Annotated in this window: 173 protein-coding genes, 1 tRNA gene and 4 pseudogenes (1 of these 178 running past the window's edge); 67 read left to right on the forward strand and 111 right to left on the reverse strand. The window is 37.0% G+C overall.

The window, feature by feature from the left end:
* The 3 genes from MM213_RS11040 to MM213_RS11050 form a co-directional block, all read right to left on the reverse strand.
* Positions 1–63 carry the beginning of a DUF4221 domain-containing protein gene (locus MM213_RS11040; protein WP_241412262.1) on the reverse strand. The gene continues 1,074 nt to the left of window position 1, outside the view, so only the first 63 of its 1,137 coding nucleotides appear in the window; it begins with the start codon at positions 61–63; its stop codon lies beyond the left edge, outside the window.
* Between the two features lie 78 nt (positions 64–141).
* On the reverse strand, positions 142–306 hold the full coding sequence (locus MM213_RS11045; protein ID WP_241412264.1) for a hypothetical protein: 165 nt from the start codon (positions 304–306) through the stop codon (positions 142–144).
* Between the two features lie 555 nt (positions 307–861).
* Entirely contained in the window at positions 862–2,055 is a 1,194-nt protein-coding gene (locus tag MM213_RS11050) for a DUF4934 domain-containing protein (protein ID WP_241412265.1), read from the reverse strand.
* 436 nt (positions 2,056–2,491) lie between these two features.
* Here MM213_RS11050 and MM213_RS11055 point away from each other — a divergent pair, with 436 nt between their 5' ends.
* Complete coding sequence (locus MM213_RS11055; RefSeq protein ID WP_241412267.1) at positions 2,492–2,866, forward strand: UDP-glucuronosyltransferase; 375 nt, start codon at positions 2,492–2,494, stop codon at positions 2,864–2,866.
* Here MM213_RS11055 and MM213_RS11060 read toward each other — a convergent pair.
* Entirely contained in the window at positions 2,863–3,093 is a 231-nt protein-coding gene (locus MM213_RS11060) for a hypothetical protein (RefSeq protein WP_241274421.1), read from the reverse strand. The genes MM213_RS11055 and MM213_RS11060 overlap by 4 nt on opposite strands.
* A 94-nt stretch (positions 3,094–3,187) precedes the next feature.
* Here MM213_RS11060 and MM213_RS11065 point away from each other — a divergent pair, with 94 nt between their 5' ends.
* Positions 3,188–4,093, forward strand: coding sequence for an AEC family transporter (locus tag MM213_RS11065; RefSeq protein WP_241412269.1), 906 nt, complete (start codon positions 3,188–3,190; stop codon positions 4,091–4,093).
* A 345-nt stretch (positions 4,094–4,438) separates the two neighbouring features.
* Here MM213_RS11065 and MM213_RS11070 read toward each other — a convergent pair whose 3' ends face one another.
* The 12 genes from MM213_RS11070 to MM213_RS11125 form a co-directional block, all read right to left on the reverse strand.
* Positions 4,439–7,435, reverse strand: coding sequence for an AsmA-like C-terminal region-containing protein (locus MM213_RS11070; RefSeq protein WP_241412271.1), 2,997 nt, complete (start codon positions 7,433–7,435; stop codon positions 4,439–4,441).
* Between the two features lie 90 nt (positions 7,436–7,525).
* Positions 7,526–8,323: an inositol monophosphatase family protein gene (locus tag MM213_RS11075; protein ID WP_241412272.1), complete on the reverse strand. Its 798-nt coding sequence runs from the start codon at positions 8,321–8,323 to the stop codon at positions 7,526–7,528.
* A 353-nt stretch (positions 8,324–8,676) separates the two neighbouring features.
* Positions 8,677–9,360, reverse strand: a complete 684-nt coding sequence (rsmI, locus tag MM213_RS11080; RefSeq protein WP_241412273.1) for a 16S rRNA (cytidine(1402)-2'-O)-methyltransferase — start codon at positions 9,358–9,360, stop codon at positions 8,677–8,679.
* 1 nt (position 9,361) lies between these two features.
* Positions 9,362–9,589 carry a 4a-hydroxytetrahydrobiopterin dehydratase gene (locus MM213_RS11085; protein WP_241412274.1) on the reverse strand — a complete coding sequence of 76 codons (228 nt, stop codon included), beginning with the start codon at positions 9,587–9,589 and terminating at the stop codon, positions 9,362–9,364.
* Positions 9,590–9,601: 12 nt separating this feature from the next.
* Complete coding sequence (locus MM213_RS11090) at positions 9,602–9,868, reverse strand: DUF493 family protein (RefSeq protein ID WP_241412275.1); 267 nt, start codon at positions 9,866–9,868, stop codon at positions 9,602–9,604.
* 530 nt (positions 9,869–10,398) lie between these two features.
* The gene (locus tag MM213_RS11095) at positions 10,399–12,510 is read right to left on the reverse strand and encodes a peptidylprolyl isomerase (RefSeq protein WP_241412276.1); all 2,112 of its coding nucleotides are present in this window, start codon (positions 12,508–12,510) and stop codon (positions 10,399–10,401) included.
* Positions 12,511–12,584: 74 nt separating this feature from the next.
* A complete protein-coding gene (locus MM213_RS11100; protein WP_241412277.1) occupies positions 12,585–13,862 on the reverse strand; it encodes a hemolysin family protein in 1,278 nt (425 codons plus the stop codon).
* Positions 13,862–14,080, reverse strand: coding sequence for a hypothetical protein (locus tag MM213_RS11105; RefSeq protein ID WP_241412278.1), 219 nt, complete (start codon positions 14,078–14,080; stop codon positions 13,862–13,864). The genes MM213_RS11100 and MM213_RS11105 overlap by 1 nt, the downstream gene beginning before the upstream one ends.
* 248 nt (positions 14,081–14,328) lie before the next feature.
* Positions 14,329–14,871: an LPS export ABC transporter periplasmic protein LptC gene (gene lptC, locus MM213_RS11110; RefSeq protein WP_241412280.1), complete on the reverse strand. Its 543-nt coding sequence runs from the start codon at positions 14,869–14,871 to the stop codon at positions 14,329–14,331.
* 81 nt (positions 14,872–14,952) lie between these two features.
* Positions 14,953–16,254, reverse strand: coding sequence for a tetratricopeptide repeat protein (locus tag MM213_RS11115; protein WP_241412282.1), 1,302 nt, complete (start codon positions 16,252–16,254; stop codon positions 14,953–14,955).
* An 11-nt stretch (positions 16,255–16,265) separates the two neighbouring features.
* Positions 16,266–17,546, reverse strand: coding sequence for a BamG family beta-barrel-assembly machinery protein (bamG, locus tag MM213_RS11120; RefSeq protein ID WP_241412284.1), 1,281 nt, complete (start codon positions 17,544–17,546; stop codon positions 16,266–16,268).
* Complete coding sequence (locus MM213_RS11125; RefSeq protein WP_241412286.1) at positions 17,530–18,255, reverse strand: type III pantothenate kinase; 726 nt, start codon at positions 18,253–18,255, stop codon at positions 17,530–17,532. Before MM213_RS11125 ends, bamG begins: the two co-directional genes overlap by 17 nt.
* 143 nt (positions 18,256–18,398) lie before the next feature.
* On the opposite strand from MM213_RS11125, the gene MM213_RS11130 reads away from it, so the two are divergent.
* The 3 genes from MM213_RS11130 to MM213_RS11140 all read left to right on the forward strand — a co-directional run bounded on the left by MM213_RS11130 (position 18,399) and on the right by MM213_RS11140 (position 22,538).
* Entirely contained in the window at positions 18,399–19,463 is a 1,065-nt protein-coding gene (locus tag MM213_RS11130; protein WP_241412288.1) for an anhydro-N-acetylmuramic acid kinase, read from the forward strand.
* Between the two features lie 149 nt (positions 19,464–19,612).
* Positions 19,613–20,839 carry a Glu/Leu/Phe/Val dehydrogenase dimerization domain-containing protein gene (locus MM213_RS11135; protein WP_241412290.1) on the forward strand — a complete coding sequence of 409 codons (1,227 nt, stop codon included), beginning with the start codon at positions 19,613–19,615 and terminating at the stop codon, positions 20,837–20,839.
* Positions 20,840–21,032: 193 nt separating this feature from the next.
* On the forward strand, positions 21,033–22,538 hold the full coding sequence (locus MM213_RS11140; RefSeq protein WP_241412292.1) for a sodium:proton antiporter: 1,506 nt from the start codon (positions 21,033–21,035) through the stop codon (positions 22,536–22,538).
* A 193-nt stretch (positions 22,539–22,731) separates the two neighbouring features.
* On the opposite strand, the gene MM213_RS11145 is transcribed toward MM213_RS11140, so the two are convergent.
* The 3 genes from MM213_RS11145 to gpmI are packed head-to-tail and all read right to left on the reverse strand — an operon-like array spanning position 22,732 to position 25,458.
* Positions 22,732–23,328, reverse strand: coding sequence for a hypothetical protein (locus MM213_RS11145; RefSeq protein WP_241412294.1), 597 nt, complete (start codon positions 23,326–23,328; stop codon positions 22,732–22,734).
* Positions 23,329–23,377: 49 nt separating this feature from the next.
* Positions 23,378–23,935 (reverse strand): hypothetical protein, encoded by a 558-nt coding sequence (locus MM213_RS11150; RefSeq protein ID WP_241412296.1) that lies wholly within the window; start codon positions 23,933–23,935, stop codon positions 23,378–23,380.
* Complete coding sequence (gene gpmI / locus MM213_RS11155; RefSeq protein ID WP_241412298.1) at positions 23,935–25,458, reverse strand: 2,3-bisphosphoglycerate-independent phosphoglycerate mutase; 1,524 nt, start codon at positions 25,456–25,458, stop codon at positions 23,935–23,937. The genes MM213_RS11150 and gpmI overlap by 1 nt, the downstream gene beginning before the upstream one ends.
* A 225-nt stretch (positions 25,459–25,683) precedes the next feature.
* Here gpmI and MM213_RS11160 point away from each other — a divergent pair, with 225 nt between their 5' ends.
* A complete protein-coding gene (locus tag MM213_RS11160) occupies positions 25,684–26,085 on the forward strand; it encodes a DUF4783 domain-containing protein (protein ID WP_241412300.1) in 402 nt (133 codons plus the stop codon).
* A 40-nt stretch (positions 26,086–26,125) separates the two neighbouring features.
* Positions 26,126–26,986, forward strand: coding sequence for a carboxylating nicotinate-nucleotide diphosphorylase (gene nadC / locus MM213_RS11165; protein ID WP_241412302.1), 861 nt, complete (start codon positions 26,126–26,128; stop codon positions 26,984–26,986).
* Positions 26,987–27,236: 250 nt separating this feature from the next.
* Here the strand turns inward: nadC and MM213_RS11170 are convergent, their stop codons facing one another.
* Both MM213_RS11170 and MM213_RS11175 read right to left on the reverse strand, forming a co-directional pair.
* A complete protein-coding gene (locus tag MM213_RS11170) occupies positions 27,237–28,469 on the reverse strand; it encodes an ammonium transporter (RefSeq protein ID WP_241412304.1) in 1,233 nt (410 codons plus the stop codon).
* A 65-nt stretch (positions 28,470–28,534) separates the two neighbouring features.
* The gene (locus MM213_RS11175; protein WP_241412306.1) at positions 28,535–28,873 is read right to left on the reverse strand and encodes a P-II family nitrogen regulator; all 339 of its coding nucleotides are present in this window, start codon (positions 28,871–28,873) and stop codon (positions 28,535–28,537) included.
* 466 nt (positions 28,874–29,339) lie between these two features.
* Here MM213_RS11175 and MM213_RS11180 point away from each other — a divergent pair, with 466 nt between their 5' ends.
* A complete protein-coding gene (locus MM213_RS11180) occupies positions 29,340–30,245 on the forward strand; it encodes a nucleotidyltransferase family protein (protein ID WP_241412308.1) in 906 nt (301 codons plus the stop codon).
* 73 nt (positions 30,246–30,318) lie between these two features.
* On the opposite strand, the gene MM213_RS11185 is transcribed toward MM213_RS11180, so the two are convergent.
* Positions 30,319–31,458 carry a TlpA family protein disulfide reductase gene (locus MM213_RS11185; protein ID WP_241412310.1) on the reverse strand — a complete coding sequence of 380 codons (1,140 nt, stop codon included), beginning with the start codon at positions 31,456–31,458 and terminating at the stop codon, positions 30,319–30,321.
* 309 nt (positions 31,459–31,767) lie between these two features.
* Between MM213_RS11185 and MM213_RS11190 the strand changes: the two genes are divergently transcribed.
* Positions 31,768–32,184, forward strand: coding sequence for a DoxX family protein (locus MM213_RS11190; RefSeq protein WP_241412561.1), 417 nt, complete (start codon positions 31,768–31,770; stop codon positions 32,182–32,184).
* Here the strand turns inward: MM213_RS11190 and recF are convergent.
* Positions 32,178–33,287, reverse strand: a complete 1,110-nt coding sequence (recF, locus tag MM213_RS11195; RefSeq protein WP_241412312.1) for a DNA replication/repair protein RecF — start codon at positions 33,285–33,287, stop codon at positions 32,178–32,180. The genes MM213_RS11190 and recF overlap by 7 nt on opposite strands.
* 104 nt (positions 33,288–33,391) lie before the next feature.
* Here recF and pdhA point away from each other — a divergent pair, with 104 nt between their 5' ends.
* The 4 genes from pdhA to MM213_RS11215 all read left to right on the forward strand — a co-directional run bounded on the left by pdhA (position 33,392) and on the right by MM213_RS11215 (position 37,758).
* A complete protein-coding gene (gene pdhA / locus MM213_RS11200) occupies positions 33,392–34,411 on the forward strand; it encodes a pyruvate dehydrogenase (acetyl-transferring) E1 component subunit alpha (protein WP_241412314.1) in 1,020 nt (339 codons plus the stop codon).
* A gap of 413 nt (positions 34,412–34,824) precedes the next feature.
* Positions 34,825–35,532: a tetratricopeptide repeat protein gene (locus tag MM213_RS11205; protein ID WP_241412315.1), complete on the forward strand. Its 708-nt coding sequence runs from the start codon at positions 34,825–34,827 to the stop codon at positions 35,530–35,532.
* An 84-nt stretch (positions 35,533–35,616) separates the two neighbouring features.
* On the forward strand, positions 35,617–36,093 hold the full coding sequence (ribH, locus tag MM213_RS11210; RefSeq protein WP_241274389.1) for a 6,7-dimethyl-8-ribityllumazine synthase: 477 nt from the start codon (positions 35,617–35,619) through the stop codon (positions 36,091–36,093).
* A gap of 345 nt (positions 36,094–36,438) precedes the next feature.
* A complete protein-coding gene (locus tag MM213_RS11215) occupies positions 36,439–37,758 on the forward strand; it encodes an aspartate kinase (RefSeq protein WP_241412317.1) in 1,320 nt (439 codons plus the stop codon).
* A 190-nt stretch (positions 37,759–37,948) separates the two neighbouring features.
* Here MM213_RS11215 and MM213_RS11220 read toward each other — a convergent pair whose 3' ends face one another.
* The gene (locus MM213_RS11220) at positions 37,949–39,070 is read right to left on the reverse strand and encodes an AAA family ATPase (RefSeq protein WP_241412319.1); all 1,122 of its coding nucleotides are present in this window, start codon (positions 39,068–39,070) and stop codon (positions 37,949–37,951) included.
* A 463-nt stretch (positions 39,071–39,533) separates the two neighbouring features.
* Between MM213_RS11220 and MM213_RS11225 the strand changes: the two genes are divergently transcribed.
* The 9 genes from MM213_RS11225 to MM213_RS11265 all read left to right on the forward strand — a co-directional run bounded on the left by MM213_RS11225 (position 39,534) and on the right by MM213_RS11265 (position 47,179).
* Positions 39,534–41,267 (forward strand): M14 family metallopeptidase, encoded by a 1,734-nt coding sequence (locus tag MM213_RS11225; RefSeq protein ID WP_241412321.1) that lies wholly within the window; start codon positions 39,534–39,536, stop codon positions 41,265–41,267.
* A 13-nt stretch (positions 41,268–41,280) separates the two neighbouring features.
* Positions 41,281–41,574 (forward strand): nucleotidyltransferase family protein, encoded by a 294-nt coding sequence (locus tag MM213_RS11230; RefSeq protein ID WP_241412323.1) that lies wholly within the window; start codon positions 41,281–41,283, stop codon positions 41,572–41,574.
* A 125-nt stretch (positions 41,575–41,699) separates the two neighbouring features.
* Positions 41,700–41,930 (forward strand): DUF433 domain-containing protein, encoded by a 231-nt coding sequence (locus tag MM213_RS11235; protein WP_241412325.1) that lies wholly within the window; start codon positions 41,700–41,702, stop codon positions 41,928–41,930.
* Positions 41,927–42,283, forward strand: coding sequence for a DUF5615 family PIN-like protein (locus MM213_RS11240; protein ID WP_241412327.1), 357 nt, complete (start codon positions 41,927–41,929; stop codon positions 42,281–42,283). Before MM213_RS11235 ends, MM213_RS11240 begins: the two co-directional genes overlap by 4 nt.
* Positions 42,273–42,602: a DUF6787 family protein gene (locus tag MM213_RS11245; protein ID WP_241412329.1), complete on the forward strand. Its 330-nt coding sequence runs from the start codon at positions 42,273–42,275 to the stop codon at positions 42,600–42,602. Before MM213_RS11240 ends, MM213_RS11245 begins: the two co-directional genes overlap by 11 nt.
* A 104-nt stretch (positions 42,603–42,706) precedes the next feature.
* Complete coding sequence (locus MM213_RS11250; protein WP_241412331.1) at positions 42,707–44,497, forward strand: ABC transporter ATP-binding protein; 1,791 nt, start codon at positions 42,707–42,709, stop codon at positions 44,495–44,497.
* Between the two features lie 11 nt (positions 44,498–44,508).
* Positions 44,509–45,039 (forward strand): hypothetical protein, encoded by a 531-nt coding sequence (locus MM213_RS11255; protein ID WP_241412333.1) that lies wholly within the window; start codon positions 44,509–44,511, stop codon positions 45,037–45,039.
* Positions 45,040–45,151: 112 nt separating this feature from the next.
* Entirely contained in the window at positions 45,152–45,949 is a 798-nt protein-coding gene (locus tag MM213_RS11260) for a DUF3050 domain-containing protein (protein WP_241412335.1), read from the forward strand.
* Positions 45,950–46,060: 111 nt separating this feature from the next.
* Positions 46,061–47,179, forward strand: a complete 1,119-nt coding sequence (locus MM213_RS11265; RefSeq protein ID WP_241412337.1) for an ATP-binding protein — start codon at positions 46,061–46,063, stop codon at positions 47,177–47,179.
* Positions 47,180–47,234: 55 nt separating this feature from the next.
* Here MM213_RS11265 and MM213_RS11270 read toward each other — a convergent pair whose 3' ends face one another.
* The 3 genes from MM213_RS11270 to MM213_RS11280 are packed head-to-tail and all read right to left on the reverse strand — an operon-like array spanning position 47,235 to position 50,677.
* Positions 47,235–48,365: a DUF4221 family protein gene (locus MM213_RS11270; protein ID WP_241412339.1), complete on the reverse strand. Its 1,131-nt coding sequence runs from the start codon at positions 48,363–48,365 to the stop codon at positions 47,235–47,237.
* Positions 48,366–48,371: 6 nt separating this feature from the next.
* Entirely contained in the window at positions 48,372–49,532 is a 1,161-nt protein-coding gene (locus MM213_RS11275; RefSeq protein ID WP_241412341.1) for a DUF4221 family protein, read from the reverse strand.
* Positions 49,529–50,677, reverse strand: coding sequence for a DUF4221 family protein (locus tag MM213_RS11280; protein WP_241412343.1), 1,149 nt, complete (start codon positions 50,675–50,677; stop codon positions 49,529–49,531). Before MM213_RS11280 ends, MM213_RS11275 begins: the two co-directional genes overlap by 4 nt.
* Before the next feature lie 224 nt (positions 50,678–50,901).
* On the opposite strand from MM213_RS11280, the gene MM213_RS11285 reads away from it, so the two are divergent.
* Complete coding sequence (locus tag MM213_RS11285; RefSeq protein ID WP_241412345.1) at positions 50,902–52,005, forward strand: DUF4221 family protein; 1,104 nt, start codon at positions 50,902–50,904, stop codon at positions 52,003–52,005.
* 71 nt (positions 52,006–52,076) lie between these two features.
* Here the strand turns inward: MM213_RS11285 and MM213_RS11290 are convergent, their stop codons facing one another.
* Genes MM213_RS11290 through MM213_RS11300 form a run of 3 tightly spaced genes read right to left on the reverse strand, consistent with a single transcriptional unit; the run spans position 52,077 to position 55,501 of the window.
* A complete protein-coding gene (locus MM213_RS11290) occupies positions 52,077–53,216 on the reverse strand; it encodes a DUF4221 family protein (RefSeq protein WP_241412347.1) in 1,140 nt (379 codons plus the stop codon).
* Between the two features lie 10 nt (positions 53,217–53,226).
* Positions 53,227–54,354 carry a DUF4221 family protein gene (locus MM213_RS11295; RefSeq protein WP_241412349.1) on the reverse strand — a complete coding sequence of 376 codons (1,128 nt, stop codon included), beginning with the start codon at positions 54,352–54,354 and terminating at the stop codon, positions 53,227–53,229.
* A 10-nt stretch (positions 54,355–54,364) separates the two neighbouring features.
* A complete protein-coding gene (locus MM213_RS11300) occupies positions 54,365–55,501 on the reverse strand; it encodes a DUF4221 family protein (RefSeq protein ID WP_241412351.1) in 1,137 nt (378 codons plus the stop codon).
* A gap of 264 nt (positions 55,502–55,765) precedes the next feature.
* On the opposite strand from MM213_RS11300, the pseudogene MM213_RS11305 reads away from it, so the two are divergent.
* Both MM213_RS11305 and MM213_RS11310 read left to right on the forward strand, forming a co-directional pair.
* Positions 55,766–55,957, forward strand: a pseudogene (locus MM213_RS11305) (MFS transporter); the annotation flags it as partial.
* Between the two features lie 568 nt (positions 55,958–56,525).
* Complete coding sequence (locus MM213_RS11310) at positions 56,526–57,434, forward strand: hypothetical protein (protein ID WP_241412353.1); 909 nt, start codon at positions 56,526–56,528, stop codon at positions 57,432–57,434.
* 116 nt (positions 57,435–57,550) lie between these two features.
* On the opposite strand, the gene MM213_RS11315 is transcribed toward MM213_RS11310, so the two are convergent.
* From MM213_RS11315 to MM213_RS11325, 3 genes are read right to left on the reverse strand one after another with little or no spacing between them, the layout of a single operon-like run.
* Positions 57,551–60,019, reverse strand: a complete 2,469-nt coding sequence (locus tag MM213_RS11315) for a bifunctional UDP-N-acetylmuramoyl-tripeptide:D-alanyl-D-alanine ligase/alanine racemase (RefSeq protein WP_241412355.1) — start codon at positions 60,017–60,019, stop codon at positions 57,551–57,553.
* A 22-nt stretch (positions 60,020–60,041) separates the two neighbouring features.
* Positions 60,042–61,097, reverse strand: coding sequence for a lysylphosphatidylglycerol synthase transmembrane domain-containing protein (locus MM213_RS11320; protein ID WP_241412357.1), 1,056 nt, complete (start codon positions 61,095–61,097; stop codon positions 60,042–60,044).
* 3 nt (positions 61,098–61,100) lie between these two features.
* Positions 61,101–61,850 (reverse strand): segregation and condensation protein A, encoded by a 750-nt coding sequence (locus MM213_RS11325; RefSeq protein WP_241412359.1) that lies wholly within the window; start codon positions 61,848–61,850, stop codon positions 61,101–61,103.
* Positions 61,851–62,039: 189 nt separating this feature from the next.
* Here MM213_RS11325 and dxs point away from each other — a divergent pair, with 189 nt between their 5' ends.
* The 4 genes from dxs to MM213_RS11345 are packed head-to-tail and all read left to right on the forward strand — an operon-like array spanning position 62,040 to position 65,195.
* Positions 62,040–63,956, forward strand: a complete 1,917-nt coding sequence (gene dxs / locus MM213_RS11330) for a 1-deoxy-D-xylulose-5-phosphate synthase (protein ID WP_241412361.1) — start codon at positions 62,040–62,042, stop codon at positions 63,954–63,956.
* A gap of 3 nt (positions 63,957–63,959) precedes the next feature.
* On the forward strand, positions 63,960–64,196 hold the full coding sequence (locus MM213_RS11335) for a DUF4160 domain-containing protein (protein WP_241412363.1): 237 nt from the start codon (positions 63,960–63,962) through the stop codon (positions 64,194–64,196).
* Positions 64,174–64,407: a DUF2442 domain-containing protein gene (locus tag MM213_RS11340; protein WP_241274357.1), complete on the forward strand. Its 234-nt coding sequence runs from the start codon at positions 64,174–64,176 to the stop codon at positions 64,405–64,407. The genes MM213_RS11335 and MM213_RS11340 overlap by 23 nt, the downstream gene beginning before the upstream one ends.
* Positions 64,408–64,436: 29 nt before the next feature.
* Complete coding sequence (locus MM213_RS11345) at positions 64,437–65,195, forward strand: alpha/beta fold hydrolase (RefSeq protein WP_241412365.1); 759 nt, start codon at positions 64,437–64,439, stop codon at positions 65,193–65,195.
* 283 nt (positions 65,196–65,478) lie between these two features.
* Here MM213_RS11345 and MM213_RS11350 read toward each other — a convergent pair whose 3' ends face one another.
* The 3 genes from MM213_RS11350 to MM213_RS11360 form a co-directional block, all read right to left on the reverse strand.
* Positions 65,479–65,820 carry a type II toxin-antitoxin system HicB family antitoxin gene (locus MM213_RS11350; protein WP_241412366.1) on the reverse strand — a complete coding sequence of 114 codons (342 nt, stop codon included), beginning with the start codon at positions 65,818–65,820 and terminating at the stop codon, positions 65,479–65,481.
* The gene (locus MM213_RS11355; protein ID WP_241412368.1) at positions 65,817–66,020 is read right to left on the reverse strand and encodes a type II toxin-antitoxin system HicA family toxin; all 204 of its coding nucleotides are present in this window, start codon (positions 66,018–66,020) and stop codon (positions 65,817–65,819) included. The genes MM213_RS11350 and MM213_RS11355 overlap by 4 nt, the downstream gene beginning before the upstream one ends.
* Positions 66,021–66,239: 219 nt before the next feature.
* Positions 66,240–67,658, reverse strand: a complete 1,419-nt coding sequence (locus MM213_RS11360; RefSeq protein WP_241412370.1) for a DASH family cryptochrome — start codon at positions 67,656–67,658, stop codon at positions 66,240–66,242.
* Between the two features lie 145 nt (positions 67,659–67,803).
* Between MM213_RS11360 and MM213_RS11365 the strand changes: the two genes are divergently transcribed.
* On the forward strand, positions 67,804–68,385 hold the full coding sequence (locus MM213_RS11365) for a hypothetical protein (RefSeq protein WP_241412372.1): 582 nt from the start codon (positions 67,804–67,806) through the stop codon (positions 68,383–68,385).
* Between the two features lie 24 nt (positions 68,386–68,409).
* On the opposite strand, the gene MM213_RS11370 is transcribed toward MM213_RS11365, so the two are convergent.
* Positions 68,410–69,363, reverse strand: a complete 954-nt coding sequence (locus MM213_RS11370) for a Fic family protein (protein ID WP_241412374.1) — start codon at positions 69,361–69,363, stop codon at positions 68,410–68,412.
* A gap of 277 nt (positions 69,364–69,640) precedes the next feature.
* On the opposite strand from MM213_RS11370, the gene MM213_RS11375 reads away from it, so the two are divergent.
* Together MM213_RS11375 and MM213_RS11380 are read left to right on the forward strand one after the other, a co-directional pair.
* Positions 69,641–72,046 carry an alpha-L-rhamnosidase-related protein gene (locus tag MM213_RS11375; RefSeq protein WP_241412376.1) on the forward strand — a complete coding sequence of 802 codons (2,406 nt, stop codon included), beginning with the start codon at positions 69,641–69,643 and terminating at the stop codon, positions 72,044–72,046.
* Positions 72,046–73,029 carry a TlpA family protein disulfide reductase gene (locus tag MM213_RS11380; protein ID WP_241412378.1) on the forward strand — a complete coding sequence of 328 codons (984 nt, stop codon included), beginning with the start codon at positions 72,046–72,048 and terminating at the stop codon, positions 73,027–73,029. Before MM213_RS11375 ends, MM213_RS11380 begins: the two co-directional genes overlap by 1 nt.
* Here MM213_RS11380 and MM213_RS11385 read toward each other — a convergent pair whose 3' ends face one another.
* From MM213_RS11385 to MM213_RS11400, 4 genes are all read right to left on the reverse strand, one after another.
* Positions 73,030–73,452, reverse strand: a complete 423-nt coding sequence (locus MM213_RS11385) for a secondary thiamine-phosphate synthase enzyme YjbQ (protein WP_241412380.1) — start codon at positions 73,450–73,452, stop codon at positions 73,030–73,032.
* Positions 73,453–73,467: 15 nt separating this feature from the next.
* On the reverse strand, positions 73,468–73,740 hold the full coding sequence (locus tag MM213_RS11390; RefSeq protein ID WP_241412382.1) for a Txe/YoeB family addiction module toxin: 273 nt from the start codon (positions 73,738–73,740) through the stop codon (positions 73,468–73,470).
* On the reverse strand, positions 73,737–73,985 hold the full coding sequence (locus MM213_RS11395; protein WP_241412384.1) for a type II toxin-antitoxin system Phd/YefM family antitoxin: 249 nt from the start codon (positions 73,983–73,985) through the stop codon (positions 73,737–73,739). Before MM213_RS11395 ends, MM213_RS11390 begins: the two co-directional genes overlap by 4 nt.
* 159 nt (positions 73,986–74,144) lie before the next feature.
* Complete coding sequence (locus MM213_RS11400; protein ID WP_241412386.1) at positions 74,145–75,158, reverse strand: dipeptide epimerase; 1,014 nt, start codon at positions 75,156–75,158, stop codon at positions 74,145–74,147.
* A 68-nt stretch (positions 75,159–75,226) separates the two neighbouring features.
* Here MM213_RS11400 and MM213_RS11405 point away from each other — a divergent pair, with 68 nt between their 5' ends.
* The 3 genes from MM213_RS11405 (at position 75,227) to MM213_RS11415 (ending at position 78,438) form a co-directional block, all read left to right on the forward strand.
* A complete protein-coding gene (locus MM213_RS11405; RefSeq protein ID WP_241412388.1) occupies positions 75,227–76,696 on the forward strand; it encodes a M14 family zinc carboxypeptidase in 1,470 nt (489 codons plus the stop codon).
* A gap of 176 nt (positions 76,697–76,872) precedes the next feature.
* Positions 76,873–77,604 (forward strand): SIMPL domain-containing protein, encoded by a 732-nt coding sequence (locus MM213_RS11410; protein ID WP_241412390.1) that lies wholly within the window; start codon positions 76,873–76,875, stop codon positions 77,602–77,604.
* Between the two features lie 366 nt (positions 77,605–77,970).
* Positions 77,971–78,438: a YehS family protein gene (locus MM213_RS11415; RefSeq protein ID WP_241412392.1), complete on the forward strand. Its 468-nt coding sequence runs from the start codon at positions 77,971–77,973 to the stop codon at positions 78,436–78,438.
* A gap of 83 nt (positions 78,439–78,521) precedes the next feature.
* Here MM213_RS11415 and rplS read toward each other — a convergent pair whose 3' ends face one another.
* The 4 genes from rplS to MM213_RS11435 form a co-directional block, all read right to left on the reverse strand.
* Positions 78,522–78,893 carry a 50S ribosomal protein L19 gene (rplS, locus tag MM213_RS11420; RefSeq protein WP_241273863.1) on the reverse strand — a complete coding sequence of 124 codons (372 nt, stop codon included), beginning with the start codon at positions 78,891–78,893 and terminating at the stop codon, positions 78,522–78,524.
* A 92-nt stretch (positions 78,894–78,985) separates the two neighbouring features.
* Positions 78,986–79,672, reverse strand: coding sequence for a tRNA (guanosine(37)-N1)-methyltransferase TrmD (gene trmD / locus MM213_RS11425; RefSeq protein ID WP_241412394.1), 687 nt, complete (start codon positions 79,670–79,672; stop codon positions 78,986–78,988).
* Between the two features lies 1 nt (position 79,673).
* Positions 79,674–80,204: a ribosome maturation factor RimM gene (gene rimM / locus MM213_RS11430; protein WP_241273861.1), complete on the reverse strand. Its 531-nt coding sequence runs from the start codon at positions 80,202–80,204 to the stop codon at positions 79,674–79,676.
* Positions 80,205–80,219: 15 nt separating this feature from the next.
* The gene (locus MM213_RS11435; RefSeq protein WP_241412396.1) at positions 80,220–80,786 is read right to left on the reverse strand and encodes a 30S ribosomal protein S16; all 567 of its coding nucleotides are present in this window, start codon (positions 80,784–80,786) and stop codon (positions 80,220–80,222) included.
* A 304-nt stretch (positions 80,787–81,090) separates the two neighbouring features.
* Between MM213_RS11435 and MM213_RS11440 the strand changes: the two genes are divergently transcribed.
* A tRNA-Arg gene (locus MM213_RS11440) sits at positions 81,091–81,162 on the forward strand.
* Positions 81,163–81,197: 35 nt separating this feature from the next.
* Complete coding sequence (locus MM213_RS11445; RefSeq protein WP_241412398.1) at positions 81,198–81,506, forward strand: GIY-YIG nuclease family protein; 309 nt, start codon at positions 81,198–81,200, stop codon at positions 81,504–81,506.
* 64 nt (positions 81,507–81,570) lie between these two features.
* On the opposite strand, the gene MM213_RS11450 is transcribed toward MM213_RS11445, so the two are convergent.
* The 18 genes and pseudogenes from MM213_RS11450 to MM213_RS11535 form a co-directional block, all read right to left on the reverse strand.
* Complete coding sequence (locus MM213_RS11450) at positions 81,571–82,059, reverse strand: hypothetical protein (RefSeq protein WP_241412400.1); 489 nt, start codon at positions 82,057–82,059, stop codon at positions 81,571–81,573.
* 32 nt (positions 82,060–82,091) lie between these two features.
* On the reverse strand, positions 82,092–82,574 hold the full coding sequence (locus MM213_RS11455) for a hypothetical protein (RefSeq protein ID WP_241412402.1): 483 nt from the start codon (positions 82,572–82,574) through the stop codon (positions 82,092–82,094).
* The gene (locus tag MM213_RS11460) at positions 82,564–82,899 is read right to left on the reverse strand and encodes a hypothetical protein (RefSeq protein ID WP_241412404.1); all 336 of its coding nucleotides are present in this window, start codon (positions 82,897–82,899) and stop codon (positions 82,564–82,566) included. The genes MM213_RS11455 and MM213_RS11460 overlap by 11 nt, the downstream gene beginning before the upstream one ends.
* 41 nt (positions 82,900–82,940) lie before the next feature.
* Positions 82,941–83,843 carry an RHS repeat-associated core domain-containing protein gene (locus MM213_RS11465; RefSeq protein ID WP_241412406.1) on the reverse strand — a complete coding sequence of 301 codons (903 nt, stop codon included), beginning with the start codon at positions 83,841–83,843 and terminating at the stop codon, positions 82,941–82,943.
* Between the two features lie 343 nt (positions 83,844–84,186).
* Positions 84,187–84,441, reverse strand: a complete 255-nt coding sequence (locus tag MM213_RS11470) for a hypothetical protein (protein WP_241412408.1) — start codon at positions 84,439–84,441, stop codon at positions 84,187–84,189.
* Between the two features lie 629 nt (positions 84,442–85,070).
* Positions 85,071–85,478: a hypothetical protein gene (locus tag MM213_RS11475; RefSeq protein WP_241412410.1), complete on the reverse strand. Its 408-nt coding sequence runs from the start codon at positions 85,476–85,478 to the stop codon at positions 85,071–85,073.
* Positions 85,471–85,695, reverse strand: a complete 225-nt coding sequence (locus MM213_RS11480) for a hypothetical protein (RefSeq protein WP_241412412.1) — start codon at positions 85,693–85,695, stop codon at positions 85,471–85,473. Before MM213_RS11480 ends, MM213_RS11475 begins: the two co-directional genes overlap by 8 nt.
* 83 nt (positions 85,696–85,778) lie before the next feature.
* Positions 85,779–86,183 (reverse strand): hypothetical protein, encoded by a 405-nt coding sequence (locus tag MM213_RS11485; protein WP_241412414.1) that lies wholly within the window; start codon positions 86,181–86,183, stop codon positions 85,779–85,781.
* A gap of 300 nt (positions 86,184–86,483) precedes the next feature.
* Positions 86,484–86,888: a hypothetical protein gene (locus MM213_RS11490; protein ID WP_241412416.1), complete on the reverse strand. Its 405-nt coding sequence runs from the start codon at positions 86,886–86,888 to the stop codon at positions 86,484–86,486.
* Positions 86,881–87,918, reverse strand: a complete 1,038-nt coding sequence (locus tag MM213_RS11495; protein WP_241412418.1) for a hypothetical protein — start codon at positions 87,916–87,918, stop codon at positions 86,881–86,883. Before MM213_RS11495 ends, MM213_RS11490 begins: the two co-directional genes overlap by 8 nt.
* Before the next feature lie 711 nt (positions 87,919–88,629).
* Positions 88,630–88,990: pseudogene (locus MM213_RS21060) on the reverse strand (transposase); the annotation flags it as partial.
* Between the two features lie 525 nt (positions 88,991–89,515).
* Entirely contained in the window at positions 89,516–92,980 is a 3,465-nt protein-coding gene (locus tag MM213_RS11505) for a VCBS repeat-containing protein (RefSeq protein ID WP_241412420.1), read from the reverse strand.
* 462 nt (positions 92,981–93,442) lie between these two features.
* A complete protein-coding gene (locus MM213_RS11510) occupies positions 93,443–94,966 on the reverse strand; it encodes a RagB/SusD family nutrient uptake outer membrane protein (protein WP_241412422.1) in 1,524 nt (507 codons plus the stop codon).
* Between the two features lie 23 nt (positions 94,967–94,989).
* Positions 94,990–98,106: a SusC/RagA family TonB-linked outer membrane protein gene (locus MM213_RS11515; protein WP_241412423.1), complete on the reverse strand. Its 3,117-nt coding sequence runs from the start codon at positions 98,104–98,106 to the stop codon at positions 94,990–94,992.
* 658 nt (positions 98,107–98,764) lie between these two features.
* Positions 98,765–99,892, reverse strand: coding sequence for a DUF4221 family protein (locus MM213_RS11520; RefSeq protein WP_241412425.1), 1,128 nt, complete (start codon positions 99,890–99,892; stop codon positions 98,765–98,767).
* Between the two features lie 55 nt (positions 99,893–99,947).
* Entirely contained in the window at positions 99,948–101,519 is a 1,572-nt protein-coding gene (locus MM213_RS11525) for an Rne/Rng family ribonuclease (RefSeq protein ID WP_241412427.1), read from the reverse strand.
* A 182-nt stretch (positions 101,520–101,701) separates the two neighbouring features.
* Positions 101,702–102,520 carry a tetratricopeptide repeat protein gene (locus MM213_RS11530; RefSeq protein ID WP_241412428.1) on the reverse strand — a complete coding sequence of 273 codons (819 nt, stop codon included), beginning with the start codon at positions 102,518–102,520 and terminating at the stop codon, positions 101,702–101,704.
* Between the two features lie 21 nt (positions 102,521–102,541).
* A complete protein-coding gene (locus MM213_RS11535; RefSeq protein ID WP_241274373.1) occupies positions 102,542–102,850 on the reverse strand; it encodes an HU family DNA-binding protein in 309 nt (102 codons plus the stop codon).
* 160 nt (positions 102,851–103,010) lie between these two features.
* On the opposite strand from MM213_RS11535, the gene mutY reads away from it, so the two are divergent.
* The 6 genes from mutY (at position 103,011) to MM213_RS11565 (ending at position 113,798) form a co-directional block, all read left to right on the forward strand.
* Complete coding sequence (gene mutY, locus MM213_RS11540; protein WP_241412430.1) at positions 103,011–104,084, forward strand: A/G-specific adenine glycosylase; 1,074 nt, start codon at positions 103,011–103,013, stop codon at positions 104,082–104,084.
* Between the two features lie 50 nt (positions 104,085–104,134).
* Positions 104,135–104,599, forward strand: coding sequence for a single-stranded DNA-binding protein (locus MM213_RS11545; protein ID WP_241412431.1), 465 nt, complete (start codon positions 104,135–104,137; stop codon positions 104,597–104,599).
* 157 nt (positions 104,600–104,756) lie between these two features.
* On the forward strand, positions 104,757–106,106 hold the full coding sequence (gene gldE / locus MM213_RS11550) for a gliding motility-associated protein GldE (RefSeq protein WP_241412433.1): 1,350 nt from the start codon (positions 104,757–104,759) through the stop codon (positions 106,104–106,106).
* A 411-nt stretch (positions 106,107–106,517) separates the two neighbouring features.
* The gene (gene gltB, locus MM213_RS11555; RefSeq protein ID WP_241412434.1) at positions 106,518–111,008 is read left to right on the forward strand and encodes a glutamate synthase large subunit; all 4,491 of its coding nucleotides are present in this window, start codon (positions 106,518–106,520) and stop codon (positions 111,006–111,008) included.
* A 1-nt stretch (position 111,009) separates the two neighbouring features.
* A complete protein-coding gene (locus tag MM213_RS11560; protein WP_241412436.1) occupies positions 111,010–112,482 on the forward strand; it encodes a glutamate synthase subunit beta in 1,473 nt (490 codons plus the stop codon).
* 125 nt (positions 112,483–112,607) lie between these two features.
* Entirely contained in the window at positions 112,608–113,798 is a 1,191-nt protein-coding gene (locus tag MM213_RS11565; protein ID WP_241412437.1) for a hypothetical protein, read from the forward strand.
* Between the two features lie 59 nt (positions 113,799–113,857).
* On the opposite strand, the gene MM213_RS11570 is transcribed toward MM213_RS11565, so the two are convergent.
* Entirely contained in the window at positions 113,858–114,019 is a 162-nt protein-coding gene (locus MM213_RS11570; RefSeq protein ID WP_241412439.1) for a hypothetical protein, read from the reverse strand.
* 235 nt (positions 114,020–114,254) lie between these two features.
* Here MM213_RS11570 and MM213_RS11575 point away from each other — a divergent pair, with 235 nt between their 5' ends.
* The gene (locus tag MM213_RS11575; protein ID WP_241412440.1) at positions 114,255–114,470 is read left to right on the forward strand and encodes a hypothetical protein; all 216 of its coding nucleotides are present in this window, start codon (positions 114,255–114,257) and stop codon (positions 114,468–114,470) included.
* Positions 114,467–114,787 (forward strand): hypothetical protein, encoded by a 321-nt coding sequence (locus tag MM213_RS11580; protein ID WP_241412442.1) that lies wholly within the window; start codon positions 114,467–114,469, stop codon positions 114,785–114,787. Before MM213_RS11575 ends, MM213_RS11580 begins: the two co-directional genes overlap by 4 nt.
* 141 nt (positions 114,788–114,928) lie before the next feature.
* Here the strand turns inward: MM213_RS11580 and MM213_RS11585 are convergent, their stop codons facing one another.
* A complete protein-coding gene (locus tag MM213_RS11585; RefSeq protein ID WP_241412443.1) occupies positions 114,929–115,411 on the reverse strand; it encodes a DUF4890 domain-containing protein in 483 nt (160 codons plus the stop codon).
* A gap of 429 nt (positions 115,412–115,840) precedes the next feature.
* On the opposite strand from MM213_RS11585, the gene MM213_RS11590 reads away from it, so the two are divergent.
* On the forward strand, positions 115,841–116,293 hold the full coding sequence (locus MM213_RS11590; protein ID WP_241412445.1) for a gamma-glutamylcyclotransferase family protein: 453 nt from the start codon (positions 115,841–115,843) through the stop codon (positions 116,291–116,293).
* On the opposite strand, the gene MM213_RS11595 is transcribed toward MM213_RS11590, so the two are convergent.
* Positions 116,294–117,622 carry an NAD(P)/FAD-dependent oxidoreductase gene (locus MM213_RS11595; RefSeq protein ID WP_241412447.1) on the reverse strand — a complete coding sequence of 443 codons (1,329 nt, stop codon included), beginning with the start codon at positions 117,620–117,622 and terminating at the stop codon, positions 116,294–116,296.
* Positions 117,623–117,873: 251 nt separating this feature from the next.
* Between MM213_RS11595 and MM213_RS11600 the strand changes: the two genes are divergently transcribed.
* From MM213_RS11600 to MM213_RS11625, 6 genes are all read left to right on the forward strand, one after another.
* Positions 117,874–118,977: a glycoside hydrolase family 130 protein gene (locus tag MM213_RS11600; protein ID WP_241412449.1), complete on the forward strand. Its 1,104-nt coding sequence runs from the start codon at positions 117,874–117,876 to the stop codon at positions 118,975–118,977.
* Between the two features lie 178 nt (positions 118,978–119,155).
* The gene (locus tag MM213_RS11605) at positions 119,156–120,106 is read left to right on the forward strand and encodes an ROK family protein (protein ID WP_241412451.1); all 951 of its coding nucleotides are present in this window, start codon (positions 119,156–119,158) and stop codon (positions 120,104–120,106) included.
* 181 nt (positions 120,107–120,287) lie between these two features.
* Positions 120,288–120,995, forward strand: a complete 708-nt coding sequence (locus tag MM213_RS11610; RefSeq protein ID WP_241412453.1) for a YebC/PmpR family DNA-binding transcriptional regulator — start codon at positions 120,288–120,290, stop codon at positions 120,993–120,995.
* A gap of 53 nt (positions 120,996–121,048) precedes the next feature.
* Entirely contained in the window at positions 121,049–121,621 is a 573-nt protein-coding gene (gene yjjX, locus MM213_RS11615; RefSeq protein ID WP_241412455.1) for an inosine/xanthosine triphosphatase, read from the forward strand.
* A gap of 117 nt (positions 121,622–121,738) precedes the next feature.
* A complete protein-coding gene (locus MM213_RS11620) occupies positions 121,739–122,053 on the forward strand; it encodes a thioredoxin family protein (protein ID WP_241412456.1) in 315 nt (104 codons plus the stop codon).
* Positions 122,034–122,297 (forward strand): DUF6952 family protein, encoded by a 264-nt coding sequence (locus MM213_RS11625; protein ID WP_241412458.1) that lies wholly within the window; start codon positions 122,034–122,036, stop codon positions 122,295–122,297. Before MM213_RS11620 ends, MM213_RS11625 begins: the two co-directional genes overlap by 20 nt.
* A gap of 67 nt (positions 122,298–122,364) precedes the next feature.
* On the opposite strand, the gene MM213_RS11630 is transcribed toward MM213_RS11625, so the two are convergent.
* Positions 122,365–123,351, reverse strand: a complete 987-nt coding sequence (locus MM213_RS11630) for an NTPase (protein WP_241412459.1) — start codon at positions 123,349–123,351, stop codon at positions 122,365–122,367.
* 686 nt (positions 123,352–124,037) lie between these two features.
* Between MM213_RS11630 and MM213_RS11635 the strand changes: the two genes are divergently transcribed.
* The gene (locus MM213_RS11635; protein ID WP_241412461.1) at positions 124,038–124,949 is read left to right on the forward strand and encodes a M28 family peptidase; all 912 of its coding nucleotides are present in this window, start codon (positions 124,038–124,040) and stop codon (positions 124,947–124,949) included.
* 68 nt (positions 124,950–125,017) lie between these two features.
* Entirely contained in the window at positions 125,018–126,796 is a 1,779-nt protein-coding gene (locus tag MM213_RS11640; protein WP_241412462.1) for a chloride channel protein, read from the forward strand.
* 154 nt (positions 126,797–126,950) lie between these two features.
* On the opposite strand, the gene MM213_RS11645 is transcribed toward MM213_RS11640, so the two are convergent.
* The 3 genes from MM213_RS11645 to tpiA form a co-directional block, all read right to left on the reverse strand.
* Positions 126,951–127,133 (reverse strand): hypothetical protein, encoded by a 183-nt coding sequence (locus tag MM213_RS11645; RefSeq protein WP_241412464.1) that lies wholly within the window; start codon positions 127,131–127,133, stop codon positions 126,951–126,953.
* The gene (gene prmA / locus MM213_RS11650; RefSeq protein WP_241412466.1) at positions 127,130–127,960 is read right to left on the reverse strand and encodes a 50S ribosomal protein L11 methyltransferase; all 831 of its coding nucleotides are present in this window, start codon (positions 127,958–127,960) and stop codon (positions 127,130–127,132) included. Before prmA ends, MM213_RS11645 begins: the two co-directional genes overlap by 4 nt.
* Before the next feature lie 90 nt (positions 127,961–128,050).
* A complete protein-coding gene (gene tpiA / locus MM213_RS11655) occupies positions 128,051–128,812 on the reverse strand; it encodes a triose-phosphate isomerase (RefSeq protein WP_241412468.1) in 762 nt (253 codons plus the stop codon).
* A gap of 72 nt (positions 128,813–128,884) precedes the next feature.
* Between tpiA and MM213_RS11660 the strand changes: the two genes are divergently transcribed.
* Positions 128,885–129,409, forward strand: a complete 525-nt coding sequence (locus tag MM213_RS11660; protein WP_241412470.1) for a regulatory protein RecX — start codon at positions 128,885–128,887, stop codon at positions 129,407–129,409.
* Between the two features lie 348 nt (positions 129,410–129,757).
* The gene (locus tag MM213_RS11665) at positions 129,758–130,099 is read left to right on the forward strand and encodes an avidin-fold protein (protein WP_241412472.1); all 342 of its coding nucleotides are present in this window, start codon (positions 129,758–129,760) and stop codon (positions 130,097–130,099) included.
* Between the two features lie 619 nt (positions 130,100–130,718).
* On the opposite strand, the gene MM213_RS11670 is transcribed toward MM213_RS11665, so the two are convergent.
* The 4 genes from MM213_RS11670 to MM213_RS11685 form a co-directional block, all read right to left on the reverse strand.
* Positions 130,719–131,738, reverse strand: coding sequence for a UDP-glucose--hexose-1-phosphate uridylyltransferase (locus tag MM213_RS11670; RefSeq protein ID WP_241412473.1), 1,020 nt, complete (start codon positions 131,736–131,738; stop codon positions 130,719–130,721).
* 332 nt (positions 131,739–132,070) lie between these two features.
* Entirely contained in the window at positions 132,071–132,673 is a 603-nt protein-coding gene (locus MM213_RS11675; protein WP_241412475.1) for a nitroreductase family protein, read from the reverse strand.
* A 74-nt stretch (positions 132,674–132,747) separates the two neighbouring features.
* The gene (locus MM213_RS11680) at positions 132,748–133,089 is read right to left on the reverse strand and encodes a DUF4328 domain-containing protein (RefSeq protein WP_241412477.1); all 342 of its coding nucleotides are present in this window, start codon (positions 133,087–133,089) and stop codon (positions 132,748–132,750) included.
* A 52-nt stretch (positions 133,090–133,141) separates the two neighbouring features.
* Positions 133,142–135,385 carry a TonB-dependent receptor domain-containing protein gene (locus MM213_RS11685; protein ID WP_241412479.1) on the reverse strand — a complete coding sequence of 748 codons (2,244 nt, stop codon included), beginning with the start codon at positions 135,383–135,385 and terminating at the stop codon, positions 133,142–133,144.
* A gap of 288 nt (positions 135,386–135,673) precedes the next feature.
* Between MM213_RS11685 and MM213_RS11690 the strand changes: the two genes are divergently transcribed.
* Entirely contained in the window at positions 135,674–137,728 is a 2,055-nt protein-coding gene (locus MM213_RS11690) for an alpha-L-fucosidase (RefSeq protein ID WP_241412481.1), read from the forward strand.
* A 178-nt stretch (positions 137,729–137,906) separates the two neighbouring features.
* On the opposite strand, the gene MM213_RS11695 is transcribed toward MM213_RS11690, so the two are convergent.
* The 5 genes from MM213_RS11695 to MM213_RS11715 all read right to left on the reverse strand — a co-directional run bounded on the left by MM213_RS11695 (position 137,907) and on the right by MM213_RS11715 (position 146,657).
* Positions 137,907–139,841, reverse strand: coding sequence for a hypothetical protein (locus MM213_RS11695; RefSeq protein ID WP_241412483.1), 1,935 nt, complete (start codon positions 139,839–139,841; stop codon positions 137,907–137,909).
* The gene (locus MM213_RS11700; protein ID WP_241412485.1) at positions 139,841–140,899 is read right to left on the reverse strand and encodes a DUF4249 family protein; all 1,059 of its coding nucleotides are present in this window, start codon (positions 140,897–140,899) and stop codon (positions 139,841–139,843) included. The genes MM213_RS11695 and MM213_RS11700 overlap by 1 nt, the downstream gene beginning before the upstream one ends.
* The gene (locus MM213_RS11705) at positions 140,896–143,529 is read right to left on the reverse strand and encodes a TonB-dependent receptor (protein WP_241412487.1); all 2,634 of its coding nucleotides are present in this window, start codon (positions 143,527–143,529) and stop codon (positions 140,896–140,898) included. Before MM213_RS11705 ends, MM213_RS11700 begins: the two co-directional genes overlap by 4 nt.
* A 159-nt stretch (positions 143,530–143,688) precedes the next feature.
* On the reverse strand, positions 143,689–146,016 hold the full coding sequence (locus MM213_RS11710) for a M1 family metallopeptidase (protein WP_241412563.1): 2,328 nt from the start codon (positions 146,014–146,016) through the stop codon (positions 143,689–143,691).
* Between the two features lie 59 nt (positions 146,017–146,075).
* On the reverse strand, positions 146,076–146,657 hold the full coding sequence (locus tag MM213_RS11715) for a HupE/UreJ family protein (protein ID WP_241412488.1): 582 nt from the start codon (positions 146,655–146,657) through the stop codon (positions 146,076–146,078).
* A 94-nt stretch (positions 146,658–146,751) separates the two neighbouring features.
* On the opposite strand from MM213_RS11715, the gene MM213_RS11720 reads away from it, so the two are divergent.
* Complete coding sequence (locus MM213_RS11720) at positions 146,752–147,240, forward strand: DUF6702 family protein (RefSeq protein WP_241412490.1); 489 nt, start codon at positions 146,752–146,754, stop codon at positions 147,238–147,240.
* Here MM213_RS11720 and MM213_RS11725 read toward each other — a convergent pair.
* The 4 genes from MM213_RS11725 to MM213_RS11740 all read right to left on the reverse strand — a co-directional run bounded on the left by MM213_RS11725 (position 147,237) and on the right by MM213_RS11740 (position 153,975).
* Positions 147,237–147,845 carry a hypothetical protein gene (locus MM213_RS11725; RefSeq protein WP_241412492.1) on the reverse strand — a complete coding sequence of 203 codons (609 nt, stop codon included), beginning with the start codon at positions 147,843–147,845 and terminating at the stop codon, positions 147,237–147,239. The two genes, MM213_RS11720 and MM213_RS11725, sit on opposite strands and share 4 nt — an antisense overlap.
* Before the next feature lie 204 nt (positions 147,846–148,049).
* Positions 148,050–149,594 (reverse strand): RagB/SusD family nutrient uptake outer membrane protein, encoded by a 1,545-nt coding sequence (locus MM213_RS11730; RefSeq protein ID WP_241412494.1) that lies wholly within the window; start codon positions 149,592–149,594, stop codon positions 148,050–148,052.
* A 25-nt stretch (positions 149,595–149,619) separates the two neighbouring features.
* Complete coding sequence (locus tag MM213_RS11735) at positions 149,620–152,694, reverse strand: SusC/RagA family TonB-linked outer membrane protein (protein ID WP_241412495.1); 3,075 nt, start codon at positions 152,692–152,694, stop codon at positions 149,620–149,622.
* 720 nt (positions 152,695–153,414) lie between these two features.
* Entirely contained in the window at positions 153,415–153,975 is a 561-nt protein-coding gene (locus MM213_RS11740) for a 2'-5' RNA ligase family protein (protein ID WP_241412497.1), read from the reverse strand.
* A gap of 460 nt (positions 153,976–154,435) precedes the next feature.
* On the opposite strand from MM213_RS11740, the gene MM213_RS11745 reads away from it, so the two are divergent.
* Entirely contained in the window at positions 154,436–155,350 is a 915-nt protein-coding gene (locus MM213_RS11745; protein ID WP_241412499.1) for a universal stress protein, read from the forward strand.
* Between the two features lie 146 nt (positions 155,351–155,496).
* Here the strand turns inward: MM213_RS11745 and MM213_RS11750 are convergent, their stop codons facing one another.
* Positions 155,497–155,988, reverse strand: a complete 492-nt coding sequence (locus MM213_RS11750; protein ID WP_241412501.1) for a YcxB family protein — start codon at positions 155,986–155,988, stop codon at positions 155,497–155,499.
* A gap of 164 nt (positions 155,989–156,152) precedes the next feature.
* Between MM213_RS11750 and MM213_RS11755 the strand changes: the two genes are divergently transcribed.
* Entirely contained in the window at positions 156,153–156,389 is a 237-nt protein-coding gene (locus MM213_RS11755) for a hypothetical protein (protein WP_241412503.1), read from the forward strand.
* On the opposite strand, the gene MM213_RS11760 is transcribed toward MM213_RS11755, so the two are convergent.
* Positions 156,386–156,805 (reverse strand): Fur family transcriptional regulator, encoded by a 420-nt coding sequence (locus tag MM213_RS11760; protein WP_241412505.1) that lies wholly within the window; start codon positions 156,803–156,805, stop codon positions 156,386–156,388. The genes MM213_RS11755 and MM213_RS11760 overlap by 4 nt on opposite strands.
* Before the next feature lie 209 nt (positions 156,806–157,014).
* Positions 157,015–159,540 (reverse strand): zinc-dependent metalloprotease, encoded by a 2,526-nt coding sequence (locus tag MM213_RS11765; RefSeq protein ID WP_241412507.1) that lies wholly within the window; start codon positions 159,538–159,540, stop codon positions 157,015–157,017.
* A 123-nt stretch (positions 159,541–159,663) separates the two neighbouring features.
* Here MM213_RS11765 and MM213_RS11770 point away from each other — a divergent pair, with 123 nt between their 5' ends.
* A complete protein-coding gene (locus MM213_RS11770) occupies positions 159,664–160,770 on the forward strand; it encodes an NAD(P)/FAD-dependent oxidoreductase (protein WP_369413906.1) in 1,107 nt (368 codons plus the stop codon).
* Positions 160,771–160,773: 3 nt separating this feature from the next.
* Here MM213_RS11770 and MM213_RS11775 read toward each other — a convergent pair whose 3' ends face one another.
* Positions 160,774–161,664, reverse strand: coding sequence for a UbiA family prenyltransferase (locus tag MM213_RS11775; protein WP_241412511.1), 891 nt, complete (start codon positions 161,662–161,664; stop codon positions 160,774–160,776).
* 84 nt (positions 161,665–161,748) lie between these two features.
* On the opposite strand from MM213_RS11775, the gene MM213_RS11780 reads away from it, so the two are divergent.
* Genes MM213_RS11780 through MM213_RS11790 form a run of 3 tightly spaced genes read left to right on the forward strand, consistent with a single transcriptional unit; the run spans position 161,749 to position 164,450 of the window.
* A complete protein-coding gene (locus MM213_RS11780; protein ID WP_241412513.1) occupies positions 161,749–162,825 on the forward strand; it encodes a type III polyketide synthase in 1,077 nt (358 codons plus the stop codon).
* Positions 162,822–163,532, forward strand: coding sequence for a methyltransferase domain-containing protein (locus tag MM213_RS11785; protein ID WP_241412515.1), 711 nt, complete (start codon positions 162,822–162,824; stop codon positions 163,530–163,532). The genes MM213_RS11780 and MM213_RS11785 overlap by 4 nt, the downstream gene beginning before the upstream one ends.
* Positions 163,533–163,571: 39 nt before the next feature.
* Positions 163,572–164,450 carry a mechanosensitive ion channel family protein gene (locus MM213_RS11790; RefSeq protein ID WP_241412517.1) on the forward strand — a complete coding sequence of 293 codons (879 nt, stop codon included), beginning with the start codon at positions 163,572–163,574 and terminating at the stop codon, positions 164,448–164,450.
* Positions 164,451–164,672: 222 nt separating this feature from the next.
* On the opposite strand, the gene MM213_RS11795 is transcribed toward MM213_RS11790, so the two are convergent.
* Genes MM213_RS11795 through MM213_RS11805 form a run of 3 tightly spaced genes read right to left on the reverse strand, consistent with a single transcriptional unit; the run spans position 164,673 to position 166,541 of the window.
* Positions 164,673–164,840, reverse strand: coding sequence for a hypothetical protein (locus MM213_RS11795; RefSeq protein WP_241412519.1), 168 nt, complete (start codon positions 164,838–164,840; stop codon positions 164,673–164,675).
* A gap of 56 nt (positions 164,841–164,896) precedes the next feature.
* Complete coding sequence (locus MM213_RS11800) at positions 164,897–166,090, reverse strand: GTP-binding protein (RefSeq protein WP_241412521.1); 1,194 nt, start codon at positions 166,088–166,090, stop codon at positions 164,897–164,899.
* Positions 166,091–166,094: 4 nt separating this feature from the next.
* Positions 166,095–166,541 carry a hypothetical protein gene (locus tag MM213_RS11805; RefSeq protein WP_241273801.1) on the reverse strand — a complete coding sequence of 149 codons (447 nt, stop codon included), beginning with the start codon at positions 166,539–166,541 and terminating at the stop codon, positions 166,095–166,097.
* 418 nt (positions 166,542–166,959) lie between these two features.
* Here MM213_RS11805 and metK point away from each other — a divergent pair, with 418 nt between their 5' ends.
* Positions 166,960–168,213: a methionine adenosyltransferase gene (gene metK / locus MM213_RS11810; protein WP_241412523.1), complete on the forward strand. Its 1,254-nt coding sequence runs from the start codon at positions 166,960–166,962 to the stop codon at positions 168,211–168,213.
* A 617-nt stretch (positions 168,214–168,830) separates the two neighbouring features.
* On the opposite strand, the gene MM213_RS11815 is transcribed toward metK, so the two are convergent.
* The 13 genes and pseudogenes from MM213_RS11815 to MM213_RS11870 all read right to left on the reverse strand — a co-directional run bounded on the left by MM213_RS11815 (position 168,831) and on the right by MM213_RS11870 (position 175,141).
* A complete protein-coding gene (locus MM213_RS11815; protein WP_241273859.1) occupies positions 168,831–169,061 on the reverse strand; it encodes a hypothetical protein in 231 nt (76 codons plus the stop codon).
* Positions 169,062–169,074: 13 nt separating this feature from the next.
* The gene (locus MM213_RS20975) at positions 169,075–169,431 is read right to left on the reverse strand and encodes an RDD family protein (RefSeq protein ID WP_369413907.1); all 357 of its coding nucleotides are present in this window, start codon (positions 169,429–169,431) and stop codon (positions 169,075–169,077) included.
* A 280-nt stretch (positions 169,432–169,711) separates the two neighbouring features.
* Complete coding sequence (locus tag MM213_RS11820; protein WP_241412525.1) at positions 169,712–170,785, reverse strand: serine hydrolase domain-containing protein; 1,074 nt, start codon at positions 170,783–170,785, stop codon at positions 169,712–169,714.
* 88 nt (positions 170,786–170,873) lie between these two features.
* Complete coding sequence (locus tag MM213_RS11825; RefSeq protein WP_241412527.1) at positions 170,874–171,410, reverse strand: YfiT family bacillithiol transferase; 537 nt, start codon at positions 171,408–171,410, stop codon at positions 170,874–170,876.
* Positions 171,376–171,639, reverse strand: coding sequence for a hypothetical protein (locus MM213_RS11830; RefSeq protein WP_241412529.1), 264 nt, complete (start codon positions 171,637–171,639; stop codon positions 171,376–171,378). The genes MM213_RS11825 and MM213_RS11830 overlap by 35 nt, the downstream gene beginning before the upstream one ends.
* A 165-nt stretch (positions 171,640–171,804) precedes the next feature.
* Entirely contained in the window at positions 171,805–172,182 is a 378-nt protein-coding gene (locus tag MM213_RS11835) for a nuclear transport factor 2 family protein (RefSeq protein WP_241412531.1), read from the reverse strand.
* A 216-nt stretch (positions 172,183–172,398) separates the two neighbouring features.
* A complete protein-coding gene (locus MM213_RS11840) occupies positions 172,399–172,866 on the reverse strand; it encodes a hypothetical protein (protein WP_241412532.1) in 468 nt (155 codons plus the stop codon).
* 53 nt (positions 172,867–172,919) lie between these two features.
* Positions 172,920–173,216, reverse strand: a pseudogene (locus MM213_RS11845) (Fic family protein); the annotation flags it as partial.
* Between the two features lie 191 nt (positions 173,217–173,407).
* Positions 173,408–173,719 carry a helix-turn-helix domain-containing protein gene (locus tag MM213_RS11850; protein WP_241275415.1) on the reverse strand — a complete coding sequence of 104 codons (312 nt, stop codon included), beginning with the start codon at positions 173,717–173,719 and terminating at the stop codon, positions 173,408–173,410.
* A 25-nt stretch (positions 173,720–173,744) separates the two neighbouring features.
* Entirely contained in the window at positions 173,745–174,077 is a 333-nt protein-coding gene (locus tag MM213_RS11855) for a type II toxin-antitoxin system RelE/ParE family toxin (protein ID WP_188438939.1), read from the reverse strand.
* Positions 174,078–174,322: 245 nt separating this feature from the next.
* Positions 174,323–174,550 (reverse strand): Fic family protein, encoded by a 228-nt coding sequence (locus MM213_RS11860; protein WP_241412536.1) that lies wholly within the window; start codon positions 174,548–174,550, stop codon positions 174,323–174,325.
* 8 nt (positions 174,551–174,558) lie between these two features.
* Positions 174,559–174,927, reverse strand: a complete 369-nt coding sequence (locus MM213_RS11865) for a hypothetical protein (RefSeq protein ID WP_241412537.1) — start codon at positions 174,925–174,927, stop codon at positions 174,559–174,561.
* Entirely contained in the window at positions 174,920–175,141 is a 222-nt protein-coding gene (locus MM213_RS11870) for an antitoxin VbhA family protein (protein WP_241412539.1), read from the reverse strand. The genes MM213_RS11865 and MM213_RS11870 overlap by 8 nt, the downstream gene beginning before the upstream one ends.
* Positions 175,142–175,335: 194 nt before the next feature.
* On the opposite strand from MM213_RS11870, the gene MM213_RS11875 reads away from it, so the two are divergent.
* A complete protein-coding gene (locus MM213_RS11875; RefSeq protein ID WP_241412541.1) occupies positions 175,336–175,551 on the forward strand; it encodes a hypothetical protein in 216 nt (71 codons plus the stop codon).
* A gap of 376 nt (positions 175,552–175,927) precedes the next feature.
* Here the strand turns inward: MM213_RS11875 and MM213_RS11880 are convergent, their stop codons facing one another.
* On the reverse strand, positions 175,928–176,533 hold the full coding sequence (locus MM213_RS11880) for a hypothetical protein (protein WP_241412543.1): 606 nt from the start codon (positions 176,531–176,533) through the stop codon (positions 175,928–175,930).
* Positions 176,534–176,701: 168 nt separating this feature from the next.
* Between MM213_RS11880 and MM213_RS11885 the strand changes: the two genes are divergently transcribed.
* Positions 176,702–176,917, forward strand: a complete 216-nt coding sequence (locus tag MM213_RS11885; RefSeq protein WP_241412545.1) for a hypothetical protein — start codon at positions 176,702–176,704, stop codon at positions 176,915–176,917.
* 373 nt (positions 176,918–177,290) lie between these two features.
* Here the strand turns inward: MM213_RS11885 and MM213_RS11890 are convergent, their stop codons facing one another.
* The 7 genes and pseudogenes from MM213_RS11890 to MM213_RS11915 all read right to left on the reverse strand — a co-directional run.
* Complete coding sequence (locus tag MM213_RS11890; protein ID WP_241412547.1) at positions 177,291–178,565, reverse strand: hypothetical protein; 1,275 nt, start codon at positions 178,563–178,565, stop codon at positions 177,291–177,293.
* Between the two features lie 156 nt (positions 178,566–178,721).
* Positions 178,722–179,489 carry a hypothetical protein gene (locus MM213_RS11895; RefSeq protein ID WP_241412549.1) on the reverse strand — a complete coding sequence of 256 codons (768 nt, stop codon included), beginning with the start codon at positions 179,487–179,489 and terminating at the stop codon, positions 178,722–178,724.
* A gap of 136 nt (positions 179,490–179,625) precedes the next feature.
* Positions 179,626–180,846, reverse strand: a complete 1,221-nt coding sequence (ltrA, locus tag MM213_RS11900) for a group II intron reverse transcriptase/maturase (RefSeq protein WP_241412551.1) — start codon at positions 180,844–180,846, stop codon at positions 179,626–179,628.
* 602 nt (positions 180,847–181,448) lie between these two features.
* Entirely contained in the window at positions 181,449–181,583 is a 135-nt protein-coding gene (locus tag MM213_RS20885) for a hypothetical protein (protein WP_255806948.1), read from the reverse strand.
* Positions 181,580–183,325: an ATP-binding protein gene (locus MM213_RS11905; protein ID WP_241412553.1), complete on the reverse strand. Its 1,746-nt coding sequence runs from the start codon at positions 183,323–183,325 to the stop codon at positions 181,580–181,582. The genes MM213_RS20885 and MM213_RS11905 overlap by 4 nt, the downstream gene beginning before the upstream one ends.
* 1 nt (position 183,326) lies before the next feature.
* On the reverse strand, positions 183,327–184,355 hold the full coding sequence (locus tag MM213_RS11910; RefSeq protein ID WP_241412555.1) for an SIR2 family protein: 1,029 nt from the start codon (positions 184,353–184,355) through the stop codon (positions 183,327–183,329).
* Between the two features lie 61 nt (positions 184,356–184,416).
* A pseudogene (locus MM213_RS11915) lies at positions 184,417–184,630 on the reverse strand (IS110 family transposase); the annotation flags it as partial.

Consider the following 184,630-nt stretch of genomic DNA (forward strand, 5'->3'; position numbering starts at 1 on the left):
AAAATCAAAAGAATAATCTAAAGGAATTGATAAATCATTCTTAAAATTAGAACAACTAGTCATATTTAAAACCAGAAGGATCATGTAGATCCTTCTAGAAATTATAACAAATACCTTATTCACTTGCATTTCTAATGGCAATTAATGAATAATTACAGGAACTGTACCTCCACCTGAATTCAACAAACACTTACCAGTGTAAGCTCCTTCTTTTCTAGTGCTTTCACATTTTTTTTCCACACCACCAATTTCTTCTTCATAATAATTACACCATCCATTAGTGCCTTCAGTATTACAATGAGACATAGAAATTTGGATTTGGGACATACTTAGAATTAACCCACAAGCCAACGTTAATATTACTTTCTTTATCATAGTTATGTTATTTAATTTGGTAAAAGAAAAACACTACCTTCGCATACTTCACAACCACTAGAACATTCCCAAGTACATCTTTGATGAGGGTTGTAATTCGAACCACATATACCACCAAACATAGTAACAGTACAATAAGAAACTGGAACAAAGTTATCGCAATCCCAGCAACCAGCTTCAGTATCAAAATTTACTGAAAAACTTAAACCGACTATCATGCAAAAACACGAAAGATAAAGCAAAATAGATTTTTTCATCGTTATTAAAATTAGAAGTTTTAAAATTTATTTAACTCACCCGACCTAAAAAATTCCTGCGCAGTTATTTTTGTAATGATCTGATTATCAATAATAACAAATCATTAGTACATTCTCCAAACTTTAAACTATTTTTTTTTTTTTGCAAAAAATCATAACTAATTGATATTCAGTGGTTTTATTTTTTTGTTTAAAAAAAACACTTTGTTCAATCTTAAACTAAAAAGTCTTATAAATCCCTCATCTTCATCAACATCACTATCGGATTATCCTCTGCATGGATCAATCCCAAACCTTCTACTTCTATTTCTTTTTTGCCATTGAGGCTATAACTTGGGAGTACAATATCTACCAAGTATCCTTTGTGCATTACTTCATGTTTTATTGTGAAAAAGTAGGAACTTAGAAATACTTTTTCGGGAAAAGGACTGAGATCGTTGAGTATAGACTTGGTATGAATAACCTTATTTCTTTCTTTGAAATCTAGATATTGATGGAGTCCATTGCTCCCATTTTCTTTGAAATAGTAGGAGAATACCAACAATCTTGGGTCTTCGATATTTAAAACAGGGAATGATGCTTTCCCTTCTGTTTGCTGTGCCAAGTATTCCATTTGTCTTTCGATAGATTCAAAACTGATCGAATGATCTATCCCAAAAGACCCAAAATCAATCGACATCACAGGTATGGCTTCTTTATTTTTCAATTGATAAAATGTATCGTCATATACCAAAGAAATAAAAAGATCACCATTTTTATTTTCGGTCAAGCTTTCATTAAACGGTGAAAATCCTGAACTTTTTGTTTCAATCGTCTTTGGAAATATGGAAGAAAGTTGATTGTTTTCGTCTCTAACAATTATGGCCGCATTGGTGGCCTCTCCATCAATATTATTCTCTATTTGTTGTGTGGAAAAATAATAAATCTCCCCATCCCTTCTCCATGAGTTTGACCATGGTGTATTAAAAGGACTAGCATCCAACAATGTGAAGTCTGGCATTGAATAAGTCAATCTTCTTGATTTTTCTCCCATCATTTCAATCACCTCAATGGTGGATTCATCATCTGAGATAAACACAGGACCAAGGTTTCTATACTGATCAGGTCCATCTCCCAATTTAAGTAGTTTGGTCACAAACTGCCCTTCCATATCAAAAATCAATACTGCCTTTTGAAACTTATCAACTGCATAGATGAACCTATCTTTGATAATGATTTCTCTCGTTCCTGCCAAAATCGACTCTTCTTTTGTTTCTAGCTTTATGAATTTAACTTCCTCCACAAACACAGATAAAAGGGTAGATTCCGAGGCTGCAGTAGGGTTGATTGAAATGATTTTTTGATCACTCTGATCCTTAGAACTACATGAGAAAAACAGTAGTAATAAAGCAAAGACTAAATATATAGAATAGAAAAACCTCATATTAACTAAAGAACATCAAGATCCTAATTTATTAAAAAAACCCATAAAAAAATGTTTACTTAAATAATATTTAAATGGCCCTTGCTTAGTAATGTATCTGAATTAAATATCGAATTAGTACTTTCAACGGTAGTTGAAAACAAACTATACAATTACCTAGAATATGATTATCCGCAATCATGCCACTAATCAATTATACGATTGTTTTTTGGCAAACTGATACTAATAGATATTGGATATTTATTGATATTGGTTCGAAATCACAGGTTAATTCAATTATTTAGATTCTACTGGTATAAAAACGGATAAATAACCTAGAAAATAGGTTTGGCAAAAAAAGATAGAATCTAGGTTTATTTTTAATCATAAAAAATAAATCTCTAATCACATTTCACTCCTCACTTCCATCACAAATAATTATCCCTAATTTTGCTTTGTGATAAATTTCAACTACAGACCCGAAAGCTACTTCAATGGTACAGGGCCAAACACTTTGATTTGCAAGCTTAGCTATCCCGAAAGTCAGTGGGGTGAGGAAATAAGCATTTATGCCAATATTTTGGATGGGGAATATTACTTTGAAGCGGTGGATTTCTATGGCAATGAAATCAACCTAAATCCTGAAAAATGCAATCAACCACTTACTTTACAAGAGTTGATATTTATGATAGAAACAATGGATGTTGATCCAAAATCAGCTCAAGGCAATATAGAATTGACACTTTCTGGAATACCTACAGCCGAAAGCATGCTCTACAATCACCTAGAAGCATATTTTGCAGAGAAAAGAAAAACTTTTGGGATGATCTAAAAATCCAGAATAGTCTCATAGGCTTTTGAAAGTACATGATTGGTCTTGAACCAATACTCATAAGTTTCAAAAGAAAGACAGTCCTGTAACTCCACACCATGAAGGTTTACTTTCTTCAATCCATCAGTCGGCAACCAGCTTCTCAAGTCATTTGCCTGATCTATGGTTAGCTGTGACAACTGTACAATCTTCTGGCCTTCGATCTCTATAGGTATCAATTTATTCATAACTAGCTTATTTTAAGCTCAAATCAACTCAAAAAAAATTACTAATTGATTAAAACCAAATTACGATTGTGTTAACTTTCGGCGAAATCAGCCTATGACCAACCTATTCATCGTTGTCGTTTTTCTCCTTGTAGGTATCGCTTTACAGTTTGTAAAACAAGTCCCTACAAGCACCGCCCAGTATTTGAATAAATACCTGATCTATGTGGTGTTGCCGATTCTTGCATTGAAATACATCCCCGAGATCGATTTGGAGCTATCACTGCTCTTGCCCATTTCGAGTGCGTGGATAAGTTTTGGCTTGTCTTGGGTGCTCTTTGGTACATTGGGAAAAAAATTCAAATGGAAAAAATCTGTCACCGGATGCTTGATCATCACTGCGGGCTTAGCAAACACATCCTTTGTGGGATTTCCGATTGTGAAGGCTCTTTTTGGTGAGGAAGCTCTAAAAATCGCTCTGCTAATCGATCAGGCAGGATCCTTTATCATCGTCAGTAGCATCGCTATCATCGTAGCTTCTATCTATTCTGAAGAGAAAAAAAGAAAACGAGATATCACCAAGAAAATCTTGACTTTTCCTCCCTTTCTTTTCTTTATTTTAGCATTTGTTTTGAATTTTTCAAATATCCAGTTTACAGGAAACATTGCAATACTATTTGATCTTATCGCCAAAACCCTAACACCAATAGCCTTGATTGCAGTTGGCTTGCAAGTCAGGGTAAATATGGATGCAATACGTTCTAAATATCTATGGCTTGGACTTACTTACAAGCTCCTATTGATTCCAGCAGTGATCTTTTTGTTATTTGGATTTGCTTTTCGCTTGGAAGAATTTGTATTCAAAGTCACCGTGATAGAAACAGCCATGGCTCCCATGATCACAGGATCCATTATCGCTATTTCCCATGATTTGGAGCCCAAGCTAGCCTCTCTTTTGGTTGGATTGGGGATTCCTTTATCCTTCTTCACTATTGGCTTTTGGTATTGGGTTGTTGGGTGATTTGGAGTTGGTCTGTGAGGACACAAACCACGGGGAATGTCGGGTAGTGAGAAAATGTCTCGTAAAGAAATTCGGAGGGGCAGAGGGCGCAAAATCTACTTTATAATGGTTATTGTCTATTCAGATTGGTATGTGAAGTCATAAACCAAGGGATTGAAATTTTGGTCGGTGGGGACACCTATCAAGATGATGTGGATGGTCGGTGGGGACACCGACCAAGGAGAGGAAGCTATTAGAGATCCTTAACCTTAAAACTTTTCAACCTTAAAACTTTCCAACTTTTCAACCTTAAAACACACCCCCTCTGCAAAACATTGCACCTTAACGAACTCCTTTTCGAGAAACTTACTGCTGATTTTTGGTAGTATCTGGTTTTGCCGCTGGTCTAGCTCGATTGCCCAATACTCCTTTGAGTACGTTTTTGGCTTCTTCTACAGCTCTATCTTTGGTCTCTGTTACCTTTTTCTCCGCCTCTTTTTTGGCGCTATCTTGAAGTGCTTCTGATCTTGTTTTCAGTTCGCTTTTCAAACTATCCTCAGCTGCTTTGAATTGTTCCGTAGCTTTGGCTTGCAGGTTTTCCCTTTCAGAACTCACCCTTGATCTTAAGGCATTTGTCAATAAACTTTCGATGGAATTCTCTCCTGACAAACCAACCTTAGGACTATTGTAAGTTCCACCCAAATTGATAGACACAGGGATTAGAGTAGAGCCTGTAGCTTCTGTACCAGAAATAGTGGCTAACAAATTATTAGCTTGTGACCCAAACTTACCTGCAGGAATCTGCATATTGATCAAGTAATTGATCGATCCATCAAATCCTGTGCTTCCCTGTACCTTGGCTTGATAATCCCACAACTTGAGATCCACAGGACTCAAATTCAACATCCCATCTTCAATTACTATTGGGAGATTGAGATTTCGGAATTGAATCGTATTGGTATCGTTCAGCTTGGTCAAGCTCGTCACACCTTTCAGCAATGGGCTATCTTTGTAAGCAGCCTCCAAAACTCTCAAGACTCCCTTCCCATCCAATGAGGCTAGGATAGGCATCATATCTTGACCCAAAAGTCCAGAAAAATCCAATTTCGTAGAAAACTTGCCTGTCAAATGTTGTGCTACTGGGGCCAAAACTTTCACAGTATTCAAGGAGTTGAATGCTTCCGCAATACTCAGGTCGATGACATTGAAGTTGAAGTCAAATTTCGGTGCTGTCAGATCTCTAGGGTCGTATGTACCATTCATAACCACTTGTCCACCCATCGTCGCCATAGAAGCTTCCCTAAAACTCAACACTCCCTCTCTCAAAGTCATATTGCCTTTCACTTGTTTCAAGTTCAAATTGTCGTACAAAACCTCATTTGCAGAAACAGCCATTGTAAAATCAATATTCTTGGGCAGTTCTATGACTGTCAATTCTGAATCCTCTGCCTCTCCAGATTCTACCATCCATTGATTCACATTGAATTTCGAAGATTCTAAGGAAAGCTGTCCTTTTAAGGTTTCGTTTTCTTTAAGGAAATAATTCATATAATTTGACAAAAATCCTGAGGCTAGTAGAGGACTTTCCCCAACCCTTGCATCAAACTTTGTCAGATTGATTCTTTCTGGCGTAAAGTCCGCTTTAGCATCATTGATTCTGATTCCCTGCGGCAGATCTGTAGAAGTATAGAAAAACTTCTGAATAGACATATCTCCCCTTGTATCTAGCTTATTAAACCTTCCTTCCTCCACATCTTTGTATGACCCCTTGGAATTAAGATCAGCAATCACTTTTCCTTCCATGATGGTGTTTTCAATGGGGAAAATAGCCATCATTTTACCAACATCAATTGTTCCTTTTACTGCACCGTCCCAATTTAATTGTTCAAAATCTTGGATTTTCATATTACCGCTGATAGCCTCATCTTCGAGCTCAAAACCAAAGTTGCTGAGATCTACCAAGAAATCTTTCATATTTCCACTTGTATTGATGATGCTTGCATTGACGTTTAGCTTATCAATAGGAGCGGGATATTCTGAGCTTTTCACATATCCATTTGTCAAAAGCATCTTCGCGTTGATATTTGGGATGATATTTTTCACAGAATCATACCTTCCTTTTGCAGAAGCATTGACATCCAAGATCCCCTTTAAGGTCATTCCTTCTATTGGAAAAATCGAAGTCAATTCCTCTAAATTCAATTTGCCAACCAAATTCCCATCGATATCGTATGTTACCAAATTTTCCAAAAGCAATCTTCCTGATATTGGATTACTTCCAAAATCCATATTGAATTTTGAAATATTGACTTTAGTAAAATCTAGATTGTCGCTGGCATTTGCAGCATTCATATCGATATTGATATTGCTGACAGGTCTAGGAAGATCCGGATATTGAAACATACCATCTGCTACATTCAAGGAAATATCAAATGCAGGAAAACTATTTTCATTGTAAATACCCTTCATAAAACCTTTGAAATCCATCGTGCCCGAAGTCTTCAGACCTTTGAAACTATCGGTATAAATCCCAGGTACCAATGAAAGGATGCTTTTAAAGGTATTGTCTTTTCCTTCAAACTGTAAGTCCATCTCTATATCATCTGCTGGTAATGCTACAAAACCAAATAGATCAAAAACGAAATCATTCAGTGCAAAGTCTCCATCTGCAAAAGCAAATTTCATATTTTCCATATCCACATCAACTGTGGTATTTCCTTTGAAAACTTTGTTCTTGAGGTAATTTGTGCCTTCGTAACTGACATCAGCTATGAGCATCTCGAGCTTCACAGGCAGCTGATAGACATCAGCTGTAAAATTACCTTTACCTTCCATCTGCATATTTCCCAATGCCATGAAATAATCCAGCTGTCTATCGTCATAAATGAAGTTCAGATTATTGATTTCTATCAAATCGACTCCAATCTCAAAAGTGCTTTCAGATTCGGCTACTTCCTCTGAAGGGAAAGTAATATCATAATTGGCTTGTCCATCTTCCAATACTTTCACATAAACTGCACCGCCATCGAGGTGAATTCCTGACAATGAAGGAGTATCAGCAAATAGAACAGATCTGAGGTTAAAATCCACTTGTAATTGGTCCACATGAACCAATGTGTCATTTTGAAATGGTGGATTGCCGCTGATTCCAAACTCACGAAGAGTAACACTTACATCTGGAAATCGCTTGAAAATACTCAAGCTTATATTATTGAAGTCGTAATGAACTTGTGCATTGACAGACTGGGCAATTTCCCTGTCAATGCGTTCGATAATCTTGTCTTTGAAGATAAATGGTACTGCTATCAATGCAGTCAATAAAAATGCAAAAACTGATAAAATGATAATGACTGTCTTCTTCATAGTCTTAATATTTTTGGTCACTAATACTCCTATATACGTTTAATCTGCAAAATCAGAGGTGACAATCAAGCAAAAAGAATCATTTAGAAATCATCTGCTCCAGATTTGATGGAGTTCATTCCATAGCTCGTCATGAATACTTGAATTGGTAGCAATAATTTCCCTCCCAAATACATAATCATTTCCATTTTTGAAATCTGTAACTTGTCCTCCGGCCTCTTGTACAATCAAAGATCCTGCCGCTACATCATAAGAATTGAGGTTATACTCAAAATAACCTTCCATTCTCCCACATGCTACGTAGCATAAGTCTGCTGCTGCACTTCCAAGCCTCCTAAGGCCGTGAGTTTTCTGCATCATTACCCTCATAATGTCCAAATATTCATCAATTTGGGAAAATGCACTATATGGAAAACCAGTCGCCAACAGACTCTGAGAGAGTGTCTTAGCTTTGCTCACATGAATCGGTGTATCATTACAAAATGCTCCATGGCCCTTCAGCGCATAAAAGCATTCGTGCATATTCACTTCATAAACTACACCCAAAATAATCTCATTACCTTTTTGGAGGCCTATACTTACACAAAAAACAGGAATCCCATGGATAAAATTCGTAGTTCCATCCAATGGATCAATGATCCAGGTATATTCCTTATTTTCCTCTTCCTTAGTACCTTCTTCGGTGATGAAGCCAGCTTCTGGCAATACTTTTGAAAGATTTTCGACAATTATTTTTTCAGCTTCTTTATCTACATAAGAAACCAAATCATTGAGCCCTTTTTCTTCTACCTTTTTCAAATCAAAATGTTGCCGCTCTTTTCGGATAAATGCACCGGCCTTTTTAGCAATATCTTTGGTTTGATCCAATACTTGATTTAAGTCAATCATGATATTTTGTTTGTTGAGAAGGTTGGTTTGGTTGGTTTGGTATTAAATAATAGATTTTTACGGATATAGGATTCTTGTGGATATTATGCTGGGACACCTAAAGAAACTGATATTTAACCAACTGATAACCGATTACCTATATCCTAATAATTACAATATATGATTATTCGCAATCATGTCACTAATCAATTAAACGATTGTTTTTTTGCAAACTAATACTAATAGATATTGGATATTTATTGATATTAGTTCGAAATCACAGGTTAATTCAATTATTTAGATTCTACTGGTATGAAAACGGATATACATATTATAATATCTTAATATCAATAAAATATCTACAAATATCATTTCTATTTCCCCTGCACCACGATTACGATCTCTCCCTTGATGGTGTTCTCTTCGTAGTAAGCAATAAGCTCTGAAAGGGTACCTCGGACATTTTCTTCATAGATTTTTGTCAATTCTCTAGAAACACAGGCCATACGCTCTGATCCAAAAGCTTCAGAAAACTGAACCAATGTTTTCATCAAGCGATGAGGGGATTCGTAAAAGATCATGGTTCTTTCTTCTTCCATCAAACTTTCAATCCTAGTTTTTCTACCCTTTTTGTGTGGTAGAAATCCTTCAAAAGTGAACCTGTCGTTTGGAAGCCCAGAATTTACCAATGCCGGAACAAATGCAGTAGCACCAGGGAGACAATTGACTTCCAAGCCTGCATCTCGAGCAGCTCTGACCAAAAGAAATCCAGGATCAGAAATAGCTGGTGTTCCTGCATCACTACACATGGCCATGACTTCCCCTCTTTCCATACGCTCTATCAATTTCTCAACGGTCTTGTGTTCATTGAAGATATGATAGCTTTGAAGCGGCCTTTGTATTTCAAGGTGTTTTAAGAGCCTTCCTGTGGTTCTTGTGTCTTCAGCAAGTATAACATCCACAGACTTGAGAACATCAATAGCACGCAGTGTTATATCCCTCAAATTACCAATGGGAGTTGGGATGAGGTAAAGGTGAATGTGTTTGTCGTCTGACATTTCAAATTTTATCAATAGCTGCCGCTAATTTCCTGTCTTTTTCAGTCACTATATTCCCTTCGTCATGGGTAGTGAGTTCAATTGTCACAGTATCGTAAACATTGCTCCAATTGGGATGGTGACCATGAGATTCTGCCAAAAAAGCTACTCTTGTCATAAAAGCAAAAGCTTCCTGAAAATCGCCAAATTTAAAATCTTTTACCAATTTACTATTTTCCTCTTTCCACATGATTTCAATTTTTTAAAGTGCAATTACACCTTCGATTTTCGAAGCGCGCTCATATACATCCAAAACGGCATCACTCGAAGCCATCATCGCACGGATGGTAACACTTACATATTTTCCCTGACTTGAGTTCTTCAATTCCATATCATTATTAGGCAATAATGCAGCCACTTTATGTTCTTGTCCTGAGGGAACAATAAACTTGAACATATATAACGCAGGAAAAGTCATTTGAGCTTCAAGCTTTTCCTTGAAGGCTTCTTTGTCGAATGTTTTGTCCATATGATTACGAATTTAAGGGAATAACATGATTGAAAAAAATGTGAAGTAGATTAAGAATATTTTAATCGCCAACAAATACCAATAGATAGCGGAAATTCATGCAAAGAGATGAGATAGGAGATGTGAGATGCGAGATGCGAGATGGGAGAGAGAGGCGAGAAGCTAGAAGCTAGAAGCTAGAAACGAGATGGCGATGTCACCTCGACGACAGGAGAGGTCTCGTCCCTTTTTGATACTGGAAAGTTAAAATTGAAGATGGGGTGTGAAATTCAGTATGAGATTTCTCCCTGTAATTCAACGGGGCAGTCTCCTTTCATCGAAATGACTTACTTACAAAACCAGAGGATAAGTATAAAAAAATCGTCAGCTATTTTCAGGAAATGGTACAAAAATGCCATCAACTACAAAACTTCGGTTATTTGGGAGAAAGAATGACAAAAAATTTGTATTTCATATTTCCCCAGTAAAAAGAAACAAAAAAACCCGTGAAAGTACTTCCACGGGTTTTTATAGATTTCAAAGAAATTTTCTTAGAAAAACTTATATCTGTAATCCTTAACTTTAGCCAAATCTTCCAAAGCCATCATAATCATGTATGCAGTTCTTTGGGAATTGTTTTGAGTTATCTGATTTTGATAGCTATTGTAATCTGCTATTTCCGAAGCAGGAGTGATTGAATTCAATTTGGCAACAATAACACCTACATCTTCGTGGATTGGTTTTGTCATTTCACCAGAATTTTGAAGTCCGAAGATGGCGCCAATAGCTTTAGGAGCAAATCCTACACCTGGCAACACACTAGACGCCAAATTCAAATCTGGAGAATTGTCTAACGAGGCTGCCTCAGGAAAAGCATTTTTTATATCCTCCAAGGAAGTCATCCCTTTAATCTTCTCTACAATTTTTGCAGCTTTTTTCTCATTTCTCACTTGAACTGTTGCTTGGGCTCTCGCTTGTTCTAGAGTCGCATTTCCTTCTTCGTATCTAGCCTTTAAGTTAGCCACTACATAGCTGTTGTCCAATTCAAAAACTTGAGACACGTTACCTTCAGAAGCATCATTGAATGCCCATCTAATCACTTCCCTAGCATTTGCCTGGTTATTTAGATTTCTTGCAAAAGCATCAACACCATTAGCTTGAATGATTCTATAACCTTCTTTCTCTGCATTTGCTTTAAATTCCTTAGAATTGCTAGAATTTGCTGCAAATGAATCTGCATTTCTGAAAGCATCATTTCTTGTTATATCACTTGGAATCAACTCTAACTCAATAGCAGCTATTTTGTAAGATTCTGTTTTTGGCAATTCTGTGATGTTAATAATATGATAGCCATATTCAGTTTCAACCAATCTATTGATCAAACCTGTAGATTTTGCTGCAAATGAAACATCTGCAAACTCGGTAACAAAATCATCCTTGGCAAACCAACCTAAATCACCACCTCTTTGAGCAGTACCATCTTGACCATATTGAGTCGCTGCGGTTGCAAAATTCAGACCTTCTTGAATGTCTTTCAATACTTCTTCTGCGTTTGCCTTTACACCAGCTTTAGCATCATCATCCAATCCATTTGTACCGAAAAGAATATGACTCGCTCTCATTCTAGGAGCACCATCAAATTTTGAAGCTACTTTGTATGCCACATATGTTGACCTTGAAGTGATAAAGGGACCATAAGTTTGACCTTCTTGAATATCATCAACATTACTTGTAAAAGATTCTGGTAAATTCTCACCAGGCAAGTAAGTTCTAAAAGCATTGGTACCTTCAGAATTTCTTACAGCAAAAGCCGAATCTGTACTTGAAGCACGAAGCTCTTCTGTAAGTTTCTTGATTTCAGAGATCACAGCCGCGGAATCTTCACTGCTTGGTTGCAATGCAAATACAATATATTCTATATCTGCAGCATTTGAAACCTTAAACTTATCTTGGTGCTTGCTGATATAAGACTTCAGGTCAGCATCAGTCACCTCTACTTCGGAATCTGCAACAGCATAAAATGGTATAAAAACATGATCAACGTCAGCAATTGTATTTGCCATCTTATGTTGTAGCTTACCCTCTGCTTTTGTAGCATAATCTGAAGTAGCCAACATGTTGTCATATTTGATTCTTAGCCTTGCATCTGCAAAAAGCTTTTCCTGCTGTGCCCAAAATGCTCTCTGCTCAGGACCTGCGTCTTCTAGGCTTTGAAGAAAAGTGATCAACTGAGTTCTGTCAAACTCTCCGGTCTGAGGATTTACCAATTGTTGTCTCAATTCAGCAACAATATTTTTGCCCTGAACCATATCCACCAATTCTTCGTCAGTAACAGTCAGTCCTAACTCTTCATATTGGTTTTTGAATACCCTTTCTACAATAAGTGCCTGCCAAGCTTGCTCACGCAAACTGTACATCTCACCTTCTGATGGGGTTCTTCCTGTATTCTGCTGAAAAGAGAATTTCACTTCTTCAATTTTCCGAATGTATTCCTCGTAAGAAACACTTTCTCCTGCAATCTCACCTACCTTATTAGAATTGCCACCCAAAAGGGTTGAATTTGGGCTCAATATATCTCCCCCTACAAGGAAAAATATCAAACCTACTGCAATTACACCGATTGCAAGACCTGTTCTTTGTCTGATTTTTTTAATTAATGCCATTCTTCTGGTTTTTTGAAGTGCCGCAAAATAATTACATCTAAAGCTAATTTCAAAATATTATCGCTGTCAATAAATTACTTCTTGGAAATTGTTGCGGAATTCACTTTGATTTTCAAAGTATCTATGCGGTGGTCCTGCTTGGCCACTACGGTAAAGGTAAAGGCCCCATACGTGACAGATTCGCCTTTATTGGGGATATTTTCTGCTAGGGAAATCACCAATCCAGAGAGTGTTTCGAACTCTCCATAGGGTAATTCCCATTCATATTTATCATTCAAATAATCTATCTCATGTCTAGCACTCATCAGGTATTCATAGTCAGAAATCTTCTGCTCTATCAGATCATCGTTGTCATACTCATCTTGGATCTCTCCAAAAATCTCTTCAATAATGTCTTCCATCGACACAATTCCGCTCGTCCCTCCAAACTCATCAACAACCAAAGCCAAACTCTTTCGCTCTTGGATAAATTGCACCAATAGCTCATTTGCAAGTGCTGATTCTGGTACAATTATTATCGGTGTAAGAATATCTTCTATAGTTTTTGGCTTTTTGAAAAGTTCAAGTTGGTGGCAATAACCGATGACATCGTCTATGGTTTCTCTGTAAACTATAATTTTTGAGTGTCCGCTTTCTGCAAAGACTTCCTTCAAGTCTGCAATACTTTCATCTATTTCCACAGCGGTGATATCAGTCCGAGGAACCATACATTCCCTTACCCTGATAGTTTTGAACTCTACTGCATTATCAAAAATTTTGGAATCAACTTCAACTTTCACATCTTCACCAACATGATGAAGGTTGTTTTGAATAAAGCTGTTTAAGTCAGTCACTTTAAATACCGGCTTGTCTTCATTATACTCCAATCGAAGGACGTGAGTAATGAAAAACCTAGACAAGCCAACCACAAACCAAACCACCGGATACATGATAAAGTAAATTATCAAAAATGGAACTGAAAGACCTGCAAGTAAGCTGTTTGGATTGAGCATGAAGATACTCTTCGGGATAAATTCGGCTGTGATCAGGACCAGAATTGTAGAAAGCACTGTCTGAATCAACATTATACTAGCCTGATTGTCAACTCCCCACCCTTTGATCCAAGGCTCAAGTAAACTAGCCATAAAAATACCATATAGCACAAGTGCAATGGTATTTCCTATCAAGGTGGTTCCTATAAATTGTCCGGGTTTTTTGACAAAACCTGAAAGGATTTTTCCTGATAAGATACCTTGTTTGTTTTGAAGTTCTATTTGGAGTTTGTTTGCAGAAATAAAGGCAATTTCAACACCCGAAAAAAGGGCTGAAAAAATCAGCGTGATCAATACATAAGTAAAATACTGATATTCCATTATTTCTTTTTCCTGGTTTTCTTAGCTTTTTGTTGATCTTCTTTTTCTTTATCTTCAAATATAGCAGCGTTTTTTCGGTATCTATACCAAAACAACAAAACTACTGCGAACATAAAGACTGGATATGACAAGGTAAGACCTGTAGTAATGGTCAGATGTGTCCCAATAATCACCAAAGCAGCTGACAAAGATAAAAGAATAATATCAAGCAATTTCATCTGTCTGTAATAGTTTTTTTGATTTATGGATATACGGAACTTTGCCACTAACTAAATAAAAGCCTGATTTAGCTTAGGTCCGAAATAAATTGATATTAGATACTCATAGATATTGAACATAAGCAAGCAATCGACTATGGAATAAAAGCTACTGGCAAAGAAGCGTTAATCGTATTTTGGTTTTTTGAAATCTTAGAACGTTTTTCATAACACTAAATATCTTTTCTATCTTATGGGATTTCAGAACCCTAGTTTTTTTCTCCTGGAATAATGGTTCTGCTATCTATTACAGACATGATTTCATATTCACTAAATGATTCATCTGCCACCATTCCAGTACCTTTGATTAACCTCTGGGGATCTTGTATGGTTACAAACTTATCTGTATAGATTTTTTTGGTAGTGGGATTCCAGAACAATTCTTCAGATGCAAGTTTCTGTTGCTTTTCCATATTCTCTACCTGTACATCTCCCTCACCTCTATAAATATCATCTTTTCGGATGTAGTAACCTCTGTCTGCTTTGATAGTTGTAGTCAATTCACCTTCATCATCGTAAAAGAAAATCTCGATTCCATCAGGAAACTCATTATCTCCATTGGAAAACTCAAGTTGCTTCTTGGCTTTGAGGTTGATTTTGATCCTTGTGCTATCTGAATGAAAAAGATCAATATCAGAACCAATACCAGTAGGGCCTAAGTATGATTCCAGAAAACTGGTATCAACTTCCTCCTTACAAGAACTAAGTGCAGTTAAGAAAAGAAATAAAATAGGTAACCAAACTCTTGACATGTCACAAATATACACAAAGCATAGAAACAGAAAAAAGGCGGTTCGAGAACCGCCTTTTTAAAGATATTTTTTTAACAAATATTAATCTCTAGTAGCCAAAGTTACAGTTTCACCAATCCAACAGCCAGTATTGATTGATTCACCTGGTTGCTTACCTTCAGTAAACAATTCTTCTTTGGATGGGAATTGTGCTTTTGCAGAAGCCATGCCAGAAGAATTTCCAGCTTTTTGATAAGCATTATAGGCTGCAACATAAACTGCTCTATCTTTAGCTCTACTTACTCCACCTTTGCAGTCATTAAAAGACTCCATATACAACTGAGCAATTAAATTCCAAGCATCTTTAGATTTTTCAGAGTCAAGTTTTGCTGCCTCAAGTGCAGCTGTTCTAGAAGCACCTTTCTTTCCTGCTTGAGCATGAACTTTAGCCAAATCCAAATGAACTTCTGCCTTTTGTTTATCATTTTCTGCTAGTGTTAGCGCCTTTTCTAAAACAGGCTGTGCTTTATCATATTCTCTATTTTGAATATATCTCATGCCTCTAACCTGAGCAGTTGCAAATGTTGGATTGTTAGAATCGACGATTTCCAAAGCCAAGGTGAAAGCTTCTGTACTCAAACACTTGTATTGAACTGAATACTTGAAAATTTGATTTGCCAAAGATTCATTAGACATATCTGCTTTCAGTTTTTTCCCAAGTGTATTTTCAATAAAGTCACAATCAATCAACTCCATCGCTACAATTAACTGATCTCTGGTAGAAGAAGGAACTGATATATCATCACCATTTGATTGAGCTACTTCTGCCAAAGAGTTAATCTTTTCATATTCTGTTAAGATTTCTTCTTTAGAGTAAGCTTTATTGAATGTATAATTTCTATATACTAAATCGTAATAGTATGCTAATAAGTTTGTGGTTTGAAATTCACCATTTAGCTCAACTACCCTATCAAAAGTCTTGAGTACATTTGGAACTTTAACCTTGTCATTTTTAAAATACTGATAACCATAGTAAGCCTTGTTTTCAATCCACTTTTCTTCATTTTGAAAGTTTTCCTTTCTCAAATCAAAAACAGTCATAACTGAATCTTGATAAACAACTTTTTGGGCTTGATCAGAAACGGCTCCTGCTGCACCATGGTACACTTTTACACCATTAATATAAATAGACTCATTTAGATTTGGCACATTTACCAAAAGCCAATTTAAAGGTTTGGTAGCTTCTACAAATTGCTCTGAGTTCATATAATCTACGTAAGCAGCATTATACTCTCTAGCCTTTCCTTCCATCTCAGCATCAGAAGGCCAATTGAAAACTTGTGCTTGGGCTAATCCCGCCACCATGAAGGCCACTATTCCGGTCAATACAAATTTAAGTTTCATAGGTGTTTTGTTTATTCAAATGATCGTTTATAAAACCACGTGTTATCGTTTAGAGAGAAGCCTAAACTAAAGTTTACATAATTTTCTCTAATCAGCCCGTTAGCTGTAGAACCTCTCGTTCCTACTTTCACGGCGAGATTAACCATGGACAGTGCATTCACTGGTAAGGAGCCACCAAAATTAATGCCAATATCAGTAACCTGTGTTTGGCTTACTATGTATGGCGTTTGGTGATATTCCAAACCCATTCGGTAGGTTGCTCTCTTGAGCATATTGTCTTGGGAATAAATATCAGGAGTAAACTGCCCTCCTAACCCAATTTTGAAGCTTTCTCCAAGGTCGCCTAATTCTCCAGTAAAAGACCTGTATTTGCTAAAATCTTGAAACTGTGCTTCTAGTCCAACAACAAATTTATTAATTTTTTCGAAAGTAATACCATATCCGTGTTTATCGGGAAGAAAAATATTTCCTCGGTCATTATCATTGATAACATCTCCTGGCCTATCTGGATTGCTTGCATTACCCAAATCACCAACTTTTGCGAATTGCTTACCTCTTACATCTCCAAATTTGTGATATATGGCTCCAAGGTGAATATTACTTCTTGTGCCAACTTTAAAAAAGTAATGCAAACCTCCTTTTACCGCTACATCGGCAGCAGAAAACCTCTCGTAGTACTCTGAAGTTGCTCCAAAGGAATTTCCCGCTGTATCAATTAGCGTTAATTGATTGGTCCTGATAGTTGAACCAAACAAATATGAACCATGGATACCTAAACTAAGATTCTTTGCTAGGAGAATACCAGTTGAGAGATATGCCTCTGTGATACCACCATCGCCTTCGACCCTATTCATCGATCTAAGATCAGAATTAGCGACAGTACCATTTACCATTATATTATAATTCACAGAACTAATTTGATTCAGTCCAAGTCCTAAAGACATTCCGCGTTTTACAGGAAGTGACAAAGCTAAGTAGGCCAAACCTCCACCATCCAGATTCTCACTTTGTGAACTAGTAGCTGCATTCACAGAACGATAGTTCATCGCGGCTTGAAAATTGAAAACAGTATTTCTTGAAGCCAGTGCAGGATTGACATTGTTAATTGAAAAAACATTGCCGTAACTAATACCCAAACCACCCATTGCTTGATTTTGAGTCAGTCCACTGTAATTGAATTCTCCAAGACCAAGTGCACTGTAAGATGAAGCACTTGATTGGGAAAAAGATTCTGTAAATATGAAAAAGGCTCCTATGGCGCCTATAAATCGCAGTCTATTTTTTATTGACATTGTAAGTTAATATTCTATTCAATCCATACAGGACCAAATTGGGGATTACAAATATGTGGTCTTTTGTTAAGGTTTCAAAGAATTTTGAGTCTCCTCCACAAATAATGACCTTTAAATCTTGATGTTGTTGCTGATATGCTGTTATAAACCCTTCTATTTCCAAGCGTATTCCATGATATACGCCACTTTGGAGTCCGGAAATGGTATTGTCTCCTATTAGATTAATTTTTTCATTTTCTTCGATTGCTGCCAAAGGAAGTCTTGCCGTTTGTTGATGCATAGCCTTGAACCGCATGTTCATCCCTGGAGAAATGGATCCTCCTAAGTATTCATCATTAGAAGTAAGAAAGTCATAGGTTATGCAACTTCCCAAATCTATAGACAATAAGGTTCCTGAAGAAAATAATGCCCTTGCTCCGATTACCGCAGCTTTTCTATCAACCCCCAACGTATCAGGAGAACCATATTTATTTGAAATCGGTACTGCGGTATGAACTGTCAGGAAAACAAACTTAAAGTCCAAAGCTGCAGCAAGTTCTTCTTCCGTGTATTTAACAGAACTTATAAGGCAATAGTCAAAATCCAAACATTTCACATAAACTATCATCTCTTCCAAATGGATAAAGGCTTTTTCAGAAATAATATTCTCTACCTCAAACAAGGCAGTTTTGATTCTGGTATTTCCAATATCAATAATCAGCTGTTTCAATTAATTTCAACTTGTTGGTTTAGATTTTAGAATTTATCAAAAACTATGCATCGGCTAAATTAGTCATTTTCAATCTAGCACTGATTTGAAAAGTTTTTTTTTAACTTTATCCTCAAATATTTAACAAAAATTAACCCAATACGATGTCTCAACAATACCATTTGATAGGCTTGATGTCAGGAACTTCCGGTGATGGGCTGGATATTGCCTATTGCAAGTTTACAAAATCAGCTGAATGGAAGTTCGAAATTTTGGAATCTGAGACAATTCCATTTCCCGAAAAACTCGAAAAAGAGCTTTTCAACTCCCATTTGATGTCTAGTTTAGAATTGAATGTTTTGGACGTGGGATTTGGAAAATGGATGGGAGAAGTCACAAAGACGTTTGTCTCCAAACATCAACTTGAAGTACAAGCTATTGCTTCACATGGCCATACTGTCTTTCATCAACCACAAAAAGGTCTCAGCCTACAGATTGGAAATGGCTGGGCGATGCATGTTGCTTCGGGATTACCAGTAATCAACGATTTTAGGATGCTCGATGTGCAACTTGGGGGACAAGGTGCTCCGCTTGTGCCTATTGGTGATAAGCTTTTGTTCCGGGATTTTGATTATTGTATCAATCTGGGAGGAATCGCCAACATCAGCATGGAAGAAGGCGATCAAATGAAAGCTTTTGACATTTGTCCCTTCAATCTCCTACTAAATCATTATGCAAAGACCTTGAACATGCCTTATGATAAAGGTGGAAATATAGCTAGATCAGGAAAAATCGCTTCAGAGATTTTGAGAAAACTAAACGCTCATCCTTATTATAATATCAAAGGTGCAAAATCTCTTGGAAGAGAAGATTTGGATGGTTTTTTTGAGATACTAGAATCCGATGATGCAGTTGATACAAAAGATAAATTGAGAACAATCATTGCACATACAGTCCAACAGATAAAATTGGTAATCCCAATTTCGAAAGGAAAAATACTGCTTACAGGCGGTGGTGCTTTCAATACCTTTTTTGTAGAAGAATTGAAAAATGAACTTGGCACCGAGATCTTAATTCCTGAATCAGACCCAGATTTGATCAATTTCAAAGAAGCAATGATTTTTGCATTTTTGGGGGTGCTGAGGTTACGAAATGAGAATAATTGTCTGGCATCTGTCACAGGTGCAAGCAATGACAGTTGCGGAGGGATGATTTTTGGCCTAGTTTAAGAAAGGGGTTATAAAGTGTTTTTTTGAAAAATTTAACTGTTGGTGTTATTGTAGATAATCATATTCTTCAATATCTCAATTATTAAGAATGTCTATGTCTCAAATATTTCTATTTTTGTCTAAGATTATAACCCCAAATAATAAGAGACATGAAAGATTTACTCAAGAAATTTGAGAATAAGCAGCCTGAGATAGTATTCGAATGGAGTGACAGTGAAACTGAAGCGGAGGGTTGGGTAGTGATCAATTCACTAAGAGGAGGAGCTGCCGGTGGTGGCACAAGAATGAGAAAAGGATTGGACAAAAGGGAAGTTGAGTCGCTTGCCAAAACAATGGAGGTGAAATTTACCGTCTCAGGACCAAACATAGGTGGTGCAAAATCAGGGATCAACTTTGATCCAAACGATCCAAGAAAGCCTGATGTATTAAAAAGATGGTACAAAGCAGTCATGCCTTTGTTGAAAAATTACTACGGAACAGGTGGTGACCTTAACATTGATGAAATCCACGAAGTGATTCCAATCACAGAATCATACGGACTTTGGCATCCACAGGAAGGTGTGGTGAATGGACACTTTCATGCTACCGAACCACAAAAAATCAGAAAAATCGGTCAACTTCGTCAAGGAGTATCAAAGGTATTAGAAGATCCAGATTACACTCCAAACGGACCAAAAAAATATACTGTAGCTGATATGATCACTGGATTTGGTGTAGCCGAAGCAGTACGTCATTATTATAAAATATGGGGCGGACAGTTAAAAGGAAAAAAAGCAGTTATCCAAGGATGGGGTAATGTAGGCGCTGCTGCAGCTTGCTTCCTCGCTGTAGAAGGAGTAAAAATCGTAGGTATTATTGATAGAGATGGCGGATTGATAAACGAAGAAGGATTTAGCCTTGATGAAGTAAGGGAACTATTTATCAAAAGAGAGGGAAATAAACTCATTGCTGAAAACATGCTTAGCTTTGAAGAAATCAACAGTAAAATCTGGGATATTAAGTCTGAAATTTTTATCCCTGCAGCAGCATCACGCTTGGTCAATAGAGATCAAGTAGAAAGAATGGTCAAGGCAGGCTTGGAAGTAATATCTTGTGGAGCAAATGTTCCGTTTTCAGACCCTGAGATATTCTTTGGTCCAACTGGAATGTGGGCAGACGAAAAAGTGTCTGTAATCCCTGATTTTATTGCAAACTGTGGAATGGCAAGGGTTTTTGCATACCTCATGTCTGACAAAGTAGAGATGACCGATGATGGGATTTTTAAGGATGTAAGTAAGACGATTTCCAAGGCTCTTAAAAAGACCCACAGCACAAACCAAGAAAAAACGAGAATTGCGCAGGCATCTTTTGAAATAGCCTTAAAGCAGCTTGTGTAACAAATTAACCAATCATCAGTCAGTAACAGTTAATTTTACATTAATTGTTACTGGCTGTTTCATTTTCGTTAGCGCTTTTCATTCAAAATAAGTAGTTTAGCAGGATTAATTCTTCTGAGACCGTAAATCCACAAAGAGAAGAAAAAACTGGAAATTATTTTAATCTTTTGATATACCCTATAAAAACCTTTGAATGAAGAATTTTATCGCTGCATTTATGCTGCTTTTCGGAATTTTCTTTGTTTGTAATATTCCTTTAGTCAATGCACAAACAAATGCGCAAACCGAAGAATTAGACAGCGCTTCACAAGACGATCCAATTACAAGTGTGGCAGCTCATATCCACGACAATGCGCAGGAAGATCATCATCATGATGCTCCTGCTTGGCTTGTGGTACCGTTTGTACTTTTGTTGTTAATGATAGCTACTGGACCGTTATTCTACGAACACTTTTGGCATCACAATTACCCAAAAGTAGCAGTTGGTCTTGCCGTCTTGGTAGTATTTTATTATCTGTTTGTATTAGGCAATGTGCATGGCCCGGTGCATGCGTTGGCAGAATATGTACAATTTATCGCCCTTTTGGCTTCCTTATACATCGCATCAGGTGGGATTTTGATAGAGATTGATAAAAAATCCACACCAATGGCCAATGTGACTTTACTATTGGTTGGTGCTTTGATTTCAAACCTTATCGGAACAACAGGAGCTTCCATGTTACTAATTAGACCTTTTATAAGGTTGAATAAGGGCAATATTCAAGCATATCACATCATATTCTTCATCTTTATGGTGAGCAATATTGGTGGTTCTCTCACACCTATCGGTGACCCACCTCTTTTCTTGGGATTTTTAAAGGGAATACCTTTCTTTTGGACCTTAGAACATAATTGGCCTGCTTGGATTGTTGCACTTGCCATCCTTGCAGTTGTCTTTTATTTTATCGATAAGAAATATGGCAAAATCAATGAAGATGAACTGGAGGTAATCACTTACACCAATAAATTTGCATTGATTGGTGCCAAGAATTTCCTGTGGCTAGCAATTGTGATTGCATCTGTATTCTTGGATCCAAATGTCATTGACTGGGTTCCTGCCATCCGCTATGACGGGCAGAAGTTTTCATTTTTGAGAGAAATCATAATGCTTTCTGTTGCATATTTCTCCTTCCGATTTGCAGATCAAAAAGCCATCAAAGGCAACGAGTTCAATTTTGAGCCCATCAGGGAAGTGGCATTTATCTTTATTGGTATTTTCGGAACGATGATGCCAGCTTTGGAATTGGTAGGGAATTTTGCGAAATCTCCTGAAGGAGCTGAGTTGATCACACACAATACTTTGTATTGGGGAACTGGGATCTTGTCGGGTGTTTTAGACAATGCACCAACTTATCTTAACTTTCTAGCAGCAGCGATGGCTTCCCAAGGAGCTGAAATTAGCAATGTCGCAATGGTCAAAGACTTTGCAATGGATAATTATGATGATTCTGCATTTGAATTGATGGCAATATCCCTAGCCGCTGTATTCTTTGGAGCGATGACTTACATTGGAAATGGACCGAATTTTATGGTGAAATCTATCGCTGAGCAAAGCGGAATAAAAATGCCTTCATTCTTTGGGTATATAATCAGGTTTTCAATACCTATTCTTCTCCCAGTGTTGATAATCATTTGGTTGCTTTTCTTTGCCTTTGTATAATACAAGGTGAATAGTGGACTGAGTTATTGGTTGACTTAGCTGAAAATAATAATTCAGTCCACTAGCCTACGAGGTATAGTTCGTCCCCAGGCTTTTAAAAGTCTCAAAAAAGTGAAATTGAAAAGACATTAATGAATCGCTGATTGAATGAACTCTATGAGGGTTTTGGGAATTCAGGAAAAATGCATGAAAATCACTTCTTCTTTTTATTCTTGGGAGGTGTGCAAGTCTTACAATAATCCTCATAGTCAGTAAGCTCAAGCTTGACAGCTAAATGGAACCTTTCAAGTTCATCCGCATGGATGCCCAGATTGGAAATATCACCTGCTTCTCCACTTCGTTCGACCAATTCCTCTTGAATTCTCTCGTACAAAGGCATGATATAAGAAATATTGGAAAATGTTCCTTTGTTTTCATAAAGCATTTTCCTGAATTTTCTTGAATATAGCTCGGTTAGGTCAAATTGATATCTGGCAAAGTTCATTAAGCTATTTGCTATTTCGTCATTAGGAGCTATGATCAATGATGCATTTGGGCTAAAAATTGCGGTAACTTTGGAGTTAAAATTTTTTGTAAACATAAACTCCGCGTTGGTCATGTTGATCAAGAAATCAATTTTGGAACCAGCCTGAATCAAATAACTATCGATAGATGGATCTATCTTTGTTCTTTTCGATTTGAAATCAGAAAATTCCAGAACTACATCAGGAGACCATTCTATATTTTGCTGTGCATTTGAATTTAAAATTATGCCAAAAATAAGGAACAAGTAGATAGATAAGAGCTTCATATATTTTTGCTAAGGATTCAGCAACAAATATATTCATATTCTTAATTCATCAATTATTGACTTGTCCATTTAAAACCATAATTATTGGGTCTAGAAACACAACTTTTTGTTCGCCTTTTACTTCAAACTTTGTTACTAGATTGGTGCTTTCATCTACCTGAAGCCAACCCTCAGTATTTGAGCTATAAAAAGTATTTTCGGAACCTATCAAAAACTCAATCATTTTTGGTTTATCAGCTCCATAAAATTGGACTTTGAGGAACTTCACTTTACTTTTTTCACCCTTTTTCAAAGAATAAGAAATTTGATTTTCAGACTTTTCAATGAAGTAGGCTTGTGCCAAAGACGGTCTGTTGATATCTGCTTGCATAAAAAAATCCAACTCCTCGAGCCATTCTTCTTTAGTTGGATCAATGTCAACATTTTCCTTGGAAGTATTGAATTGAATTTCTTTTGCCAACTGCTTTCCTACAAGCGATTCGGCTTGATTTTCTATGAACTCTTGTAATCTAAAATAAGGAGGATCGAAATCCTCCTTATTGGTATTTTCAGGTTGGCAAGACATCAGAAAAGCCAACAAGAAAAAAAAGCATGTATTTTTAATCATTATTTCAATAATATGTCACCAGTCATTTCCTCTGGAATTTTTACATCTAGCAAAGTCAAAATAGTTGGAGCCAAATCTCCCAATTTTCCATCTTTTACTTCCAATCGATCTTGATCATCTACCATGATGCAAGGAACTAGGTTTGTTGTATGTGCAGTATTTGGTGACCCATCTTCATTGATCATCACATCTGAGTTACCATGGTCAGCAATTACAATGGTAGTATATCCATTTGCCAAGGCATGTGTAATTACATCTTCGGCACATTTGTCAACAGCTTCACACGCTTTAACAGCTGCATCAAAAACACCTGTGTGGCCCACCATATCCGGATTGGCAAAATTAAGACAAACGAAGTCCACCTCTTTTTTCTTCAATTCTGGTTTGATCTTATTAGCTATTTCGAAAGCACTCATCTCTGGCTTCAAATCATAAGTGGCCACTTTCGGAGAAGGGCAAAGAATTCTAGACTCTCCTTCAAAAACTTTTTCTCTTCCTCCTGAGAAGAAAAAAGTCACATGTGGATATTTTTCGGTCTCTGCGATCCTGATTTGTTTTTTGCCGTTTTCAGCCAAAACTTCACCAAGTGTATTTTGTAGGTTATCCTTTTCAAAAAGAACTTTTACACCAGCAAATGTTTCGTCGTAACTTGTGAATGTTATATAATTGAGATTCAATTTCCTCATTTTGTAATCCTCAAAGTTCTTTTGTGTAAGAACTTGTGTGATTTCCCTGCCTCTATCAGTCCTGAAATTGAAACAAATAACTACATCTCCTTCTTCAATCAATGCCAATGGTTTTCCTTGCGCATTAGCTTTGACTATTGGTCTGATAAATTCATCGGTGACACCATTTTCATAGGATTTTTTGATGGAAGTCAGGATATTTTTGGACATTTCACCTTCTCCGAGTACCATTGCATCATAAGCAAGCTTGACGCGCTCCCAACGATTGTCACGATCCATTGCGTAATATCTACCTACTACAGATGCAATCTCCCCAACTGAATGTTCCAAATGTGCCTGTAAGTCTTCAAGATAATTCAAACCTCCTTTCGGATCGGTATCTCTACCATCTGTGAAAGCGTGGATAAAAGCTTGGCTAAGTCCATTGGCTTTTGCTGCATCACAGAGTCCTTTCAAATGATTCAAATGTGCATGAACTCCACCGTCTGATACCAAACCAATAAAATGGACTTTCTTCCCAGTCTCTTTGGCATATGAAAATGCTTCTTTCAAAACAGGATTTTCATTCAAATCCCCTTCCGAAACCGCCTTGTTGATTTTTACAAGATCCTGATAGACGACTCTACCAGCACCAATATTCATGTGTCCAACTTCCGAGTTACCCATTTGGCCTTCGGGAAGTCCAACTGCAAGACCTGAAGCTTCTAATTTAGAGTGAGGGTATTTTTCAAAAAGACTATCTACAAATGGTGTATTCGCTTTGTCGATAGCTGAAACGCTGGGATTAGGGGCAATTCCCCATCCATCCAAAATCATCAGTATAACTTTCTTCTTCATATTGCAAATATAGGTTTTTCTAATAGGTTTAACTCAACTCAATATCTCGTAAAAATGATTATTCTTCTTAAGCATTTCAATAAAGAACGAAAAAATTTTGGCTTACTTCTGAAAATCAGGACAATAATAAAAAAGTATTAACAGATTTAAAGAGAATCAAAGTTCCGTTTGAGTAAATTAGACTTTTTCGATAAATTGGCTCAAAATTTGCCTTTTGTCATAATTATGAAAAAGTTATTGCCCGTCATATTTTGCCTCCTCACCCTAGGCAGTCTTTCTTTATTTACCGTCGCTGCTCCTTTCTATGAAAATGAAGTTATTTTTGCTTCACTAAAAAATGGTTCGAGCAAAGATTTGGCTAGATTTTTTGAAAACGGAGTGGAACTAAATATAAATGGAAATCAGGGAGAATACTCGAAAAACCAAGCTGAATTGGTGATTCGGGATTTTTTTAAAAAATACCCTCCTGAAAATTTTGAAATCATTCATGAAGGATTTTCAGGTGATCAAATCAAACATTACATTGGTACTTACACCTCTATGGGAGAATCTTATAGGATTCTTCTGAAGGGAAAACTCCAAGAAGAAGAGTTTAGAATTTACAGTTTAGAGATTATCAAGTATTGATAATTGACCTAATCATATTTTAATTTCTTACTTTTGCGACGTGAAAAACTTACCCTATCTGACCGAGTCGCGAATCCGACAATTTATTGAACAAGCACTTCTAGAAGATGTAGGACCAGGAGATTATTCTTCTTTGTCTTCCATCCCTACTGACAAAATTGGCCAAGCTCAACTTTTGATCAAAGAAGATGGTGTCATTGCAGGTTTGGCTTTGGCTGAGAAAATTTTCAATCAGTTTGATCCTTCTTTGGAAGTCACGTTGCTCAAAGACGATGGGGCCTTGGTAAGCTCAGGAGATATTGGCCTGACAGTCAAAGGAAAAGCTGCTTCAATATTAACGACAGAAAGGCTTGTTCTGAACTGTATGCAGCGCATGAGTGGGATTGCTACCAAGACTCACCATTTGACAAAATTGATAGCGCACACAAAGGCGAAGCTTATGGATACCAGAAAAACCACTCCAAATTTTAGGATGATGGAAAAATGGGCAGTGGTACTTGGTGGTGGGTTGAACCATAGATTTGCATTATATGACATGGTAATGCTCAAAGACAATCATATAGATTTTGCTGGTGGAATAGAAACTGCGATCAAAACCACAAAAAAGTACCTTCAAGAAAACAACCTAGATTTGAAAATCGAAGTAGAAACCAGAAACCTTGATGAAGTAGCCGAGGTTCTTCGAGTTGGAGGAATAGATTACATCATGCTTGACAATATGGATTATGACACGATGCGTGAAGCTGTGAAAATGGTCAATGGCAAATACGCACTGGAAGCATCTGGAGGAATCACCGAATCTACTCTTGCCAATGTAGCCGAATGTGGTGTAGATTTTATTTCTGTGGGAGCACTGACACATCAGGTAAAAAGTATGGATATCAGTTTGAAAGCTTTTTGATAATTAGCTCAAAAGCTAGGCAATGTTGATCGTATTTTTCACGTCCTGAAAATACTTGACACTTTTTCTTATTGATTCAAGAAGTTCAACCCTGTCTGAGGCTAGGCAGGCCCATTGGGGTTAATGCATTTTGCCTCAATTTTGTCTTACATCTCTCGTCCCTCCTCTAGCTTCTCGCCTCTCCTTTCACCAAAACCAAAAAAGGCCTTCCAGAATTGAAAGGCCCTTTAATGGATGAAATATGGCTGTTTTAATCTTTTGTTGCAAAATCTGGATATGCACGCATGCTGTGCTCATTGATGTCCAACCCTTCTACTTCTTCCCTTTCATCGACTCTGATTCCTACAGTGCGCTTCATCGTGAAGAAGATCAACCAGCTAGTCACAAAGCAGAATGCTCCTACTACTGCTATACCTATTAACTGAGACCATACTTGGCTCATACTTGCCAAATCTCCAAAAAGACCTACTGCAAGCGTCCCCCAAATACCACCGATCAAGTGGACTGAAATCGCTCCAACAGGATCATCAATCTTGATTCGATCAAAGAAAACTACTGCAAAGACCACAAGTGTACCACCTATGAATCCAATTATCGCAGATTCTCCAACACTCATCATGTCTGCTCCAGCTGTAATCCCAACAAGGCCTGCCAAAATACCATTGAGCACCATGGTGATATCATAAGTTTTGAATTTCAAATATGATGCGACTAATGCTCCAAAAGCACCTGAAGCTCCAGCAATGGCTGTAGTCACAAAAACCAAAGAAACTGTTCCCGGATCAGCGGTAAGTACAGATCCACCGTTGAATCCGAACCAGCCAAACCAAAGTAAAAATACGCCTATAGTAGCCATTGGGATATTGTGCCCTGGAATAGCACTCATGCCTTTCTCTGTATATTTCCCAATTCTTGGACCTAGAAGATATGCTCCTACCAAAGCTCCCCATCCACCTACTGAGTGTACGATAGTGGAACCTGCAAAGTCGTAAAAAGGAGTGTCTAATGTATCCAAAAATCCACCTCCCCATTTCCACATACCTACTATTGGATAAATTATACCCACATAAAGTATGGAAAAGAAAATGAATGGACCCAATTTGACACGCTCAGCTACTGCACCAGAGACTATCGTGGCAGCGGTAGCGGCAAACATAGCCTGAAATATAAAATCAGTGAAAAAAGTATAACCTTCATTGTATGCAAAGGTATCCCAACCTTCAGGAAGTGAGATTCCGATTCCTCCCAATCCAAAAAAACTCCCAACGAAGTCGTCTCCTGGATACATAAGGTTAAAGCCGATAAATGCATAAGTCAAAAGACCTATAGCTGGGATGATCGTATTTTTAAAAAGGATGTTGACAGTATTTTTAGCTCTGGTAAGCCCGGCTTCCAAACTGGCGAAACCGAGGTGCATGATGAAAACCAATATGGTGGCTACCATCATCCAGAGGTTGTTTATGGTAAACATTTCTTGATTCATAGGTTTGTATAGGTTAGGTTGAAATAGGTAATTAGGTATTTTTTTTGCAAATCAATTAGACAATATTAAAGGGCAGATTCTCCTTGGTCATCATTTCTGATTCTATAAGCTTCTATCACATCCGAAATGAAGATTTTCCCATCTCCAACTTCCCCTGTCTTTCCTTCTGTCAGGATGCAATTGACCACTGATTCCACCAAATCCTCTGTAGTCACGATTTCGATTTTGGTTCTTGGAATATAAGATGGCTCAAATGCCACCCCACGATAGGTCTGCGGACGAGCATGCTCTAGACCCATTCCTTTTACATCATAAAAGGAAAGAAACTTCACCCCAAGTCCTGCTACACATTTGTAGATATCTTGGAATTTGGATGTTCTAATGATTGCTTCTATTTTTTTCATTTTAGTCAAAGAATTAGTGGTTTTCTTGAATTATAGACGCTAATGTAAAACAAAATTTACAAAAAAAGTAAACTTGGTTTATTTTTAAACCATTTTTGACTCAATTCATGTTAAAAAAATGATTTTTGGATATTTTTCGAATTAAAATTTTTTATCTAAACATTAATTTTTCTGAAATGTGGTTAATTTTTAAACTTTCAATTGAAATCAGTGAGACAAATGGGACGCGATGGGTAGATGCAAGACAAAGACGCGATAAAGAAAAGAGACACAATATCGACACAGGAGGCACATGCTTTTAGTATCGGGTCATAACCCAATACTAATTGAATTGATAAAGTCTTTTCTATCACAAAAAGAAAATTGAGGATACTCATATTCAATAATTATTACACAATTATCTTTGTATGAAAAATGAAAAAGGTAAATTTGAGGGTGTGAAATTTTAATCATCCTTTTATAAGTTATGCAAAACAAACCAACACTTTTGGTTCTAGCTGCTGGAATGGGCAGTAGATATGGTGGAAACAAACAAATTGACGGCTTCGGGCCCAATGGCGAAACGATTTTGGAATACTCTATTTATGATGCCATCAGAGGTGGCTTCGGTAAAGTTGTATTTATTGTAAGGGAAGAGATCTTGGAAATTGCCAAGGAAAAATTTCTTCCTAAAATCGAAGGCAAAATCGAAGTTGACTTTGTCCTTCAATCTTTGACATCTTTTGTACCTGAGGAATTCCAAAATCCAGAAAGGGTAAAACCTTATGGCACAGCGCATGCTGTCCTTTGTGCAAAAGATGCAATTGCAGAACCATTTGCAGTGATCAATGCAGATGATTTCTATGGTAAGGAAGCTTTTGAAGTTTTGGGGAAATTTCTGACAAATGGAGTTCAGAACAATCTACACGCTATGGTAGGTTATGCGATCCAAAATGTGCTATCAGATCATGGTACAGTAAGCCGAGGTGTTTGTTCTATGAATGATTCAAATCAACTGGTAGGCATGGTAGAAAGAACAGCAATCTCAAGAGAGAATGGAAAAATTATTGCAAACGGAGACGGTGAGTCTATAGAAATTCCTGAAGGAACACCTGTTTCAATGAATTTCTGGGGCTTTCATAATGCTGTATTCAGCAATATTGAGAAAATGTGGGAAGAATTCCTGCCTGCAAACAAAGAAAACATCAAATCGGAATTTTTTATCCCTTTGGTAGCAAATACATTGATTGAAAATGGGGAAGCAGCCGTAGAAGTACTCGAAGGTGGCAAAACATGGTTTGGTGTAACATATACAGAAGATAAACCTGTAGTAATCGCTTCGTTGAAAAAACTACATGAAGAAGGTGAATATCCAGAAAACCTTTGGGCTTAACCTCAATTATAATATCCAAAAATTAAAATAGGCTCTCAAAAAATTTTGAGAGCCTATTTTATTTAGAAAAATTTCAAATCCCTCTCAAATTTATCAATTCTTCTATCGCTTCCTCACCTGGCCTAGGGGCATTGACATTCACCAATTTATTGCCTTTGCCGATTATTAAGTATCTAGGGATACCCCACACTTTAAAATACTTCATGATCTCTGCTTCAAAACCTTTGCCCGCATAAAGATGAACTCCACGCATTTGGTTTTTATCCAGGTAATTTTTCCATGGATCAGGTTGATCATCTACCGAAATATACATCAACACGATATCTTCATATTCGCGTAATGCCTTTTCAAAATCAGGAGTTTTTGTCCTAAAGGTATTGATACAAGGCCCACACCAACTAGCCCAAAGATCCAAATAGATAATTTTATCCTCATAATCAGACAACTTCACAGCCTCACCTTCCAAATTAGCGAATTGAAAATCCTCAACCAAAGCACCTGTTTTCAACTTCTCCATTGAAGCCAAGCCCTCATCCATATTTTGAATATATCCAGACTGTGGATAAGTTGACTTGAAGTCTTTCAAAGTCTCTTCTATTTCCTCGTAGCTACGAGTTAGCATCAAAACATCATTTAGTATATATGATCCCCAAAGCAACTCTCTTTCTTCTTTCGGCAGCTCAAAAATATAATCAGACACACTGGAATTGGATATCCCAAAGGGCACCTTCAATGCTGAATGTAAAGCCATCATAATTGACCTTGCCAAATCATCCGTCAAGTTTTCTATTGAATGTTGCAGGCTTGTCTCAGATAAGTATTTTTTGAAAAATTCCAACCTTTCTTCTACTGCCATCTCCTGTGATCTATCAAGATACAGTTCCCCAAGCTGAACCAACATAGTATGCTTGAAGGATGTAACTTCCATTCTTTCTTCCAAGGACAAGTCTGCAGAACGATCTGTGTAAAACTTGTTGATTTCTTTCTGAATTTCTTTCACAAAACTAAGATAATCTTCTTGTAAGGGCGCCTCTTCTACATCATAAAGCACAGAACTGACTTTTCCATACAAATCATCTTTCACATATTTTTCCAAATCAGACATGTAGTTCACATAGGATTCAGAATAATCTTGTGCATTTACCGATAAACTAAAAAATACTCCTAAAAACAAAAATAATGTAATTTTTAATCGATTTAATTGTGTGTTCATGAGATATGGTGTTAAATTGATAGCTTCAAATTCAGCTTTGAAAGTTAGAAAATCAAAATGGTTTATCGACAAAGAGTTTGAAAATAAAATCACTAATCGCTTCAGTACCTCAAAACCAATTGGACTTTCTACAAGTTCATTAGCTTCACATTACAAGTAGCTATAAGCAAATTTACTATTCCTAAATACATGTATTATTAAATTTGTCGTTTAATAAACTAGATTAAAAATAGACTTATAAATCAGGAATTTTCTATGTTTACTAATCATAAATCACTTTAAAACACACATCCGAAACACTTTAAAATGATGAAAAAAATCTTCTTCTACAGTCAAAGTTTGTTCAAAGATATCGCTCTTTTAGTTTTACGGGCTGGTGCAGGCTTAATGATGGCCACTCATGGTTGGTCAAAGCTTTCAGACTTCAGCGCCAAGCTACAATCTTTCCCTGACCCAATTGGATTAGGTCCAGCAATCTCTTTACAATTGGTGATTTTTGCAGAATTCTTTTGTGCCTTGTTTCTGGCTATTGGCTTTTTGACAAGAATTACCTTGATTCCATTAATTATAACTATGTGTGTAGCTGCATTTATAGCACATGGTGATGATCCATTTGCAGTACAAGAAATGTCACTGCTCTATTTGACAGTGTTTGTTAGTTTGTTTTTGTTGGGACCAGGAAAATTGTCAGTCGACGGACAAATAAAAACCAAAAAAGGTTACTGATCCCAAATCGATACCACACCATTACTCACCATAAAAAAGTTAGTCTGGGCATCTATGGCGTTTAATATTGCCTTAGATCGCTCAGGTCTAGCATCTGTGATAAAGAGCTGTCCAAATCTATGGTCTGCCACCAAATTCACTAGCTTTTCTATCCTAAAATCATCAAGTTTATCAAAAATATCATCCAAAAGCAGCACAGGCTTTACCCCTTTCATCGTATGGAAAATCTCAAATTGTGCCAATTTTAGAGCGATTACGAAGGATTTCTGCTGACCTTGAGAACCAAATTTTTTAATCGGATATCCATCTATTTCAAATACAAAATCATCTTTATGAACCCCGAGTGTTGTCCTCTTTAAGATAAGGTCTTTTTGATGGTTTTGAATAAATTCAATTTCAAATGAATCAGAGAGGCAACTTGTCAAATATTGGATATTAACATCCTCACGCTTACCGGATATATTAGCATAATGCTCTAACAGAAGTGGTTTGTAATCCTTCAAAAATCCTTCCCTGGCTGAAGCTACTGCTTTGGATAGTTGTATAATCTCCAAATCATATGGTTCTAGTAAGCCTTTATTGAATCTTCCTGAATCTGAGAACTGCTTCATCAATGCATTTCTTTGTTTGAGAAAATGCTGATAGCGTACCAAATTCTCAAGATAGCTTTTGTCCAACTGACAAAGCATGTTGTCAAAAAACCTCCTTCTTTCTTCACTCCCATCCTTGATAAGCATAGTGTCATCCGGTGCAATCATTACCACAGGCAGCAGCCCGATATGCTCACTCATTTTTTCAATAGCCTTTCCGTTTTGGATCAGCTGTTTCTTCTTGCCCGCTTCCACCACACATCGAATCTCTAGAATTTTTTCACCCTTAGAAAACTCCCCAAAAACTGTAAAAAAATCTTTCTCGTGCAAAATATTTTGATTGTCCTGAGAGTTGATAGCACTTTTGGTAAGACATAGATAGTGAATTGCATCCAAAAGGTTGGTTTTACCTGATCCATTGATTCCTACCAAGCAATTTATCTCTTCAGAAAACTCCAATTTAGCCTTCTGGTAATTTTTAAATTGATTGAGATGGAGATTTTTCAGGTACATTTTTAGAAACTGTAGGGTTTTTGACTATTTTCGCATTCGGACTTAATTTTCAGCCCATTTGATTATATTTGAGTCCTAATTTAGCATATTTTACAATAAACGATATGGCAAAGAAGAGCACGGCTGCAAAGTCGAAAGCAAAATACTCCAAAGAAACGTATGCTTTCTGGTATGAAAGTATGTTGTTAATGAGAAGGTTTGAAGAAAAAGCAGGTCAATTATATGGTCAGCAAAAAATTCGAGGATTTTGTCATTTATATATAGGTCAAGAGGCTTGTGCGGCTGGAGCAATCACAGCATTGGAAAAAGATGACAAATGGATCACTGCCTACAGAGACCATGCTCACCCACTAGGTCTTGGTACCGATCCAGGTGCAGTAATGGCTGAACTGTATGGTAAAGCTACCGGAACTACGAAAGGAAAAGGTGGATCCATGCACATTTTTGACAAAGAAAGAAACTTCATGGGAGGTCATGGAATCGTTGGTGCGCAAGTTCCAATGGGACTAGGTATCGGGTTTGCCGAAAAATACCAAGGCACCAAAAACCTTTGTATCTGTCACATGGGTGATGGTGCAGTAAGACAAGGAGCTGTTCATGAAGCATTCAACTTGGCTATGCTATACAAAACTCCAGTGATTTTTGTGATAGAAAACAATGGCTATGCAATGGGTACTTCTGTAGCCAGAACATCCAATGTTACTGAGCTATACAAAATTGGCGAAGCTTATGACATGCCTTCTTTCCCAGTGGACGGAATGAATGTAGAAGCAATCCATGAAGCCGTAGCTGAAGCCGCAGAGAGAGCAAGAAAAGGTGATGGCCCAACATTATTGGAATTCAGAACCTACAGATATAAAGGACACTCAATGTCCGATCCTCAGAAATACAGAACGCGTGAAGAAGTAGAGGAATACAAAGAAAGAGATCCTATCGCTCAAGTGAAAGCGACCATCTTGGACAATAAAATATTGACCGAAGAAGAGATCAAAGAAATCGATAAGAAGGTGAAAAAGCAAGTTGATGACTCTGTGAAATTTGCAGAAGAATCTCCTTGGCCTGATGGACAAGATGCATTCAAAGACATCTACAAGCAGGAAGATTATCCATTTGTAATGGAGTAATTTGTTCACAAATGCAATTTGAGCCCTTGAATTTTTTCAAGGGCTTTTTTTATTAAGCATATCCACATTTAATGCAAATAGCCAAGCAATAGATTGTCGGAAAAGATTTCAAGTACTTTTGACTACGCCGCAGCACACAAGTATGGGCTTTCGACGATTGACAAGTATCCGTCACATTTAAAGTCTCATTTTTACCTAACCTTCAACATTGCAGATATACATATTTTTTATGTCTCAATTCGAAAATCTGAATTTTCACCCGAAAGAAATTTCGAAAGCCTAAAAAGAAAAGTCATTCTTAGCAGCATTTTCGCATATTTCTGCATTTTTTATTCGCAGAATCTTAGGTATTGGTTCAATGGCTTTGCATTTGTATTAAAGAAATATATCTTTGCGCCAATAATTTTAATAGAATGGCTAAGAAAGAAACAAAAAATAGCGAAGTAGATTACGAATTACTGGAAAACCCAGAGGTAATTGCAAGTAGATTAGAAAGAGGAGAAAATTTTGTAAGACAAAATTCAAAAATCTTCGGAGGAATCTTAATTGCTGTTGTTATCGCTATAGCAGGAATCTTGTTTTTGCAAATCAACAAGCAAAACCAAAATGAAAAAGGTCAGGAAGAAATGTTCCAAGCGGTATATTACTTCGAACAAGACCAAACTGACTTAGCTTTGAATGGCGACGGATCAAATGCAGGCTTTTTGAAAATCGCTGAAAAGTATTCTGGAACAGATGCCGCAAATCTTTCAAACTTCTACATAGGCTCTATTTACCTTTCAGAAGGTCAATTTGAAAAAGCTGTAGATCATTTGAAAAAATTCTCTGCTAGTGACTATTTTGTTCAAGCGAAAGCATATTCATTGTTAGGCGATGCATATCTTGAACTTGGAAACACTAAAGAAGCTATTTCAGCTTACAAAAAAGCTGCTTCAGAAAGAGAAAACAAGTTTTTCACCCCACGTTATTTGAACAAATTGGCGGTGGCTTATGAAGAAGCTGGTGATAATGCCAATGCCATCAAAACCTACGAAACTATTGAAGAAAAATACTTCGAATCTTACGAGTTTACAAACGCACGAAAGCATAAAGCACGCTTGGAAGGTCTTGCCTCTAAGTAATGCTTCATAATTTATAGCATTAAGGAAGAGTAAGACCCGCTGGTCTTACTCTTTTTTTTATTAATCCAAACTAAACAAAAAGTCATGGCATCCTCCTTGAAAAGCTTAAGTCAATATACTGACAAAAACCTCCTTGATATCTCCACCAAGAAATTTGGAATTGTAGTATCAGAATGGAATGACCAAGTTACAGGTTCATTGTACACAGCGGCTGTAGAAACACTCTTAAAACATGGCGCAAAAAAAGAAAACATCTTCAAGAAAAATGTTCCAGGCTCTTTTGAATTGACTCTTGGTGCGCAATGGCTTGCTGAAATCGAAGAAATAGATGCCGTAATCTGTTTGGGTTGTGTGATCCAAGGAGAAACCCGTCATTTTGATTTTATCTGTGATGCAGTGGCACATGGAATCACCAATGTAAGCTTGAAATATAACAAACCTGTCATTTTTGGAGTTTTGACTCCCGACACAATGCAACAAGCACTCGATAGATCCGGAGGAAAGCACGGAAACAAAGGAGACGAAGCAGCTATTACCGCTGTGAAGATGCTTGGGTTTTAAGGAGACAAAAATTGTCAAGAAGCGAGAGTCAAGAAACGAAAAGCGAGGGTTGAGTTTGTTTTTTACGACTACGTCACCTCGATACCGAAAGCATTCGGGAGAGAATTCTCTTTACTTGGACTAACAGGTATTTAGGATTGAAATGAAAAACAATAAGAAAAAGTGTCAACTTATTTCAGGACATTAAAAAAATGCCGTAGGCATGACCGAAATATTAGACCGGCAATTTTTTGCCGGGATTAAGTATTCGAGAGAGTTTATAAAGTGCCATAGGCACGGACGATGTAAGGCCTTACACAAAAGAGTATTTTGAATCAAAAAACAACCTCAAACCTAATACATACCATGAAAATAATGAAATTCGGGGGGACCTCAGTTGGCAGACCCGAAAGAATGCATCAAGTAAAAGAGCTGATAACAAGAGACAATCAAAAGAAAATCGTAGTGCTTTCGGCTCTATCAGGAACTACAAATGCACTTGTAGGAATTGGAGAAGCTTTGGCTGATGCCAACAAAGAGCTTGCTAAGGAAAGAATTGATACTTTGCACAAGCACTATTTGACTTTTTACAAAGAGTTGTTGAATTCAGAATCTGCACAAAAGAAAGCTGAAAAGATCATTGCAGAGCATTTTGAGTTTTTGAATATCATTTTGAAAATTTCATTTAATGAAGCCATCAATAGAGATATCCTAGCACAAGGAGAGCTCCTTTCGACGAAGTTGTTTTATACTTTACTTCAGGAGCTTGATGTGCCAGCAGTATTTTTACCAGCATTGGACTTCATGAGTATCGATGAGAACCACGAGCCGGAATTGAAAAAAATCTCTGAGAAACTGAAAAGCATCATTAGCAATTATCCTGAAGAAAGTATTTTCGTAACCCAAGGATATATCTGCAAAAACCATAGAAATGAGGTGGACAACCTCAAAAGAGGTGGATCAGATTATTCTGCTTCCCTAATTGGAGCAGCTATCAATGCAGATGTGGTCGAAATCTGGACTGATATCGATGGTATGCACAACAATGACCCTAGGATCGTGGATAAAACAAGGCCTATCGCCCAATTGTCTTTCGATGAAGCTGCTGAGTTGGCATATTTCGGAGCAAAAATTCTGCACCCAGCATCCATTTGGCCAGCCCAACAATATAATATTGCAGTAAAATTGCTAAACACGATGGAGCCTGATGCTCCTGGCACTACAATCACTGCCAAAGAGCAAGGTACAGGTGTAAAAGCTTTGGCCGCAAAAGACGGCATCACAGCGATCAAAATCAAATCCAGCAGAATGCTTTTGGCATATGGGTTTTTGAGAAAAGTATTTGAGGTTTTTGAAAAATACAAAACTTCCATCGATATGATCACTACTTCTGAGGTGGCTGTTTCGGTAACTATCGATGATCTATCCCACCTTTCGGATATAGTAAGGGAACTTGAAGCTTATGGTGCAGTCGAAGTAGATCAAAACCAAGCGATTATTTCTGTAGTCGGTAACTTGATTGCAGAATCTGAAGGGAGCATTGCCCAAATCATGAATTGCCTCACAGAATATCCTATCAGAATGGTGTCATATGGCGGAAGCAGACACAATGTATCCCTACTTGTAGATGCCCAATTCAAAAATCCTGCATTGAAAAGCCTCAATGCTGGCCTCTTTGAATGGTAAATAAAGTTAGTGCTATAATAATGAGTTGCATACATCAATAAGCATGGGCCGAAATGTTAAATGTTAAGCGTAAGGGATGCTTAACTCATATTTGTACCCGTCACCAATTTGCTGTTAGCACGACACTAGTAAGCTAAAAACAATAAATCCCCTTTCGGATGATCATTTATCTGAAAGGGGATTTTTTTCTTTACAACCTAGCCATCCATCTGGCCAAAAGTACTTCATGCACAAGAAAAACACCATCGTCTTCAATCACTAGCTCTTGCTTTTGGAGAGATTTGATAGCAGTACTTACAGTACTTGCTGCTCCCAATCGATATTTACTGATAAATTCTTTCGAAAGTGGGTTCCTCAAAGGTTCCTCTTTGGCAATAGCCTGAAATACTTTCCACTGCGTCTTGGTCAGCATCTTTGGGAAATTCGCAAAAATCGCCTGGTGTTGTGCCAAAATATCAGTCTTCACCCGCTGAACATCCGCTTCCTTCACTTCTTGACATTGCGCATAGAGATAATTACAGATCAATTGAATCGTATAAGTCTGCCCTCTTGACCAGTCCAAAATAGATTTGATAATCTCCTCTGAAATCATCTTTCTCTTTGCCCTGAAATGCGCTTGAATGAAAGGATTATATTTTTCAAAAGGAATCGGATCCAATGAAAGCAATTGTGCACTGAGATAAAAAGGCCTGTTTTTCTCTAAAAACATCTCCGCCATCATCCCCCTGTGACTTCCGGAAAATATAAACCTGATGCTGGGAAATTTTTGAACCCAAGTCCTGAACATTGCCTCTGCATTCGTCTCGCTATAGGTAGCCACTTGCTGAAATTCATCAATTGCAACTACCACTCTTTTCTTCCTCTGATCCAAAAATTCTCCCAAGGCATGGAGTGATTGCTCTTCGTTGCCCGATGGACTCAATCCTAAGTTCAAAGTCGGAGTCCCCGAAATAGGGTCAAAACTTATTGTCGCCCCAATGGAAGAAATCAATTTTTGGATAGTAGCATTGATGCCAGATTTATTCTTTCCAAAACGCTCAAAAACCGCACTTGACAATTCCTTAACCGCATCTTCCATAGAAATAGCTCCCAAAAAATCAACATACAAAGTTTCATAATCACCCGAGCCTTCCAGTTCTTCAAAAAACCGATGAACCAAAGCTGATTTGCCAAGCCTTCTCCAAGCATACAAAACTACATTTCTGCCATTTTTGATATGTTCTTGAAGAGCTATCAAATCATCTTCCCTGTCACAGAAATAAGCTTTTCCATGATAAGTATTCAACACAAAGGGATTGTCGGGCTTTTTCATTAGGCTAATTGTTTATATTCTTGCTTCTCTGTATTTTATGCATCAGATTTCAATTTCATTTAGATAAGTCCTGTCAGGTATTCTGTTGAAATTAACCAATGAGCAGAATTCATAAAATATGGGTATCCGCAAAGTTGCACGCTTGGTAGGAAGCAGCTATGTAAGTTGCGGATACTCGTCAGCAGACAACAGCTTATGAGACAACAATAGAAACACAAATCGTTCATCCGACAATCTATTGTTTGGCTACGTGCATGATAGCGGATAGTCATATTATAAAAAAGCATTTATCAAGATTTAAGCCTGACAGGTCTCTGGCATTAATTTATAATAGGCAAATTCATTATTCCGTACTTTACGTTACGTATTTTACGTAACGTAAAGTACGGAATAAATTTACATTTAACAAAACCAATCATAAAATCCTTTTAGTATTTATTCTTCTTTTTCTTCAAATTCGGGCATGAAGAAACTTGCATTCCTTTTTATTGCAGTCTTGTTTTTCGGTAAAATGAACGCACAAGATCAATATGAAACCCTTTTCGAGAAAACCAAAGGGCAGAAAACACCAATTTACTCAGAAGTAATTGATTATTTTGGCCAATTAGCGAAGGATTTTGAGACTGTGAAAATGGTGGAAATGGGTACTACCGATTCTGGAATGCCATTGCATGTTGTCATGTATGATGACCAAAAAGTATTTGATCCTAAAATTTGGCATCAAGACAACAGGCTAATTCTCTACATAAATAATGGTATCCATCCAGGCGAGCCAGACGGTATTGATGCTTCCATGATGTTTTTGAGGGATATTTTATTAGGTAAAATAGCTGTCCCAGCTGATGTAGCCATAGCTATCACGCCAGTTTATAACATAGGAGGTCATCTAAATCGTGGCTCCCACAGTCGCGTAAATCAAAATGGACCTGAGGAGTTTGGATTTAGGGGGAATGCAAGAAACTTCGACCTCAACAGGGATTTTATCAAAGCAGACACAAAAAACGCCCGATCATTTCAAGAAATTTTCAGTTGGCTGAAGCCTCAGGTATTTATAGACACCCATGTCAGCAATGGAGCAGACTATCAACATGTGATGACCTTGATTTCAACGCAGCATAACCGATTGGGTGGAGAGTTGGGAGATTATTTAGAGAAAACGTTGAATCCTGCGCTCTATGAAAGCATGAAAGCAAAAGATTTCCCAATGATTCCTTATGTGAATGCATATGGAAGCAAGCCAGAAGATGGCTGGCCACAGTTCAAAGACATCGGTAGATACAGCAGTGGATATGCGTCTTTATTTAAGACTCTGAGCTTTATGCCTGAGACTCACATGCTCAAACCTTACGACCAAAGAGTCGCCTCCACTTATGAATTACTTCTGAGCTTCATAGAAGTTTTCAAAACAGATGCCTCAAAAATCGTCATGATGGCAAAAGCCGACAGAGAAAAAGTGGCAAAACAAAGCCAATTCAACCTCAACCATGCTTCAGGCAGAAGCACTTACAAGCTTATGGAATTTCACGGATATGAATCAGGACAGAAGCCATCAGATATTTCCGGTTTGCCAAGACTATACTATGATCGCAACAAGCCATTTTCTACTGAAATCAAATTTTATGATGCCTATCAGCCTGGCTTGACATTAGAAAAACCAAAAGCCTATATCATTCCCCAAGGTTGGCACACAGTCATCGATAACCTGAAGAGAAATGGTGTGCAATTTCAGGAGTTGAATCAAGACAGCAGTATACAGGTATCCGTTTATCATATCAAAGATTTTCAAACTGGACAGCGCCCTTTTGAAGGCCATTATTTACATTCAAAAGTTGTCGTGGAGAAGTCAGTAGAAAAGATGGATTTCAGAAAAGGAGATTTCATGGTATTGATGAACCAAGAGTCCAACAACTATATCATCGAAGTATTGGAGCCAGAGGGAGAGGATAGCTTTTTTGCATGGAACTATTTCGATACCATATTGCAATCCAAAGAAGGATATTCTGCCTATGTTTTTGAGGATTTGGCAGCTGAATTTTTATCACAAAATCCATCGATAAGGACAGCATTGGAAAAAGCTAAATCAGAAAACGAAGAGTTGGCAAAAAGCGCATCAGCACAACTGAGATGGGTCTATGAAAATTCCCCTTGGAAAGAAAAAGAGCATAACCGCTATCCTGTGTATAGGGTAGAAAAATGATTATATTTGTTATATGTTCACAAAAAATGAAATATTGTCCAAATTGTCAGAGCTGAAACCATTTCTTTACGAAGAGTTTTCGGTCAAAGAAATCGGATTATTTGGTTCGTATAATGATGATTCTTTTGATGAAGAGAGTGACATAGATATTTTGGTAGAACTTGAAAAGCCTATAGGTTGGAAATTCTTGAAACTTGAAATGTTTCTGCAAAAAATATTTAACAAAAGAATTGATTTGACAACCAAAAATGCTTTAAAAGAACAGTTGAAAGTTGAGATTATGAAAAAAATCAGGTTTGTCCAATGAAAAAGAAATACCGTAGCTTTATTTCTTTTGAAGGAAGTAGATGAAAATAGTAATCAAAAAACTAACAGAAAGAAGCTACGTAATTAATAATTTAAAAATGATTTTAAGTATTTAAATTGAAGTCTATGAAGGATATATTAAATCGAATTAGCATTAACCCTCAAGTTTGTCACGGTAAGCCGACAATTAGAAATAAAAGGTATACTGTAGAATTGATATTAGACCTTCTTAGCTCAGGTATGACAGAAAATGAGATACTTGAAGATTATCCATCACTAGAAAAAGAAGATATCCTTGCTTGTTTAAGGTATGCTTCACTTCTAACCAAGGCAAATTCATTTAGCATTTCTGCATGAAATTTTTACTAGGTGCACAACTCCCTCCCTTGCTATGTGAAATTTTGAAACAAAAAGGCCACGAGGCAATTCACGTTTTAGATTTGCCAAATGGTGATGAAAGCACTGACAAGGAGGTTGCAACCTTTGCAGACGATAATGAATTGACCCTTATTTCAAAAGATTCACACTTTCACCATTCTCATATCCTCTTGAAATCACCTAAAAAGCTATTGGTAATAAGTACTGGAAACATAAAAAATAGAGTCCTTTTTGATTTGGTTCGTAAAAATATTTTGAAAATAGAGATCCTATTCGAAGAGTCTGATTATCTAGAACTATCATTGCTCGGCTTATTTGCACATGGAAAATAAAAAACAATCACCTACATTTTTAGAAAAACTTCAATCCAAATGGAAATTAAAAAGCCTAAAACAAGTCATCCTTGTATTGGTTGTTTTTGCACTAACGGGATTTACTATTTTGTTTATCAAAAAACCGATTTTTGATTTATTGGGAATCAGCATGGAACGTGGGGGATTTTGGAAAACCGTCCTCTATCTTCTCCTCGTACTTCCACTATATCAGTTGGTTCTTTTATTTTGGGGATTTGTTTTGGGACAGTTTGATTTCTTCTGGGAAAAAGAAAAACAGTTCTTTAGAAGAATCTTCGGAAAAAAGAAAAAAGAATGAATTTTACCAAAATCAATCTTTTCAAAAAAATCATAACCCAAGTAGTCTTAGCAGCAATCATTGTGTAAATTTGCAGACTATTTAATACAGAATAATACATAGTAATGGCAAAAAAGAAAGGTAAGTCCCTGGAAGAGCACGAAAAGCGCAAGCTCAACAAAGAAAGTCTAGGGAAATTGGGAGGAGTTTTTAGGTTTATTTTGCCCTATAAATGGACATTTATCCTAGGTCTTTTATTCTTGTTGCTATCAAGTCTGACACTCCTTACTTTTCCGTATGTCGCTGGAAAATTGATAGATACAGCTTCTGGAAAATCCTGGATGGTCAATGATATCAATGGAATTGCATTTTTACTTTTGGGAATTCTTTTGGTTCAAAGTATATTTTCTTTCTTCAGAGTCTGGTTGTTTGCGAAGGTTTCAGAAAGAAGCATGCGAGATGTAAGGATTTCACTTTATGGTCAACTGGTACAATTACCTATGACTTTTTTTGATAAAAGAAGAACAGGGGAGCTAATTTCCAGGATCACTGCAGATGTAAGCATGCTCCAAGATACCTTTTCCACAACATTAGCGGAGCTTTTCAGGCAAATTATCACCTTGGTTGCAGGTGTGGTTTTCTTGATGGTAACTACCCCAAAGCTGACAATCTTCATGCTGGCTACTTTCCCGATTTTGGTGATTATTGCGATAGTATTCGGGAAATTCATCAGAACATTGTCTAAGCAGGCACAAGATGAATTGGCTGCAGCTAATGTTATTGTAGAAGAAACATTGCAATCAATCATGACTGTAAAATCTTTTGCAGGCGAGGATTATGAGTCAAATAGATATAGAAATGGATTGAATAAAGTGGTAAAAGTTGCGCTGAAAGCAGCTGGATTTAGAGGCGCTTTTATTTCTTTTATCATCTTTGCTCTTTTCGGCGGTATTGTAGCAGTGATGTGGTACGGAGCCACATTGGTAGCTTCAGGTGCTATGAGTGTTGGTGATTTGGTATCATTTGTTTTATACACAACTTTTATTGGTGGATCTATTGCAGGTCTTGGAGATATCTATGGACAGATCCAAAAGGCAATTGGTTCCTCAGAAAGAGTTCTTGAAATCCTTCAAGAAGCTCCTGAGTATTCCACTGCAGATTTTCAAAAAGTCCCGATGAAAGGCGCTGTTTCTTTCTCAAATGTCGGATTTACTTACCCTACCAGAACTGAAATAGAAGTACTCAAAAATATTAATCTTACCATTCGAGCAGGTGAAAAAGTAGCACTCGCAGGGCATAGTGGAGCAGGAAAATCAACTATCATCCAACTTCTATTGAGTTTTTACCCTATCAATAAAGGCTCACTCACTGTGGATGACAAGGCAGTTGGAGAGTGGAATCTAAAGCAGTTGAGGTCAAACATAGGAATTGTACCACAGGAAGTTTTACTTTTTGGTGGAAGTATCAAGGAAAACATCGCTTATGCTAAGCCAGATGCCACGGAGGAAGAAATCATAGAAGCAGCAAAAAAAGCCAATGCATGGCAGTTTATCAGCAAATTTCCTGAAGGTTTGGAAACAACAGTTGGTGAAAGGGGAATCAAGCTCTCTGGAGGACAACGTCAACGTGTTGCCATTGCAAGAGCCATTTTGAAAAACCCAGCAATCTTGATTTTGGATGAGGCTACTTCATCACTTGATGCAGAATCTGAAAGCTTGGTACAGGAAGCATTGGATGAACTGATGAAAAACAGGACTACGATCATTATTGCACACAGGCTTTCTACCATCAGAAAAGTAGACAGAATCTATGTGCTAAGAGATGGCGAAATCGTAGAAGAAGGAACCCATGAGAACCTGGCCGTACAAGAAGATGGATTTTATGCAAACTTGGTACGGTTACAGTTTGCGGAATAAATTAGTCTGATATGAGACTTAAAGGCTTTAGCTTGATTCTGTTCTTGCTTACCTATTGTGAGATTGCTTTTGGCCAAGCAAAGTATTCATTAAATATTGAGGCTGGACATCTTCAGTTTCGAAATACAATAGTAGATGTAGATCCCGGACCAAACTGGCAAGGTCATCCACTATCCGATAGAAATGGATATGAACTCTCTGTCATCAACGGAATCATCTTTCGAGATAAGTTTAATCTTGGTCTAGGCATTAGTTATATGGGATTCTATGCAGCATCCTCTTCAACTCACCATGGATTAGCAGCTTTCTTTAACTTCGAATATGCAAACTACAAGAAGAAGGTTTCTCCATTAGTAAATCTGAAATTGGGGACTGGCCTACTTTGGAATCAATATGAGAATGGTAGCAGAAACTTCTACGGAGAAATCACAGCAGGCCCTATGATCAAGCTCTCTCCAAAAACTCAGCTATATGCCAAAACTGGCATGATGATCCAACAGCAGGCTAGCGTAATCCCAATAAAGATTGGATTAAGATTTTAATTTTGGATCGTCCAAGCCTAGTCGATAAACTGAATCTTACTATGTTTTTTTAGATCCAAACATATTTTTAAGCCGTAGGTTATCATTATCAAAAAAACACCCAATTAACAAGATGAATAAGAATATTGAAAAACTAATGGAGGCCATTGAGCCACATAGAACTACACTCTTACAACATCCAATTTATAACGATCTCAAAACTCTGGAGGACTTCCAAGTATTCATGGAACAGCATGTCTATGCTGTTTGGGATTTTATGACATTACTGAAAGCGTTGCAATTGAAATTGACTGGCACTAGTATTCCTTGGATTCCTTCCAATGAACCTATGGTCACAAGATTGATCAATGACATCGTCCTGGCAGAAGAAAGTGATGAAGATGGACAAGGAGGATATTGCAGTCACTTTGAATTGTACTTGAGAGCAATGAAAGAAGCCGGGGCAGATACAAGCAAGATAGAAAGTGTGATAGAAGAATTGAGAACTGGAAAGTCATTTGATGAAGTCATAGAAAGTCTCGATCAGCCAGATTCTGTCAAGCATTTTCTAAGAACAAACTTTGCCGTAGTGCAAGCGGGAAAGCCTCACCAAATAGCAGCATCATTTACACTTGGGAGAGAAGAATTGATTCCAGATTTGTTTCGCCAATTAGTGAACGACCTTATCAAAAGCAAGCCGGGTGAACTGGAAACATTGGAATATTACTTTGAAAGACATATCCATTTGGATGAAGATCACCATGGTCCATTAGCAATGAAAATGTTAGATCACCTATGTGGCAATGATCCTGTAAAGTGGGAAGAGACAAAGTTAGCGGCCATTGAAGCACTAGAAGCCAGAAAAGTGCTGTGGGATGGGATTCATGAAGTGGGAAGAGTTAAAGTTACTGCGGAAAGTCAGAGTCTTTAATGTTAGCTAGATTTCCAAAGAAAGGTTTTGCTAGTTTCAATTCACCAATTATTATGTTTTTTGGTGAATTGATTCACCAAATTTCAATATATTTGGTGAATAGAGAAAATTATGATACCAAGAATTTTAAAAGAGACTACCTCTGACAAACTATTCAAAGGTAAAACTTTGATCCTGATAGGAGCTCGGCAAGTAGGAAAATCAACATTGATTCGGGAGATTCTAAAGGATCACAACTACTCTTTTTTTGATGGTGACGATCCTTTGGTAAGGGAACTACTCACTAACCCTAATACTAAAGAAATAGAATCTATTCTCGGAAACTCTAAAATCATTTACATAGATGAAGCACAGCGTATTGAAAATATCGGTATAACAGCAAAAATCATTCATGATCAATTCAAAAATGTGCAATTGATCATAAGTGGTTCTTCGGCATTTGAGCTAAGAAACCACACCAACGAAGCACTTACAGGAAGAAAATTTGAATACTTTCTTTATCCAATATCTTTCAATGAATACGAAAACGCAGTAGGTTATCTAGATGCACAAAGAGATTTGGAGCAACGTTTGATTTTTGGTTTTTATCCTGAAGTAACCAACAATAGAGGTGAAGAGCGAGATACTTTAAACGAAATTACCCAAAGCTACTTGTTCAAGGATATACTGGCTTATGCCAATATCAAAAAACCTGAAGTCCTTGAAAAAATTCTTCAGGAGTTAGCCTTTCAGGTTGGCAGTGAGGTCAGTTATAATGAAATAGCCCAACTTACAGGAGTAGATAAAAATACAGTTTCAAACTATATACATTTACTTGAACTCTCGTACATTATCTTTCCACTTACTTCATTTAGTCGAAACCTGCGCAATGAAATCAAAACAAACAGAAAAATTTACTTCTACGATAATGGTATTCGAAATTCCATTATTCAAAATTTTAACCCAGTAGGATTACGAAATGATATAGGAGCTTTGTGGGAAAACTTCTTAATGTCAGAAAGATTGAAAAGAAATCATTATCATAAGAAATATTGCAACAAGTATTTCTGGAGAACTACACAACGACAAGAAATTGACTATGTAGAAGAAACTGATGGTAAGATCACAGGATTTGAATTCAAATGGAACCCAAAATCAAAAGTGAAAATCCCTTCAACTTTTGTAAATACTTATAAGGCAGATGTAGAGATTATTGATAAAGAGAATTTCAGAGAATTTGTAAGCATCTAACTTAAGAAATTATCAATTAGAATTTCTTAAGTTAGATGCTATAAAAAGAATTCAACTAGTTTAGCTTTATCCTCACAAATCCCAATTCATCGTCTATATTTTCATAAAGCCAAATGGTATTGTCGAGAAAGAAATGTCTTGGTGGCTCCTTGGTATAATTCTCCAATTTTGTTTCTTTGATTATTTTCAGGTTTTTATCTAAGACAGTCAAAAAAACTTCTGAGTTTAAAAGTTTTGGTTCTCCATATTCATCTAACTCTTCTTGATAGCTGTTTTTATATGACATCCTGATAAATTGCTGTGAAATCGGATCCCATTTTGGATCCATAAAGTTAATGGATTCAAAAAACTTTCTTCTGAAGACCATCCCTTCTTCTGCATCCGCTGATGATGGCATTTCGGTTTCATTTTTATTACCTGTAAGCTTGCTATCCCAAGGAATCAAGTACAGAGAATCTAAAAGCATATCATATACATAAGCTTCATTGAAAGCACTATTAGTCATTATAATTCTTTCAGCATTGACAGTTGGAAAGGGGACAATACCAAACCCACCACCACCAGTAAACTCCATGTTGAACTCATCAAACTTTTCTGTCTCAGGTAAAGAAATCTTTTGATAAGATTTCTTTACCGAATCAAACTTCATAATAAAAAACTCCCTTGGCGTATTCTTTATAAAAACGCCAAAAATCAGGGATGGATCATCTGGATGTTCAACCAATCGCATCGGAAATGATTCTGCTCCCTTGATCTCTTCTGGACCAAACTTATCAAGTTTTAGATCCTTAATTTTTTCACCTGTCTGATCAAAAATGGCATTAAGCCCATAAGACCAGATCATGATTTGATCTTCAGAATTCAATGAATACCCACCAATATATGCCCCCATTCCATTTGGTCCTTCTCTCTCAAATTGAAGTGTTTTTTCTAAAGTCAAGGTTTCTAAATTGATCTTATCAAATTTAGATTGGTTGAAAACGTAATTGAATAGATATTTGCCATCATTAGACAGCTCTGGATAGCTCAAGCCATATTGAAGGTCAATAATACCATCACCAGCATCCACCACCACAGTATCCTGGGTGAGGTTAAATTCAAAATTCTCTGAAGACTCACTTTTCTCAGTTGAGCAAGCTGATGTTAGAACCAAGCCTGAAATCATTCCAATTATTAATTTTTTCATCTTATGTTAGTTTATGGTCATTCTTATAAAAGCCAATTCATCGTCTATATTTTCATGTAGCCAGATCTTACCATCTTTGACAAAGTGTTTGGAAGGTTTATTCTGAATTTCAGGGATATTTGATTCTGCTATGAGGTTAAGATCTTCATCATAAATGCTGAGAAAAACTTCCGCATCAATTGGTTTGTATGCCCCATAGTCGTACTTCTCTTCTCCAAAAATAGTTTTAACAGCAAAACGATAATACCGCTTATTTTTTTCATCCCAATTAAAAACACCAAAGTTCATATCCTCTTCTGATAGTCTAGCAGTCTCCCACAGTTTTTCATAATCAACTTCTTTTGGATACTGAAACTTCTTTTTGTCTCCAACCAATGGGCCGTCCCAGGCCTTAAATGATAAAGAATCCGTGATCATATCATAGATATAAGCATAATTATAAGCGTTTGATATAATGATTGCCTTATTCTGATCGAATGTATATTCTACATCTTTATTTAAGCGCCCAACCTTGGAACCATCAAGTAAAATCTCTGAATAAAATTCAGTGGATTTATTTATTTCTGGGAGATCTACCTTTTTGAAACTGGCATCGGAAAAATCAAAAATCAGGAGATTTATTGTGTTGGTATCCCATTCATCGTATAATGTCAGAAACTTATCCTGCTCATTTGGAAATTGGGTTATTTGAAACAACTCAAAATCTTCAGGAAAATCTGCATCTTTCAGAATACTATTGATAGATAAATTACGAAAAAGCTTACCTTGCTGATCCCAAATCCCCTTTTTTTCATAAGACCAAAATATGGTTTTGCCTTCTGGACTGCAAGCAACGTGTCTTACATATGAACCCACACCATCAGGCCCTTCTTTTTCATACTTGATATTATCCACTAACTGAAGCTCGTCAAGGTCAATTTTCTCAAGGGAAAAAGCATTGCGATTCCAATTGTACAGGTATTTTCCATCACTAGAAAGATCTGAAATTAAAAGTCTATCATTCAGATGCAAATACTCGTTCCCAGAATCTACCATGACAGTGTCAAAGGAATATTTCAGCTCTGTCTGTGTAGTATATATTTTTTCTTTCCTTTCTGCGCAAGAGATAAAAAAGGCGATGCTAATTGGTATAAATACATACCTCATATGATATTTAGTATATTTCATTTGATCGTCATTCTCACAAAAGCCAATTCATCATCTATATTTTCAAAAAGCCAGATTTTTCCGTCTTTGATAAAGTGTTTGGCAGGTCTATTCTGGATTTCAGGGATTTTTGATTCTGCTATAAGGTTAAAGTCATTATCAAATATGCTTAAGAAAACTTCAGCTCCGCTAACTTTATAGGTTTCAAATTCCGTCAATTCTTCACTGTAGATAGTTTTGAGAGAGAACCTGTAATATTTTTTATTTTCATCGTCCCAAATAAAAGCACCGTAATTAATTTCTTCATTCGCTTTTCGCATCGCTTCTGCTCGCTCTTTCCCTTCAGCTGGTACTTCTTTTGGAAGCTGTGCAGTTTGTTTACTTCCAACCAATGGGCCTTCCCATGTTTTGAAATAGAGTGAATCCAGTCTCATATCATAGATATAAGCTTGATTGAATGAATTTAACCCCAAGATGACTTTATCATCATAAATGGATTGCATGGTTCCTGCATTGAAGCTCCCCATCCATTGCCCTTCATACAGCATAGTGATTTCGAATTCAGACAGCTTTTGGAGTTCAGGTAATTCTATTTTTCGGAAACTGTCATCAGAAAAATCAAAAATCAGGAAATAAAAATCAAGAGACTTCCATTTTCTATGCAGCGTAAGATATTTATCAGACTCATTGGGGATTTGCACAAGTCTTGATATCATCACTTCTTCGGTATGCTCGGTATTTTCCAATAACTTGTCTATTGGCAATTCGCGAAGGAGGTTGCCTTCTTGATCCCACACTCCTTTTTTGGAAGACCAAAAGAGACAATTGTCATCCTGTGTTAAGGCAAAATCAAAAGCGAAAGCTCCGACTCCATTTGGACCTTCCTGCTCAAATTTGATTTTGTTGACCAATTTCAGTTCATTCAGGTCGATTTTCTCAAGATTATTCGCCTCTCTATTCCAATTGAATAAGTACTTATTATCAGAAGAAATTCCGGAAGTAAAAAGCCGATTATTCAAATACAAGAACTCATCCCCTGAGTCCACCATGACTGTGTCAAAGGAATAGGTTAGGTTGCTGTTGATTTGAATTTCTTTGCTAGTGTCTAATTTGCCTCCACAAGAGATTAAAAATAATAAAGCAATTACAGTAAATAGATTTTTCATAAGAATAGAGATTTGATATTTAAGTTCTAAAATCCTTTTGTGAACCTAATGATTGCCAGAATTATACAAAAAAGCAATAAAACTTTAAATTCATTTAATTAAAATTAGTTAAAAAAGATTTCCCCGCCTATCTTGGATCAACTAAGTGGTCTTTATCCTAATCAGAATAGGTAAATTTCATACCACGAAGTACCTATATTTATTACTAACCTCAGAATGTTGAAATGAATCGATTTCTAATACTTTTTCTAGTAACTTTCTTGTTTATTGTTTCCTGTACCCAACAAGAGGCAACATCTGAAGCTGAATTTTTAGACATTAAGACTTTAGACGTCTCTAATGCCATAGGGGGTTATAATAAGTATCATTACATAGAAGATCCAGATCTCCTATATGCCTACAATCAATTGTCATCTGTTCTTGATGTTTTTGAATGGAAAGAAGGGAAATACCTTGGGACAATTCCACTACCTGATATACCTGAAGCCTTTGGTTTTGCATGGTCTGAGTTTTTTCCAATTGCTGAAGATTCCTTGCTATTTGTAGACTATTTCGGAAAAATATTGTTGACTAACGCTGAAAGTGAACTTCTCTTGGCTTTTTCATTGAATGATTATTTACCTAATGGATACGAGTTTTTCTTTGGAAATAATACTCAAAATTTAATTTATAAAAATGGTAGGCTAGTTTTCAGAATTCAAAGAACTAATTTTTCACCAAATAAGCAAGGGTATTATGAAGGAGAAATTTTTGGTTGCCTAAATTTGAACGCGCTAGATAAAGCCAGATTGCTTGGCGAATACCCAGAAAACTACGAGATTAAGAATAACAAATTCTTTTTCAATAATACTAAACTAGGATTTGATTTTGGATTAGATTCCGAAGAAGAAGTTTTGATTTCATTTAGAAATGATCATGCTATCCAATTAGTGATCGCAACGAGAAGAAAATGGTATGAAGGGAAGTCACAATTCCTCAAAAATCCCACACAATTAGATATAAATCAAGAAATTAGCTCTATTGAATGGATGGTTAAGGAAGGGTTTTATCATGACATTTTTACAGATCCCTATCGGAAAGTTATTTATAGAATTTGCGTCTTTCCTCAAGATTTAAATGATTTGGACGGTAAAAGAAGGAGTGCCGCAACTAGACCCTTTTCTATTCAGAAATTTAATAAGGATTTTAAGCTTTTGGCTGAAACTTCATTCAACACATCAGTTCTCGAATACTCTTTTTTGTCCCGAGTTGTTACCAGAGATGGTCTTTACCTTGGTGTTTTGGATTCTCCTGAAGACGAGTTAGTGTTCAGGAAGGTGATTTTCTAAATGTTTAACCCCAATACATATTTAGGCTATAGTTGAAAATAATTGATTTAACTTGTCCACATCATTGAGTTTTAATTGATTTTCATCCTTACAAAAGCCAATTCATCGTCTATATTTAAGTAACTGTAAATTTGACCGTCCTTTACAAATTTGGCTGTTGGTTCTGAATTGATGATTTCTGTGATTTCCCTTTCTCCAATCACTTCAAACTTCTCATTGATAATACTTATAAAGACTTTAGATTTTACTTTTTCATCAGCGATTCGGGGTAACTTGTAAGAACAAAATCTGTAAAACACTTCGTTTTTTTCGTCCCAAAAAAGCTCCGTAAACTTGACTTCTTCATTCAGTTTGGTTTCCATTTCTGTCCTTTCTTCACTAGAGGAAACATCATTCGTATAAGTCCCTGATTTTTCATTGGCAAAAAGTGTATTGGTAATCCTATGGTATGTCAAGCTATCATTTTTGGGATCATATTCGTAGATAGCATTGAAGGCATCAGACCAAAAAATAACTTTCCCTTTATGATGTGTCAATTCAAGATTTGGTTCACTTGCATAAATTTCCATAAATCCTTCAGACTCATTTTTAAAGGTTACCCTGAAATTTTCACGTTTTTGATACTCAGGCAGCGCGATCAATTTGCTGGTTTGATTTGCCAAATCAATATGAACAATATCCGAATTCAGATCTGAAAAAAAATCTTGTATCCCACAATACATAATATCTCCAGATTCAGAAAATCCAATTACAGATAGAGACTCTTCCTCATCTATTTTGTCCCTCAACCAATCATCGTTTAGCTTGATCCTTTGAAGGACATTTCCATCAATATCCGCTATATTAAGCTGCCCCCACTCCATGAAACCAATTTGGTCTTCTTTGACAATAAAAGTCTTGTAGGGATATTGACCTACACTGTTTGGCCCGTCTCTCTCAAATGGCTTTTTTTCAATGAGCTTCAAAGCACTAAGGTCTATCACTTCAAGATTGGAAGATTGGACATCCCAAAAATACAAAAGTGTCTTGTCAAGGTTGACAAACTGACCATTGGAACTGGTAGCCGTCATCAGGATCTCATCACCAGAATCAACGATGACTGTGTCCATGCTGATGGAAATTTCAGAGTAGTCTCCTCCTAATTGATTTTCTCTGCTTTCACCGCAGGAAAAAAGTAACAAAGCGAATATTGGTAATACTAAATATTTCATAACTTATTGTTTAATTTATCTTCAGCCTAACATAACCTAATTCATCATCCACATTGAGGAAGAGGTAGATTTTCCCATCTCTCACAAACTTTGCATTTGGTACTAAAGGTATTATGTCAGTGATTTCTTTTTCTCCTACTACATTATAACTTTCATCGATTATACTGATATAGGTTTTATACTTGGTGGGCTCATCTGCGATTTTTGGAAGCTGTTGGTGGGCGAACCTGTAATAGACATTATTTTTATCATCCCATAAGAGACTAGAGAAACTTATTTCTTGGTTGATTTTGTTAATTTCCTCAGCCCTAGCTTCATTGGAAGTAACATCATTGACATATGTCCCCATCTTTTCATTTGGAAAGATATTATTGGTAATCATTTCGAACCTCAAAGAATCCGTTTTGGGATCATAGACGTAAACATTGTTAATTACATTTGTCCAAAATATAACTTTATCATAATTTTTGTCCATTGATAAATTTGGAGAATTCATTGACGTACCACCATTTTCATTTTTAAAAGACACCCTAAAGTTTTCCCTTTTTTCAAATTCTGGTAGTTCAATAAATTTTGTTGTTTTATTCTCTATGTCTACTTGAACTATATTGGAGTTTATTTTTGAAAAATTTGTGATACTGCAGTACATCAATTTTCCATCATTAGAAAAACCCATCATACTTAAAAAATCTGTCACTCCCAATCCCGCTTTCACCCAATCCTCACTCAAATCGATTCTTTGCTGGACATTCCCATCAAAATCCGCCAAGGTTATTTTATTCCAATCGGAAAATGCTATTAAATTATCATTTATCCACCTCGCTTGATATACATTTTGACCAATACCATTTGGCCCTTCCTTTTCGAAGGTTTTCTTCTCAAGAAGTTGAAGGTTCTTAAGATCGACAATCTCCAATTCAGCAGACTTCCCTTCATAAAAAATCAAACTGCTGTTGTCAGAATTACTAGAATGTCCAAAAGGGTTTGTAGCCGCCATCAAAATATCCTCACCTGAATCAACGATAACAGTGTCCATACTGATGGAAAAATCAGAATAGTCTTCTCCTGATTGTTTTTCTCTGCTTTCACTACAGGAAAAAAGTAGTAAAACGAATATTGATAAAATTAAATGTTTCATATCATAAATGTCAATTGATTTTTATACGTACATAACCTAATTCATCATCCACGTTGAGAAAACAATAGATCAAACCATCTTTGACAAATTGAGCTGAGGGTACTGTTCGAAAAACATCCGACACTTCCTTTTCTGCCAACATTTCAAAGTTTTCGTTGATGATGCTGAAAAAAACCTTTCCCTTTGTCTTCTCGTCAGCTATCTTGGGTAAGTTATAGGATGAAAATCTGTAATAGACATTGTTTTTATCATCCCACAATAGCTTCGAAAAGCTTACTTCCAAATTGATTTTTTCCACTTCCTCGATCATCGCTTCGTGGGAAGCAACATCGTTTTTGTAGGTTCCCATTTTCTCGTTGGCAGTAAGTGTACTCGTAATCATTTCAAATTTCAAAGAATCAGTCTTGGAATCATAGACGTAGATATTATTGAATGCATCTGACCAAAAAATAACATTATCGAAATTTTTTTCAAAAAGAAGATTCGGAGAAATCATAGACATGGAAGTGCCTCCATTTGATTCTGCCTTATGTGTTACCCTAAAATTTTCTCTTTTGTCATACTCGGGCAACTCAAGCAATTGGGTAGTTTTATTTTTCAAGTCCACTTTCACTATATTGGAATTCAACCTTGAAAAATTAGTGATTCCACAGTACATCAAATTTCCATCGTCTGAGAAACCAAGCACTGCCAAAGACCCCTTTTCATCCAAACCTTCCTTTATCCAGTCTTCATTCAGTTTGATCCTTTGTTGTACATTTCCCTCCAAATCAACTATTGCCACTTGATTCCAGTCACTCAATGCGAGCAGACTATCTCCAACCATAAATGCTTGATAGGCATTTTGTCCAACGCCATCTGGCCCCTCAGTCTCAAGCTTTTTCTTTTCAACAAACTCAAGTTTGTCCAAATCTATGATTTCCAAATTCGCAGATCTACCATCCCAATAATAAAGCTTGCTATGATCAGAATTCACTGGAAATCTAAAGTAGCCAGTCGCAGCCATCAGGATTTCATCTTTGGAATCCACGACTACAGTATCCATGGAAATTTGAATGTCATCGTAGGAATTACCGGAAGTTTCTACATCCCTTCCGCCACATGAAGCCAAAAAAGCAATGGATATTGCGAAAATCAATTTTTTCATAAAGTGATAATTTATAATATTTGGATAAATACTGATAACGATTCAGTCCCAACATTACTTTTTTGAGGTAGCAAAATTGAAGTCCCACCAATCACTTAACTAAACCACCTTCTAATATAAACTACACTTTTAAAAAATCATATATTTCTTTGGATAAATTAACATCTTCTTTGATATTCTTGATTCTGCTAAATCCAAATGTGACAAGAGTTCCATAAAATACTAGCTATAACCTCACACCTTTATGGATGAATTATTAAATCCATGAAGCAAGTTAAATTAGGACTCAAAGAAAATTGGAAGCAATTCACCCTCTTGGTTATCATCAATGCCTTTGTAGGTGGGAAGTTTGGTTTGGAGCGAAGTATTTTGCCGCAGATTGCAGAAATTGAGTTTGCCATAAGAGCGATTTTAACTGGTATCATCGCAGATGCCTTCGGAATAGAATTGTCTATTTTGACCATCGGTGGACTGACAGTTTTCTCTGCGTTTGTTATTCTTTTAAGAATGAAAAATTTTTAGAAATTTTATTTATTTACAATTTTTTCAATCATTTTAAAATATTACTATAAAATAAGGTATCGTGATATTTATATATATTCACCCTAGATAAAACTATAAAAAAATCACTTCTTTGACCGTTATAAAAAATCCACTAAACTTTCATAGATTTCAAACTCTATCGCTTCTGAAAGATCAACTGTTTATCCTGTAGTCTCTTATTTATAGCTTCATTAATAATTAAATTTATCTTAGTGGGGTTATTAGTGGTTCTTTAGAAAAAAAGACAATCCCAAGTTTGAACAAATGGACATAATTCTTCATGCGAATCGGAATTAAATTAATCAGTTTCCTTTTTATTTTAAGTTTTTGTACTTCAAAAAATGAAATTCCTAACGAATTCTTAGAGGAAAAAATAGTAATTGATTTCAATGACAATATCTTTTCTACTACTTTTTTCTGGTATTCTGTTGATTATGATAATGGAAAACCAGTCTATTTATTCGTTGATGAACTATTTAATTTGGTAAAGTTAGATCTAGATCATCAAGTATTAGTACATAGTCTGAAAATTCCCAAAGGTGATGGGCCTTCAGGAATAAAAGGGGGTATATGGTCTCCCAGTTTAGGCTTAGATGACAATTACTTGATAGAAGGTCCTTTTCAATATTTTTTTATACGCAAAAATGGAGAAATTCAATCAAAGGTTGATGTTACTGAGAAGGTAATCAATAAACTTCAAGAAGAGTTTGGGGTATTAAGTAAGGGGCTATTTATTCGAACAAATGGTGGACATTTTAAAGATGGTAAGAAAATCATAGTTTCTATTGGTAGAACTAATAAAATTGATGACAATGAATTTCCGGTTTTCCCTCAATTTGCATCAATAGCATTTTTAAACCAAGACACGGTTGAGATCGAAATTTTAGACATTGAATACCCGAAAGAGCTCATTGAAACTGATTACAAATATGTTGGTCAGGCAGAAATCCCAAATTATTTTTTTAAAGGAGATTGGTTAGTTTACAACTTCGTGTCTTTTAGAGAACTATTCTTCTACAATTTAAAAACGCATGAAAAACGAAAAATCAGATTAAATACTACCTATGAGTTGGAAGATAAAGCCGTACCTTTTGGTGAAAAGCCTAACGAAAGTGTTATCTTTTATGGTTTCCCTTTAGTGGATTTTGAACAAGAAATCATTTATAGATATTATATTGTTGTCGACTCAGAAAGTTCAACTGAAAGTAAAAACTATTTGAGTGCATATAATTTTGACGGAAAATTAATAAGTGAAGCTTTTTTAGGTAAAAACTCTGAAAGAATGCTCAGGAATTCAGTTTTAATTGGTGATTATATTTACATGAATAATTTCTTTCAATCTTCTGACGAGAGAATAGAATTCAGCAGGTTCAGCTTGCAAAAAAAATAGTTGATTACACTTAAAGGATTTGTTATTCTATAACTTGATTCACAATATAATTGTCTCTAAGCTTTACATTTTGCATTAACCGTAAATCTAAAATCTACCCTCTAAAATCTAAAATTCTAATCCAAATAATACACTCTCTTGACCCGACTACTGATATTGGTGAGCAACTCGTAAGGAATAGTGCCGATATTGGTAGCCAATTCTTTGAGGGAGATGCCGGGACCATAGATCAAGACTTCATCGCCTTCTTTTGTGTCGATTTCTGATACATCCACCATACACATATCCATGCAGACATTGCCAATGATTGGAGCCTTCTTTCCATGAATCAAGACAAATCCTTTCCCATTGCTAAATCTTCGATCATAACCATCAGCATATCCGATTGCAATCGTTGCGATTTTCCCATTTTTTCCCATTTGGCCTTTGCGACTATAGCCTACACTTTCGCCAGCTACTAAATGCTTGATTTGGGATATTGTGGTTTTGAGCGAAGATATTGGTCTTAACTTTTGATCAAAAATCCCATTCACTTCAACTCCATACAATCCGATTCCCAATCTTACCATATCGAATTGGTAGTCTGGGTATCTGATGATTCCAGCGGAATTGAGTGCATGGCGCAATGGTTTGTGATCTAAGTATTCAGAAACTTGCTCGCACATTTGGGAGAAAAGTTCTAGCTGCTGCAAAGAAAAATCTTCATGAACGGCCTCATCTGCACCTACCAAATGGGTGTACAAACTTGTTACAATCAATTCAGGGAACATTTCCACCAACTCCTTCAATTCCCCTAATTGCTGTTGGTCAAATCCCAACCGATGCATACCAGTATCCAAATCAAGGTGGATTTTCATCGAGACCTGATGGGTTCTACAGTATTTCCCGAGTTGTCTGTAAAAAAGAGGACTATAAACGACCGGCTCCAAATCATGCTTCTCAAGCAGATGGAAAGATTCCTGTGCTGGATTCAGAACCATAATCGGTAAAGTGATTCCCTCTTCTCTCAAAGCAACCCCTTCGTCAGTATATGCAACAGCCAGGTAATCTGCTCGCAACTGCTGCAAGTGATTGGCGATTTCGGTAGCACCCCCTCCATAAGCAAAAGCTTTTACCATGACCATGATTTTGGTTTGGGGAAGAACTTTGGTTTTATAGAAATTATAATTGTGGGTCAAGGCATTGAGGTTGATCTCAAGTGTAGTTCCATGAATTCTTTGCTGTAGCTTATTCACTATACGCTCAAATCCATAGATCCTCGCTCCTGTAACCAAGATCAGGTCATTGTCAAAATGATCCTCTTGGAGCTCTGCAAGTAAATCTTCCGTATTTTGATAAAACAATGTTTGGCATGGCAACTCTCCTTCCAAAACCTGAATCGTCTCTCCAACACCAATTAGCAAATCAATTCCATAATGCTTTAGCAATTGGGCTACCTCTTGATAAACTTCGCCAGGTTGCCCGACCTGCATAAAGTCAGAAAGAAATACCACTTTTCTGTTTTTTGGCCTTTGTGCAGCCATAAAGTCCAAGGCAAGCCGTAATCCTGCCAAATCATTGTTGTAAGTATCATCAATGATCAAAGTTTCATTGTAACCTGACTTGAGCGTCAGGCGCATATCCACAGCTTTGAGATGATTGATCCCTGCTTGGATATCTTTGGCTTTCATTCCAAGCGTAAGTGAAGCCACTATCACATGTCGGATATTTTCCAATGATGCTACATCTGAAAATGGTACCTGAAAAGTAAACATTCCCATATCAGGTTTGATCAAAAGGATTTTGGTTTTTTCAGCGTCTTTTTTGATCGTCAAAGTATAATCTGCACCTGGCTGATCGGACCAGGAAATCAAATTTTCGCCATCAAACGCTGACTCTAAGTATTCTGAAATCTGATCATGTTCTTTTCGATAGATAACATATTTGGAGTCTTCAAAGAGCAAAGCCTTTTCTCTTAATTTTTCAGCTATTGAAGAAAAGCCATCTTCGTGAGCTGTTCCGATGTTGGTGAAAATCCCGATATCGGGTTTGATTATTTTTTGGAGGATTTCCATTTCCCCTACCTTCGAAATTCCTGCTTCTAAAATGGCTACCTGATGATATGGAGAAATTCCAAAAACTGAGAGTGGAACTCCAACTTGACTATTGTAGCTTTTTGGACTTTTGGCAACGGCATATTTTTGGGCCAGCACTTGGCCCAGCCATTCTTTGATGATAGTTTTCCCATTACTCCCAGTAATTGAAATGACTGGAGATTGAAATAGATCCCTTTGGAAAGTTGCCAACAGCTGTAAACCTACCTTAGTATCTTCTGCAAAAATCAAGTCCAATTTCCCCGATAAGGCTTTTGGTTCTTTGTAGCCTTTTTTTACCAAAAAACACTTCACACCCAATTCATAGAGCTCAGGGATAAAATCGTGCCCATCAAATTTTGCTCCCAATAATGCTACAAAAAGTGTTTGCTCAGCCTGAACCATTGATCTTGAATCAATAATTACATGCTGAATCAATACAGCTTCGCCGTTAGAAATCATTTGATCCCCAACTATTTTTCTGATTTGATTGGTTGTAATTGCCTGAATCATGGAATTGATTAAGAAAGTTAAATTAAAGCTCTTTCTTTTTGAAATATACATACTTGATCCATCTCGGAAGGAAAATCGCTCCCAGAATCAAATAAGGATAATAAGAAAGCATTCTCCACAAGATACTTGTCACAAAAGTATATCCCGACAAAAACTCAGTAAAGAATTGAGCAAAGAAAAACTCAGCGGTACCGCTACTTCCAGGGGTTGGAGAGATCATCATCACAATCCACATGATCACTTGCCTGGCAAATACAATCACATGTTCGCTTATACTTAAAGTTTCATAAGCTGCCACCAGTGCATTTAGCATCAAGTATCTGGAACTCCATATGAAGATAGTCACTGCTATGATTGGCAGCCAATATTTCCAATTTTTACCTTTCAGCTCTCTGGAAGCTTCTATGATTTGATTTCCATATTCATTTGCCGAGCGCTTCCACTTCAAAAGCCATTTGATAGAATAAATCTTTAGCAAAACCCATTTGAAAACCCTAGGTCTATAAAACAAGGCTGCTGCCATCACTATAGAATACAGCGCATAAAGTCCATAACTCGTCCAAAAAAGAATTTCCAAACTTCTTCCGAGCTTCATTTCCATTACCCTACTTGCTGGGAAAATATTTCCTTGTGCAAAAAACAAGATGATAGGAGCACCAATCACAAAAAATAAATTGTCCAATATTGCCGTGACCATGACATAAGCAATGGCTTTACCCAATTTGATCCCCTCTTTATTCAAAATAAAAATAGCAACTGCTGTCCCTCCCACAACGGAAGGAGTCACTGCGGAAGCAAATTCCCAAAGGATAATCACATAGATCGCACGCTTCCACGTAAGTTCCTTGTCTGTAATGGCTCTTATTCTATAGATATAGCCAAGATCTCTAAACAAGATCACCAAGATCGCTACCAAAATGGCAACATAAGATGCGTCAAATACACCTCTTAAGGTTTTGGCATTGACACTTGGATCCAAGTAAAACATTAGAAATACGATTCCTAAGCCAATAATGACAGGAACCCAAACCTTATTTGGATTAAGCGTTTCAAAAATCTTCTTGTTGTCTAACTTCATACACTAAGCCAAAGATACCGGCTCTGTTTTTTCTACCCAGAAATTATTAAATCCCTCTCCAATCCTGATAGTAACCACAGAAAGTTGGAGAAGTTCCAAGATGGCTAAGAAAGTATAGATCACAAAAATTTTATCTGGTTTGTAGTTTATAAATTCTGTAAAAGGAACCTTATCCCTGAAACTAATTTTATCCATCACAAAGTTTTTCTGCTGTTCGATAGAATAAGGATACTGAATCACCGTGTGCTTTGTTTCATCTACTCTTGAAGAAAATTTCGCCATCACTTTCTGATAGACCTTCAATAGTTTATATAAATCCAAATCTTGCATCTCCGCCTCTACATCATCCACTTTGGATAATTGCTTCAACTCTGCCACAATATTTCCTCTTTTCTCTTTTGCCAACTGATTGACTTCCAAGGTAGAAAGATCGCCAATAACGGATTTATACTTTTTATATTCCAACAAGTGTCTGATCAGTTCCTCTCTTGGATCCACTTCTTCTCCAAGTTCATTGATTTCTGGTCTTGGAATCAGCATTTTGGATTTGATTTTCATCAAAGTAGCTGCAAAGAGAATAAATTCGCTGGCAACTTCTATCTCCATTTTCTCCAAATGATGAAGATAATCAAGGAAATCATTGGTGATCTTGAAAATGGGAATATCATAGATATCCAACTCATCTCTCTCTATAAAGAAGAGCATCAAATCGAACGGTCCTTCGAAAAGTGGTAATTTGATTTCGAAACTCACTGGATACTATTTATTTTATCTTAATTTTGCAGCACAATAGCATTCAAAGATATCTAAATTAATGCTAAATTAAACCCCGGTTAGGATAAAAGCTTTTCATGAATACGCTTTGGCTTGAATCTTGACTAGTTCAAAACAATAGCCCATTCAATAGAGTTTATAATTTTTAATAAGACAAAAAAATCGCTGATGATTATTAACCCAGGTAAATTACTCGCACAGATCGATTCCCCAGCAGATCTGAAAAAATTTTCCAAAGACCAACTTATACAAATCAGTGACGAACTTCGTCAGTTCATTGTTGACAATGTGTCTATTTATGGAGGTCACTTTGGGGCGAGTTTGGGTGTTGTTGAGCTGACTGTAGCTTTACATTATGTCTTGAACACACCTGAAGATCAGTTGGTCTGGGATGTAGGCCACCAAGCTTATGGTCATAAAATACTCACTGGACGAAAAAACCAATTCCATACAAATCGGATTTATGGGGGCATTTCTGGGTTTCCTAAAAGAAATGAAAGTGAATACGATACTTTTGGAGTAGGCCATTCAAGCACTTCCATTTCTGCGGCTCTTGGTATGGCCATGGCTTCCAAATACAAAGGAGACAAATTAAAGCAGCATGTAGCTGTAATTGGTGATGGGTCAATGACAGGCGGTATGGCTTTCGAAGCGATGAACCATGCTGGTGTCTCGGACACAAATCTGATTATCATTCTCAATGATAATTGCATGTCTATAGATCCGAATGTTGGTGCATTAAAGGATTATTTGACTGACATCACTACTTCGCATACATATAACAAGGTAAAAGACGAAGTTTGGAACCTTCTAGGCAAGTTCAGCAAATTTGGAACATCGGCACAAGAAGTAATTTCAAAGGTTGAAGGAGCTATCAAAGCAACTGTACTAAAGCAAAGCAATTTATTTGAATCCCTAAATCTCAGGTATTTTGGCCCAGTGGATGGTCATGATGTGAATCATTTGGTCGAGGTGCTTTCAGATTTGAAAAATATACCTGGACCGAAAATTTTACATTGTGTCACTGTAAAAGGAAAAGGCTATGCTCCTGCGGAAAATGGCAATAAAACAACATGGCATGCTCCAGGGCTATTTGACAAAGTAACTGGAGAAATTTACAAAAAGAAACCAACAGCACCCCAAGCACCAAAATACCAAGATGTTTTTGGTCATACTTTGGTGGAATTGGCAAAGGAAAATGATAAAATAATGGGTGTGACACCTGCTATGCCATCTGGTTCATCCATGAATATTATGATGAACGAGATGCCTGAGAGGGCATTTGATGTAGGCATCGCAGAACAACACGCAGTTACTTTTTCAGCAGGATTGGCTACACAGGGTTTGATTCCTTTTTGTAACATCTATAGCACATTTATGCAAAGAGCCTATGATCAGGTTGTTCATGATGTTGCGCTACAAAATCTTCAGGTAGTCCTTTGCTTGGATAGAGCTGGGTTTGCTGGAGCAGATGGCCCAACGCACCATGGTGCGTATGACATTCCATATTTCAGGTGTATTCCAAATATGGTAGTCTCAGCTCCTATGAATGAGGAAGAATTGAGAAACCTGATGTTTACGGCATCTACATTTAAAGGTCCGTTTTCTATAAGATATCCTAGAGGCCAAGGTGTCATGCCTGAGTGGAGAACACCAATGCGGAATATTCCAATTGGTCAGGGAAGAATCGTAAAAGAAGGTGAAGAAGTTGCCATTCTGACCATTGGACATATTGGTAACTATGCTGTGGAAGCTTGTGAATCTTTGGAAAAGGAAGGCTTGAGCCCTGCACATTACGACATGCGTTTTGTAAAACCTTTGGATGGAGAGTTACTTCATGAAATCTTCGGAAAATTCAAGAAGGTAATCACAATAGAAGATGGAGCATTGATGGGCGGATTTGGTTCAGCAGTAGTAGAATGGATGACTGATAATGGTTATTCAGCTCAATTGAAGAGATTAGGTATACCAGATAGAGTCGTAGAGCACGGAGAGCAAATTGAGTTGCATAGAGAGTGTGGCTTTGATCCTGAAGGAATAGCTGAGGCTGTGAGGGAGATGGTTGAGGTTCAGGTTAGAGATTGATTTATGCCCACGGTTTTGAAAATTGGAGGTTTAAGATTCTTCTTTTATTCTAATGATCATGAACCAATTCATATTCATGTAGAATCTGGAGATTCAACTGCAAAGTTTAACCTTAAACCAATTCAAAACGTAAAATCAAAAGGTTTTAATTCAAAAGAACTAAAAGAAATTAGTAAATTGATTGAAATTAATATAGAGGTTCTAATTGACTCTTGGTATGAATATTTCGGTAATACATAAATCTCCATTAGCAAAAAAGGTCTGGTTTGACAAAACCAAATTCTATGTATTACTCGATGATGAAAGAGAAATAGGGATACCATTAGAATGGTTTAGAAAACTCAAATCAGCTAGTACTGAAGAACTAAATCAATATAGACTGATCGGAAATGGAGAAGGAATTCACTGGGAAGTATTAGACGAAGATATTTTAGTAGAAGCCTTGCTGTAAATTCAGCAAGGCTTTTATATTTTTACAATATGATCTCATTTACCAAACAAGGCACGGGAAAACCAATTATCTTTCTCCATGGATTTTGCGAGACAAAAGAAATGTGGAAAACTTTTTCATCACAGTTATCCACTGAATTTACGGTTTACTGCCTTGATCTTCCTGGATTTGGTAGCTCTGCTTTGCATATGGATCAACTGAATCTTGAAGAAGTAGCAGTTACCCTTCATGATTGGATGGAAATAAACAAAATCAAGCAACCAATCATCATAGGCCATTCCTTAGGAGGTTATGTTGCTTTAGCTATGGCTGAGTTGCTTGGGTCAGAACTTGCAGGAATCGGATTGTTTCACTCCACAGCATTTGCTGATGATGAAGAGAAAAAACATACAAGAAACAAGACCATAGCATTTGTCAAAAAACATGGAGTGGAGAAATTTATCGAATCCTTTGTCCCTCCTTTGTTTGCTGTCCACCATCAAGAAATGTTGGAAGGTGAAATAGCAACTTTGATTCAATATGGAAAAATGACACCAAAGAAAACTGTATTAGCCTATATTGAGGCTATGCGTGATCGAAAAGACAGGTTTGAAGTGTGGAAAACTTTTACAGGAGAAAAATTTATGGTAGCTGGTACGTTAGACCAAGCTGTAAAAATTGAAGTAAGCAAACTTCACCAACCTTTCGCAACTGCTTACCATGAATTAGAAGAGGTGGGTCATATGGGAATGTTTGAAGAGAAAGAGTTAAGTTTAGAATATATTCAGGCTTTTTTAGCAGAAGCCTAACATCAAATACTTAAGTAATGAAAAAGAATACTTAGTTAAAAAGATAATCGAATTTCAAAAACTATTTTCTTAAATTAAGTCTTCCTATAGGTTTAATTGCAGGTGTTGTCTATTATTTTCTTATGATCCGATTTGATTTTGAAAATGTGGTGCAAATGCAAGAAGTTTATGGATCAATATTATTTGTAATTTTCATGATAATCATGGACTACTTTACATTTTACAGAGCAAATAAAAAATATCATCTGAATAAATGAAAAGATGATGTTATGTATCATCTTAATCATACCACCTCTTTTTCAATATGTAATCTAATTGCCTCGGCTACTAGATTATTCAAAGATGTTTTTTCCTTCATGGCCAATAGTGCAGCTTTTTGGTGTAAGTTTGATGAAATTCTTACATTAAAACTACCCTTAAAAGGTTTTTCAGGTGAAATACCTTCCTGTTTACAATCTGATAAATAATTTTCTACTGCCAACTTAAAATCTTCTTCAAGAAGCTTTCCAGTCTCTCCTTCATATGAAATAAGCCCCTTAATACCAAGTACTTTCCCATATAGCATACTATCCTCAGGACTGTATTCGATACTTCCTGTGTATCCTCTATAATTTAGGTGTTTCATAGTTTTAATAATTCCTTAATTTGTTTGAGTTGATACAGCTTCATAATCCCGTCTGGATGAGGTTTATGTAACATAATTGGCGTGCCATGTTCATCTTGAAATCTAACTCTAGACCCAGCTGTCTTACCAACTTTAATCTCTTCAAAACCAAAATATCCAAGAAGTTTGACAAGCTCATCGTAATGGAAGTCTGATGGCATATTCAAAAACCTACTTAGAAGTTAGCTTTTTTTGACATAACTCAAAGTAACCAAATATAGTTGCATTTTACAAACTGAAATGCAAGATTTTTAACGAGAAGATTATACTAACTTTGGATACATAAATCAATAAAAATATTTAGACTTAGTAGAAAACTACGCTTAGTAGGGGTCAACTTCCCTTTGCGTTTCCTAGCGTTCCTTTGCAGTTTAATTAAATTAAAACTTCGGTATCTTAACCATCGGATGTGGATAAGTACCACCAAGTGAAATCTTATATTCCTTCAGCTGCTTTGTGGATAACTCGAAAGGCTGATGAATATCATAACCTGGAATGGCTTGAAGCTCTGGAATCCATTGCCTAATATAATCTCCTTTTCGATCATAATTATTCCCTTGCTTGAGGATATTGAAATATCTGTTTTCCCTTGGATCATTGCCTACTCCAGCCACATACATCCAATTGCCCCAATTGGAACAAACATCATAATCTATCAGTTGGCTTTCAAAATACGATGCCCCCCAGCGCCAGTCAATGTTGAGATCATTGACTAGAAATGAGGCAACATTTTGTCTTCCTCTATTGGACATGAAGCCAGTCCCATTCAATTCACGCATATTGGCATCTATAAATGGAATACCCGTTTTCCCTTCTGCCCATTTCCAAAAAAGTTGTTCATTTCTAACCCAGTTATCCACATTGTCTTTGATTCCAGAAACCAAAAATATCTTCCGCCCATGCTTTTTTGCAATAAATCTGAAGTAATCCCTCCAAATCAACTCAAAGATCATCCAATATGTAGATTGGTTTTTCTTTCGCTCACTTTCATACTTTTTTACTTCTTCGAAAATAAATCTCGGGGAAATACAACCTAATGCAAGCCAAGGCGAAAATTTACTGCTATAGTCTGCACCCAATAAACCATTTCGGGTTTCTTTATATGTTTTCAGACAATCCTTATCCCAAAAATAAGATTCTATCCTAGCTATACCTGCATCCTCTCCCCCTTTGAATTCCATTACTGCACGGGGGGAAACAGGCACTTTACCAATTTCATAATTCGAAAGATCAGGAAATTCTCTCCAGTTTATTTTAGGTGAATTGATAACTTCTGGGGTAGGTAAAGGCTTTCTAACTTCAGAAAATTTCTCACATTCTTTTCTAAATTGAGTAAATACTTCCGGTGTTTGATTAATCGGAAACGGCAAATCGTCCAAATGAAATAAGGTGCTTTGCCAAAAGGTGATTGCCTCAATACCAATTTTCCATAGCGAGGATTCTAGCGCTTTTTCTACCGCTATCTCTTCTGATGTTACTTCTTCAGAGAAATAAACAGCATCAATTTGATATTCCTTGGTAACCTCAGGGATTAATTCTTCTGGTTTTCCATGCAAAATCATAAGATTAGAGCCTAATTCCTTTAGATTTTTTCTCAAGTTATCCACAGCTTGAATTAAAAATCTTAATCTATGGCTTCCCGTTTTTGGAAAGCCTAAATCAAGTATCCTAAATTGCCTTGGATCAAAGCAATAAACTGGAATAATCTCTTCGGATTTTTCTATAGCGGAAAATAAGGCTACATTATCATGCAGCCTTAAGTCATTCCTAAACCAAACTAATGTACGCTTGTACTTCATTAGATTAATAACAAGCTGTTCAAATAAAGTGTTTGGGTAATTCGAAATATTTTCCCTTACTTGACGCTTGTAAACTTTTCCTGTACCCTATTTATACAAGAATAAATTTTACATTGTAACCAATTTAAATGCAAACAACCATAAAATGAAGAAACTAGTATTTATTGCCTTGACTCTTATTTCTACAAACCTGCTAGCCCAGCGACCACAAATGGAACAAGGAAAAGGCTCTTTGGCGTTTTGGGAAAATTTGACCAAACTATGTGGAAAATCTTTTGAAGGAGAAATGATCAATGCCTCTGAAAATGATCAATTCTATGGTAAAAAATTAGTGATGCATGTGAGAACCTGCGAAGATGGCAAAATCACAATTCCATTTCATGTAGGTGATGATCATTCTAGAACATGGGTTTTGACAATGGAAGAAGGAGATGTAATCAAGCTGAAACATGATCACAGGCATGAAGACGGTACTGAAGACAGAGTGACTCAATATGGGGGAACAAGCAGCAATACAGGCATGTCGAAGGTTCAATTTTTCCCTGCCGACCAAGAGACTACAAGCTTGATCCCTTATGCAGCCACAAATATTTGGTGGATAACTTTGGACGACACTACATTTTCTTACAACTTAAGAAGAATCAACAACGACTCTTCAATAAATGTAAAGTTTGACTTGACCAAAGAAGTAGATACTCCACCAACTCCTTGGGGCTGGGAAGATTAATAAAAATTAAAAAGGGAAGAAATCTTAAATCTTCCCTTTTTTATCTTTTAGGTAATTTTGAACTGATTTTTTGGAGGTATACCACACACGACCCTCTTTGTACGCTTCTATTTTTCCCTGGCGTGCCAACAAACTGATGTATTCCTGACCATAAGGCACTTCAGGCTCTTTTACTATATTGGAAATGGCATCAAAATCACCCGTTGTATCCTCCAAACTGTTTAAATATATGGTAAGCGACCTATCGACAGCTTGCACAATAAGAAACAGCAGCTTATCAAAGTTACCATTGTTAGCTAAATTCAAAGCTTGGTAATAGCGCTTTGTATCCACACCTAATATCACCGCAGGAGGAAAACCTTCTTTCATTAAGAGTAAATTCATTAGCAGCCGAACCGTACGCCCATTCCCATCAAAAAAAGGATGCACCCACACAAACCGATGATGAAACAAAGTGACTTTTTCAAGAATATCCATTTTACTAGTATTCTCCCAGTCAATAAGATCAGTAATTAAATCAGGCACTTTTAGCGCATTGGGCGGTATAAAATTAGCACCTCCAATACGAACACCAGCCGTACGAAATCTTCCAGCAAAATCCTTTTGGATTTTATTGAGAACCAACTCGTGTACATCCAAAACGTCTCTTTCAGTAAGCTTATAATCTGATGATACCAAAGACTCGACATAGTCTATAGCATCTCTGTGATTTACAATTTCCAGATGCTCATTTAATGATTTGCCACCCACTGTAATCCCATCTTCAAGCACCATCCTGGTCTCTTGCAGTGTGAGCGTATTTCCTTCAATGTGATTGGAATTATAAGTCCATTCTACATTCAAGTTTTCTCTAATATTGGCAAGCAACGCATACGGAATAGGACGGAATTCATCCAATCTTTGCTTTTTCTTATGCACTGATTGCATCAATTGTAAGGTGATTTCACCCAATTGCCCTATATCAAAATTATATCTCATACCCCAAAGGTACGATTTTTCTTCTAAACATCGGTAAGTTTAAATTACATTTTACCCGATTTTTTTTTACAGAATAATATATCAACAAATCACACTTCTGATCAATAGAATTAATTCCAAGTATAAAGAAAACTGGAAATAGCACTTCCAATAATCTAAAGATCAAATACTAAACCTAACATTAAAAATTTGATGACTAACTGTAAAATTGAAATGATAAAGTATGATAATTAAGGCATAAGACTTACTTTTATTGTTGAGTTTTAAATCTTTCCTTATGAATAAATTAACCCTAAGTAATCCTTACTTCATTTTTTTAGGTATTTTGTTATTCGGATGCAAATCCGAACCGCCTAAAGTAAATCTCGAAGACCTTTATGCTGATCATTCAAATCTTAGTGGCAAAAAAGAATATCTCAACTCCCCCTATGTGACAGCTGGAGACCGGGTTTACATGGTTGGCCATCAAGATGGGACTTTTCCTGATTTGGGATGGCATGTTGAAGGAGAAATGGGGGGGATTTGGAACCACCCAATCAAATTGATGGACGGTTTTACAAATTCTATTCAGATTGAGGGAAGCTCATATTGCCTTGATAGAGCTGATCAATTCATAAATTACCCTTTTGGCAATAAGCATATTTTTTCATCTACAATCCCCGAACTAGAAGTTAAGAGATTCCAGTTTGTTCCTGAGGGAATAGAAGGAATGGTCATCGAGTTTTCATTTAGTAATAATGGAGATGAAAAAAAGTCATTTGATTTCAATTTTACAGGACATACTGACTTAATGCCTGTTTGGCTTGGTGATAGGGCCGGAATGATCGACGATGTGGATAACTTAACTTTTGATGAATCACGGAAAGCGTGGAGGGGAAAAGATGCTTCAAATGATTGGTATGTACTCTTCGGTTCAAATCAAGACGGAATTCAAGAAGAGGGAATCGACATTTCTTGCCTATATGAACCACAAGGCAACGGTGTATCGGCCAATCTCAAATATACAATTACAGTAAAGCCTGGAAAGGTCAATACCATCCGATTTTTTATAGCTGGTTCATACAAAGATCAGGATTCAGCAGAAAAAACCTACGATCTTTTGTCAAAGCATGCGGACACGTATTTGAAGGAAAAAATCGAACATTATGAAAAAATTGCCTCCAAATCAAGAGTAACCATTCCAGACAAAGAACTCGAATTGGCTTTTGAATGGGTCAAATATAATACAGAATGGTTAGTCAGAGATGTCCCAGAGATAGGAAGAGGCTTGGGAGCAGGAATGCCAGATTACCCATGGTGGTTTGGTGTGGACAATGAATATACGCTCAAAGGTGCAATAGCTACAGGCAGAAAAGATTTGGTCTATAGCACAATTGAACTTATCCACAAACTATCTGAAACAAATGGAAACGGCAAAATCATCCATGAAGTAAGTTCCAATGGTGTGATTTTCAACCCTGGAAATATCAACGAAACTCCGCAGTTCGCATCCTTGATATATTGGGTTTACCAATGGACTGGAGACAAAGTGTTTTTGGAAAAGTATTATCCTTTCATTAAGAAAGGTTTGAAATGGCTAATGGAAGAAAATGATCAGGATGGCAATCTTTTCCCTGATGGATATGGAATGATGGAAATCCATGGACTTGAATCGGAGATGATCGATGTGGCTGTTTACACCCAAAAGGCCTTTGCTGATGCTGCTAAGATGGCGAAAATCATGGGTGAAACAGAACAGGCTGAGAGTTATCAACATACAGCTGATTTGCTAAAAGAAAAAATCAACAAGGAATTTTGGGTTGAGGAATACAACTCTTACGCAGATTTCATTGGTACTACATCTGAGGCACTGCACTTGATAGATGCGGCAATTGTAAGAGCCGATACACTTCAAAAGCCTTGGGCGGTAGAGGAGCTGAAAGCAACTAAACAGAGGTTATCCACATATCCAAGAAACAAAAAGCAAGGATTTGTTCTCTTCCATAATTGGGTGGTCAATACACCTATGGAAATGGGAATAGCAGAAGAAAAAAAGGCAATCAAAGCCCTAAACAAGGGAAGCAAATTCGTAAATCCTTTTGGGGTGTTCGTTACCGGAATAGATCGAGATGAAGCCTCCGAATCTGCTGATGGAAAATTTGAAGGGAGTAAAGTCTTTTCATACACTGGCGCAGTGATGACTTTGCCAACAGGTGTCCAAGCTATTGCAGAGAACAACTATGGAAGACCTGATGAAGCTTTGGGTTACTTACAAAGAATGACCAAATCCTTCGGATTTGCACTCCCTGGGTCGATCTATGAAGTATCGCCCGACTATGGAATGATGGCACAGGCTTGGAATCTCTACAGCTATGCGGTTCCTTTGGTGACACAGTTTTTTGGGATAAACCCAGATGCTCAAAATAAAGTTATCCACATCAAACCTCAAATGCCAAGTTCCTGGAATTCAGCCAAAATCGAAAATGTAATTATGGCCGACAACAGTATTTCTATGGATTTCAAAAAAGAAGGTAACGAGATTCTAATTGAAGTCATACAAGAGAATGGAGATTGGGAAATACATTTAGACCCTTCATTTTATCCTGCAAAGTCAATCAAACTCAACGACACAGCATTTGATTCTGTAGAAAAGGGAACGTACTCAAGCACTGGCAAATCGATTTCGTTTAAAATTACACTCTAATGAAGCCTTTCCTCTCCTTGATTTTAGCCTTCTTATCAATTTCAAACTCATTTTCTCAAAATGCAATTCTTGATTTTCAATTAGAAGGGAAGTTAAAGAAGAACGAGCTTTTCAAACTGAATATGGGTGGTAATGGATACGAATCAAACGATCTGAGTGAAAAAAAGACTGGTTTTGAAGTAGATATTTTAGAACAAATATCATTATTGAAGGTAACTAAAAGAGGGACAATTTTAGGTAGAAAATCCTTTTGGATTGTACCCGGTGAATATACCATAACTGGAACAGTAGATCCTTTTCAAATCAACATTGATCCAGTAAATGAATATCAAAAACTTCAAGATCAAATAAGTCTAGCAAGAAATTTGGATTCAAAACTTGAAATCATTGAATCTAATCTAGGTAGTCTGGTTTCATTAGCTAATCTAAATTCAATTAGCAATCAGCTTGAAACAGACGTTTTGGAATCACTTATAGAAAAAATCCCCACATCGTTTCATGAAAATCTATCTTACCAACAGCTAGAAAGTGATCTTCTCAAAAGAGAGTTTAGCAAATCTGGTAAAGGGGAAATGTTTACCGCCTTTGATTTAGAAGATAAAAAGGGAGAAATCGTCTACCTAGAAGACTTGAAGGGTAAGCCCACCTTAATTGAATTTACATTTAGTGGTTGCGCTGGATGTATAAAAGCACTTCCAGAGCTTAGAGAAGTCCATGACCTTTATGAAGGAAAACTTAATGTGATTAGCATCTATAGTGACAAAACAAAAGAGACTTTTGAGAACAACAACCCAATCTACAAAAAGGAGTTAATCACTTGGCTTTCTCTTTGGGACCCTACAAATTTTGTATCTACAATAAATCAAATCAACACCTATCCCACTTTTATACTTCTGAATGAGAATGGTGAAGTCATAGATCAATTTCAAGGTGGTTCATATGGAAAGATTAAAAGAAAAATTGCACGTTTAAACCTCGAATAATCAAATCCCAAAAGCTGTCAAAACAAGCTCTCTGGGGCCTCCATGATTTCTGAATTCACATAGATAAATTCCTTGCCAAATTCCGAGGTTAAGTTTTCCACCTGTTATAGGTATTTGAAGACTATTTCCCAAAAAACTGCTTTTTAAGTGCGCAGGCATATCATCTGACCCTTCATAAGTGTGGATAAACCGTGGATAACTCTCCGGAACTAGCTCATTGATAAACGTTTCAAAGTCCCTTCTGACTGTAGGATCAGCATTTTCATTGATAGTCAGACCAGCTGAAGTATGCTTTATAAAAACCTGAAGCACTCCTGCCTGTATTTGACTGATTTCTGGAATCCCATTTTCCACAATCTCTGTGATCAAATGATACCCTCTTGGATAATTTTTTAGCTGAATTTCTTGTTGGTAAAGTTTCATTTTCTAGTTAATAGCTTAAAAATAATGTCCATAAGCGCCAATTATACTTACTGAGATTTTTTCACCATCTATCCTATATACTAGACGATGAACCTGATTAATCCTTCTAGACCAAAGGCCCGATTTACTATGCTTAAGCTTTTCTGGTTTACCAGTGCCAGTTTCTGGATGTATTTTCAACTCCTCAATCAAATGGTAAAGCTTTTTTAAAAGCGTAACATTTCCTGCTTTTTTGAGCTTTTTAATATCTTCTATAGCCTCAGGTGAAAAAATGATTTCGTAGGTCATAATCCAAATAAATCCTTAAGCTCCTGATCACTCAACTTAACTCCCTTTCCGTCTTGAAGAGATTTCAAACTCTTTTCAATTCTCTCTTTGATTTTGGGATCATCAAAGAATCTATCATTTTTTATTTTAGAAGTCAATTCATACGACTTATCTTTTCTTTTGATGACTACTCGCTCATTTTGATCTACTAAATCGAAATACTTCTTTTGATTTTCCCGAAATTCCCTAGAATTAATAACTATCATAACCTCATATTTTTGTGTACACAATAAAGTACATAAATATATGAATAAAAGTTCGAGACCAAGTATTTTTTTCAAAGGAAAATACTCCTAAAGTTATTCACACTTTTAACAGAATTTCAAAATAAAGCCTAAATATCCAAAGCTAACAATCCATTAATATTAACCCACCATCTCCGCCCCAATCCCACTCCCATCAGGAAAAACTATAGAATCCGAAGTGATCACAACCCCTCTTGCAATATCCTTTTTCAAAAGCATGGCTCCATCCATATCAACATAATCCAACAGCGGAGCAATATGGGCAATTGCAGTGATGCCGACCGAAGATTCAGTCATGCAGCCTACCATTGTTTTCATTCCCAATTTTTTTGCTTCTGCAATCATTCTTAATCCAGGAGTAATTCCTCCAGCTTTTACCAACTTCACATTGATTCCATGAAATAGCCCATGGCATTTTTTCACATCAGACTCCACGATGCAACTTTCATCTGCGATCACAGGCAATTTGCTGTATTTATACACTTCCTTCATCCCTTCCAAATCATCTTTGCCCAAAGGCTGCTCCATAAACTCCACATTCAACCTTTTCAGTTCATCAGAAAACAAGATGGCTTGGTCTGCAGTCCAAGCACAATTTGCATCGATCCTAAAGGGAGAATCCGTATGCTTTCTAAGCTCCCTGATGATCTCCATATCATGTGGAGTCCCAAGTTTGATTTTATACAAAGGCCAGTCAACCTCTTTCATCTTTTCGACCATCTTCTCAACAGAATCTATCCCTATGGTGAAATTGGTCAAAGGAATATCTTTTGGGTTCAAGTTTAAGTATTCGTATAGTTTTTTTCCCTTTTTCTTGGTAAAGATATCCCAAGCAGCCATATCCAAAGCACACTGGGCAAAAGGATTAGCTTCAAAAATACTTTTACACAATGCCCAAAGTTCTTCAGGCGTTTCCCACTTTCCATTTTCTACTAAATCCCTTGCATTTTCTAGTGACTCGCAAATATTCTCCTGCGTCATTCCATAAAAAGGATTGGTAGTCGTCTCACCCAAGCCATAAAGGCCTTCGTGCTCAAGCTTCACAATGACGGTATCTTGCACATCTCTACTCTGATGCGCGATAGTAAAGGTATGCTTGAGTTCAAGGTCTCTAACAAAAAAAGAAAGTTTCATGTGTCGGTTATTTGAATTATGAGATAAAATAAATTTGGCTAAATTTAGCTAAAGATAACCATTCACTTATGAAGACTTTAAAAAATACACTGCAAATTTTAATGCTGACTATTGTTTTGGCATGTAGTGGCGAAGTAGAATATGCGACAAATATCGACGTCAGCGATTTAGAAGTAGCATATGAACAATTCAGACAAAAAGAAATCAATCAAAGAAGATTCAAATATGAATCAATCACAGATTTGATCACAAAGAGAGAGCCTCTTTTTCAACTTGAAGAGATCGGTAAATCAGTTGAAAGCAGACCTATTTATCAATTGACTACTGGCAAAGGAGACACCAAAGTAATGCTTTGGTCACAAATGCATGGAAATGAAAGTACAGCAACCATGGCGCTCTTCGACCTGATGAATTTTATGGAAGGAAAAGAAGATGCTTTTACAGCAGTGAGGGAAAAAATATTGTCAAAAATCACGTTAAGGATAATTCCGGTGGTGAATCCGGATGGAATGAACCAATGGAAAAGAAGAAATACGCTAGATATTGACCTCAATCGGGATGCTGCTTCTCTCACCTCTCCTGAGTCCAAAATCCTGAAAAATGCAAGGGATACCTTCTCTCCACATTTTGGATTCAACTTACATGATCAGCAGATATATTACAACGTATCCCAAACAGAAAAACCAGCCAGTATATCAGTTTTGGCTCCTGCCTACAACTTTGAAACAGAAGTAAATGATGTTAGGGAAAAAGCAATGCAAGTAATTGTTGGCATCAATAACCTTTTGCAGGAAGTGATCCCAGGGCAAGTTGGAAAATATGATGATGCTTTTGAACCCAGAGCCTTTGGTGATAATTTCCAAAAATGGGGCACAAGCACAATTTTGATAGAATCGGGCGGCATGGCAAATGACCCTGAGAAGCAGGAAATCCGGAAATTGAATTTTATGCTACTGCTTCACGCATTGACAGAAATTGCGGACGAAGCATACAAAAATTACGAGCTTGAAGATTATTTCTCAATTCCTGACAATGACCTGAAGCTAATGGACTTGATCATTAAAAACTTGAGTTTGAGCCAATCTGACTATCCACATCAAGTTGACATGGGGATTAGAAGAAGAGAATATGAAACGAGTGAAGGGTATTACAACAATGGGAGCATCGATGACTTGGGTGATCTGTCTGTTTTTTATGGCTATGAAACTTTGGATGCAAGCGGATTGAATGTTGTCGAAGGTAAAATTTTTGAAACGCCATTTTCCAAAATCGAAGAAATCACAGAAGAAAAAACCTTGGAGTTGTTGCAAAAGGGATATTTAGCCGTGCGAGTTGAAAACATTAATGAAAATGAACTGTATAATGTGCCGATTTTGATTTTGTCAAAAAAAGACCAGATTCCATTTGGTATCAAAACTGGAGGTAATCCAAATTTCTTTTTGGAAGAAAATGGAAGATTAAAACATGCTGTAGTAAATGGCTTCTTGATCGATTTGCTAAATAAAAAAGATCAGGTATATCGCATGAAAGCCTTATAAATCCACAATATTATCTTTAAATTTGAATAAATAATTCTATACAGCATCTTTGAGGAGTGAGATCTATCAAAATTAATCTTTACAAATTGCTCACTTCCCAATGTAAGGCGTCAGTTAAGACGCCAAAAAACCTTACAGGTATATTAGAAAAACTTTGATGTATTTAACCCAGACTTATGAGACAACACCTAACAGCCGCCATTTTTGCATTGGCTATCATCATTTCCGCCGCAATATTGGGCAATTCTATTGTCAACAGAAATAAAAAATCAGGTACAGTGGATGTTACTGGACTTGGTGAGCAGAATTTCTCTTCTGATTTGGTTGTGTGGGAAGGGAATTTTAGCAGAGAAAGCTATGAAATCAAGGACGCTTATGCTGATTTGGAAAAGGACCGTAAAGCAGTCACAGATTATCTAGTCAACAAAGGAATTCCAAAGGAACTGATCATTTTTAAGGCAGTCAATACCAATCCGCAATACCAGCAGAATTACAACAGTAGTGGTAATTATATGGGACAGACTTTTCTAGGCTACCAATTGAATCAATCTATTCAGATCGAGTCCAACGAAGTCGATAAAGTCGAGCGAATCTCCAGAGAAATCACAGAGCTTCTTCTTCAGGGTGTCAAATTTTATTCTCAGCCTCCTAGGTACTATTACACAAAGCTGGAAAGCCTCAAAATAGAAATGATCTCAAAAGCAACAGAAGATGCAAGGCTAAGAGCTGAGAGGATCGCGGAAAATTCTGGGTCAAAACTGGGACAATTGATCTCTGCCAATATGGGAATCTTCCAGATCACAGGGCAAAATTCGGCAGAAGACTATTCTTGGGGAGGCACATTCAATACAAGCTCTAAAGAAAAAACTGCTTCTATCACAATGAGGTTAAGCTACAGGGTGAAGTAGGAATTGGATTTTTGCTATTTTAAAAGCAACAAAAATCCTCAAACCTTTCAGGTTTTATTGACAATCAATTAGTTATTACAATAAGATAAATGAAATCTGGAAGGTTTTTTATCACCATAATTCAAAATATTAGATTAACATTTTGCAGATTTTAGTAGAGAACTAAATTACCTTAGGGTTGAAGTAAGATCGTTTTGATTTGGATAGAGCCGACTAAAGAAGTTTACTCCAAATGAGTGAAATTTGTGAAAATCCTTGTACTACCTTTGATTTCTCTGTGTTAATAATTTCCTAAAAGCTCAACATAGGAGAACAGTAAGATGTACATAAGCTAGTTAATAAAATAATTCCGAAATAAAAGCACACATGACAAATAACGATATATTAAGAAGCCTGCGTTATACTTTTGATTTCTCGGATGATGAAATGATTTCAATTTTTGGATTGGGAACATTGGAAGTTGGCCGACCAGAAGTAAGTGACTGGCTCAAAAAAGAAGATGATCCCGAAAGCAAACCTATCTATGACAAAGATTTAGCTGCGTTTCTGAATGGTTTGATTGTCAAAAAAAGAGGAAAAAAAGAGGGTGAACAACCCCTCCCAGAAAAAAAGCTGAACAACAATACGATTTTTAGGAAACTGAAAATTGCAATGAACATGAAAGATGATGAAATTTTGGACACTTTGGACTTGATAGGTTTCAGATTTGGAAAACATGAACTCAGTGCCTTATTTAGAAAACCTGAACAAAGCCAATACAGACCTTGCAAAGATCAGGTATTGAGGAATTTTTTGAGGGGTTTGCAAGAGAAATATAGGCCAAGTGAGAATTGATTTTCAAATCCATTTTTGGAGCAAAAAAAAAGAGAGGAAACCTTTAGGGTTTCCTCTCTTATTTAATTGGAGATAAAGACACCTTAAGCGTCTTTTCTCACTCTGATTTTTTCTCTGATCTTAGCAGCTTTGCCTTGACGTCCTCTCAAGTAGAACAATCTAGCTCTTCTCACTCTACCTTCTCTTAGCAATTCAATTTTGTCGATTGAAGGAGAAAGGATAGGGAAAATTCTTTCCACGCCGATTCCGTTAGAGATTTTTCTTACAGTGAAAGTCTCACCGTTAGTATTTACATTTTTTCTTTGTATTACAGTACCTTGAAACTGCTGAACACGCTCTTTGTTACCTTCTTTGATCTTTACGTGAACATTGATGGTATCACCTGCCTTGAAAGAAGGGAAAGAAGCTCTTAGCTCTTTATATTCCGCTTCTACAAATTTAATTAGTTCGCTCATAGCTTTGTATTTTATGTGCTTGTAGCAACTACACCTTGGTGCAGTCTTCTGTTGAATTCATTTATTTTAACGCTTGATGCTGTTATCGCCTATTAGAAATCTTTGCCTTCCATCAGGTCGGGTCTTCTTTCTTTGGTACGGCGAACCGATTGCTCAAACCTCCAATCATCGATTTTTGCCTGATGGCCTGAAAGTAAAATCTCAGGCACTTCCATCCCATCGTAAGCCGCTGGTCTGGTATATACCGGTGGAGCTAATAATCCATCCTGAAATGAGTCTGTCAATGCTGAAGTTTCGTCATTGAGTACTCCAGGTATCAATCGGATGATGGCATCAGTCAAAACTGCCGCTGCCAATTCTCCTCCCGAAAGGACAAAATCTCCAATACTGATTTCTCTTGTAATGAATCTCTGTCTCACCCTTTCATCCACACCTTTGTAATGTCCGCAGAGCATGATCATATTTCCTTTTAGAGAAAGTTCATTGGCCATAGACTGGTCAAATGTCTCTCCATCAGGAGTCAAGTAAATGACTTCATCATACTCCCTTTCACTTTGTAGTGCCTGGATACAACGCGCAATAGGCTCTATCATCATGACCATACCAGCACCGCCTCCAAATGCATAGTCATCGACTTGCTTCTGTCTACTTGTGCTGTATTCTCTCAAATTGTGAACCCTTACCTCAGCTAGGCCTTTTTCTTCCGCTCTCTTGAGAATGGAATGTGCAAATGGCCCATCTAACAACCCGGGAACAACTGTGATGATGTCTATACGCATCTTAGTCTTCTAAGTATATTTCAAGTAATCCTTCGGGTAACAAGCAGAAAACTTTCTTTTCTGTCTTATCGACTTTTTGGATAATACCATCCTGAATAGGTATCAGGACTTCTTTTCCTTTGTAGTCTAACCCTATCAAATCTTGGGTTTGAAGATCGTAGATGACTTTTATTTCCCCGATCAAACCGAGTTTTTCATCTATGACTTCGAATCCTATAAGTTCATGGAAATAATACTGATCCTCTTCCAATTCTGCCAAAGCCGTGAGTGGGAGGTACAATTCAGAACCTACCAATTTCTCTGCCTCGTCCATGGTATCATGATCTTCAAACTTTGCGAGCATTTTATTATTAGGCTGCAAATCGAAGTATTCAAGAAAGAAAGGAACAAGTCTGGATTTTTGGTCAATAAAGACATGCTTTAGGTCTTCATATTCCTCTGGATAATCCACGTCCAGCACTACAGTCACTTCTCCATGAAGCCCATGAACCTTAGAAATATAGCCCAATTGAAAGCAATTGTCTTTGTTCATGGTATAAATAGGATATTAAGCTTGAGTTTCTTCACCTTCAGCAGAAGCTTCAGGAGATTCTGTTGCTTCTTCAGCAGCAGGTGCTTCAGCAGCAGCAGCCTCAGCGGCAGCAGCAGCTTTCGCTTCATCTTCTCTTGCTTTGATTGCGTCAAGTCTAGCTTGGTTTTTCGCAACTTCAGCATCTAGAGCCTTCTGACGAGCATCAGCTTTCGCTTGCGTCAATTTATCCACTTTTCCAGTGATAGACTCTTCTTTAGATGTTTTCCAAGCTTCGAATTTGCTATCAGCATCTTCTTGTGAAATAGCACCTTTCAATACACCGATTTGAAGGTGTTTCTGTAACAATACACCTCTATAAGAAAGCATAGCCTTTACAGTATCTGTTGGCTGAGCTCCATTCAACAACCACTGTAGAGCACGCTCATTGTTGATGTTGATAGATGCAGGGTCAGTGTTTGGGTTGTAGGTTCCCAATTTCTCGATAAAGCGTCCATCACGTGGAGCTCTAGCATCAGCTACTACTACGTCATAGATGGCCATTCTTTTTCTACCTCTACGCGCTAATCTGATTTTTACTGCCATATTTTATTGATATTTAGTGAATTGATGGATCTCGTCCATCGTAATTTTTGGACTGCAAAGATAAGATTTTTAATTTGAAAGTCACAAGTAGTCAGAAATATATTTGCTTCTTTGGTGTATTTTGGATTAAATTGGCGTTTCTTTGGGAATTGAGAATGGAGAAGGAAGGCTCAAGTGAATGCTATCTCGCAAAAAGTGCGAAATTTCAATGATGTACAGCTTGTGTTTAATGCGGGATCACAACTAAGGTCCTAGCGAATTCTTGATTCATATTTGGAGTTCTTTACTCTTATTTTAAAAAAATGGCTGCGTAGTTCAATGGATAGAACAAGCGTTTCCTAAACGCTAGATCTAGGTTCGATTCCTAGCGCGGCTACAAATATGATTTAAAAATAAATTTTTTTGACGGATATGAATAATGCTTTTTACGCGTATGTATTGAAAAGTAGGGACCATAATTATCTTTATAAAGGTCATTGTAAAAACCTTCAAAAAAGGCTCATTCAACACAACGCAGGAATGACTAAATCATTAAAACCTTACATCCCTTTGGATATTGTATATTTTGAAGAATTCAAAACTCTAGAAGAAGCAATTAAAAGAGAAAAATACTTCAAATCTTCAAGAGGCAGGGAATTCCAAAAAAAATACTTGCTGCGTAGTTCAATGCCCGCCCTGATGACGCCAGTCGGACTGGAGTCGGGTTCTCGTTGGAGATAGCTTGTGCGCCGCGGCGTATAAATATACACATATCCCGGTTTTTCTATCGTGATTTGATTAGTTTTTAGGAGTTGATGTGAGGACAAAGACGAGAGTCTTTGGGCCAGGGTGTGCGGCAGGAGCCTATCTCCCTTGCTGCTGAGGTTACTGGCCTGAATGAGGAACTCAACAGTTGGTAGTTCTGATCAAAAACAAGAATATTCAAGTATGCCTTAGGCCCTGTGGAATTGTCACCACCATAGCCTATCAGACCTGCAAATGGCATAGGTTGGGTACCTGCTGTAGCACCATCTATCACTACAGAGGATACGTTGTTTGCCAAATTATTGATCAGCTGGGCAAATGCAGAACCAGGCGTTCCAGAGGTGTTCGGATCAAGGTATTTTACATACACCACTGCATCTATTTTGTCCCTAGGTTTCACTTCAAGCGACTTGGCAAGGCCATACTTTTCATTGCCAGCCCCAGTGAGCCTGATGGAATAAGAACTTCCTGTTGCAGGAGTTCTATTGAAGATCGGTGCATTGATCCCATGTCCTGCAAGCTGGCTCAAGCCTAAAACACTCCGTAATGAAAAAAAAGCCTCTATTGGGTTTTGTTTTTCACAGCATATTTTTCCAAATGAGTTTCAAACTCCTTTTTCTCTTCAAAACTCATCAAAAGATAAAGCACTAGTCTTTCTTTACCGAATTTTGATGTAAACTTCCAAACTGTTTTATTATCGATGGTAATTTCATGTTTCCCTACCAATTTATATGTTTCAAAATCATTAAATCTTAAAACCTTCCCTCCTTTATGATATAAACTTTCTTCAGTTAATTTAAGCTCCTTTTTTTTGATTTTGGGTTCACTGAAGAAACTCCCAATCATTACAATAAAGGAAACAAAAAACAGCAATATGAAAATAGTATATGTGTACCCTGGTAACCCAAACCTTTGTATCAAGTTATCTGAATTGTGTAATCCCTTAAATGGGAAAGCATAAAAAATGATGGTTACAGGCATCATTATATAAGGAAAAAGTTTTTTAATATAAAATTCAATTAAATTTATCTCTTCAATTTTCATTGTACACCTTTTTAAACCTAATCCAATAAGCTAGATCTTCTAGAAGAACATCAACTAAAATCAATTCTCTTTCCGTGATTTCATGCACAGTAAAAACTCTGTTTCCAATAATCAATTTATCGTCTTCCAAATGATATTTAAATTCTGTTTCACCTGGAAACTCAACCCCTCTATTATTTCCAGAAAACACCAAAATGGAATTATTCGAATAACCTTTACCATCAAATGTAAAATCTACAGTATCCCCCTTATAAATCAGATATTTATCAACACCTTGCCATTTGCCAACAATTGGAGAATCCAAACTCATACTTAAAGCGAACATCAAAATTATAGACAACAAAAACCTCATACATTTTTTAACTATTAATCGTTATTTCTTCTATTTTTTATTTTCTGTATAATATCCTTTAAATTATCATTCAAATAGCTCTGAGCAGCTTCTACCCCTTTGTCTGTAGATAAATCAAAACTACTAAGTGAATCATTAAGAACATTATATATATTATTCAAATTGTTGGTAACTGTTCCGACACTAAGATTACCATTATTAAACTCAAGTAATCCTTCATTTGAATAATTAGAATTGGCATGGCCACTTAGTTCTATAAAATGGAATGTAAGTGATTCTAACTGTTCTTGTGCTGTTGCTGAAGAGGTTAACTCTTTAGTTGCAAAGAAGACACCAAAAACTTTATTAAATGTATTTATTTTTTTTGCACCATCTGCCAGCATTTGTTGATTTTGACCAACCATTGGGTCAACAGACCCCATTTGTGCCACAGATTCAGCTCCTGACAAAGCACCACTAAATAAATTCGACCCAATCGCAGTTGCATCACCACTACCTAAGTTTGCCTTAGCTCCTTCATATAATAATCCCAACGCAAAACCAGCAGGAGCAAAAGTTGTAACAACTCCCATGCTTGCATTTGCGCTTTTCCTTCGAGCTGTTGTAATTCTCCTAGCTACGACTTTACCTTGACTATTTCTATAAACATTGTTGCTTGAGAATGGTCCCTTGACTCCATCACTAGGCCATTTCCCATCAGGGTCAATAAATCGGATCGGGTTATTGAAACCAAAGCTGTAAAGTGAAAATTGAACTCCCTTCTCTGCCATCGGATCCACAACACCCCATCTCCCAAGATCACTCATATACATCCTCGCCCCAAAATCATCCCAGCCTGTCAGTTCTACCCTCTCCTTGCCATTAAACTTAAACTTCTGCCCAACCCCACTAGGTGCCGAGTACGAGTTAAACGTCATCCCAAATGGAGGGCAAAGACGGGAGTCTTTGAGCCAGATTGTGCGGAAGGTCCTTTTGGACAATCGGGGTATTGGTATGGGTTACCTTGAAATCATCAAAAGCCTGTCCCGAACTTGTTTCGGGAAACACTTCAACGGGAGTAGCATTCTCGTTGGAGATAGCTTGTGCGCCGCGGTGTATAAATATACACATATCCCGGTTTTTCTATCGTGATTTGATTAGTTTTTAGGAGTTGATGTGAGGACAAAGACGAGAGTCTTTGGGCCAGGGTGTGCGGCAGGAGCCTATCTCCCTTGCTGCCGAGGTCACTGGCCTGAATGATGAACTCAACAGTTGGTAGTTCTAATCAAAAACAAGAATATTCAAGTATGCCTTAGACCCTGTGGAATTGTCACCACCGTAGCCTATCAGACCTGCAAATGGCATAGGTTGGATACCTGCTGTAGCACCATCTATCACCACGGAGGATACATTGTTTGCCAAGTTACTGATTAACTGTGCAAAAGGTGTTCCCGGTGTTCCAGAGGTGTTCGGATCAAGGTATTTTACATAGATTTCGTTCTTTTGATGATTATTGGATTTTACATAAATGATCATTTCCGACTAAAAAAAACTTAATAGAGCGTCTTTGGATAGTTAGTGAAATGGTGAAGATTATCTTGATCAATTCCTCTTACTTTTTGTCTTGACACAAAAAGTAACAAAAAAGTCAAGACGGAGATATCCTATCCACGCTATAGGCCACCGCTGGCCCGGATCTCCGTCATCCCGCCAGCAAGAATGAAAAACAGTTTGAGGAAATAAAACCAGAGATAGATTGGAAATATAGTACTGGTATTCGAAGTTTTGAAATACTCTTGAGTCATTTCATTTGGCTATTCCAACCAGCAACCTGGCTCTTCGCTAAAAACTTTATAAAAGTTTTCTTAACGCCTATCTGAAACGGCAGGCAGGCTCGGTCCTCATTGTTATCATAGAGATACTCATCGGAAACATTTGCCCCATCCTTAAAGCCCGAATCTTTACCGGAGGCATCGGTCACCTTGCTGAGCTGGTTGCCTTTGGTGTAAAAAATATAGATTTTTAGTTCAGTTGTGATTAATAAGTTTTATCAGATGATCGGCTATTTCCAGAATCACAAAATCTTTAGATGTGTGCGAGTAGTTTTCAAACTACCCGCACACCCATTAAAATATTGAATCTAGATGTTACTTCCAAAATTATAATCACTTCTTCGGTTTCAAAAATTCAGGTATTTCTTTCCACCCCTCCTCAGGAACTAATACTGAATCAGGAACAGTGATATTATATAAAATTCCGTAAAAAGTAGGATCATCAATAAAATAGTAGCCTAATCTTTTTTCACCCTTTTTTATTTTCTTACATTCCATGGTAAAACAATTGGCATAACGCAGCTCTCCATCCGCCAAATAAGAAATCTTCATCCCATCTCTTTTGCTATCAGAGTATCTTTCATAAAACTGAAGAACCGTGTATCTTACTTCGGAAGTATATTCTATATAAGCTTTGTAACAGACATAGCCAAACCCTATAAACAAGAACAGGAAAAAAAACCTTATTGCCCATTTGGTGTGTGGATCTTTCAAACCCTGATCATAGTTTTGCTCAATCATTATTACTCTTATTTATTTGATTGGTATTAAATTTCATTATCATATCTGTACTCAAAAACAATACAAAAGATGCTCCGGGAGACTTTATAGTATTAGTTATAAAATCAGTTGCAAGCCCTGCGGCCGTTCCCGTTCCTAAATTTGTCAAACCTCGATTACCTTTATTTATTGCAAAACCCAAATTGCTATTTCGCTGAGAAAAAGGTGTATAATCCATATACATTTTGGGTTATGATCTAAAATTAATGCAAATCACAGAATTTTGTACTACCACCGTAAGTTCTAATATTTCAGTCACTTTCACTTTGGTTTCAAAAATTCAGGTATTTCTTTCCACCCCTCCTCAGGAACTAATACTGAATCAGGAACAGATATTTCAAATATAACATCATAAATGGAAGGGTCTTTTATGAAATAAAATCCCAAGCGTTTTTCTCCTACAATTATTTTTTTACAATCATTTGAAAAGCAATTATCGTATATATATCTACCCTCAACTTTATAAAAAACCTGCATTCCAATCCTCTTACTATCAGAATACTTTTCATAAAAATTAATAATAGTATATCTAATATCTGATGTGGTTGCGATGTGAGATTTATACGCACCATACCCAAAGGCTATAAACAAGAATAAGAAAAACAAACCAAGAGCCACTTTGGTATGAGGATCTGTCCAGTCATTGTAGTTATTAGGTTTAATCATTACTACTCTTATTTATTTGATTGGCATTAAATTTCATAACCATATCTGTACTCAAAAACAATACAAAAGATGCTCCGGGAGACTTTACAGTATTAGAGATAAAGTCAGTTGCAAGCCCGGCGACTGTCCCCGTTCCTAAATCTATGACCTCGATTACCTTTATTTATTGCAAAACCTAAATTGCTATTCCGCTGAGAAAACGGTGTATAATCCATTTAAATTTTGGGTTACGATCTAAAATTAATGCAAATCACAGAATTTTGTACTAGTAGTTAGTAAGTTCTAATATTTCAGACACTTTCACTTCGGTTTCAAAAACTCAGGTATCTCTTTCCACCCCTCCTCAGGAACCAATACTGAATCAGGAACTTTTATATCAAATAAAATTTCATAAAGAGAAGGGTCTTTTAAATAATAGAAGCCCAGTCTATTTTCGCCAACATTTAAATTCTTACATTTGGTAGAAAAGCAATTATGGTATTGATCTTTTTTTACTGTTTGATAAAAAATCTTCATCCCATTGCCTTTACTATCAGAATATTTATCATAAAATTTAATGATTGTATATCTTTTTTCAGAAGTATTGAAAATATGTGATTTATAAACATTAAATCCCAAGACAATTATCATGAAAAGCAAGAATAATCCTAATAAGAATTTCATATTAGGATCATTCAAACTATTTTTATTTTCTAGTTCAATCATTGCCAGAAGGTTTATTTATTTGATTAGCATTAAACTTCATAATCATATCCGCACCTAAAAACAACACAAAAGATGCTCCTGGAGATTTCACATTGTTTGAAATAAAATCAGTTGAGATACCTGCAACGCCTCCTGCACCTAAATTCGTCACCCCCTTACTTCCTAAATTCAATTGAAGCCCAGCAAAACTACCACCTCTTCCTCTTTGTGCAAATGGTCTATAATCCAAAACCGAACCTGTTAGGATACTTCCGAATGTATTAAATCCAAAAACACTCTGGGTTGCAATGTCAAAATAATCCAAATCTCGGAATTTTGTACCTGTTCCTAGTTGGCTTAAAGTTTCTAATCCACCACTCATCAATCTTGCCTGACCAGACATTTTCGGTAAAACAAATAAATCTTTGACCATAGAACCTGTAATTCCAGATTGTGCCAAAGTTTCTATCAAAATAGGACTTGCAGCTACAGCTATCATGGAACCTGTCACCCCATATGCCACCATCGCTTTTATTCCATCCATGTAGTCTGAATTTTTTGCAGTAATGTATTCGCCCTCGCTGAAATGGAGTTTCCTCCCTCGATTGGAAAGATTGTATCCAGCATTGTATCCTTGCTTTAAAACAGTCATACCTAAGTTCCTTCTAATTGGATTTGCACTCCTCAATAGCTGTTCATTTAAATAATTATAATCCGAACAAGGTGACACAACAACTTCATTTAACTCCATTTCATAAGCGACCCTTCTTTCTTCTTCACAACATCCTCCACAATTACAATCATTGCTTGGAACAAGTCCTGTAGGATCATTAAATTTCATTGGATTGTTGAAACCATACACCAAAGGACTAATAGAGCTAAACATATCTGATAGTTTATCCAAACCTTGAAATCTTCCCAAAACTGGGTCGTAAAATCTGTTTGGCGTCCAGTAAAGATTCAAGTTAAGGTCATTTATCCACTCACTTCCTTCATTAAACTTAAACTTCTGCCCAACCCCACTCGGTGCCGAATAGGAATTAAACGTCATCCCAAATGGAGGGCAAAGACGGGAGTCTTTGAGCCAGATTGTGCGGAAGGTCCTTCTGAACTATCGGGGTATTGGTATGGGTTACCTTGAAATCATCAAAAGCCTGTCCCGAACTTGCCTACCAACGAGCAGGCTTGTTTCGGGAAACACTTCAACGGGAGTAGCATTCTCGTTGGAGATAACTTGTGCGCCGCGGCGTATAAATATACACATATCCCGGTTTTTCTATCGTGATTTGATTAGTTTTTAGGAGTTGATGTGAGGACAAAGACGAGAGTCTTTGGGCCAGGGTGTGCGGCAGGAGCCTATCTCCCTTGCTGCTGAGGTTACTGGCCTGAATGAGGAACTCAACAGTTGGTAGTTCTGATCAAAAACAAGAATATTCAAGTATGCCTTAGGCCCTGTGGAATTGTCGCCTCCATAGCCCATCAGACCGGCAAATGGCATCGGGTTGGTTCCTGCCGTTGCCCCATCAATTACTACACCTGCAGTATTGTTTGCCAAGTCATTGATCAGTTGGGCAAATACAGAACATGGCGTTCCAGAGGTGTTCGGATCAAGGTATTTTACATACACCTCTGCATCTATTTTGTCCCCAGGCTTAACGGCAAGAGATTTAGCCAAGCCATATTTTTCATTGCCAGCCCCCGTCAGCCTAATGGAATAAGAATTTCCTGTTCCTGGAGTTCTATTGAAGATCGAGGCTTTGATTCTCGTGACTTTACGGAGTTTTTCTCCACTGTAGCGATTGATTCTATTGTGGTTTGAGCGCTGCATGCCCGAAGGCCACATGAATCCGATATTCTCCTTTACGGCCTTTTCAAGTTTGTGGGAATAATAGCAGTTTTCCAGATAACCGTATATCAGTATCTTCAAAAGCATCCGGAAATGGTAACTTCTAGTGCACATTCCGCTATATTTAGAAAGGATGGGCTGAATGTTTACTTTGTCTACCACCGTGCTAATTACACGTGAAAGATGCTTTGATGGAAAAAGGTCAACCAAATTGTGGGAAGGGGTGTCAACTGTGATCATAGTCTTTAAAAACTATATTTAGGTCTTGTTTTTCCACACCTCAAAATAACAATTTTGAGTATAACAAGAAAAAGGCTAGCCTAAAAATTAGGTAGCCTTTCTTTTTATTTTCAAAAAGACTCATAAGAAAGACTCCTGTGGGAATTTCTACATTTGAAGATAATCCCTAAAGACTGAAAAATATTACTCAACCATAACAAATAAATTCAAAAACATATAAACAGTTAAACCAATATATAGCCCAGTTAGAACAAAGTAAAAAGTTTTTACTTTCATCGACTTAATCTTATAATGACTCATAATCTTATAATGATTTTCATTATTTCCGAAATAAATCAAATTCAAAACAAGCCAAATTAGAGCCAATAAACCCAGCCAATAATTATTAAACATGCTAAAATCACCCATGAAATACTTACAAATAGTTAAAGCATTTGCAAGAATCATTAAAGAGAAAATTGAAGCTGCTCTATAATTCATAAATTTTAGCCCAAATGAAAACTTACACACAACCTCGTATATAATTATATATATAAACATAGATCAATTAAACCTTAATTTTCTAGTTCCGATAAGGTATGGTGGAGGTTTGAATTTCCCTTGATTTCCCATTGAATTTTTTGACAATGACCGTGCTACAGTTTTTGGGTATTGGGATGATTCTACTTGACTGGGAAAGGTAACCATTTCCATAGGTGAATTCCAATTCAATATTGTCCTCATTATCCAGCATGAATCTTACTTTGTAATCATCATTCTCTAAATGTATATGTTTCGTATCTCTAGATGCTGTATACTTTTTGAAAGCTTTGATAGAGCCCTGATGCTGACTAGCAATGATCATTGATTCTCCATTTTTCCGTGTTAAGCTTACCATCGATCTACCTTCCTTGTCTATTAGAAAACCGCTATGTTTTTTACTTTTTGTATAATTCCCACGTTCATCTCTACTGATCACATTGCCTATCGCAGCATCGTATCTTCCTGTGACAGATTCATTCCCATAGAAATTCCCAATTGTGAAGATCAAATCTTCTCTGTAATCATAGTGAAGACCAAAAGTAGGTGCAAGTTGTGAATCAAGAGGTAGTGGATGTAGTGTGAATTTTCCAGCTTTATCTTTTTTCAGCATGGCACTTTCTAGCTGATATGCTTTCAATTCGAAGGCATTCTCTCTCTGTTCTTCAGTGAAAAAATCTTCCAACTTGTATTTAGCAAATTCTGAATACTTCAGAAATCTGTTTCTCCAAGAAGGCACTTGACTGATTAGTTTATCCCTCCCTTCTACCGGATAATGCCCATCTACCAAGTAAGAAAACAGAATAGGATCTATACTTTGATTTTTGTCAAAGTCATCTGCGATCAATATTAAAGGTTTAAAAGTACTTACATCCCAGCGTGTATTCTTCCCTGCATTGCCAAGAATGTATTGAGGATTTCCATTTTCATCTTTCCCCATTGCATGTATGCTGTTCCACCAGCCTTGGGATTTCTCAACAATAAAGGTGTCACTGACATTTTCAAAGCTTACTTTCCCATCTTTTTTCACCTGTTGAAAAAAAGTCACTGACATCCATTCCCCCACTATGATCAAATCAAGTAAGCCATCATCATCAAAGTCTGTCCATAGCGCTGAGGTGACCATACCGGCATTCGCTATTTCAGGAATAGTTTCTTCAGTTATATCTATAAATTGTCCCTCTTTATATCTGAGCATTACTGACGGTGGGGAAAGTGGATACCTCCCTGGCTTAACCCTGCCACCGACAAAAATCTCAAAGTCTCCATTCCCATCTACGTCTGCAGCAACAACAGATGAACCGCTAAAGTTGGTATTGGGGATTTCACCCTCAAACCTCTTGAAATTCCCCTTACCATCGTTGATATAAAGCCGATCTGTGTAGTTTGGATCTTCATCAGCATATCTACTACCTCCACTGACAATATAGAGATCCAAATCCCCATCATGGTCAATATCTATCAAAAGACAGCCCATGTCATCTGCGTAATCTTCAGTCAATATTTCTTTTTTGATGAAATTACCTTTCTGATTTTGAATGAATAGATATCTTGGATAACCTGCAGAACCTCCTACAAACAAGTCGTCCAAGCCATCTCCATTGACATCTCCAACTGCCATCCCAGGTCCATTTTCAGAGTGCTTATGTGGCAATAGCCTTTGTCTGTTAAAGTCATTATAATTCTGGTGCTGATGAATGTGTAAAATACCAACCTGTGCTGAGATCTCTTCATAGCTAAAAATGGTTTTCTCCTCTAATTGAGTATCTAAATGCACAGCATGTATGTATTTAAGTTGTATTGTTTGGTTTACACTGAGGTTATTGAGTATTTGCTTTTTCCCATCTGGCCAAGTAACTGTTAGTTTGATGATTTCTGCATCTTTGGGGATACCAAAGTGCGCGACTGGCTCTACAAAGGATTTGTACCCACGTGTAGGATAGTGCTCGTAAAACTGCTTGTCTGATTTTCCATTGAGTCGGTATTCAAGCAGAAGTTTTGCACCCAAGCCCATGGAATTGAGTTTTGGTCCTTTCAGATGCAATCTCAAAAATTTAGCAGTTTCTGGATCTTTGTCTATCAAAAGGTTTTGGTAAATATGAGCCTCTTCATTAAGGTTGTTTATGACTATATCTAAGTCACCATCATTATCAAGGTCAGTATATACAGCACCATTGGATATAGAGGCATGAGTCATCCCCCAATCTGAACTTTTATCTGCAAATGTGAGGTCTCCATTATTTTTATAGATATAGTTTGTCAAGCTTACATCTTTCAAGCTGGCCATTCCCTCAAGGAGGTAAGCTCTTCTTTCTTCTTGAGTGGTAAAAGTGCTTAAGTTTTGCTTAAAATTGATATGATCCAAGTCTGTCACATCTTTGCCATAACCATTGCTGACGAATAGATCTTTGTTGCCATCATTGTCAAAGTCTGCAAATAGAGGACTCCAGCTCCAATCAGTCTGCGCTATACCTGCCAAATAACCAATTTCACTAAATAGCCCATTCCCTTGATTCAATTGTAAAGTGTTTCTAACATATTGAGGTTCATAACCTTTTCCCAGATTATTGACAAAAAGGTCATAGTTTGCCGTAGGTGCAAACATGGTTTTTTGCCGATAATTATCTGGGGGAAGCATATCCAATACCACAATATCCATTAGCCCGTCATTGTTGAAATCAGCGATGTCAACCCCCATTGCATTAAAGCTCTGATGCTTTAACATACTGTCTATTTGATTGGAAAATGTTCCATCTCCATTATTAATATATAAGATGTCATTGGTGATGAAATCATTGGCAACATAGATATCGGGATAGCCATCATTATTGATATCACTGATGGCAAGGCCAAGCCCATATCCTTCGATAAGAATACCTGATTCTTGGGTTACATTACTGAAAGTTCCGTCTCCATTATTCCTATAAAGTTTGTCATTGCTTTTCCCTCTTCCTGTTTTTTCCCTTGGACGTGAAGTATTTCTCTGAAAAGACTCCATAGCATTAGAAAGAATATATAGGTCTAAATACCCATCTAGATCATAATCGAAAAATGCCGCTTGGGTATTGTAGCCACGATCGTCAATCCCGTAATCGGAAGCCATTTCTTTGAAAACAGGTACTCCTTCTTCATTTATTCCTTGATTGACAAAAAGGAGATTTGGATTGGGATTGCTCTCATCCCTATTGGATACGCAGATATAGATATCCAGCAATCCATCATGATTGATATCCACAAGTGTCACACCTTCAGCCCAAAAATTGGTTATGGTATTTGAAGCTTCACTGACATCCTTGAACTTGAGATTTCCTTGATTAATGTAGAGTCTGCTTGATGTTTTATTTCCTGTGAAAAAAAGATCAGGAAGACCATCGTTGTTAAAATCTCCTACTGCAATTCCGCCGCCATTGTAAATGTAATCGAAGTCCAAGATGTTAAATTCATCATTGATTTCGATGAAATTGTTAAAGTCTACGCCAGTCTTGGAGGAAGGCAGAAGCTTAAACATAGTATCCTTTTGAGTTTTTGTGTTGCAAGCAAAAAAATAGCTAAGCAGCATCAAAAAGACCATTATTGAAGAAATGTTGGAGAATATTGATTTGGTAAATTTTGCTTTTGTTGTGGAAGTCAGATTTTTCACTTAGTCTAGCGGGTATGTTGGGGCTTGTAGAAGATTATGGGGCAATCAGATTGCTTTAAGTTAAGTAAATACAAAGTAAGTGTGAATACCAAAATGCTCTATGAAACAGTAATTTACGTCATGAACCAGTATTAATCATAAAAACCCGAAGAAAAACTCCGGGCTTTTATGATTTTATTGACATTTTTGAAATCCTTATACCTATAGATATTCATTGACAATCGATTGCTTACTAGACCTAATAAAATTTGGTAGGTTTGGCTTACAATAAATCAATATCATTCAGCAAAGTGTTTCTTATTTTTGATAATCTAAATTTTATGCTTGAAATCAATAACCAGGATTTTGATCAGCATTGGTCAAAGCTGCGTTGTTATCGATTTCTGCAAATGGTAAAGGAAGTAAATCGTGATGAGAACGGAAGTTGGCAACAGGCTCATTTTGGAGCAAGTTTAATCTTCTCCATCTTCTTATATCTCTGTTTCTGATTTGCTCGCCAGGAAGCTCCACTTGTCTTTCATGCTGAATAGCAATTCTCATCTGAGTTTGTGTACCAACAGGATATTGAGAAGTTGGGTATAGAGGCATGTTTACATCCGCTCTTTCTCTGGTTGCGTTGAGATAAGGCAAAGCCGCGGAGGTGTTGCCCAGTTCATTTTCTACTTCAGCCATCATCAATAGGACATCTGCATATCTGATTACCCTAAAGTTGATTCCAGAAGCCATGTTCTCGGCACTTTGCTTGTAAATCATCGTGTATTTCCTCCAGCTAGGTCTATTAATATCTCCTTGGACTGCATCTGGGGTGAGGGTATTATTGCCATTATTGTAAGTGTCACCCACTCGATAGAAGTTGTAAGAGAATCTTGGATCATCTTTTTCAGCTCCATTAGCAATCATTTCAAAAGCGTTTATTAGACCTGGACCTGGAACAAGGTTTCTCCATGCTGTAGGACTATACTCTTGACCTCTGAATGTGGAAAAAGATATTCCAGAACCATCTCCATCCCATACATTAGCATCGCCAAAATCCCTAGTCATGTTAACCTCAAATATTGATTCTTGATTGTGCTCATTTTCTTCTTCAAAATTGGAAAGGTATCTTGGGATGAGCTCATATTCACCAGAATTGATAATAGCTTCCAGCAATGGTTTAGCATTTTCAAATTCCCCTCTAAAGAGATGAACTTTTGCCAACATTGCCCTTGCAGCAGCATTTGTAGCCCTACCGAGGTCAGCACTACCATAGGTACTTTTGTTTGGAAGCTTACTGATTGCCATTGTGAGATCACTGATTGCTTGTTGCATAGTTTCCTCTTCAGTAGATCTTGGAGTCGCACTTTCTATTGATGTTGCCATTGTGGTCATCAACGGTACACCACCCCAAAGAGAGCCTAATTCATAATAAGCCCACCCTCTTAGAAAATATGCTTCACCCAAAACCCTCTCTCTCAAGGCTTCCGTGATTTCTTCAGTAACATTTTCTGCATTGTCAATGACAATGTTTGCTCTATGAATCACTCTATACCATCCTCTCCAGTTTGAAATAATCAAAGGATTGGATGGATCAATGGCACCTTGCAAAAGCTGGTTTCTGTGAGCTTCTAATTGTCCCCCACCAGAGGCCACTTCATCTGAAAGCATGTCATGAAGAAAGAAATATTCTCTGATGTAAAGATCAAGTCCTTGTAAAGCAGAGTATGCAGAATTTACTCCTGCTACCAATTGCGGTCCAGAAACAAAAAATGTTTCTACCGATAGCTGATTAGGGTTGATCGGACTGAGCTTTTCATCGTCACATGATACGATCCCCACCATTAGCAAGCACGCTGTAATTAATAATCTGATTTTCATTTTTTTATTCTTTTAATTTTGGGTTAGAAAGTAAGCTGTAAACCGCCTATTATTGTTCTAGCTGCTGGGAATTGTCCAAAGTCAATACCTTGTCCAAGTGTAGAATTTATGTCTGTTCTTGCTGCAATCTCTGGGTCATATCCTGTGTATTTGGTGAATGTCAAAAGGTTTTGCCCTGAGACATACACTCTAACTCTTGATATAGAACCCTTACTGATTTGTTCTATTACCGAACTTGGGATGTTATACCCTAAGCTCAAATTCTTTAACCTTAAGAATGAACCATCTTCAATCCATCGTGAGCTTGCTCTTGCATTCCTGTTAGGATCGCCATTGATAGCTCTTGGTACATCAGTCATTGTGTTTTGTGGAGTCCATCTATCCAATACTACTGTACTTGAATTGAATAGCCTTGTCATCCCTTCGGTATGAAATCTCAAAAGGTTGAAAATTTCATTTCCTTGCACACCTTGCCAAAACATCGAAAAGTCAAAGTTTTTGTAGTTTGCCGAGAAATTCAGACCATACGTAAAATCAGGCATGTAGTGCCCTAGATAAGTTCTATCATTTGCATTGATTTCACCATCTTCATTCATATCAGCAAATCGTATATCGCCAGCTGATGAATGGATTCTCGGATCATATACCTCACCAGCTTCTGGAAGATTTTGTCTTGGTGCCGATATAGCCTCTTCGTTACTTTGGAATATTGATTCTGCCTGCCAACCGAAGAAATACCCGATAGGTCTCCCTGCCTCAGTGAAGGTCAGAGGATCACCTTGGAATTCAGGACCAAAGATTGTGTTTCCTGAACCCAATGATACTAACTCATTTCTGACAAAACCGATATTTCCATCAACGGAAAACTGGAAATCTCCAGAATATTTTCTATAGCCTAGTGTCAATTCAACACCCCTGTTTGCAACAGTCCCTACATTCGCTACCGGAGCACCGTCATAGCCCAATGATGGAGGAATAGGAACTCCTAGAATCATTCCTTTGGTTGTATTATCAAACCATTCGAATGAAAAGTTTAACCTGTCATCAAACAACCCTAAATCAAAACCTAAGTTTTTCATAACTGTAGTTTCCCATCTAAGGTCAGGATTTGCCAATGTAGAAATGGTACTTGCCGCTGCCATTGTCCCACCTAATGGATAAAAGAAATTACTATTGATCGTAGCTTGATAGACATAATTTCCTATTTGGTCATTACCTGTTTCACCATAACTTGCTCTCAGTTTCAAATCACTTACCGCAGTCAAATCTTGCATAAATGACTCCTCACTTATCCTCCAACCAGCTGAAATTGACGGGAAAGTCCCCCATTTGCTATTTGGACCAAACCTTGATCCACCATCTCTCCTCAGTGATGCGCTAAACAAATATTTCTGATCATAATCATAGTTTACTCTACCTAGATACGAAATCAATGCGTATTCTAGTTTTGAGCTATTTGCAGTTTGATTTTGTACACCCTGTAGCTCCCTAATTTCATTTGTAAGGAAGTTTTGACCTGAGCCTGCTAGTGTACTACTTAGGAAAGTCTGTTGTTCTACAACTCCCAACAAATCTATACTATGCTTTCCAAAAGTTTTGGAATAAGACAATTGGTTAGAAATCAGAGGTGAGAAGAAGCTAAATCTATTTTGGTCAATCACAGCAAAAGGTTGTTCATGAAAATCTCCTGATCTAAACCTCGGAGTATATTCATTTCCTGTTCCCAATGCCAAATCAGCACCAACCAAAAACTTATACTTCAGACCTTCATAAATATCGATATCAATGTAGGCAGTTCCCAAAATTTTGTACTCCTGCTGTCTATTGGTTCTCAAAACAGAATTCAAAACAGGGTTTTCGGGATCTGAGCCGTCTATTCTATCAGGAGAGCGGAACCCACCAAGTCTACTTTCATCGCGAACAGGAATGTAAGGGACAGATTTTACCATATGCTCAAGCTGTGTTCTCCCACTTGTAAATGGCTCAACATTCCTATTGGAGTAAGCAATAGTCAAAGTTTGACCTATTTTCACTCTCTTAGAAATCGTCATTTCGGTATTTGTCCTAAAAGAGAATCTCTCGAAGTCTGTACCTTTCATGATACCTTCTTGACCAAAATATCCTGCTGAAACATTGTAAATAATAGACTCATTTCCTCCAGATATTCCAACATTGTGACTTTGTATAGTAGCTGGTCTAAACATTTCCTTTTGCCAATCAGTATTGACATCTCGAAGATCTCCTAGATTATCAAATCTTGCTGGTGCAGGCTCGCCGGCATTCCCAAGAAGATCTCTACCAAATGCGATATATTGATCACGATCAAGGAGATCTAGTGTTCTCCATGCGCTTTGTGTCCCTATATAAGAATCGACAGATACTTTAGCTTTGCCAATCTTCCCCTTCTTAGTAGTAACTAGAATAACTCCATTGGCGGCTCTTGATCCATAAATCGCAGCTGCAGAAGCATCTTTGAGAACTTCAATAGATTCAATATCTGCTGTGTTGATTTGGTTCAATCCACCTGCAGGTACTCCATCTATTACATAAAGGGGATCATTATTACCAACTGTACCGATACCTCTAATTCTAACTACTGGGTTAGTACCAGGAGCACCAGCATTTGTGATGTTAACTCCTGCTGCACGACCCTGAATAGCAGATGCAAGATTTGGAACAGGAAGCTCAGTAATCTGATCTGATGAGATTGAGGTGATGGCACTGGTCACAGTTGCTCTCTTTTGCGTACCATATCCTACCACTACCACTTCTGTCAATGCCTCTTGCGTAGGCTCAAGAGAGACATTAAATATAGTCGTGTTTCCCACGGTTCTCTCAACCTGCGTATAGCCTATAAATGAAAAAATCAAAATAGACCTAGAAGAAGGTACACTTAAACTAAAACTTCCATCGATATCGGTTGCTGTTCCAGAGGTTTCGCCTTTCAAAAAAACATTGACTCCTGGAAGTGTTTCTCCTGTTTCAGCATCTTTAACAGTACCGGAAATTTGTATTTGCTGGCTTTCTCCTTGAGCGTAGGACTCAAGTGGTAAAATTACCTGCCAAAGGAAAAACAGAACTGATAAGGTAATGCTTCTCCCAAAATTGCTTGATTTTTTTGGGTAAATTAGTTTTGACATTTGGTTTTTAGGTTTATAGAATTTGAATGAATAATACAAAAACACTCTTTTTACTAATAAAGATTTATTAATTTAACAATCGAATTTATATAAAAGATTTGTTTCAAACCCCATATTATTAGTTTTGAAATCTGATTATTTAAGCCAAATTTCGTTTAAGTACTAAGAAAATTTTTTGAAAGATTTAGACGATTTTAGCCATTTAAACAGTTATTTAAGGTTTTATACCTAGTATCATCGTCTCAATAAAAAATGACGTTGCGCTTAAGTATTTTTATAAAAAAAACTGTTTTTCCCAATGTTTTTTCGATTTCTGACCATCACTTAAGACGAGCAAAAACTCAATTCTGACTTTATGGAAATAGCGAATTCTATCACTATTATTCTTAATTTGACGATTATAAAATAGCTAGACAATTTGAGTGAAAACTCTTTAAAGTTCTCAATACAAATTATCACAATAAATCCCAATCAGTATAACCATGATTTTTTTCACTGGTAAATACGATACCAAAAAAGTAACTCATTAGGGAAATATCATATAATGAGAAATTTATTGGGGAAGTTACAATAAAAATATGGCCCTAGTCAAAGTTGATGAATCAAGCATGACAATAGTTGAAAGTTTGATAAATTGTTTGGTATACTGATGTAAGAACTAAAACTCAAATACTAAAAACCCCAATTCATCAGAAAAACTCTGACAAACCCAAAGCTTGCCGTCCTTGGCGAAGTATTTTACGCTTTCTGAGTTGAGCTCAGGAACTTCACCCTCGGAGATCAAGTTGAAATCTTCATCAAAAACCGTAAGGAATACCTTGATCTCTTTTAATTGTGGTAAGAAAGCATCCTCAGCTTTCGTATCCATAAAAATTCTTTGAGAAGATAACCGCAAGTACCTATTGTTTACTTTATCCCATACTGGAGGACTGAACTTTACTTGCTCTAAAAATCCCTGATAGGTATTTTGTAAAATATCAACCGATACTATCCCCTTTTTATCAACTTGTTTGACGCTTTTGGGAGTTAATGTTGGCTCGTAGGTGACTTTTTTCACAAGTTCTCCTGCTGCATTGAAAATGTATATTTCATGGGAAAAATCATGACTGACCATGACATAACCGTTTTCTGATGTCAGATAGACCATAGGATCTAAGAAGTAGTAGCGACCATCATCATCAAATTCCAAAATATTATTTTGATAAGCCTTTTCTGAATCTATCTCTATGCGCTTCTTTGTAAGAGTATTCACAGACAATACGTCTAAGCACATACTTCTATCCAAATTAAATGGCAAGGCAAAAACATTCATGGAATCGGTAAATTCCAAAACCAACTCATTTCTAAACATTTGAAAATCGTCTCCTTCATTGACTTTTGACCAATCTACACCTTTTAAGAGATTTCCATTTTTATCGAAAACTCCAGATTTGACAGATCCTTTGATGAAAAACAAATCATCTGCCAGCGCATAGATATAATTGATATGGCTTGTACCATTTGGTCCTTCCTTATCATAAGGGAAACTTCGTACATATTCAAGCTCATCCAGGTTAACTTCATCAATTGCATGATCAAACTTATTGAACAAGTAGATGGTACTTTCTTCCAAGTTTAGATCCGAATTGGTAATATACCCGGTTAAGTCCAAATTTTTCCCTTTTGAGTCAATCATAACTGTATCCAATTTATAGGAAAAGGTCAGTTGTATATCATCAGTACCTTTTTGACCGCAAGAGTAGAGGATAATTAAAAAAAGTAGGGAAAGAGTTTTGGTGTGTTTCATGGAAATGTAAAATTAGGTTTTAAAACCAAAGGCTATAAAACCAAAAAAAGCGAGACTATTCAGTCTCGCTTTTTACGTTTAGTTCTATTTCTTCTCCTGAATTGTCCAGGAATCTGTACTCCGTCACTGGAAGTGATGAATCTTTGATCAATTTTACCCATTTGAAATATTTGAAAAACCACCTTACCCTTTGTGATATGATGCCATTCGTGAAGAAGGCATGAAGGTATGGGTGTAGTCCAATCTGGATATTTGAAATATTTTGGATAGTAGCCATATGCTCTAGGTCTTTCTCCAGTTTATCCGCCACCAATATGGAGGCCTGGATTTTGCCCGTTCCGTTACATGAAGGGCAAGTTTCTTTAGTGACAATGTTGACTTCAGGCCTTACACGCTGTCTAGTGATCTGCATCAGACCAAATTTGGTCAATGGCAGCACCGTGTTTTTGGACCTGTCATCTTTCATCTCATCTTTCATTGCATCATAGATCGCCTTCTTATTCTCGGCTCTTTTCATATCTATAAAGTCAATGACGATGATGCCTCCCATGTCTCGAAGGCGCAATTGTCTAGCAATTTCTTTGGCAGCTACCAGGTTGGTCTTCAATGCCGTAGTTTCCTGATCGCTTTCTTGGTTGGATTTATTCCCACTGTTGACGTCTATGACGTGAAGGGCTTCAGTATGTTCAATAATAACATAACCACCTTGGGGAAGACTTATCGTCTGACCAAACAAGCTTTTGATTTGCTTTTCTATTCCAAAATTTTCAAAGAGCTTAGCTTTACCATTGTGAAGCTTCACTATTTTTTCCTTTTCAGGAGCGATAGATCTGATATAAGATCGGATCTGATCGTAGATCAATTCATCCTCTACTGTGATTGCATCGAATGATTCGTTGAGCAGGTCTCTTATGATAGAGGAAGCCATGCTCATTTCTCCGATTACCTTGTCTTTTGGTTTTGCTTTTGGAAGCTTTTTCATACCATCTTCCCAAGTGTTTACCAGATTCCTGAGGTCTTTGTCAAGTTCTGTGACTGACTGACCTTCGGCTACTGTTCTGATAATCACGCCAAAATTGGCTGGTTTGATGGAAGTAATTAAGCGTACCAGCCTTTTTCTTTCGTCTGCACTACGGATCTTTTTGGATACGTTGACAGTGTTCGAAAATGGTACCAATACCAAATAGCGACCGGCAATGGAGAGCTCACAGGATAGTCGAGGGCCTTTCGTTGAGATAGGCTCTTTTACAACCTGAACCAATATTTGGTTATTTTTAGGAAGGACATTGGAAATTTTTCCAAGCTTTTCTATATCAGGCTCTAGGTCAAACCCTTTTAAATTATAACTGGTGTAGTTACCGTTTTTGGCCAATTTCGAAAATTTGTTTAGGCTATTGATCTGAGGGCCAAGATCCTGATAATGCAGGAAGGCATCTTTCTCATAACCTACATCAATGAATGCTGCATTGAGCCCATTGACAATTTTCCGAACTGTTCCAAGATAAATATCACCGACTTTGAACTGATTATCTTCTCCATCGGAATGGAGTTCTACCAGACTTTTGTCTTTTAAAAGAGCGATACGACTACCGCTTTGAGCAGAATCGATTACTAATTCTGTGCTCAAATCGTGTCTCTGTTTATGTGAATGAACGTTTACTGTAAAAACTCAAAAAGAAGAAGTAATTAATTACTTCTTCTTATGTCTGTTTTTTCTAAGTCTCTTCTTACGCTTGTGCGTAGCGATCTTATGTCTCTTTCTTTTTTTACCGCAAGGCATAGTTTTAAAGATTTAAGTTGAACAATTATTTATAGCCTTTCGAGGTAGCTTTCGATACTAGACAAGATCATCTGATCCGTTGTCATACCTTTTACTTTCTCAAACTGCCTTTTTGATTTATTAGTTTGCTTTGATTCAAAATAACTTACAGCTAAATAAAATTGCCCCTGAAGATTGTCCGGATGGTATTGAACCAACTCCTCAAATCTTTCAGCTGCTCTATTATATTGACCGGACTGCATAGAAAGTGCTCCCATGTTAAACAAGGCATCTTCATTTTTAGGATCTGCTTCCAATATTTCCCTAAGCATGGTAATTCCCTGCATCGGATTGGAAGAAGACACATAAGTCATGGCCACTTTAGTTTTCAAATCAAGGCGTTTTGGATCTTTTTCCAAAACTTGATTTAGATAGCTTCTTGTCTTTTCAGCCAATCTAGCTATTTTCTTTTCATCCAAAGCAAATGTGTATGCTTCGTAATACGCATTCCCTGTTTTTTCCAGTCTTTCTAGGTCAGTTGTTTTTTCCAAGGCACGTTCGTAATAGAACGCTGCACTGTCATATTTACTCGCCTGATAATAGAGTGAAGCAATAGAGTCTGCGAAGGTAACAAATTTTTCCTTATTATCTTCCGTTTCCAACTTTGCCAAAAGAGAGTTGATGTTTGACTTAGTGGATTCATCCACTTCGGCTTCATGCATCCCCACTTGATTGCTTGGCTCCGACTGATCGGATTCAGTGATTTGAGCACCTCCCTCATCATTATCCACTACTACTCTTGGAAGTGAAAACAGAATTGCTACAGCTACAACTCCAACGATAATGGCTATGATTTGAGATTTCTTCATAAGGAAAAATAGTCCTCAGGACTATTCCTGAGGAGCTAATTCTTTAATTTTTTTACTACTCTTAATTTTTTCAATGAATACCTTTGATGGCTTGAAGGCCGGTACATAATGCTCATCGATCACAATCGCAGTGTTTTTCGAAATATTTCTGGCGATTTTTTTAGCTCTCTTCTTGTTAATGAAGCTGCCAAATCCTCTCACATAAATATTGTCTCCCTCTGCCATGGAATCTTTGACAACTTTGAAAAATGCCTCAATAGTTTGAGTTACATCATCCTTCTGAATTCCAGTTTTCTCGGAAATCTTGGTAATTACTTCTGCTTTAGTCACGTTCTAATTATTTTAAATTATTATCGAATAAGCTTAACAACCTATTAACCAACTAATTTTGGGACTGCAAATTTACAAGAAGCATTTCAATATAAAAACAATTTGACCAAAATTAGCTTCATTTGTTTAACGAAATATTTCAAATAAAAATTTCAATGTTTTGAAAAACAATCATTTTGCATCTATTTTATTGGACTGGTATGGTCTTCACAAAAGGGATTTGCCATGGAGAAACACCAAAGACCCATATATCATTTGGCTGTCTGAAGTAATACTTCAACAAACTCGAGTAGCACAAGGAATGCCTTATTTTGTAAAATTTCTCGAAAATTTCCCAAAAGTAGAGGATTTGGCTCAAGCACCATCTGAAGAAATCATGCGTCTTTGGCAGGGACTAGGCTATTATAGCCGAGCACGCAATCTCCATCAATGCGCTAAAGACATCGTGAATGTATATGGTGGTAAATTCCCGGATAATTATAAAACATTGCTCAAACTCAAAGGGGTGGGAAGCTACACTGCCGCCGCCATAGCTTCCTTTGCTTTTGACGAGCCTGTTGCTGTAGTTGATGGAAATGTATTTAGGGTTTTGGCAAGATACTTTGGGGTAAGCACTGATATTGCAAGTGGGAGTGGGAAAAAAGAATTCGAAAAAATTGCCAATGAGCATATCAGCAAAAAGCATCCTGCAGAATATAATCAGGCAATCATGGAATTTGGTTCACTTCAATGCACTCCAAACAATCCCTCCTGCAATGATTGCCCTCTAAAGTCATCCTGCTTCGCACACAACAATGATTTGGTTTCACAACTTCCAGTCAAGATCAATAAAGTGAAGGTGAAAGAACGATTTTTTACTTATATATATATAGTGTGCGCTGAACATGTCGTAATCAAACAAAGAGGTGCGGGTGATATTTGGCAGGGATTGTATGATTTTCCTTTGGAGGAAAGTGAAAAAAATGTGCTCCAAGAAATAAAAGAGCTAACTTTGTTGCATGAATTAGAAGGATTTGAACCAAAAATACATTTTGATTCAGAAACAAGATTCAAACATATTCTTACACATCAAAGAATTTTTGCCAACTTTGCGACGTTTGAGATTGATGAAAGTTATCGTTCAGACCTTCAAGATTGGACTAGAAAAAACGGATATGAATTAGTCGATTTTTCTAGACTTGAATCAGTTGGCAAACCTAGATTGATCATGAAGTTTTTGAACGATGAAAAATAATTCCTAAATTTAATCCCAAACTTTTTTCAAACATTTAAACATTTACAAATATGGCTGGAGTAAATAAAGTAATTTTAGTAGGAAATCTTGGGCAAGATCCAGAAGTTAAGCATTTGGAAGGTGACAAAGTTGTAGCCAATGTAAGTATAGCCACTACAGAGTCATATAAAGACAGGTCAGGAAATCGTGTGGACAACACAGAGTGGCATGATTTGGAATTGTGGGATGGATTGGCAAAAATCGCTGAAAGCTATCTCAAAAAAGGGAGTAAGATCTATGTAGAAGGTAAGATCAAAACTGATAGCTGGCAAGACGAACAAGGCAATAATCGAAAAAGAGTAAGAATAAGAGTTCAAAACATGACTATGCTTGATTCGCGAGCAGATAGCCAAGGTCAAAGTGGACCAAGCAACAATAGCAATACAAATTACGCTTCCAACAATAGCAGTCCTCAGTCAATGCCATCGCAAGCAGTGTCTGATGGCCCAGGAGAGGATGATGATTTGCCATTCTAATCCAGAGTATTTCAATTGATAAACCAATTTATCAGAGATTATCCAAGATAAATTTGACTCCAATAAAATTAATTCTCATCTTTAGTTAAGTTGTGAAATTAAAAATTAGAGTACTTTATCAGAAATGGTTAATTTTGCAGAAATAATTTAATAATTAATGGACGACCCCTATCCGAGTATTATGTTGCTGGCTGAGATTTCAGAAATTTCAGCCAGCTATATTTTGATTAATGGATTGATTTTTATCCTTTTACTTATTGCGTCAGGTTTAATTTCAGGATCTGAGGTTGCATTTTTTTCCCTGACGGCAGAAGACTTACATGAAATTGATGTTCGTGGAGAAGAGAATGCTAGTAAAGTAATACACCTTATCGAAGAACCACAACGTTTACTAAGCACAATCTTGATTTTGAATAATCTAATCAATATCGGTATTGTCACCTTGACCACTTTTGTGTCATGGACTATCTTTGGAATGGGTGCTACTGGGATTGTTATCATACTGGTTCAGACCATTGGTGTCACTTTCGCCATTGTTTTCTTCGGAGAGATTGTGCCAAAAGTCTACGCAACAAAAGCAAAAGTTGAGTTTTCTCTATTGATGGCTCCTATTATCAATATATTTTCGATCATCCTTAAGCCACTCTCGATTTTCCTAATGAGCATGAGCAATATCATCGAAAGAAGAATTGAGAAAAAAGGATACTCTCTTTCTGTTGATGAGCTACATCAAGCATTGGAAATCACTTCAGAAGACACCACCGACGAAGAAAAAGACATCTTAAAAGGTATTGTCAACTTTGGGACGCTATCAGTAAAGCAGGTTATGCATTCCAGAATGGAAATCACAGCTGTAGATCTTGATACAGATTTCCACGAACTGATGGACAAAATCAACAAGAGTGGCTATTCCAGAATACCCGTTTATAATGAAACTATAGATAATATTGAAGGCATTCTTTATATCAAGGATTTGCTTCCTCATATTGAAAAAGAAGAGGACTTTGAATGGCAAAGCTTGATTAGAAAAGGTTTTTTCGTGCCGGAAAACAAAAAAGTCGATTCACTCCTGAAGGATTTTCAAAAAAAGCATGTCCACATGGCCATCGTAGTAGATGAGTATGGTGGTACATCTGGTTTGATTACATTGGAGGATTTGATAGAAGAAATTATCGGGGAAATCAATGATGAGTTTGACGATATCCAAGATTTCTTTTTTCAAGAAATAGATCCACAGACATTTATTTTTGAAGGAAAAGTTTCATTGAATGATTTTTGCAAAAAATTAGATCTTGATCAGCAGATTTTTGACGAAGTGAAGGGAGAAAGTGAATCCTTGGGAGGTTTGCTTTTGGAAATGAATTCCAAACTGCCTAAAAATGGGGTAAAAATCAACTTTGAAAACTTTGAGTTTACCATTTTAGCTGTGGATACTAGAAAAATCAAAAAAGTGAAAGTTAGACTGAAAGATGAGGGTGAAAAGAATCTAGATTCTCATGAAGATTGATTCATAAACAAACTTTACTCACAGTATAATATTCTTCAAATAACTCGTTTTACAAAACGATTATGATTCCCTATTTTCATTAAAACCTAAGTTAGATCTACCGGATTCATTTTTACAGGAGAAAAAATTAGAAAAAATAATATTTTTTTTACACTACCTTACAATACGATTTTTTACACTAAGATTTCATTTTCAGGTTTATTTTTAAACCAAATTTTCTACTATTGACATATTTTTTCCACAAAACATATTCATTAATAACCAAAGTATATTTTTTATTTAAGGTAATTAATATCAATAAACAATACAAACTACGCAGTTAAAATGTCAATTAGTTGCTTAAATTTTAATAGAAAGAAAATATTTTGTAAATTTTGCAACTCAAATTGAAACCTATTAAACTTATTGATAATGAAAAAAGGATTATATCGTTCAGAATTCGAACATGATTCTTGTGGTATAGGTGCGGTAGTGAATGTCAAAGGAACAAAAACCCATGAGACAATCAGCGATGCACTCTATATGTTAAGTAACATGGAGCACAGAGGAGGTAGAGGAAGTGACCCCAAAACTGGAGATGGTGCGGGAATTCTCATTCAGGTTCCACACCCATTCCTGAAAGAAGTAACCTCAAGAGCAGGCTTTTCTATCCCTGAAGCAGGCAGTTATGGGGTTGGGATGACATTTTTTCCAAAAAACAAACAGCTATATAAAAGATCGAAAGAAAGGCTGAACCAAATCATCAAAGAACTTGATTTCAAACTAATCGGTTATCGTGAAGTTCCTGTAGATGAAACTGTGCCCGGTTCAGGTGCTTTGGATGTCATGCCTGTAATTGAGCAGGTTTTTGTCAGCCACAAAGACGGGCTTCAAGGCATTGATCTGGAGCGTAAACTATATGTGTTGAGAAACTACGCCACCAGCCAAATCAACAAAGAAATACCGGGTGTAAACAATGCTTTTTATTTTGCTAGTTTCAGCTCCAACACCTTAATATATAAGGGACAGTTGAGAACTGATCAGGTTTTGCCGTTTTACAAAGATCTACAAAACAATAAAATCACCTCAGGACTTGCCATAGTCCATTCGCGATTCTCTACCAATACCTTTCCTAACTGGAGACTTGCACAGCCGTTCAGATACCTTTCCCACAATGGTGAAATTAATACCATCCGAGGAAACCTGAACAAAATGAAATCCAAGATGTCACTGATGCGTTCTGTGAATTTCACTGATTCTGAATTGTCTAAATTGATGCCTGTCACCAATAAGCAATACTCAGATTCAGCAAACTTGGATGCTTTGGTGGAATTGTTGACACTTAGTGGTCGTAGTCTTCCCCATGTGATGATGATGCTAGTGCCAGAGGCATGGCAAGACAATCAGATGATGGACAAGGATAGAAAAGCCTTTTATAAATTCCATGCTGCATTGATGGAGCCATGGGATGGACCTGCCGCTTTGCTTTTCTCAGATGGAAAATCTGTAGGAGCTACCTTGGACAGAAATGGCCTGAGACCATTGAGGTATTTTATCACCAATGATGATCGACTTATTCTTTCATCCGAAGCAGGTGCACTGCCAATCCGTGAAGCAACCATCACAGAGAAAGGCAGAATCAGTCCAGGAAGAATGCTTTGGGTAGATTTGGAAAAAGGAAAGATCTCCTTCGATGATGAAGTCAAAGCATCTGTATGCGACAATAAACCTTATGACAAATGGGTGAGAGAAGAAAGGCTGAAACTCAGATTGATGCCTGATCCAGAGAAACTCTCAAATCCTTACACCATAGAGGAGATCAAAAAACGCCAAACAATCTTTGGATATACTTCCGAAGAATTGAATATGATCCTCAAGCCAATGGGAGATACATCTTACGAGCCAATTGGCTCTATGGGAGCTGATACGCCATTAGCAGTTTTATCAAAACAAAGCCAACATATTTCCAATTACTTCAAGCAGCTTTTTGCTCAGGTAAGTAACCCTCCGATTGATCCAATCAGAGAAAAATTGGTAATGTCACTTTTCACCAGAATCGGTGAAAGCCATAATATATTGGACGAAAGCCCAAGACATACAAGACAGATCCATATCTCGCAGCCAGTCTTGCTAAATGAAGATTTGGAAAAACTCAAACACCTCGAAGAGCAAGGCTACAGAGCTGTGACACTTCAGGCACACTTCGAAGCTGATCATCAGCCAGGAAGAATTCTTGAAGCTTTGAATAGTCTTTGTAGAGAAGCAGAAGGTGCAATTTATGCCGGCAAAAACATTATCATCATTTCAGACCGAAACAGTACTGAGTCAAAAGCACCAATTCCATCATTATTGGCTATAGGTGCCGTTCATCATCATTTGGTGAAAAAGAAACTGAGAACCAGAGCTGGCTTGGTAATAGAGGCGGGAGATATACGTGAAACGCATCATTTCGCAACAGTAATTGGATATGGTGCATCTGCCATCAATCCATATTTAGCTCTTGAAAGTTTGATTCATCTAAACGAAAAAGGTCATCTTTCAAAAGAGATTCCAACCAAACAGCTTTTTGCCAATTATCAGGCCGCTGTCGGTAAAGGATTGCTAAAAGTACTATCCAAAATGGGAATCAGTACACTACAATCCTATCAGGGAGCTCAGATTTTTGAAGCGATAGGTTTAGGTCCAGAAGTGATCGACAGATGTTTCAAAGGTACAGTTAGCAGGATTTCTGGAATTTCCTTTGATGAATTGGCCGAGGAAGTATTGATCAGACACCATGCTGCATACAATACTGACAGCCCGATATTGGAAACTGGAGGGGTGTATCAATGGAAAAGAAGAGGTGAAAAACATCTATTCAATCCAGAGACAATTCATTTACTCCAAAAATCCACTAGGTTGAATGATTTCAATCTCTACAAGAAATTTGCTGAAAAAATTAACATCCAAACAAAGGATGCCTTGACTTTGAGAGGGCTTTTTGAATTCAAAAAGAGGATATCTATCCCAATCGAGGAAGTAGAGCCGATCGAGTCAATCTTAAAAAGATTCGCTACCGGTGCCATGTCTTTTGGTTCGATCTCACATGAAGCACACAGTACGTTGGCTATAGCAATGAACAGAATCGGAGCGAAAAGCAACAGTGGAGAAGGTGGAGAAGATGAGATCAGATTCGAAAGAAAAGAAAATGGTGATTGGGAACGCTCTGCCATCAAGCAGGTCGCTTCAGGCCGATTTGGTGTAACTAGCAATTACCTCAGCAATGCTGCTGAGATTCAGATAAAAATGGCCCAAGGAGCAAAACCTGGTGAAGGTGGTCAGTTACCAGGCCATAAAGTAGATGATTGGATAGGAAGGGTGAGACACTCAACTCCAGGAGTAGGATTGATTTCCCCACCTCCACACCATGACATCTACTCTATTGAAGATTTGGCACAATTGATATATGACTTGAAAAATGCCAATAGAAAGGCAAGAATCAATGTCAAGCTTGTGTCCCAAGCAGGTGTAGGAACTGTCGCTGCCGGGGTAGCAAAAGCCCAAGCAGATGTGATCCTGATTTCAGGTGCTGATGGAGGTACAGGAGCTTCTCCTTTGAGTTCTATCAGACATGCAGGATTGCCATGGGAGCTTGGTCTTTCCGAAGCCCATCAGACTCTGGTGAAGAACAATCTTCGCAGCAGAGTTGTGCTACAGACAGATGGACAGCTCAGAACAGGTAGAGACATTGCCATCGCAACGCTTTTGGGAGCTGAGGAATGGGGGATTTCTACAGGAGCTTTGGTAGTAGAAGGATGTATCATGATGCGTAAGTGTCATTTGAATACTTGTCCAGTAGGTATTGCAACTCAAAATCCAGAATTAAGGAAGCTATTTACAGGAAGCCCTGACCATGTAGTGAATTACTTTATGTTCCTCGCTCAGGACCTTAGAGAGATCATGGCCTCTTTAGGCTTTGCTACGATTGATGAAATGGTAGGACAAAGTGATGTCTTGAAAGCAACAGGCAACATGAATCATTGGAAATGGGATAAGGTGGATCTTACACCAATTTTCCACAAAGTGGAGGTTCCAGACCATGTGGGCATCCACAAGCAAATTGATCAGGAATTTGAACTGAAAAAAGTTCTTGATAGAAAATTGATCAAGCAAGCACTTCCTGCCTTGGAGCAAGCAAATCCAGTAACAGGCAAGTTTGAAATCAAAAATACTGACAGAACAGTTGGTGCAATGCTTTCGCATGAAATTTCAAAAATCTTTGGCAGTCCTGGACTTCCGGAAGATACGATTAGATTCAAATTTATCGGATCTGCAGGACAGACCTTTGGAGGCTTCTTGGCCAAAGGTGTAAGCTTTGAGCTGGAAGGTGAGGCGAATGATTACTTTGGAAAAGGACTTTCTGGAGGAAAATTGATCGTATATCCAAGTCGAAATGCAAATTTCAAAGCAAAGGATAATATCATCATCGGAAATGTGGCATTCTATGGCGCTACTTCAGGAGCAGCATATATCAATGGCAAAGGTGGAGAAAGATTCTGTGTGAGAAATTCAGGTGTGGAGACAGTAGTAGAAGGAATTGGTGATCACGGATGTGAGTACATGACTGGAGGATTGGTAGTGAACTTGGGAGAAATCGGAAGAAACTTTGCCGCAGGTATGAGTGGAGGTATCGCTTATATCCTCAAAGATTACATCCACTTGATCAATCCAGAGATGGTCGATCTGGATCCACTCAATGAAGATGATTTTGTAACTATCAAAAATCAACTTAAGATCCACCAAGAATTTACGAACAGCCATTTGGCATCAGAATTCATTGAAAATTGGGAGGAATACAAAGAGAGATTTATCAAGGTTATTCCTAGAGATTACAAGGAAGTATTGAAAAAAAGAGCTTTGGAACAATCAAAAACATTAGTTTAATATGGGAGCGAAAGAAGGATTTATCCAGTATAAAAGAGAGCTGCCCGAATCACGCTCTCCAGAAGATAGAATAAACGATTACAAAGAAATATATCAACCATTTGACGGCAATAAACTCAACGAGCAGTCGGCCAGATGTATGGATTGTGGAATACCATTTTGCCATCAGGGATGTCCGCTGGGCAATGTAATACCTGAGTTTAACGATGCAGTGTACCAGAATGAATGGGAGGAAGCTTTTCACATTTTAAGAAGTACTAACAATTTCCCAGAATTTACCGGTAGGATTTGCCCAGCGCCCTGTGAAGCATCATGCGTATTGGGGATCAACAAAGATCCCGTTGCCATTGAATTGATCGAGAAAAATATTGCCGAAAAAGCTTACGAATTGGGTTTGGTAAAGCCTAGAACTCCTAAAGTTCGAACAGGAAAAACTGTAGCAGTAATAGGTTCTGGTCCGGCTGGGCTTGCTGCAGCGGATCAGCTAAATCAAGCAGGACATGAAGTAACCCTTTTCGAGAAAGACAAAAAAGTAGGAGGATTACTCCGCTACGGAATCCCAGATTTCAAATTGGAAAAATGGGTGATTGACCGTCGTGTAGAAGTGATGGAGCAAGAAGGTGTGATCTTCTCGACCGAAACAGAAATTGGCTTCAATATCAAAGCAGAAAATATTCTTTCAAACTTTGATGCTGTAGTACTGGCCACTGGAGCGGCACAACCACGGGCATTAAATATCAAAGGTTCAGATTTAAAGGGTGTTCATTTTGCGATGGAATTTTTGGGAAAACAAAACCAAGTAATTGCAGGTGAGATCAAGGAAAACCCAATTTCTGCCAAAGATAAACACATCATTGTCATTGGTGGTGGTGATACTGGTTCTGATTGTATTGGAACATCAAACCGTCATGGTGCAAAAAGTATCACACAGCTTGAATTGCTACCTAAGCCTCCTCAGCAAAGAACTGTACTCAATCCATGGCCAGAATGGCCAATGACCTTGAAAACTTCAAGTTCTCACGAAGAAGGTGCTGAGCGAGTATTCTCTATACTCACAAAGGAATTTGTCGGCAACAAAAAAGGAGAAGTAACAGGCCTTGTATTGGTGGACTTGGAATGGAAAGAAGAAAATGGAAGAATGCAGTTTGTGGAAGTTCCGGGAACGGAACGTACTGTCCCTTGTGACCTTGCATTCATAGCAATCGGCTATACAGGTCCAGCAGAAAATGGCCTTTTAGGAGCATTTGGCGTAGAAAAAATGGAAAATAGCCTCCCAAAATCCAAAGGCTATCAATCTACATCGAAGAAGGTATTCTTAGCAGGAGACATGCGAAGAGGTCAATCTCTAGTCGTATGGGCAATTTCTGAAGGAAGAGAAGCTGCAGTGAGTGTTGATGAATTCCTAATGGGAAGTTCATCACTGCCTAGAAAAGATGAAGGCTTCTACCAAGTAGAGGAAGAATTAGCCTCATAATTTTACAATAAACCACTAGTTCAACCTAAACCGATCCGGGATTTCTCGGGTCGGTTTTATATTTTTTTTGGAGTTTTTTCGAAAAATAATTTATTGTTTTATTGTTTTAAACTAAATATTTTTAAATGAAATTTATCACAAAAATTTTTATGACAAAAAAACTATTAATTACAATAAGTGTACTCCTATTTTTGGGTTGCAGTGATCATAATACAGATCTTTATCAAGATGTATCAATTGAGTTACTTGAAACAATTGAAGTAGATTATCAAGGTGTTTTAACTTTAGTTGATTTTAACTCTGAAAAGGGATTTTTATTGGCTGTAGATCAAAATCCATTGAATAATGTAATTCTATTATTGAATTTAAAAGGCGAAATATTATCAAAATTTGACAATAGAATCCCTGGTGAAAATAATTTCAAAGGGAAACTTAACAGCATATCCTTTGATAAAAATGGTGAGGGTTACTGGATTGTAAGCTATTCTGGACTTTACAAATATAACTCAGATTGGAAGTTGATTGATTTTTATGAAAACCATGATTTAAACGGTTCTAAGTACTGGAATACTGATTTAAAGCATTTTTTTGTAACAAATAAATCTGATACCTCCCAATTCTATTTGTATACTTTACTTAATGCAGAGAAAACAAATTTGAATAATGAAAATCCCAACTATTACAAACAGGTAAAACATCTAACTTCATTTGATTCAAAAAACAGGAAATTTAAATTAGATGCAGGCTTTGAAAAAAATAGCATTTATTTAAATAATGAATTTAGATTCCCACCATATTTTGTTTTTTTTGAAAAATCCAGTGACGATCAGTCAATAATACTTTCCTATAGCCACGAACCTTCGATCTATACATATAAAATTGGTGAAAACGGTCAATTAAAATTTTATGAAAAAACTGGTTTAGAATTAGATTACTTTGATATATCAGTAAAAACACCTTTTGGAAGTGAAATAGATTTTAATAAATCTAGCTTTGATTCGAGAATCACTTCAATACTCAATTACAAGGAATATACATATGTTACTTATTTAAAATCAATTAATCAAAATGATTTTTTTAGTAGTGGTAATAGTTTTGACAATCAAGCTCAATTCGAAAATTATTTAATGAAAAACTATCATTATGTGCTTCATATCTTAAAGGATGGAAAAAAGTATTGTGAAGATATAATCTTACCACAACACCTCTATAACCCTATTGTTGCACTATCTGAAGACACGATAATCTTCCAACCAAGTAGAGCTTTTTATGAAAATGAAAACGAAACTTTCTTTATACTTAAACTTAAATTATAAATTATGAAAAAACTAATTTTCTTACTTTACTTTAGCCTAGTTCTCTTATCTTTACATGGTCAAGAGTCAGTTGAACCAGTAGAGCCTACAGATCCCGTAGAAGACCCTTGCAATGTTATTAATTTATGTGCAGCAGATGAATCAAGATTACTTCTTCCAGGCTGACCTTTCCCTGTAACTGCTTGCCCTTTTGAAGGAGGATCCTCCTTATGTTGTACCACTTGTACAGTTGACTAAAAGCAAAAAGCAGGTTTAAGACCTGCTTTTTGCTTTTAGTTAAATTAAAAAACAAATTCCCGAAGTCTTTCATTAAATTTTTTACTAACCATTTTCCTTTCTGTATAGATATGATTTTCTATATATATGTTAGTAATTAAGGTGTAAACTTCAATAACTTAGAAGTTTTTCCGTAAAATTATAAAACTATCAAATTCTAAATTTTACTATATTTGTACTATGGAAACTATTGTAATACAGACCGAAGACAAAGATAAAGCCGATGCTCTCAAAGCAGTATTGAAAGTTTTGAAATTGGATATTGTTTCGGAGAAAGAGCAAATTAAAGCATTGATGAATGCAATGAGTGTCGCAAAGGGCTATAAGGAAATGCTTAACGCAAAAGCTGGAAACCTAATTGCCAAAGACGCTGAGGAGCTTTTTAAAGAACTATGAGTTATAAAGTTAAATCTATCCCAGAGTTTGAAAAAGAACTTAAAAAGCTAGTAAAAAAATACCCATCTTTAAAGGATGATTTTTTTCAATTGGTACAAGACCTTAAGAATAAGCCCGATCTAGGAGTTCCGCTTTATAAAAACTGTTTTAAAATCCGGATATCTATTAAAAGTAAAGGAAAATCCGGAGGAGGAAGAGTCATTACTCATTTTGCTTTTTCTGATGATACAGTATATTTGTTGTCGATCTATGACAAATCCAAACAGGAATCCATTACCGATACCTACATAAAATCTCTTTTAGATTTCTTATCCTAAAGTTCTAAAATGTTTTTTTTCGATTTTTAAAAACTCAAAGATCAATCCTGACATTAACAAAAAAAGCAGGCCATAGACCTGCTCTTTGTGTTTTCTGAGCTTCCTCAGATATCAATTAACCAACCGTTTATATGAAGTGTTCTATATATTGCCTTTAATGCCTTTGCTACCTTTAGAGCCTCTTTTTCTCTGCTGAAACTTCTCTCTATCAGGGTTGCTTCGAGCATCACGGATATTATTCATTTTTTCTTTGTCTTCGTTTCTGAGCTCTTTCCATGTAGATATCTGCTCAGGAGTCAAGACAGCCTCGATTTTTGATTGCTGCTCTTTTTGTTTAGCCTGCATTTCTTCTCTTTTGGCTTTCATCTCTTCACGTCTTGCTTCCATTTCTACTTGGTTTTTGGTAGCATTCTCCAACTGTATGTTATACACTTCTTTTTTCTGATCTTCCGATAACTCAAGTTTTTCAGCCAATCGATTTGTCATCAATTCAGCTCTTTTCTCAGGTGTTCTCATTTCAGCCCTTTTTTCAGGTGACATTTGTCCTCCTCTAGGGCCTCTTTGCGCTTCAGCAGTAATGATTCCTACAGAGAATATTGCGAGTACTAATAGTAGCTTTTTCATAATATTGTGTTTTGAATATTTAGTCAATTTGTTTAAAAAACCATCACTTCCCGGGAGTGAAATGGTCGTTGGTCTAATTTCCATTTTGTTGTGGAATTTGACTATTAGACAGTACACCTGATAGATGGTTTAATATGGATGCCAAATAAAAATGTTAACAAAAGTTAATATGATTATCAGCAATATTATCAGTAATTGAATTTTACTTAAAATCATGCGGATAATCGTTATTGGCTATCAGTCGATAGGTTATTAGTGAATCAATTAGTATTAAAAAAATGATTTTGTTTGGCTACTGGTAAGAAAGCGTATATTCATAAAATCAAAATAGATGAAAAGCTCAAAGATTCACTGAAGCCAAAAGCTATCGATCCAAGTCAAAATTCGTAGTTTTGTTAAAAGCTTGATCATCTTCAATGAAAACAACGCATGAAAAATAAAGATACATTTCTCTACTTTGGTTATGCTAGCAATCTTGACATAAGCACTTTAGAAAGTAGGCTGGGACAACAACCAAAATTAATTTGCCAAGCTGTGTTACCACATTATGGTTTTCGGTTCAATTACCAAAACCCGGATGGCTCAGCACGGGCAAATATCATAGAAAGTAAAAATGAATCAGTATATGGCTTACTTTTCGAAGTGTCGGAATCAGACAAGGGTTATTTTCTAAAATCTGAACCAGGTTATGATTTTGTAGAGCATGAAATTTTCACAAAAAATGGCTCTTTGCGAGCCTTTACTTTTGTTTCCAACAAAATTGTAAAAGGTATCTTTCCCCACCAAGAGTATCTTGAAACCATCATCAATGGTGGCAAATCAAATAATATTCCTAGTGGGTACTTGGCAAGTATCATCAACCGTGCTGGAAAAATCACGTGACTATTCTTGCATCAATTCCTCATCTTTCTTTGTTTTAATTTGCTTAGGTCGAATCAAAAGTCTCAAACTTGGATCAAAAGCCAAATAATTCCAAGACCAATTCAAAAAGATAAACAACTTATTTTTTACACCAAGAATAGCCATCAGGTGAACAAACAGCCAAGTCATCCAAGCTAACAATCCTTGAAACTTGATAAAAGGTAAATCAACTACCGCCAATTTCCTCCCAATAGTAGCCATGGACCCCAGATCCTTGTATTTAAACTCCTTCCACTGTTTATTTCTTAATTCTCCAAGCAAATTATTTGCAAGATTGTCCGCTTGCTGTAGCGCTACCTGAGCTACTTGAGGAAGTCCTCTTGGGTTTTCATCCGTAGCATAAATACAAATATCACCCAAGGCAAAGATATTTCCACTCCCTTCCAATTGATTGAATTCATCTACAATCAATCTCCCATTTGGGATAGTCTGCTCTTCACGGACTCCGTTTATTCCATTTGGCTTAATACCAGCTGCCCAAAGTAAAGTTTTCGTTTCTATAGCTTCTCTACCTTTAAGTACTACTTTTTCCCCGTCATAATCTAGTACTTGAGTATCCACCATCACCTCTACTCCCAAATTCTCCAAATATTGTTTTGACTTTGACTTGGCTTCTTCAGACATACTGGACAGAAGGCTTTGACCTGCTTCTATCAATACAACTTTCATGTTTTTGAAATTCAACTCGGGGTAATCTTTTGGGAACACATTGTTCCTTAACTCTGCTACGGCGCCTGCAAGCTCCACACCAGTTGGGCCTCCACCTACTATCACCACATTCATGATTGATTTCCGCTTTTCCTCTTCCCCTATGTTTATAGCGGTTTCGTAATTGGAGATGATTTTGTTTCTGATAAATAGCGCTTCAGATACAGTCTTCATAGGAGTGCTGTACTTTTCGATGTTTTCCAATCCAAAGTAATTGGTGTCAGCTCCCATTGCCAAAATTAAATAGTCATAATCAATATAGCCTACTGAAGTGTATAGTCTATTTGCTTCTTGATCGATCAACTCCGCTTCTGCCATTCTGAAAATTATATTCTTAGAGTTGTGAAAAACCTTTCTAAGAGGAAAAGAAATCGCACTTGGCTCAAGCCCAGAAGTGGCTACTTGATAGAATAGAGGCTGAAATTGATGGTAATTATTTTTATCCAACAAAAGCACTTGATATGGACTTCCCATCAGCTTTCTTGCCAATTTAAGACCGGCAAATCCAGCACCAATGATAACAACTCTTTTTGATTTTGTCTCCGGAAGATTCGGAATAGGATTTTGTTTGTAAAAGTTCATTTTGTTAGTACAAAAGGTTCATATTACTATACGAAGTAAGAATATAAAGGACGTGATTTTGGTCAGTTTTTTCAAATGTTTTCAAGGTTATTCTTCCTCCCGCATTGTGACTAGTCCTGAATGACTTCTACAGATCCAGATTGGAATTTGTTTTTTGTCAAAAATCAAATAAATTTGAATTGCTAAAACGTTTTAATAAACACATAACTGTTTTTTCAAAGACTAATTAACCCTACATTATTTATTGAAACATGAAAAAGATAGCCTTCTGTTTACTTTTACTCAGCGCCTCATGTACAAGCTCTCCTGAAGGGTATGAAAAACCTTGGATGCTAGGTCCATTCGAAAGGGCGGAGAATCAAACAGCAATCATTGAGCCTACTGACGCGACTTCCTTTCAAGACCCCATGTCAGGAAGGGTTGTCAATTGGGAAACCATGGCGACTTTCAATCCAGCAGCGATTGTGAAAGATGACAAAATTCATGTTTTCTACAGAGCTGAAGAAAAATTAGGTGAGAAAGAAATTGGTGGGCACACATCGCGATTGGGGCTCGCAATTTCTCAAGATGGTGTCAATTATACCAGAGAAAGCGAACCAGTATTTTTTCCTCAGGAAGATAAGCAAAAGTACTACGAATGGACTGGAGGAACTGAAGATCCACGATTAGTTGAAACAGAGGATGGTACCTACGTCCTCACATACACCCAATGGAACCGTGAGTATCCAAGACTTGCTGTAGCAACATCTAAAGATTTGAAAAATTGGGAAAAGCATGGACCAGTATTCAAAAATTGGAAAGCAGGAAAATACCTCAACATGGAAACAAAATCCGGAGCGCTTGTTACAAAAGAAGTAGATGGGAAATTGGTGGCTACTAAGATAAATGGCAAGTATTGGATGTATTATGGTGTGCCGCACATTTGGTTAGCAAGTTCAGAAGACTTGATCAATTGGGAACCTCTGGAAAATCATGAAGAAAACTTAGTTCCAGTATTGAGCCCGCGTGCAGGATTTTTTGATTCATGGTTGGTAGAAGCTGGCCCACCAGCAGTATTGACAGAGGATGGAATCGTAGTCTTGTACAATGCAGGAAATTCCCAATCAATAGGAGTTGGGGATTTGCCAAACCGGATGTACACAGGGGGGCAGGCTCTTTTTGATCCCAATGAACCTTGGAAACTTCTTGACCGATCAACAAAACCATTTATAAAGCCAGAAAAAGATTTTGAGAAATCCGGTCAATATGTGGACGGAACAACGTTTGTGGAAGGCTTGGTTTTATTTGAAGGCACATGGTACCTCTATTATGGAACTGCAGATAGCAAAGTCGGTGTGGTGACTTGGAAGAAGTAGCTGGAAGTTTCGCCTCAAATATGACATTTGAAATGATCTAGGAAATGAATAAAAAATCCAAGAAATAGGGATCAGGAGAAATTGCGCTGAGCAATTTCACAGATCTCCACATTGGCTTCTATGGTAACCAAATAGAAGAAAAGAAATTAGTAAATCAAGTATAAATCAAAAAGCAATTATGAGCTATTTCAATTCAGAAAATCTTTGGGGAATTGACATGGGTGGGACAAAAATAGAAGGAATAATCTTGGCCTCTGCAGAAGTTCCTGAAGAGTTATTTCGGTTCAGAATACCCACAGAAGCTCATTTGGGATATGACCATATTTTGAATCAATTTGAGAGATTGATTGAAAAGATGGAATCTCATGCCGGATATAGAGCAGATGTAATCGGTCTTGCATCTCCAGGTACATACATCCCCTCCAGAGGAGTTATGAAAAATTGCAACGCCACAGTCATCAATGGAAGAGATTTGAAAAATGATCTGGAAAAGCAATTGGCAGTAAAAATACTTTTGGCAAATGATGCAAACTGTTTTGCATTGGCAGAAGCAAAGCTTGGTGTCGGAAAGGACAATAACCTAGAAAATAAAGTTCTGTTTGGAGTTATACTGGGTACTGGCGTAGGTGGAGGTGTAGTAGCAAATGGGAAATTGATCCAAGGAAAACATGGAATAGGAGGAGAATGGGGACATAATTACCTTTTCCCTGGAGAAGGAGACACTTGTTATTGTGGAAAAACAGGCTGTAATGAGCAAATTATATCTGGACCCGCTCTGGAGAAATTCTACCTCCAACAATCTGGTACGTCAAGACCTTTGAAAGAAATTCACGAAAGACATTTAACTGATACAGACCCTTTTGCTAGCATGACCATTGAAAGGTTAAAAGAAGGATTTGCTAAAGCTCTGAGCATAGTTATCAACATTTTAGACCCGGAAGTCATAGTCCTTGGTGGAGGCGTGAGCCATATAGATTCACTCTATGGCGACACAAGCTTGCTAAAGCAGATGATATTCAACAATGAATTTGAAACACCAATAATCAAAGCCAAACTGGGAGATAGTGCAGGAGTATATGGAGCGGCACTTTTGGTACATGAAAATACAAGCAAAAAAGTGCCAAGTTAAACCAAGTGTAGAAATTTTGGAAAGTGTATATTTACAACTACCGACTTTCTAAATGGTTTTTTGCTAGTATTTTTTGTTAGAGCTATCAGTAAATAAGCATATTTCCATAAAAGATTACATGTCATTACATGATTCCTTTTAAAAAGATTTCTTAATTTTACGTCTTTAAAATCATATTAATATGGGAAGAGCTTTCGAGTTTAGAAAAGAGAGAAAATTTAAGCGTTGGAACAAGATGTCTAAGGTTTTCACACGCTTGGGAAAGGAAATCGTCATGGCTGTGAAAGCTGGTGGTCCTGATCCTGCGAACAACACTAAGCTCCGGACAATAATCCAAAATGCAAAAGGTGCAGCGATGCCAAAAGATCGTATAGAAGCGGCGATCAAAAGAGCATCAAATAAAGATGAAAAAGATTACGAAGAAGTGTTGTATGAAGGTTATGGCCCATATGGAGTAGCTGTAATCATCGAGACTTCTACAGACAATACCAATAGAACAGTAGCCAATATTAGAAGCTATTTTTCAAAATCCAATGGATCCCTGAGTACATCTGGTTCTGTAAGCTTTATGTTCAACAAAAAAGCGGTTTTTCGATTTGCCCAAGGTGAATATGAAATCGAAGAGCTAGAGTTAGAGCTTATTGATTTTGGATTGGATGAAATAGATGAAAATGAAGGAGAAATCTTCGTTTACACAGCTTTTGAGGACTTCGGCAACATGCAAAAAGCGCTAGAAGACAGAAATATAGACATCGTTAATGCTGATTTCCAATGGTTTCCGACTACTACAGTAGAATTACCGGAAGATCAAGAAGAGGAGATCAACAAACTAATTGAAAAATTAGAAGATGATGATGATGTCAACCAAGTTTTTACCAATATGGCATAAGCCTTTAACCTGTAGAAAGACACCTACAGGTTTTTACATTTACTAAAGAAATCATGGCATTTCCGCAAAGAAAAAATATAAAAGAAGAAAAAAGACAGCAGCTCATCATTGTAGGCAGTAAAAATCCAGTAAAAATAAATAGTACAGACATTGGGTTTCATGCAGCATTTGAATCGGCATTTTTGGTAGAAGGACTAAATGTAAGCTCGGAGGTAAGGGATCAACCTATAGGAGATGAAGAAACCTACCTAGGAGCCCATAACAGAGCAAAAAATTCAAAACAAGTTTTTCCAGAAGCCGATTATTGGGTAGGGATTGAGGGAGGTATTGATGAAGACAAAGGCGAAATGTATGCATATGCTTGGGTTGTGATTATGGATAGAAAAGGCCAAATTGGCAAAGCTAAAACTGCAACATTCTACCTTCCTTCTGTCGTTTCGGACTTGATCAAAGAAGGAAAAGAACTGGGAGAAGCTGATGACCAAGTATTTATGAAAGACAACTCCAAACAAGGAAGTGGAGCTGTTGGCATATTGACCAATGGTGTTGTGAATAGAAAGGACTATTACAGTCAAGCTGTAATTCTAGCTCTTATCCCTTTTCTCAACGAAAGTATCTACGGATAAGGTAGTAAGATGTCTAAAGGCTTTAAAGCTTCAATGATGCATTGAAAATATCTATTAGTGAAAGGGCTTAGATATTCGTACTTTTGTGATCGAAAACTGAAGTAAACAAAATTATATATGTTACAAGAATTAGAGACTGACACATTACAGGAGATTGTAAACGAAAATGAAAAAGTAGTGGTACAATACGGTGCTACTTGGTGTGGCAACTGTAGGATTATCAAGCCAAAAATGAAAAGATTATCAGGTGAATATGAAGGAATTACTTTCCTTTATGTAGATGCCGAAAAATTACCAGAATCAAGAAAATTGGCATCAGTAACCAACCTTCCTACTTTTGCGACTTTCAAAAACGGTCAATTGGTCAATCAAATTCAGACAAACAAAGAAGACGCACTTAAAACCCTGATCAATGAGATTGCCGATAATTAAGCATGTTTTAGGGTTTATAGAATCCAATGACGAGGATTGGGTAAAAGAAACCATAGAACTTTTGGAGAATATGACAGAGATTCCGTCGTTAAAAGATGAGGAACTAGAAGTGATGGGAGAATTGCTCTCAAACCTTTACGGTACTTTGGAGGTTTATCAAATGATAAAGGACGGTACAGATAAGAAAGAAGCCATGAACGCTTTCATGAAGCGTGTCACTGGATCGATAGATAAACAAAAGTAAAAGCGAGAAGTTGTTTTAAATCACCCGATAAACACCGCTTTCTTATAGGGCTCTTCGGAGCCCTATTCTATTTTTTCAGATTTTCCAAAAACTTCCTCAGCGCTACTCTCCAATTAGGATCAGCATCCCATTCTGGGCCAATGTATAGCTCGTTTCTCACCAAAAATTTGATGTAATATTTCACGACTATTCGAGAATCGTCTCCCGATTCTAATTCAGGAAGTCCCATACTACTTCTTAAGTCTGACTCTCGACCTTCCACACGCATCAATACAAACTGAACTCTTTCTTTTATCAGTTCTGCTTCAGTTTTTGCTTCAGTCAAATACTCAACTTGATGTGGATAACTTGCCTTAAATATACCTTCAAGCCCATTTTTTTCCTCCTTTTGTGCGGCGGCAATAGCTTCAGCAGATTTTCCCAACAAATCATATCGATACATACTCAGAAATGCTGACTCCCCAGCTGCTCCTGATAATGGCACACCAAGTTTAAATACATCTAAGTTTAATGGATTCCTATTCAAAAATCTAGAATTTCCTCCTGCCAAAGAACTTTCACTTGCGGGAAATTCTGGGACTTCCAAAACTAAGAGATTTCTTGATCTCACGTTCCTTCCCATGGCCATCAAGCTTTCTTTCATACTCTTTACGCTCTCAGCCTGCATGGAATAAATCCCTGCATTCGACACCATATTCTTGTTGTTTGTATAAGGAGCAATATGAAGTATCAATTCACCAGAAGATTTTCTTGTGAGGATAACAATATTTTTTACCAATCTTTTGTTGAAAGCCTCTGCATAACCTGCCTGAGTCTCTTCTGACAGCGTAATTTCCTCCAACTCATAATAGGCAACTGGATCCCCTCCTGCCTCAACTATCCCTGCGTGAATTTCCTCTGCCAAATTTTCCCAACTTAAAACAGGTCTAGCTTGAGGTGAATTTGAAATCAAAACAACAGATTTTCCATCCAGAAAACTCTCTGGCAAAGTCCCTTGTCCATAAGAGCTTGGGGCAAGAACAAAAAACAACAGCAAAGCTGAGATAACTTTCATGAATAAATATATTTGATACGAACAGTTTGCACGAATATAATTAACGTCAAGATAATAATTTCATTATTGGTATAATAATATGACAATATCCATAATGTTGCTCTTGGACAAATGAAAGGTTTTACTATTTGCGGATACCAGAAAACAACTTGTAGCCGTAGGGTCTTCTACAGTCAAATTAAGCCAAATGCAATAACTCAACAATCATTTGTTCGGTTCAGTGCATAAAAGTAGATAGACATTACAAAATTAACTTTCGTGTTCATTCCGATCTTTGACTCTTCGGTCTAAGATAGATTTTATAGTTTTTTCTTCTTTATCTCTATCAGAGAGCAAAATTAACAAAATCAAAATCTTATAATTTTTCATCATCATTATAGAGCAAAAATCTATAAAAATGGTGAACACAGAATTAAAAAACATCTTAATCGAAAGAATTATGCAGATTAATGACAAGTCATTTTTAGAAGCTCTAAAGTACTCACAGATAGTAAAGTTGAAAAAGACAATTATAAATTATCTGATTTTGAAAAGAAAAAGATTTATGTGTCCAGACAAGAAGGAATCCAGATGAATTAAAGAAGTATTTGCACTGATTTTTCAATTCAAAAACATTACTTTGCATCGTGTTTGATAAACTTGTTGTCTTCACCCAAGATACATCATCCGAACAAATATAAAAACCAATGAAATCACATTTCAAAATAGTCCTCTTGATTTTGACTTTAGCCTTTCCTGCTTTGTCAGAAGCACAGAAAATCGATCAAGACCAACTTATTTCAGACATCAAATACCTTTCTTCAGATGAACTTGAAGGCAGAAAACCTATGTCAGAAGGGCATCTGAAAGCACAAAAATTTATCAAAGAAAGATTTGAAAAATTAGGTTTGAGTAGTCAGTATGACGATTTTACTCAAACTTTTTCGTTTACAAATCGACGAGATGGAAAGACCTATGACAAAGCTGCGAACATAGTGGGCTTTGTTCCTGGAAGTGATTCTGATAAAATCATCGTGGTCATGGGACATTATGATCACATTGGAAGAAATGGTGACGACATATTCAATGGAGCTGATGACAATGCTTCCGGAACGGTAGCTATGCTCGCTTTGGCGGAATATTTTGCCAAAAATAGACCAAAGCACTCGATGATGTTTGTAGCACTTGATGCAGAAGAAATGGGCATGCAAGGAGCTAGGGCTTTGGTGAATGATTTTCCATTTGAGATGGAACAGGTAAAGCTTAATATCAATATGGATATGGTGAGTAGAAATGACAACAATGAATTGTATGCAGTTGGAACTTATCATTACCCATTTCTAAAACCTATTTTGGAAAAAGCATCAACAGGAAAGTCACCGAAGTTGATGTTTGGACATGATGAACCTGGGTCGGGAAGGGATGATTGGACCAATGCATCAGATCATGCACAGTTCCATCAGAAAAAAGTCCCATTTATTTACTTTGGAGTAGAAGATCATTCAGACTACCACACGCCAAGAGATACTTTTGAAAACATCCAACCAGAATTTTTCAAAGGAGCAGTAGAGTTGATTCTTGATTGTATAATTGCTTTAGATACTGACTTGCTGAATTGATTTCGGCAAGTCTTCTTTTTTGAAGTATATATAACTTGTAACTTTATGCCCTAAATTAAAATTGTGCTTTGGCTAAAACAGATATCATCACCCGCTTTTTGATCTGGAGACTCAGACACCTAAGTACCAAAAACTTTGTTTTGATCTTGAGTGGCTTGATTGGGATATTAGCTGGATTAGCTGCTGTCATTTTGAAAACTGCCGTTCATGCCATCCAAAAATTCCTGACCGGTGACTTCAACGAAGCTTACGCAAACTTTTTCTATATCATCTACCCTCTTATTGGGATAATATTGGCATTCTTGATTGGCACATATATCTTGAAAGATCAAGGAGGTCATGGAATCCCTGATTTACTCTATAATATTTCCAAAAAAAGCAGTCTGATCGCCAAAGTAAAAATGTACAGTCGGGTAATAACTTCGGCGATTACCGTAGGCTTTGGTGGTTCTGTTGGTTTGGAAGCTCCAATTGTAGTGACTGGATCTGCTATAGGATCGAATTTTGGTAGTTTGATGCATTTGAATGCCAAAAAAAGGACATTATTGATAGGGTGTGGAGCTGCTGGAGCAATCTCAGCAATTTTCGGTGCCCCGATTGGTGCTGTTATTTTTGCAATAGAAGTTATTTTGCTGGAAGTCAGTGTTGGGAGTTTCATTCCCTTATTGATCGCATCAGTAACAGGGTCTATTACTTCCATGATACTTTTGGGAGAGGATGTCATGTTTACTTTCAATCTATCCGACAGTTTTTTGGCAGCACATATGCCCTATTATTTCTTACTGGCTATATTTACAGGAATCATTTCCTTATACTTCAGCAGGGTTGTATTGAAGACAGAGTCACTTTTGGGAATGATGGAAGATCCATGGATGAAAGTTCTATATGGTGGAGCATTCTTGGGTTTGATCGTGTTCTTTTTCCCTCCTATTTATGGTGAAGGTTATGAAACATTAAACGCTCTGATTGATGGGGATCCTCAGAGATTATTGGCAAATAGTCCATTCTTTGGGGAAATTGACAATCCATATTTTATCATTCTGTTCTTGATGTTGATTATTTTCATCAAACCGATTGCTTCTGCCATTACCATTGGGGCAGGGGGAAGTGGTGGGATATTTGCCCCTTCCCTTTTTGTAGGGGGGATTACCGGTTTCGTGTTTGCTTATACTGCGAATATATTTGGATTGCCCATTGCCTTGCCGATAGCACATTTTACACTAGTCGCTATGTGTGGGGTGATGAGTGGGGTTCAGCATGCACCTCTATCAGCGATATTCTTGATTGCTGAGATCACTGGTGGTTATGAGTTATTTCTGCCATTGATGTTTGTTTCTGCCATTTCTTTTGTGACAACAACCTACTTTGACAAGGACTCTCTTTATGTTAAGCAACTCAAAGACACCGGTCGATACCTCACTGAATCCAAAGATGAGGAGGTTCTTGACAATATCAACATCAGGAAAGTAATGGAAAAAGACCTTTTGCCTATTGCCCCAGATGCGAAACTTGGAGATTTGTGTAAGCTCGTTCAGCTATCTAAGAGGAATATTTTCCCAGTTGTCAATGATAATGGAGAATTAGCGGGGATCATCACACTGGATGATATTCGGGATATCATGTTTGATGAAGCAAAGCAACAAGAAATGAAAATCCAACAATTGATGCATAGTCCTCCAGACGTAATTTATCCAGAAGAAACGATGCAAAAAGTGATGGATAAATTTGAAAAATCCGGTGCATGGAATCTACCTGTGGTCGAAGATGGAGTCTATTTGGGTTTTATTTCCAAATCCAGAATTTTTAATGCTTACAGAAAACGTCTTATTAGGCAGAATTTGGAGTAGAAGTTTGAAGAATTTTGGGAACTTGGCATTAATGGATTCTTAGGGTTCAATTCAAAATGAATGAGAAATTCATGGATATTCGATACTGGTAGATATTGACTACCTTCAGAATACAAATAATGAATCTCACATTTTTTCAATTAAAATGCTAAAGCTAACGCATTTTATACTTCCCCCAGTAATATATAGGAAAGACCAACGCCTTGAGTTTCCAGTCGTTCTTTTCTTGGATAGATAATGTCGTGTCTTCGTGGACTGTTCTATACATTTTTCCAGCCATCAAGGCATGTGCGATCAACAGTAGAAAAATTATTGCGTAAATGATTAATTCTGTCATAATTTCTCAAAAATCAATGCTGCCCAATTATCCTTGTCTTTTTGGCTCAAAAATTTGAAGCCTACGGAATCTGCCTTTTCCTGAATATCAACAATGTCGTGGGTATAGAAACCGCTCAACAATAAATTCCCTCTGCTTTTTACCAAACTTGCATAAATCTCCAATTCATCGAGCAGCACATTTTTATTGATATTTGCCAAGACGATATCGAAAGTTCCCTGTGGTGCAACTTCACGGACAGTCCCCAAACCCATCCTGACATCCTTCATACCATTGAGATCGAAGTTTTCGTTGCCATTGTCCACACACCAATCGTCGATATCAAAGGCTTCTACTTGTGTCGCTCCAAGCTTGTGTGCCATGATGGCCAAAATTCCTGTCCCTGCCCCGATATCAATCACTCTTTTGCCTTGATGATCGATCGTCAGCTGATGGGATAGCATCAGGAAAGTTGTCGCATGATGCCCTGTCCCGAAAGACATTTTAGGATTGATCAAAATTTCGTGCTTGATTTCTGGTTTTGGAGCGTGAAATGAAGCTCTTACATATACTTCCTCTCCCACTTGGATCGGATCATAATGCTTTTCCCACTCCTCATTCCAATTGACCTTTGCCATCACACCTTCCACAATCTCCAATTCTGCTGAATCTTGGTATCGGTTGATTACTTCTTGGTAAGTCTCCCGATCAAAAGAATTTTCTTCGATATAGGCATCAAGGCCTGTGTCCGTTTCCAAAAAAGAATCAAAGCCCACCTCAGCCAATTCAGCGATGAGGATTTCACGAAAATCTTCTTTACAATTAATCTTAAACTCTAAATACTGCATAAATTGTAGGAAAGTGATAAAAAACGGAAAGAAAGTCAACTGTCAACAGACGACAGACGACTGAGGTCCGTTGACAGTTGACTATCAATTTTAAAATGATTTGATAATATCTACAAAGTCACGTGACTTCAAAGAAGCTCCACCGATCAATCCTCCATCCACATCTGCTTTGGAGAAAATATCTTTGGCGTTGCCTGGGTTACAGCTACCTCCGTAGAGGATCGATGTATTGTCAGCAGCTTCTTGGCCATATTTGCCAGCCAAATGGTCTCGAAGAGCCTTGTGCATTTCCTGAGCTTGGTCTGAAGAAGCGGTTTTTCCTGTACCGATAGCCCAGATTGGTTCATAGGCAATCACGATTTTTGCAAAATCCTCATCACTCAAGCCAAAAAGGCTTTCTGTCAATTGGTTTTTCACATAATCTTCGTGCGTACCAGCTTCCCTGATTTCCAATGGTTCACCACAGCAGAATATAGGTGTCAAACCATTTTCCAATGCTTGTTTTACTTTAGCAGTAAGCAATTCATTGCTTTCTTTGAAATATTCTCTTCTTTCGCTGTGGCCAATGATCACGTATTCAGCTCCAAAAGATTTCAGCATGGTCGCTGAAGTCTCCCCAGTAAAAGCTCCAGAAGCTTTGTCAGAGCAATTTTGCCCACCTAAAAATAGATTTGGAGTATTTCCTACTAATTTTTTGACAGGAAAAAGGTGTACAAAAGGAGGGTTCAACACGACGGTTACATCCTTGATGTTTTCATCCTTGTACATATTGACAATCTCAGTAGTCAGTTTTTGACCTTCGTCAAAATTGAGATTCATTTTCCAGTTTCCTGCTACGATTTTCTTACGCATGGTATTAATGGTTTGGTTAATAGATTTGAAAAAAATAACATAAGCCGTTACTTTGTCACAAAATTACACAAAATGTCCTACCCACGAAACGAATATGGAAATGAACAGCCCAAAAAGTACTGGAGCCTTAAGGAGGCGAAGGTGAAAATCGCTGCTTATTGTGCCTATCAGGATCGCTGCCAAAAGGAGGTCAGGACCAAGCTCCATGAAAAAGGAATCTATGCTGAGCAGGCGGAGGAGTTGATTTCCGAGATGATCAGTGAGAATTTTCTGAACGAAGAGCGCTTTGCACAGTCCTTTGTTAGGGGGAGGTTTCGCTTGAAAAAGTGGGGGAGAAATAAAATTTTGCAGGAGTTGAAATTCAAGGGAATCAGCCCGAATTGTATCAAATCAGGAATGAAAGAGATCGATCCCGAGGAATATTTCAAAATACTCAGTCATGTCGCTGAAAAAAAATGGGCATTGACCAAAGAAATAGACCCCTTCAAAAAGAAATACAAAGTCCAGCAGTATTTGATGTCGAGGGGTTTTGAAATGGATCTGATATTGGAGGTGATGGAGGGGATTGGGAAATCTAGTAAGAGATCATCGAGCTGAAGCAACTCGTCCGAGACGAGATCGCCCTAGAAAAGGATCTTGGACATTCCGATAGAAAAGGGTAAATCTGTCGACAAACAAAAGTCCACTCTTGACCTTGGTCAAGGCTACAGAAACTAAAATCTTTCATTGAAAACTCATTGTTTACCTACAGAAAAGCATTCGGATATACATATTCAATGCCGTTTAGATAAGACCTGCCAGGTTTTCTATTAAGTTAATACAGGTCTCTTATTTGGCAGGGAAGACCAAAAAAAGATTTAAACCTGGCAGGTCTGGTTTCTTAACTAAACGACATTGTATCCATATTCTAAATTGTCATTGGGACAATATCTATTTATAACTAATATGATCAATTACCACAACAAAACATTCAGGGCAATCAGCAATTCTCCCAATGGGGAAGTTTCATCGCAGATGATTTTCCATTACCAGCAAAATGGCAATGTCCTTACCTGTGCATATTCCGGTGGCGAAATCATCAAAGGCCACTTGATAGGCTTGGTGGACGACGTGGGAAAAATCGACATGAGGTATCATCAGATAAATGCAAAAGGAAACTTGATGACAGGAACCTGCAAATCTACACCTGAATTCCTCGAAAATGGCAAAATACGCCTTCATGAAAAATGGGCTTGGACTTCGGGGGATTGCTCCCATGGTGAATCATTGCTGGAGGAGGTTGGTTAGTTTTGTTAAATTGATTTGGGTTGAAATCAATTTTGGCTGTAAATTGATCTGAACTCAAATCAATTTGGTTTATTTCTGATAAAAGAATGAAAAACATTTTTTTTGTGGTCATCCGCGTTCCATGACACACAGATGATGGTGATTTAGCAGATTTGCAATGATTTTTTTATGCCAGCAAAATGTAGGTTGATAATAAAATTTAATATGATTATCCGTTTTCATACCAATAGAATCTAAATAATTGAATTAACCTGTGATTTGGCACCAATATCAATAAATATCCAACATCTATTAGTATCAGTTTGCCAATAAACAGTCGCTTAATTGATTAGTGACTTGATTGCGGATATACATAAATTTAATATTTAAATCTAAAAAGTAGGCTCTCAATTCACATTTCGCTCGTATAATTTTCCAAAACACCTGTCACGATCAATAGGGACAAGTGCTTTGGAAAGTATTAATTATATCCATCCATTTTTTTGCTAGTAGCCAAATAAATTGATGTATTTTAAGTCAATTGATGCACTAATAACTAATCAACCAATAACGATTATACGCATGATTTTATTGGGAAATTCACTTAATAGTGTCAATGAGGATAATCATAATTTTGAACTTACAAATCCCTTAAAACCCCAGCTGCTTTCTCGGCTGTCAGGTCTCTTTGGGGATTGGCGAGCATTTCGTAGCCTACCATAAATTTCTTTACGCTGGCAGACCTCAAAAGCGGTGGATAGAAAACCATGTGTAAATCCCACTCAGGATGATCCTTGCCATCGGTAGGAGCTTGGTGGATTCCTGCAGAATAGGGAAATGATACATCAAATAGTCTGTCATATTTGATCGTCAAAGTCCTGTACGCATCTGCCAAATCAGCCATTTGGGTATCTGACATTTTTGCGAGACATTGTATATGATTCTTTGGAGCAATCATGGTTTCAAATGGCCATACAGCCCAAAAAGGTACCAAAACAACAAAGCTGTCATTTTCATAAATGATCCGTTCCTTTTTCACAAGCTCTGCCTGAACGTATTCCGTAACCATGTTTTTCCCTTTACTTTGATAGTAATCAAGGAATCTTTGCTGCTTTTTCAGTGGCTCGTCAGGGATGCTTTCCTGTGCCCAGATCTGTCCATGAGGGTGTGGATTGGAACAGCCCATGACTTCCCCTTTGTTTTCAAAAATCTGTACATAATTGATAAAATCCAGCTCTGAAAGTTCCATGTATTCCTTTCTCCAGGTTTTGACCACTTCGAAAACCTCATTTTGGCTTAGTTGAGGGATTGTCTTGGAGTGGTCGGGGGAAAAGCAGATCACTTTGCAGATTCCACGTTCACTTTTGGCTTTGAAAAAATCACCATCTTCATAGCTTCCACTTGGAATATCCTGCGTCAATGCCCCAAAGTCATTTGTAAAAACAAAAGTAGATGTGTAGTCAGGATTGACTTCTCCACCAACCCTTGTGTTGCCGGGACAAAGGAAACATTCTGGATCATAAGTTACTGGTTCTGATTTAACGATTTTTTCCTGCTGTCCTTGCCAAGGTCTTTTGGATCGATGAGGAGATACCTGCACATAGGAACCTGTAAATGGATTGAATCTTCTGTGGCTGTGTTCTTCAAAGGAGAATTTCATGCTGTGGATTGAGGTTTTAAAGTTGAGAGTTTGATAGATTATATTGAGATTGGATGATTTATGTGCTATCTAATTGGCTGAAAAAGGTTGTAAAGTTATAAAGTTGAAAGGGTAATGATAAGCCTGATTATTTACCATCAACTCACACAACATATAAACAAGTACAAACCGCATTTCAAATTTCTAGATGGATATGAATGAGAATGAGTGTGTAATATCTACAAATCCAAAAAAAAAACTGCACTCCAAATCCGTCAAAAGATGTGACTTGGAGTGCAAAAATGACTTAAATAGATAATATTAGCTCAAATAACTATTTAAACAAATAATTATCACCTTACCCATTCTACTTTTTCTTCGATCGGCTTTCTACGTCCTTCTGGCCAACGGTCGGTGGCAGGCTTTGCTACATAGAAAAATCCCATCAACATATCCTCTTCACCTAAGCCAAACCACTCTTTGGCTTCAGGCCAAAATGTAGGCCCACCAGTACCCCAATACGCTGCCAGGCCATGTGCTGATGCGGTTAGATACATATTTTGTACAGCCATAGAAACAGCCGCAATTTCTTCCATTACAGGAAGATTTGCCCTTAGATCACGTTTCATTTTGATAGCAATTATATGCGAAGCTTTCAAGGGGTTTTCTTTGAATTTTTGAAAAGTCGCTTCTATGAAATTTCCATTTTTGGTAGCTCTTTCTTTGTAAAGATTTGCCTGAAAATCAGCAAACTTCACCAAACCTTCACCTGAAAAAACAGTGAAACTCCATGGCTCTGTCAATTTATGTGTCGGTGCCCAATTGGCATTTTCAAGCATCTCATTGATAATCACATCGTCTACAGGATCATTTTTCTTGAATTGAGCGATAAACATGGATCTTCGTCCACGAATGATTTTATTTACTTCTTCGATATTGAAATCAGGTTTTTGCATAATGTGGATAATTTAACTTTTATATCTTACTCTTAATGCTGCTTATGTAAAAATGGTTTCCCAAATCCTCATAATTATTCTACTTCAGGTGACTTTGGTTTTTGTGTTTCATCGATAATCCAATCGTACATGATTCTCTCAACATCAATATATTTTTTTACAACATGAATTGTAACCAAAGTGAGTGGTATCCCAAATAGATTGATAGCAATATCGACTTCTGTAGCTGATATTAGATTTTCAAGGTTATTCTCCTTTTTTAAAAATTGCATTAAAATTCTTCCCAAAAGCCCAGATAAAAACCACAATGTCCACCATGATGCGACCCAAGAAGTAGATAAATTGACTTCCTCTCCAAAGGACCTTTTGAGAAAATTGAAATAGATTGATCGGCTGCAAAAAAAGCCAATAAACATATACTCAATTTCTGAAATATCAAAGTATGTTTTTAGTTCCTCAATGTTTTATTTAAAACTTATACCCAACTTTCACACCACCGTAATAATTCCTTCCTGGTGCAGGTTGGAAGAATCTATTTGCAAAAGCATTCAGGTCATTTCCCAAACTATAGGACTCATCGAGTAAGTTATCCACACCCAAATACGCCTCTAAATCCCAATTACCAGTAAAATTGCTTCTCCAACCAACTCTACTTCCCACTAGGTTATAGGCCTCTTGATAAACTGTATTAGCATCATTCAAGGGCAACTTATCCACATATTGATGGGTGAAGTTCAAGTATAATCCAAATTTGGATCTAACATCAAATTGGTTGACAAGTGTATTTGGGGCGACTCCTGTGAGTTGGTTTCCTGAAAAATCATTCCCACCACTATTGAAATCCGCAAACTCAAAATAATGCCCTGTAAACGCATGATTGATTTTCAATTCTTGTATAAATGTCTGTGGATTTCTCCATACCACATAATCCACTTGTGCTTCAATGCCACGTTGATTGGTACTTCCGGCATTTCGGAACAAGACCACACCTTGCTCATTGGCAAAGGTAGTGATCGTCTGATCCAGCTTGAAATAGAAACCTGTGACATCAATATTGAAGATCCCAAAACTCGATCTGTAACCCAGTTCATAGTTCACTCCCCTCTCAGCTTCCAAATCCAAGTTCAAACTGCCTTCATTAGTCCGAACCTCATCAATACTTGGAGGAGAAAAACCTGAACTTATACTTCCATGAACAGCTGAGGTATTGTTGATTTTATAAGCCAGTGCTAACCTAGGTACGATGATCGGGTCAAATCTCCTAACATTGTCAGCGGGTTCATTTGCACTTGCATCAATAGTCCTGTTGATATCATACTTGGAAAAATTCTCACTTGCCGCCAAAGTCAATAAAAGAGCTGGGGACAATTCAATTTCAAATTGTTGGAAAAGGAATGCTTGGGTTGTGATCAAATCATCACTAAACCTCACTGTATCTGCTTGGCCATTTCTATTACCAAAATTTTGAGCCAATGTTTTACCCAGCTGATATTCACCCCCGGCAATAGTCCTAATCGGAAATCTACCTAGTTTATCGTTTCTGGTAAATTTGGTCCTTCCTCCATAGCTAAAAGCTGTTTCCTTTTTGTAATCCAGAATAAACGGATTCTCAAAATCGGTCGTGTTTACAAATACCGAAGTTTGGTTATCCAAATACTCATTAAACTGATATTTATGGGATAACAAGCCATAAAGTGACTTTTGGGTTATCGAACTGTTTTGGTTTACAGAACCTGGTCTTGCCTGTCTTGGATTTTCATTAGCTTGATCGGAATTTAGCGCACCAGGAATTTCATAAAACAAATCTGTGTATAAAATCTGTGTGGATAACTCTTGTTTTTCGGAAGGCTTCAGATGCGCTGCCAGTTGAAAAACTTTCCTATCCACGGCACTGTGCTCTCGATAACCATCAGATTTTTGATGCACATAGGAAGCACTTATTCCACCATTTCCAATTTTCTGTTCTATTCCAAACCTATACCGCATAAGCCCAAAATCTCCCACATTCAAATCCGAAGAAATCCTATTTTCCTCTATTTCTTTACGACTTTCCAAATTGATTACCCCTCCATTTCCTGCACCATATATACTACTTGCTGGCCCTTTGATGATTTCAGTATTTTGGATATTGCTCAAGTCTAAAAGATTTAAGGGAGTCGTTCCATCAGGTGAAGTGAATGGAATACCATTCCAATAAACCTTGATATTCCTTACTCCAAATGGAGACCTCAAAGAGCTGCCTCTTATTGAAATTCTATAACTTGCCGGAGCTCTTTCCTCGACTCTTATTCCTGCTTTTGTATTGAAGGCGTTTACGATAGAAGTTTCATTAAACCGATACAATTCATTTTCCAACACCCTACTTACAGCACTCGCTTGCATTAATAGAGGTCTGTCTGTTTCAAATGCTGTAACTGTAACTGTGGATAAGTCATTAAGAGCAATTTCCATTGTCACAAGATTCTCTTTGTTTGGTAAGATGTTTTGAACTTTAGAATTGTAGCCTAGATGGGAAAAGTTTACGCTTTTTGATTGTGTCAAATTAATTTGTACAATTCCATCCTGATTTGTAATTTGATTTTTTTCTCCTTCTATCTTGATCAAAACACCTGATATGGGTAACTCATTTTGCTTATCGATTACCTTGATGGTAGTCTGAGCAAAAGTGGATGAAAAGGCCAAAAGTAATATAGGGATGATTAGTTTTTTCATAAGAAAATAAATAGCACTTTATAAGACACTCGGAATCTTGCATGTTCACTTGACACGGGAGCATTGCTCCGTTAGAAAGTATTTATTAAGCATAATTTCAACGAGTAGGGTTTAGCACCTAAAACTACCAAAACTTATATAGACATACAGTAAAAATTTAATTAAAAGTATAATTAAAATGAAAATGTGATCAAATGGCAGTAAAATATGTATGATTTTGCCATTGAAAAATGACAATTTACTTTAAATTTAAAATTATAATGAATCAATCTATTTGATGACTATAAAATGATTAGAAAATTCTTTGTTCTCCTTTTTGTTATTGCAAGTTGCTCTCCAAAAGCTCCTGATCCAATATTTCCTATTCCATCTGAAAGACAGCTGGCTTGGCACAAAATGGAATATTATGGTTTTGTCCATTTCAATATGAATACTTTTTCAGATATGGAATGGGGTATGGGTGATGAAGACCCCTCAAGTTTTAACCCCACAGATTTGGATACCAGGCAATGGGCAAAAGTTGCAAGAGAAGCTGGAATGAAAGGACTCATCATTACAGCCAAACATCATGATGGTTTCTGTCTTTGGCCATCAGAATATACAGAACATTCCGTAAAAAACTCCCCATGGAAAAATGGCCAGGGCGATCTCATCAAAGAATTGGCAGAATCCTGCAAAGCTGAAGGAATAGGTTTTGGAATATACTACTCACCTTGGGATAGAAACCATGCGGGCTATGGAACGGAAACTTACATTTCTTATATGAAGAATCAGCTCACCGAGTTATTGAGTAACTACGGTGAAGTGTTTGAAGTATGGTTTGACGGTGCAAATGGAGGAACTGGATACTATGGCGGGGCAAATGAAGATAGAAAAGTGGACAAACGCTCTTACTATGAATGGGAAAATGTCTATAAGCTGGTTAGAGAATTACAACCAAATGCAGTGATCTTTGGAGACGCTGGCCCAGATGTACGCTGGGTGGGTAATGAACACGGCTATGCATACGAAACTACATGGTCTAACCTATTGAGGGATTCTGTCTATGCTGGAATGCCTGAGTACGCAGAAATGTATTCTAATGGACAAGAAAATGGGAGTCATTGGGTTCCAGCTGAAGCTGATGTGTCGATCAGACCAGGCTGGTATTTTCATGCATATGAAGACCACAAAGTGAAATCTCTGCCACAATTGTTGGATATATATTATAAAAGTATCGGACAAAACAGCGCGCTACTTATCAACTTTCCTGTGGACAGAAGGGGACTTATCCATGAAAAGGACATAGAACAAATCATGAAGTTATCCACAAAAATCACAGAAGACTTTGAAAACGACCTAATTCATAACGCCAAACTAGTTGCGAGTAATGAGAGGGGAAAAGGCTATGAGGTAGAGAATGTTCTGGAAAATGAATGGGAATCCTATTGGGCGACCGAAGATGAAGTAGTCCAAAGCAGTATTGAAATAACTTATCCACAAAAATTCCGCTTCAACAGATTTTTGATTCAAGAATTCATTGCGTTGGGACAAAGAGTCAAAAGCTTCAGTCTAGAAATCAGAACTGATGAAGGTTGGCAAGAAATCTATCAAGGCACAACTATCGGGGCAAAAAGAATTCTTAGATTGGATGACCATTTCACCGAAAAGATTCGGCTGAATATATTGGATGCAAAAGCTTCTCCTGCCATATCCAAAATTGGTGTATTCGATGCCCCAAAACTATTGGTTCAGCCAATTATCCACAGGGATAGAGAAGGGAAGGTACATATGGAAATTCCGGAATCAGGAGTGGATATCTATTACACCCTTGACGGTACTATTCCAAGCAAATCAAATGGAGAACAATACGTCGCTCCATTCACCATGAAAGAAGCGGGCAGAATCACAGCCATTTCAATCGACCAAAATAGTGACGATTCGAGTGAAGCCATGGTTCAGAACTTTGACATTGCAAAATCGAATTGGAGGGTTATTAATGACGATCCAAACTCAATAAACATCGTAGATGGTGATCCTAATACCATTTGGACTAATCCAAAAAATGAGGTTATCATTGATCTTGGCGAACTTATCCACATCATTGGCTTTGAATATTTGCCTCCCCAAGCTCGATATTTTAGCGGTTTGATTTTCAAGTATCAATTCAGCGGCAGTATGGATGGGAAAAGTTGGAAAGATCTGTCCATTGGTGAATTTTCAAATATCAAAAATAATCCGATCACGCAACAAATCCATTTTAAGAAAACACAAATCCGATATATCAAACTAACAAGCCTGGAGACTTGGGATGGAAAACCAAGCCAGTATGCAGAGATTGGAGTGCTTACAGTTGAAGATTGATTTATCTATTCATGGATATACGGAACTTTGACACAAACTAAAAAAAAGCCTGATTTTGCTTAGTTGCGATAATATCTGATATTAGAGACTCGTAGATATTGAATATAAGCGAGCAATCAACCTTAGAATTAAAGCTATTAGCAAAGAAGCGTATAATCATATATCTATTTTTATGACACTATAGTACTTTGATTGTTTTTTTGTGAACCTCAAACCTATCATTAGAAAAGATCCAAGATTCTAGTAGAAGGTCTGCTGGATAATCTAAATATGGAACACTATTCTTTGCCTTTCCTCTGTAAAATTTAACCTTTGGATTAAAGAACTGAGGTTTGAAAAGGTTTACTGCATGCTGTTGGAATCTTTCAGGGGCTTTTGTCACTGGTGGTTTTCTTGATACTTTTACATCTTTCAACAAATACTGCTCAGATCTAAGGTTGTTTTTCAGAGCATAATCATTGTTTTTCGTGAAAAATGCCAACATACCGCTCCCCACAGGCTCACCAAGGTTTGTCTGATCGATCGTATTACGATCATAATAAACTTCGATTCTATCAAGTTGATGAAGTTCGATTTTCGAGAGTTCCTCGACTGATTTGACTTCATAAAAGTCAACAAGCAGGATGGGTTTCCTTTTAAAGTTGACTTTATCATCTGTAGTATCAAGTATGCGAATTTCAGTTGTATTTTCCTTTCGATTTTTCCTAAATCTAGTTTGAACTACAATTTCCCTTAAGAATGTTTCCAAATTCTCAAATGCCAAATATTCATCTATGACGTAAGAGATATCTGGAATAAACGGTGAGCTCAAGCCTGATACCTTTTCTGCCTGCCCAAAGTGCTCGTGGAAAACTTTTCTGTTAATCTCATTTTCCATCATATACTCTGTTATCTCAATATCTATTTTGTCAGTTCTAAAGAGGTTTTTAAAATTATTTTTAAAATTGATTTCCCAAGGCTTGTAGACCAACATAGGCACATACTCCATTTCATAATTATTGGTTTGATTCATAAGTGCTGAAGCAAGACTCGTTTGGGTTTCTTCCACATCCACCCTCTTCCAGTTTGGATCATTGATGATTCGCATCATGTTTACCACCGGTTGAGGATCAGGGATTTTTGCCCACAAAACAGCTTGCTCAACATCTTGTCCGAATCCTTGAAAATTAATCTGAAACCCTTTTCCAACTTCAACTGAGTTTGGAAAGCTTACATTTCCAGTTTGGGGTTTTGCTTGTTGATGCTCATACATCCAGACCAAAGCTCCATTTTCGTCTAGCACACTAATTTTAAATGTTGGATTTTCAAGATGACGCTCTTTACTTAGACTCACAGAGGAATTGTTGGAAAAATCAAGTTGCTCGATAATTTCCCAATCATTGTGAGTGACGACTTGAAATGCGCCATTACTTCTTCCATTTTTTTCTAAAGTATATTCAGAAGGATCCCACCAGAATGGGCTTGGTAACACCTCGAATTTTTGGTTTTGGAAAATAACTTGTAAAGGCTGATCTAAAGGAACTAAAGAGTAATATGGTTCCATTCCAGCTACCTCTTCTAATATTTCAATTGACTTGCCATTTTTGTCTAAGACTTCTATATTTTCCGATGAAAGCGAAGTATGGAAAAGTGAGAGCTTCGCTGATTTGAATGGAGGAGATTGAAAGTATACGACAGGTTTGGTTTCTGAGCCTTCAATTGATGGGTTTTTGACTAAAAACTGCTTTTTGGAGACAGGAAAATCCTCGAAGTTATTCATCCATTTTGTATAAATGAACAAAGTGTAGAGGCCACTATTTGCATTTTCTGGCAAAATCATATCTCCATACGCCAAGCGATCTGGATCTAAAAGTATTTTTTCATTATAAATTTTATTTTGCTCAGAATCGTATATTTCTACGTAAGCAAGCTTACTGTATAGATAATCCTCATGATTGCGCATCAGCTTCATTGCAAACCACAACCTATCACCAGCAAGGTAGAAGTCTTGATTGGTAGTAATCACAAAATTTTCCAGAGACCTTTCAAGAGCCTTCTCTTGCTGAAATGCAAAAGCATTATGGAAACTCAAAAAGAGATAGAAAGCAAACGATATTTTAAAGAAAATCTTCATTATCTAAAGGGAATTGGAGGAATTGGAGTAGCATCAGGATAAATCTCTATACAAGATGAATTCACTAAAGGGGGTAAATCAAAAACGTGATTTAGATCCAAAGAGGCTGCTCTTATTTCTGTCCTAAAAACTAGCTTTTCTAAGCCACTTTGCTGGAAAACAAAGAAATTCCCCAACACTACACTATTTTGATTTTCAGCAACATTTCTAACATTCCCTTTGATTCGAAAAGGGGATACATCAAAAATACTACCTGTATTTTTTTGCTGTTCATCAATTTTCAGCAAGTATTCTAGATTGTTTTTTGAGACGGTTCTCACTCTGGTATTTACATAAAATCTTCCAAGTGATGTCAAGGGAATATCTCCCAAGCTGTGTTGAAAAGATCTACTTTGAAATTCTCTATTGCTCAACAAATTAAGCTTATCGAATATGTTCGATATAAATGAGTAACAAGTACAAGAGCAATTATCGCTTTCCGAGAAGGTAAAGTCTTCTGAAATCCCAGATGTACTGAACATATACCCAAATTCACCAACTCCGGGATCTGATATCTGCGCATTTATACTTGCAAAAGTTCTAATTTGAGACAAACTTACTCCGGGTGTATTGATAACCTCAAGTGCCTCAAAAGCAGATTCAGTGATTTCCTCTATTTCTACTTTTGGTGGCATCATTTCAAAGTCACTTCGATAAGAATTTCCATTTGTAAGTTGGAATACTAGCTGATAAGACAAGCCAGGCTCTGGATCGAAGTAATTCTCAGGCAAAAATGATATAGAATTAGGAACTGGAATAAAATTTATCCTCCTACCGTTTTGATCTTGAATGTACAACAAGTTTACATTTGCTTGTCTATACTGCGGTGTCACTACTCCAGATTGGTACTCTGCCGAATAGTAAATTCTAATATAAGTATCTTCGATTGAGTTTCCGTACCAACCATCGACGACCAATTGTGGTTCGAAACCTGGGACTTCGATCACAACTTCATCGATACAGGAGTTCGTAAAGATTCCTGCAATCAACAGTAAAAATATCGTTAGCTTTTTGATCATCTGAAAGTAAAGTTATAAGTCACTGAAGGAATGACGGTGCCTATGACAGCTAGTCTGTATGAACGCGGAACAGCTCCTGCCAAGTCAGGCTGGAAGAACCAAGAAAATGGATTTTTTCGAGCATAGACATTATAAAAAGCTATCGTAATGCTGCTTTTATAATGACTGTCTTTCTTTTGGTTTCCATCAAATGTAACCCCTAGATCCAACCTATGATAATCTGGGATTCTAGCTTGGTTTCTCTCTTGGTAATCCACCACCAAACTCCCATTGATGTCATAAATACTGCTTGGAAGTGTGATAGGCCTACCTGTTCTATAATTGAATGTGGCAGAAAAAGACACTTTCCTTAATGGTTTATAGTTCAAGAGCAAGCTCATATCATGCGGCTGATCCCAATTGGCAGGAAAATACTCGCCTTGGTTGATAGTTTCATCTTCGAACTGGCTTTCAACTATTCTAAGTGTTCTGCTGTAAGCATACGAGAACCAACCATTGAGCTTTCCAGATTTCTTTTTGATTAAAAATTCACCACCGTAAGCATAGCCTCTTCCCATTACAAGGGACGTTTCTAGTGCTGGATTCAATATAAGCTGGGCACCATCTCTGTATTCCAAAAGACTATTAAAATCCTTATAGTAAAATTCCAAAGAAGTCTCAATTTTATCAAAGTTGAAATTTCTATATGCGCCAACTGAATACTGCCAACTTTCTTGTGGTTGAACATATTGATCTGATAGTTTCCATAGATCCACAGGAGCAGAAGCAAAATTATTGGAAAGCAAATGCAGATATTGGATGCTTCTGTTTACGGAGGCTTTTACAGAGCTGTTGTCACCAATACTATATCTGAATGCAATACGAGGCTCCCATCCACTGTAGCGCTGATACACTTCACCTGCGCCATAGCTCACAGTGTCTGTAACCCTACTTACATCCCGTGCGAAGTTTTCATCATATAAGAATACATCTCTTTCACCCATCGCAAAAAAGCCAGAGTACCTCATACCCAATTGAGCTTCAAATTTCTCACCTATTTTTAGAGGATATTGGACAAAAAGCCCTGTTTCTACCGCACGTTCGCTGGGGATTTTTTGCGGAATAGCCAAAGATGTTTCAGATGAAGGTACCAACTCACCCATTCCCATACTGTAATGGTTTACTTGATATCCAAATTCGAGTCCTTCAAGCTTCTCACCGATCCATTCAAAATCTTGGTGAATCCCAAAATAATCAATCTGTGAAGTGAGGTCAAAGTCAAGAGGCTGTATTTCTCCCAAAACTGAATATTTGTAGCCAGAATATGCCAATGTCAAATCAGAACCTACCTTTTCTCCCCAAATAGATTTCCATTTCAAACTCGCTAAATCAGACTGCCAGGTAAAGGCTGTATCTCTCCCAAATCTGAAGTAATCTTGACTTTTATATAAGCTCAATGAAAGTGAGTTATTGTCATTCAGTTGCTGGTCAATCCTTAGGTTTACATCATAGAAATAAGTGCTACTTTCCTGCAATTTGGCATTGGGAATTCTATGGATAATCCAATTAGGATAAGCAAACCTACCTGTCGCCATGATTTGTGTCGTCTCACTAATCGGTCCATTTATACCCAATCTGCTTGACAAAAAGCCAATTCCACCTTCGCCTATCCATTTCTTAGCATTGCCTTGCTTGGTAGACACATCTAATACGGAACTTAACCTTCCTCCATATTTAGCTGGAATATCTCCTTTATACAGTTCTGCTTCCTTAATAGCGTCTTGGTTGAAAATAGAGAAAAAACCAAACATGTGAGAAGGATTAAAAACAGGAACACCATCCATTAAGATGAGGTTTTGGTCAACTCCTCCACCTCTTACATTGAAGCCAGAGGCGCCTTCACCTACTGTAGTGACGCCAGGCAACATCAGCATACCTTTGATGACATCTACCTCTCCCAACAACGGTGGTAAAAGTCTCAATTCTTCAATTGGCATTTTTGCAACTCCCAAAGCTGTACTTTTCACATTGTAATCAATGGCTCTGTCTGATACTGTCACCATCTCCAATTCACTCGTTGATTCAAAAAGTGTGACGTCCAATTCTACGTTTTGATAAACTCTGATGATCTTACGATCAGTTTCTTTACCCAAAGAACTAAAATAAGCTATATATGTCCCTTCTTGAAGATCCAACGAAAACTCACCATTGGAGTCAGTCTGCTGACCTATTTCCAATTCAGGAATAGAAAAAAGAGCTCCTGGGATTATTGTCTTTGCTTCATTATCCCTTATTATTCCTTTTACTTTATACGTCTGCTTATTTTTTGAAGCTGATGGTCGGGTTTGTTGCTTGATGTAATTTTCCCTCAACCTTTTTGGATAAACCACCGCATATCTTTCCCCTACGAAAAAGTAAGCAAACTGTGTTTCCTTTACCAGTTCATCTAAAATACTCTCAGCATTTACTTGCTCTGAGACCTTATTTAAACTACTCAGGTCATTGTGGTGAATCAGTATTCTTATGCCTGTTTTCGCTTCATACTTATCGATGAGCCCTTTGAAAAACAACTGTTGAGACTGTTCCGACTGAGAAATTGCCATGGAAGTAATCATAAAAAAAATAAAAAAGAAGGGTATGGCTTTTCTCATATGAGTTCTTCTATTAAATATTAAGTTACATCATTAAGACGTAAAGAAATAAAAAATTGAGAAGACAATAATACAAATGGATAAAAAAAGTTTTTAACGGTCAAATAATATGAAAAAAGGGAGATTTCTCTCCCTTTTTATTCATAAAAATAGTAATTTTTATTTTCTCTGCGCTTTTTTCATCGGATTATCGCCAGATGAAGCACCTCTTACGCCTGCAGCTCCCTTAAAGAGTTCAAATCTGCTTGGTGCAAATGTCCGTGGCCAATAATTGTTAGATTCGTCAATATCAGCTGTTTCTCTATATGGATCCAGCAAGATGCTTTTCACTTCTTTTTTCTTCGCAAAAACTTTAGAAACTTCAGTTTCATTCAATCTCCAAATCTGTGCTGGAATTCTATCGACTTCAGAAGTTCCATCTGTATAATTAAATTGGATTATCAGTGGCATTACAAGGCCTCCGACATTCTTAAATTTCAATTCATAAAAGTTCAAGCCACTGTTCAGCAGATCTTTCTCTTGCTGACTCAATCTAGCCATAAAGTCCTTGTAAGCCTTTTCATCTTCAGGTGTCACGGTGAAAGGGTTATAACTATTATAGAAATCTCTAGTCGCAGGATCTGCCTCCAATACCGTCTCTTCTATATCTTTTGCATTGTAAGTTTTCGAGATATAGGACTCTTCTTTATCAAAAGCTTTCTTGGCATCTGCTTTTTTCTCCGCCGGAGTTCTATTATCTAATTTATACCAACTCACAGACTCTAATGAAATATCAACAGGATCTGTTCCAAAAAACCAACCTCTCCAGAACCAATCCAAGTCTACTCCTGAAGCATCTTCCAATGTTCTAAACAGATCTTCTGGCGTAGGATGTTTGAACATCCACCTTTGAGAATATTCCTTGAATGCATAATCAAAAAGCTCTCTTCCCATTACCGTCTCTCTGAGGATATTCAAGGCTGTGGCAGGCTTAGCATAAGCATTTGGGCCGAATTGGATGATGTTTTCAGAGTTAGTCATGATAGGTTCCAATAGCCTTTGGTCGCTCGCCATATAAGGAGCGATTTTATGGGCAGGTCCTCTTCTAGAAGGGTAATCTCTATCCCACTCTTGTTCTGCCATAAATTGCATAAAGGTATTCAATCCTTCATCCATCCAAGACCACTGTCTTTCGTCAGAATTGACAATCATTGGGAAATAATTGTGTCCTACTTCGTGGATAATTACTGAAATCATCCCGTATTTTACGGCATCTGTATAGGTGCCATCTTCATCTGGACGTCCATAATTGAAGCAAATCATAGGATATTCCATTCCATTGCTACCCTCTACTGAAATCGCAACAGGATATGGATAATCAAAGGTTTTGGCAGAATAAGACTTTAAAGTATGGGCTACTACTCTAGTCGAATACTGCTCCCAAAGTGGGTTGCCTTCTTTTCCATAATACGACATGGCCATGACATCGTTTCCACCTTGCTTGACTGCCATAGCGTCCCAAATAAATTTACGGGATGAAGTCCAAGCAAAATCCCTCACATTCTCTGCATGGAAAATCCATGTTTTCTTATCTTTAGACTTCCCTTTTTCCAATCTCTCAGCCTCTGCTTGAGTTCTAATTACTACTGGCTTGTCATACGATTTTTTCGCCTGCTCCCAGCGATCAAGTTCTGTTGAAGAAAGTACTTCCTCTGGATTTTGCAAAACACCAGTGGAACCAACCATGTGGTCAGCAGGGACGGTGATTTTCACTTTATAATCTCCAAAAGTCAAGGCAAATTCTCCTCTACCTACAAACTCCTTATTCTGCCATCCTTCAAAGTCGGAATAAACAGCCATTCTAGGAAACCATTCCGCCATTGTATAAAGGTAATTGCCATCTTTTTCAAAAAACTCGTATCCCGGGCGACCACCAATGAAGCTCATTCTATCATGGATATTGAAAGTCCAATCTACAGTAAATTCAAATTTCTCTCCCGCTTTCAATGGTTGCGGTAAATCAACTCGCATCATCGTGTTATTGATCGTAACCGGAATATCATCACCTGACATTGTCTTGACAGCATTGATTTTGTACCCAAGGTCTTGATCGTGCCATACGATTCCTTCAAGCTGCCTCATAGACATTCTTGGATTGATGCTGCTCGTTGCCATTTTTGGAGTATTGGAATCTGCCGCTCTTTCATTCTGATCAAGCTGAATCCACAGATATGTCAATTGATCTGGAGAGTTATTGAAATAAGTGACTTTTTGCCAACCTTTAATTGATTGGTTGTCATCATTCAATTCTACTTCGATTTCATGATCTGCTTTTTGTTGCCAATAAAGGTGACCAGGCGCTCCTGATGCTGTTCTGTAAACATTTGGAGAGCGAAGCATCGTCCCCAACTGTTCAAATTTCTCTGCATGGTTTCTTTCAGCCTTTTGGGCAAATGTTGCAAATGAACACATAAGTGCAAATGCAAGGAAGGTAAATATTCTATACATATAGTAGCTATTATAGTCAATGACCCTAAAGTCAAAATCTTTGTTAATATAGTTATTTTCTACCAAAACTTCGTGTCTATCATCATCATGATAGCCATCCCAAGTACAATGGAAGAAATCGTAATTGTCCATTCTTTTCTATTGACACCAATAAGACCAACTATCAGTGAAGAAGCAATCAGGAATATCGCAACGATCGCCAATTGCCCTACTTCTAGACCAATGTTGAATGCCAATAACGGCTGGAATATCGACGCTTCTCTACCTAGGAGAGATCTTAGGTAATTGGAGAAACCAAGACCATGAATGAGTCCGAAGAATAATGCGAAAATGTAATTCAACTGTATTCCACGACTATTGCTCGGCTTAGGTTTGAGAATATTGGCAAATGCTGTGATGGCTATAGTCACTGGTATCAGGAATTCAATCAAATTTGAATTGACTTTTACAATATTCAATGTCGCCAAGGCCAAAGTGATCGAGTGACCGATTGTAAATGCTGTTACCAGTATCAAGATTTTTTTCCAATCTCGGGCTACATAGATCGCACAAAGCGCTATCACAAAAAGGATGTGATCGAAACCTTTAATATCTAGAATATGCTTATATCCTAACTCAAAATACAATTGAAATTGGCTCATTTTTGCCTTAAGAATTTAAAATTATTTTTGCTTCACATTACGGGAATGTAAGTATAATGCATAATTTGCAGAAAAAGTACAATTACGCTCTCAAATGGTATATAATTATATTTTCACGTTAATCTTAGGATGGAAGGTTTTGTTCCATCCATTTTATATCAGTCTGACAGATATCAGGTACAATGAATCTTCGAGCACGATCGAAGTTGCACAAAAGATTTTTTGGGATGATCTCGAAAGAGGGCTGGGTGAGACTTTTGATACAAAGATAGACTTTTTGAATCCTAAGTCACCCAACAAGCTCAAAGAGATGGTGGAGAAATATGTGATACAGCATAATGAAATCATCATCAACGAAAAAAAAATCAACTTGTCCTTCTTGGGTTATGAAATCGAGGATGAGGCAGTTTGGATATATTTAGAAGGTGAAAGCTCTGGAATTCCCAAAACAGTTAATATTCGAAATACAATTCTTATAGATCAATTCAATGACCAGCAAAATATTGTAAATTTCTATATTGGCAAAAAGCCCAAGAGTATGATCCTTTACAAAGACAAAACTTTTGGGGATTTAAGTTTTTAAGGTCTAGCCAATTTTGCGACTAATCTTTGTCTTTCAAGTCTTCTCACAATATTTCTCATCAGGTGATTATGAATTACATCGTAACCACTCAAAGTGGTACCATCTACTCTGAAATTACCCATCCAGACTATCTCCTTAGTGTCTTTATCCAATAAGAAGCAATTATAACTTGCATTATCGGAAACTTGAGACGTTCCATTTACGATTCTGACGTTTTGCCAAAATCCTCTTTCATCTACAATTAAAATTCCTTTAGAATCATTGTTATCCAGTTTTTCTAGGTACTCCTCAAAATTTACATCTGACTGCACTTCAAAAAAATCTTCCATAAATGTTAATGGGGTAGGATTGAAATTTCTTTTCATACTCCTTTGAAATTGCTCTCTCACTTTAGTAGAAGCTAGCTTATTGAAGTTAGGCTTTATTGATTTTTCAAAAAATTCTTCAGTGAAAGCTGTATAATCAATTCCACCACTTGCGGTAACTACCAATAAGGAGGTATAAAATCTTGGTTCTTCCACAACTCGGTTTTCTGTTACTCTAACAGATGCGCAGGAACTGACTATTGCCAAAACTAATAGGAGTGGTAGGATTCTTTTTATCATAAGTTATTTTACTTACTTTTTTAGTAAAGGTTTAGAATTGGTAAAAATATATCAATTTATTAGGCTATTGGTAAGAAATCGGATATACATACATTTTTCCTTAAAAGGAAATACATGCATTTAATATGTCCTGATTTTGCAAAAAAAGCCTGATGAAATCGTAAGATCTCATCAGGCTTTAATTATTTTAAATCAAGCTCACTATTAATACCCAGGGTTCTGAGGTAGTGGAGCGGTATTATTTGTCAAGATTTCTTCCAAAGGAATCGGCCAAATGAACAAGTGGCTAGAATAAGGAAGTTCATAATCTGTAGGAATTTCTCTATTAGTAGTATAGAAATCAATGTTGGTAATAGACCTAGATGTAGCCTTCAAAGGAACACCAGGAATAACCCCACCACCAGCTAATCTATGGATATTAGGGAATCTTCTTCCTTCTGCAAGGAACTCTATTCTTGTTTCATTGATGATAGCAGTCAAAAGATCATTAGGAGTAGCAAAATCTGCAAGTGTAAAAGATGGAACAGTTGCAGGCAATGCTCTATCCCTTACTGTGTTTAGCAAAGCAAGTCCAGCAGCCAAATCAGGTGTAGCTTTTCTAACATGAGCTTCTGCAGCAGCTAAAACAACTTCAGCAAATCTTATTACAATCGAAGGATCAGAGAATGTGATATTGTCAGTATACTTATAAGTGTACATTCCCAGTGGGCCTTGACTTACCATTCCATCACTGTCTCCTGCGATAGATCTTCTAGTATCTTGTGGATGCCAGAAATCTGACCTCCAGATCAATGGGCTAATCTTAACTAGACCTCTAGCTCCATTCTCTGGATTTCCGTACATGTTTGGAAGAGCACCATTTACACCAGCATTAGACAATGCAGAATTTTCAAAAGAAAAAAGATTGTCAGTACTAGTTCCATTTCTGAAAGGAGTCAATGGATTTGCGGTTACTTCAAAGTTTGGTGCTAGCTTATTATATTCAGCAATTACACCATCAAAATCTTCCATATGAAGTTTTACCCTAGCCTTCAACGCGATGGCAGCAGCTCTTCTTGCTCTATAAGCATTTCCAGCTTCAGGTAGAATTTGTTCTGCTTCATTTAGATCAGCCAATAATTGATCATAAACAGACTGTACAGTACCTCTTCCAACTTGCTCTCCTGGCTCTACTTTAGACACATCATTAATTGCAAATGTTCTGTAAGGTACACCCATTGCAGATGGATCATCAGCATAAGGTCTAGCAAAATAAACTACCAATTCATGATGCGCTAAAGCTCTCAAAAACAAAGCTTCACCTCTATATCTATCTCTCAAAGCTTGAGTCAAGACACCACTTTCTAATGCAGGGTCAAGGTTTTCAAGAACAATATTGGCTCTATTGATCATTCTATAAAGAGAGATCCACTGTCCATTATTGTTTGCAGTGTTTGGATTGTATGTATGTGTGTAAGTTACTTCGTAAAACAACTGATCGTTATACATATCTTCACCTCTCATATCACCTTGCTGAGTCGAGGCAGCACCAAAAGGATAACCCCTTTGAACCGACCCTAAATAAAACCCTCTTTGAGCAGCTTCATATACACCTAAAACAGCAGCATTAATTCTACTAGCATCAGCAAAAGCTTCATTATCAGGGATAATATTTGCTGGCTGTAAATCTGTCACATCACAAGAAGCCATTCCAAACATTGCAAGGGCAACTAAGACAGATTTTATTTTTATTGAAATATTTTTTTTCATTTTCTTAATTTTTTAGAGTCTTTAATTAAAATCCAACATTAAGACCTACGGACCATGTTCTAATGATCGGAGCTACGTTTTGATCAATACCAAAACTCAATTGACCTGAGAAGGAGTTTGACTCAGGATCCAATCCTGAATATTTTGTAAAGATCAAAGGATTTTGAACTTGTGCAAAGAATCTTGCACTTCTGATGTTTCCATTAAATGTACTCTCCATAAACGTTCTAGGAACTCTATACCCTATAACAATATTCTGAACCCTTACAAAATCACCTCTCTCAATGAATCTTGAGTTAGAAGCAGAAGTCTGCCAAGTGTTAGAATCTCTACCTGAATAAAGTCTAGGAATATCTGTTACTTGACCACTTTCAGTCCATCTGTTTTGGATTTCAGCAAGGTTATTTGAGAATCCAAGCCCAAGAAGACCTCTTTTTGTTTCATTCATGATAAAGTTACCACCAGAATATCTAATAAAGATCTCAGCATCCCAATTGCCATAAGTGAAGTTGTTTGACCAACCACCTTGGTATTTTGGAAGCGTGTTACCCAAGAAAGACTGTGTAGGTGCAGAACCCGCAACTGATACATTTCCTGGATCAGCAGGGTCATAAGCTCTCCATGCAGATGCTCCTTGTAACTGAACGATATTATCTCCGCTGAAATACATGGCATTACCATTAGCAGGATTAACTCCAGCCCATCTGAATCCATAAAGTTGAGCAATTGGGCCTCCTTCTACAGTTCTATTGTAAGTACCTGTAAGCGGTTGAACTAATCTCGTAACTTCATTATTCAACCAAGTAAAGTTGAAATCAGTATTCCAAACAAAGTCACCTCTCTGCAATACTTTTGTCATCACTCTTAATTCAACACCTTGGTTAAACAATGCACCTACGTTTTGACTGATAGTGTTTCCAGGAATACCTAAAGAAGGAGCAGTTGGTGCATTCAATACCAAACCATCTACATTGTTATAGAAATAATCCGCAGCAATTGTTACATTACCTACAGTCATATCCATACCTATGTTAAACTTCTTAGAAGTTTCCCACTGAAGCGCTACGTTAGCTACGTTAGAATATCCAATACCAGCACCGGCAGCCGCCAATACAGGACCAAAACCACCTGCATAAGGGAAAGATCCACCTGGTAATTCTACGTTACCTACTTCTGCATAAGAAGCCCTTACTTTGAAGTCTGATATCACACTGCTATTGAAAAACGATTCATCTGAAACTCTCCATCCAATAGACCCACCTGGGAAGGTTCCACGCCTGTTTTCAGGGGCTAACTGAGAAATACCATCATTTCTTACAGTCAATGACAATAGATATTTTCCTTTGTAGCTATAGTTTACTCTACCAAAATAAGAATCAAATCCCTGCTCAGAAAATCCTCCAGAAGAAAATTGATTGTTATAAGAACCAGTAATCAAACCTCTAAATCTGAAGAATTCATCAGAAAAGTCAGTACCCGAAGCAGTAAAGTTATAGAAATTTGTGTACTGATATTCCATACCTGCAGTTACGTTGATATTGTGGTCATCAGCAATTACAGTTTGATAATTCAAAGTGTTTTGCCAGTTCCATCTGAATACAGGGTTGTATCTCATAGTAACAGATCCATTCGCACTTCTACCATCTCCATGTCTTGGATCAAGAGAAGTAAAATCATCTGCCATTGTCAAATCAATTCCTATTTGTGATCTTGCAGTCAATCCTTGTGCGATATCAACTTCTGCATACGCATTACCCAAAACTCTGTGGTTTCTGTTTCTGTAAACGTTGTTTTGCAATACATAAGCAATGTTAGGAATGTTGTTATCCGGTCCTGCTAAGTTAGCTCCAAAACCAGTAGTTGCACCGTTTGCAGTGATATTGAATCCTCCAAAAGCAGTATTTTCTGGGTCATAGATTGGAACGTTTGGCAACGCTCTTGTAGCATTGTACATAGCTCCAGAAAGTGAATTCCCTCCATTGTTCAAACCTACGATTTCAGTATATGTATAAGATAAGCTTTTACCTATTCTGATTCTGTTTGAAATTGAATGGTCAAGGTTTGATCTAAATGCATATCTTTTCAAATCATTGCTTTTGATAGCGGACTCTTGATCAGTAAAGCCTGCAGAAAAGAAATATTTAGTATTTTCAGATCCACCACTTACAGAAAGGTTATGTTGTTGTGTAATACCTTTTCTAAAAATAGCATCTTGCCAATCTGTGTTTACTCCAGGATTCGCCAACAAGGATTGTCCAAGGTTTGCTCTCTTCTCATTAGCAATTACAACCCATTCGTCACCAGTCAATAGATCGAATCTGTTTACATCTTCATTGAAACCAGTACTCATGCTGTAGTTTACCTGAGCTTTACCTGTTTTTCCTCTTTTAGTAGTGATCAAAATCACACCATTTGCGGCTCTAGAACCGTAGATTGCAGATGCTGAACCATCTTTCAATACTTCGTACGACTCAATGTCCGCAGGGTTGATATTTGAAAGCGGGTTGGCAGAAACAGAAGCAGAGCGATCTGAATCTACTACAGGAACACCATCGATCACGATCAAAGGATCGGCACCACCCGAAAGTGAGTTAACACCTCTAATTCTGATGATAGGTCTTGCACCAATGATCCCAGAAGGAACAGTAACTTGCACACCTGGTGCTCTACCTGCCAACTGTGTATCAAATGAAGGTGCTACTAAGTTTTCTATAGCCTCATTGCTTATAGACGTAACAGAACCTGTTACATCTCTTCTTTCTTGGGTACCATAACCTACTACCACTACTTCACTTAGTGTTTTTACATCTGGCTCCAACACTACGTCAATTTTGGAGTTGTTTCCGATTGCCATTTCTTTTGTCAAAAAGCCGACAAAACTAAAAACCAATGTACCTGATCCTTCAGGAGCATTGATTGAGTAGCTACCATCAAGGTCAGTAATTGCACCAACGGTAGTTCCCTTCACACGAACATTGACACCTGGTACACCTTCTGGCTCTTCAGCAGAAGTAACCCTTCCTGTCACTGTCCGACTCTGTGCTGCGACAGTCAAAACCGTCATTACAGCAAACACAAAGCTGAGTAAAATTTTCTTCATAAGGATAATAATTAGTTTTTGTGAACAATAAAATTCTATTCCAAAAATGATATTAATTTTCTTAAAATCCAATTTTCATGTTTTTATTGAGATCAATAGATCCCTATTATTCTTTCATTATCCTTTTGTCAGAATATTATTCTGATGAATACTAATTTTTTTGATTAATAATAGTAAATACCCCAGATCTAGCTCTATTTTCGAAATATCTATCATCATTTTCTTGTTTAGAAAAAATTAAATACCACCACTAAATACATTACTATTTCTACTACACAAGTGAAAATAGTGTAAGGTTGTTGAAAAAGAATCATTGATTAATGATAACACATGAATTACAAAACAATATTTTGAAGCTTTTTTATTTTTTTTTGAAAACTTATTTAAGGATATAATTGACCATTTAAAGAAAAATAAAGGTTTTCCTATAATAAAGCTTTGAAATGAATGTCATTTTTATTGCTTTTTTCTAGTTTAAATATGTCCGATTTGCTACACATATAGTATCCGTTCATTAATGTAACTTCAGCTAGCCATAGCAAGAATGCGAAGTATTAAGCACGTATGATTATTGAGGATAGGCAAAAAAATTGGAAGCGGAAGAACTGTCAAAGGTTAGTAAATCCACTCATTTGTGGACACTTGATAAGCTCTTAGAAATGATAGCAATTTAAAGATAATATGAAAACAAAATTTAAATAATCAGGATCACAGGGTTCATTAATTAGTTATTGAATTGAGATTGATTTCTTTGATTGATATCCATCTATTATCTATTTTTTTCAGAAGTGAAAATTTATCGAATTTTACAGAATGGTTGAAATCAAGTCCTTTTGTGTAATTCCAGTATTCTTCAAAAAACTTTACTTTCATATCTTTAAAAGCTATTGTCATATGCGGATGGTAGTTTGTATCACTTAGCTCCTTGACTAGTTTTAGTTCGCGCTTACAAAATTCAGCCAATGCTGATTGCATCAATCCCAGCTGTTCACTTTGCTTCACCTTTATGTAAATAACTCTATTTCCAAACTTACCAAAGCCTTGAAAACTAAGTTTTATACTTTTGTGATTCCTTGCGAATATTTCCAAGCTATTTATCAAATTATCCTCCTTGGCTTCATTCCATCCAAATGGCATCTTTAAGGTAACATGTGCTGGTGATTTCAATGCATATTTGAGTCCAAATTTTTCTTTCAAATCCTCTTTGATAGCAGTTACTTCTTCTTGAAGAGCTCCTACTGGAACTAATGCTATGAAATATTTACAAATATTTTTTGCCATTGTAGGCAAATATATTTGAATTTGGATGATACTCAATAATAATCAATATGATTATCCGCAATCATGCCACTAATCAATTAAACGATTGTTTTTGGGCAAACTGATACTAATAGATTTTGGATATTTATTGATATTGGTTCGAAATCACAGGTTAATTCGATTATTTAGATTCTATTGGTATGAAAACGGATATACATAATAATCAAAATCTATGAATGGAGTGATACCAGTAATTTTTTAAGTAAGTTCTCTTTGATTCATTGCGATCCAACAGAGGTGGACAAGTTATTTATTGGCAATAGATATTGATATGAATCATACATTATTACTAGAATCATAATCTATTGGTAAAGTAGCCGATAATCATAAAATCAAACATGAAATATAGATAATTCTCCATGGGATTTGAGAAATCTCAAAGCAAACTGCTAAATTGAACCACCATTGAGAAACTACAGATATGAAGAATTTTGAAAAGGCGATGATTGGCCTTGACCTCAGCGAAATGGATGAAATCCTCATTCGAAAAGTTGCTTTTGTCAGTGAAGCATTGGGCTTCAAAAAATTGTACTTGGTGCATGTAGCAAAAGACCTTGTGCTACCTGAGGAAATCAGAAGTGCTTACCCCGACTTATTAGCTCCGATGGACGAGACAATCACAGCAGAGATAAAATCCTTAGTCAATCAGGAAAAAACGCTGGATAAATCTATCGAAATAGAAATTATAGTCTTGGAAGGGAATCCTATGGAAACCTTTTTAAGATCTGCCAAAGTCAAAGATGTTGATCTGATCATTATGGGTAGAAAAGATGAGCTACCGGGTAGTGGTTCCCTTTCCAAAAATCTTGCTCAAAAAGCGCCATGCTCAGTTTTATTTCTAACTGAACGAGGACCTGTTGCAGTTCCCAAAAAAATAATGGTACCGCTTGATTTTTCTGATCATTCCAATATTTCATTCGAGTTTGCTACACAACTCAACAACAACCTCAATGCAGAGATTATCGGTTTGCATATTTATGATGTTCCTACAGGATATTATAAAACCGGAAAATCCTACGAGGAATTTGCAAAAATTATGGAAGAAAATGCAAAGAAAAGCTACCAAGATTTTCTTCAAAAAAATAAGTTGAGATCATTTGATTGCCTATTTTTTCTTAGAGACAACGGAAATGACGGAAGGCATATCCTGAAATTGGCAAAGGAAAACAATGTAGATCTTATCATTATGGGGAGCCGTGGGCGAACCAATTCAGCGGCAGCTCTACTCGGAAGTACAGCTGAAAAAATCGTTCAGCTAAACAATGAAATCCCAATGTTAGTGTTTAAGAAAAAAGGAGAAACAATGAGTTTTCTCCAAGCTTTGATGAAACTATAATTTTGGTAAGTCCAATATTATAAGCAAATCAAAAAAAATGAATAAAGCCGATACTCGTCAAAGATCAACAGGTATCGGCTTTATAAAAAAATTTTATGTATTTGAACTCATACACTGAGCCAAACAATACAATTTTTGAAGCATGATCAAGAAGATATTGGTTTTTCGGCTAAGTATCCTTTTCTTCTTAGGATAGTTTCAACGAATTTTTTATCATTTTCCGAATTGAAAATCCTGTAAGGAAGATGAATAAATTGTGCTTTTGACATTGTCAAAACAAAAGCATCCTTAGTGGCTTCTACTTTTTTGATCATATTCCAGTTGATGGGCATGCCCTGTTTGGCATTTAGCTTCATCATCACTTGCCTACTATCAATCTCATAGGACATTTTCTCAAACATTACTTTATTTTGTTCCATTTGGGTGACACCTGCAAATTGGATTACCCAGAACAATAAATAAAGGATGTAAGCCAAAATAGCCATACTTATCCACCACCAAGAAGCAATCCAAAAGTATCCACATGCTATTGCTATAGCAATAAGAATAACCCACCATTGCTCTTTAAGGACATTGACAAGCCCCATTTTTATATAAGTACCAGATTCGAGTTTGTGTTTTTTTGTCTTTACTATCATTATTTTTGAAATTTCAGTCTGCAAATATCCGATGATATCGGCTATTTACCAAGCTAAGCAACAACCTTTAATTTATTAAAAAAAAAATCTAACCAATTATGGATAAAAATTGTTATTAATTGATACTTATCTCAATATGTTATATATTAAAGAAATTTTACAATATGAATAGTCTAATTGTTGATTTGGTTTTGCTCGGTCTCACATACGTTGTGTTGATCTACTTCGTTGCTACACTGACCAAAGCGAGGTTAAATCATAGAAACAATGACTCAAGAGATGATGGAGATGGAGGGGTGGAAAATTATACACCTCCCAAAATTGATTTGCCTCCTGGAATTGTTTGGCCAAAAGACAGCATCATTGAAAAAACTAGGGATAAATCTCCAGTAAATTATTAACTGCATTTGTCACAGATTCCTTGTATCAGTAAGCTAACTTCCCTATTGATAAAGCCAGAAGGTAGCTCGATTTTTGGTAAAACAGCCTCTTCAATGCACTTGGTCTGTCCACATTTTTCGCATTTGAAATGAACATGGTCATGGTCGTGGTGGTCATGATCTTCGTGAGAATGCATACACAATGCATACTTAGCTGCACCACTATCATCAAGAACTTTGTGTATTAGATCATTGTCCAAAAAGGTTTTCAATGTCCTATATATAGTAACTCTATCAAAATCCTTCTGAAAAATTTGTTCCAAATCAGCATGGGAGAGCGCTGCTTGTTTTTTCAAAAATGCATCCAAAACCTCTTTCCTACAATTTGTTATCCTGAGATTATGCTCTTTTAGTATTTCTAGGGGAGTTATAGCCATGCTTTACTTTAATTACTTCTTACATGGTAAAAATAGTGATTATTTTCACTTCTTCCACAAAAGTATTGATATACGGAACTTTGCCAATGATGATTTTAATTCCAGGATTTCTACAAAGTCAGATAAAACTAAAAAGCCAGCTTGATTACAGGCTGGCTTTTTAGTTATCAATTTTCAAATAGCTTGGTGAACACCTAAGCCATCCATAATTATTTTGGATCCAAGATAGCTTTTACTCTTTCCAAAGCATCTTCGAGATGAAGTTTTGATGCCCTGTCTGAAGTTCTGCCAATGGAAGCAGTAATTTGTCTCTGTAAAGTTTTCAGCTCACCTCTGACCATAGGTCTGATATCAGATTGTGATGCATTTATTTGAGGGCCTGCAAATCTCCTGAAGTTAGCAGGAAGGTTTGGCTCATTGTTGGTCATCAAATATTCCAATCTTTCGATATGAGCTCTTTGAAGACTTCTTCTATGGACATCGATCGTCTTGCCACTGCTTAGCTCCGTCCAGATTCCAGCTCTCAAGTCATCAAAAAGTTCGGTCATTGAATAAGCATCTGAGCCATTCAATGCCTCATTTTCTATTACCCTGCCTAATCTTCCCCATTCAAGGATACCATTCAAAGCACCGACTTGTACGCCTCGGATTCTCTCAAGAGCACCAAAATCTCCAATTCTAGCTATTATATCCTGATCCATCATCCAAGTTGGCGTTTTAAACAATTCGTTGTTTAAGAATTGAACTGCTCTTTTTTGTGTGGCTTTGTCAGTATGATGGTATACGGCTTCGTTCTGACCTGTAGATTTATAAATTTCATATACTCCACCGACATTGGTTCTCACATGCCCCATGTATCTGTTGTATTGTCCAATCACTTGGCCATACATTTCTTCCAAATCTGCATAACCTTTGAATGGCTTATCTTCCTCGGCAGTCCAGTCCATAAGGTTCGGAAGGATCACTTTAAGGTTTTTGATTCCATACTCAGAAGCTTTCATGGCATCGTCACCTAGGTCTTCACTTTGGGTACTTGGATCATAATTATTGCCTTGACGTCCAAATCTATAGATAGGATCGTCTGCTTTTTCCAAAATCCACTTGTTCAAGGTAGCTTGCTCCTCTTCTGGGGTTTTTGCTTCTAATATTGGTCGATACCCCCAAGCAATAGAGTACTTGTCATAAGGGCCCACATTTGGCATCAGGCTGACATTTTTGTCTTCTGGCTGTGCTACATAGTTGAATCTAGCATAGTCCATGATCGATGGAGCCGTACTGAACTTGTCAGTGAAAGTAGCAGACCTCAAAGAATCCACAGGATAAGCATGTGAAGATGCAAAGTTATGTGGCAAACCTAAAGTATGCCCTACTTCGTGAGAAGAAACAAACTGGATCAATCTACCCATTACTTCTTCTCTGAATTTCACTCCTCTAGCTTCTGGATTTACAGCAGCTGTTTGGATAAAAAACCAGTTTCTCAACAAATTCATTACGTTGTGATACCATCCTATGTCAGATTCGATGATCTCACCTGATCTTGGATCAGATACATGTGGCCCATATGCATTTTGAATATCCGATGCAAAGTATCTGATTACAGAATATCTAGCATCTTCGGCACTCCAATCTGGATCTTCCTCTGGAGTAGGTGCGTCTTTTGCGATAATTGCGTTTTTGAATCCAGCTTCTTCAAAAGCTGCTTGCCAATCTTCCACTCCTTGCTTTAGGTATGGTATCCATTGGGTAGGTGTAGCAGGATCTATGTAAAACACGATAGGTTCTTTTGGCTCTACCAATTCACCTCTTTTGAATTTTTCATAATCCTCTTCTTTTACTTCCAATCTCCATCTGTCTAGAAATCTTCTGGAAGTGGCTTTCTGCTCATCAAGACCGAAATCCACAACTGATCTGCTGAACCAACCAACTCTCTGATCTGCAAGACGCTGCATCATTGGCTCTTCAGGTAACAGTACCATTGATGAGTTCATCTCTACTGTGATCAAACCTGTGCTAGAATTTGAAGGTGGTTCTGTCGCAGCGTAGGTCATTACATACCTAGCCTCGATATTCTTAGGATATGGACTGATTCTTTCGATGTAAGATCTGTCTGCATCCAATCTTGTTACTTTGTATTGCGTCCTGTTGTTTCGTGGAAGGCCTATAGCCTGTACATCTTTGCTAAAAAGATCCGTCACCTCAATGACAACACCTTTATCATCTTTGGCTTTTGCTTTTACGTCAAATTTCTGAAGGATCGGCTCCAAATTGGAAGCTTTTACAGCTATCGAAATTGGAAGTGAATCAGCAGCTGTATTCGTGTAAGAAACGACTCTCAATAGAACATTGTCTTTATCTTTGTCCCATCTTACCAACAAGGTATTCGTTCTTTCTCCACCATATCCAATGCCTTCGGCAGTTTTTGCGATGGTAGTCACGATCAGCATTTCCCTTCCGAGCATTTCTTCTGGGATTTCGTAGAAATATTTTCCTTCTATCTCATGTACCTTGAAAAGCCCTTCTTTGGTCACTGCTTTTGAAGTGATTACTTCAGAATATGGCTTTGGACCAGTTTTGGGAGTTTGCGGTTTTGGAGCTGCTGCCGCTACAGGAGCATCTTTCTTGCTGTTCTTTTTCTTTTTGTTCTGTGCAATGCCTTCTTCTGCAAAAAGCAATGATCCCAAAAAGAAAAAGCACATCAAAATTTGATGTAATTTTTCTTGGGTAAACTTCTTCATATTAATTTTAGTTGACTTTTAGATATTGAAATTAACTCGTTATTGATGAGAATTCTTAAGGGTCGACAACTAAATTTGATAAGCGGTAGATCAATAAAATAAAAGGTAGAAAAATTTATGAGCATGCATGACATTGTGATTATCGGAGGAGGGTTGGCAGGATTGACAGCGGCAAATTTACTTTCAAAACAAGGAAGGCAAGTTTTGGTGATCGAAAAGAAGCGCTATCCTTTTCACAGAGTATGCGGAGAATACATCTCTAACGAAGTCAAGCATTTTTTGAAAAAAGAAGGTTTGTTTCCACATGCCATAGAAGTATCAAACATTGACACTTTCCTTTTGACTTCAGTAAAGGGGAAAAGTGTTTCAATGTCATTGGATTTGGGTGGGTTTGGGATTAGCAGATTTGTGTTGGATGATTTTTTATACAAAAAAGCCATTGGTAACGGAACTGATTTTTTGGTAGAAACTCAAGTAGAAGCTGTGCATTTTGAAAAGAAAGAAGATAGGTTTTGCATCACATTAGGTAATGGGAAAGAGATCAGTTGCAAACATGTTATAGGTGCATTTGGCAAGCGTTCGAAGGTCGATAAGTCACTAGATAGAGATTTTATCAAAAAAAGAAGTCCATATATAGGAGTCAAGTATCATATCAAAACCGATTTTGATAAAAAAACGGTGGCCTTGCATAATTTTGAGGGTGGCTATTGTGGAATCAATAGTATAGAAGACCAAAAATTCAATCTTTGCTACCTTGGTTCTAGAGATCAGTTGCGCGAGGCAGGCAATATTGAAGAGATGGAAAGACAATATTTATGGAAGAACCCATTTTTGAAAGAGATTTGGCAAAATAGCGAGTTTTTGTTTGAAAGACCTGAGGTAATCAACGAAATCAATTTTTCCCCAAAAAAGCCAATAGAAAGTCACATAATAATGGCTGGAGATGCAGCAGGACTAATCACACCTCTTTGCGGTAATGGAATGGCTATAGCGATTCATACGGGAAAGCTTGCAGCTGAAGCTATCTTGAATCATAAGGAAAGGAGCAATATTGAGTCAAGTTATACAGAGGCTTGGGTGAGGAATTTCAAAAGTAGACTGTGGATAGGAAGAAACGTACAGAAGCTCTTTGGTGCCAACATTGTATCTGAGTTTTCAGTAGGACTGATACGGAATTCTAACTTTGTAGCCAGAAATATTATGAAAAGAACCCATGGACAACCTTTTTGATAATTAGATTACCTGCAATATTTGAGTATTCTCAAGAAAATACCAAAAAAAGAAAATGTTCAATGCAATAGCCGAAATCCTATTCATCCACATAGCCCAAGTGTAATTTGCATATTTTTCTTGATCTTTTCTTACAAACCAAAACCAGACATAGAAGTAAAGAACTACAGGTAGCATCGCTGCCAAGAAGCCGTAGAAAGCCCAATCTTGATTTTTGGCTAAAAAAAACCAAGCAAATGCTAATCCAGCAAACAAAAACCAGATTGAAGAAAAAAGGAATGTTCCTTTGATGCCAAGCTTGAGACTTAGTGTTTGATCACCTCTTTTTGAGTCCTCATCATGCTGATAAACTTGAGTCAAAGGATATGAACCCCAAAGCATGATCGATGTCAATAAACCGGGGATAAACACATGAGCCTTGCCAAATACTTCGAAACCAAAATCGCTCAATCCTGCATAAGCCATACAAAATGTGAAACAGCCCTGAAAAAACCCAGCAACAACCCAGCTGATATAAGGCATTTTTTTCAACCTGATCGAAGGGTGACTATAAGCCATTGATACTAATCCATAAATTACTACCATGCTTGCAAAATAAATATTTATACAAGCAGCAATAATTATCGATGCCAGAAAGAAAATTAATGAAAGAAAATAAAGATCTTTTTTGACTTTTGGAGGGTTTTTTAATCCACCGATACTTCCTTCATCTTTATCAAAATAGCTGTTGTAGCCATTGCTAGAAGGGTAAAGGAATAAATGTAAAGTAATGAAAACCAACAGCATCCTTACGGGATTATGGTTTGGTGTAAAAGCCAAAGCAAAAATAAATACAGGAAGAAGGTAAAAGGAAAAAGGAATTCGAAGATGTTTCCAACTTGATAGACTGAACATATATTGATTTGTTTTGCTAACTTTTGGGAAAAGTACTTGTTTAGAATAAAGCATCCAAATATTTTAAAAGAGAGAACTCACCCAATGGACAATTATATTTTGAGTATAGGTACTGCTAATCCCGGTACACCGATTCCCCAACAACAGATCAGCAGGTTTATGCACCAAGCCCATCAGTTGGATGAGAGTGAGTCTCGAAAGCTGAAGTTTGTATACAGGCATTCGGGTATCGATTCGAGACATAGTGTTCTAAATGATTTTAGATATGAAAATCCAGAGGAGTTCACATTTTTTCCGAAAAATTCAGATTTGGAACCTTTCCCAAGTACACAAGATAGAATGAAAGTGTTCCAAGAGACAGCAGTGGGGCTGGGTAAAGAAGCAATCGGGAACTGCTTGGAAAAATCATCATTAGAAACCAAAGATATTACACACCTAATATTGGTGTCTTGCACAGGCATGTATGCTCCAGGGCTAGAAATAGATCTAATCCACGAGATTGGTTTTCTATCCACAATCGAGCGTTATAGTATTCATTTTATGGGTTGCTATGCGGCATTCAATGCCATAAAGTTGGCTGACAGGATTTGTGACTCAGACCCAAAAGCTAATGTCCTTATACTTTCGGTGGAGTTGTGTACGATTCATTTTCAAAAAAAATACACCGAAGATAATCTTATTGCCAATGCCATTTTTGGAGACGGTGCAGCGGCTGTACTCATTTCAAAAAATGGAAGAGGACTGAAAATCAAAAATTATGGTAGCCAGATTGTAAAGGAAGGAGCAAATGATATGGCTTGGTCCATTGGAGATTTTGGTTTTGAAATGAAGCTGAGCAAATATGTACCTGAGTTGCTGAGTCAAGGAATTCACAACCTTATGAGCTATTTGGAATCAAAGCATCAGCTTTCGTCGATTTCACACTTTGCAGTACATCCGGGAGGCAAGCAGATCTTGCAAAAAGTGGAAGAAGCTTTCAAAATCTCATCAGAACAAAACAGCTTTTCCCACGATATACTTCAGGAAAAAGGGAATATGTCATCTTCGACTATCCTATTTGTATTGGAAAAATGGCTCGAAGACCAACAGAAATCAGGTGATATACTTGCGATGGGTTTTGGCCCTGGATTGACATTAGAGACACTTTTATTGGAGAAATGATGGGAAGATTCAGCCAAAGGAGTTACGAAAAGGAGATCATGGATGATTTGGAGTTTGAAGGGCCTGTATTGGAGCAATCACTCAAAGAGCTCAGGACCATCAACAAATTGTTGGGAGGCAATAAAGTAACGACTACAGGCTTGGATTTTATTATGAAAAAGTATCCACAGGAAAATTACCTCATCGCAGATATTGGTTGTGGTGGGGGAGATATGATCAGAGTGATGGGGGATTGGGCAAAAAAGAAAAACATCAAATGTGAGTTTATAGGTATAGATGCCAATCCAAATACAATTGAATTTGCCAAAGAGCGATTAAATGATTTGGATCATGTAAACTTTAGAGCACAAAATGTTTTTGAAGATAGCTTTGAAAAAGAGCAAGTTGACATCATAACTTGTACGCTTTTTACGCATCATTTCACAGACAAGGAACTTTTAAGGCTTTTAAGTTCTTTTATAAGTAAGGCAAGATTGGGAATCATTATAAATGATCTTCACAGGCATAGGTTAGCATATTATAGTATAAAGTTACTCACCCGTCTTTTTTCAAAATCTCCAATGGTTCAAAATGATGGGCCCCTATCAGTTCTTAGAGCATTTTCTAAGCAAGATTTACAATTGCTTATAAAATCATCCAACATTAAAACCCCACAGATTAAATGGTTCTGGGCATTCCGTTGGCAAGTTATCATTTTGACACCCTAGTCTTGTTATAAAATTATTTAAAAAATTAAACCTTTAATAATGGAATTAGATTTAGAAACCATTTCAGAAATTAAAAGAAAAGCAGTAGAGTTTTTATTTGAATTTGGCCCAAGGATTTTGGGAGCCTTGATTGTATTTATCATTGGTAAAATAGTCATAGGATTTTTGGTAAAGGCATTACATAAAGTATTTGAGAAGTATAATATAGACCCTTCATTGTCATCTTTTCTAAAAAGCTTTGCTAGTGCTATATTATATGTATTGCTATTAATTACAGTGGCCTCCACCCTTGGCATAGAAATGACATCATTCTTGGCAATTCTGGGTGCTGCAGGTTTAGCTATTGGTCTAGCACTGCAAGGATCACTGTCGAATTTTGCGGGTGGGGTATTGATATTAATTTTCAAACCTTTCAAAGTAGGAGATACAATTGAAGCGCAAGGCACATTGGGAGCAGTGGAAAAGATAGATATTCTCTATACTAAAGTGAGAAACTTTGACAACAAAGTAGTAACGCTTCCCAATGGTGTGTTGGCAAATAACTCTATCACAAACTTATCCGAAAAACCTACTAGAAGAGTTGAGATGGCAGTTGGCGTTGCTTATGGAACTGACTTGAAGAAAACTAGACAAGTTATCCTTGATACCTTGAAAAAAGATGAAAGAATACATGCTGAACCTGAACCTGTCGTGAAATTCACAAGCTTTGGTGATAGTTCACTTGATCTTTCTGTGAGATGTTGGGCAGATGCTGGTGATCTTTGGCCTGTATATTGGGACAATATGGAAGCACTCAAAGAAGCATTTGAGGCCAATGATATTGAGATTCCATTCCCACAAAGAGATGTGAATCACTATTATCCTGAAGGAATACCAGCAGCGAAAGTTAAAGAAGATTCTGAAGGTAGTCAGGTATAACCTCTCAATTTGAAATGAAAAATATGGTTATACTGAACTTATCCAGTAATGATTTTAATGCATTCATTTGTCCTAAATCAATAGTGGATTGATATAGGATACTGCCAGAAATTGGTTTGAAGCAATCAATTAAACCCACTGGAAAAGAAGCATATGACCACATAAAAAAAAGCTACCCAGAATCAACTGGGTAGCTTTTAATATATAAAATCAACCTTTATTTCAACTTTTTTCATTTGCTGAATTTTTGGATTTTTTTCCCTTTTTACTGTCAGATGCACAACCTATATTTCTGGTCAGATCGACATCGTCAGGAATCCCTCCAAAACCTTCGCTGAAATCCCATTCTTCAGCTTCTTCTTCATTTTTTTGTCCCTTTTTCTTTGCCATATTTGTTTAACGTAAAATCAGCAAAAAAAGACAGGTATTTCCAGAAATCATTGGATTTAGATAGGCCAATTATCTGAGAATTTTTCTCCATTTAGAAAATCCGCAACTTCCAATGGAGTCAACAAACAAGAATCCAGTTCATTTATTATTTTTTCTTTGTCCATATCTTGGCCAATAAGTACCAACTCATTTTGTCTATCTCCAAAATTCTTGTCCCATTTGGACTCTATGTACTCTTGGTTGTCTATATAGGAAGCATAGCGACTTCTTTCTTTGAAAGGCATGCTCGCCCACCAAACGCCAACAGGGTCTGCTTTGACAGAACCTCCAGCTTGAGACCACGATATTGCCTGATCCTTTCTAGATGCTATGTAAAATAGCCCTTTGCTTCTGATAATGCCTGCAGGCCAATTGAATGAGATGTATTCCCAAAATCTCTGGGGATGGAATGGACGTTTGTCCCTATAAACAAAGGAAGAGATTCCATACTCCTCTGTTTCGGGAACATGTTCATTCTCTAGTTCTGCCAACCATCCTGCGGATGCGGATGCTTCCTCAAAATCAAACATTCGAGTATTGAGAATTTCTTTGGGATCAACTTTGCTATGATTGCTGATGATGATTTTTGCACCAGGATTGAGCTTATAGAGGATTGCCTTCAATTCTGAAATATGGGCAGCAGAGACTAAATCGGCCTTATTGAGAATAATGACATTGGCAAATTCGATTTGATCTGTAAGGAGATTTACGATAGTTCGTTGATCTTCTTCGTCATCATTAAGCTTCTTGGAATGTACGGTATCACTGCTTCCAAAGTCCTTGTAAAAATTTAGCGCATCTACTACGGTAACCATAGTATCTAGTCGGCTGAATTTGGATAGGTCAATGCCTTTTTCATCATCTACAAAACTGAAAGTCTGTGCTACGGGAAGCGGTTCGGAAATTCCAGAGCTTTCGATCAAGAGGTAGTCAAACCTGTTTTCTTTTGCCAATCGCTCCACTTCTAACATGAGATCTTCCCGGAGTGTGCAGCAAATACAGCCATTGCTCATTTCTACAAGCTTTTCTTCAGTCCTAGAAAGTGTGTTTTCTTGGCGAACTAACTGCGCATCGACATTGATCTCGCTCATGTCGTTGACAATTACTGCTACTTTCAAACCTTCTTTGTTGTGTAAAATATGGTTGAGGAGTGTTGTTTTCCCCGCTCCCAAAAAACCACTAAGAACAGTTACAGGAAGTTTGTTTTGCATTTTTTCAGTCTAAGATGATCTCGGCATCTTGAAGGATAAAATTCAGCTCGTCTATATCATTCTCGTTGAGCTTCAATTTACCCTTGATTTTGACGATTTCATCAGTTTTGATTTTACGATTGGGTTTCTTTTTAAGATAGCCTACGACAATACTTTCAGGTCCAGCTCCTCCACAGAAGAAACATTCTGCCATGGGAAATTTCGAAAGCACGGCAATATTCGATGCATTCATATCTAAGGGAATATAGAACCCCGATACAGTAACCACCTTTCCCTCAAATTCCATCAATTCATCTGGAAATTTTGGGTAAAGAAAATACATGCCAAACTCTCGGTTCAATTTCTCCACAAACCTGGTTTTGGAAAACATAGCCCACATATCAGGCTCTACGCTTACCATACTGCTGAGGAGCAAAAGCCCTCCAATTAACGTTAATGCTATCTTTTTCATCGTGTTCATTTTTTTTGAAAGAAGGCTCTGAACCTAAATTCAGAGCCTATTGTCAACCATCATCATTCAAATGAAGAGAACACTATGTGAATGATATGGTTCAAAGGTAAGATTTTATTGATTACAAACGCAACATTGTTGCATTTATATTTTTTTTCATTTTAATTCTTCTCAAAAATCAAATCTAATTTACTTCTAGAACGTACTAGAATTTAATTTAAGTATTTGAGTATTCAGACCGGTAAGCATGTATGTTCATAATAGGATCAAATTTATACATAAAAAATCAATAGAAATAGAAAAAGTAACTTCCCCGGATAGCACATACTTGTAAGATCTAAAGAAATCCGGTTTTTTATTTCCCTTTGAAACCCTATTTTTACACACTATTTAGAAATTGTAAAAAAGTAATAACAATATGCCATATTTATTTACCTCAGAATCTGTATCTGAGGGACACCCTGATAAGATTTCTGATCAAATTTCAGATGCCTTGATTGATAATTTTTTAGCCTTTGACCCAAGATCGAAAGTTGCTTGTGAAACTTTAGTGACTACTGGTCAGGTGATTCTTGCCGGCGAGGTAAAATCAGAAACCTATCTTGATGTACAAAAAATAGCAAGAGATGTGATCAATAGAATTGGGTATACCAAAGGTGAATACATGTTTGACGGAAACTCATGTGGTGTATTGTCAGCAATTCACGAACAGTCTCCCGACATCAACCAAGGTGTGGATCGCCAAAGTCCGGAAGAGCAAGGTGCCGGAGATCAAGGGATGATGTTTGGCTATGCCACTAAGGAAACAGACAATTATATGCCATTGGCACTAGATCTATCACATAGGATTTTGAAGGAACTGGCGGAGTTGAGAAGAGAGTCCGATGCGATCAAATATCTGAGACCTGATTCAAAATCCCAAGTGACAATCGAATATTCTGATGACAATCAGCCCCAAAGAATCGATGCTATTGTGATTTCTACACAGCATGATGACTTTGGAGATGAACCTACGATGCTGGCCAAGATCAAAGAAGACTTGATAAATATTCTTATCCCAAGGGTAAAAGCGCAATTGAAGCCTGAGATTCAAGCTTTGTTTACAGATAAAATCACTTATCATATCAACCCTACGGGAAAATTTGTGATTGGTGGGCCACATGGAGATACCGGATTGACAGGGAGAAAAATCATCGTTGATACCTATGGTGGCAAAGGTGCGCATGGTGGAGGAGCTTTTTCAGGAAAAGATCCATCAAAAGTAGATAGATCAGCAGCTTACGCAACTAGACATATTGCCAAAAATATGGTGGCTGCGGGAATAGCTGATGAGATCCTTGTGCAGGTATCTTACGCTATTGGTGTAGCCAAACCAATGGGAATCTATATCAATACTTATGGTACTTCAAAAATAGGTCTGTCAGATGGTGAAATCGCCAAAAAAGTAGAAGAAATCTTCGATATGAGACCTTATGCCATCGAGCAAAGACTAAAATTGAGAAATCCTATTTACGAAGAGACTGCTGCATATGGGCACATGGGCAGGACTAATGAAGTGGTGAACAAAACATTCTACACACCTGACGGCAAATCCATCAACTTGGATGTAGAACTATTCACGTGGGAAAAATTGGATTTTGTAGATAAAATCAGGAAGTCATTTGACCTATAATAATTGATGATATATATGATTATCAATTACTTTGCACATAATAAAAGAAGCAAGGCATAATATAGCGGATATCATATTAAAAATTTAGACATAAAAAAAGCGACAAATTTGTCGCTTTTTTTATGTCTAAATCAAAGAAAACAGCTTTCGATGCTTAGTCCCTATTCTTTTTATCAGCCTGTTTGGCTTTTTTCTCGGCTCTCTTTTCCTTCAAATTCTTTTCAGGTTTTTTCTTGTCCGCTTTTTTGACCGTGTGTTCCTTTGCCATGATAAATATATTTGTAAGGAAGATACAGGTTTTATTTTAAGGATTTTTTCAAAATGGGATATATTTTTATGATTACCCACAATGACACAAGTAGGAGAGTATATCATTAATAATTATGCGAAACTTGTCAACAGTCGACAATCATCCGACCACAGCGGATTGATTTGAACTACATAAGTTATAATAAATGGTTACTGATATCAAAGCGGATAAAACCGGCGACGTCCGATAATCGAATGAGTTGAATTCAAGTTATGTACCATATTAACTGTGGATGCTGTTATAAAACCAGATAGTCAATAAAAAATAAAAGCTGCCTATTTCTAGACAGCTTTTATTTAGGTTGATGTTATTTCCCTTCTGGCTTGTAGATTGCTCCAGTCGCAAAATCTACAATTAAGCTAGGGGCAAATAATACGAGATCAGCGATAAGTGCACCTACTCTCACTTGCCTTTGAGGCTCGCCTGGTCCTGGCTTTGTTCTCTGATACTCTGTCACCGGTCCACCAAAAATGGTAGCACAACTTGACATAGATGCCATGATTAGGACAATAGATAATAGTTTGGCGATTTTTTTCATATGATATATTGGATTAAGATTTGATAAGTATTGTTTGTGATAGATGATCGTGAAGGCCTTTTTCAGAGATAAAATAGGTGATAAAGTAAAATGGTAAACCACGTAGCAGTGTTCTTATAATTATCTGGTGAAATTTCGGTCTTTCCAGAGAGTCTTTTTGTACTACTTTGGTCTTTGTAAGGATTTTGCCAATTGTCTTACCTACAAAAAACTCAGTGGCAAAATAATAAAGAAAGTAACAGGCTATCAATATGTTTTTTAGCATATTTTCTTCAATAACCTCTCTGAAAATCAAAAGAGTTATTAAAGAAAAAACAAAAAAAACTATTGTGTCCACTATAAAATTTGCTATTCTATATTTAAAATGCATTATAATTTAATTTACTACTAACATAATAATGATAAATTTAATGTGAAAGAATTAATGGTATTATTTTTACGGTGATTATGCTCAATGACATCATTCGATGAAACTCACAATAAAACCATGCGGATAATCTTCAAATGTCTACAGCTGATTGACATGTACTGAAAGATACGTAGATCGAGTATTCATCTGTATAGAATAATTTCATGATCCCGTGATGATCAGGCGGGTGATAATGGATTTTTCTCAAGAGCTGAATGTGCCCAAAGTCAATCTAAGTCTATTATAGATTTTGCCAAATGGACTTGAAGGCGCTTACATTGTGTTTAGTCAGATCTTCATTTGCCATAAAAATCTTTCCTTTCATGGTTTCTGGATCAAAAAACATAACCGAAGATACACCTGGGTCAGAACCTGTATGGCCTATAGAGCCGCTATTGGAGTAAATAATAAAAATACCACTGTTTGGCTCGCTTGGATCCATACCCTTGATAGGCTCGGCTTGTGAAAAGTTTTTGTCAAAAAACAACTTCCAAGAAGTCTCACTCAATAATTCAGAATCACCCTGATAACCTTTGATAATCGTTTGCAGCATCTTGCTCAAATCAACAATATTGGTTTTTAGTCCACCATCGGGATAAGTCGTAAGAGAATAAAAATCCATTGGTTTGTCTTTTTCATCATATAGAATGGAATATGCTCCCATTTGTATTTCTTTATAATGCCAATGTGTGTCCTCCATCATAAGGGGCTGGAAAATGTATGTTTCGGTAAATTGATCAAATGGCATTTTCGAAGCATTTTCGATCACATGAGCTGCAAGTGCTGCACCGAAATTCGAATAGCTATACGCTTTCCCTGGCTGATTTTTACCAAAGTTTTTCTTTGAATATCTTGTCCCTTCAGGCGTCAAATAAGATTTGAGAAATTCCCCCAATTGATAAGGTGGCTGTAAACCTTTTTTATAACCCTGTACATAATATCTTTCGTTGTCTGTAATTCCCGATGTATGGGTTCCCAAATGTCTTAAAGTGATTGGTTGACCATTCTTTAGGTTTGGATTAGCTATTTTGAAATTAAGGTACTCGTTGATGTCCGTATCTATGTTGATAAAGCCAAGGTCAACTGCTTTCATTATGGCCAAACCAATTACTACCTTACTTACCGATCCTATAGGCTGCATGGTGAGACTATCATATTTGACTTCTCTTATTTTGTCTTGAAAGCCATAAGTATTGATTTCAACTTTATTTTGGTCAACAATGCTTGTAGCATAGCCCGTAAATCCGGCGTCTTGTCCATACGAACAGTTCGAAATAAAAATTAAAGCTGTTAAAATAAATGTTATTTGTTTCATGTATGGTGTTTGGTATGGCTAATATCTCACTCTAGCTTTTCAACACAGGTTGACAAAAAGATCTCTGCCGATCTTTATGTTTTACGCTTTATTTCCAGTTATGCCTCTTTTTTGTTTCTGTGATATGAGCAAGATGATGATTGCAATGCCAAGCATAAACACCAATATTTTCGTCAATCCTAAACTTCCTTCCATGTTCCGGATGAATGAAAACTCGTGAGTGATGGTCTTCAGATAGGTTTTTCAACAAAAATGTCCATCTTTCGTGAATACCTTCTAGCATTTTTAATGATGAATTGATAGGCATATTTTTGGTGTCGTCAAGTTCTGCCCAGCGTTCTTCAAAGTAAGGTTTAATAGTTGGTTCTTCTTCCGTTAGCGCAAGTTTTAGCCGAACCAAGCTATTCATGTGACTGTCGGCACAATGGTGTATAACCTGCCTAATTGTCCAGCCATTTGGTCTGTATGGTGTATCAAGTTGTTCGTCAGTGAGGTCAGCAACTTCGCTGACTAGTCTCGCAGGAAATGTCGAAATATCACCAATCCATTTTTCTAAAATGGCGTGTGTAATTGTAGCAGGTTTGGCAAACTTACCAATTGGGAATTTTAAGTTTTCTAATTCCATATCCGTCATTTTTTTCCAGTCCTTTAATGATTTCCATTTTAGCCTTCCCTTTTGGTTCTGGAATATGGCTTTTTGTCAAAGTCAAACTGTCCCAAGGGTCAACATAAACTTTGGTGTACATGTATTTTCGTTCATTCAAAAACTCTGTGTCCAATTCCAGGTTTTCATTTATCCATCCTTGAATTTTGGAAATCTTTTTCTTATAACCTCTAATTTTTATATATCTCATTGTAATTCATGGGTGGCAAGGATTTTAACTTTGTCAGGTAGGATTTTTAGGGCTGAACTTAATAAGATACACAAAACTTGAATTTAGAACTTCCCTGTCATAAAAGCACGAAAACCTCGCTTTTGCAAAAACGGTTGTTAGCGGGTCGTTGTTTTTTCAATGCTGTCAACTTATGTCAGTTAATTTTATTATTTCATCTTCTGAGAATTCAAATATTGATGTTCCATTAAGTCTAATCTCCTGACCTTTTTTCATTCCATTCGGAAAATCAATCGCTAATACACCATAATATTCAATTTCAATCTGACTTTTTTCTCCTTTGTGTTTAATGGCCTTAACTATTTGTTGCCTTTCAGAAAAATACGTTTTTGCCAATTCTGCTTGTTTTTTAAACTCTTCAATTCCATTCAATGTCATTGAAGTTTCACCATTTTGTATGTTAGTAAAAATAATTTTATCAGAAAAGTTTGCTGTCATTTTTGGAACATCAAAGCTGTTGTACGCTTGAATGTAGGAAGATATTATTTTTTCTCTTTTGTCCATTTTGAAGTTGGTTTATCATTTAATGAATTAATTCCTTGTTCTTTCAATTTTTCAAGGTGTTCTTTCATTGTCTTTACTTGTTCTGCTTGGTGTCCTTGCTTTCAAATTCCAAACATATGTTAAGCCAATTACCGTCCCAATCACCTTCTTGGTTGTCGGGAAACTGGCAGTTAGTCATTTTTAATTCAACTATTTGACTGTCAACCCCTTAAAAAATCATTTTCTTGCTTGATTTTTATAACGTTCTACAAACTCTTTGGCATCTCGAATATTGTCAGGATAGGGAACCAAATTTTCATATTTAGTAAATCCGTTTATTGTCTTGGTAACGGTTTCGTAAATGTGTTGAAAATGAAAACCGTTGTCTATTAAAAACTTTACAGTCTCCCATTTTTTTTCTTCCGACTTTTTTGGCGGTCTGAACATATGAGGTAAAAGAGCCATTTGTTTTCCACAATCAGGACAATTAGCTTCCTTTCTGTCATTAAAGTCAGTTCCTTGGCTAAATGATTTTTTACAGTCTAAACAAACTACTTTATGTCCCATTTTCTCTGTTGTTGTGTTTTCTAAGCTGCCGACAACGGAAATCAGCTTGGAGACGGCGGGCCTGTCTGACTTCAGGCGGGCATTCGGGGCCGTTCTCTTCAGGCCTATTCCTAACTCCTTAAAGATACTGATTTCCATATTTACTCTGAACCGCCCGCTGGATCCTAGGTGATGTTATGGGCTTTTCTTTTTCATTTTTTTGAGACAATTAGTTCAAAAATCAATTCTTTCAATATTTCTAAATCACTCTCTATTGTTCCTTTCATATATCTTTCAAACACACTTTTATTGTCAGGAGCGTTTAGGTTCAGAATCAACCCTTTTTCCAAGGCCAATAACCTTAAAAACTCTCTTTGTGCACGTCCGTTACCTTCTCTAAAGGGATGAAAATAATTTACATTATCTAAAATTTCTGCCAACTTCTCTGCTAATTCTTTTCTTCTGTTCTTTCGAATTCTCTTGTAGTCAGCCATCAAAGAATTAATATAGTTACTGGCATTATATTCTTAGGTTCTTCTTTTTTAGAATAGTGCAAAACGTGAATCAGCTTGGAGACGTGGGACATTTCGAAGCGATTAGCTATCGGCCTTAGATAATGTTACTTCGAGGAACAAACCCTTCGGATTCCACTTACCGCCCCATGTTATCTTAGGTGCTGTTGCCAGTATTGGCTTTATTTTCACGCTACATTGAATTCCAATTCGTTCATTTCTACACTGAACTTAACGTTAGCTTTTAATGCTTTAAAGACTTTCAAAATCGTTTCGATGGTAACATTTTTTGTACTCCGTTCTAATTTCGAAATCTGGGATTTTTGGACACCTATAAGTTCTCCAAGTTGTTCTTGGGTCAAATTCCTTTCTTTCCGCACGGATTTTATCATTTCTCCAAGTAATTCCATTCGCAGGTCAAATTCGTATTTGTCCCTTTCTGGAGTTCCTATTTCCCCTATATCCCTGTCTTTGAGCTGGTCAAGGGTCATCATTTTCATTTTTTTATTTTTTGTTTCCATAGTTTTATTGTTCAAAGTATTCTTTTCTAATCCTTTCCGCTTTTTCGATATCTGCTTTCGGAACTTTATCAACTTTTTTCACAATTCCATGTGTTGAAATGACAAGTGTTTCAGACTTGTCAGTTTTGTCCCAAAATGCGAAAAGTCGATATTGCAGTCCGCTATATTTTGTCCTGAACTCCCAAATTTCATCAGTCAGTTTTTTGAACAGTTTCGGGTCAAGTCCAAGTTTGGCCTTGTCAACGTTGTAGTATATTTTTTGTCTTGTTTTCAAATCCAACTTTTCTAAAAACTCGAGAGCTTGTTCAAGAAAAATGACGTCAAAATATTTATCCATTCAGTTTTTTAAATCATAATACAGAACAAAGATAATAAAAAGTTGAATTATATGGAAACATTTTGTGGTTTGTTCACATTACTGGCAATCGGAAATCAGCTTGGAGACGGCGGGCCTGTCTGACTTCAGGCGGGCATTCGGGGCCGTTCTCTTCAGGCCTATTCCTAACTCCTTAAAGATACTGATTTCCATGGTTACTCGGAGTCGCCCGCTGGATCCTAGGTAATGTTATGGGCTTTTCTTTTTCATTTTTTTGAGACAATTAGTTCAAAAATCAATTCTTTCAATATTTCTAAATCACTCTCTATTGTTCCTTTCATATATCTTTCAAACACACTTTTATTGTCAGGAGGGTTTAGGTTCAGAATCAACCCTTTTTCCAAGGCCAATAACCTTAAAAACTCTCTTTGTGCACGTCCGTTACCTTCTCTAAAGGGATGAAAACAATTTACATTATCTAAAATTTCTGCCAACTTCTCTGCTATTCTTTTCTTCTGTTCTTTCGAATTTTCTTGTAGTCAGCCATCAAAGAATTAATATAGTTACTGGCATTATCAAAATGGGTGGTGGGAAAAAATTGTTTTCCATCTTTACTTATTTCCACAACCCTCTTTTTGCCAGCCCAGACATATATGTCTTGAAACAAATGCTTGTGAATATCAAAAAGGTTTTCAATTCCTTTAATCTTAATGGGATTGTTGTAAAGTTCCTGAAGTCGTTTTGTCACAGCTCCACTTTCAACAAAAAGTAATACATCTGGGTCTGTAATTCCCGGAATATTTTTTAAAATTCCTGTTTTTGGGTCTACATAAGTATAATCAAAGTCTATGTACTTATAGGAATCAGACATAAGCCCTTTCTTCCGCAAACTTCACTAATTCACCCAATGAAATTTTTCCTGATACATAATCCCTGATTATTTCAACCCCTTTGGGCGTAGGTTTAAAACCCTCAAACATATTACTTCCCAAAGCATTTGCCGTGCTTTCTAATGTCTTTAAATCTGAAAATTTCACTCCCATTATCGTCAGGTTATTCCTATCAATTTCGATTGTAGCAAACATATGTTTTGATTTTAAACCTTTTACGAATTTACAAAATTTCCGTCATTATATTCTTAGGTTCTTCTTTTTTAGAATAGTGCAAAACGGCAGACTGTGAAAAAAATCTCTGCTATTTCTTAGTTCAACGGTTTTTCAATTCTTCTAAAATTAGTAAATTTAATGGTAGTTAGTCGTAAGAATATCAGCTTATTTCCATGAACCACATCCTAGGAATAGACCGATTTCAAGTGACCTTCTCCAGCTTGGAAGATGCTATTCCCAAAGAAAACGCCGTCAGAGTAATTGATGCCTTTATCGATAAGCATGACCTGAATCTCCTTGGATTTATTTCCAAACCTACCGGTGAAGCACCGACCAAAAAGCATACACACTTGCGTGTAGATGCAGTTGAACTGACACCATACTACTGAGCATTTTACCAAATTCCGCATATTTTTAGCCATATCAAAATCTTCCAAACCAAACCCTGATCCTTCTTGATCTTCTTTAAGGATCTAAAAAATCAATGGTTGGGTCCAAGACATCTCTAAAGCAGAATACCCCAATTTTGGGTAGGGGTTTTTATGCCTATTCCACAGGGATTGGTAAAATAATAGTAGAAATCGTAACTAATGAAAAATAATTAAACCCATTAAAAGAGTACCAATACACCTAGCAAATACTTCATCCTACGGATGTCAGTCAACAGCCACTAGCAAAAAGCCCTGATAGATTTTTTTCCTATCAGGGCTTTTTAAAGGGCTTTTCTATAGTGGGCTTAATGTTAGTGCCAGTTGCTTTTATAGTCTACCATTCAACTGCTCCCCAAGTTCCAGGTTCGTGATAGTAATCTGAATTTAATATAAATAATGAAGATTTAGGTTTTAACTCAAATGTGAAATCTTGCCATGTAATTGGTCTTCCGTTTACTCTTTCTTTTTCTGCTTTGTAGTAATATAGTGTCGTTATCAATAATGCTCCAACTGCGTTAAATGCATTTTTTAAATTTGCATCACCAAGGTTTTGAGTTCTGTCATGTTTTATATTGTTATTTGCTCGCCACCAGTCAGGATTATTGTCACCGAGATTCCAATTTTCCCAAGGTTCACTTGACATGCCAAATCTAGGAATATATGCTCTTTCACGTGTTAAGTCAATTAGACTTGTTTTTATAATTGTTTTGTAATGATTAATATTTTCAGCTGTTTGATTTGGGTCTAAAAGATTACATAGTTTCTTCATTATACCATCAATTTCTTGAGAACTTGCCATAATAATTCTAGCAAGTTCAATAGAAAATGTGCTGTTGTTTGCTTCAGCAAATTCAATGTATCGAGAAATCTTTTCAAAGTCACTCTCGATAGCTAAATAATAGTTCCAATGTATGTTACTTTCTTGGTAATGAATTTCCATATTGTTAATTTTAGAAATGATTTTAATTTTGTGTATTGTGTTCTGCAATTGGCACTAACGGCAGACTGTGAAAAAAGTCTCTGCTATTTCTTAGTTCATCGGTTTTTCAATTCCTCTAAAATTAGTTATTTTAATGGTAGTTAGTTGCAAGAATATCAGCTTATTTCCATGAACCACATCCTAGGAATAGATCGATTTCAAGTGACCTTCTCCAGCTTAGAAGATGCCATTCCCAAAGAAAATGCCGTCAGAGTAATTGATGCCTTTATCGATAAGCATGACCTGAATCTCCTTGGATTTATTTCCAAATCTGCCGATGAAGCACAGACCAAAAAGCATACACACTTGTGTGTAGGTGCTGTTGAACTGACACCATACTACTGAGCATTTTACCTAAATTCTGCATATTTTTAGTAATATCAAAACCTTTCAAACCAAATCCAGCCCCTTCCTGACATGGATTCAGGATCTAAGAACACAATGGTTGGGTCCAAGACATCTCTAAAGCAGAATACCCCAATTTATGGAGGGGCCTCTATGCCTATTCCCCAGGGATTGGTAAAATAATAGTAGAAATCGCAACTAATGAAAAATAGTTAAACCCATAAAAAGAGTACTAATACACCTAGCAAACACTTCACCCTCCAGTTGTCAGTCAACAGCCACTAGCAAAAAGCCCTGATAGATTTTTTTCCTATCAGGGCTTTTTTTAAGGGCTTTTCTCTAGTGGGCTAAATGTTACCTGTCGTTTTTCTTTTCAATCCGCTAGTTTTCTTGTTTCTAAGTCACAGTCAAACTTTATTTCTTGTCTGATTTTGTCGTTTATTACCTTGTTCTCAATTAGAATTTCAACAATTCCGTTGCGGTGAATTGCACAATTCATTTTGTTATATAAGACTTCAAGTGGCTCTTTACACTCTTTTGTCTTATTGGCTTTGAAAATGTCTGAATAAATCCCTGCTAACTGCTCTATTTTGTGTTCACTTTTTGTCTTATTTGCAATTTCGCTTAATAGTTTGAAATCGCCACTTTTGTAATTAGAAACCAAAATTTCTAAATAGTCAATCGGATTTTTTGAGTTCTGTATTTTGTCGATAGCAAAGGTTCTAATGTCTTTGCTTTTCAAATGTTTTAATGCGTTGATTGCATATTCAACAATTCTGTTTTTGCTTGTCCGCTTTTGATTGGTAAAGTTTAAAATTATTTGACTGTCGTAAGGAAATTTATAAAAATCAAAAATATCTAACAATCTTTCAATATTTGATTTATCTGTTTCGCTAATGAGTTGTTTGGCAACTATATTTATTTCTTCGTCTGTTAAGTTTCTTTTTCGTCTGAAAGAGATATATGGTTTACTGTTCAGTACTTCGTCAATAATGTCTTTGTGTTTTGTTGGTTTTGTTTTGTGCTTTTCTTGACTTGCTTTTGTTAGTTTTATATTGTCAAGATAAATGCGAATGAACTTGTTCGTCCTGGCTTTCTTTTTAAGTTCTTCGTAAACTTTTATGCTTTCGTTTTCTTCCTGAAAACGTTTAATTATCCAATCATCTTGCCAATCATCAGGATTTTGTTCAATGTATTTTCCAAACTTTTCAGCAACGTAAAACAATCCATTCAGTCCGTCAAGTTCTAATATTTCATAAGCACCAACCCAATCCGAACCTTCAATCGGATTACTTAAAAATCTGTCGTAAATAGCTTGTTTTAACTCGGCATCGTTTTGTTGAGCGTAAAGTTTTGCAAGTGCAAATAAATGTGTCAAATTCCAAGTGTTGTCTTGTTCAGTTGCCAAACCTTGTAAAACAGCTTTGCGAATTTTGTCTTGACACTTTGAAATAGAAATTATATCAAAAATATATCTTGCTCTGTCGCCTTCACTTTGTCCGTCATAAGCATAAATATTCAATGCACCCTTAATAATGTGGTTTGAAAAGTCAATTTTTGGATTGTCTCTCACTAAAAGATACGCTTCACCTGTCCCACGTTTTAGTGAGTTAAAAAATTGTCTTTTTATGATTGCAGTGTCGTTCATTAAAATGGGTGTCAACAGGATTCAGCTTCGCGAAGGCAGGGATTTTAATCACTTAACTTCCTACGAAGAACTGAACTTCAAATATAGCACTTTCCTGTCCTACGAAGCACGAAAACCCTGCTTGTATGTATTTGCTGTTATGCTTTCGCCCTTTTATCATTTGTTGTTACAATTAAGTTCAAAAGTTTTAAATCCAATTTGCTTGTCTTCTTCTTGTCCCCAAAAAAATTTTATTTTGTAACCAAATTTATCATACTCAAACCCATACCATTCTAAGCATTTCCCTTTATTGTCCTTTCTAATATAATGAGTTAGATTTTTATTGTCGTCATAAACTCTTTCTTCTGTCTTAACTGTCGAACCATTTAGAATAAATTTCCAAATCTCCTTTTGTCCTTGGTATTCGTAAATGTGTTTTTCTTTCTCTTTCCCATTTTCGTCTGTTATTAATTTCTCTACGAGTCGGTTTGTTTGGTCAAACTTTTTTAAATGAATTTCATAGAGTTTGTTGTCACTATTAAACCTTTGTTCAGAGCCGTCAAGTAAGTTTTCAATTGTCTTGTGAACAACATTTCCGTTTTCATCCTTAGTAAGCCAAAATTTTAAATTTTGATTGGGTTCATTTACTATTTCTTTCCAATCCCAAATTAGTCCTTTAGCGGTTATTTCTATGGCTTTAATTTGGTTGTTGTTTTTGTCATAACCGTACTCAAAACTAACTTGAAGTTCGTCATTGTCTGAATATTCAAAAGTCCGAATGCAGTTTCCTTTAAAATCATATTCAAATACCTTGTAAAAGTTGCGGTTTCCATTTTCGTCCTTGTAATCTTGTCTAATAATTTGACCTTGGTCATTATATACAAATTCTTCAATCGAAATTACCTTACCGTTTTTGTCCTTTGATATTTCAGATTTTAATTTCAATAGAGTCGTCTTTTAGGGGTGAGGCATAATCGGGTCAGGCGAGGGAATTGCACCCTCACCTTCCCACAGAACCGTGCGTGAGACTCTCACCTCACACGGCTCTTCATGTTTATAAATCGCTTCGGTTCTAATTTACCTAAGGTTGAACCAATTTCCAATGTTCAAATAGGTTTGGGGTAGACTTGTATTGTTGCTTTAGCCATCTGACTGCCGCCCATTTGTATAGTCCCTTCTCCCATTTTACCCACTTGAGCAAGCGGTGGTTGAGTTGGTTCCATACTTCACGTATGGATTCTCCTCTAAGCTTATGATAGTAATTGAGCAGTCCCCTGATGACAGGATTCAAACGATTGGCCACATCCTTTATAGGCTTACGCCATTTGTGGATTTGCATTTCCCTGAATTTGCCGAGTATTGCAGTTCTGGACTTGATACTCACGAATGTCCCAGGTAGCAACATCCCTTTCCCTTTGATGGTCTGCATCGATGCTTTGATCGTGAATCCAAGAAAATCATACTTTCTGGGATACTTAGTCTCTGACCAGCCACGTAGGTTAACAATCTTGGTTTTCTCAGGGTGCAATTCTAGAAAGCAGGACTTCATCCGTTGACGGATCTGTCTTAACATATATTGTGCTTGCTTTTCTGTTTTGCAGTGTACCACCACATCGTCTGCATACCGTTCAAATGGTTTCTCTTGATGGTATTTCCGCATCCATTCATCAAAAGCTACATGTAGATAGAGATTCGCAAGTAATGGACTAACTACGCCTCCTTGGGGTGTCCCTGCTTTTGTCTCCTCGAAACCCTCCTCTGCCATGATGCCTGCCTTTAACCATCTAGAGACGTATAGGGCTATCCATTCATCCTTACAATAATGTCTCAATGCTTTCATCATCAGGTCATGATTGATATTGTCGAAGAACCCTTTAATATCAAGGTCTACTACAAAGTCATGCCCAAAACAGTTTCGCTCTGATTGTTTCACTGCTTGGTGAGCATTACGATTCGGTCTATAGCCAAATGAACTCTCATGGAACAGTGGCTCGAGTTTTCTCTCCAAATGCGCTCTTACTACTTGCTGTGCAATACGATCGAGAAGTGTGGGTACGCCTAAGTTACGAACGCCTCCATCCTTCTTGGGTATCTTCACCTGCTTGACAGGCATAGGAAAATAGCTCCCTGAGGTTAGTCTGTTCCATAGTTTATACAGATGTGAAGATAGATTACTATCTAACTCCTCCCAATCCATACGGTCTATGCCTGCGCTGCCTTTGTTGGATTTTACCTTCTTATACGCCTGCCATACCATCAACTTGGTAATTGGTTGCGATTTTGTTTCATAGTAGTCTGTCATCCCAAATAAACTGGTTGTAAACTGGTTTGAAACTAAACATGTCCAGCTCTTCGCTCATACCCATTACAGGTATTTCGTAACTACTACAACTGGATCTGCCCCCTATGCTTCACCCAACCACAGGTGCTGGTTTACTCTCTCGATTTGACCTGACAGCATAGAGTTCACTTGTTCCCCCGAAATAATCGGGGCAGGCATTGAAATGGCCTGTATTGCGTTTCCCGATACTCGGGACAAGCTCTGCCAGCTTAACCCCGGATGCGATGTGGCCAGTATATCCGATCGTCCGCCACACTTTGTCATAGGTACAAACGTAACTACCTATTTTTCACATCGTAATTTGCCTTATCGAGGCTTCGTCACTGGTTCTCCGCCGCGGCGGATCAGCTCCATCAGTACTCACCTACAGGGATCAATGTCCCCGTTTTTCCTTACCGCTCACCACATATTGGTTTCCCAGATATGCAGCGTAAGGTAGTTTGATAGCTGTTTCGGTAAACCGCCATCGGAGGGCCTCTCTATTGGTTACCCAATAGTCCTCCATCCATTTCAAAGCATTCGACCTACTTTTAAGTTCGATTCAAGTCACACACGGTTCTCAGCTATACGCAGGCAGGGATTTTAACCACTGAACTTCCTACGAAGAACTGAACTTTAAATTCACCACTTTCTTGTCCTACGAAGCACGAAACCCCTGCTTGCGTATAGGTGATGTTATGCCTTCGTGCTTCTTTCACGATTTTGATTGTTTTCTTAATCCACTCACTGCTGTCGCTATATCTTGTTTCGATGTGTCAGCACTCCATTCTTTCCAAAATTTCACAGTTGCACTTTCAGGTTTGATTATTGGTTCATCAATTATAATTCTTGTAGGAAGTAACGATGCATCACCAACTACTAAAGCTTCTCCAATATCTAGAATAGGAAGTACGTCTGTCAGTCCAGATAAATTGTCAGGAAGCAATCGTTTAATTACAGCTTGGTCTTCTGCATTTGATAATCTTAATGCAATAAAGTTATTACATTGACTTAGAACTGTTCTATTTACTTCTGCTGGTCTTTGGCTGATTACTGTCAGGCTAACTCCGTATTTTCTTCCTTCTTTTGCAATTCTTTCAAAACTTTTCAAACCTAATTCAGCGGCTGCATCTTGATTTGTTCTTTCAGGAATATAAAGGTGAGCTTCATCACAAAGCAAAGCAATTGGATGTTGGTTTTCCCTTACAGTCCATTGTTGAACTGTAAAAACTAGCCTAGCTACTAAACCAATAACTAACGGAAGTACATCAGATGGAACTTCTGAAAAATCAATAACTTTTACACCTGCTTTTTTTGGGTTTGAAGATGTTCCCAACATTAGTCTTTCACAAAGTTTATTCAACCAATTGATGTCTAGTTCATCATCAGAAATTTGAAAAAGGAAGCCAAGTCGCTTATCCTGAGTTTTTGCTTCAAGTCTTTGAACAAATCTTGTCAGTTTTCCGAAAAATGGGCCTTGCTTTTCTGTTCTTGCTCCTTCAACCATTTGTAGGTCTAGTTCTGCAAGTTCCTTTAGAATATTATCAATTTTGTATGGAATAGGACTATCTATAGTGATGCTACTTTTGAAAGTCGTATCTCCAATTTCATCCAAATATTTCATTTTTTCTGCAAACACTGTTTTGGAAAACAGCATAGCTTGATTGGGTGCGTTGCTATCACTTCTGTCCAGAAGCATTGCAAGCATTTCTTCATAAGTTAGAAGCCAATAAGGCAACATTAAAACATCATTCTCTAAATTCCCTGTTTTGCCCAAATCGGAAGGATTTGCAACACGTAAGTGTTGCAAACCATCCATTTTAAAATCTTTACCACTGTATTCTCCGTGAATGTCAAATAATATACAATTAGCCATTGGAAGCTGTGCAATTTGCTCTATTAGTTTTGCAACACACCAAGATTTTCCAGAACCTGTACTTCCAACTATTACTGCATGTCGTTGAAATAATTTATCACCGTCTAAAAATGCTTGTGCTTGTTCATCAATTGAGTATTTTCCAACGGTCAAAGGCACTTTATAATTCTCATGACTTGATATTGTAGTCATGAATTTTGTTATGTTTTCGCCATCAATTGGGAAACATTGTGCTTCAATTTCAGGAACTGTATCAAGATTGCGTTTAAAAACGTTTTCTTTAAGTCCATGCCTATCAAGTAAAGTTCCAATAAGATTTACTTTGAGAATATTCTCTGTAAAAAGAAATCCACTTAGCCCTAAATCACTTTCAACTGGATTTTCTTCATCTGATGCCTTACGAGTTATTCTGTTTATTAACCCAATTAAATGTTGTCCAGCCTTTGCACTTCTAATTGCTACAAGTTGGTTTACATGAAGCTTTCTGAGTTTCTCCAACTCTTGAACTTTGATAATAACTGTTGCAGTATCAACACTGAAAACTGTTCCGATTGCCTGACTGTCGTCAAAATTAAATATTGCCATTCTAGTTTTTTATTAGTTTGAGGTATTCAGAAAGTGCCCAATAGTTAACATCAGGAATTATTAATTCTCCAGCAAATGAAGATGAATAAACTCGAGTATCTTTCCCATTGGCTTCTTCTATCAAAATGAACTGTTTACAGCCTGCATCAATTATTGATTGCTTTGTTTTCGGTGTTAGTTCTTTAGTGATTACAATTATGGGTTTGCCACTTTTAATTTGTGCTATTAATTTGGGTTGAACATGAATGTCATTAAAGCCGTAACCAATGCAGAGAAAAGAAGTAGCCTTTTCAATTTCGTTATCAGCTTCAGTGAATATTGTCCTGAATGGTTCCAATTGTGTTTCATAATATTTGGATAGCCCTGGAGTTACAATTAATGGTTTATGATTTACCGGAATTGTTGAACGATAAGGTAATTGCCTATCCATTTCTTCATGTGACTTAAACCAATCCAATGAACCATGCACTTTCCAAATATTCACTTGCCCTTTAAAACCACTTAATTTTGTTAAGTCTTGTTGATGTATGCTTTTTGAAAAATGACCTACAAAATTTTGAGAAAATCCAGTACAGATAAAAGCATTAGAAAAGCTTGCTGCATATTCTGCAAGTCTGTCATAATTGGTAGTAACAATTGATACTTTTCTTTGTGCGGATTTTAAAAGATGCGTTGTCAATTCTGCTAATGGAAATTCCAACTTTTCTTCGAGTAGATTTTCAAACGCTTCAATGTCATGTTTATTTACAAGTGTCCAAGTTTCAAAAATCACTTTTTCTAATACTGTTGGTCTTAATTGTATTTGCAGTAATGTTGTTTCTAAGTCATTTACCTTGTCAAGTATTGATTTGAACTCTTCGAATTGGGCAATGTCGTCAGGTTCTGAAAATGATATGTTATTTTTCAAATGCTCTCCAAGTATCCACATGGATGGAAGTCGAAACGGAACAGATGCTCCACTTCCGAGAATTATTAATGGAACTCGATTTGTCCATTCTTGTATCAATTTTAGTAAAGCATCAATTTCCATTCTAGTCGTTTTGTTTGTGTCGGTGTCTTTTTAGCATTCTGACTAACGTAAACAAAATCCCTCAATTTGAGCTGATTTCGAGGCCTAAATCCTCATTAGTCAGACCGAATTTATCGATTTGTTTTTTTATTCTCTTAACTAAGCCCAACTTTCTTTTTTGATCCAAGAAAAGATAGCCTTCGGGATTTTCATATGGAATTCCTTTTACGACCATATTCCAAATGATGACTGCAAGCTTTCTTGCTGTGGCGCTGATGGCAGAAACTCTGCCTTTT

Source organism: Belliella alkalica, from assembly GCF_022549785.1.
Classification (GTDB): Bacteria; Bacteroidota; Bacteroidia; order Cytophagales; family Cyclobacteriaceae; genus Belliella; species Belliella alkalica.

Coding starts and splice junctions, on each gene's coding strand:
- MM213_RS11695 (WP_241412483.1), bottom strand. CDS start 139,841: ATGAAGATTTTCTTTAAAATATCGTTTGCTTTCTATCTCTTTTTGAGT.
- MM213_RS11490 (WP_241412416.1), bottom strand. CDS start 86,888: ATGATTGAACTAGAAAATAAAAATAGTTTGAATGATCCTAATATGAAA.
- MM213_RS11730 (WP_241412494.1), bottom strand. CDS start 149,594: ATGAAAAAAAATATTTCAATAAAAATAAAATCTGTCTTAGTTGCCCTT.
- MM213_RS11495 (WP_241412418.1), bottom strand. CDS start 87,918: ATGACGTTTAATTCCTATTCGGCACCGAGTGGGGTTGGGCAGAAGTTT.
- MM213_RS11855 (WP_188438939.1), bottom strand. CDS start 174,077: ATGGATAAATATTTTGACGTCATTTTTCTTGAACAAGCTCTCGAGTTT.
- MM213_RS11745 (WP_241412499.1), top strand. CDS start 154,436: ATGAAGAATTTTGAAAAGGCGATGATTGGCCTTGACCTCAGCGAAATG.
- MM213_RS11720 (WP_241412490.1), top strand. CDS start 146,752: ATGGTATATAATTATATTTTCACGTTAATCTTAGGATGGAAGGTTTTG.
- MM213_RS11360 (WP_241412370.1), bottom strand. CDS start 67,658: ATGAAGTACAAGCGTACATTAGTTTGGTTTAGGAATGACTTAAGGCTG.
- trmD (WP_241412394.1), bottom strand. CDS start 79,672: ATGCGTATAGACATCATCACAGTTGTTCCCGGGTTGTTAGATGGGCCA.
- MM213_RS11270 (WP_241412339.1), bottom strand. CDS start 48,365: ATGAAAAAATTAATAATTGGAATGATTTCAGGCTTGGTTCTAACATCA.
- MM213_RS11690 (WP_241412481.1), top strand. CDS start 135,674: ATGATTAGAAAATTCTTTGTTCTCCTTTTTGTTATTGCAAGTTGCTCT.
- MM213_RS11205 (WP_241412315.1), top strand. CDS start 34,825: ATGGCTAAGAAAGAAACAAAAAATAGCGAAGTAGATTACGAATTACTG.
- MM213_RS11060 (WP_241274421.1), bottom strand. CDS start 3,093: ATGAATAAATTGATACCTATAGAGATCGAAGGCCAGAAGATTGTACAG.
- MM213_RS11235 (WP_241412325.1), top strand. CDS start 41,700: ATGAAGGATATATTAAATCGAATTAGCATTAACCCTCAAGTTTGTCAC.
- MM213_RS11045 (WP_241412264.1), bottom strand. CDS start 306: ATGTCTCATTGTAATACTGAAGGCACTAATGGATGGTGTAATTATTAT.
- MM213_RS11295 (WP_241412349.1), bottom strand. CDS start 54,354: ATGAAACATTTAATTTTATCAATATTCGTTTTACTACTTTTTTCCTGT.
- tpiA (WP_241412468.1), bottom strand. CDS start 128,812: ATGCGTAAGAAAATCGTAGCAGGAAACTGGAAAATGAATCTCAATTTT.
- MM213_RS11460 (WP_241412404.1), bottom strand. CDS start 82,899: ATGTTCGCTTTAAGTATGAGTTTGGATTCTCCAATTGTTGGCAAATGG.
- MM213_RS11285 (WP_241412345.1), top strand. CDS start 50,902: ATGAATCGATTTCTAATACTTTTTCTAGTAACTTTCTTGTTTATTGTT.
- MM213_RS11740 (WP_241412497.1), bottom strand. CDS start 153,975: ATGGCAAAAAATATTTGTAAATATTTCATAGCATTAGTTCCAGTAGGA.
- MM213_RS20975 (WP_369413907.1), bottom strand. CDS start 169,431: ATGCATTTTAAATATAGAATAGCAAATTTTATAGTGGACACAATAGTT.
- MM213_RS11390 (WP_241412382.1), bottom strand. CDS start 73,740: ATGACCTACGAAATCATTTTTTCACCTGAGGCTATAGAAGATATTAAA.
- MM213_RS11625 (WP_241412458.1), top strand. CDS start 122,034: ATGAGATTGCCGATAATTAAGCATGTTTTAGGGTTTATAGAATCCAAT.
- MM213_RS11660 (WP_241412470.1), top strand. CDS start 128,885: ATGTCCTACCCACGAAACGAATATGGAAATGAACAGCCCAAAAAGTAC.
- MM213_RS11480 (WP_241412412.1), bottom strand. CDS start 85,695: ATGGATTATACACCTTTTTCTCAGCGAAATAGCAATTTGGGTTTTGCA.
- MM213_RS11620 (WP_241412456.1), top strand. CDS start 121,739: ATGTTACAAGAATTAGAGACTGACACATTACAGGAGATTGTAAACGAA.
- MM213_RS11835 (WP_241412531.1), bottom strand. CDS start 172,182: ATGGACAAAAGAGAAAAAATAATATCTTCCTACATTCAAGCGTACAAC.
- MM213_RS11865 (WP_241412537.1), bottom strand. CDS start 174,927: ATGTCTGATTCCTATAAGTACATAGACTTTGATTATACTTATGTAGAC.
- MM213_RS11605 (WP_241412451.1), top strand. CDS start 119,156: ATGAGCTATTTCAATTCAGAAAATCTTTGGGGAATTGACATGGGTGGG.
- MM213_RS11150 (WP_241412296.1), bottom strand. CDS start 23,935: ATGATTAAAAATACATGCTTTTTTTTCTTGTTGGCTTTTCTGATGTCT.
- MM213_RS11140 (WP_241412292.1), top strand. CDS start 21,033: ATGAAGAATTTTATCGCTGCATTTATGCTGCTTTTCGGAATTTTCTTT.
- MM213_RS11545 (WP_241412431.1), top strand. CDS start 104,135: ATGGCTGGAGTAAATAAAGTAATTTTAGTAGGAAATCTTGGGCAAGAT.
- MM213_RS11600 (WP_241412449.1), top strand. CDS start 117,874: ATGAAAAAGATAGCCTTCTGTTTACTTTTACTCAGCGCCTCATGTACA.
- yjjX (WP_241412455.1), top strand. CDS start 121,049: ATGGCATTTCCGCAAAGAAAAAATATAAAAGAAGAAAAAAGACAGCAG.
- MM213_RS11290 (WP_241412347.1), bottom strand. CDS start 53,216: ATGAAATATTTAGTATTACCAATATTCGCTTTGTTACTTTTTTCCTGC.
- MM213_RS11840 (WP_241412532.1), bottom strand. CDS start 172,866: ATGGAAATCAGTATCTTTAAGGAGTTAGGAATAGGCCTGAAGAGAACG.
- MM213_RS11280 (WP_241412343.1), bottom strand. CDS start 50,677: ATGAAAAATCTATTTACTGTAATTGCTTTATTATTTTTAATCTCTTGT.
- MM213_RS11180 (WP_241412308.1), top strand. CDS start 29,340: ATGCAAAACAAACCAACACTTTTGGTTCTAGCTGCTGGAATGGGCAGT.
- MM213_RS11470 (WP_241412408.1), bottom strand. CDS start 84,441: ATGATCATTTATGTAAAATCCAATAATCATCAAAAGAACGAAATCTAT.
- MM213_RS11260 (WP_241412335.1), top strand. CDS start 45,152: ATGAATAAGAATATTGAAAAACTAATGGAGGCCATTGAGCCACATAGA.
- MM213_RS11630 (WP_241412459.1), bottom strand. CDS start 123,351: ATGAAAGTTATCTCAGCTTTGCTGTTGTTTTTTGTTCTTGCCCCAAGC.
- MM213_RS11445 (WP_241412398.1), top strand. CDS start 81,198: ATGAATAATGCTTTTTACGCGTATGTATTGAAAAGTAGGGACCATAAT.
- MM213_RS11565 (WP_241412437.1), top strand. CDS start 112,608: ATGAAATTTATCACAAAAATTTTTATGACAAAAAAACTATTAATTACA.
- MM213_RS11735 (WP_241412495.1), bottom strand. CDS start 152,694: ATGAAGAAAATTTTACTCAGCTTTGTGTTTGCTGTAATGACGGTTTTG.
- MM213_RS11760 (WP_241412505.1), bottom strand. CDS start 156,805: ATGGCTATAACTCCCCTAGAAATACTAAAAGAGCATAATCTCAGGATA.
- MM213_RS11910 (WP_241412555.1), bottom strand. CDS start 184,355: ATGGAAATTGATGCTTTACTAAAATTGATACAAGAATGGACAAATCGA.
- dxs (WP_241412361.1), top strand. CDS start 62,040: ATGATTATTAACCCAGGTAAATTACTCGCACAGATCGATTCCCCAGCA.
- MM213_RS11805 (WP_241273801.1), bottom strand. CDS start 166,541: ATGAAAAAGATAGCATTAACGTTAATTGGAGGGCTTTTGCTCCTCAGC.
- MM213_RS11520 (WP_241412425.1), bottom strand. CDS start 99,892: ATGAAACACACCAAAACTCTTTCCCTACTTTTTTTAATTATCCTCTAC.
- MM213_RS11670 (WP_241412473.1), bottom strand. CDS start 131,738: ATGAAATTCTCCTTTGAAGAACACAGCCACAGAAGATTCAATCCATTT.
- recF (WP_241412312.1), bottom strand. CDS start 33,287: ATGTACCTGAAAAATCTCCATCTCAATCAATTTAAAAATTACCAGAAG.
- gldE (WP_241412433.1), top strand. CDS start 104,757: ATGGACGACCCCTATCCGAGTATTATGTTGCTGGCTGAGATTTCAGAA.
- MM213_RS11345 (WP_241412365.1), top strand. CDS start 64,437: ATGATCTCATTTACCAAACAAGGCACGGGAAAACCAATTATCTTTCTC.
- MM213_RS11370 (WP_241412374.1), bottom strand. CDS start 69,363: ATGAGATATAATTTTGATATAGGGCAATTGGGTGAAATCACCTTACAA.
- MM213_RS11560 (WP_241412436.1), top strand. CDS start 111,010: ATGGGAGCGAAAGAAGGATTTATCCAGTATAAAAGAGAGCTGCCCGAA.
- MM213_RS11485 (WP_241412414.1), bottom strand. CDS start 86,183: ATGATTAAACCTAATAACTACAATGACTGGACAGATCCTCATACCAAA.
- MM213_RS11405 (WP_241412388.1), top strand. CDS start 75,227: ATGAAGACTTTAAAAAATACACTGCAAATTTTAATGCTGACTATTGTT.
- metK (WP_241412523.1), top strand. CDS start 166,960: ATGCCATATTTATTTACCTCAGAATCTGTATCTGAGGGACACCCTGAT.
- MM213_RS11220 (WP_241412319.1), bottom strand. CDS start 39,070: ATGAAAAAGCCCGACAATCCCTTTGTGTTGAATACTTATCATGGAAAA.
- MM213_RS11105 (WP_241412278.1), bottom strand. CDS start 14,080: ATGAAATTGCTTGATATTATTCTTTTATCTTTGTCAGCTGCTTTGGTG.
- MM213_RS11185 (WP_241412310.1), bottom strand. CDS start 31,458: ATGAACACACAATTAAATCGATTAAAAATTACATTATTTTTGTTTTTA.
- MM213_RS11585 (WP_241412443.1), bottom strand. CDS start 115,411: ATGAAAAAGCTACTATTAGTACTCGCAATATTCTCTGTAGGAATCATT.
- MM213_RS11770 (WP_369413906.1), top strand. CDS start 159,664: ATGCATGACATTGTGATTATCGGAGGAGGGTTGGCAGGATTGACAGCG.
- gpmI (WP_241412298.1), bottom strand. CDS start 25,458: ATGAAGAAGAAAGTTATACTGATGATTTTGGATGGATGGGGAATTGCC.
- MM213_RS11215 (WP_241412317.1), top strand. CDS start 36,439: ATGAAAATAATGAAATTCGGGGGGACCTCAGTTGGCAGACCCGAAAGA.
- MM213_RS11435 (WP_241412396.1), bottom strand. CDS start 80,786: ATGGCAGTAAAAATCAGATTAGCGCGTAGAGGTAGAAAAAGAATGGCC.
- MM213_RS11350 (WP_241412366.1), bottom strand. CDS start 65,820: ATGAAACACCTAAATTATAGAGGATACACAGGAAGTATCGAATACAGT.
- gltB (WP_241412434.1), top strand. CDS start 106,518: ATGAAAAAAGGATTATATCGTTCAGAATTCGAACATGATTCTTGTGGT.
- MM213_RS11710 (WP_241412563.1), bottom strand. CDS start 146,016: ATGTATAGAATATTTACCTTCCTTGCATTTGCACTTATGTGTTCATTT.
- MM213_RS11775 (WP_241412511.1), bottom strand. CDS start 161,664: ATGTTCAGTCTATCAAGTTGGAAACATCTTCGAATTCCTTTTTCCTTT.
- MM213_RS11785 (WP_241412515.1), top strand. CDS start 162,822: ATGATGGGAAGATTCAGCCAAAGGAGTTACGAAAAGGAGATCATGGAT.
- MM213_RS11820 (WP_241412525.1), bottom strand. CDS start 170,785: ATGAAACAAATAACATTTATTTTAACAGCTTTAATTTTTATTTCGAAC.
- MM213_RS11175 (WP_241412306.1), bottom strand. CDS start 28,873: ATGAAAAAAATAGAAGCAATCATTAGAACATCCAAATTCCAAGATATC.
- MM213_RS11790 (WP_241412517.1), top strand. CDS start 163,572: ATGGAATTAGATTTAGAAACCATTTCAGAAATTAAAAGAAAAGCAGTA.
- rimM (WP_241273861.1), bottom strand. CDS start 80,204: ATGAACAAAGACAATTGCTTTCAATTGGGCTATATTTCTAAGGTTCAT.
- MM213_RS11130 (WP_241412288.1), top strand. CDS start 18,399: ATGTCTCAACAATACCATTTGATAGGCTTGATGTCAGGAACTTCCGGT.
- lptC (WP_241412280.1), bottom strand. CDS start 14,871: ATGTCAAGAGTTTGGTTACCTATTTTATTTCTTTTCTTAACTGCACTT.
- MM213_RS11765 (WP_241412507.1), bottom strand. CDS start 159,540: ATGAAGAAGTTTACCCAAGAAAAATTACATCAAATTTTGATGTGCTTT.
- MM213_RS11365 (WP_241412372.1), top strand. CDS start 67,804: ATGAAGAAACTAGTATTTATTGCCTTGACTCTTATTTCTACAAACCTG.
- MM213_RS11240 (WP_241412327.1), top strand. CDS start 41,927: ATGAAATTTTTACTAGGTGCACAACTCCCTCCCTTGCTATGTGAAATT.
- MM213_RS11190 (WP_241412561.1), top strand. CDS start 31,768: ATGAAAAAAATCTTCTTCTACAGTCAAAGTTTGTTCAAAGATATCGCT.
- MM213_RS11645 (WP_241412464.1), bottom strand. CDS start 127,133: ATGACAGAATTAATCATTTACGCAATAATTTTTCTACTGTTGATCGCA.
- MM213_RS11275 (WP_241412341.1), bottom strand. CDS start 49,532: ATGAAATATACTAAATATCATATGAGGTATGTATTTATACCAATTAGC.
- MM213_RS11635 (WP_241412461.1), top strand. CDS start 124,038: ATGAAATCACATTTCAAAATAGTCCTCTTGATTTTGACTTTAGCCTTT.
- MM213_RS11580 (WP_241412442.1), top strand. CDS start 114,467: ATGAGTTATAAAGTTAAATCTATCCCAGAGTTTGAAAAAGAACTTAAA.
- MM213_RS11455 (WP_241412402.1), bottom strand. CDS start 82,574: ATGAAAATTGAAGAGATAAATTTAATTGAATTTTATATTAAAAAACTT.
- MM213_RS11380 (WP_241412378.1), top strand. CDS start 72,046: ATGAAGCCTTTCCTCTCCTTGATTTTAGCCTTCTTATCAATTTCAAAC.
- MM213_RS11725 (WP_241412492.1), bottom strand. CDS start 147,845: ATGATAAAAAGAATCCTACCACTCCTATTAGTTTTGGCAATAGTCAGT.
- MM213_RS11515 (WP_241412423.1), bottom strand. CDS start 98,106: ATGTCAAAACTAATTTACCCAAAAAAATCAAGCAATTTTGGGAGAAGC.
- MM213_RS11825 (WP_241412527.1), bottom strand. CDS start 171,410: ATGGAATTAGAAAACTTAAAATTCCCAATTGGTAAGTTTGCCAAACCT.
- MM213_RS11075 (WP_241412272.1), bottom strand. CDS start 8,323: ATGATTGACTTAAATCAAGTATTGGATCAAACCAAAGATATTGCTAAA.
- MM213_RS11340 (WP_241274357.1), top strand. CDS start 64,174: ATGAATATTTCGGTAATACATAAATCTCCATTAGCAAAAAAGGTCTGG.
- MM213_RS11335 (WP_241412363.1), top strand. CDS start 63,960: ATGCCCACGGTTTTGAAAATTGGAGGTTTAAGATTCTTCTTTTATTCT.
- MM213_RS11410 (WP_241412390.1), top strand. CDS start 76,873: ATGAGACAACACCTAACAGCCGCCATTTTTGCATTGGCTATCATCATT.
- MM213_RS11815 (WP_241273859.1), bottom strand. CDS start 169,061: ATGAAAAAAATCGCCAAACTATTATCTATTGTCCTAATCATGGCATCT.
- MM213_RS11880 (WP_241412543.1), bottom strand. CDS start 176,533: ATGGAAATTCATTACCAAGAAAGTAACATACATTGGAACTATTATTTA.
- MM213_RS11780 (WP_241412513.1), top strand. CDS start 161,749: ATGGACAATTATATTTTGAGTATAGGTACTGCTAATCCCGGTACACCG.
- MM213_RS11795 (WP_241412519.1), bottom strand. CDS start 164,840: ATGGCAAAGAAAAAGGGACAAAAAAATGAAGAAGAAGCTGAAGAATGG.
- MM213_RS11755 (WP_241412503.1), top strand. CDS start 156,153: ATGAATAGTCTAATTGTTGATTTGGTTTTGCTCGGTCTCACATACGTT.
- MM213_RS11705 (WP_241412487.1), bottom strand. CDS start 143,529: ATGAGAAAAGCCATACCCTTCTTTTTTATTTTTTTTATGATTACTTCC.
- MM213_RS11250 (WP_241412331.1), top strand. CDS start 42,707: ATGGCAAAAAAGAAAGGTAAGTCCCTGGAAGAGCACGAAAAGCGCAAG.
- MM213_RS11700 (WP_241412485.1), bottom strand. CDS start 140,899: ATGATCAAAAAGCTAACGATATTTTTACTGTTGATTGCAGGAATCTTT.
- MM213_RS11870 (WP_241412539.1), bottom strand. CDS start 175,141: ATGTTTGCTACAATCGAAATTGATAGGAATAACCTGACGATAATGGGA.
- MM213_RS11905 (WP_241412553.1), bottom strand. CDS start 183,325: ATGGCAATATTTAATTTTGACGACAGTCAGGCAATCGGAACAGTTTTC.
- MM213_RS11715 (WP_241412488.1), bottom strand. CDS start 146,657: ATGAGCCAATTTCAATTGTATTTTGAGTTAGGATATAAGCATATTCTA.
- MM213_RS11145 (WP_241412294.1), bottom strand. CDS start 23,328: ATGAAGCTCTTATCTATCTACTTGTTCCTTATTTTTGGCATAATTTTA.
- MM213_RS11135 (WP_241412290.1), top strand. CDS start 19,613: ATGAAAGATTTACTCAAGAAATTTGAGAATAAGCAGCCTGAGATAGTA.
- rplS (WP_241273863.1), bottom strand. CDS start 78,893: ATGAGCGAACTAATTAAATTTGTAGAAGCGGAATATAAAGAGCTAAGA.
- MM213_RS11680 (WP_241412477.1), bottom strand. CDS start 133,089: ATGTTTATTGGCTTTTTTTGCAGCCGATCAATCTATTTCAATTTTCTC.
- MM213_RS11050 (WP_241412265.1), bottom strand. CDS start 2,055: ATGAGGTTTTTCTATTCTATATATTTAGTCTTTGCTTTATTACTACTG.
- MM213_RS11875 (WP_241412541.1), top strand. CDS start 175,336: ATGAACCACATCCTAGGAATAGACCGATTTCAAGTGACCTTCTCCAGC.
- MM213_RS11065 (WP_241412269.1), top strand. CDS start 3,188: ATGACCAACCTATTCATCGTTGTCGTTTTTCTCCTTGTAGGTATCGCT.
- MM213_RS11505 (WP_241412420.1), bottom strand. CDS start 92,980: ATGTTTAAGCTTCTGCCTTCCTCCAAGACTGGCGTAGACTTTAACAAT.
- MM213_RS11100 (WP_241412277.1), bottom strand. CDS start 13,862: ATGGAATATCAGTATTTTACTTATGTATTGATCACGCTGATTTTTTCA.
- MM213_RS11415 (WP_241412392.1), top strand. CDS start 77,971: ATGACAAATAACGATATATTAAGAAGCCTGCGTTATACTTTTGATTTC.
- MM213_RS11850 (WP_241275415.1), bottom strand. CDS start 173,719: ATGAAAATGATGACCCTTGACCAGCTCAAAGACAGGGATATAGGGGAA.
- prmA (WP_241412466.1), bottom strand. CDS start 127,960: ATGCAGTATTTAGAGTTTAAGATTAATTGTAAAGAAGATTTTCGTGAA.
- MM213_RS11245 (WP_241412329.1), top strand. CDS start 42,273: ATGGAAAATAAAAAACAATCACCTACATTTTTAGAAAAACTTCAATCC.
- MM213_RS11090 (WP_241412275.1), bottom strand. CDS start 9,868: ATGGACAAAACATTCGACAAAGAAGCCTTCAAGGAAAAGCTTGAAGCT.
- MM213_RS11375 (WP_241412376.1), top strand. CDS start 69,641: ATGAATAAATTAACCCTAAGTAATCCTTACTTCATTTTTTTAGGTATT.
- MM213_RS11665 (WP_241412472.1), top strand. CDS start 129,758: ATGATCAATTACCACAACAAAACATTCAGGGCAATCAGCAATTCTCCC.
- MM213_RS11685 (WP_241412479.1), bottom strand. CDS start 135,385: ATGAAAAAACTAATCATCCCTATATTACTTTTGGCCTTTTCATCCACT.
- rsmI (WP_241412273.1), bottom strand. CDS start 9,360: ATGTCAGACGACAAACACATTCACCTTTACCTCATCCCAACTCCCATT.
- MM213_RS11315 (WP_241412355.1), bottom strand. CDS start 60,019: ATGATTCAGGCAATTACAACCAATCAAATCAGAAAAATAGTTGGGGAT.
- MM213_RS11085 (WP_241412274.1), bottom strand. CDS start 9,589: ATGTGGAAAGAGGAAAATAGTAAATTGGTAAAAGATTTTAAATTTGGC.
- bamG (WP_241412284.1), bottom strand. CDS start 17,546: ATGTCAATAAAAAATAGACTGCGATTTATAGGCGCCATAGGAGCCTTT.
- MM213_RS11070 (WP_241412271.1), bottom strand. CDS start 7,435: ATGAAGAAGACAGTCATTATCATTTTATCAGTTTTTGCATTTTTATTG.
- ltrA (WP_241412551.1), bottom strand. CDS start 180,846: ATGACAGACTACTATGAAACAAAATCGCAACCAATTACCAAGTTGATG.
- MM213_RS11265 (WP_241412337.1), top strand. CDS start 46,061: ATGATACCAAGAATTTTAAAAGAGACTACCTCTGACAAACTATTCAAA.
- MM213_RS11530 (WP_241412428.1), bottom strand. CDS start 102,520: ATGAAGAAATCTCAAATCATAGCCATTATCGTTGGAGTTGTAGCTGTA.
- MM213_RS11355 (WP_241412368.1), bottom strand. CDS start 66,020: ATGCCATCAGACTTCCATTACGATGAGCTTGTCAAACTTCTTGGATAT.
- MM213_RS11160 (WP_241412300.1), top strand. CDS start 25,684: ATGAAAAAGTTATTGCCCGTCATATTTTGCCTCCTCACCCTAGGCAGT.
- ribH (WP_241274389.1), top strand. CDS start 35,617: ATGGCATCCTCCTTGAAAAGCTTAAGTCAATATACTGACAAAAACCTC.
- MM213_RS11610 (WP_241412453.1), top strand. CDS start 120,288: ATGGGAAGAGCTTTCGAGTTTAGAAAAGAGAGAAAATTTAAGCGTTGG.
- MM213_RS11675 (WP_241412475.1), bottom strand. CDS start 132,673: ATGCAAAAACCTGATTTCAATATCGAAGAAGTAAATAAAATCATTCGT.
- MM213_RS11300 (WP_241412351.1), bottom strand. CDS start 55,501: ATGAAAAAATTGATTTTCGCAATATCCATTGCTTTTTTGGCTTCATGT.
- MM213_RS11465 (WP_241412406.1), bottom strand. CDS start 83,843: ATGACGTTTAACTCGTACTCGGCACCTAGTGGGGTTGGGCAGAAGTTT.
- MM213_RS11400 (WP_241412386.1), bottom strand. CDS start 75,158: ATGAAACTTTCTTTTTTTGTTAGAGACCTTGAACTCAAGCATACCTTT.
- MM213_RS11230 (WP_241412323.1), top strand. CDS start 41,281: ATGTTCACAAAAAATGAAATATTGTCCAAATTGTCAGAGCTGAAACCA.
- MM213_RS11800 (WP_241412521.1), bottom strand. CDS start 166,090: ATGCAAAACAAACTTCCTGTAACTGTTCTTAGTGGTTTTTTGGGAGCG.
- pdhA (WP_241412314.1), top strand. CDS start 33,392: ATGGCAAAGAAGAGCACGGCTGCAAAGTCGAAAGCAAAATACTCCAAA.
- MM213_RS11890 (WP_241412547.1), bottom strand. CDS start 178,565: ATGAACGACACTGCAATCATAAAAAGACAATTTTTTAACTCACTAAAA.
- MM213_RS11225 (WP_241412321.1), top strand. CDS start 39,534: ATGAAGAAACTTGCATTCCTTTTTATTGCAGTCTTGTTTTTCGGTAAA.
- MM213_RS11385 (WP_241412380.1), bottom strand. CDS start 73,452: ATGAAACTTTACCAACAAGAAATTCAGCTAAAAAATTATCCAAGAGGG.
- MM213_RS11575 (WP_241412440.1), top strand. CDS start 114,255: ATGGAAACTATTGTAATACAGACCGAAGACAAAGATAAAGCCGATGCT.
- MM213_RS11320 (WP_241412357.1), bottom strand. CDS start 61,097: ATGAAGTTAGACAACAAGAAGATTTTTGAAACGCTTAATCCAAATAAG.
- MM213_RS11590 (WP_241412445.1), top strand. CDS start 115,841: ATGAAAAATAAAGATACATTTCTCTACTTTGGTTATGCTAGCAATCTT.
- MM213_RS11750 (WP_241412501.1), bottom strand. CDS start 155,988: ATGATAGTAAAGACAAAAAAACACAAACTCGAATCTGGTACTTATATA.
- MM213_RS11170 (WP_241412304.1), bottom strand. CDS start 28,469: ATGAATCAAGAAATGTTTACCATAAACAACCTCTGGATGATGGTAGCC.
- MM213_RS11510 (WP_241412422.1), bottom strand. CDS start 94,966: ATGAAAATCAGATTATTAATTACAGCGTGCTTGCTAATGGTGGGGATC.
- MM213_RS11475 (WP_241412410.1), bottom strand. CDS start 85,478: ATGATTGAGCAAAACTATGATCAGGGTTTGAAAGATCCACACACCAAA.
- MM213_RS11095 (WP_241412276.1), bottom strand. CDS start 12,510: ATGGCATTAATTAAAAAAATCAGACAAAGAACAGGTCTTGCAATCGGT.
- MM213_RS11115 (WP_241412282.1), bottom strand. CDS start 16,254: ATGAAACTTAAATTTGTATTGACCGGAATAGTGGCCTTCATGGTGGCG.
- MM213_RS11885 (WP_241412545.1), top strand. CDS start 176,702: ATGAACCACATCCTAGGAATAGATCGATTTCAAGTGACCTTCTCCAGC.
- MM213_RS11395 (WP_241412384.1), bottom strand. CDS start 73,985: ATGATAGTTATTAATTCTAGGGAATTTCGGGAAAATCAAAAGAAGTAT.
- MM213_RS11595 (WP_241412447.1), bottom strand. CDS start 117,622: ATGAACTTTTACAAACAAAATCCTATTCCGAATCTTCCGGAGACAAAA.
- MM213_RS11255 (WP_241412333.1), top strand. CDS start 44,509: ATGAGACTTAAAGGCTTTAGCTTGATTCTGTTCTTGCTTACCTATTGT.
- MM213_RS11830 (WP_241412529.1), bottom strand. CDS start 171,639: ATGAGATATATAAAAATTAGAGGTTATAAGAAAAAGATTTCCAAAATT.